The organism is Pseudomonas sp. TE36184, assembly GCF_054060055.1.
In genome coordinates this window covers 1,143,444-1,374,129 of the sequence record NZ_JBSSCU010000001.1, presented here as the reverse complement: position 1 = coordinate 1,374,129, position 230,686 = coordinate 1,143,444, and the positions used below count along the sequence as shown (strand labels likewise).

152 protein-coding genes and 33 pseudogenes (2 of these 185 only partly in view) are annotated in these 230,686 nt (G+C 56.7%); 117 read left to right on the top strand and 68 right to left on the bottom strand.

The features are described 5' to 3' along the window. Nucleotides 1–1,418 carry the 3' portion of a hypothetical protein gene (locus ACVWZP_RS06060; RefSeq protein WP_457369551.1) on the top strand. The gene continues 25 nt to the left of window position 1, outside the view, so only the last 1,418 of its 1,443 coding nucleotides appear in the window; its start codon lies beyond the left edge, outside the window; it ends in the stop codon at nucleotides 1,416–1,418. 16 nt (nucleotides 1,419–1,434) lie between these two features. Here ACVWZP_RS06060 and ACVWZP_RS06055 read toward each other — a convergent pair whose 3' ends face one another. From ACVWZP_RS06055 to ACVWZP_RS06030, 6 genes are all read right to left on the bottom strand, one after another. Further along, nucleotides 1,435–2,427: a LacI family DNA-binding transcriptional regulator gene (locus tag ACVWZP_RS06055; protein WP_457369550.1), complete on the bottom strand. Its 993-nt coding sequence runs from the start codon at nucleotides 2,425–2,427 to the stop codon at nucleotides 1,435–1,437. 75 nt (nucleotides 2,428–2,502) lie between these two features. Next, entirely contained in the window at nucleotides 2,503–3,972 is a 1,470-nt protein-coding gene (locus ACVWZP_RS06050) for a glycoside hydrolase family 32 protein (protein WP_457369549.1), read from the bottom strand. Between the two features lie 29 nt (nucleotides 3,973–4,001). Further along, a complete protein-coding gene (locus ACVWZP_RS06045; protein WP_372813270.1) occupies nucleotides 4,002–5,147 on the bottom strand; it encodes an ABC transporter ATP-binding protein in 1,146 nt (381 codons plus the stop codon). Nucleotides 5,148–5,174: 27 nt separating this feature from the next. Further along, complete coding sequence (locus ACVWZP_RS06040; RefSeq protein ID WP_046383410.1) at nucleotides 5,175–6,017, bottom strand: carbohydrate ABC transporter permease; 843 nt, start codon at nucleotides 6,015–6,017, stop codon at nucleotides 5,175–5,177. Then, nucleotides 6,014–6,976 carry a carbohydrate ABC transporter permease gene (locus tag ACVWZP_RS06035; RefSeq protein ID WP_457369548.1) on the bottom strand — a complete coding sequence of 321 codons (963 nt, stop codon included), beginning with the start codon at nucleotides 6,974–6,976 and terminating at the stop codon, nucleotides 6,014–6,016. Before ACVWZP_RS06035 ends, ACVWZP_RS06040 begins: the two co-directional genes overlap by 4 nt. 21 nt (nucleotides 6,977–6,997) lie before the next feature. Next, nucleotides 6,998–8,272, bottom strand: a complete 1,275-nt coding sequence (locus ACVWZP_RS06030; protein ID WP_177030150.1) for an ABC transporter substrate-binding protein — start codon at nucleotides 8,270–8,272, stop codon at nucleotides 6,998–7,000. A 169-nt stretch (nucleotides 8,273–8,441) separates the two neighbouring features. Between ACVWZP_RS06030 and ACVWZP_RS06025 the strand changes: the two genes are divergently transcribed. The 5 genes from ACVWZP_RS06025 (at nucleotide 8,442) to ACVWZP_RS06005 (ending at nucleotide 15,368) form a co-directional block, all read left to right on the top strand. Beyond that, nucleotides 8,442–10,007, top strand: coding sequence for a carbohydrate porin (locus tag ACVWZP_RS06025; protein WP_457369547.1), 1,566 nt, complete (start codon nucleotides 8,442–8,444; stop codon nucleotides 10,005–10,007). 231 nt (nucleotides 10,008–10,238) lie between these two features. Beyond that, nucleotides 10,239–11,888 carry a flavin-containing monooxygenase gene (locus tag ACVWZP_RS06020; protein ID WP_102618221.1) on the top strand — a complete coding sequence of 550 codons (1,650 nt, stop codon included), beginning with the start codon at nucleotides 10,239–10,241 and terminating at the stop codon, nucleotides 11,886–11,888. Between the two features lie 83 nt (nucleotides 11,889–11,971). Next, a complete protein-coding gene (locus ACVWZP_RS06015) occupies nucleotides 11,972–13,021 on the top strand; it encodes an alpha/beta fold hydrolase (protein WP_457369546.1) in 1,050 nt (349 codons plus the stop codon). Between the two features lie 71 nt (nucleotides 13,022–13,092). Next, nucleotides 13,093–14,070, top strand: coding sequence for a transporter (locus ACVWZP_RS06010; RefSeq protein ID WP_457369545.1), 978 nt, complete (start codon nucleotides 13,093–13,095; stop codon nucleotides 14,068–14,070). Nucleotides 14,071–14,477: 407 nt separating this feature from the next. Next, on the top strand, nucleotides 14,478–15,368 hold the full coding sequence (locus tag ACVWZP_RS06005; RefSeq protein ID WP_256822238.1) for a helix-turn-helix domain-containing protein: 891 nt from the start codon (nucleotides 14,478–14,480) through the stop codon (nucleotides 15,366–15,368). Between the two features lie 399 nt (nucleotides 15,369–15,767). Here the strand turns inward: ACVWZP_RS06005 and bamA are convergent, their stop codons facing one another. Then, entirely contained in the window at nucleotides 15,768–18,134 is a 2,367-nt protein-coding gene (gene bamA / locus ACVWZP_RS06000) for an outer membrane protein assembly factor BamA (protein ID WP_079443785.1), read from the bottom strand. Between the two features lie 187 nt (nucleotides 18,135–18,321). Here bamA and ACVWZP_RS05995 point away from each other — a divergent pair, with 187 nt between their 5' ends. The 5 genes and pseudogenes from ACVWZP_RS05995 to ACVWZP_RS05975 form a co-directional block, all read left to right on the top strand. Further along, entirely contained in the window at nucleotides 18,322–19,005 is a 684-nt protein-coding gene (locus tag ACVWZP_RS05995; protein ID WP_046383420.1) for a response regulator transcription factor, read from the top strand. Further along, a complete protein-coding gene (locus ACVWZP_RS05990) occupies nucleotides 19,002–20,285 on the top strand; it encodes a HAMP domain-containing sensor histidine kinase (protein ID WP_457369544.1) in 1,284 nt (427 codons plus the stop codon). The genes ACVWZP_RS05995 and ACVWZP_RS05990 overlap by 4 nt, the downstream gene beginning before the upstream one ends. Nucleotides 20,286–20,342: 57 nt before the next feature. Further along, nucleotides 20,343–20,795 carry a hypothetical protein gene (locus ACVWZP_RS05985; RefSeq protein WP_046383422.1) on the top strand — a complete coding sequence of 151 codons (453 nt, stop codon included), beginning with the start codon at nucleotides 20,343–20,345 and terminating at the stop codon, nucleotides 20,793–20,795. Between the two features lie 562 nt (nucleotides 20,796–21,357). After that, a pseudogene (locus ACVWZP_RS05980) lies at nucleotides 21,358–21,576 on the top strand (transposase domain-containing protein); the annotation flags it as partial. 753 nt (nucleotides 21,577–22,329) lie between these two features. Next, nucleotides 22,330–22,578 (top strand): annotated as a pseudogene (locus ACVWZP_RS05975) (transposase domain-containing protein); the annotation flags it as partial. Between the two features lie 76 nt (nucleotides 22,579–22,654). Here ACVWZP_RS05975 and ACVWZP_RS05970 read toward each other — a convergent pair. The 3 genes from ACVWZP_RS05970 to ACVWZP_RS05960 form a co-directional block, all read right to left on the bottom strand. After that, the gene (locus tag ACVWZP_RS05970) at nucleotides 22,655–23,593 is read right to left on the bottom strand and encodes an AraC family transcriptional regulator (RefSeq protein WP_046383423.1); all 939 of its coding nucleotides are present in this window, start codon (nucleotides 23,591–23,593) and stop codon (nucleotides 22,655–22,657) included. A gap of 22 nt (nucleotides 23,594–23,615) precedes the next feature. Next, a complete protein-coding gene (locus tag ACVWZP_RS05965; RefSeq protein WP_017849065.1) occupies nucleotides 23,616–24,449 on the bottom strand; it encodes an oxidoreductase in 834 nt (277 codons plus the stop codon). Between the two features lie 120 nt (nucleotides 24,450–24,569). Next, nucleotides 24,570–25,031: a hypothetical protein gene (locus ACVWZP_RS05960; RefSeq protein ID WP_457369543.1), complete on the bottom strand. Its 462-nt coding sequence runs from the start codon at nucleotides 25,029–25,031 to the stop codon at nucleotides 24,570–24,572. Nucleotides 25,032–25,216: 185 nt separating this feature from the next. Here ACVWZP_RS05960 and ACVWZP_RS05955 point away from each other — a divergent pair, with 185 nt between their 5' ends. Next, a complete protein-coding gene (locus ACVWZP_RS05955; protein WP_046383425.1) occupies nucleotides 25,217–25,621 on the top strand; it encodes a hypothetical protein in 405 nt (134 codons plus the stop codon). A gap of 54 nt (nucleotides 25,622–25,675) precedes the next feature. Then, nucleotides 25,676–26,212 carry an AAA family ATPase gene (locus ACVWZP_RS05950; RefSeq protein ID WP_424802024.1) on the top strand — a complete coding sequence of 179 codons (537 nt, stop codon included), beginning with the start codon at nucleotides 25,676–25,678 and terminating at the stop codon, nucleotides 26,210–26,212. Between the two features lie 916 nt (nucleotides 26,213–27,128). Here ACVWZP_RS05950 and ACVWZP_RS05945 read toward each other — a convergent pair. Further along, the gene (locus ACVWZP_RS05945; RefSeq protein ID WP_227778897.1) at nucleotides 27,129–28,385 is read right to left on the bottom strand and encodes an FAD-dependent monooxygenase; all 1,257 of its coding nucleotides are present in this window, start codon (nucleotides 28,383–28,385) and stop codon (nucleotides 27,129–27,131) included. Between the two features lie 66 nt (nucleotides 28,386–28,451). Here ACVWZP_RS05945 and ACVWZP_RS05940 point away from each other — a divergent pair, with 66 nt between their 5' ends. Beyond that, nucleotides 28,452–29,402, top strand: coding sequence for a LysR family transcriptional regulator (locus tag ACVWZP_RS05940; protein ID WP_248843150.1), 951 nt, complete (start codon nucleotides 28,452–28,454; stop codon nucleotides 29,400–29,402). A gap of 14 nt (nucleotides 29,403–29,416) precedes the next feature. Here the strand turns inward: ACVWZP_RS05940 and ACVWZP_RS05935 are convergent, their stop codons facing one another. The 16 genes from ACVWZP_RS05935 to ACVWZP_RS05860 all read right to left on the bottom strand — a co-directional run bounded on the left by ACVWZP_RS05935 (nucleotide 29,417) and on the right by ACVWZP_RS05860 (nucleotide 46,848). Continuing rightward, on the bottom strand, nucleotides 29,417–31,042 hold the full coding sequence (locus ACVWZP_RS05935; protein ID WP_448126063.1) for a methyl-accepting chemotaxis protein: 1,626 nt from the start codon (nucleotides 31,040–31,042) through the stop codon (nucleotides 29,417–29,419). Nucleotides 31,043–31,192: 150 nt separating this feature from the next. Further along, the gene (locus tag ACVWZP_RS05930) at nucleotides 31,193–32,536 is read right to left on the bottom strand and encodes a TolC family outer membrane protein (protein ID WP_457369542.1); all 1,344 of its coding nucleotides are present in this window, start codon (nucleotides 32,534–32,536) and stop codon (nucleotides 31,193–31,195) included. 23 nt (nucleotides 32,537–32,559) lie between these two features. Further along, a complete protein-coding gene (locus ACVWZP_RS05925) occupies nucleotides 32,560–34,077 on the bottom strand; it encodes a DHA2 family efflux MFS transporter permease subunit (RefSeq protein WP_046489551.1) in 1,518 nt (505 codons plus the stop codon). After that, a complete protein-coding gene (locus ACVWZP_RS05920) occupies nucleotides 34,074–35,141 on the bottom strand; it encodes an HlyD family secretion protein (protein ID WP_017849071.1) in 1,068 nt (355 codons plus the stop codon). The genes ACVWZP_RS05925 and ACVWZP_RS05920 overlap by 4 nt, the downstream gene beginning before the upstream one ends. Before the next feature lie 16 nt (nucleotides 35,142–35,157). Beyond that, complete coding sequence (locus ACVWZP_RS05915) at nucleotides 35,158–35,958, bottom strand: DUF3050 domain-containing protein (protein WP_017849072.1); 801 nt, start codon at nucleotides 35,956–35,958, stop codon at nucleotides 35,158–35,160. A gap of 59 nt (nucleotides 35,959–36,017) precedes the next feature. Beyond that, nucleotides 36,018–36,974, bottom strand: coding sequence for a fatty acid desaturase (locus ACVWZP_RS05910; protein ID WP_046383429.1), 957 nt, complete (start codon nucleotides 36,972–36,974; stop codon nucleotides 36,018–36,020). Nucleotides 36,975–36,984: 10 nt separating this feature from the next. Further along, nucleotides 36,985–37,812, bottom strand: a complete 828-nt coding sequence (locus ACVWZP_RS05905) for an SDR family NAD(P)-dependent oxidoreductase (protein WP_017849074.1) — start codon at nucleotides 37,810–37,812, stop codon at nucleotides 36,985–36,987. After that, nucleotides 37,809–38,951, bottom strand: a complete 1,143-nt coding sequence (locus ACVWZP_RS05900; RefSeq protein WP_034113710.1) for an acyl-CoA dehydrogenase family protein — start codon at nucleotides 38,949–38,951, stop codon at nucleotides 37,809–37,811. The genes ACVWZP_RS05905 and ACVWZP_RS05900 overlap by 4 nt, the downstream gene beginning before the upstream one ends. Nucleotides 38,952–38,954: 3 nt before the next feature. Beyond that, nucleotides 38,955–39,398: a type II toxin-antitoxin system RatA family toxin gene (locus ACVWZP_RS05895; RefSeq protein WP_046383430.1), complete on the bottom strand. Its 444-nt coding sequence runs from the start codon at nucleotides 39,396–39,398 to the stop codon at nucleotides 38,955–38,957. Nucleotides 39,399–39,412: 14 nt separating this feature from the next. Then, nucleotides 39,413–40,672: an aspartate aminotransferase family protein gene (locus ACVWZP_RS05890; protein WP_198864359.1), complete on the bottom strand. Its 1,260-nt coding sequence runs from the start codon at nucleotides 40,670–40,672 to the stop codon at nucleotides 39,413–39,415. Continuing rightward, nucleotides 40,669–41,733 carry an SDR family oxidoreductase gene (locus ACVWZP_RS05885; RefSeq protein WP_457369541.1) on the bottom strand — a complete coding sequence of 355 codons (1,065 nt, stop codon included), beginning with the start codon at nucleotides 41,731–41,733 and terminating at the stop codon, nucleotides 40,669–40,671. The genes ACVWZP_RS05890 and ACVWZP_RS05885 overlap by 4 nt, the downstream gene beginning before the upstream one ends. A 183-nt stretch (nucleotides 41,734–41,916) precedes the next feature. Then, a complete protein-coding gene (locus ACVWZP_RS05880) occupies nucleotides 41,917–42,645 on the bottom strand; it encodes a helix-turn-helix domain-containing protein (RefSeq protein ID WP_017849079.1) in 729 nt (242 codons plus the stop codon). Nucleotides 42,646–42,729: 84 nt separating this feature from the next. Further along, nucleotides 42,730–44,127: an isochorismate synthase gene (locus tag ACVWZP_RS05875; protein ID WP_457369540.1), complete on the bottom strand. Its 1,398-nt coding sequence runs from the start codon at nucleotides 44,125–44,127 to the stop codon at nucleotides 42,730–42,732. Beyond that, complete coding sequence (locus tag ACVWZP_RS05870) at nucleotides 44,124–44,429, bottom strand: isochorismate lyase (RefSeq protein WP_169881080.1); 306 nt, start codon at nucleotides 44,427–44,429, stop codon at nucleotides 44,124–44,126. The genes ACVWZP_RS05875 and ACVWZP_RS05870 overlap by 4 nt, the downstream gene beginning before the upstream one ends. Further along, on the bottom strand, nucleotides 44,426–45,196 hold the full coding sequence (locus ACVWZP_RS05865) for a thioesterase II family protein (RefSeq protein WP_026140295.1): 771 nt from the start codon (nucleotides 45,194–45,196) through the stop codon (nucleotides 44,426–44,428). The genes ACVWZP_RS05870 and ACVWZP_RS05865 overlap by 4 nt, the downstream gene beginning before the upstream one ends. Then, a complete protein-coding gene (locus ACVWZP_RS05860; RefSeq protein WP_457369539.1) occupies nucleotides 45,193–46,848 on the bottom strand; it encodes a (2,3-dihydroxybenzoyl)adenylate synthase in 1,656 nt (551 codons plus the stop codon). Before ACVWZP_RS05860 ends, ACVWZP_RS05865 begins: the two co-directional genes overlap by 4 nt. 222 nt (nucleotides 46,849–47,070) lie before the next feature. Here ACVWZP_RS05860 and ACVWZP_RS05855 point away from each other — a divergent pair, with 222 nt between their 5' ends. From ACVWZP_RS05855 to ACVWZP_RS05805, 11 genes are all read left to right on the top strand, one after another. After that, nucleotides 47,071–47,964 (top strand): helix-turn-helix domain-containing protein, encoded by an 894-nt coding sequence (locus ACVWZP_RS05855; RefSeq protein ID WP_017849084.1) that lies wholly within the window; start codon nucleotides 47,071–47,073, stop codon nucleotides 47,962–47,964. 155 nt (nucleotides 47,965–48,119) lie between these two features. Next, on the top strand, nucleotides 48,120–52,391 hold the full coding sequence (locus tag ACVWZP_RS05850) for a non-ribosomal peptide synthetase (protein WP_457369538.1): 4,272 nt from the start codon (nucleotides 48,120–48,122) through the stop codon (nucleotides 52,389–52,391). Then, entirely contained in the window at nucleotides 52,388–57,709 is a 5,322-nt protein-coding gene (locus tag ACVWZP_RS05845) for an amino acid adenylation domain-containing protein (protein WP_457369537.1), read from the top strand. Before ACVWZP_RS05850 ends, ACVWZP_RS05845 begins: the two co-directional genes overlap by 4 nt. Further along, nucleotides 57,706–58,755, top strand: coding sequence for a Gfo/Idh/MocA family oxidoreductase (locus ACVWZP_RS05840; RefSeq protein ID WP_457369536.1), 1,050 nt, complete (start codon nucleotides 57,706–57,708; stop codon nucleotides 58,753–58,755). Before ACVWZP_RS05845 ends, ACVWZP_RS05840 begins: the two co-directional genes overlap by 4 nt. Beyond that, nucleotides 58,752–60,479, top strand: a complete 1,728-nt coding sequence (locus ACVWZP_RS05835; protein WP_457369535.1) for an ABC transporter ATP-binding protein — start codon at nucleotides 58,752–58,754, stop codon at nucleotides 60,477–60,479. The genes ACVWZP_RS05840 and ACVWZP_RS05835 overlap by 4 nt, the downstream gene beginning before the upstream one ends. Then, on the top strand, nucleotides 60,476–62,170 hold the full coding sequence (locus ACVWZP_RS05830) for an ABC transporter ATP-binding protein (protein WP_457369534.1): 1,695 nt from the start codon (nucleotides 60,476–60,478) through the stop codon (nucleotides 62,168–62,170). Before ACVWZP_RS05835 ends, ACVWZP_RS05830 begins: the two co-directional genes overlap by 4 nt. A 141-nt stretch (nucleotides 62,171–62,311) precedes the next feature. Continuing rightward, a complete protein-coding gene (locus ACVWZP_RS05825) occupies nucleotides 62,312–64,384 on the top strand; it encodes a TonB-dependent siderophore receptor (protein ID WP_102618244.1) in 2,073 nt (690 codons plus the stop codon). Continuing rightward, a complete protein-coding gene (locus tag ACVWZP_RS05820) occupies nucleotides 64,384–64,665 on the top strand; it encodes a hypothetical protein (RefSeq protein WP_034097888.1) in 282 nt (93 codons plus the stop codon). Before ACVWZP_RS05825 ends, ACVWZP_RS05820 begins: the two co-directional genes overlap by 1 nt. Further along, nucleotides 64,662–66,152, top strand: coding sequence for a PepSY-associated TM helix domain-containing protein (locus tag ACVWZP_RS05815; protein ID WP_457369533.1), 1,491 nt, complete (start codon nucleotides 64,662–64,664; stop codon nucleotides 66,150–66,152). Before ACVWZP_RS05820 ends, ACVWZP_RS05815 begins: the two co-directional genes overlap by 4 nt. Nucleotides 66,153–66,165: 13 nt before the next feature. Then, nucleotides 66,166–67,392: a RhtX/FptX family siderophore transporter gene (locus tag ACVWZP_RS05810; protein WP_457369532.1), complete on the top strand. Its 1,227-nt coding sequence runs from the start codon at nucleotides 66,166–66,168 to the stop codon at nucleotides 67,390–67,392. Between the two features lie 296 nt (nucleotides 67,393–67,688). Further along, entirely contained in the window at nucleotides 67,689–68,966 is a 1,278-nt protein-coding gene (locus tag ACVWZP_RS05805; RefSeq protein WP_046383439.1) for an MFS transporter, read from the top strand. Here ACVWZP_RS05805 and ACVWZP_RS05800 read toward each other — a convergent pair. Further along, nucleotides 68,960–70,015: a helix-turn-helix domain-containing protein gene (locus tag ACVWZP_RS05800; RefSeq protein ID WP_448120277.1), complete on the bottom strand. Its 1,056-nt coding sequence runs from the start codon at nucleotides 70,013–70,015 to the stop codon at nucleotides 68,960–68,962. The genes ACVWZP_RS05805 and ACVWZP_RS05800 overlap by 7 nt on opposite strands. A 638-nt stretch (nucleotides 70,016–70,653) precedes the next feature. Here ACVWZP_RS05800 and tssA point away from each other — a divergent pair. From tssA to ACVWZP_RS05700, 20 genes are all read left to right on the top strand, one after another. After that, the gene (tssA, locus tag ACVWZP_RS05795; protein ID WP_457369531.1) at nucleotides 70,654–72,204 is read left to right on the top strand and encodes a type VI secretion system protein TssA; all 1,551 of its coding nucleotides are present in this window, start codon (nucleotides 70,654–70,656) and stop codon (nucleotides 72,202–72,204) included. Nucleotides 72,205–72,302: 98 nt separating this feature from the next. Further along, nucleotides 72,303–72,800, top strand: coding sequence for a type VI secretion system contractile sheath small subunit (tssB, locus tag ACVWZP_RS05790; RefSeq protein ID WP_017849097.1), 498 nt, complete (start codon nucleotides 72,303–72,305; stop codon nucleotides 72,798–72,800). 3 nt (nucleotides 72,801–72,803) lie between these two features. Then, nucleotides 72,804–74,288: a type VI secretion system contractile sheath large subunit gene (tssC, locus tag ACVWZP_RS05785; RefSeq protein ID WP_017849098.1), complete on the top strand. Its 1,485-nt coding sequence runs from the start codon at nucleotides 72,804–72,806 to the stop codon at nucleotides 74,286–74,288. A 159-nt stretch (nucleotides 74,289–74,447) separates the two neighbouring features. Beyond that, nucleotides 74,448–74,936: an Hcp family type VI secretion system effector gene (locus ACVWZP_RS05780; RefSeq protein WP_017849099.1), complete on the top strand. Its 489-nt coding sequence runs from the start codon at nucleotides 74,448–74,450 to the stop codon at nucleotides 74,934–74,936. Nucleotides 74,937–75,006: 70 nt separating this feature from the next. Continuing rightward, on the top strand, nucleotides 75,007–75,426 hold the full coding sequence (gene tssE / locus ACVWZP_RS05775) for a type VI secretion system baseplate subunit TssE (protein WP_226926231.1): 420 nt from the start codon (nucleotides 75,007–75,009) through the stop codon (nucleotides 75,424–75,426). 3 nt (nucleotides 75,427–75,429) lie between these two features. Further along, entirely contained in the window at nucleotides 75,430–77,145 is a 1,716-nt protein-coding gene (gene tssF, locus ACVWZP_RS05770) for a type VI secretion system baseplate subunit TssF (protein WP_193040417.1), read from the top strand. Then, nucleotides 77,109–78,116 carry a type VI secretion system baseplate subunit TssG gene (gene tssG, locus ACVWZP_RS05765; protein WP_079443810.1) on the top strand — a complete coding sequence of 336 codons (1,008 nt, stop codon included), beginning with the start codon at nucleotides 77,109–77,111 and terminating at the stop codon, nucleotides 78,114–78,116. Before tssF ends, tssG begins: the two co-directional genes overlap by 37 nt. Beyond that, on the top strand, nucleotides 78,117–80,849 hold the full coding sequence (gene tssH / locus ACVWZP_RS05760) for a type VI secretion system ATPase TssH (protein WP_457369530.1): 2,733 nt from the start codon (nucleotides 78,117–78,119) through the stop codon (nucleotides 80,847–80,849). It begins immediately after the preceding gene. A gap of 36 nt (nucleotides 80,850–80,885) precedes the next feature. Continuing rightward, complete coding sequence (locus ACVWZP_RS05755; RefSeq protein ID WP_457369529.1) at nucleotides 80,886–83,513, top strand: type VI secretion system Vgr family protein; 2,628 nt, start codon at nucleotides 80,886–80,888, stop codon at nucleotides 83,511–83,513. Between the two features lie 42 nt (nucleotides 83,514–83,555). Next, nucleotides 83,556–86,150: a DUF2169 family type VI secretion system accessory protein gene (locus tag ACVWZP_RS05750; RefSeq protein ID WP_457369528.1), complete on the top strand. Its 2,595-nt coding sequence runs from the start codon at nucleotides 83,556–83,558 to the stop codon at nucleotides 86,148–86,150. Beyond that, nucleotides 86,143–87,105, top strand: a complete 963-nt coding sequence (locus ACVWZP_RS05745) for a pentapeptide repeat-containing protein (protein WP_288076419.1) — start codon at nucleotides 86,143–86,145, stop codon at nucleotides 87,103–87,105. The genes ACVWZP_RS05750 and ACVWZP_RS05745 overlap by 8 nt, the downstream gene beginning before the upstream one ends. Continuing rightward, entirely contained in the window at nucleotides 87,102–87,749 is a 648-nt protein-coding gene (locus tag ACVWZP_RS05740; protein WP_448124047.1) for a DUF3540 domain-containing protein, read from the top strand. Before ACVWZP_RS05745 ends, ACVWZP_RS05740 begins: the two co-directional genes overlap by 4 nt. A gap of 8 nt (nucleotides 87,750–87,757) precedes the next feature. Further along, a complete protein-coding gene (locus tag ACVWZP_RS05735; protein ID WP_102617110.1) occupies nucleotides 87,758–88,162 on the top strand; it encodes a DUF4150 domain-containing protein in 405 nt (134 codons plus the stop codon). Further along, nucleotides 88,159–88,800, top strand: coding sequence for a type VI secretion system lipoprotein TssJ (gene tssJ / locus ACVWZP_RS05730; RefSeq protein ID WP_017849109.1), 642 nt, complete (start codon nucleotides 88,159–88,161; stop codon nucleotides 88,798–88,800). The genes ACVWZP_RS05735 and tssJ overlap by 4 nt, the downstream gene beginning before the upstream one ends. 63 nt (nucleotides 88,801–88,863) lie before the next feature. Then, nucleotides 88,864–90,246: a type VI secretion system baseplate subunit TssK gene (gene tssK, locus ACVWZP_RS05725; RefSeq protein WP_017849110.1), complete on the top strand. Its 1,383-nt coding sequence runs from the start codon at nucleotides 88,864–88,866 to the stop codon at nucleotides 90,244–90,246. Continuing rightward, a complete protein-coding gene (locus tag ACVWZP_RS05720; protein ID WP_128191425.1) occupies nucleotides 90,243–90,911 on the top strand; it encodes a DotU family type IV/VI secretion system protein in 669 nt (222 codons plus the stop codon). Before tssK ends, ACVWZP_RS05720 begins: the two co-directional genes overlap by 4 nt. Then, the gene (locus ACVWZP_RS05715; RefSeq protein ID WP_457369527.1) at nucleotides 90,911–94,852 is read left to right on the top strand and encodes a type VI secretion protein IcmF/TssM N-terminal domain-containing protein; all 3,942 of its coding nucleotides are present in this window, start codon (nucleotides 90,911–90,913) and stop codon (nucleotides 94,850–94,852) included. The genes ACVWZP_RS05720 and ACVWZP_RS05715 overlap by 1 nt, the downstream gene beginning before the upstream one ends. Next, a complete protein-coding gene (locus ACVWZP_RS05710; protein ID WP_457369526.1) occupies nucleotides 94,852–98,031 on the top strand; it encodes a response regulator in 3,180 nt (1,059 codons plus the stop codon). Before ACVWZP_RS05715 ends, ACVWZP_RS05710 begins: the two co-directional genes overlap by 1 nt. After that, nucleotides 98,024–98,671, top strand: a complete 648-nt coding sequence (locus ACVWZP_RS05705; protein ID WP_057004124.1) for a response regulator — start codon at nucleotides 98,024–98,026, stop codon at nucleotides 98,669–98,671. The genes ACVWZP_RS05710 and ACVWZP_RS05705 overlap by 8 nt, the downstream gene beginning before the upstream one ends. Before the next feature lie 250 nt (nucleotides 98,672–98,921). Continuing rightward, complete coding sequence (locus tag ACVWZP_RS05700; RefSeq protein WP_057004125.1) at nucleotides 98,922–99,794, top strand: ADP-polyphosphate phosphotransferase; 873 nt, start codon at nucleotides 98,922–98,924, stop codon at nucleotides 99,792–99,794. Between the two features lie 154 nt (nucleotides 99,795–99,948). Here the strand turns inward: ACVWZP_RS05700 and copD are convergent, their stop codons facing one another. The 7 genes from copD to ACVWZP_RS05665 all read right to left on the bottom strand — a co-directional run bounded on the left by copD (nucleotide 99,949) and on the right by ACVWZP_RS05665 (nucleotide 105,867). Beyond that, nucleotides 99,949–100,893, bottom strand: a complete 945-nt coding sequence (copD, locus tag ACVWZP_RS05695; RefSeq protein ID WP_275959073.1) for a copper homeostasis membrane protein CopD — start codon at nucleotides 100,891–100,893, stop codon at nucleotides 99,949–99,951. 3 nt (nucleotides 100,894–100,896) lie between these two features. Next, nucleotides 100,897–101,283: a copper homeostasis periplasmic binding protein CopC gene (gene copC, locus ACVWZP_RS05690; protein ID WP_057004127.1), complete on the bottom strand. Its 387-nt coding sequence runs from the start codon at nucleotides 101,281–101,283 to the stop codon at nucleotides 100,897–100,899. Nucleotides 101,284–101,361: 78 nt separating this feature from the next. Beyond that, a complete protein-coding gene (locus tag ACVWZP_RS05685) occupies nucleotides 101,362–102,246 on the bottom strand; it encodes a copper resistance protein B (RefSeq protein ID WP_046383458.1) in 885 nt (294 codons plus the stop codon). A 9-nt stretch (nucleotides 102,247–102,255) separates the two neighbouring features. After that, entirely contained in the window at nucleotides 102,256–104,121 is a 1,866-nt protein-coding gene (locus ACVWZP_RS05680; RefSeq protein WP_057004129.1) for a copper resistance system multicopper oxidase, read from the bottom strand. 267 nt (nucleotides 104,122–104,388) lie between these two features. Continuing rightward, complete coding sequence (locus ACVWZP_RS05675) at nucleotides 104,389–104,661, bottom strand: heavy-metal-associated domain-containing protein (RefSeq protein ID WP_128191422.1); 273 nt, start codon at nucleotides 104,659–104,661, stop codon at nucleotides 104,389–104,391. A gap of 265 nt (nucleotides 104,662–104,926) precedes the next feature. After that, nucleotides 104,927–105,370: a hypothetical protein gene (locus ACVWZP_RS05670; protein WP_108524111.1), complete on the bottom strand. Its 444-nt coding sequence runs from the start codon at nucleotides 105,368–105,370 to the stop codon at nucleotides 104,927–104,929. A 101-nt stretch (nucleotides 105,371–105,471) separates the two neighbouring features. After that, on the bottom strand, nucleotides 105,472–105,867 hold the full coding sequence (locus ACVWZP_RS05665; RefSeq protein ID WP_169881063.1) for a hypothetical protein: 396 nt from the start codon (nucleotides 105,865–105,867) through the stop codon (nucleotides 105,472–105,474). Nucleotides 105,868–106,239: 372 nt separating this feature from the next. Between ACVWZP_RS05665 and ACVWZP_RS05660 the strand changes: the two genes are divergently transcribed. The 5 genes from ACVWZP_RS05660 (at nucleotide 106,240) to ACVWZP_RS05640 (ending at nucleotide 112,319) form a co-directional block, all read left to right on the top strand. Continuing rightward, entirely contained in the window at nucleotides 106,240–106,779 is a 540-nt protein-coding gene (locus ACVWZP_RS05660) for a hypothetical protein (RefSeq protein WP_046489498.1), read from the top strand. Nucleotides 106,780–107,401: 622 nt separating this feature from the next. Continuing rightward, on the top strand, nucleotides 107,402–108,025 hold the full coding sequence (locus ACVWZP_RS05655) for a hypothetical protein (RefSeq protein ID WP_457369525.1): 624 nt from the start codon (nucleotides 107,402–107,404) through the stop codon (nucleotides 108,023–108,025). Next, nucleotides 108,018–109,892, top strand: coding sequence for a helix-turn-helix domain-containing protein (locus ACVWZP_RS05650; RefSeq protein ID WP_457369524.1), 1,875 nt, complete (start codon nucleotides 108,018–108,020; stop codon nucleotides 109,890–109,892). The genes ACVWZP_RS05655 and ACVWZP_RS05650 overlap by 8 nt, the downstream gene beginning before the upstream one ends. A gap of 13 nt (nucleotides 109,893–109,905) precedes the next feature. Continuing rightward, nucleotides 109,906–110,892 carry an ATP-binding protein gene (locus ACVWZP_RS05645; protein WP_457369523.1) on the top strand — a complete coding sequence of 329 codons (987 nt, stop codon included), beginning with the start codon at nucleotides 109,906–109,908 and terminating at the stop codon, nucleotides 110,890–110,892. A gap of 2 nt (nucleotides 110,893–110,894) precedes the next feature. Beyond that, nucleotides 110,895–112,319: a TniQ family protein gene (locus ACVWZP_RS05640; protein ID WP_457369522.1), complete on the top strand. Its 1,425-nt coding sequence runs from the start codon at nucleotides 110,895–110,897 to the stop codon at nucleotides 112,317–112,319. A gap of 47 nt (nucleotides 112,320–112,366) precedes the next feature. On the opposite strand, the gene ACVWZP_RS05635 is transcribed toward ACVWZP_RS05640, so the two are convergent. Together ACVWZP_RS05635 and ACVWZP_RS05630 are read right to left on the bottom strand one after the other, a co-directional pair. After that, nucleotides 112,367–113,569 carry a hypothetical protein gene (locus ACVWZP_RS05635; RefSeq protein WP_457369521.1) on the bottom strand — a complete coding sequence of 401 codons (1,203 nt, stop codon included), beginning with the start codon at nucleotides 113,567–113,569 and terminating at the stop codon, nucleotides 112,367–112,369. 458 nt (nucleotides 113,570–114,027) lie between these two features. After that, nucleotides 114,028–115,167 carry a site-specific integrase gene (locus ACVWZP_RS05630; protein ID WP_457369520.1) on the bottom strand — a complete coding sequence of 380 codons (1,140 nt, stop codon included), beginning with the start codon at nucleotides 115,165–115,167 and terminating at the stop codon, nucleotides 114,028–114,030. Between the two features lie 87 nt (nucleotides 115,168–115,254). Here ACVWZP_RS05630 and ACVWZP_RS05625 point away from each other — a divergent pair, with 87 nt between their 5' ends. Beyond that, nucleotides 115,255–116,127: a DNA-binding protein gene (locus ACVWZP_RS05625; protein ID WP_457369519.1), complete on the top strand. Its 873-nt coding sequence runs from the start codon at nucleotides 115,255–115,257 to the stop codon at nucleotides 116,125–116,127. Between the two features lie 395 nt (nucleotides 116,128–116,522). Here ACVWZP_RS05625 and tnpB (ACVWZP_RS05620) read toward each other — a convergent pair whose 3' ends face one another. Continuing rightward, nucleotides 116,523–116,720 (bottom strand): IS66 family insertion sequence element accessory protein TnpB, encoded by a 198-nt coding sequence (tnpB, locus tag ACVWZP_RS05620; RefSeq protein ID WP_457369518.1) that lies wholly within the window; start codon nucleotides 116,718–116,720, stop codon nucleotides 116,523–116,525. A gap of 552 nt (nucleotides 116,721–117,272) precedes the next feature. Between tnpB (ACVWZP_RS05620) and ACVWZP_RS05615 the strand changes: the two genes are divergently transcribed. Beyond that, the gene (locus ACVWZP_RS05615) at nucleotides 117,273–118,199 is read left to right on the top strand and encodes a hypothetical protein (protein WP_457369517.1); all 927 of its coding nucleotides are present in this window, start codon (nucleotides 117,273–117,275) and stop codon (nucleotides 118,197–118,199) included. 152 nt (nucleotides 118,200–118,351) lie between these two features. Here ACVWZP_RS05615 and ACVWZP_RS05610 read toward each other — a convergent pair. Further along, nucleotides 118,352–118,614, bottom strand: a pseudogene (locus tag ACVWZP_RS05610) (IS5/IS1182 family transposase); the annotation flags it as partial. Between the two features lie 185 nt (nucleotides 118,615–118,799). Here ACVWZP_RS05610 and ACVWZP_RS05605 point away from each other — a divergent pair. The 7 genes and pseudogenes from ACVWZP_RS05605 to ACVWZP_RS05575 form a co-directional block, all read left to right on the top strand. After that, nucleotides 118,800–119,192 (top strand): annotated as a pseudogene (locus ACVWZP_RS05605) (transposase); the annotation flags it as partial. A 175-nt stretch (nucleotides 119,193–119,367) separates the two neighbouring features. Further along, nucleotides 119,368–119,655 (top strand): annotated as a pseudogene (locus ACVWZP_RS05600) (IS3 family transposase); the annotation flags it as partial. Between the two features lie 280 nt (nucleotides 119,656–119,935). Then, nucleotides 119,936–120,394 (top strand): annotated as a pseudogene (locus ACVWZP_RS05595) (transposase); the annotation flags it as partial. Nucleotides 120,395–120,966: 572 nt separating this feature from the next. Continuing rightward, nucleotides 120,967–121,149: a carbon storage regulator gene (locus ACVWZP_RS05590; RefSeq protein WP_457369516.1), complete on the top strand. Its 183-nt coding sequence runs from the start codon at nucleotides 120,967–120,969 to the stop codon at nucleotides 121,147–121,149. A 946-nt stretch (nucleotides 121,150–122,095) separates the two neighbouring features. Continuing rightward, nucleotides 122,096–122,215 (top strand): annotated as a pseudogene (locus tag ACVWZP_RS05585) (transposase domain-containing protein); the annotation flags it as partial. Nucleotides 122,216–122,519: 304 nt separating this feature from the next. After that, nucleotides 122,520–123,365 carry a hypothetical protein gene (locus ACVWZP_RS05580; protein ID WP_457369515.1) on the top strand — a complete coding sequence of 282 codons (846 nt, stop codon included), beginning with the start codon at nucleotides 122,520–122,522 and terminating at the stop codon, nucleotides 123,363–123,365. Nucleotides 123,366–123,424: 59 nt separating this feature from the next. Beyond that, nucleotides 123,425–124,450 (top strand): annotated as a pseudogene (locus ACVWZP_RS05575) (IS110 family RNA-guided transposase). A 559-nt stretch (nucleotides 124,451–125,009) separates the two neighbouring features. On the opposite strand, the pseudogene ACVWZP_RS05570 reads toward ACVWZP_RS05575, so the two are convergent. Together ACVWZP_RS05570 and ACVWZP_RS05565 are read right to left on the bottom strand one after the other, a co-directional pair. Continuing rightward, nucleotides 125,010–125,697 (bottom strand): annotated as a pseudogene (locus ACVWZP_RS05570) (IS630 family transposase); the annotation flags it as partial. Next, a pseudogene (locus tag ACVWZP_RS05565) lies at nucleotides 125,696–125,939 on the bottom strand (transposase); the annotation flags it as partial. The pseudogenes ACVWZP_RS05565 and ACVWZP_RS05570, both read right to left, overlap by 2 nt. Nucleotides 125,940–126,228: 289 nt before the next feature. On the opposite strand from ACVWZP_RS05565, the gene ACVWZP_RS05560 reads away from it, so the two are divergent. Continuing rightward, complete coding sequence (locus ACVWZP_RS05560; RefSeq protein ID WP_457369514.1) at nucleotides 126,229–127,230, top strand: hypothetical protein; 1,002 nt, start codon at nucleotides 126,229–126,231, stop codon at nucleotides 127,228–127,230. Between the two features lie 115 nt (nucleotides 127,231–127,345). Then, the gene (locus ACVWZP_RS05555) at nucleotides 127,346–128,095 is read left to right on the top strand and encodes a hypothetical protein (protein WP_457369513.1); all 750 of its coding nucleotides are present in this window, start codon (nucleotides 127,346–127,348) and stop codon (nucleotides 128,093–128,095) included. 473 nt (nucleotides 128,096–128,568) lie between these two features. On the opposite strand, the gene ACVWZP_RS05550 is transcribed toward ACVWZP_RS05555, so the two are convergent. After that, the gene (locus ACVWZP_RS05550) at nucleotides 128,569–129,507 is read right to left on the bottom strand and encodes a hypothetical protein (protein WP_457369512.1); all 939 of its coding nucleotides are present in this window, start codon (nucleotides 129,505–129,507) and stop codon (nucleotides 128,569–128,571) included. A gap of 835 nt (nucleotides 129,508–130,342) precedes the next feature. Here ACVWZP_RS05550 and ACVWZP_RS05545 point away from each other — a divergent pair. Further along, nucleotides 130,343–130,585 carry a hypothetical protein gene (locus tag ACVWZP_RS05545; RefSeq protein WP_457369511.1) on the top strand — a complete coding sequence of 81 codons (243 nt, stop codon included), beginning with the start codon at nucleotides 130,343–130,345 and terminating at the stop codon, nucleotides 130,583–130,585. Nucleotides 130,586–130,829: 244 nt separating this feature from the next. On the opposite strand, the gene ltrA (ACVWZP_RS05540) is transcribed toward ACVWZP_RS05545, so the two are convergent. The 5 genes and pseudogenes from ltrA (ACVWZP_RS05540) to ACVWZP_RS05520 form a co-directional block, all read right to left on the bottom strand. Continuing rightward, the gene (gene ltrA / locus ACVWZP_RS05540) at nucleotides 130,830–132,257 is read right to left on the bottom strand and encodes a group II intron reverse transcriptase/maturase (RefSeq protein ID WP_457369510.1); all 1,428 of its coding nucleotides are present in this window, start codon (nucleotides 132,255–132,257) and stop codon (nucleotides 130,830–130,832) included. A gap of 348 nt (nucleotides 132,258–132,605) precedes the next feature. Next, nucleotides 132,606–132,791, bottom strand: a pseudogene (locus tag ACVWZP_RS05535) (transposase domain-containing protein); the annotation flags it as partial. An 82-nt stretch (nucleotides 132,792–132,873) separates the two neighbouring features. Beyond that, nucleotides 132,874–134,103 (bottom strand): group II intron reverse transcriptase/maturase, encoded by a 1,230-nt coding sequence (gene ltrA, locus ACVWZP_RS05530; RefSeq protein ID WP_457369509.1) that lies wholly within the window; start codon nucleotides 134,101–134,103, stop codon nucleotides 132,874–132,876. 462 nt (nucleotides 134,104–134,565) lie between these two features. Continuing rightward, nucleotides 134,566–134,670 (bottom strand): annotated as a pseudogene (locus tag ACVWZP_RS05525) (IS66 family transposase); the annotation flags it as partial. 413 nt (nucleotides 134,671–135,083) lie between these two features. Then, nucleotides 135,084–135,431, bottom strand: a pseudogene (locus ACVWZP_RS05520) (IS66 family transposase); the annotation flags it as partial. A 156-nt stretch (nucleotides 135,432–135,587) separates the two neighbouring features. On the opposite strand from ACVWZP_RS05520, the pseudogene ACVWZP_RS05515 reads away from it, so the two are divergent. The 23 genes and pseudogenes from ACVWZP_RS05515 to ACVWZP_RS05405 form a co-directional block, all read left to right on the top strand. Then, nucleotides 135,588–135,902, top strand: a pseudogene (locus tag ACVWZP_RS05515) (IS21 family transposase); the annotation flags it as partial. A 115-nt stretch (nucleotides 135,903–136,017) separates the two neighbouring features. Then, nucleotides 136,018–137,177, top strand: a protein-coding gene (locus ACVWZP_RS05510) for an IS3 family transposase (RefSeq protein ID WP_457369508.1) whose coding sequence is annotated in 2 segments (ribosomal slippage) — nucleotides 136,018–136,273 and nucleotides 136,273–137,177 — 1,161 coding nt in all. Because the reading frame shifts where the segments join, the coding sequence is not laid out codon by codon here. A gap of 210 nt (nucleotides 137,178–137,387) precedes the next feature. Beyond that, nucleotides 137,388–137,987 carry a hypothetical protein gene (locus ACVWZP_RS05505; protein ID WP_457369507.1) on the top strand — a complete coding sequence of 200 codons (600 nt, stop codon included), beginning with the start codon at nucleotides 137,388–137,390 and terminating at the stop codon, nucleotides 137,985–137,987. A 53-nt stretch (nucleotides 137,988–138,040) separates the two neighbouring features. After that, entirely contained in the window at nucleotides 138,041–139,207 is a 1,167-nt protein-coding gene (locus ACVWZP_RS05500) for a hypothetical protein (protein ID WP_457369506.1), read from the top strand. Between the two features lie 256 nt (nucleotides 139,208–139,463). Further along, nucleotides 139,464–139,922, top strand: a complete 459-nt coding sequence (locus ACVWZP_RS05495; protein WP_457369505.1) for a phage tail protein — start codon at nucleotides 139,464–139,466, stop codon at nucleotides 139,920–139,922. Nucleotides 139,923–139,982: 60 nt separating this feature from the next. After that, entirely contained in the window at nucleotides 139,983–141,167 is a 1,185-nt protein-coding gene (locus ACVWZP_RS05490; RefSeq protein ID WP_457369504.1) for a phage tail sheath family protein, read from the top strand. Between the two features lie 100 nt (nucleotides 141,168–141,267). Continuing rightward, on the top strand, nucleotides 141,268–142,869 hold the full coding sequence (locus ACVWZP_RS05485; protein ID WP_457369503.1) for a phage tail sheath family protein: 1,602 nt from the start codon (nucleotides 141,268–141,270) through the stop codon (nucleotides 142,867–142,869). 106 nt (nucleotides 142,870–142,975) lie between these two features. Next, nucleotides 142,976–144,271 carry a phage tail sheath family protein gene (locus ACVWZP_RS05480; RefSeq protein ID WP_457369502.1) on the top strand — a complete coding sequence of 432 codons (1,296 nt, stop codon included), beginning with the start codon at nucleotides 142,976–142,978 and terminating at the stop codon, nucleotides 144,269–144,271. Next, complete coding sequence (locus tag ACVWZP_RS05475; protein ID WP_457369501.1) at nucleotides 144,268–144,804, top strand: phage tail protein; 537 nt, start codon at nucleotides 144,268–144,270, stop codon at nucleotides 144,802–144,804. Before ACVWZP_RS05480 ends, ACVWZP_RS05475 begins: the two co-directional genes overlap by 4 nt. Continuing rightward, complete coding sequence (locus tag ACVWZP_RS05470; RefSeq protein ID WP_457369500.1) at nucleotides 144,801–144,986, top strand: DUF5908 family protein; 186 nt, start codon at nucleotides 144,801–144,803, stop codon at nucleotides 144,984–144,986. Before ACVWZP_RS05475 ends, ACVWZP_RS05470 begins: the two co-directional genes overlap by 4 nt. Next, nucleotides 144,983–145,558: a CIS tube protein gene (locus ACVWZP_RS05465; protein ID WP_457369499.1), complete on the top strand. Its 576-nt coding sequence runs from the start codon at nucleotides 144,983–144,985 to the stop codon at nucleotides 145,556–145,558. The genes ACVWZP_RS05470 and ACVWZP_RS05465 overlap by 4 nt, the downstream gene beginning before the upstream one ends. A gap of 62 nt (nucleotides 145,559–145,620) precedes the next feature. Further along, the gene (locus ACVWZP_RS05460) at nucleotides 145,621–147,651 is read left to right on the top strand and encodes a hypothetical protein (RefSeq protein WP_457369498.1); all 2,031 of its coding nucleotides are present in this window, start codon (nucleotides 145,621–145,623) and stop codon (nucleotides 147,649–147,651) included. 15 nt (nucleotides 147,652–147,666) lie between these two features. Next, nucleotides 147,667–148,101: a GPW/gp25 family protein gene (locus tag ACVWZP_RS05455; RefSeq protein ID WP_457369497.1), complete on the top strand. Its 435-nt coding sequence runs from the start codon at nucleotides 147,667–147,669 to the stop codon at nucleotides 148,099–148,101. After that, nucleotides 148,098–148,517 carry a hypothetical protein gene (locus ACVWZP_RS05450; protein ID WP_457369496.1) on the top strand — a complete coding sequence of 140 codons (420 nt, stop codon included), beginning with the start codon at nucleotides 148,098–148,100 and terminating at the stop codon, nucleotides 148,515–148,517. The genes ACVWZP_RS05455 and ACVWZP_RS05450 overlap by 4 nt, the downstream gene beginning before the upstream one ends. A gap of 62 nt (nucleotides 148,518–148,579) precedes the next feature. Next, complete coding sequence (locus ACVWZP_RS05445; protein ID WP_457369495.1) at nucleotides 148,580–151,864, top strand: hypothetical protein; 3,285 nt, start codon at nucleotides 148,580–148,582, stop codon at nucleotides 151,862–151,864. A gap of 32 nt (nucleotides 151,865–151,896) precedes the next feature. Continuing rightward, entirely contained in the window at nucleotides 151,897–155,016 is a 3,120-nt protein-coding gene (locus ACVWZP_RS05440; protein WP_457369494.1) for a hypothetical protein, read from the top strand. A gap of 139 nt (nucleotides 155,017–155,155) precedes the next feature. Continuing rightward, nucleotides 155,156–156,820, top strand: coding sequence for a contractile injection system tape measure protein (locus ACVWZP_RS05435; protein ID WP_457369493.1), 1,665 nt, complete (start codon nucleotides 155,156–155,158; stop codon nucleotides 156,818–156,820). Continuing rightward, complete coding sequence (locus tag ACVWZP_RS05430) at nucleotides 156,817–158,961, top strand: ATP-binding protein (RefSeq protein ID WP_457369492.1); 2,145 nt, start codon at nucleotides 156,817–156,819, stop codon at nucleotides 158,959–158,961. Before ACVWZP_RS05435 ends, ACVWZP_RS05430 begins: the two co-directional genes overlap by 4 nt. 73 nt (nucleotides 158,962–159,034) lie before the next feature. Then, complete coding sequence (locus ACVWZP_RS05425) at nucleotides 159,035–159,937, top strand: Pvc16 family protein (protein ID WP_457369491.1); 903 nt, start codon at nucleotides 159,035–159,037, stop codon at nucleotides 159,935–159,937. Nucleotides 159,938–160,185: 248 nt separating this feature from the next. Next, on the top strand, nucleotides 160,186–161,166 hold the full coding sequence (locus ACVWZP_RS05420) for an IS5 family transposase (RefSeq protein WP_153337036.1): 981 nt from the start codon (nucleotides 160,186–160,188) through the stop codon (nucleotides 161,164–161,166). Between the two features lie 986 nt (nucleotides 161,167–162,152). Beyond that, nucleotides 162,153–162,308: a group II intron maturase-specific domain-containing protein gene (locus ACVWZP_RS05415; protein ID WP_457369490.1), complete on the top strand. Its 156-nt coding sequence runs from the start codon at nucleotides 162,153–162,155 to the stop codon at nucleotides 162,306–162,308. Nucleotides 162,309–162,550: 242 nt separating this feature from the next. Continuing rightward, nucleotides 162,551–162,711: pseudogene (locus ACVWZP_RS05410) on the top strand (transposase domain-containing protein); the annotation flags it as partial. Between the two features lie 405 nt (nucleotides 162,712–163,116). Next, nucleotides 163,117–164,334, top strand: a complete 1,218-nt coding sequence (locus ACVWZP_RS05405) for an IS3 family transposase (protein WP_457369489.1) — start codon at nucleotides 163,117–163,119, stop codon at nucleotides 164,332–164,334. 79 nt (nucleotides 164,335–164,413) lie between these two features. Here the strand turns inward: ACVWZP_RS05405 and ACVWZP_RS05400 are convergent, their stop codons facing one another. Then, a complete protein-coding gene (locus tag ACVWZP_RS05400; protein ID WP_457369488.1) occupies nucleotides 164,414–166,060 on the bottom strand; it encodes a hypothetical protein in 1,647 nt (548 codons plus the stop codon). A 383-nt stretch (nucleotides 166,061–166,443) separates the two neighbouring features. On the opposite strand from ACVWZP_RS05400, the gene ACVWZP_RS05395 reads away from it, so the two are divergent. The 4 genes and pseudogenes from ACVWZP_RS05395 (at nucleotide 166,444) to ACVWZP_RS05380 (ending at nucleotide 183,594) form a co-directional block, all read left to right on the top strand. Next, nucleotides 166,444–181,914 (top strand): two-partner secretion domain-containing protein, encoded by a 15,471-nt coding sequence (locus ACVWZP_RS05395; RefSeq protein ID WP_457369487.1) that lies wholly within the window; start codon nucleotides 166,444–166,446, stop codon nucleotides 181,912–181,914. An 84-nt stretch (nucleotides 181,915–181,998) separates the two neighbouring features. Beyond that, nucleotides 181,999–182,622 (top strand): annotated as a pseudogene (locus ACVWZP_RS05390) (SIR2 family NAD-dependent protein deacylase); the annotation flags it as partial. 118 nt (nucleotides 182,623–182,740) lie between these two features. After that, a complete protein-coding gene (locus tag ACVWZP_RS05385; protein WP_457369486.1) occupies nucleotides 182,741–183,211 on the top strand; it encodes an antitoxin Xre/MbcA/ParS toxin-binding domain-containing protein in 471 nt (156 codons plus the stop codon). 77 nt (nucleotides 183,212–183,288) lie between these two features. Next, the gene (locus tag ACVWZP_RS05380; protein ID WP_457369485.1) at nucleotides 183,289–183,594 is read left to right on the top strand and encodes a hypothetical protein; all 306 of its coding nucleotides are present in this window, start codon (nucleotides 183,289–183,291) and stop codon (nucleotides 183,592–183,594) included. Between the two features lie 440 nt (nucleotides 183,595–184,034). Here the strand turns inward: ACVWZP_RS05380 and ACVWZP_RS05375 are convergent, their stop codons facing one another. After that, nucleotides 184,035–184,484 carry an antitoxin Xre/MbcA/ParS toxin-binding domain-containing protein gene (locus ACVWZP_RS05375; RefSeq protein ID WP_457369484.1) on the bottom strand — a complete coding sequence of 150 codons (450 nt, stop codon included), beginning with the start codon at nucleotides 184,482–184,484 and terminating at the stop codon, nucleotides 184,035–184,037. Between the two features lie 507 nt (nucleotides 184,485–184,991). After that, a pseudogene (locus tag ACVWZP_RS05370) lies at nucleotides 184,992–185,479 on the bottom strand (IS30 family transposase); the annotation flags it as partial. 463 nt (nucleotides 185,480–185,942) lie between these two features. On the opposite strand from ACVWZP_RS05370, the gene ACVWZP_RS05365 reads away from it, so the two are divergent. The 6 genes and pseudogenes from ACVWZP_RS05365 to ACVWZP_RS05340 form a co-directional block, all read left to right on the top strand. Beyond that, entirely contained in the window at nucleotides 185,943–186,428 is a 486-nt protein-coding gene (locus ACVWZP_RS05365; protein WP_457369483.1) for a hypothetical protein, read from the top strand. Between the two features lie 166 nt (nucleotides 186,429–186,594). After that, on the top strand, nucleotides 186,595–188,274 hold the full coding sequence (locus ACVWZP_RS05360; protein WP_457369482.1) for a ShlB/FhaC/HecB family hemolysin secretion/activation protein: 1,680 nt from the start codon (nucleotides 186,595–186,597) through the stop codon (nucleotides 188,272–188,274). Between the two features lie 65 nt (nucleotides 188,275–188,339). After that, a complete protein-coding gene (locus ACVWZP_RS05355; RefSeq protein WP_457369481.1) occupies nucleotides 188,340–189,479 on the top strand; it encodes an MFS transporter in 1,140 nt (379 codons plus the stop codon). A 97-nt stretch (nucleotides 189,480–189,576) separates the two neighbouring features. Continuing rightward, nucleotides 189,577–190,485: an MASE1 domain-containing protein gene (locus tag ACVWZP_RS05350; RefSeq protein WP_457369480.1), complete on the top strand. Its 909-nt coding sequence runs from the start codon at nucleotides 189,577–189,579 to the stop codon at nucleotides 190,483–190,485. A 371-nt stretch (nucleotides 190,486–190,856) separates the two neighbouring features. Beyond that, entirely contained in the window at nucleotides 190,857–192,185 is a 1,329-nt protein-coding gene (locus ACVWZP_RS05345) for a hypothetical protein (RefSeq protein WP_457369479.1), read from the top strand. A gap of 236 nt (nucleotides 192,186–192,421) precedes the next feature. Then, nucleotides 192,422–192,574, top strand: a pseudogene (locus ACVWZP_RS05340) (IS66 family transposase); the annotation flags it as partial. A gap of 19 nt (nucleotides 192,575–192,593) precedes the next feature. Here ACVWZP_RS05340 and ACVWZP_RS05335 read toward each other — a convergent pair. Beyond that, a pseudogene (locus ACVWZP_RS05335) lies at nucleotides 192,594–192,889 on the bottom strand (IS3 family transposase); the annotation flags it as partial. A gap of 579 nt (nucleotides 192,890–193,468) precedes the next feature. On the opposite strand from ACVWZP_RS05335, the gene ACVWZP_RS05330 reads away from it, so the two are divergent. Further along, nucleotides 193,469–194,401 carry a hypothetical protein gene (locus ACVWZP_RS05330; RefSeq protein ID WP_457369478.1) on the top strand — a complete coding sequence of 311 codons (933 nt, stop codon included), beginning with the start codon at nucleotides 193,469–193,471 and terminating at the stop codon, nucleotides 194,399–194,401. A gap of 225 nt (nucleotides 194,402–194,626) precedes the next feature. Here the strand turns inward: ACVWZP_RS05330 and ACVWZP_RS05325 are convergent. From ACVWZP_RS05325 to tnpA, 4 genes and pseudogenes are all read right to left on the bottom strand, one after another. Next, nucleotides 194,627–195,202, bottom strand: a pseudogene (locus tag ACVWZP_RS05325) (plasmid pRiA4b ORF-3 family protein). Nucleotides 195,203–195,205: 3 nt separating this feature from the next. Continuing rightward, nucleotides 195,206–196,712: pseudogene (gene tnpC, locus ACVWZP_RS05320) on the bottom strand (IS66 family transposase). A 24-nt stretch (nucleotides 196,713–196,736) separates the two neighbouring features. Further along, nucleotides 196,737–197,093, bottom strand: a complete 357-nt coding sequence (gene tnpB, locus ACVWZP_RS05315) for an IS66 family insertion sequence element accessory protein TnpB (RefSeq protein WP_457369477.1) — start codon at nucleotides 197,091–197,093, stop codon at nucleotides 196,737–196,739. Beyond that, on the bottom strand, nucleotides 197,090–197,467 hold the full coding sequence (gene tnpA, locus ACVWZP_RS05310) for an IS66-like element accessory protein TnpA (protein WP_457369476.1): 378 nt from the start codon (nucleotides 197,465–197,467) through the stop codon (nucleotides 197,090–197,092). The genes tnpB (ACVWZP_RS05315) and tnpA overlap by 4 nt, the downstream gene beginning before the upstream one ends. A gap of 644 nt (nucleotides 197,468–198,111) precedes the next feature. Between tnpA and ACVWZP_RS05305 the strand changes: the two genes are divergently transcribed. Beyond that, the gene (locus tag ACVWZP_RS05305; protein WP_457370387.1) at nucleotides 198,112–198,726 is read left to right on the top strand and encodes a trimeric intracellular cation channel family protein; all 615 of its coding nucleotides are present in this window, start codon (nucleotides 198,112–198,114) and stop codon (nucleotides 198,724–198,726) included. Nucleotides 198,727–199,005: 279 nt separating this feature from the next. Here the strand turns inward: ACVWZP_RS05305 and ACVWZP_RS05300 are convergent, their stop codons facing one another. Further along, nucleotides 199,006–199,944, bottom strand: a complete 939-nt coding sequence (locus ACVWZP_RS05300) for a hypothetical protein (protein ID WP_457369475.1) — start codon at nucleotides 199,942–199,944, stop codon at nucleotides 199,006–199,008. 710 nt (nucleotides 199,945–200,654) lie between these two features. Between ACVWZP_RS05300 and ACVWZP_RS05295 the strand changes: the two are divergent. Beyond that, nucleotides 200,655–200,912: pseudogene (locus ACVWZP_RS05295) on the top strand (IS30 family transposase); the annotation flags it as partial. A 529-nt stretch (nucleotides 200,913–201,441) separates the two neighbouring features. Here the strand turns inward: ACVWZP_RS05295 and ACVWZP_RS05290 are convergent. Further along, entirely contained in the window at nucleotides 201,442–202,335 is an 894-nt protein-coding gene (locus ACVWZP_RS05290) for a hypothetical protein (RefSeq protein ID WP_457369474.1), read from the bottom strand. A 586-nt stretch (nucleotides 202,336–202,921) separates the two neighbouring features. On the opposite strand from ACVWZP_RS05290, the pseudogene ACVWZP_RS05285 reads away from it, so the two are divergent. The 4 genes and pseudogenes from ACVWZP_RS05285 to ACVWZP_RS05270 all read left to right on the top strand — a co-directional run. Continuing rightward, nucleotides 202,922–203,089: pseudogene (locus ACVWZP_RS05285) on the top strand (integrase core domain-containing protein); the annotation flags it as partial. Between the two features lie 63 nt (nucleotides 203,090–203,152). Further along, a pseudogene (locus ACVWZP_RS05280) lies at nucleotides 203,153–203,799 on the top strand (transposase); the annotation flags it as partial. 223 nt (nucleotides 203,800–204,022) lie between these two features. After that, nucleotides 204,023–204,199: pseudogene (locus tag ACVWZP_RS05275) on the top strand (IS30 family transposase); the annotation flags it as partial. Between the two features lie 804 nt (nucleotides 204,200–205,003). After that, nucleotides 205,004–205,429, top strand: coding sequence for a hypothetical protein (locus tag ACVWZP_RS05270; RefSeq protein WP_457369473.1), 426 nt, complete (start codon nucleotides 205,004–205,006; stop codon nucleotides 205,427–205,429). A 217-nt stretch (nucleotides 205,430–205,646) separates the two neighbouring features. On the opposite strand, the gene ACVWZP_RS05265 is transcribed toward ACVWZP_RS05270, so the two are convergent. Next, nucleotides 205,647–207,185 (bottom strand): EAL domain-containing protein, encoded by a 1,539-nt coding sequence (locus ACVWZP_RS05265; RefSeq protein WP_457369472.1) that lies wholly within the window; start codon nucleotides 207,183–207,185, stop codon nucleotides 205,647–205,649. A gap of 436 nt (nucleotides 207,186–207,621) precedes the next feature. On the opposite strand from ACVWZP_RS05265, the gene ACVWZP_RS05260 reads away from it, so the two are divergent. Then, a complete protein-coding gene (locus ACVWZP_RS05260; protein WP_457369471.1) occupies nucleotides 207,622–208,068 on the top strand; it encodes a histidine kinase in 447 nt (148 codons plus the stop codon). 444 nt (nucleotides 208,069–208,512) lie between these two features. Here ACVWZP_RS05260 and ACVWZP_RS05255 read toward each other — a convergent pair whose 3' ends face one another. Both ACVWZP_RS05255 and ACVWZP_RS05250 read right to left on the bottom strand, forming a co-directional pair. Further along, nucleotides 208,513–212,124 (bottom strand): ATP-binding protein, encoded by a 3,612-nt coding sequence (locus tag ACVWZP_RS05255; RefSeq protein WP_457369470.1) that lies wholly within the window; start codon nucleotides 212,122–212,124, stop codon nucleotides 208,513–208,515. A 39-nt stretch (nucleotides 212,125–212,163) separates the two neighbouring features. Further along, nucleotides 212,164–212,790 (bottom strand): response regulator, encoded by a 627-nt coding sequence (locus ACVWZP_RS05250; RefSeq protein WP_457369469.1) that lies wholly within the window; start codon nucleotides 212,788–212,790, stop codon nucleotides 212,164–212,166. Between the two features lie 1,917 nt (nucleotides 212,791–214,707). Between ACVWZP_RS05250 and ACVWZP_RS05245 the strand changes: the two genes are divergently transcribed. The 11 genes and pseudogenes from ACVWZP_RS05245 to ACVWZP_RS05195 all read left to right on the top strand — a co-directional run. Continuing rightward, nucleotides 214,708–215,181: a hypothetical protein gene (locus ACVWZP_RS05245; protein ID WP_457369468.1), complete on the top strand. Its 474-nt coding sequence runs from the start codon at nucleotides 214,708–214,710 to the stop codon at nucleotides 215,179–215,181. Next, complete coding sequence (locus ACVWZP_RS05240) at nucleotides 215,163–215,429, top strand: trypsin-like peptidase domain-containing protein (protein ID WP_457369467.1); 267 nt, start codon at nucleotides 215,163–215,165, stop codon at nucleotides 215,427–215,429. The genes ACVWZP_RS05245 and ACVWZP_RS05240 overlap by 19 nt, the downstream gene beginning before the upstream one ends. A gap of 47 nt (nucleotides 215,430–215,476) precedes the next feature. After that, on the top strand, nucleotides 215,477–215,968 hold the full coding sequence (locus ACVWZP_RS05235) for a hypothetical protein (protein ID WP_457369466.1): 492 nt from the start codon (nucleotides 215,477–215,479) through the stop codon (nucleotides 215,966–215,968). Continuing rightward, complete coding sequence (locus ACVWZP_RS05230) at nucleotides 215,965–216,321, top strand: hypothetical protein (RefSeq protein WP_457369465.1); 357 nt, start codon at nucleotides 215,965–215,967, stop codon at nucleotides 216,319–216,321. The genes ACVWZP_RS05235 and ACVWZP_RS05230 overlap by 4 nt, the downstream gene beginning before the upstream one ends. Continuing rightward, on the top strand, nucleotides 216,315–216,518 hold the full coding sequence (locus ACVWZP_RS05225) for a hypothetical protein (protein WP_457370411.1): 204 nt from the start codon (nucleotides 216,315–216,317) through the stop codon (nucleotides 216,516–216,518). Before ACVWZP_RS05230 ends, ACVWZP_RS05225 begins: the two co-directional genes overlap by 7 nt. Continuing rightward, nucleotides 216,484–217,113 (top strand): annotated as a pseudogene (tnpC, locus tag ACVWZP_RS05220) (IS66 family transposase); the annotation flags it as partial. The gene ACVWZP_RS05225 and the pseudogene tnpC (ACVWZP_RS05220), both read left to right, overlap by 35 nt. Before the next feature lie 28 nt (nucleotides 217,114–217,141). Then, a pseudogene (locus ACVWZP_RS05215) lies at nucleotides 217,142–217,375 on the top strand (transposase); the annotation flags it as partial. 77 nt (nucleotides 217,376–217,452) lie between these two features. Continuing rightward, a pseudogene (locus ACVWZP_RS05210) lies at nucleotides 217,453–218,249 on the top strand (IS630 family transposase). Between the two features lie 570 nt (nucleotides 218,250–218,819). Then, nucleotides 218,820–218,981 (top strand): annotated as a pseudogene (locus tag ACVWZP_RS05205) (transposase domain-containing protein); the annotation flags it as partial. Nucleotides 218,982–219,153: 172 nt separating this feature from the next. Continuing rightward, complete coding sequence (locus tag ACVWZP_RS05200) at nucleotides 219,154–220,713, top strand: hypothetical protein (RefSeq protein ID WP_457369464.1); 1,560 nt, start codon at nucleotides 219,154–219,156, stop codon at nucleotides 220,711–220,713. 353 nt (nucleotides 220,714–221,066) lie between these two features. After that, a pseudogene (locus tag ACVWZP_RS05195) lies at nucleotides 221,067–221,261 on the top strand (integrase); the annotation flags it as partial. A 410-nt stretch (nucleotides 221,262–221,671) separates the two neighbouring features. Here ACVWZP_RS05195 and ACVWZP_RS05190 read toward each other — a convergent pair. Continuing rightward, nucleotides 221,672–222,877 (bottom strand): annotated as a pseudogene (locus ACVWZP_RS05190) (IS4 family transposase); the annotation flags it as partial. 158 nt (nucleotides 222,878–223,035) lie between these two features. Further along, nucleotides 223,036–223,152, bottom strand: a pseudogene (locus ACVWZP_RS05185) (transposase); the annotation flags it as partial. Between the two features lie 539 nt (nucleotides 223,153–223,691). On the opposite strand from ACVWZP_RS05185, the gene ACVWZP_RS05180 reads away from it, so the two are divergent. Continuing rightward, nucleotides 223,692–224,738, top strand: coding sequence for a glycosyltransferase (locus ACVWZP_RS05180; RefSeq protein WP_457369463.1), 1,047 nt, complete (start codon nucleotides 223,692–223,694; stop codon nucleotides 224,736–224,738). 253 nt (nucleotides 224,739–224,991) lie between these two features. Here the strand turns inward: ACVWZP_RS05180 and ACVWZP_RS05175 are convergent, their stop codons facing one another. Next, a complete protein-coding gene (locus tag ACVWZP_RS05175) occupies nucleotides 224,992–226,320 on the bottom strand; it encodes a hypothetical protein (RefSeq protein WP_457369462.1) in 1,329 nt (442 codons plus the stop codon). A gap of 241 nt (nucleotides 226,321–226,561) precedes the next feature. Beyond that, a pseudogene (locus ACVWZP_RS05170) lies at nucleotides 226,562–226,973 on the bottom strand (IS3 family transposase); the annotation flags it as partial. Between the two features lie 103 nt (nucleotides 226,974–227,076). Here ACVWZP_RS05170 and ACVWZP_RS05165 point away from each other — a divergent pair. Then, the gene (locus tag ACVWZP_RS05165; RefSeq protein WP_457369461.1) at nucleotides 227,077–227,205 is read left to right on the top strand and encodes a transposase; all 129 of its coding nucleotides are present in this window, start codon (nucleotides 227,077–227,079) and stop codon (nucleotides 227,203–227,205) included. 208 nt (nucleotides 227,206–227,413) lie between these two features. On the opposite strand, the gene ACVWZP_RS05160 is transcribed toward ACVWZP_RS05165, so the two are convergent. The 3 genes from ACVWZP_RS05160 to ACVWZP_RS05150 all read right to left on the bottom strand — a co-directional run bounded on the left by ACVWZP_RS05160 (nucleotide 227,414) and on the right by ACVWZP_RS05150 (nucleotide 229,139). Then, nucleotides 227,414–228,109 (bottom strand): hypothetical protein, encoded by a 696-nt coding sequence (locus ACVWZP_RS05160; RefSeq protein ID WP_457369460.1) that lies wholly within the window; start codon nucleotides 228,107–228,109, stop codon nucleotides 227,414–227,416. A 558-nt stretch (nucleotides 228,110–228,667) separates the two neighbouring features. Continuing rightward, a complete protein-coding gene (locus ACVWZP_RS05155) occupies nucleotides 228,668–228,937 on the bottom strand; it encodes an antitoxin Xre/MbcA/ParS toxin-binding domain-containing protein (protein WP_457369459.1) in 270 nt (89 codons plus the stop codon). Then, nucleotides 228,879–229,139: a hypothetical protein gene (locus tag ACVWZP_RS05150; protein ID WP_457370410.1), complete on the bottom strand. Its 261-nt coding sequence runs from the start codon at nucleotides 229,137–229,139 to the stop codon at nucleotides 228,879–228,881. Before ACVWZP_RS05150 ends, ACVWZP_RS05155 begins: the two co-directional genes overlap by 59 nt. A gap of 603 nt (nucleotides 229,140–229,742) precedes the next feature. On the opposite strand from ACVWZP_RS05150, the gene ACVWZP_RS05145 reads away from it, so the two are divergent. Next, a complete protein-coding gene (locus ACVWZP_RS05145; RefSeq protein ID WP_057004134.1) occupies nucleotides 229,743–230,360 on the top strand; it encodes a CatB-related O-acetyltransferase in 618 nt (205 codons plus the stop codon). A 118-nt stretch (nucleotides 230,361–230,478) separates the two neighbouring features. On the opposite strand, the gene ACVWZP_RS05140 is transcribed toward ACVWZP_RS05145, so the two are convergent. Further along, nucleotides 230,479–230,686 carry the final stretch of an amidohydrolase family protein gene (locus tag ACVWZP_RS05140; protein WP_457369458.1) on the bottom strand. The gene runs 638 nt beyond the window's last position, so only the last 208 of its 846 coding nucleotides appear in the window; its start codon lies beyond the right edge, outside the window — the gene reads right to left on this strand; it ends in the stop codon at nucleotides 230,479–230,481.

The window sequence follows — 230,686 nt, the reverse complement described above, 5'->3', positions numbered from 1 at the left end:
ATCCGAATTGGGGCGCGGGTTTTATCGCGACCCAACTGAATCGCCAGGGCGCCAACTTTGATGCCACCGCGTATCGCTGCGAAGATCCGACGCAGGTGCTTGATCTCAACCTGAACTGCAGGATTGCAGAGGTTCCCAGTGCATTGGCGCCAGCCTTGGTTGCCCTGAGCATGGGTTTTTCACAAGCCGTGCTCACAACGTTCATGCGTCAGGCCGAAGCCCGGCTTGAGGATATTGACGCGCTGCGGATCTGGGATCGCCCGGATTGGTTCTTGTTAACTGCGTCGGGCGCGGCGCTGACGGCTTCCGAATTGACCGTGCGCCTGGTTGAGGCAATGGCTGCCTGCCCGATCCAAGCCTACCTCATGGAAAAATCCCTACGCTCCACGCAGTTCAAACCCACAACCATTGCGGCCTTGCTTCACAGTGAGAATCCAGCGCTCTGGACGAGCACGCGGTTGGGCGGCGACCGGGAAACCTTGCTCCCGCTGATGCCCATCAACATCAGCGTGCCCCATCGCTTTTCAAATGTGATGGATATCCCGAACCACAACTGGACTGACTTCATCACCCGGTCCGGGATCTTGAACCTGGATTACATCCGGAAGGTCTACGGCCTGGACTGGTTTTATGAAGCCTTGCTGCTTGAGCTGACGGAAACCGGGCCGGATACGCCAAGCGCCATTCTGAGCCATCTTGAGTACCTCACTGACGAGCAACAGGACGGCTTCATCACCGGGCTGCTCAACGCCGTATTCCTTGATCTGAATGAGAATACACCCAAGGTCCAGGCCTGCGATCTGATCGCGCGCGATGTCGATAACCGTGCGCTTCTGGTCACCCTTCAGGGAGTTATGTCGGAACTTGTCCAAGATGAATGGGAGTGCTCGGTGATCACTGCCATCAACTACCTGCCTGAAGAATACGTAAAAGATCCTGGACTGATTTCACGCGATCCATTGTTCAGCGCCCTTCATGACCAGGACCGTCTGCTGGAGCGATTCTGCGACGAGTTGCTGGACATTCGACAGCAGGCGTTTTGCTTGGCCGACTTTATAGCGATGACGAATCTGGCAAAGCTGACTCGGTTTTCCTACGACATGGTGGGGATCGATACGCAAAAAGTCCTCGGCCACGTGATCCAAGGCTGCCTGTACTTCCTCGGCTCACAGTGTGACTACTTCTGCGATTCATCCTCGAGTAAAGCCGGCGTCGATTCGCTGGTGATTGAAGGGTTCAGGGACTTTACCTACTTCTTTATGACCAATGAAAACAAGGTGTTTGACCTGAACTTGGACTTCTCCCAATTCACCGCGTATGAATTGCTGATACTGCGCCTGGCGTGTGTCAACACCCGCAAAATGCCGCCGCTGCCGGACTTTGCAGTCGAGGCATTGGAGCGTTTCTGGGCTGATTGAAACCCTAACCGATCCCTTAGAGCGACGCCCTGGCAACCAACGGGCAATCGACTGACTGGGCTCCCGATACCTCGACGGCGTCGATCAGGTGTCGGGCGGCCCTGCGACCGATCTCGTAGTACGGCAGTTGTACCGTTGTCAGCGGTGGGATGAACAGTTCGGCGATACCGATCATATTGTCGTAGCCGAGCACGGCGACATCATCGGGGATTTTCAGCCCGCGGCCCAACAACACCTGGTAGGCACAAAAAGCAATCCGGTCGTTGCCACAGATCAGAATGTCGAATTGGGGGCGACCCTCGATGATGTGCCGGTCGAGGATGGTCGCGGTTTCACCATAGGCGTCATGATCGGAAAGGTCATATTGCAGGAGTGCCTCAGGCAACAACCCGAATGCCTGACAGGCACGCTGCAGGCCTTTTTGCCGCAGCCCCCACGCCAGGCTCTGTTTTGGGAGATTGATCAACAGAGGGCGCCGATAGCCTTGGCTCAAGGCGTGATGTACGGCTCGATACTGCCCCATTTCATCGTCGGGCACATAACTGACCAGGTGACTGTCATCCGCCAGGCAATTGGCGAGCACCAGGCGGGTGCTCTTCAATCGCTCGGGAATGCACACCTGGCGCAGCCCCATGGCGCTGAAGATCAACCCGTCGGGACGGTGCGATAACATCAGGTCGATGTTCTGGTCGGTGGGCGGGTTGCTTAACAGGTTGAGGATAAATACATTCCAGCCGGCTTGCTGCGCGGTCTGTTCGATGGACAGCAGCAGTTCGACGGCGAACGGGGTTGTCGCGGTGTCCAGCGCGAATACGCCGATGGTTCGAGTCTGGAGGTTGTCGCCGCGAATCCTGCGCGCCGACAGGCTGGGCACGAATTGCAATTCGTCGATGGCGCGGCGCACCCGTTGATAGGTTTCGGGGCTCAATTTTTCCGGGTTGTTGAGCGCTCGGGAAACCGTCATCAGGGACACGCCGGCTAGCTGTGCAACGTCTTTCACTGAAGTCATGCGAAGCGAGACCGGTCAGGTTGAGGCCGAATCATGACACATGGCCTGCGCTTCTCGCGACTCGAATGACACGGTTCATAACCATCCCGAGGCGAGTGGCCATGCCTTGGGAATGGCGACACGCCCACCACTCCCGCTTGCAAAGAGCTTCACCCCCAGACTGCCGGGCTGCGGGTAGAGGCGACTGCTCAGGCTGAAGCTGCCGTTTTCGTCGAACACTTCAATGGACGAACGATCGAGGAACACCCGCAGTGCCAGTTGCCCTTGTGTCGGGTCTATCGCCACGCTGCGCTGGCCGCTGACTTGCGCACCCGAGCGGCTGCGGTCAAGAACCAGGCGCTGCAACGCCGCATCGTAGTAGAGCAGGGTTTGTTCCTGGCCATCGTCGCTGCAACGCAAGGCGACTCCCAAGTGGCCGTCGGTGCAGCCGAGTAAATCCAGATGCACATGGATTTCCAGCATATCGCCATTCACTTGCGGCACCCAGCGGCTTCCCGACGCCTCCCACCACGCGGTAGCTGGCAGCAGCGTCCCGCGCAGTGCGGTGAGCTCCCGTGCCGGAAACATGCGCAGACGATCGGCACACAGTTCAAGTTCGCGTGGCAATCCGAGCATGCCGCACCAGTGATGCGCCTGGCTCGGCATCGGGCTTTCCCACATGTCGAGCCAGGCCCAGGCAAGACGCCGACCATCGGCGGCCACGAGGGTCTGCGCGGCGTAGAAATCGTGGCCGTTATCCAGCTCGATAAACGGCCCGCCGGTGAAGTTCCACGCGCTGTCGAGCTGGCCCACTCGATAACCCGTCTGGTATTTGTTCAGCCGTTCGTACCCTTGGGCAAGCATGCCTTGCGGGGAATACAGCAGCACGTCGCGTCCGTTCAGTCGAAACAGGTCCGGACACTCCCACATATAACCATCGCCGTCGCTGCCCGCGGCAATATAGTCAAGGAACTCCCAGGTGTGCAGATCGGTGGAGCGGTACAACGGAAGCAGCGGCCTGTCGCCCAGACGTGCGCCGGCAATGAGGTACCAAGCGTCATCCTCCTTCCATACCTTGGGGTCGCGAAAATGCATGATGTTGTCTTGCGGCGCGGTCTCGATGACTGCGCCATGCTTGACGAAACGGATGCCGTCGACACTGGTGGCCAGGCACTGGACTTGACGGATCGAGCGTTCGTCGCCCACGTCTCCCAGCCAGGTGTGCCCGGTATAGATCAGTGCCAAGGTATCCCCACACACCACTGCGCTACCGGAAAAACAACCGTCACGGTCGCACTCATCGCCGGGCGCCAGCGCAATGGGCAGGTGCTGCCAATGAACCAGGTCGGCACTCTTGGCGTGCCCCCAATACATCGGGCCCCATTTCGCTTCGAATGGGTAATGTTGATAGAACACGTGATATTCGCCACGAAAGTACACGACCCCGTTCGGGTCGTTCATCCAGCCTGCTGGTGGCGCAATATGATAGCCGGGGCGATAGTCGTCGACGACGCGAGACGCACCGTCATGCAGTGCGCGCTGCGCAAGGTCAAGGGCTGAAGGCATTGGCTCGCTCAGGGTATTCAAGGACAAAGTCATAGGGCGCGTGCTCGGAATGAATGCAGAGCGACGTCATCGGGCAGGTGTTCGGCGGCGGCCGGATGGCGTTTCAAGGCGGTGCCGTCGGCGTCGAACAGGTGCAGGTTGTCAGTGTCCAGCTGCAGCTCGACCCGATCGCCCACCTGCCATCCGGCATTGACCTCGCAACGGCAGATCAGGGGTTCGTCCTGACCCGATTCGAGGTGTACATAGGTTTCGCTACCCAGGTATTCGACCCCGGTCACGACGACACCGCTGGTGCCCTCAGCCGCTTTGAGCGACAGGTGCTCCGGGCGAATCCCCAGGCTGAGCTGCGCGTCTGCCGGCAGGTTCGAGCTGTCGAAGGGCAGGGCAGTCATGCCCGCTACAGGGGTGTCGGTCAGGCTGGTTTTGCCTGGGGCATGCAGGCGCGCCGGCATAAAGTTCATTCTGGGCGAGCCGAGAAAACCGGCGACAAAGCGGCTGGCCGGGCGTTCATAGAGTTCGCGCGGTGAGCCGACCTGTTCCACGCGGCCGCCGTTGAGCACGACAATTTTGTCGGCCAGGGTCATCGCTTCTACTTGGTCGTGGGTGACGTAGATCATGGTCGAGCCCAGTCGAGCATGCAGACGGGCGATTTCGTTGCGCATCTGCACCCGCAGGGATGCGTCCAGATTGGAAAGCGGTTCATCGAACAACAGAATGTCCGGCTCCCGCGCCATGGCTCTGCCCATGGCCACACGCTGACGCTGGCCTCCGGACAGTTCCTTTGGTTTGCGTTGCAGCAGTTTGTCCAGTTGCAGGATTTGCGCAGTTTTCAGCACGCGCTCGCGCAAGCTGCTCTTTTCCGTCTTGGCCAGTTTGAGACCGAAGCTGATGTTGTCGTAGACACTCATGTGCGGGTACAGCGCATACGACTGAAACACCATGCCGACGCCGCGCTCACGCGGTTCCAGGTCGTTGACCCGTCGTCCGTCGATCAGCAGGTCGCCGCCGCAGATCGAATCCAGCCCGGCGATCAGTCGCAGCAGGGTCGATTTTCCGCAGCCCGAAGGGCCAACGAACACCACGAACTCGCCCGCGGCAATCTCCAGGCTGACGTCGCGAAGAATCCGTGCGCCGCCCAATTGTTTGTTCACGTTGTCCAGTTTCAATTTGATCACGATGCTGTTCCTTGTATTTGTTGGGCATCAACCCTTTAACGCGCCGGCAGTGAGGCCGGATACGATTCGGCGCTGGAAGATCAGCACCAGAATCACCAATGGGACCGTGACCAGCACCGAAGCGGCCATCAACAGTCCCCACGGCAGCTCATGGGGGCTCCCGCCGGAAATCAAGGCAATGGCGACCGGTACCGTGCGTTGCGTGTCGGTGAGGGTGAAGGTCAGGGCAAACAGGAACTCGTTCCACGCTGCGATAAAGGCCAATAAGCCAGTGGTGACCAGGGCGGGCCAGAGCAGCGGCAACAGCACCCGCGTCAGCGTGACCCACGGCGAAGCGCCATCCATGATTGCCGCCTCTTCCAGCTCATGGGGCAGTTGGCCCATGAATGTGGTCAGCACCCAGACGGTGAAGGGCAGGGTGAAAATCGTGTAGCTCAGGATCAACGCCCAGGACGTGTTGTACAGGCCCAGGGCGCGGATCACTTCGAACAGCCCCGACAGTACCGCGACCTGGGGAAACATCGAGACGCCAAGCACCATCATCAATACTGTGCCGCGCCCCCGGAACTTCACCCTGCCCAAGGCATAGGCGGCGGTCAGGCTGAGGAACAACGCCAGCGTCACGACGCACAGCGCAACCACCAGCGAGTTGCCGATAGCTTTCAGGAACGAGGGTTGATGGAGTACCGCCGCATAATTGGAGAAGTCGGGACGGTCGATCCAGTAGCTCACCTCGAACAAGGTGCTGGATGGCTTCAGCGACGTCACGATGGCGTAGTAGAAAGGGAAGACCGCATACAGCAGCAAAATTCCGATCAGGCACCAGAACCCGAGGCGCAACAGCGCTTTTTTGAGTAGACGCGGGCTCATGAGCGCACCTCCAGTTGACGGCGTCCGAGGTAGAGATACAGCAACGCAATCACCGCGACGACCAGGAACAGCAACGTCGACGCCGCGCTGCCATAGCCCACGTCCTGGAACTCCACCAGGTGCTGGCGCGCATAGACCGACATGCTCATGGTGCTCGACGAGTTCGAGGTCAGCACATAGATAACGTCGAATACCCGCAGCGAATCGAGGATGCGAAAGATCGCCGCCACCAGCAATGCAGGCATCAACAGTGGAAGCGTGACACGCCAGAACACGTGCAGCGGATGAATGCCATCGACCCTGGCGGCTTCGTAGCAATCGCTTGGCAACATCTGCAAGGCCGCCAGCATCAGCAGTGTGACAAAGGGCACGGTCTTCCAGACGTCGACGATGATGACGGCCCACATCGACAGACTTGCATCAGCCGTCCAGGCCAACGGCATGTCAATCAGGCCGAGGCTCAGCATCAGGTGATTGATGATGCCGAACTGGTCGTTGAGCATCCACGACCAGATTTTCGCCGAGACAATCGTAGGAATCGCCCAGGGAATCAGTATCAACGCACGCACCAGGGACCGGCCGGTGAACTTGATGTTCAGCAGCAATGCCACCAGCAGCCCGAGGACGATCTCCAGGCCCACCGACACCACGGTGAAATGCAGCGTGTTGCGCACCGCGTTCCACCATTGTGGATCGACCAGGATGCCCGACCAGCCGGAGCCGTTGTAGAACAGGTAATTGCTAAAGCCGACGAAGGTTGCGCCACGCGTGTCCGCCAGGTTGGCGTCGGTAAGGCTGAACCAGAATGTGCGCAATAGCGGCCAGGCCGCTACCAGGGCCAGGCACAGCAACATCGGTGTCAGAAACAGCCAGGCGGCGCGCAGGCGGCGGCGCTGTATGGGCGTCTCCCTGGCGAGCAGGGGCTCGTCACAGGAGGCGCGGGGAGTAGAGACAGACATGGTGATTTCCTTCCTTGTGGCTTACCAGTTCCGGCGTTTGATGCGCGTGAGTTCGCTTTCCAGCTCGGCAAGCGCCTGATCGACGGGCAACTCACCCGCCAACACGCCATGCACTCGATCGAAGAACGCATTGGAAACCCGTGGATAGCGCTCGGCAGTGACTGAGGCGGGGCGCATGACCCCGTCGTTGAGGATGCTGTGGAGCTGACGGTAGTAAGGCATTGCCGCGAGCAGTTCGGGGTCTTGATACAGCGCCTCGATCACCGGGTTATAGGCGCCTATCAGCGCACGCCGTTTTTGCTCTTGAGCGCTGGTCAGGTAACTCACCAGCTCTGCGGCAAGCTTCGGATGGGCGCTGTAACGCGAAACCGCCAGACCCCACCCACCAAGGGTGGACGCATGGCTGCCGGCGCTGCCGCCGCGGGGCAGGGGAGCGACGCCCACCTTGTCTTTGACGGCACTGTCCGGGCTTTGCACCAGGGCCCAGACATAAGGCCAGTTACGCATGAACAGCGCATTGCCCGACTGGAAGACACCACGTCCTTCTTCCTCGGTGTAATTGAGTACGCCACGCGGGGAGATGTCGCCGACCCAGCTTTTCGCCAGGGTCAAAGCCGCTCTTGAAGCCGGGCTGTTGACCACGATGTCGCCTTGCGGGGTGACCAGTCCGCCTTCCGGTTGGCTGCTGATCCACTCCAGTGCATTGCACGTCAGACCTTCGTAGGCGCGCCCCTGAAATATGTAGCCCCACACATTGGGGTTGCCGGCGTTGCGTTCGGCCTGTTGAACTTCCTTGGCGGTAGCGGTCATTTCCTCCCACGTCTGGGGCACCGGCTTGTTGTACTTCTCGAGCCAGTCCTTGCGGTAATACAGCAGGCCCGAATCGGTGAACCATGGCATCGTCACCAGCCGTCCGTTCACCGTGGCGTTATCGATCTGGGCCTGGAAGTAGCCTTGGGTCGCGTCCGGCGCAAGCACCTCGCGCAGATCCATCAGGTGTTTGGCCAGCATTCCCGGCCACACCATGTCGATTTGAATGATGTCGATGTCGCTGGACTGCGCACTGAGGATCTGTTGGTAGAACGACAGCCTCTCGGTTGCCGAGTTAGGCGTGGAAACCACCTCGACGTTGTTGCCGGTCTGTTTCGACCATGCCTCGACAGCCTCCTTGCACAGTTGTAACTCGGCACCCACTGCACCGCACGAGATCGTCAGATCGGCTGCGCTCGAGACGCCAGGAAGCCCGGCACAGAGGGCAAGCAGCGCTGCGGGAAGGAGCGATTTCAGTTGTTTCATAAAGCCCTCTTTATTTTTGTTTTTAGAGAAGTTAACGTTAACACGCTCAATGTATCAGCGTATTTTCGATGAGGCATCCTTTTTTTTGCCGACTCTGGCAATTCACACCTCACGGAAAAACACGTCTGTCGCTGGGACAAAACAATAAAAACAAAACAGGGAAATCCACATGCAGAAAGCATCACAATGGCTGCTCGCAGGCGTGCTCAGCACCTCGGCGGCGACGTCCCAGGCCGCGACTCTGGAAGAACGCATGGCCGCGTTCGAAGCCCGTGCCAGCGCCGCCGAGAAACGTGTCGCCGCAGCCGAGCAGCAAACCCAGGCACTCGCCAGAGAATTGCAACAGATCAAACTCGCCACGCCGCCCTTGCAGCCCGCTGCCGCCACTGCGCAAGCAACGGCGGCACCGACGCTGGATACCCGGCTGGCAAAACTTGAAGCCCGCCAAGAAAGCCTGGAAAAACCGGGCGGTACCGGACACCTCACAGACGGCTTCAGCTTCAAAGGCTATGCCCGCTCGGGATTGCTGATTGACCAGGGACTCGGCGGTGGCCGCGGCGGGCCGTATACGACACCGGCCGGCTCGGTCGGTGGTGCGGTTGGGCGCCTCGGTAACGAAGACGACACCTACATGCGTATAGACCTGTCGAAAGAGATCTATGCGCAGAACGGTACCCGCGCGAAATTCACGGTCTCCATCGCCGACGGCGTGGAAAGTTCCAATGACTGGACCGCCGAAGAAAGCAAGTTGAACGTGCGCCAGGTCTTCACGGAACTCGACCATCTCGCCGCGTTCAAGGGCAACTCAGTGTTCGAGAACGCGACCTTGTGGGCCGGTAAGCGATTTGATCGCGATAACTTCGATATCCACTGGATGGATTCGGACGTTGTCTATCTGGCCGGCACCGGGGGTGGCATCTACGATGTGCAGATGAACAAGAATTGGCGCTCGAATTACTCGTTGATCGGGCGTACCTACGGCGATTTCAGTCGAGACGGTGTGAATGCCGATGTGGAAAGCTACATCCTGACCTCCAACCAGTTCTTCGATAATGGTCAGTGGCAGTGGATGTTCAATGGCATTGGCGCCAAGAAAAACGATTTCGCCACCCGCACCAACGAAGCGGGGTTCAGGCCTGCGAATTCCGGTGTACACACCATGCTGGCCAACCACCAGAAAAACTTTTTCGGCAGGGAAGGCTTCTTCAAAACCGCGCTGCTCTATGGGCAAGGCCTGGGCGCGGAGGTCAAGAACGTCGGCTCGGACGGTGAGTTGATTGACGACGCCCGCGCTCTGCGCCTGGCACTGTATGGCGAGACGCCCATCGCGCCTGGTTGGCGCATCGGCCCGAGCTTGTTGGCCGAGCAGAGCAAGGATAGATACGTCAAGGGTGACGACTACCGCTGGATGACCCTCAACATGCGTTTGGCCAATGAAATCAACAGCAATTTCGAGATGGCCTACGAATTGAGCTGGCAAACCATGAACCTCGACCCGAAGGGCTATCTACAACGTAATGCAGTCGACGGTAACTTCTGGAAGTTCACTGTCGCGCCAACATTCAAGCTTGACGTTGGCGACCTTCTCACGCGGCCCGAGTTGCGAGTGTTCGCAAGCGTGATGAACTGGTCTTCCGATCTGGACAACTACGCGACCTCTGACGCCTTCGGCAAGACCGACTTCAAGGCCGGCGGTGTATGGCAATACGGGATACAGATGGAAACCTGGTTTTAATGCCTGGACGCGCCGGCCTACGCGTCTTCAGCGCGTTGGTCGGGTTGCGTCGCGCCCCTCTGTCGTCGGCCTCGGCGAAGCCCGGTTCATCGCACCGGATTGTTCAAGCTATTCACCATTTCCTTCAAGAGTAAAACGCGCCTCGGTTGTTATCGTTTATCCGTGCCTTAAGCATTGCCTGGCAGCAAGTAAGTAAAGGCAAATATAAACATAACAATATGAGGCTTCAAAATGAGTGCTCAATCTAAACTCGCCGCTGTGTCTGCCGAAAACGGCAAAGTCACGTACTTGGACGCAATGGTGATTGGTGCAGGGGTAGCTGGCCTCTACCAGTTGTATCGACTTCGTGAGATGGGCTTGACGGTCCGCGCCTACGATACGGCTTCCGGAGTGGGCGGCACATGGTATTGGAATCGTTACCCCGGTGCGCGGTTTGACTCTCAGGCAGAAATTTATCAGTACTGGTTCTCTGAAGAACTCTATAAGTCCTGGCAACCCACCGAGCGTTTCCCGGCCCAGCCCGAAACAGAGCAGTGGCTGAACTTCGTCGCCAATCGGCTCGACCTCAAGAAAGATATCCAGTTCAACACCCGCATCGCTGCCGCGCACTTCTGCGAAGAGAGCGGGCACTGGAGGGTGACAACCGAGGCCGGCGAAACGATCAATACGCAATATCTGATCTCTTGCTGCGGGATGCTGTCCGCTCCGCTGTCCGATCGGTTCCCCGGCCAAACCGACTTCAACGGTCAGATCTATCACACCGGTCTGTGGCCAAAAGACCCCGTGGACTTCAACGGCAAGCGCGTGGCCGTGGTAGGCACTGGCGCCACCGGTATTCAGGTGATCCAGACCATCGCTCCGGCGGTGGGATCGATGAAGGTCTTCGTGCGTACCCCGCAGTATGTGATTCCGATGAGGAACCCTAAGTACAGCAAAGAAGACTGGGAAAAGTGGGGTACCCAATTCCACCAGCTCAAGAAGCGCGTGCGAGAGACCTTTGCCGGTTTCGACTATGACTTCGACGCCGGCCCCTGGGCCGAGAAAACCCCCGACGAGCGACAAGCCGTGCTTGAACAACTCTGGGAGGATGGCTCTTTGGCCATGTGGCTGGCGTCGTTTCCCGAAATGTTCTTTGACGAACAGGTCAATGAAGTCGTGTCGGAGTTCGTGCGTATCAAGATGCGTGAGCGCCTGCAGTCGAGGCCAGATCTCTGCAACCTGCTGATCCCGACCGACTATGGCTTCGGCACCCATCGCGTACCGCTGGAAAGCAAGTACCTTGAAGTCTATCTGCAACCCAACGTCGAGGCGGTCGACTGCAAGCAGTCGCCGATCGAGCGCATTGTGCCGGAGGGGATCCAGACCGCGGATGGAAAGATTCACGAGGTAGACATCATCGTGCTGGCCGTGGGTTTCGATGCAGGTTCCGGCGCACTCAGCCGGATCGACATTCGAGGGCGCGATAACCGGTCGTTGAGGGAGCAGTGGAAACAAGAAATCCGTACATCGATGGGGCTGCAGATCCATGGCTACCCCAACCTGTTCACCACCGGTGCGCCATTGGCACCGTCGGCTGCACTTTGCAACATGACCACTTGCCTGCAGCAGCAGGTGGACTGGATCACCGGATGCATTGAGTTTGCCATCCAGCACGGCAAACAAGTCGTGGAAGCTTCCAAAGAGTTCGAGGACGACTGGGTACAGCATCACGACGAGACGGCGGCGAAGACCCTGGTCGTCAAAACCGACTCTTGGTACATGGGCTCCAACGTCGATGGAAAACCGCGCCGACTTGTATCGTATATCGGCGGCGTCGGTAACTATCATCGCCGCTGCGACGAAATAGCCGCACAGGGTTACCCAGGCTTTGAAATGGCTTGAGGTCGAACGACTGCTCATTGATTGCAGCTGTCACTCCGACTCTCTATTGCGCCGTGACAGCTCGATATTCGAGGTAACCTGAAATGAACAACTATTACTCCCAGGAACATCACGGTCCTTTTGAACTGATCAACATCGGAGTGCTTCAGCTTGAAGAAGGCTCGTGCATTCCTGAATGTCAGCTGGCCGTAGCCGTACATGGCACCCTGAACGCCGACAAGACTAACGCCATACTGGTTCCCACTTGGTATTCCGGCACAAGCAAGGCGATGGAGCAGATCTACATCGGCGAAGGGCGGGCGCTGGACCCTGCGAAATACTGCATCATCGTCGTCAACCAGATCGGTAACGGCCTTTCCAGCTCTGCGAGTAACACTGGCGGTTCATTGGCGGGCCCTGGGTTCCCGAATGTCAGAATTGGCGATGACGTCAGTGCCCAGCACACACTGCTCACCGAATACTTTGGCATCGAGAGCCTGGCGTTAGTGGTCGGGGGATCGATGGGCGCACAGCAAACCTATGAGTGGGCCGTGCGCTATCCAGACTTTGTCAAACGCGCCGCAGCCATAGCGGGCACCGCGCGCAATAGCGAACATGACTTCCTGTTCAGCGAAATACTGATTGATGCGATAACCACCGATCCGGCCTTCCGGGCCGGCTTATACGGCTCATCGGCGGCAGTGGCGGCCGGGCTCAAGCGCCACGCGAAAGTCTGGACATTGATGGGCTGGAGTACCGCGTTCTTCCGCGCCGAGCGGCATAAGGCGCTGGGTTTCGAGTCGATGCAGGTATTCGTCGACACCTTTATGACGAACTACTTTGCAGCAATGGACCCTAACAACCTCCTGACCATGGCCTGGAAATGGCAGCGGGGCGATGTCAGTCGAAACACGGGCGGTGATCTTGCGACGGCCCTGGGGCGAATCCGCGCGAAAACCTATGTCATGCCCATCTCACATGACCAGTTCTTTACCGTGGACGATTGTCTGTCGGAGCAGAAAATGATCCCGAACAGCGAGTTCAGGCCATTGCAATCAATCGACGGTCACCTCGGACTTTTTGGCACCGACACGCAAATGCTCAATCAACTGGACGCCCATCTGGCAGAGCTGCTTTCGTCCCCGACACATTGAAACAAGCTTCAAAAAAATAGCACAGGACACCTGTGCTAGACCCAGAACAATTTTAAAAAACAGGGTTGAAGATGAAAACAATAATAACAGCACATGCTTTGCGCGCGGCCAATACGCTCAAGTCGAGTTCTGCTGCTAGCGTCGACTGCCTGAGGAAAAACAATACCCACTGCCGAATTATGCATGCGTTTCAGTTGGCGACTTTAATGCTTGGTCTACAACTTCCGATTGTGTGCCACGCACTGGATGTCGATCCTGGCGACTATACGCCAATGCCAGACGGCACACAGCTTGGGCTGCTGTATTTACAGCACGCAGAACGCCACGATTATTACGTGCGCGGCAATCAGTTAAGCGACAAATATGACCTGCACTCGGATGTCAGCATTCTGAGGGGGGTCAGCTATCAAGCGTTTGCAGGCGTCCTGACGAATATCCAACTGCTATTGCCTTTTGGCCACTTGTCGGCCGGTGGCGCTATAAAAGGCATGGGCAGCGAAAGCGGAATGGGCGATCCGATTCTGGCCAATGCGGTCTGGATCCATCAGGACCCTTCAACAAACCGCGCATTGGCCGTCACTCAATATCTTTTTTTGCCAGTAGGCGACTACAACAAGAATAAAGAGTTGAATATTGGGGAGAACCGATGGAAGTATGTCTTGCAGGGCGGATACATGCACGGCATCGGCAGCCGCGTCATTCTGGATTTCGTCGCTGACGTGACTTTTTTCGGCGACAACGATCGTTATTCCTCCCGCGACCTGACGCTGAAGCAGGACCCGCAGTATCAGATGCAAGGATTCATCAGGTACATGTTCAGTGAGCGCGCGGCTATGCATGTCGGTTATTCCCGGCTATGGGGCGGGCAGAGGAAAGTTGACGGAACTGAACTGGAAGATGAAAGCCGTCAAGCAAAAATAATGCTGGGCGGGTCTTATTTCGTGACGCCGAAAACTCAGTTGCTTGCGACATTGGGGCGAGACCTTTCAGTTGAAAATGGCTTCAAGGAAGAGTCTCGCGTCAATCTTCGATTACTTTACGTATTCTAAGTCACTGAGCAACGCCGGCTACGCCAGGAAAATCAGCGAAGACATCACCAGGGCGGTGGCCTGACAGGCGTCGCTCCGTTGCGAGAATCACTTCTCGCAGCCCCTTTACGGCCGCCCGGCGGTGGCCGTTTTTTTTGCGGGGCGGGAAACGTTCGCAACCCTCAACCCATGCAAATCATCTCGGTCACGCTTTATACCCATTTAATCCCTGTGTTCGGTTTTTTTATAATCACTTAAGTCGCATAACGTTGGATATTTTTTTCGACACTGCTCATCCCGTGCTAGTATTCTGGTGAGCTGTAAATACTAATAAAAACAATACTCCACGGCCATCTCTCGAGTGCTTTCAACTTTGCGTAGGAGCGCAATAAGAGCCAGGGTGACGGCCCTCAAGTGAGACTTCAAGTATGCCGACCGTCATTACTCCAAAGGAACTTCTCAAGTGGGTGCCAGGCGTAGTTCTCAGCTCAAGCGAAGAACTCGGATGGAAAGATATGCAGCAACGCTCATATCGATATAAAGGTCAGGACGTCCTCATTCCACCCCTTGATCATTTCATGATCGTTTATTACTTTGGCGGCCGTACACCGATGGATCGCTGTGTGGATGAGGGCTGGACACGTACCGCTTGCGCGCCGGGCGATATTTCCCTGCTTACGATGTCACAGGACTCCCATTGGAACTGGACGCAAGACATTGATGTTTCTCATCTCTATCTTTCCAATACGCTGATGTCTCGTGTGGCCATGGATGTTATGGAACGTCCGATTGAAGAGGTGCGCCTGCATGATCTGCTCCGTACCCAAGACACGATCCTCACGGCTATTGTCGGCGCAATTACCAATGAAGTAAGAAGTCGTGGGATTGGTGGCGCATTGTATGTGGAAGCCTTGAGCATGCAGTTGGCCATTCACCTTCTACGGCATTACGCCAGTGTCACCTTTAAAGAGTCCAGTGCGCCTGGTCGGCTGTCGCAACAGCAAAAAAAGTACTTGCTCGAGTTCATCGATGCTCATCTGGAAGAGTCCATACGCCTGGACGAAATGGCCGATGCCGTAGGGTTGGGCGTCTGGACGTTTTCCAGGAAATTCAGTGAATCGTTCGACTGTTCGCCACACACTTTTGTTACCGAGCAGCGCATCGAGCGGGCCAAGCGAATGCTGTACAGCGGCACACTGTCGATTAAGGAAATTGCCTATCATTGTGGGTTTTCAGATCAGGCACATTTGACCCGTGTCCTGCGCAGCAAACTTGGCGTAACGCCTACGCAACTAAGGAAAACAAACAACCTGGAATAGTGTTCTTACAACGATCGGAAAGTAATTTTCTGCTTCGCCGAACAACCATCAGCGAAGTCAAGCCATTGCCGGCCAACGGCTACCGGAAAGAAACATGGACCTTTTAGATATTCTATCCTCGGCCGTCGTAACCGTATTGGTGGTGGTACTGATCGCACTTAGACGCACGGACAGGAAAATCCCGATCGAAGACATCCCTCAGGAGCGTGCCAAGTGGGAAGAGAAAGTTCGCGGCAAGTCCCGGTCAGCCCTCACACGGCGCCCACTCGCACCCTCTATTCCAGAACCGTATGTGCCTCGCGAATCTGCAACCGTCGCCGAGGCCCCATCGGAGCCAGGCGATAAAACATAACGCCGGTATCCCGCGATGACGAGCAGCGCGTTAACCCGCTGAAACGGTCAGAACGTCTGGCCCATGGAAAACTGGAACACCTGTTTATCCGCGTTCTCCGGCGTGCGAATCGGATAAGCCAGGTTGACACTCAACGGCCCCAGCGGGCTGTACCAGGTCACGCCAACCCCCACCGAACTGGCCATCTGGCTCAGGTCCACACCACCGCAGCCTTGGGTGGTGCTGAGGTAACACTTGTCCGAATACACCGTGCCCACATCCCAGAACAAGGAGGTCCGCACGGATTTGTTGTCTTTGATGAACGGCACGGGAAACAAGTACTCCGTGCCCCCGGTAATCAGAATATTACCGCCCAGCGCCTCCGTAGTCCGGTCCGAGTAGTACGCTTGACCTGCGCTGGCATAGGTCCCGGTCGCCGGGGTATTGCGCGGGCCGAGCGTGCCGCTTTCAAAACCACGCACCGTGCCTTCGCCGCCGGCCGTATAGCTCTCATAGAACGGCAACCCGTCCGTGGAGCCATAACCGTTGCCATAACCGAGCTTGGTATGGAAGCGCAGGGCGGTGGTATTGCTGACCGGCAGGAAGGTTTGCCCCGTATAGTCGATTTTGTAGAAACTCAGGTCACTGCCGGGCACCGTCACCGTCAGGTTGAGGTTCTGCGCGTGCCCGCGCGTGGCCAGTACGCCTTTGTTCAAGGTCGACTCCGACCAGCCTGCGCTGGCCTTGAAGTTGGTGAATTCCTTGCCTTCGCGCTCGATGAAATCGTAGATCTCGTCGGCGCTGTAGGTGCCCGGCTCGATGCTGTCGTGTTGTGCGGTCAGGCCGAACGTCAGGCGCGAGGTCTCGTTGATCGGGTAACCGAGGCTGGCACCCAGGCCAAAACTGTTGATGGCGTAATAGGACACCCCGTCATCGTAGTATTTGTTGTAGTCGGTTTTGCTGTAGAACGCGTTGTAGCCCAGGCTAACCCCATCGGTGGTGAAGTAGGGGTCGGTGAAACCGATGTTGTACTTGCTCTGGTAGGACGAACGGGTCAGCCCCAGGCTGGCGTAATTGCCCGTGCCAAGAAAGTTGTTCTGGGTAATCGACCCGCCAAGGATCAGGCCCGAACTCTGGGCGAAGCCGACGCTGGCCGTGATCGAGCCGGAGGCTTGTTCTTCCACGGCGTAGTTCACATCCAGCTGGTCATCCAGCCCGGCCACGGCCGGCGTCTCGACGTTCACTTCCTTGAAGAACCCCAGGCGTTCCAAGCGCACCTTGGATTGGTCGATCAGGTAGGTCGACGCCCAGCCGCCTTCCATCTGCCGCATTTCGCGACGCAGCACTTTGTCGTCGGTCTTGGTATTGCCTCTGAAGTTGATGCGATTGACGTAAGCCCGCTTGCCGGGGTCGATGCTGAAAGTGATGTCTACCGTGTGGTCTTCTTCATGCACCTGAGGCGTACCGTTGACGTTGGCGAACGTATAGCCTTCGTTGCCCAGGCGGCGGGTGATCAGTTCCGAGGTGGTGGTCATCAACTTGCGCGAAAACACCTGGCCCTTTTGCACCAGCAATAATGACTGGACCTGCTCTTGCGGGACTTTCAGCTCGCCGCTCAGCTTGACTTCACGCACCGTGTATTTCTGGCCTTCCTGGATGTTCACGGTGATATAGACGTGCTTTTTATCCGGGGTCATGGAGACCTGGGTCGAGGTGATATCCATGTTGATATAGCCACGGTCCAGGTAATAGGAGCGCAGCCGTTCGAGGTCGCCGGAGAGTTTCTCCCGTGCGTATTTATCGTCGTTCTTGAAAAATGACAGCCAGTTGCTGGTCTTGAGCGTGAATTGGTCGATCAACGCGTCGTCGGGGAACACCGTATTGCCCACCACGTTGATGTGCTGGATCGACGCCACTTCGCCTTCATCGATCTTGATCTTCAGGCCGACCCGATTGCGCGGCTGGGCCACGACCTCGGTGTCGACCGAGGCCGAGTAACGGCCCTGGGCAACATATTGACGCTGCAACTCGTTGCGCACGCCCTCCAGGGTGGCGCGCTGGAATATCTCGCCTTCGGCAAGGCCCGATTGCTTCATGCCTTTCATCAAATCTTCGGTGGAGATCGCCTTGTTGCCCTCGAACTCGATGCTGGCAACCGAAGGACGCTCGACGACATTGATAATCAGCACATCACCTTCGCGACTCAGCTGGATATCCTGGAAGAACCCGGTCTTGAACAACGCGCGAGTGGAATCCACCAGGCGCCGGTCATCCGCTTCGTCGCCGACGTTCAGCGGCAATGCGCCGAATACGCTGCCCGCCGAGACGCGTTGCAGGCCATTGATTCGAATATCCGAGATTTTGAAGCCTTGGGCGAGTGCCAGTGAGGTATTGAGCAGCAGCGCAACCGAGCAGAGCAGGCGCGAAAAATTCATCAAGATCTTTTCCAGAACACATCGACAAGCAGCGCCGGCGTGCTGGGTTCACTCGCCGACCGGTGAACAGCCAGCATAAGAGTGCGCGGCGTTTGGTGCGGTTAACCGAATGTCAAGTTAGGTAAAGGTGGGCCTGATAACCTGCGCAAAGGCTGATAATGGACAACCCCACACTGACGAGCCCACGATGATCTGCGTACTGTTGGTCGACGACGACCAGGAATTGACGGAAATGCTCAGCCAATACTTGGCGCGCGAAGGTTTTGAGGCCACGGCCGTGCATACGGGCGAGGAGGGCGAGGTCGAGGCGCTGTCGGGGCGCTACAGCATTGTGGTGCTGGACGTCATGCTGCCCCAGCGTTCGGGCATCGAGGTGCTGCGGCGCATCCGCGCGGTCAGCCAAGTGCCCGTGGTGCTGCTGACCGCCCGCGGCGACAACATCGACCGCATCACCGGCCTGGAACTCGGCGCCGACGATTACGTGCCCAAGCCCAGCTCCCCGGGCGAGCTGGTGGCACGGCTGCGCGCGATCATGCGCAGGGTGCAGCCGGTGGGCCAGCCGCTCACCGAAGTGATCAAGACCGGCGCGCTGGTGTTGTGGCCCGGCAAGCGCCAGGCCCTATGGAGCGGTGTCGAGCTGGGCCTGACCAGCACCGAATTCAGCCTGCTCGAAGAACTGGCCCGCAACGCCGGCCAAGTGGTGAGTAAAAAGGACCTGTCCCTCAACGCCCTGGGCTGCCCGCTGACCCGCTACGACCGGCGCATCGACGTACACATCAGCAGCATCCGGCAGAAGCTGGGGCCGCGCCTGGACACCAAGGCCTGGATCCAGAGCGTGCGCGGCCTTGGCTACCTGTTGATCGCCGAATGACCCGGCCCAGCCTGCTGTTCTGGAAACTGTTCCTGGCCTTCTGGCTGGCGACCACCCTGACGTTTCTGGTCGGGATCGGCGTGCTTGAACTGAGCCGTTTTCGCCCGAGCGACCCGTATGTGGAAGCCATTCTGGCAGCGGAAACCGGGCTGCTCGAGCGCGTCGGTGTCGACGCGGCAGGCCAGCTCCTCACGGTCTGGGAACGTCCGCCGGATGAGAACATCGGCGTCTATGGCAGCAACGGTCACTTGCTCGTGGGGTCGCCCGTTGAACAACCGGCCTATGAACGAGCGGTCACCAGCAAGGAAGGCCTGGCGCTTTCGATCAGGTCCACCCACGCCCCCGGCAACGTCCCCGGCCGGCCCTGGCACCAGATCCCGCTGCTCATCGGCACGTTGATGAGTGCGCTGTTCAGCGGCTACATGGCGTACTACCTGGCCTGGCCGCTGGCCTACTTGCGTCGGGCGATGAGCGATGTGGCCCAAGGACGCTTCGAAACCCGGGTCAAACCCGCCATGGGCAAGCGCCGCGATGAAATCGTCGACCTGGCCGAAGACTGCGACCGCATGGCCAACCAGCTCAAGGTGCTGGTGCAAGCCCAGCAGCATCTGCTGCACGACATCTCCCATGAATTGCGCTCGCCGCTGACGCGCATGCAAGCGGCCATCGGCCTGTTGCGCCAAGACCCTGCACGCATGGAAATGCTCGAACGCATCGAGCATGAATCCGAACGCATGGACACCCTGATCGAAGCGCTGCTGACCCTGGCTCGCCTGCAGGGCCGGCCCGAAAGCATCGAGCGCGAACCCGTGGACATCATCGAGTTGCTGGCGATGATTGTCGAAGATGCGCAGTTCGAAGCCGGCATCAAAGGCTGCCGCGTACACCTACAGGCTTGCCCGCCGTTTATCGCCTGTGTCAACGGTGAGTTGCTGTACCGCTGCTTTGAGAACGTGATCCGCAACGCCGTGCGCTACACGCGGCCGGACACCACGGTGCTGGTTTCAGCGCGCATCAATCCCGACGCGAGCCGCCTCACTGTGGCGATCAGCGACCACGGGCCGGGCGTCGACAACGATCGATTGCACAGCATCTTCCAACCGTTCGAGCGTGGCGCGGGGGATGCCAGCGTCGGCTTTGGCCTGGGCTTGGCCATCGCCGCGCGGGCAGTGCAGATGCACGGCGGCAGCATCGTGGCACGCAATGAGTCAGGCGGCGGGCTGACCGTGGAGGTCAACCTGCACAACGCGCGATCTTTACACGACATTACATTGGCTTGACCGCCCTGTACGTCGCCGCTCATTAGACTTGTCGCCATTGTTTGAGCGGAGGTGACGATGTTTCAGGTGCATAAAAAGGGCTTTGTGCCCGGCAGGAAAATGGTCGATGGCCTGGTCCCGTATGACTTCTTTTGTGAAGACAGCCCGACGATCAATATCTTCGTGTTTACCGGCGCCGCCACCCCCGACGCAACCGTCGAGGAGCAGACGCTGTGGGGCTTCACCCGCCTGGAGCGGTTCGAGGCGATGACCAACGCGCTGGTGAGCAACAAGAAACACGCCGGCTGGTTTCAAAGCGTGAATGTGCTGACCGGGCCCAACCAGAACGGCACGCAAAGCGTGAAATTCCAGCGCGTGCTGAAAATCATCAAACACGCCAGCAGCACGCAAAAAGTCGATTATGAGATTCTGACCGACGAAGGCGACACCTACTTCACCCGGCAAACCGTTGCGGCGAACAGCGCGCAAACCGTCATCTATTCGGCGGAGTCGTCCGCTCGTAGCGCGTGATTATCTCACGGGCCTGGCGGGCGTGAGGCGCGCCTGTTCGTCCAGTTACGCGTGTTACCTCTGCCCAAGACGCCTTACTTTTTTTCGCGCTATCGATCACCGTCCGGTCCCCCATCAAGCGCTACAAAAAGTGTGGGCAGTACTGGGGCAAAGGACTTCAACAACATTGACGTTAACAAGCACCTGAAGAAGAAAACATGCACGCCGCCGCCTGGCCCCCATTGATGAACTGAAGCTCGCAGTAGACGCTGCCGTTATGCGCTGACGCATACGACTGTGACTCTGCTTCATGCTGCTCTCAAAAAAAGGAGTGGCGGCTCTGCTTCGTCCGTGGTTTTTCGACGCTTTGGCGCGAAGAAGCGGAAGTTTGCTGTTTTTCGTCTCGGGTATTTATATGCACCTTTTTAACGCTTTGATGGCTCGTGCCATCCCTTTGATTCCGCGCGCAATTATCCAAAAAATCTCCCGCCGCTACATTGCTGGTGCCACGCTAGGCGAAGCCCTGGCGCGGGTTCAACAGTTAAACGCGCAAGGTTACTGTGTGACTCTCGACGTGTGTGCGAATCAAATTCGGCCCTGGGCTCTTGGCCGCTCGAATTGGTTGTTCGCAGGCTCGCTGCGCAGTGGCAAACGTGCGGCTGCAATCGCGAGTTTGATCCAGTCGGTACGGCTCAGCGGGCATGATCCGTATGCTTACTTGAAGGATGTTCTTACACGCCTGCCGACGCAGCGTGGGAGTGAGATTACCAAACTGCTACCGCGCAGATGGGCGCCCGTTTAATCAAGCAAGGTGTGTTCGGCGGGCGCTTGTTTTGCAGGTTCCCTGCGCAGCGGAAAACCAGCAGCAGCGATCATTAATTTATACAGATTGCGACCTAGAATGGTAATGATCGTATGTTTACCTGAAGGACGTTCAGGCGCCCACCTACACAGCCGGCGAGTGAAATCAATCAATTGCCGCCACATAAGTGGGACCTCTTTAATCACACAAGGCATGTTCGTACCAAGACTTGTTAGCCGGCAATTAAAACCTGTTGAAGGAGCTAGATATTGAAGTGGATAGTTTTGGCGGTATTGACCTGGATCAGCACACTTTTGTATGCGGACGCTGCTCCGAATGAGACCAGACAATCGACCAATGCGGCTGTTACAGCCTGCAAAGCAATAAGTAAACTGCTGAAGCCTTCCTTTTCAAGAACTCAAGCGCATTTCCTCGACTCGGAAGAAATTTTCGCAATATTAGTGCGAGGCATTAAGCCCCCTCCATCCATGAAGGATCAATCTGGCGCGGAGTTATGCTTGTACTATTCATACACAAAACGCGCTCGCCTGGCTGATTGGGATGAGATGGCCACATCCAAAAAATGGCCAAGGCGAATCAAGGCGCCCACAGACTTATGATAGATGGTGCATGCGTCCGCTTAAAATACGCGAACACCATCGCCATTAATTCTGGAGTTCACAAGGTGTGTTTCCGAAACGCTTACGGATTTACGGCGCCTAATACGGCAAGAAAAAGCAGTACCTGTGATGAGGGTCCGTGCCCATAGACAACAATTGGGCCGAAAACCAAATCAGGCCATGGGCTCTTGGCCGCAAGAGCTGGCTCTTCGCAGGGTCTTTACGCCGTGGCAAACGGGCGGCAGCGATCATGAGCTTGATCCAGTCGGCGCGGCTCAGCGGGCATGATCCGTATGCTTATCTCAAAGATGTGCTGACGCGGCTGCCGACGCAGCGGGCAAGTGAGATTACCGAGTTGCTGCCGCATAAATGGGCGCCCGTTCAACCGCCCAAAGTATGTTGGGCAGGTGCGGACAGCGCTGGTACTGGGGTTGCCGGAGCAGCGGGTCGGCTCATCGCTAATGTGACGAGACGTACATAGATGGCGTGGACGGCGCAGGCAGTGCGTAGGTCGCCTTCATCCATTCGATCTCTGCCTGGGGCGTGCGCCCAAAGAAACGTTTGAATTCGCGGCTGAATTGCGAGGCGCTTTCGTAGCCTACATTGAACGCCGCCGTCGAAGCGGTCATAGCGTTGCGTAGCATCAGTAATCGCGCCTGGTGCAAGCGCGTCGACTTCAGGTATTGCATCGGCGACGAGTCCGTCACGCTGCGAAAGTGCAGATGAAAATTGGGCACGCTCATGCTCGCTTCTTGGGCAAGGGACACCACATCCAGGCGCTCCTGGTAGCAACTATGGATCTTGCGGATCGCACGAGTGACCTTACCAAAGTGACCCTGGCGATTGAGCGCGGCGCGCATCGAGCCACCTTGCTCGCCGGTTAGGATGCGGTAGTAGATCTCCCGCACCAGCGACGGCCCAAGTATTTGCGCTTCGCCCGGACTGCTCATCGCCTCAAGAAAGCGTAGCGTCGAGGCGCGCAGTAAATCGTCCATTGGCGAGGCATACATGCCCTTGGGCTGGGCATCACTTGGCCCGAGAGCTTCATCCATTTGCAGTATCAACTCGCTGGCCATTTGTAAGTCGAGGCGCATGTAGACCGCCAGCATTGGCTGCGCCTCGCTGGCATCGGTCTCCATGGTGAAAGGAACTGGGACGGACACCACTAGATAGTGCTGGGCGTCATAAACGTATACGTCATCGCCCAGATAGCCACGTTTGCGCCCTTGGCACAGGATCACGATACCCGGGTCATACAGCACCGGAGTGCGAGTCAGTGGCCGATTCGAACGCAAAAAGCGGATATCCTCTAGCGTGCTGAGGTTGTAGCCCTCGACCGGCGCGAGGGTTTCCATCAAATGCACCATGCGCGAGGTGCGTGAGTCGGCCCGATTCATTGATGTCCCCTCTGCTGGCCGCTCAACCGTCGGTGGTAAGAGTCAGCGCTTCCCATTGATCAATCTCCCTGGCCGTGCGATTCAGCTTGTCACGTACCAGCCCCAACGCGTCACTGCCCAATAATAAGTGTGCCGGTGGTGTCGGGCTGGCAATAACCTGCAACATCGCTTGCGCCGCTTTTCGCGGGTCGCCAAGCTGTTTGCCGCTCTTTTCTTCGCGGGCCTTACGTACCGGGTCGAAACTGGCGTCATAGTCAGCAATGCTTCGTGGGGTGCGCTGCATCGAACGACCGGCCCAGTCAGTGCGAAACGAGCCAGGTGCCACGGCGGTCACGAAGATGTTGAAAGGTAGCAGTTCTTTGCTCAGCGTATCGGAGATACCTTCGAGAGCAAACTTGCTCCCGCAGTAGTACGCGATGCCCGGCATCGTGATGGTGCCGCCCATAGAAGTGATATTAAGAATATGACCAGTGCGACGCTTGCGAAAATAAGGCACGAAAGCCTTGGTCACCGCTACCGCGCCGAACACGTTGACGTCGAATTGGCGACGCATTTCCTCCAGCGGCGACTCTTCAAAGATGCCCTCATGACCGTAGCCGGCGTTGTTGACCAACACGTCGACTGGGCCGTGGGTTGCTTCAATAGCAGCTACTACGCTGTCGATCCGGGCGAAGTCAGTGATATCCAGAATCACCCCATGAGCATGATCCACCGAGAGCGCCTGAAAGGCGCGCAAGGCGGCTTCACTACGCACGGTACCTATGACACGGTGGCCCGCGGCAAGAGCTTCTTGCGCCAGCGCGTTGCCGAAGCCACTGCTCACCCCCGTGATGAATATGGTTTTTCTGCTGTTCATGGCGACTTCCAATAAGTAGGGACGAGGCCATGATATCTATCGAAAACTCGGTCACCTATGCCGGTTTGTCTTAGAGCATTGCCTATTCCTATCAGAGTCAACAGTTAAGTGGGCGCGCGTTTAACCACGCAACATGTGTGTTGAATGGACACTTATGTCAATTCCATGCAATTGAACCGCCGAGAGCTGTTTTTCTACTTCGCCAGCGGTAAGAGGTCTTTCACAGTACTCTCGACTTAGAAAAACAATTGCGTCATTACCGTCAGGACTGTCGGAATAACCGGGGTGTTTTGATATCTCTGCGAGCAAGTCTTCCGAGACTGGAACGACATGAAAATGTGCGCTGAAGTCAGGAGAAAATCCCAATTTGTAGAACATTACTTTGTAAGGGGAATACACCTTTGCCAGCAGACGCTCCGAGGTTTTCATCACCAAACCGAGAGATGACATGGCTTCGTCGCTCAAATCGCTGAGATCTGAAGCCGTCTCTTCAGATGAAATTATCAAATACCCGTCGTAACGTGAATCTCGCCGATGAGTTACTATCCAGTGGGTGTCGCTGAAAACTCTTAGCTCGTCCATGTAGCTCCAGTTAAACGATGTATTTATGTTGACGGTACAACCTACATTTCTTGCCCAACGATATGCAACCAATTGTCGCACGGCCCAAAGTCGTCTGGTCAAGACGGGTTTGCCATACGCTTACATTGCTGCGACTTTGGTTGATCCCGTTATCATAGGATTACTTCACGAGAGCAGATCCAGCTATGCCAAGGTCGTCATTCGTCATCCGAGTTTTGTTCGCCTGTTGCCTTTTGGTCGCAACCACCAATCACATTCGAGCAGATTTTCAGCATGGGTTGCTCTGGGACTACGGATACGGGGCCAGCGCCTATTGGGCTAGCCGTATTTTCTGGGGGGCACTTACGTTTTTTGACCCGCTGGCGGCACTGCTCCTTTTCATAAAACCAAGGGTGGGCATCATCCTTACAGCAGCAATCATTCTGGCTGACGTCGCCCATAACACCTATTACGTCGCATTGAACCAGCAGTGGCTGGAGCCGTTCTACCTGTCCCAGGTGGCGTTTCTTGTCGCGGTCCTTCTACTCTCGCCTATTGCCTGGAACTTCACCCGTCGCCGCGTAGCACTAATCAACACGATTCGATTGTGAAGTGTTCCAATGAGGGGCAGCGTCGCTCAGTATGATCAATGCGCAGGGGCTCCTATGCAGCGTGTCATGATTATTGGCCAACCGGGGTCAGGAAAAAGTACGTTGGCTCGGGCGATGGGCAAGCACACAGGTCTTCCGGTCATCCATATCGACACGATCCATTGGCAACCGGGATGGGTTGAGCGAAACGCTGATGAGAAGACTCGCCTTTGTCACGAGGCCGAGGCTCGCGATCAGTGGATTTTTGAAGGTGGCCATTCGGCCACCTGGGATAACCGTATTGCCAGAGCCGACCTCTTAATATGGATTGATCGGTCGCCGGTACTTCGGTTTTGGCGTGTGTTTCTTAGAACTTTGACCCAGCGTGGTAGCACTCGCCCCGACCTTCCAGAGGATTGCCCAGAGCAGCTAAAGAACCTTCTAGCGCTTTTCAACTTCATGTGGACTACCCGTAAATCGGCGCGTGCCAAGATGAGGCAGCTTGCGACAACGGCGCCCTCAACATGTCACGTCGTCTGTCTGCGATCCAACCGTCAAACCAGACAGTTTCTGTCAAGTATTCGGGACGTGCGTTGCGGACAGTCGTCGTGAAAAGTCCAGGTTCCGACAAAGCCGCTGCGTGATTGAAGAGCGCTGAGCGCCAAAGTCACGGTGTATTACTCAAGCGAGTACCCACTGGTGCGCAAGCAACTGGTCAATCTCACTCGCTCTCTGCGTCGGCCATCTTTCAAAAAAACATACGGGTGTAGATCAAGCTCTGTGAGCTTTTTCTCGTTCAAGCAGAGGGGGAGGTCGTGTTGAACGTTTGTGCAAGGTCTTCTGCTTTCGCAAAGAGCAGCATTTCCAGATCACCTATCTTGACGTCAAGTTTTCGGGAGACGCTCATGAGTAACTCGATGTAGGTTGAGTAGACACTGGTCGTTGCAATTCGAATCCAGCTTTGTTAGATCGCCTGAGCCTTCATGCGTGGCCAATGACCCATTTGAATGAATGGTGAACAAGGGTGGTATCAAGCGTCCACATGTAGATCTTCGGAAGTGTTGGCAGGTGCTGTCTGGCATATAAAAACAAGGTGTTTTCGAGAGTCTGCATGGACGTGGCAATGTATTGGGCGAGGTCTCTATGTTAATTCAGCATCAAATTTGCAGCTAACGTGTATCCGTCCGGCCAAGCCAAGTCATCTGCCCAGCCCCGAAGAGCCAGGACATGGTGTGCACTTACATTTAAGTGGGCACCAGTTCTAACCTTTTAAGCGGATATTTCATGCAGCCAACACGCCGTTCCTATTCCGAATCCTTCCCTGCTGGTCAATGCAGATACTTTGCCGCAGGCCAGATAGGGGAGCTACATTTTCAACAGAATCGGCCAGAAGCCGACATCTGAAGAGCATCAGTGTGAGCTGCTAGACCTGGCGCTCCAGCGCGGTGGGTAAAGTCATGGGGCTCGGTTTACAGTGAGGCGTCTCGGGGCCGGAGACGCCATGCGGTGTCCAGATTGCCACCGTCTTTCAGAGGCGGTACAGACTGCCGAAGTCAGCGCCATCCATCGGCGTGCTGTCCGTGCAGCCTGTCATCGGCAAACCCTGTGACCATCCTGCCGCCAAGGCCTGCACATCACGCAAGGGATCGGACGCCTTGGCGCGTTCATTGCGAATGCGGCAGGTTTCAGGATCAGTGGCAAACAGACCGCGAGCGAAGACTCGACCCTGCTCGGCCAGCTTGGCGGTCTTCGGCCCGCGGATCTCCGCGAAGCGCTGCAAGGCTTCATCAAGGCCGTTCGTTCCTTCCAGGCATCTAGCAAGGTGCCAAGCGTCTTCCAACGCCTGACAAGCGCCCTGGCCCGATGTCGGCAACGGCGCGTGCGCCGCATCTCCCACAAGCAGCACATTAGCCCGGCTCCACGTGTGCAGCGGCTCCAAGTCGTGCACGGCAATCATCCGGATGGCGTGCGCCGGCGTCGCCTGGATGATACGGGCGATAGGCTCCGGCCATCCCGCGAACAGATCCTCGATCTCCTTGCGCATATCGGCTGCGGGCGTCGCCCCTGACAATGGCCGCGCCTGCGCCGCTGCCCAGTAGACCAACTCCGGCCGGACCGGCACGCATCCGAAGCGATTGCCCGACCCCCAATAATCCTGAATCGCTATATCGCTCACCAACGCACTTTCCCCCTGCGCCACACCTATCCAGTTCACAAATCCCTGATAAACCGGCATGTTGTCCCCCGCAACGAACCCGCGTGCCACCGACCCCATACGGCCATCTGCGCCGATAAGCAGATCTGGACGGATACTCACCCCGTTCTCGAAGCGCGCTACCGCTTTGCCATTAGCCTCCAGATCGATCCCCACCGCCCGATGCCCGAACTCCACCGGGATTCCGCTCTGTGCCGCATGCTTGAGCAGCACTGCCTGCAAGTCCCTCCGCAAAATGGTATGAGTCGGATATCCCATTGTCTGGTCCAGCAGCGCGATATCGATGCCCCCCAACGAATTGCCCGCAGCGTCCTGGCGGCGCACTACCACTGGCCGGCCACCCGCTGCCGCGATGTCTTGGAGGAGGTCCAGTTCCTCCAGCACAAAGCCAGCGTTGGGCCAGAGCGTCACGCCAGCCCCCATGGTCGCTGGCCCCGTCCGGCGCTCATATACCCGGGGACTGTGTCCCCGCTTGCGCAAGGCAAGCGCCACGCTCAACCCCGCAATTCCGCCGCCAAGTATTCCGATTTCCACGCTGGATCTCCTATTCAATCCGTCCCGACACGCCATCGGCGACAACCCATCGGACGAGACGGCATCTTAGATTCCGTCAATGGGGAGAACTATTGTGTAAAAATGGGCGACTTTAATACCTTAATCGGGATAATCATGCGCAATGCCCTCGACCTGAACACCGTCCGTGTATACGTGGCGGTCGTCGATGCACAAAGCTTTTCCGGCGCGGCGCGCCTACTGTCCCTGCCATCCTCTAACGTCAGCCGCCACGTCGCCTCGCTGGAACGCAGATTGGGCGTCCGCTTGCTGGAGCGCAGTACTCGCCACCTGCGCATGACTGAAGCCGGCAGACTTCTCTACGAACGTGCAAAACCTTTGCTCGATTCCTTGCTCTCCACTGAGGAAGAACTTGGCGCGGTGCAGCGTGAACTGCGGGGGCCCTTAAGGATGTGCATGCCAGGCGAAGCGCCAAGGCTACTGGCCCCTATCCTGGCCGAATTCTGTAGCCTCCATCCCGGCGTCGAATTGGAGTGCGACACGCGCCTGACCGGTTTAGAAGCGCTCCGGGAAGACGTGGACCTCTCTATCGTCTTCCATCGTGGGCGCCAGGATGACAGCACCATCATCACCCGCGAACTCGCTACGCTACCCAGCATTGTGGTCGCGGCACCCGCTCTGTTAGCCAAAACGGGAACTCCGCGCCAAGTGCGCGAACTAGAGTCCTTGCCGTGCATTACTACACTGAGCGCATTGAAGGGCCAGCCCTGGCTGTTTCTCGACGGCACAGGCGAAATCGTGAAGGTATCTGTGCGTAGTCGCTATCGTGTCAACAGTGGAGAACTTGCGTTGGCGGGCGCGCGGCAAGGCATCGGTTTCGCGATAGTGGCAGCCTATCCATGCCAGGAAGATCTTGCCGCGGGCCGATTGCGGGAAGTGTCGCTGGACCTGCGCCCTGCGCCGCTGCAATTGCTTGGCGCGTACAGCCACCGGCATTCCGTGACTGCGCGGGTTCGGGCGTTGCTGGAATTTATACAGCTGCGGTTGGAACGAGTTGGGAGCGGCTCAAGATAAGGGGCCGCCAAGGATCAAGTCCGAAAGCGTCCCACCAGCCCGCTCAGCTCCGCAGCCAAGCGTGACAGCGCATGGCTCGCTGCGTTGGTCTGTAAGGCGCCCGCCGCGGATTGCGCCGACAGGTCGCGGATCGCCAACAGGTTGCTGTCGACCTCACGGGCAACCTGGGCCTGTTCTTCGGCGGCACTGGCAATCACCAGGTTGCGCTCGTTGATCTGGCCGATGGCCGCGAATATATCCTCCAGCACCACCCCCGACGCCTGCGTGATTTCCAGCGTGCCTTGCGCCCGCGCCGTGCTGCTGCGCATCGAATCCACCGCGTGTTCAGCAGTGCTCTGCACGCTGGCAATCATCTGTTCGATCTCGCGGGTCGATTCCTGGGTGCGGTAGGCGAGGGTGCGTACCTCGTCGGCCACGACAGCAAACCCCCGACCGGCTTCACCGGCCCGGGCCGCTTCGATCGCCGCGTTGAGGGCCAGCAGGTTGGTCTGCTCCGAGACTGCCCGGATCACGTCGAGCACCTTGCCGATGTTGCGCACTTCATTGGCGAGGTGCTGGATACGCTCGGCGCTGCCGTGAATTTCGGCGGTCATCGATTGCGTACCGCTGATGTTTTCGCGTACCTGCTGACGGCTCTTTTCCGACAGCGTATTGGAGGCGGTGGCCGCTTGCGAAGTCGACACCGCGTTGCGCGCCACTTCTTCGACCGCACTGGTCATCTGGTTCACCGCGGTCGCGGCCTGTTCCAGCTGCATGTCCTGCTGCTGGAGGCCACGGTTGCTTTCTTCGGTGACGGCGTTGAGTTCTTCAGCGGCTGAGGCCAACTGCGTGGCTGAGTCAGCGATCTGGATCAGTGTTTCACGCTGGCTGGCCTGCATGCGTTGCAGCTCAAGGAACAATTCGCCAATTTCGTTGCGGCCAGGCGAGACGACTTCGCGGCTCAGATCGCCCCCGGCAATGCGCTTGAAGTGCTCGCCGGCCGCGCGCAATGGGCGCAGGACGGTGCCCGAGATGAATACCCAGCAGACGATAGCGAGTGCCAGGGTCAGCAGGATCAAGGCAATGGCCAGGGTTTGCGAAGTCTGCAGCCGCGCAGCCGCCTCCGTGTTGATCTCCTGGGCACGGGCATCCAACGCGCCGACCAGCTTCACGCGAATCTCCTGAAGCTTGGTCATGCTGTTGCCGGCATCGATGTTGACTTGAAAATACTCTTCGGCGGAGCGCGCGCGCGTGGCGGCGCGTTGTCCGACGATGGCCGTGCCGTATACGGCGAACGCACGCTTGAGATCTTCGGCGAGGGCCTTCAACTGCGGGTCACGCAAGTCTGTGGTCGAGGCATTGACCTTGGCGATGGCGTCACTCCAGATCGCCTCACTGCGCACCAGCCGGGCTTCCGCGTCGTCGAAACGCCCGCCGACGGTCTCGATGAACGCCGAGGACACGTTGGCGCTGGTACGGATTGCCAGCAGCAACGCGTTGTTGATCCCGTCGATTTGTCGCGAGGTACGCCCCAACTCGTCAATGTGCTCGTGACTGCGTACCGCCGACCGCCAGCCGTTCAGGGTAGAGAACAACAGTGCAATAACGAACAGCAGCAGCACCCCGATCATCCCGGTGCGAATTTTCAGATGGGCAAACATGGGCATACTCCGCAGACCACTTAAGTAATAGTGATCGTGCTATCCGCATTCACGCAGTGAACTTGAACGGCAGAAGTGGGAACCCGTTCGATTATCGAACCCTGAATTCAATGGCTCAGGTACATGGGCTGAATGGGGCGCGCACCGGGTTCAATCGAGCAGGCGACTGACCTCACGCAGACGCGCGTCGTTCAGGTTCCCCGTCGACGCCAGCAGGTTGAGCTGCGCGAGCAGAATCGCGTAGCGTTGCTGGGCCAAACGTTGCTGGGTGTCCGTGACTTTCTGCTGTGCGTCCAGCACCTCCGTGTTGATGCGTGCACCGGCCTCGAAGCCGTGGGTCACCGACGTGACGTTGACCTGGCTGGATTTCAGCGCCTGCTTGAGCGCCTGGTATTGGCTCATGCCGCTGGTCACTTGCAGGTAGGCCTGGCGGGCCATCAGCCCGGCACTGCGGCGCGCATCTTCGAGTTCATCCAGGGCTTTGCTCTGCAACGCATGGGCTTCGCGCACGCGGCTGCTGGTACGGCCGCCGCCATACAGTGGCACGCTCAGTTTGACCCCGACCACCGTCTGGTTATAACGATTCTCCGGCAGGGTGACGTCGTACACATCGCCGCCGACCGAGGCAAAACGGCCATGGGCGGCGATCAGGTCAAGGGTCGGCAAGTGGCCGGCTTGTTCCTTGTCGATGTCCATTTCGGCCAGGCGCTGGGCAATCTGCGCCCGCTGCACGGCGAGGTTGCCTTGTTGTGCGGTGGTGGCCCAGGCGCCGATCGCGGCGGGCACCGGAGCGCTGAATTGTGGCTCCTTGCCCGACCATGGGCGCGCCTGGGCGGCGGTCAATTGGGTGAGGGCTTCGGTGGCGATATCCAGCGCGCCGCGTGCGGCGATTTGCTCGGCGAAGGCCTGGTCGTATTTGGCCTGAACCTGTTCGAGCGCGTTGTGGGTGCTGGCGCCGTCGGCCAACAAACGCCGGGTGCGGTCCTGGCTCTCCTGCAGGGTTTGCAACTGTTGCGTGCGGGTGTTCAGCAGTTCCTGGTTAAGCAGTACGTCGAAGTAGGCGCGGGCGACACGCAGCATCAGGTCCTGGCGCGCCTGTTCGGTCTGCACCTCGCTGGCGCTGATCATCAGTTTGCTTTGGTCGTGGGCAACCACACTCTGCCAGCGCAACAGCGGTTGGGTGAGAACCACGGCATAGGCGTTGGTGTTATTGCGGTTTCGATGGTAGTCGGACGAATCCTCGGCATCGACCCACGCCGCGCCGCCGGTGACCGACAGGTCCGGTAACAGGTTGGCACGGCTTTGCGGTTCTTTTTCCGCGGTGGCCAATTGTTGCGCCTGTGCGGCGGCGAACTTCATGTCGTGGGTCAGCGCCTTCTGGTACAGCTGGTACAAGTCTTCCGCCGCCGCATTGGCCGGGCAGCAAGCGAGGCTGAGGCCGCACAGGAAAGTGAGCAGTGTGATCGGGTCGAGATGCAGCCCTGGAATACGCAAGGGGATGTGCTCCACTGGAGAAGTTATCGGCTGAGGGTGCTTCTGCGCATCATCAGCACCATGGGAATGCCGATGGCCATGACCGCGCCCAATGTGCCGAACAGCATGCTGAAGGCCAGCATTTGCGCTTGTTCACGCGCTTGCAGGTAAGGCATCAGGGCCAAGGCTTGTTGATGGCTTGCAAGGTTCAGGGACAGAAACAGCGGGTTGGATTCCACGCCGCCCCAGCCGCTGGCAACCAGGCTGGACTCGGTCACATGCTCGGACAGCAGGCGATAGCGCTCCCACGAAAACCGCGTGAGCAGGGTCGCGGCAATGGCGATGCCGACGCTGCCGCCCAACTGGCGCATCAGGTTGAGCACGCCCGAGGCGCCCGAGATCAACGTCAGCGGCAGACGGCGCATGGCCAGGTTGGTCAGCGGTACGAAGATCATGCCCAGGCCCAGGCCGCGAATCACCAGAGGCCAATAGAGCGTGTCCGGGTTGCTGTCGAGGGTGAACTGGGTGTGCAGGAACATCGCGTAGCAGTACATGACGATGCCCAAGGTCACGAACACGCGCTCGTCGATCTTGTTTTCCTGGGACAGCTTGCCGATCACCAAGGTGCTGATGGCACTGGCCACCGCTCCGGGGAAAATCACCAGCCCGCTCTGGTACGCGCTCTGTGCCAGCAACGTCTGCAAAAACAGCGGCACCATGAATAACGTGCTGTACAGCCCGAAGCCCACGCAAAACGCGCAGATGCAGCCCATCAAAAACTCGCGGTTCTGAAACAACGCCACATTGACGATCGGGTTGGTCGCGCGCCGTTCCCACCAGAAGAACCCCACCAGGCTGAAGCTGCTGAGCAACAGGCAGGCAACCGTCCAGTTCGATTCCATCCAGTCCCAATGCTCGCCGCGCTCCAGCAGGATCTGCAGGCTGCCGACGCCCAGGGCCAGCAGGCAGAAGCCGCTGTAGTCGACGCTGCTGGGTTTGCTTTCATTGGCGGAATCGCCGATGCACAGCCAGCACAGCAGCAGGGCCACGGCACCGATGGGCAGATTGATCAGGAATATCCAGTGCCAGGACAAGGTGTCGATCAGATAGCCGCCGACGGTGGGGCCCAACGTCGGCCCCATCATCACGCCAACGCCGTACAACGCCATGCCGCTGCTGACCTTCTCCTTGGGGAATACGTCGTAAATGATTGCCTGGGAAATCCCCAGTAACCCGCCGCCCGCCAAGCCTTGCAGTACGCGGAACGCCACCAGTTGCCAGAGTTCGGCGGAAAAGGCGCAGCCCACGGATGCCAGCACGAACACCGCCGTGGAGACCAGGTAATAAGTGCGCCGCCCGAACCAGGCCGACAGCCAGCCGCTGACCGGCAGGATCACTACGTTGGCCACCACGTAGCCGGTGGACACCCAGGAGATTTCATCGACCGACGCCCCGTAGGTGCCCATCAGGCTGGGAATCGCCACGTTGACGATGGTCACGTCGAGCAGTTCCATCATCGACACCAGCGTCACGGTCAGCGCAATCAGATACGGCGACTTCATAACGTGTGGCTGCCGTGCTGTTGCGTGGCGACTTCGACGAAGGCGCTCATGCCGGGGCTCAACAAGGCTTTGTAGTCATCCGGCACGTCTTTGAGGGCAATCCTGACCTGCACGCGCTGCACCACCTTGGTGAAGTTGCCGGTGGCGTTCTCTTGGGGCAGCAGTGAAAACTTTGCGCCGGTAGCCGGTGCGAGGCTCTCGACCACCCCGTCGAAAGCCTGCCCGGGAAACGCATCCACAGTGACCTTGGCCAACTGGCCGACCCGCACGCGCCCGACCTGGGTTTCCTTGAAGTTGGCGGTAATCCACAGCGGGTCGGTGGCAATCAGGCTCAACAGCTTCTGCCCGGCGACCACGAATTGGCCCGGCTCGACTTCTTTCTTCGAGACGATGCTGCGCACCGGCGCGGTCTGACGAGTGTCGTGCAGCTTGATCCGGGCCTGTTCCAGTTCGGCTTGCGCCGCCGCGATCCGGTAGTCCTGCACTTTCAGTTCGGCTTTGTTGGCCAAGGTGCTTTGCGCGGCAGCCTGGGCATTGCCGCGTGCCACTTCCTGAGCGTGGCTCAGGGCGTCGAAACGCGCCTTGGCCACCTCGAGATCCTGAGTGCTCAACACACCTTGGGCGCCCAGGCGGCGGGCGCGCCCGTAATCGTTGCGCGCCTGCTCCAGATTGGCGCTGGATTGTGCCAGCGCCGCTTGCGCCGCCTGGCGCATCGCGACCGCGCCGAGGACCTGGCTGTCCAACGCACCCGGACCGCCGCCGCGCCCTGCGGCAGCAAGCAACGCCTGCCATTGCGCCTCACGCTGCTCGACCTGGTATTGATATTCGCTGTCGCGGATCTGAAACAGCAGATCACCGCTTTGCACCGTGACGTTGTCTGTCACCGGCACGCTCATCACCACGCCCGAGAGCTTGGCGCGCACCGGAATGATCACGCCATCGAGCTCGGCGTTATCGGTACTCACGTAAGCGTTGGAATACTGCCAACGCTGCCAGCCGAGCAGCAGTAACCCACCGACCACAACGCCGCACAGTGTCAGTTTTATCAATTTACCTTTGGTCATGTCCTGCTCCCTGTGGTCATGCGAGGCTTAGGCACTCAGGGCGGTCCGTGGCGTGTTGCGCTTTGTGCTGCAGGAAGTGATGCACGCCATCCCACAAATCGATGCGCGATTTGATCGCGGTCTTGGCGCTTTCGACCATGTGCTGGTGCTGCACAGGGGTGGTGACGATTTCAGCGATGATGCGTTTAGCGGCCGGGCCGTGATCGTCGCCATCCATTTCGATGTGGCGCTTCAAGTAATAGGTGAGCATCGGCACCTCGGTTTCGCTGACCGACCATTGCGACAGCAGGCGTCCGAACATGTCGGGGATGATGTCTTCACGGCCAAAGAAGAAGTACGCCAACACCGCTTCGGTGGTGCCGTGTTGCGCCACATCGAGCGTCTGGCACATGAACACTTTGGCCGCCAATGGGATATCGCGGTCGCTGAGGGCCTTGGCCAGCGGTTCCTTGGCCTGGATGGCAGCGAGGAAACGGCGGAATACCGAGCTGTCGGCGCCGATTTCATCCATGGCGGTCAGGTACAGGTCCAGGTGGCTGATAAAGCCGCCATCGGGGTGTTCGTCGGTTTCTTCGCCGACCACGATTTCATTGATCAAGCGCGCAGCCGTGATATGCGTTGGCGGTACCCACGGCAACTCCACACAGGTGAGGTCGCGCTGGATGCGCTTGAGCAGGGTCATGAAGTCCCATACGGCAAACACATGAAATTCCATCAGTGTGCGTACATCTTCAACGGTGCGGATATTGGCGAAAAGCGGGTGGCCGAATAACTGGGCGCGCTCGGTTTCAATGTGGCGGTCGATATCAAAAGGCATAGCAGCTCCTGCGGCCTGATGGTTCAGGCAAGAATCCATGGGGAAAGTAAGGGGACCGTTCAGTCGTTCAGCGTATCGCCACGGTAAGGATGGCGACCGGAGGCGTACTTGAAGGACGGTATGAAGCGTGTTTCCAGCAGGTATTGCCGGTCTGCGTACCACCCCGCGTCCAGCAGTTGGCGATGGACCTTGGGCAGGCGCCAGCACGGCACCGCTGGATAAAAGTGATGCTCCAGGTGAAAGTTCGCGCCGGCGTGCAGCCAGGTGCTCAGGCGCGAGGTACGCGAGCGGGCAGGGGGCTGCTCATGGCCCTCGCTGAAGGCATGTTCCTGATAGGCATTGACTGCCGAGAGCAGGAACGCAACCGCCAGGCTCAAGGCAAACCCAAGCAGCAGCCCGTCGATCTGCCACAGGGCGACCGCGTAGACACTCGACCAGCCGACCTGGCACGCGATATTGCAGCGCGCCAGTCGTCGCACCTGGGCTGCGCTCAAAGGCGAAGGCAAGGGCGATGGGCTGACCGGCGGGCCGAAAGCCAGGCGCAACGTCGCCTGCAGATAGTTCGAGGTGGCCATCAACCGTGACAGCGCAAGGCGGCTAAACAGGCTCCGATAACGCGAGAAGTGCCGATAGTCCGGGTCCTGTTCGCTGTTGCTGTAGCGATGGTGTTGCCAATGGTCGACGAAGTAACCGGTCACGCAGAATCCAGGCAGCAACGAACTGGTGAAAATGCCCAGGTAGCAACTGTGCATAGGCGTGCTGCTCAGGTTGAAGTGGAAACCTTCATGCCCGAGGATCGCTTGCAGAAACCACCCGTACCCGGCCAGCACCCAAAGGGGCGAGCACAGCAACACCCACAGGGTGGCGGCCGTGTTCGCCACCCACACAAACAGCGCGAGGGGCAGCAGGAAGAGGCACAAGGCGTAACCGATGATCAACAGGGACTCACCCGACCGGGCCTTGAACAAGGCGCGATCAAGGCGGACCTGAGGCTTGCTGTGGAGTTGTCTGGCCATTGGCAACGCGTTACTCGATCAGTTCAGGTTTGAGCGCGAGGTGCCCGCCGCGGGTCAGCGTGCGCAGGCGCAGGGCGATAAAGGCGTCGACCACACTTGGTGCGATACGCGCGGTGTACATGGCCAGCGTGCCCATAAAGGTCAGCCCGCGGTTGCGCAGGCCGTCTTTTTGGCAGGCGCGAACCAGGCCATCGGCGGCGGCATCGAGTTTCTCTTCGAGAGACAGCAGGGTCCTGTCACCCCACATGAACGTCACCAGGCGCTTGACCGACAAACCCACGCGCTGGGCGGGCAAGTGAATGGCGGTGTCGATAAAGCCCGGGTACACGGTGACCACGTCGAGCTGCCCGCGATATTGCATGCGCAGCACGTCCGAATAAGCACTCAGCGCGCGTTTGCTGGCAGCGTATGCGGCCACATAAGGCGCGTTCACCAGGGCAAACAGCGACGACACGTTGACCACTTTGCCGCGCTTGCGCAGCAACCCCGGCAGGAACCCGGCCACCAGTTGCCATGGCGCGAACAGGTTCACATCCACCGCGCGGGTGACTGCGTCGGTGACGCCGGTTTCACCGCGTTCCAGGGTCAGGGTGCCGGCGTTATTCACCAGGATATCGATGTCGCCGAAGTCGGTGCTGATGGCGCCAATCACCTGCGCCAGCGCCGTTCGGTCACACAGGTCGACTTGATAAAACCCATCCAGCAACCCGGGCTCTTGTGGCGCAAGAATGTCCAGGCCGATCACGGTGGCGCCCTGTTTTTTCAATGTGCAGGCCGCCGCGTAACCGAGGCCGCGCGCGGTTCCGGTGATCACGACGATTTTTCCGAGCAGGTTCATGGGTGCGCTCCGGCGATGCTGAAGGTTGAGTGGGACAAGTAGGTGTCGAGGTTGCTCGCCATCGAGATCTTCGCCGGCGGGTGAAACTGCAGGCCACGGCAGGCCATCAACCAGTTCGAACTCTGGTTGCTGGTGATAAACGCCATCCCACCGAGCATGGCGTGGGCCTGGTCCGAAAGCTCGGTGAGCAGTTGTTCGATGCCGTAGCGCACCAGCAGCAGGCGGGCCAGCACGTTCGGCAGGTCCTGCGGGTTGCGTTCGATATCCAGCGCCGCGCCTTCCAGCGCACTGATCGCCAGTTGCAGCTGAGCCGCCAGCTCCACGCGGTGATGGGGCGTCCAGCGCCCGGCCTCGATCACAGACTCGACCAAACCGGCGCAGACCCCCACGTAGGACGCGCAAATCAACAGCTCGAACCAGATGAAGCCGACGGTTTGCACGTCGCCCAACAGGTGTTTGTAGCCGGCGGAAAACAACATGCGTTCGGGCACGAAGACTTCGTTGAGGCGCACCTCGATGCTTTCGGCGGCGGCCAGTGCGCTGTTCTGCCAGAACGGCGACCGCGTGATGCCCGGTGCATTCGCCGGAATCAGTGCGACCATCAGCTCTTCGCCCTCGGCGGTCTGGCGGGTGTAGCTGGCGGTGAGCAAGTCCATCGACTGCCCGAGGCAGCAGGGCTTTTTGCTGCCGCTGAGCAATACACCTTCAGGGGTTTGCAGCGCCTGCATGTTCGAATCGAGAATGCCGGCACCCGAGTTGCCTTCGGCAAACCCCGAGGACAGCAGCAAGCGCTTTTGTGCGACCGCCGCCAACAACAAACCTTCGGCGCCGCCGCCGTTCTGGGTGAGGGCCAACAGGCTCGCCACGGAAAACTGATGCATGGTGCTGGCCACCGCCAGCGAGGGTGAACGTGCGCCCAGGGCGATCTGCACATGCACGGCATCAAGGATGCCCGCGCCCAACCCGCCCGCGGCACGGTTGACCAACAGGCCGACCGGCCCTTGTTGCTTGAACAGGGCGATGACTTCGCTAGGCGGCGCTTCGCGTTCGGCGAATGCGATGCTCGCCAGGCGTTCGTCAAAACCTGGGGCGTAGCTGTGCAGCAAGGCACGCGAGCGATTCAACAGTGAAAGGGACATGGTTCAGGCCTTCAAGTAACTCGCCGGGAACAGACCGGTGATGATCGAGTGAATGTTGTCGCGGATGGCTTTGTGGGCCACGGGGTCGAGCATGTCGGCGAGCATCGGCAGGCCCAGGTCAAAGCGCGAGGCGAAGGTGATGACCGCGTCTTTGCCGTCCGGCAACACTTGCCAAGTGCCGGAGAAGTGATCGACATCACCGCTCATTTGCTCGAAGTGGATTTCCCGGGTCTGGGTATTGAATGTGTCACGCTCCTGCCACTTGAGAATGCCGCTGTGGAAATTGACTTCCCAGGAGGTGAACGACACCTGGTCGCTGACCTTATTGATCGTGATATTGCGCACCGACTCGCACAGCTCGACGTAGTTGCTGAAGTCGCTGATCACGGCAAAGACTTCATCAGCGCAGGCACTGGGGATATGGGCCAGTACGTTGACTTCTTGCATGGGGGAAACTCCAATCAAAGGGATGGTATTGAGGTGGTCAGCGCGTGGGCGAACCCCTCGATCAACCGATTGCAATCCTGGGCTGTCAGCAGCGGGGAAGGCGTGAGCCTGACGACCCGGTGGTCATTGAGCGAGTGGCACACAATGATTTGCTGTTCGATCAGGGCCATGACCATGTTCGCGGCGACCGAGGCGTCGCTGAATTCAAAGCCCAGCAACAAACCGGCACTGCGCAACTTGACGCGCTCGGCCAGGCCCCTCTGCTGCAACAGCGCGCTGAAGCGGGCGTGCAGGTCCTGGCCCATCAGCCGGGCACGTTCCACGAGGTCTTCCTGCACCATCACTTGCAACGTGGCCTGTACGGCCGCCATGGCCAGCGGGTTGGCGCCGAAGGTCGAGGTATGCACCGTGGGGTTGCGGTTGAACGGCGCGTAAATCGCCGCGCTGGCGACCATGGCACTGACCGGCACGCAGCCACCGGACAGGCTTTTGCCCACCAGCATGATGTCGGGCACCACCTGTTCCTGGTCGCATGCCCACCAATGGCCGGTACGGCCCATGCCGGACTGGATTTCGTCGATGATCAGCACGGCGTCGTACTGGTCGCACAGTGCGCGGACACGTGTCAGGTAGCCTGGCGGCGCGAGGATCACGCCCGCTTCGGCCTGGATCGGTTCGAGAATCACACAGGCCTTGTCCGGCGAAGCGCGCAATTGCTGTTCCAGCGCGGCGCTGTCGCCGAAGGGGACGAACGTGCTTTCACTGAGCAAGCCGCTGAACGGCTCGCGGTAGCTTTCGCGGCCAGTGACGGCGAGTGCGCCGAGGGTCTTGCCGTGGAAGCCGCCGAGGGTCGACAGCGTGCGGCGGCAGCCGTTGAGCCGGGCGAGTTTCAGGCCGGCTTCGGTGGCCTCGGCACCTGAGTTGCAAAAGAACACATAGTCCAGGTTGCCAGGGCAATGCGCAGCCAGGGCTTGCGCGGCGAAAGCCTGTTGCGGGTTGAGCAACAGCTTGCTGGCCAGGGCGTTTTGCTGCAGCTGCCGGGTGACGGCCGCCACCACCACCGGGTGGCCGTGGCCGAGGAAAAATACGCCATAGCCGCCGGCATCCAGGTACTTGCGGCCTTGGCTGTCGTAGATATAGACGCCATGGCTGGACTGTTCGATCGGCAAATTCATCAACGACGCAAGGCGCGCATACCCTGAATTCACGTGCTGGCGGAAGTACTGGTCGACCTGTGCGGCGTCGGCTGCGGGTTCGGTAAGAAGCGGGTTCATGCGACTGACGCCTGTGCGACGGTTGGCATCGGCTGCTTGAGCATGCGCGTCAACGCGCCCAGCTTGGGCGCCAAGTGGTTGAGCGAGAGCAGTAACTCACGGCTGACATCCCGTGCGCTGAACGCCGGTTCGCCGAGCAACTCAGGGAGTGACGTGGGCAGCGGTGTACGCAGGCAGGCATAGCGACACAGCTGGTTGGCGCGGCCCAGCGCGGCCTGGATATTGCCGGTCAGTGCCGGGAGGAACACTGGGCGGATCAGCCGCTCATAAATATCCGGCGCCATGCAGCGCGGCCGGGTGAAGGCTTGGGCCTGGGCTTCCATGGATTGGCACATCAGGTCCAACAGGCCGTTGAGATCAAGCGCCTGCGGGCCACTGGTGAGAAAGTAGTCTGCGCCGATCAAGCGCTGGCGCAACGCGTTGGCAATCGCCCGCGCCGCCACGTCACGGGCGATCAAGTCGATATACCCGGCAGGCGGGCAGGGCACGATAGGCAGCACGCCGGACATCATCAGCCCCATGGTCATATGAAACCCCTGGAAGTTGGGCATGTGCCCGCTGTCCGAGTCGCCGATGATGATGGAGGGACGAAAGATCGAAACATCGATACCTGCCGAGCGCACCAGCGTTTCAGCCTGGCGCTTGGCGACTTCGTAAGGCGTTTCTGCTTGCACGCCTTCGTAGTAGTCGCACGGATGGGTGAAGGCGGTGCTGACGTGGTAAAGCGGCACGTTGGCTTGCTGGACAAAGTTCACGACGTTTTCGGTGCCGAGGTAGTTCACCGAAAAGATCTGGTCGATATCGCCATCCATGCGGGTCACCGCTGCGGCGTGGATCACCCAATCGACACGCTTGAGCAGCGCTTCATAATCGCCGACGTCCAGCCCCAGTCGCGGGCTGCATATATCGCCCTTGAGCACCTCCACTCGCGGGTGGCGAATGCGGCTTTTACGCGCCAGGCATACCAGGTCAAAGTCCTCTGCCAGGCAGTCGATCAGTGATTCACCGAGTACGCCTGAGCCACCCGTGAGAAGGACGGTTAATTTTTGCTGTTCTGACATGTAGGACGCTTCCTGCGGACTCATCGAAAGAATTAACGGTGCGTTCCGCCAAATCCCGGGCACGGATACCCCTGGCGAACACTCTTGCATTCACTGTCGGTAGCGCTGAGGTGCTGTGTGAGGCCGGCAATCAGCGCTTATCGTTTTCGCGAATAAGATGCGATCGATATTGGCTTTTTGATATCAATGCGTCTTGAACGAAACGCTTGTCTTTCGCAAAACCCTGGCAGCGGTGCGGGGCGTCATGCCAATCATGCGGCGCATGATGCGGGCCAAGTGCGCCTGGTCGGAAAAGCCGCCGTCGGCGGCGGCATCCGACAAGGTGGAACCGTCAGCGAGGGATTTGGACGCGCGCTCGAGTTTGTTCCAGATGATCCATTGGGACAGCGACACGCCCATCTGGTGCGTGGCGACGTAGCGCAAGCGCGGGCTGGACAGGCCGACCGCACTCGCGGCGCGGCTGACGGAGCCCGGACCGTCGCGGTCCAGGCGCAGAATGTTCAAGGCCTTGTAGAGGCGTTGGTCGATGGGCGACGTAATCGCCAGCAAGCGCCCCAGCGCTTCCACAAACTGAGACAGGGAGCTGGAGTGGCGAAAGCACTCGAGCAGTTCGTCACTGGCCAGGGCGATGCCATTGTCTTGCAGCAACGCGTTGAGCGCACGCCCCAACGGGGTATCCGGGTTGACGTAGACAAAGGCCACCGGATGAATGTCGGGCACGGCACGGTGCTCGACATTGGGCCCGATGATCACGCCGGCCGCGCGGATCGACTGGCCGGGCAGCTCCAGGGTGACGGGCTGGTGTACGCCGATGCACAGCTGAATGGCAACATGGGAGTGGGCAGTGTTCTGATCCGCGCGGCCAATGTAGCCGGCCCATGAATCACCAAAGGTAACGTTGCCATCCCACATGTAAGGTCTTCCTGACTCAGAGGGTGAATTTTCCGTGTGCAGGGTAGGCCTGCGCCGGCCTTGATTCAAGCATCGGGCAGCGGGTTATACCTGCAACGCGGCGCGCATGCCCGCCAATTTGATGCAGGTTTCGTCGTATTCGCTGGCAGGGTCGGAGTGTTCGACGATGCCACAGCCGGCAAATAGACGGGCTTGGTTGCCGTTGAGCAAGGCGCTGCGCAAACCGACGATGAATTCGCCGTTGCCGTGGGCATCCAGCCAGCCTAACGGCGCCGCGTACCAGCCACGGTCAAAGCCCTCGAATTGGCGAATATGCTCCAGCGCCTGGCCGCGTTCATGGCCGCCGACGGCGGGCGTCGGGTGCAGGACTGCGACCATGTCCAGCAAACTGCTCTGCGGGCGCAGTGCGCCTTCGATCAGCGTCGCCAAGTGCTGCACGCGGCTGAGCCGCTTGATGTGCGGCGCCGGGGGAACGTGCAACGGGCGTACCCAGGGCGCCAGGTCACGCTGAATGATCTGCACCACCACGGCATGCTCATGCTGGTTCTTCTGGCAGCCGAGCAGCGTTTGCGCCAGTTGCGCATCCTGCTCCGGGCAGGGATCGCGCCGGGCTGTGCCCGCCAGCGCCAGGGTTTGCAGGTGACCGTTGTGCAGTTTGACCAGGCGCTCCGGGGAGGCGCCGATAAAACACGCGTGGTGGCGTCGAAACGCAAACAAGTACGCCGTGGGGTCGTTGATCGCCAGGGCAGCCAAGGTGCGCCCGGCACTGATAGGCCGGGAAAATTCGCTGACCACTTCCCGCGCCAGCACCACCTTGTTCAACGCGGTGTCGCGCAACACGTCCAGGGCATGCGCGACTTTGCTTTCCCAGCAGGCCCGCGGCAGGCTCTGGTCGCGGGTGTGCTGCCGTGCAGCCGTCGAGGGCGCGCCGCTGACGTAGCGATCCATCAGCGTGTTCCACTCATTCAGTACGTGCTCGCAACAGCAACGCGCTGCATCGCTGGGCGCGACGCGCTGTTGGCACACCAGCCAACAGTCTGCACCGTCGCGCACCAGCAATAGCGTCATCAGCCACAGGGATGCATCGCCAAAACCCTGCCAGGCGGGGCTGGCCTTGACCTGATGATCGAATCGAAAGCCGCCGCACACCGAAGGCGCCAGCGGGCCGTGTATCACCGCGCTTTGCAGCCAGTGTCGCCATTGCGCATCGACCGAGGCAAAACGCTGAGGGCCCGCGCTGCTCAGTTCCGCCGCCACCCCCCAGCCGAACAGGCTTTTGTCGTCTTCCGGCGCCCGCCAGAACAGGCACTCGGCGCCAGGTTGGTCGACGCTGCCAAACAGCGCCAGCAAGTCCAGCGGGGCGATCCTCATCGAGTAACTGGCCAACACCGGCTCACCTTGTTCGACGGCACGCCGCTGGGCGTGCTCGAACACCTCGGTCATCTCCTCGGCATGGGCGTGCAACTGTGCAAAGGCCCTCATGCCAGCGTTCTCATCGCGCGCCAGTGCAACACTTGCTGGCCGATGTACCAATGGATGATCTGGGCAAACAGGGTTTCGACGAAGTGCGGGTCCAGCCCGGCCTGCTCGGCCCACTCGCGGCGTTGCGGGAGCATCTGGGCAACGCGTTCGGGCGCGGCGATGCTGCTTTCGGTCGGCTTGAAGCGCGCGGCGGCTTTGACGTAAGCCATGCGTTGGCGCATGAGGTCGACGATCTGGTGGTCCAGTGAATCGATGGCGTGACGAATGTCCTGCAGGCCATCACAGGCGTCGGGGGTTTTCATTGACAGGTTTCCTTCAAGGAGGGCGATGGGGTCGACAGCGTCGCGACGATGGCGTCGATGAGTGCCTGGCGCTGCTCGACCAGGTAAAAATGTCCGCCTTGCCAGCGCTGCAGGTGCAGTGGCTGGTGGCTGGCGGCTTGCCAGGCCATGGCTTCATCAAGCTCGATTTCCGGGTCTTGCTCGGGGTAGAACACCCCGATGCGGCTCTTGAGTGGCCGCGGTTGCGCACAGGTGTAGGTTTCAACGATGCGGTAATCGTTGCGCAAGCCGGGCAGGAACAGTTCGCACAGGGCCGGGTTCTCCAGCAACGCATTGGGGCGCTCGGCCAGGCGCCGCACATCGTCCAGCAAGGCCGCGTCGGGGCCCAGGTGCAACTGCCCGCCGCGTTGGCGCTGCGGCGCCGGGTGGGCGGACACGAACAGGTGGTCGACGGCGATTGCCCGTTGTTCCAGGCGCGTCGCCACTTCATATGCCACCACCGCCCCCAGGCTATGGCCGAACAACACCAGCGGCCGGTCGGCGTAACACGACAACGCGTGCGCGGCACCGTCGGCGAGGCGCTGCATGTCGGTCAGGCACGGCTCGCTGAAACGGTCTTCGCGGCCCGGGTATTGGATGGCCAACAGGTCGATGTCGGCGGGCAGGGCATGGACCCAGTCGCGGAAGAAACTTGCACTGCCCCCGGCATGCGCGAAACACACCCATCGCCAGCGTGGCATGGGCGTGAGTCGATAAGCGCGTACCCAGCGTTCGTCGTGCAGGCTCACGAAGCGGCACTCTGCAGCCAGGCCTGGCGCAGGCGCTCGCGCAGGTCTTTGCGGCTGACCTTGCCAACGCCGGTGTGCGGGAAGTGTGCGACGAACTCGATACGGTCCGGCACCTTGAACGCCGCCAGGCCGTGGCCGCGCAGGTAATGCTTGAGTGCGAAGGCCGAGGGCGCCGGGTCACGGGCGACGATAAAGGCACAGGTGGATTCGCCGAGCACCGCATCCGGCATCGCCACCAGTGCGGCGTCGTGTACCTGGGGATGGCCGATCAGCAGGTTTTCCACTTCTTCGGCAGCGACTTTTTCACCGCCGCGGTTGATCTGGTCCTTGTCACGACCTTCGACCACCAGGTAACCGTCGGTGGTGCGCCTGACCCGATCACCGCTGCAATAGAATCCATCGGCGGTGAACGCCCGGGCATTGTGTTCGGGCAGGCGATAGTAGCCGCGAATGGTGTAGGGGCCGCGCACTTGCAGTTCACCCACTTCACCCTCGGGCACCGGTTGGCCCTGTTCATCGACAATGCGTACTTCGTCATCGGCGCTCAGCGGACGGCCCTGGGTATGCAGCAGCAGATCCGGGCGGTCATCCAGGCGGGTAAAACACAACAACCCCTCGGCCATGCCCAGCACTTGTTGCAAGGTGCAGCCCAGCGTCGGCGTGACCCGTTCTGCCGCGCTGCTGAGCAATTTCGCACCGCCCACTTGCAGCACGCGCAGGCTGGACAGGTCGGCCTGGCGCTGGTCCTGGGCGTCCAGCCAGAGCATCGCCAGCGGCGGCACCAAGGCGGTGACGGTGACCCGCTGCTCGCTGATCAGCGCAAAGCAGGACTCCGGGTCCGAGCGGCGCGTACACACCACGCGCCCACCGGCCAGCAGGGTGCCGATCACACCCGGGCAACACAGGGTGAAGTTATGCGCCATGGGCAACGCGGTGAGGTAAACGGTACGCGTATCCAGCTCGCAGACTTCGCTGCTGGCGCGCACGTTATAGAGGTATTCGGCGTGCCGCCTCGGGATCAACTTTGGCGTGCCGGTGGTGCCTCCCGACAGCTGGAAACACGCCACGGCGTCGGCGCGACCGGCGTCCCGTTCCAGCGGCGCGCTGTTGTATAGCTCACTCAACGCGGTGAACTCCTGCGCATCGCCGTCGATCACCACGTGGCGCAACAGCGGGTTGGCAGCGGCCAGTCGGCGCGCCATCGAGCGGCAATCAAAGCCCTCCAATTGAGCGCAGCCGATGTAGGCCGAGGCCTGGGCAAAGCCACAAAAGCCGCCGATCTCATGTTGACGGTGGGCGGGCAGGGCGAGGATCGGCCGGGCGCCCAGGCGGAACAACGCAAAGCACACTTCGATAAACGCAGCGCCGTTGGGCAAGTGCACCACCACATTGTCGCCCTCTGCGATCCCCAGCGCGTGCAAACCGCCAGCCAGGCGCCGGCAGCGGTCTGCCAGGCTGCGGTAATTGAGGTGCAAGGGGCCGTCGGTTATCGCGATGGCCGATGGGGTGCGCGCGGCGACCGTATCGAGGGCCTGAGCGAAGGTCTGGTCTTGCCAGTAACCGGCCTGGCGGTAGCGTTCGGCGAACGCGGCAGGCCAGTCGGGCGCGTCGCCAACGCTGTCTGAATCGGGTGCGCAGGTGTGCAATGACATGGAATCCCCTATTTGTAGAAATAATTGGCTACAAACGTCTAAATGAGATCTATTATCATTGTCCTTCGCCGAGCGCTTCTCAACGCCAAGGCTTTCGGACCTGTGACTTTTTCATTAGATGAAATACACAGCGGCTATAAACAGGGAGGTTTACGGTTTAAAAGCCTCCTCCTCATTCAGGTCAGGCCCCGCGTAATGGCCTCAGGATCAAGGGAAAACCCAATGACTATTACGATCATCGCCCCCAGTCGACAAGAGACGCAGGCCGAACCCAAGGGCAACCAACCCGGAACGGTCTACCTGGACCCGCACATGACCCTGGTCACCGGCACGTTGTGGTCAGACAGCGAGAACTGGGTCGAGGACCCGCTGGAGCGCGGCCTCAAGTTGATTCTGGTGCAAAGTGGCGAGCTGTCGTGCCGCATCCCCGGGCACAGCGAGCAGTCGATCAAGGGGCCGAGCCTGTGCACCATCGTCAACGACGGCGAGTTCACCTCGTCGCAGATCTACGGCACCACCACGCCACTGCGCTACACCATCGTCCAGCTGGACCTCGAATCCCTCGACCGCCATCTCGGCCTGGCCCCGCGCAAGCTCCTCAGCAGTGGCGGCGGCGACCCGTACATGATGGTGCGCCCGGCTCCGCGCGCGATGCAGGCACTGGCCACGCAAATTGCGACGTGCCCGATGCAGGGCCCGAGCCGCTCGTTGTACCTGGGTGGCAAGGCGCTGGAATTGACCGCGTTGAGCGCGCAGTTCCTGCTTGGTGAGCGCGGGCAGCCGGAGCATAAGCTGCGCATCACCTCGTCGGATGTGGAGCGTGTACACGCCGCCCGGGACCGTCTGGTGCGCTCGCTGCTCGAACCGCCCAGCCTGAACGCCCTGGCCAGTCACGTGGGCATGAGCCCGCGCAAACTGACGGCGGGGTTTCGCAAAGTGTTCGGTACCAGCGTGTTCGGCTACCTGCACGAACATCGTCTCAACGAAGCCCACCGCATGCTCAGCGACGAGGAAAGCAATGTGTCTACCGTCGCCTATGGCGTGGGATTCAGCCCGGCGCATTTTTCCATCGCCTTTCGCAAACGCTACGGTGTATCGCCCAGCGAAATCCGTTGATCACGGCACGGTGTCTCTGAATCGAATGAAAAGGCCTGTTTATCTAAAGCCCTGAGCGCTTTCTGAAAAACCGCTTGCGATAGAGTTCCAATTGAGAATGGCTTCCATCTTTGTGAGCCAGGGACTTTATCTAGACGGGTCACAGGAAGCTTTTCATGAGCGAGCTGACAACAGCAGACACCACCGCACTGCGCAGATGGCTGATCGAACACCTTGCCCAGTTGCTGGGCGCTACCGTGGAAGAAATCGACAGCCTGGGCGATGAGGAAAACCTCTTGGGCTGCGGGTTGGATTCCATCCGCCTGATGTACTTGCAGGAGCGCCTGCGCAGCCATGGGTTGCGGGTCGACTTCGCCCAACTCAGCGCCGAACCCAGCCTCGCGGCCTGGCTTGGGCTGCTGCATGGCCAGGCGGTGCGACGTGTGGAGGTGGCTGATGTCGCCCCGTTGAGCGCAGCCGACGACAGTTTTGAACTCAGCGCGGTGCAACAGGCGTACTGGCTGGGGCGCGGGCCCGCCGAAGTGCTGGGCAATATCAGTTGCCACGCATGGCTGGAATTCGATTGCCAGGGCATCGATGTGCAACGCCTGGAAGCGGCAGTCAAGTGCGTGCAGGCGCGTCACCCGATGTTGCGTGCCAGTTTCAACGACGGCCGCCAACGCATTCTTGGCGCAACGCAATTGCCGGTTTTCGACCATCAGGATTGGCGCCACCACACTCAAGCGGTTGCGCAAGACGCCTGGCACGCGCTGCGTGAATGGCGATCGCATGAATGCCTGGCCGTGGACGCGGGGCAGGTGTTGCTGGTCGGCCTGGTGCAGTTGCCCGAAGGCCGTGATCGTGTGTGGTTGAGTGTCGACCTGCTGGCGGTTGACGTGGAAAGCCTGCGCCTGTTGATGGCGCAACTGGGCCAGGCCTATCAGGCGCCGGCCGCGCTTGCGCCCGCGCCGGACGTGCAGTTTGCCGACTACCTGGGCCGGCGCCGCCAACGTCGCGCAGAGGCGTATGCGCGAGATCGTGAGTATTGGTGCCAACGCCTTGCGCAGTTGCCGGACGGCCCCGCACTGCCGCTGGCCTGTGCCCCGGAATCGATCCGTGCGCCACGGTTTACCCGCCAGGCTTACGTACTCAGTCACGCAGAAGCCGAACGCCTGCAACGCCAGGCGACGGCCCATGGCCTGACGTTGCCCAGTGTGTTCGCCACGGCATTCAACGCGGTGTTGGCACGCTGGAGTGAACAGTCGAGCTTCCTGCTCAATGTGCCGTTGTTCGACCGTCACGATGACCAGCAATCCATCGATCAGGTGATCGCCGACTTCACCACCTTGCTGCTGGTGGCGTGTGAAGACGCACCGCAGTTGCCGTTTGCCGAAGGCGCCCGACGCTACCAGCGCGATTTGCACGCCACCATCGACCACGCGGCGTTTCCCGCGCTGGAAGTGCTGCGTGAGGCACGTCGCCAAGGTCATCCGCGTTCCGCGCCGGTGGTGTTTTCCTGCAACCTGAGCGATTCGGGTTTTGTCCCCGCCAGCTTTCGCGAGGTGTTTGGCGACCTGCACGACATGCTCTCGCAAACCCCGCAAGTGTGGCTCGACCACCAACTGTATCGGCTTGAGGACGGCGTGCTGCTGGCCTGGGACAGCGTTGCCGACCTGTTCCCGCAAGGCGTGCCGCAGGCGATGTTCAGCGCCTATGTCGAGCTGGTGCAGCGTCTCGCCGACAGCGACTGGAACCAGCCGCAACCGGTGCTGTTGCCGCTGGCGCAACAGGCGCGCCGCGACCAGCAGAACAGCCTGCCGGCGTTGGCGCCGGGGCGTGGCCTGCTCGAAGACTTTTTTCGCCAAAGTGCCCGACAACCCGACGCACTCGCCCTGATCTGCGGCGCGCAACGCTGGACATATAACGATCTGGCCACCCAAGCCCTGCGTATAGCGGCGGGTTTGCTTGAGGCGGGCATGCGTCAGGGCGAGGCGGTGGAGGTCTGCCTGCCGCGTGGGCCTCGCCAGATCGCCGCGGTATTCGGCGTGCTGGCGGCCGGTGGTTGCTATGTGCCGGTGGACACCGCACAGCCGGTTGCGCGGCGCAGCCTGATCGAATCGGCTGCGGGCATCACCCGAGTGATTGCCGATCAGCCGCCGGGCAACGCGCTGCAATGGCTTGACCCGGCGGTGCTTGAGCAGTCCGCGCCATTGGCCGCGCCGAAAACGCTATCGCCGCGCGCCAGCGCGTATGTGATCTACACCTCGGGCTCTACCGGCATTCCCAAAGGGGTTGAAGTCTGCCATGGCGCCGCAATCAACACGATCGACGCGGTGCAGGCCGAACTGCAGGTCACACCGAATGATTGCCTGCTGGCCGTGTCGGCGCTGGATTTCGACTTGTCGGTGTACGATCTGTTTGGCGTGCTGGGGCAGGGCGCTCGCCTGGTGCTGCTGCAACCTGAAGAAACCCGCGATGCGGCGCGTTGGGCGCAACTGATCGCCGAACACCGCGTGAGCCTGTGGAATTCGGCCCCGGCATTGCTGGAAATGGCCCTGGGCGTCGGCGCCGATGCCTGTGATTACCGAAGCCTGCGGGCGGTGTTGCTGTCGGGCGACTGGATTGCCCTCGACCTCGCCGCACGCCTGCGGCGCCACGCCACCGCGCAGTGCCGCGTGTATGGCCTGGGCGGCGCCACCGAGGCGGGTATCTGGTCGAACCTGCAAAGCATTGATGAGGTCCCCGACCACTGGCCGTCGATTCCCTATGGCAAGCCTTTGGCCGGCCAGGCGTATCGGGTGGTGGACGCCACCGGGCGCGATGTGCCGGACCAGGTGATCGGGCAACTGTTGATCGGTGGTGCAAGCCTGGCGCGGGGGTATCGCAATGACCCGTTGCTGACCGCACAGCGCTTTCGCAGTGATGAGCACGGGCGTTGGTACCACACCGGCGACCGCGGGCGCTTCTGGGCCGATGGCACCCTTGAGTTTCTCGGGCGCATGGACCAGCAGGTCAAGCTGCGCGGGCAGCGTATCGAACTGGGGGAAATCGAAGCGGCGCTCACCGCCCACCCACGGGTTGAAAGCGCCTGTGCCGCCGTGTTGAACGGCAGCCTCGGCGCGGCCGTGGTGATCAGCCCTGAATCTGCATCGGCGCAGGCGTTGCCGGCCGTCTCGATGCTCGACGACACCTTGGCCGCAGAACACCAGGTCACTGCGCAGCTGTTGCGCCGCCTGCTGCAAGACCCGCCGCCCAGCGCCCTGCTCGACACGTGGCGCGAGTGGCTGGCCGAGCATGTCGAGTCGCTCAGCCTGCACGACGCGTTGGCGCACTTAGGGTGGCGCGAGGCGGATCTGCACCGCATGGTCGGTGCCTTGCAGGTGCTGTTGCGCACCGAAGACGGCGCCTCGCAAGTGTTGTTCGATCCGTTGCTGGCACCGCAGGCCATGGCGTTGAACCTGCCGGCGGGCCGCCAGGTGTTGGACACCCTGAGCCAGGCGCTCCAACAACACCGCGGCACACCGCTGAAAGTCGCGGTGCTGGATGTGCGCGGCGGGCAGTTGCTGGAGCAATGGCTGAACCATGCGAGTTCGCGCGACGTGCAACTTACTTTGTTCGAGAGCAGCCCCGGCCTGCTGGCGGCCAGCGTGGGCAAGCGCCGGCGCGTGGCGAGCCAACTGCTGGTGGAGGGCGTGCTGCCCGCTGAACACTGGTCACAGTACGACGTGGTGATCAGCTTCGCGGCCTTGCACAGTTATGCTCAGCCCGGCGATGGGCTGAATCTGGCGCAGGCACTGCTCAAGCCGCAAGGCCGCCTGTTGCTGGCCGACCTGCTGCGCGACTCGCCGTTGCGGCTGGTCAGCGCGGCGCTGCTGGATGAGCGCGCACCGGTATTGCCTGACGCTGCCGAACTGGCGCACCTGCTCGGCCAGAGCGGTTTTCGCCACCTGGAATGCCTGTGGCAAAACCCGGCGATGCTGCTGTTGAGTGCGCGTGCGGCGGATGAAACCCTGACCGCTGAAAGCCTCGACCAATGGCTGCAACAACGCTTGCCCCAGGCGATGCGGCCCGAGCATCTGTGGTCCGTACCGCGCCTGACACTGAATGCCAACGGCAAGATCGACCGCGCGCGCCTGCACGCCAGCCTCAGCGCCGCGTTGCAACGCAGGCAACCGGCAAACAACGATGACGGCGAACTCAGTGCCGAGCTACAGCCCCTGGCCGCGTGCTGGGAGGCCATCCTGGGACGGCCGGTGCGCAGCGCCCAGGCGAGCTTTTTCAGCCTGGGCGGCGACAGCCTGCTGGCGACGCGGCTGCTGGCCAGCGTGCGTGAACAACTGGGCGCCAGCCTGCGCATGAGCGATTTCTACCTGCAGCCGACATTGGCAGGCATGGCCGCGCTGTTGGTGCGCAGCGGCGAAGTGGCTATCGAGGAGGGCGTGTTATGAGCCTGGACGATGTGCTGCACATCTGCCGTGAACGCCAGATCGAACTCTGGGCGACTGACGGCAAGCTGCATTTTCGCGCGCCGCAAGGCGCATTGGACTCAGCCCTGGCGGAGCGTATTCGCGCCCAGCGGCCAGCGCTGCTGGTGCATCTCGCGCCCCAACAATGGCGCGCACAGCCGGAGCAGGCGCTGCAACCCTTCGCCTTGAGCGCGGTACAGGGCGCCTATGTACTGGGGCGCAACCCGGCCTTTGACTATGGCGGCAACGCTTGCCACTTGTATGTCGAATACCCGTGGCCGGCGAACGTCGACACCGGGCACCTTGAACAGGCCTGGAACGCCGTGGTGCAACGTCACCCGATGCTGCGCGCGGTGGTCGATAACCATCAGCAACGGGTGCAAGCCCAGGTGCCATGGCAACAGCTGCCGGTGCATGACCGCCGCGACGCCACGCCCGAGGCGTTCGAGGCGCACCTGAACAGCGTGCGCAAGCGCCTGGACCATGCCTGCCATGCGCTCGATCAATGGCCGATCCTGCTGCCCGAACTGAGCGTGGGACGCGAGCAGGCAATCCTGCATTGCTCGGTGGATTTCACCTTGTTCGACTACGCCAGCCTGCAACTGCTGCTGGTAGAACTCACCCAGCGCTACTTGGAACCGACGCGCCACTGGCCGGCGCTGGAAGCAACCTTTCGCGACTACCTCGAGCACGAACAGCAAGCGCGCGGCAGCACCGCCTGGCACGCCGACAAGGCGTGGTGGCTGGCGCGCCTGGACAGCCTGCCCGGGCGTCCGGACCTGCCGCTGAGCGAGCACGCGGGCTTGGGCTCCACGCGTTTCGCCCACCACCATGGCGTGTTGAGCAGCGGACAATGGAACGCCCTGTGCGCCCTTGCCAGCGCCCAAGGCCTCAGCGCGGCGGGCGTGACGCTGGCCGCGTTTGTCGAGGTGATCGGGCGCTGGAGCCAAAGCCCGGACTTTTGCCTGAACCTCACCGTGCTCAACCGGCCGAACCTGCACCCGCAATTGGACCAGGTCGTGGGGGACTTCACCGCCCTGAGCCTGCTCGCGGTGGACGGCACCGAGGGTGCCAGTTTTGTCCAGCGTGCGCGGCGTATCGGCGCGCAGCTGTTCGATGACCTCGACCACAGCCGCTTCACCGGCGTTGAGGTACTGCGCGAACTGGCCCGTGTGCGAGGGCGTGGCGCCGACCTGATGCCGGTGGTGTTCACCAGTGGCATCGGCAGCGTCGAACGCATGCTCGGCGATGCGGGGCGTGTGTTGCAGCCGCCCAGCTACATGATCAGCCAAACCCCGCAAGTGTGGATCGACTGCCAGGTCAGCGACCAATACGGCGGTTTGCAGATCGGCTGGGATGTCCGCATCGGCGTGTTGCCCGAAGGCATGGCCGCGCAGATGTTCGCAGCCTACGTCGACTTGCTGCAACGCTTGGCCTGCAACCCGCAATTGTGGCAAGCGCGTGGCGATATCGTGTTGCCCGCGCAGCAGGCAAACCCGCCGATCCACGCCAGCGCCCCAGCGCGCAATATCGCCGACGGCTTCGCCCAACAGGCGCGGCGAACTCCGGATGCCCTCGTGATCAGCGACCGCGACGGCCGTTACCGCTATCGTCAGGTCGCCCAGCATGCCGCCGCGGTGCGCAAGGCGCTTGAAGCGCTCGGCGTGCAGCCGGGCGCGCGGGTGGCGGTGATGCTGCCCAAGAGCGCCTGGCAACTGATGGCGGTGCTGGGCATTACCCAGATGGGCGCGGCCTATGTGCCGGTGGACATCCGCCAACCGGCCTTGCGCCGCGAGGCGATCCTGCGCGACGCGGGGATTGCCGCGGTGATTGTCCTGCAAGCCCAGGCATGGCCGGACACCCTTGAACTTCCGCGCATTGCCATCGATACGCTTGCCGCCGACCCGCATTGGCCACCCCGTGAGCCGCTGGCGGTAGAGGCCGCGGACCTGGCCTACATCATCTACACCTCAGGCTCCACCGGCACGCCCAAAGGCGTAATGCTCAGCCATGGCGCGGTGGTCAACACCCTCGATGACATCAACCAGCGCTACGCGGTGAACGTCGATGACCGCGTGCTGGGCCTGGCAGAGTTGAGTTTCGACCTGTCGGTGTATGACTTCTTCGGCGCCACGGCGGTCGGTGCGCAGGTGGTGCTGCCCGACCCCGAGCGCGGCGCCGATCCTTCGCACTGGGCGCAATTGATGCAGGAACACCGCATCACCTTGTGGAACTCGGTGCCCGCACAAGGGCAGATGCTGGTGGATTACCTGGAGACCGAGCCCGGCGCAATCCCCGGGCCGCGCTGTGTGCTGTGGTCCGGCGACTGGATTCCCACCACGCTGCCGACGCGCTGGTGGCAACGCTGGCCCGAAAGCCAGTTGTTCAGCCTGGGCGGCGCCACCGAAGCGGCGATCTGGTCGGTGGAGCATCCCATTCGTGCCGAAGATACGGCCTTGCCGAGCATCCCCTACGGCCGGGCCCTCAAGCACCAGACCCTGGAAGTGCTCGACGCGCTGGGCCGCCAGTGCCCGGTGGGCGTGCGTGGTGAGATTCATATCGGCGGACTCGGCCTGGCCCTGGGTTATGCCGAAGACCCGCAACGCAGCGCCGAGCGGTTTATCACCCATGCCAGCGGGCGTCGCCTGTACCGCACGGGTGACCAGGGGCGTTACCTGGACGCGGAAGGCTTGATCGAGTTTCTTGGGCGCCAGGATGACCAGGTGAAGATTCGCGGTCACCGCATCGAACTGGCGGAAATCGACGCGGGCTGGCTGGCCCATCCGCAGATCGCCGCGAGTACCACGGTGTTGCTCGGCGAGCGTCACGAACGTTCGCTGTGCAGCTTCGTCACCCTGCACACCAATGCGCCTGCACCTCACCTGAGCACGCAGCTGGACGAAGTCCTGTGCCAGGCACGCCACACCCTTGAACACGCGGATTTCGGCCCGCGCGCCGCCATCGAAGCGGCACTGGCGGCGCTGGATCGGGCGGCGGATGTGTCGTTGCTGCACTGGTTGGGCGGCAGTGGCTTGCTGATCCCGGGGCAGTCCGTGGCATTCGACTCGCTGTGCCAGGCCTTGCAACTCGACGCGGGTCAGCATCGCCTGTTGCGGCATTGGCTGACGTTGTTGACCGACAGCGGCTACCTGTGTGCGGACAATGACGGTTGGCGCTGCCAAGTCAGCACGGCTGACCTGAATCAGCACGATGCCTGGGCACAGTTCGCCCGTCTGGCGCCGAGCGGTCTTTGGCCGCTGGAATTGGTCGATTACCTGCGCACCAGCGCGACCCGCCTGGCCGAGCAATTGGACGGGCGCCTGAGCCCGGCAAGCCTGATGTTCCCGCAGGGCTCGGCACATATTGCCGAGGCGATGTACAGCCGTGGCCAGCATGCCCAAGTGCTGCATCGGGCCATGGCCGAGGCGGTTTGCGCGATCGTTGCGCGCCAGAGCCAGCGCCGCTGGCGCATCCTGGAAGTGGGCGCCGGCACCGGTGCCGCCAGTGCGCTGATCATCCCCGCGCTGGCGCCGTTGGTGGCGGACGGGGTGCAGATCGACTATGTGTTTTCCGACGTGTCGAGCTATTTCCTTAACGCTGCGCGCGAACGCTTTGCCGCGTATCCGTGGGTGCGCTTCATGCCGTTCGACATGAACAAACCCGCCTGCGAACAAGGGCTTGCCGCGGGGTCCCTGGACCTGCTGCTCAGCTCCGGCGCATTGAACAACGCCCTGGATACACCGCGCCTGCTCGCCGGGTTACGCCAATTGCTGCAAGCCGATGCCTGGCTGGTGATCCAGGAACTGACCCGCGAACACCGCGAAATCAGCATCAGCCAAAGCCTGATGATGGAGACGCCGCAGGACGTGCGCGCCACCTCCGGGCAGCTGTTCGTGCATACGGACCAGTGGCTGGCGTGGCTGAACAGCGAGGCCGGCGACCAGGCCGAATCGCTGGCGTCGGCCGACAGTGTGCTGCACCTGCTGGGCTACGACCTGTTGGTCGCACGCGTGAAAACCGACCGGCCATTACTGAGCCAGGAGACGTTGCTGGCCTTCATCGCCGAGCGCGTGCCGCGTTATATGGTGCCGGCGCAGGTGCGGATACTCGACCGCTTGCCGGTCACCGCCAATGGCAAGATTGACCGCCGCGCGCTGACCACCCAAGCCGAGCAGCGCCAGCTCGAACCGGCACGCCGTGCGCGCACGGAAGTGGCGGATGAGCTGGTGCAGCGCTTGATCGCGCATTGGGAGCGAGTACTCGATTGCAGTGGGGTGTCGGCGGATCAGGATTTCTTCGGCGCCGGTGGTGACTCGCTGCTGATCGCACAATTGATCGCCGGCTTGCGCGAGCAAGAGCCATTGGCCCGTGCGCAACCCTTCGACCGCCTGTTGCGCTGGGCTCTCAGCCAGCCGACCCCGGAAGGCCTGGCCCAGCGCTTGCGCAGTGAGTCGAGCAGTGAAGCCCCCGCAGTGGTGCCCTGCTTGGACACCCGCCGTGCGCCGCTGGGTGGGCGCGGGCGGGTGGATGCGCTGACGGAACTGGCCGCGGGTGAAGGCACAGCGCGGGTGCTGGTGCATGAAGGGCTCGGCACGCTGCTGCCGTATCGCGGGTTGATCGCCGAACTGGCCGGCAGCGGCCCGTTGCTGGGATTGGCGGTGCACGACAGCGGCGATTACCTGAGCCTGCCGCCGGAGCATATCAACGCCACCCTCGGCAAACGGTATGCCCAGGCGCTGTGGGACAGCGGTCGGCGCCGCTTCGACTTGCTGGGCTACTGCTCCGGCGGGCTGGTAACGCTGGAGCTGGCCAAGGCCCTGCTGCAATTGGGCGCCGAGGTGCGTCGGGTGGACATCGTATCGAGCTACCGCATTCCGTACCTGGTGGAGGATGAAGTGCAGATGCTCTACAGCTTCGCCGGCACCCTGGGGCTGGACACCGCTGCGCTGGGGTTGCCGGCGGCTGAACAGTTGCTCGACAAACACCTGGATCTGGACGCCACCGCGCTCAAATCCCGCGTACTGGCGGCGGCCAAGGGCATTGCCGATGAGCAGTTGTATCGGGTGTTCGCTCATTCCGTGCGCGCCAGCCACTACAGCGACGGCGCGCCGTATGTGGGCGCCATCCGCCTGTTTGTGCCGAGTGTCGCCAACCCGTTGATCCCCGATCACCAGGCCGCTCTGCAGGCCTGGTGGCAGGCGGCGTCGTTGGCGCCGCTGACTGTGCAGACCCTGCGCGGCAATCACTTCGAGTGCTTGAGCGCCGGGCTGAGTCGTTACTTGCTGGAGGAACGCCCATGACGATGCCTGTGAAAACCCTGGTGGTGGGCTCGCGCTTCGGCCAGTTCTACGCCGTTGGTGTGGCTGCGGCTGAGCACCTGGAACTGGTCGGGGTGCTGGGGCAGGGCAGTCGTCGCTCCCGCGCACTGGCACGCTATCTCGAAGTGCCGTGTTTCGAGGCCTTGGCCCACGTACCCGCCGACACACAACTGGCTTGCGTAGCGGTGGGCGGCGCAGCAAGGGGCGAACAGGGCCCCGCCTTGGCGCAAGCGCTGATGGAGCGGGGCATTGATGTGCTGATCGAGCACCCGTTGCTGCCCCAGGAACTGCAAGACTTGCTGAGCACGGCGGCGCGCCTGCATCGGCGCTGCCTGCTCAACAGTTTCTACCCGCAGTTGCCGTGCGTGGCGCGGTTCATCGAGCTGGCGCGACAGCTGCATCGTCAACAGGGCATTCGCCATATCGACGCCGACTGCGCGGTGCAGGTGAGTTACGCGACCCTCGATGTGCTGGCGGCGCTGTTGGAGTCGGTAGGCCCATGGTCGGTGGACTGCGTGGCACCGGCGCTGTCGGCCTGGCGGGATATCAGCCTGGTCATGGCGCAAGTGCCGGTGTCGTTGCGCGTGCTCAATGAGTTGGCCGCCAATGATGACGGGCGCATGCAGAGGCTGCAGCGCATCAGCATCGCCACTGACAGCGGCACGTTGCTGTTGGCCTCGCCCCACGGACCGTTGCTGTGGCTGCCAGCCGTGCGTGCGCCGGTGCAAGATGCCGACGGGGTGTTCGACCTGTTTGGGCCGCAGGCCGATGAGCCGCTGCCGTGCGCCGAAGTGTTGGAGGCCGCGGCGGCGGATTGGACGCAGGTTTACCGCCGCGTCTGGCCAACAGCTGCGGCCAGTGCATTGCAACCGCTGATCACGGGGGTGGGGCTGGCGCGTCTGCAACAGCGCAGCCTGGAAGTGGTGAGGCTATGGCAACAGGTGACGGCGGCGCTCGGGTTCCCGCTGCAGCCGTCGCTGACGTTACCGGCGGCCGGCCTGGCCCAGGCATTGGAGCACGTCCGATGAGCCACTTGAGCGAAATGCTGCGTCCTTTCCGTGCGCGCTTAGGGGCGGCGATCGCGTTGCAGGCCGTCGCCGGGATCTGCTCGCTGCTGCCGCTGATAGCCTTGGCGCAACTGGCGGACAGCTTGCGCCAGGCGCCGCCGCTGGCGTCTTCGGCACTGAACTGGGTGGTGGTGGCGGTGGTGGCGTCAGCGCTGTGGTTGTGCGGCCAGACCCTGGCCTTGCACCTGACCCATCAGGTGGACGCCGACCTGTGTGACCGTCTGCGCGTGCGCCTGGCCGAGCATCTGCAACGCTTGCCCTTGGGCTGGTTTGCACGGCTGGGGCCCGAGGGCGTCACCCGTTACGCCGAGCAGGATGTGCGGGCCTTGCACCAACTGGTGGGCCATGCGCCGACCGACCTGGTCAACCTGCTGTTGATTCCCATGGCCACCCTGGCCTACCTGCTGTGGAGCAACAGTGCCCTGGCGCTCTGGTGCCTGCTGCCGTTGGCATTGGGCGTGCTGGGCTATTGGCGCCTGGGCTCGGCGCATTACCGCGAGGACGTGGCCCAGCGCAATGGCGCAATCCAGCGGTTGTTCAGCGACTACAGCCAGTTCGCCGGCAACCTGGGCCTGGTCCGGCAATTTCCCAGCGCGGGCATTCATCGCCGTGTGCAAGAGGCGGTGCAGCAGTTTGATCAGCGCTTCAGCCATTGGGTGAGCCGCGCCGGTCATCTTGCTGCGCTGATCCAGGTCCTGCTCAGCGCGCCGTGGCTGTTGGCCTGGGTGGTACTTGGCACACTATTTATCGACGTGAGCGAAGTGGGCGCCGTGCAGGTGTGCGGCTTTTTGCTGCTGGTGCGCGCCATGGCAGCGCCGGTATTGGCGCTGGGGCACGGCTTTGATGCGCTGAACAACGCACGCGCAAGTGCCCGGCGCCTACAGGAGGTGTTGAGTACACCGTCGTTGATCGAACCCGACGCGCCGCAATCGCCTCGGGACGCCAGCGTGGAGATGCTCGATGTGAGCTTCTCCCAGGGTGATGTCACGGTACTGAAGGCGATCAACCTGCGCCTGGAGCCGGGCACTACCACCGCGCTGGTGGGGCCGTCCGGCGCGGGGAAAAGCACCTTGGCCGGTTTGATCGCCCGCTTTATGGACGTCGACAGCGGGCATGTGCGCGTGGGCGGGGTGGATGTTCGGCAGATCGCCAGCCGCCAATTGCAGCAGCATCTGGCGCTGGTGTTTCAGCAGGCGGGGGCATTGCGCCTGTCACTGGCGCAAAACATCGCCCTGTATCAGCCGCACGCCAGTGAAAAACAGATTCGCGCCGCGGCCAAGGCGGCCTGCCTGGATGACTGGATCATGGGGTTGCCCAAGGGCTACGCCAGCGTGGTGGACGACGATGTGCGGCTGTCCGGCGGCGAATTGCAGCGCCTGGCGATTGCGCGGGCGCTGCTGTCGCGGGCGCCGATCATGTTGCTCGACGAACCCACCTCCGCCACCGACCCGCAGACCGAGCGCGCCTTGCGTACTGCACTGCGTGACGACGCGGCCGGGCGCACGCGGCTGATCATCGCCCATCGCCTGGAAACCATCGCCCATGCCGAGCAGATCCTGGTGCTCTGCGAAGGGCGCATTGTGCAGCGCGGATGTCATGCACAGTTGTTGGCCGTGGACGGTCTGTACCGCCAGCTGTGGGACGAGCAAATGTCGACGGCCGATCAACTGGAGTTCGTGTCATGAGTGTACTTTCGCCGTTGCGTCATTTGCCCGACCAGGCCCGGCGCGTACTGCGCGGCGCCCTGGGCTGGATGCTACTGGCCGCCGTGCTGGATGGCTTGGCGGGGTTGGCGCTGGTGCCGCTGATACTGGCCTGGTTCGATCAACAGAGTGTGCAGCCAAGTGTGCTGCTGTTGCTGGGGCTGACGTTGCTGCAGGCCTTGGTCAGCTACGTTGCCCAGCGCCGTGGTTATCTGGCGGGAGCCGGGTTGGCGGCCGGCCTGGTCTCGCAACTGGTGCAACAGCTGCCGCGCTTGCCATTGGCGCGTCAGGGCCAGTTGGAAGACTTGGTGCGCGGGCCGGTGTTCAACAGCATGGGCATCCCGGCGCACTTGCTGGCGCCGCTGGTAACGGCGCTGGTGACGCCGACGATGGTGGTGCTGGGGCTGATCTTTATTGAACCGCGTTTGGCGCTGGCGTTGGCCCTGGCTTATCTGCCGTTGTTCGCCCTGCTGCGTTGGGCCGGGCGACGTAGCCTGGCGCTGGAGCAACTGCGCCAGCAAGTCGACCGTCGCGCCGGGCAGCTGTTGCAGACATTCGCGCAGCAACAGGCCTTGATCCGCAGCGCCGGTGATGCCAGCCAGGGCCAGTTGGCGTTGCGTCAGGCCTTGCACGAGCAACACCAGGCCACGCACCGTCTCAACCGCCGCGCGTTGCCCAGCGGGCTTGGCTTTGCGGCGGCGGTGCAGGTGATGTTTTCGCTGGTGTTGGCAGGTGGCGTGCTGGCGGTGGCGGCGGGGCAGTTATCCGGCGCGCTGTTGGTGGCGGTGTTGGTGTTGCTGGTGCGCTTCATCGAACCGCTGTCGCAACTGGCTTACCTGGACCAGGCTTTACGTATGGCGTGGCAGGCGTTGTCTCAAGTGCTCACGGTGTTGGCCATGCCGACGCTGCACAGCCCGCACCCCGGAGAGCAGCCTCAGGATGCGAGTTTGCAAGGGCAAGGCTTGAATATCTGCGGCGAAGGCGGCGAGCAGTTGCTCAAGGATGTGGACATCCATTGCGCGCCGGGAACGTTCACGGCGATTGTCGGTCCGTCGGGCGCGGGTAAAAGTACTCTGCTGGCCTTGCTGGGGCGTGGCATGGACCCGCAGACCGGCGCAGTACGACTCGGCCAGGTGGACATTCGCCAGCTAAGCGAACACACCTTGGCCAACCACCTCACGCAAGTGTTCCAGAACAGCGGACTGTTTGCCGGCAGCCTGCTGTGGAATGTCAGCATGGCCCGGCCGCAAGCCACGCCTGCGCAACTGCAACACGCCGCCAAGGATGCTGCATTGGATGAGGTGCTCAGCAGCCTGCCGCAGGGTTGGCACAGTGAGGTAGGGCCGGGCGGCGCATTACTCTCGGGCGGCCAGCGGCAACGGGTCGGCCTGGCGCGCGCGCTGCTGTCCCCGGCGCCGATCCTGTTGCTTGACGAACCCACCGCCAGCCTCGATGCGCGCTGCGAAGCACGGGTCAATCGCAGCCTGCAGGCGCTGCATGGCAGGCGCACCGTGGTGTTGGTGTCGCACAACCCGACGTTGGTGCGCGGTGCCGATCAGATCCTGGTGCTGGAAGGCGGCAGCGTCAGCGGCTGCGGCAGTCATGAGCATTTGCTGGCCACGCACCGCTGGTATGCGCAGTTCGTCGAGCAAAACCTGCCGGGCAGCCATTGAAAAAGTCCCTTAATCGAAAAGTCGCAGCGTTCGTTTAAACGATACTAATGCGAATTATTATCGATAAAGAGGCTGGCAATGTCACACCGGGGAGCAACAAAGGCGGGGCGGGGTTTCCAACGTAATGGGGCGCAACTTGGGATGGTGCTGGTGCTGGGCCTGAGCCCGTTGGCACAGGCGATTGCGACCGTGCAATTGCCTGACATCAAGGTCGCGGGTGACGACACCTCGGGCGAGGTGACCCCGCCCGGCGTGACCACCATCGGCAAGCTACCGCTCAAACTGCGGGAAACGCCGCAGTCGGTGAGCGTCATCGACCATGAGCGCATCGAGCAGCAAAACCTGTTCAGCCTCGATGAAGTGATGCAGCAGGCCACTGGCGTGACGGTGCAGCCGTTCCAGTTGCTGACCACCGCGTACTACGTGCGTGGCTTCAAGATCAACTCTTTCGAACTGGATGGCGTGCCGGCGATGCTCGGTGAAACCGCCGGTTCGCCTCAGGACATGGCGGTGTATGAGCGCGTCGAAATCCTGCGTGGCTCCAATGGTTTGCTGCACGGCAGCGGTAACCCGGCGGCCACGGTCAACCTGGTGCGCAAGCGCCCACAAAAGGCATTCGCCGCCAGCACCACCCTCAGCGGCGGCACCTGGGACCGTTACCGTGGCGAAGTGGATGTCGGCGGGCCGCTGACCCAGACTGGCAACGTGCGTGGGCGTGTGGTGGCGGCCTACGAGGATCGCGACTACTTCTACGATGTCGGCAAGCAAGACACCCAGTTGCTCTACGGCATCACCGAATTCGACCTGAGCCCCGACACCCTGCTGACCCTGGGCGCGCAATACCAGACCATCGATTCGGTGACCAACATGGCCGGCGTGCCCATGGCCAAGGACGGGTCGAGCCTGAACCTGTCGCGCTCCACCTATCTGGACGTGGACTGGGACCGCTTCAAGTGGACCACGCGCCGGGTGTTCGGCTCTCTCGAGCAGCAATTGGATCACGACTGGAAAGCCAAGGTCGCCGCCGAATACCAGGATGCCGACTCAAGCCTGCGCTATGCCGGTGCTTTTGGCGCCATCGACCCGCTCACCGGCGATGGCGGTGGCTTGATGGGCGCTGCGTATAAATTCAGCAGCACCCAAAAGAGCGTGGATGCCTCGGTCAATGGGCCGTATTCGTTGTTTGGCCGCAGCCATGAGTTGCTGTTGGGCACCAACTACAGCCACGGCGAAACCGAGCAGCGCACCGCCCAGTTCACCACGCCGCTAAACGTGCCGGTGAATGTCTATCGCTGGGACCCGAGCAGTGTGCCCAAACCCGGGATCGGCGCCTACACGTCGCCCGGGTCCACGACGACCACCTCCAAGGGCGTCTACGCGCTGACCCGCTACAAGCTGCTCGATCCGCTGACCCTGGTCATCGGCGGCCGGGCCAGTTGGTGGGACCAGAACGCGCCGACCAGCCACTTCACCCCCGGCCGGGAAATAACCCCGTATGGCGGCTTGATCTGGGACTTTGCGCAGAACTGGTCGTGGTACGCCAGCTACGCCGAGGTCTACCAGCCGCAGACCGGGCAAACCTGGAGCGGCGACCTGCTCAAACCGGTGGAGGGCAAGACCTATGAAACCGGGATCAAGGGCGAGTTGGCGGACGGGCGTTTGAATGTGTCGCTGGCGGTGTTCCGTATCGACCTGGAGAACAATCCGCAGGTCGATCCGGACCACCCGGGTGTGGGGCCGACCACCTATTACATCAGCGGCGGCAAGGTGCGCAGCCAGGGCTTCGAGCTGGAGAGCAGCGGTTATATCACCCCCGAATGGAACGTCTCCGCCGGTTATACCTACACCAGCACCGAGTACCTCAAGGACACCAACGCTTCGGGTGAGCGCTATGCCAGCTTCACGCCGCGCCACATGGCGCGGGTGTGGACCCAGTACGAGTTGCCGTGGCAGGACCGCCGCTGGAGCGTCGGTGCCGGCGTGCAGGCGCAAAGTGATTACTCCACCCAATCCGGCGCTGTGACCCTGGAGCAGGGCGGCTATGCCTTACTCAATGCGCGGGTCGCCTACCGCATCGACGAGCATTGGACTGCCGCGGTCAACGGCAACAACCTGGCGGACCGCAAGTACTACCAGAGCCTGTCCAACGTCAATTGGAACAACCGCTATGGCGAACCGCGCAGCCTCAATCTGACCCTGCGAGGTACGTTCTGATGGCCGCGCCGGCCCTCGGTTCCTGGCCGCTGCGCATTTGTCTGGCGCTGGCGGGCAGTGTGCTCAGCAGCCTGCAACTGGCCGTCCTGCTGGCGCGGCATTATCCGTGGGGCGGTGGGCTGGAGCGGCTGTATGCCGGCGTGTTCCTGGGCTTGGGGTTTCTGGTGACGGTACTGCTGTGGTCGTTGCTGGCGCCGGATCGCAAACGCGTGGTGTGTCGCTCCAGCGTCTGGCTGCTGCTGTTTACGCCCTGGCTGCTTTGGGATGGAGCCTGGCGATGAACCTGATGGGCGCACCGAGGGCATTGGTTCAGCGTGTACACGCCGGGGCAGGCGGGGTGTTTGGGGTACTGCTGTTCGTGATCCTGCTGACGGGGGCGTGGAGCATGGCCCATGAAGACTTGCGCGCCTGGTTTCGCGGCCCGGCGGCGTTGGCTCACGGGCCGGCGCTACCGGTCGCGCAATGGCCGGCTATCGCTCGCGAGCGCGGCCTGGCGCTCGGTGAATTGCGCATTCGTTTGCCGGACAGCCGCCACTCGGTGGTCGAGTTGTGTGCATCGCCCAAGGACTGCACGGTCGCCTTGGACCCCGTCAGCGGCCGTGAGCTGGCGTCAGGCAACGCGGCGGATATCCTGTTCAACCTGCACAAAAGTCTGTTCATCGGTTTTCCCGGCCGGATTTTGATCAGCTTGTTGGGCGTGGTGTTGTTGCTGATGATCTGGGCAGGCAGTGCATTACACAGTGGGCGCCTGCAAGACCTCAAGCGCCTGCGGCGCGACCGTGGGGCACGGGTGTTCGCCCATGACTTGCACAGCCTGATCGGCCGTTGGTGCGGGCCCTGGTTGCTGCTGTTTGGTATCACTGGCGCGTTGTCCGGCCTGGGGGCGCTCGGCACCTTGGGGCTAGCCGCGCAGGCGTTCCCAGGCGCGCCGCAGCAAGCGTTCATGCAATTGCTGGGGGCGCCGCCGCAGGTCGACCGAACAACGGCTTCGGCGCCGGCGGTCGATCTGGATCAGTTGCTGCACCAGGACGCCGTCGCCCATCCGGGGTTCTCTGCTCAAAACGTCGCCTTGCACCACTGGGGTGAGCCGGATGCCTGGGTGGAAGTGAGCGGTATCCAACAAGGCCTGCCCAGTACGGCCGTCTTTGAACGGCATGCCTATCGCGCCGCTGACGGCCTCGCTGTCGGCTCCAGCAGCGCCAGCGGGCGCGGTCTGTGGTTGCAGGCGTTTATTGCGGTGCAGCCGCTGCACTTTGCCGACTACCGCTGGGTGCCTGTTGGCGGGTCACTGCTGCGTGCCGTGCATTTCGGCATGGCGTTGGCGGCGGCGGGGTTGGTGCTCAGCGGCTTGTACCTGTGGCTGGAGCGTCGGCGCCTCAAGGCCGGCGGCGGTTGGCAGGTGCTACTGCGCCTGGTGATCGGCGGCGGTGGCGGGTTGCTGGCGGCCACGGCGGTATTGCTCTGCGCGGGGGCGCTGGGCAGTGCCAACCTGGCGTGGTGGTTCTGGGGCGGTTGGCTTGCCAGCCTGCTGCTGGCCTGCCTGATGCCCCCCAGGCGTCAACCGCTGCACCTGCTGCTGGCCGTGACGGGCCTGGGCTTCCTGGCGGCGGCGCTGCTGCACCTGGCCGGCAGCCTGAAACAAGGCAGCGTGCCGCTGTGGCCCATCGATCTTGTGTTGCTGCTGTGCGCGGCCAGTGCCCTGTGGGCATTGCGGCGCCTGATTTCTTTTACGCGTGCGGCACGGGCTGCCGCCGCCAATGTTGCCTGAGGGGAGACTTGTAATGCTGGATCTGTTGAAACATTGGCGCATGGTGCTGACCTTTGCACTGTTGTACCTGTCCCAAGGCATTTGCTTCGGCATCGCCATGGACGCCTTGCCGACCCTGCTGCGTCATGACGGCGCGGCGCTCCACGCCTTGGCCTTCCTGCCGTTGGTGGGGATACCGTGGGTGGTCAAGTTCCTCTGGGCGCCCCAGGTGGATAACCATTGGAGCCCACGCCTGGGACGGCGCCGCAGTTGGATCATTCCCATGCAGATACTGGTGCTGCTGTGCATTGCCTGCCTGGCAAGCATCGGCCTGCGCGTCGAGACGGCAGGCATCGCCGTGGGCCTGCTGATTGTTGCCTCGCTGGCCAGCGCCACCCAGGACATCGCCACCGACGGCATGGCGGCCGAGTACTTTAGCGGCAACATGCTCGCGCGGATTAACGCCATTCAAGTGGGCGGCACCATGGTCGGCTTCTTCGTTGGCGGCGCCGGCACCTTGCTGCTTAGCGGCTACCTGGGGCAAACCAGCGCGTTCAGTCTGCTGGCTTTGGTGCCGTTGTTGAGTCTGGTGTGCGTCGGTTGGCTGCACGTGGCACCGGCCAAGGAAAAACAGCCAGATGTGGCGCATGCCTCATTATGGCGGTTTATCAAGCGGCCGAAGGCGCTGGCGCTGGTGGTACTCGCCTTGTTGTCGGCCATGACGTCAGTGTCGGGTTTTGGTTTGTCAAAGCTGTTCCTGAATGACGCCGGTTGGTCCTTGCAGGCTATCGGCCAACTGGGCATGAGCGGCGGCGTGGTCACCATCGTCGTCGGCTGCGGCGGTGGTGCGTGGTTGATCCGGGTGTTGGGGCTGTGGCCGACGTTCATCCTGGCGGTAGGCATGGCCGGCGCTGCCGCGTTGACCTGGCTGCTGCAAGCCAACGGCATGCTTGCCACGCAAACCGGACTGATCTGGTTGGCCGTGGGCCTGGGCTCGTTCGCGACCGGTGCCACCTCGGTGGTGATCATGACTGCCTCCATGGCCTTCGCCGCGCAAAGCGACCAGGCCGGTACGGACATGACCGCCGTGCAAAGCACGCGTGATCTGGGGGAAATGCTGTCTTCGACCTTGCTGGTGGGGTTGACTGCGCAGGCGGGGTACAGCGGTGGGTTTCTTGCGGGGATGGTGATGGCGATCCTGGCGTCGTTGGTGGCGTTGAATGTGTCACGTCAACGTGTGGGGGAAAGGGCGGCGGGCTGATTGATAGGTTCGGCGATCGTCAAAAGCGCTCAACGGGTCAATCAGTGCGAGCGCTCGTGATCTTCCGACATCAAGCGTGCGGCGCGGAGCCGCAGTGAGTGCGCGCCTGCTGGCGTTATAAAAGGGGTACATACAAGCCTGATATTGTTCCGTAGGATGCTCCCGCCAGGACGCTACTACAAATCAATAGCCCGTCGATCGAGCTGTTAGCGCCCAACGTGCCCATGAGGGGCCTTTTGGGCCCACGTGTTCGCTACCCAGCGCGCTTTGATTGACTCGACGGGACCTCGGCCTAAATGTCTTATCTTGAATCTGGCGATTGTCCGGTGACCTTCAGGCAATCGAAGAAGGTGATACTGGCGACAGTCGTTGGCAATGGCCTGGTGATCTACGACTTCACGGTATACAGCTTTTCTGCCGTGATCATCGGCAAGCTGTTTTTCCCATCGGACAGTTCGTTCGCCTCGTTGCTGATGGCATTGTTGACGTTTGGCATCGGTTTCGCGATGCGCCCGCTGGGCGCAATCGTGATCGGCAACCTCGCCGACCGCAAAGGGCGAAAAGCCGGCTTGAATGTCACCAATCTATTGATGGCAGCCGGTACCGCCTTGATCGCGTTCATGCCGACGCATGCATCGATCGGCGTCACCGCAACGGTGTTGCTGGTGCTCTCGCGGTTGCTGCAGGGGTTCGCGACCGGAGGGGAGATCGGCGTGTCGTCCGTGGTGCTGATGGAGCTGGCGGCGCGCAATCAACGCTGCTATCTGGTCAGTTGGCGTTCTGCCAGCCAGGCGGCCGCGGTTTTGGTGGGGGCGGTTGTCGGTGCCACCACGACCGCATTGCTGACTCCCGAACAGTTGCTGGCCTGGGGCTGGCGTATTCCTTTCGTGCTTGGGCTTTTGATTGCCCCGTTCGGGTGGTTCATTCGGCGCAATATGGTGGAGACAACACGGCGTGGTATCCAGTCGCCGTCGCTGCGTGTCTTGCTGAAAAACCATCGCCCCCAGCTATTGCTGGGGATCTTGATGATGGCAACCCCCACCGCAAGCATCTACCTGATGGTGCTCTACATGCCGACCTATCTGGTTCGCACGTTAGGCCTGTCGCCGAGCATGAGCTTGCTTTCGGCGTGCTTTTCCAGCGCGATGCTGTTCATTGCCGCGCCATTGTTTGCGCGGTTCGCCGACCGGCTGCCGCGACGCAAGCCGACCCAATACGTGACGATGATCCTCAGCATCCTGTTGGTCTATCCGGTGTTCCTGGCCTTGACCCATGGGGTCGGCGAGCTGGCTTCCTTGCTGATCATCGGCATCTATTCGGCTGTCGCGATGGGCAACAACGGCGTCGCTACCGTCATGATCATGGAGGCTTTTCCGGCGCATCACCGGGCCACAGGGATGTCGATGGTCTACAGTTTCGGCGTGACGATCTTCGGGGCGTTCTGCCCGTTTTTTGTGACGTGGTTGATCGGTGTTACCCAGAACGCAATGGCGCCTTCCTGGTATCTGCTGGGCGCGCTATTGGTCAGCCTGTTCGCACTGGTGAAATTTCCAGCGCGCCAGCCGGCTCACTGATCGATTCGGCCAACGACGTTACGGTGCCCCGGCATAGCGTTGCCCATTCGCTGTGCCGCCATCAGGCGATGGTCCTGCGGCGCCAGGTCATAGCGACGACGAAACGCGCGGGTAAACGCCGATGCGCTGTTAAAGCCCAGGCTGTAGGCGATCTCAATCACCTGGCGGTCCGGATAGCGCACCAGTTCGTCCGCGGCTTCACGCAGACGGCAGTTGAGGATGTAACGACCCAACCCTCCTTCATGCTGGAACAGACGGTAGAGCGTGGCGCGAGGCAACTGCATGGCCATCAGCACGTACTCCGGCGTCAGCCAGGGTTGATACAGGTTGTTCTGCACATAACGCCTGGCTTTATCGAACATCGCACTGCGTGCCGCCGCCCGCACGTGCCCACCCAGCTTGGCCTGTTTCGAGAAGGCTGCGAGCATGAGTTGAACGGCGGTATCGAATGTCGACGCGGCCTCGGCGCTGCTGATAACCGGCAGTTTTCTGGAAAACGCCTCGACGTGCTCGATCATCAATTGGGTCATAGGCGTCGTATTCTCGAAGACACGCCCGTGGATCGACTCGGCATGCGGCAGCGCCGCTTCCACCACCGGGCGCGAGACAAAGAAGGTCAATACGCGGCAACGCCCCCGGCTCATTTTGATCGGCTGGTTCATGTCCATGGCAACGATGCTCGCCCTGGCGGACGCGCCATGTTCCTGGGGGCCGCCTCGAATGGACTCCATTGCGCCTTGGGTGAAGACCTGGAAAACATAGTCCCGGACCTTGTCGGTAGAGATGCGCGCAATCGAACGGTCGAGCAACAAGGCGTCGCTTGAGCAGTCGGTGAAGACGCGATCAGCCAATTTGTAGCGGTCAATGCTCGCGTTGAAGGGCGTGGTGGTTGCGTGGGATGTAGGCAGGACGTCGATGACGTGTCCGACCCGATCACGCCAGGCCAGCAGTTGGTTGGCAACCGGCTCGGCGCTGACCTCGAAGTGATCATGGGCGTGCCTGGAGCCGACGTGTTTAGGGGCGCATATCAGTGAGGCTGGTTTGTTCATGGATTCACTACAACCCGGAAAGCCTATGTTCACGCCCCGTGAACAGGCGTTGCATCTTCCCACTGTACGTCCGTGCTACCTAGCGGCAGCCAGTCAGAATGGGTTGTTGTGCTCCTTATAACCGGTTTCTCCATGAAAGTAATGACAATCCCTCTTGTATCCAACTTGTTGCGTACTTTCTGGCGGCGGCAAGAGCCGGGCAGGGCGCCTGAAAATAATTGAAAAGTTGCAACGCAGGGTCAAGCCATCTGCAAGGCGCTTGATAGATTGACGCGAATTCGAATTTGACAGCGTTTATGTGTTTCCACGCTGTGAACGCGTGCGCTTGTTTCTCAAGCAAAGTGCGCTGGATATTGGCCTTGTTATTTTCGGCGCGATGATCTGAACGGGTACGTTAAACCGGCGAGTACTTCAGGTGTTCACCCGATGGCCCCGGCGCCTTGGCTGACACATGCTTGTCCGACGCTTCAACGCGCGGGGCTTTGGCTTAGCGGATTACAGCCGCGGTGGGCGGAATATCGGGCATTGGATCAATCAATGAAGATCGTCACCGCTGCATAAATCAACCCGGCATCGGCGGCGATTTTTTTTACGCGGCAACGATGTATCAAACAACCTATTGAAGTAAGGAGTAACGGATGAGTTGCCTCGACCGGGAAGTAGGTTCGTTTGCGATCAGTTTGACTCATCCTGCTGGCGTTAATCCTCGGGAAGGGCTGGCTTTTTCCCTCGCGCAAATCGAAGTGGATAAATTGAACAATATCCACGCCGAGTCCGGAGTGGATTGGCAGAAAGTCGCCGATGCCTGTGTAAAAGTGCTGCGAGAAGAGGGCAAGGACTTTAATGCCGCGGTCTGGTTGTTATGTGCCTGGACCACTCTGCAAGGCATTTCCGGCCTGGCGACCGGCGTGCATATAGTGCGCGAAATGCTTGAGCTGTATTGGGAGACCCTGACCCCGCCGCCGGCTCGATTGCGTGCCCGGCGCAACCAGGCCGAGTGGATGCTCGAGTGGCTTGCAGTGAAGCTTGAAGGCAGCTTCGAAGCGGTGCCCGGAGAACAATTGGCGCAGTTGCTCGAAGACTGGGACGCTATCGATCGCCATTGGCGCGACCGTGACGCCGACGGCCCAAGCTTTTTTGCGTTGCGTCGTCGTCTATCGCAGTTGCCCGTGCAAGCGGGTGTCGAGCCAATAGCGGTGACGGCGGAAGAGGTTCCAGCGGCAGTCGATGCGCCTACAGCGCTCCCGACGCCGGTTGCGCACGCCCCTTCGGCGCCGCTCCCGGCCCTTGTGCCGGCTCCGCCATTGGGCCGTCTTGAGAGCGATGAAGCCATCGAGAACGCGGTCAATAGCGTGTTTGCCTCGCTTGCGCCGCTGCTGGGGTTTTGCCTGGAGTCTCGGGCGACCTTGCCGTTGCTGTTTCGCCTCAATCGCCAATTGGCGTGGACGACCCTGGAGCAGGTCCCTCCTGCGCAAGGCTACACGACGCGCGTGCCGCCGCCTTCGGACGCGGAACTCGAAAGTTTCAGCCGCTTGCAGAGCGTTGGCGAGCCGCTGGACATCGTGCGTTTTTGCGAAGGTCGGTTGCCGAGTTATCCGTGCTGGCTGGACCTCAATCGGGCCAGCCATGCCGCGCTCTTGAGGCTCGGTTCGGCGGCGCAGGCCGGTGCTGCCAGCCTGGCCCTGGAAACCCGTCATTTTCTGGCGCGCCTGCCGGCGCTGGTCGAGCTGACATTCGCCGACGGCCAGCCGTTCGCCGACGGCGCGACCCGCAGTTGGCTCGAAGGTTTGGCACCGACGGCCGGCAGCGGCGCCACGGATGGGCTGCAAACGCTGATCGATGAAGTCGCGCGTGATGCCGCCGAAGGCCGTTTGAACGAAGCGTTGGCGCGCTTGCAGAGCGCCGTGCGAGAAGCCGGCAGCGGCCGCGAGCGGTTTCGCCTGCGCGCTGCCCAATGCCATCTGCTACAGCGTTTCGACCCGCGCGCGCAGTTGGGTGTTGCCTTGGATGTGTTGCTCCAGGAAGCGACGGAGCAGGGCCTCGATCGTTGGGAGCCGGAGCTGGTCCGGCCGTTGTTGGAGTTGGCACTGGCGCATGACGACGGCGGTTCGAGAACGCTGTGGGCGCAACAGTTGGCGGCAATGGATTTGCCGGCGTTCTGGCGTTTGGCCAGCCAGCCGGCAAGTTGAATGGGCAACAGGCAATACCTGGCAGGCGTGTGCATATCCATGCCATGAGTTTTCTAACGGCTGCGTTGAGCGAGTCCGGTAAACAGGAGTGAGATTTAATGGCTAGTGAAGGTTCGGTCGCGCCTAAAGAGCGCGTCAATATTGTTTACAGCTCTGACACCGGCGGCGCGCAGGAACAGGTCGAGCTGCCGCTCAAGCAACTGGTGATCGGCGACTTCACCTTGCGTGAAGACGACACGCCGGTTGAAGACCTCAAACCGATCCGCGTCGACAAAGACAACTTCACCGATGTGCTCAAGGGCCAGAACCTGAGCCTGCAGTTGGCGGTGCCCAATCATCTGGCGGAAAACGCGCCGGAGGACGAGCAGATCCCGGTCTCGCTGACCTTCCAGTCCATTCGCGATTTTGAGCCGGATGCCATCGTGGCCCAGGTTCCCGAGTTGCAGCAACTGATCGCCCTGCGGGATTCGCTCAAGGCCTTGAAAGGGCCGATGGGTAACTTGCCGGAGTTTCGCAAGCAGCTGCAGGCCCTGATGAACGATGACGGGGCCCGCGAGCGTTTGCTCTCGGAACTTGGCGTAAAGGACAAGGAATAACCCATGAGCGAAGAAAAGAGTCAGGCAGCGAGCACGACCGGCCAGGCGGTCGAGTCGGTTTCCCTGTTGGATCAGTTGGTGGAAGCGACGCGCGTCAAGCCGGGCGACGAGGCGTATGCCGTCACCCGTCAGGGCCTCGAAGCGTTTGTCACCGAACTGCTCGAGCCGGCCCGGCAGGCCGAGAAGGTCAGCGCCGGGTTGATCGACGACATGATCGCCACGCTGGATGCCAAGCTGTGCCGGCAGGTCGACGCGATCATTCACCACCAGCAGTTCCAGAAGCTGGAGTCGTCCTGGCGCTCGCTGAAGTTTCTGGTCGACCGCACGGATTTTCGCGAGAACAACAAGCTGGAAATCCTCAGCGTGTCCAAAGAGAAGCTGCTCGAAGATTTCGAGGATGCGCCGGAGATCACCCGTTCGGGTCTGTACAAGGCGGTGTACACCGCCGAGTTCGGCCAGTTCGGCGGCCAGCCGTTCGGCTCGATCATCGGTAACTACGAGTTCAACCCCGGCCCGCAGGACATGAAGTTGCTGCAGTCGGTCGCCGCGATTTCGGCCATGTCCCACACGCCCTTCATCGCCGCGGCCGGCCCGCAGTTCTTCGGCATCGACAGCTTTGCCGACCTGCCCAATCTCAAGGATCTGCAAGCCGTCTTCGAGGGGCCGCAGTTCACCAAATGGAATGCCTTTCGTGAAAGCGACGACGCGCGTTTCGTTGGCCTGACATTGCCGCACTTCCTGCTGCGCACGCCCTATGGCGAAGACACGGTCCCCGCCAAGACGTTCCGCTACAACGAGAACGTCGGTGGCGGCAACCAGGACTTCCTGTGGGGCAACGCTGCGTTTGCCTTTGCCAGTCGCCTGTCCGACAGCTTTGCCCAGTACCGCTGGTGCGCCAACGTCATTGGCCCACAGGGCGGCGGCACCGTCGGTGATTTGCCGATCTACAACTACGAGGCCATGGGCGAAACCCAGACCAAGATCCCGACCGAAGTGCTGATTTCCGAGCGCCGCGAGTTCGAGCTGGCCGAGCAGGGGTTTATCGCACTGACCATGCGCAAGAACACCGATAACGCGGCGTTCTTCTCCGCCAACTCGTGCCAGAAGCCCAAGTTCTTCGGCAATGACAAAGAAGGCAAGGAAGCCGAGCTGAACTACAAGCTGGGCACCCAACTGCCGTACATCTTTGTGGTCAGTCGCCTGGCCCATTACATCAAGGTCATCCAGCGCGAAAACATTGGCACCTGGAAAGAGCGTGGCGACCTGGAGTCGGAACTCAACACCTGGATTCGCCAGTACGTGGCCGACATGGATAACCCCGCCGCCGGTGTGCGCAGCCGTCGCCCACTGCGTCAGGCGGAGATTACCGTCAGCGACGTCGAAGGCGATCCAGGCTGGTACCGCGTCGGTTTGAAAGTCCGTCCGCACTTCAAGTACATGGGCGCGTCTTTCACGCTGTCGCTGGTGGGCAAGCTCGACAAGAGCTGATCGGTAGCGCGAATGGGCAACGCCGCCGTTGCCCATTCAGGTGTTCACCCGAGGGTCATTGCCTCGGCGTTTCCATAAGATGGATTCAACGCAGCGAGACAGGGCCAGAGGCGCTGATCGATGCCTGAAAACTCACTGATTAAACCCGGAGTACACGTTATGCCAATGCCATGCTACTTGAGTATCGAAGGCCAGAACCAAGGCAAGATCGAAGGTTCCAGCACGGTTACCGGTCATGAAGGAAAGATCCTTGTTCAGGCCGTCGAACACCTGATCGATATTCCCAAGAACCCGCAGACCGGCCTGCCGGCCGGCAAGCGTGTCCACCAGGGCATGACCCTGACCAAGGAAATCGATAAGTCTTCTCCAAAGTTGCTGCAAGCCCTGACCTCCGGCGAGCAACTCAAGTCGGTAGTCCTGGAGTTCTATCGGATCTCGCCTAAAGGCACCGAAGAAAAGTACTACACCATCACCCTGAGCAATGCCGTGCTCGTTTCGGCCCGCACCTGGGTGCCGAACGTGTTGAGCCCTGAGTTCAAGCAAATGGGCCATATGGAAGACATCGGCATCACCTACGAAAAAATCGTCTGGACCTGGGTGCCGGACGGTATCGAAGCCGAAGACTCGTGGTTGGCGCCAAAAGCGTAAGCCAGGCTCGACGGTTCAATGCCGCCCTGATCCAGGGCGGTGTTCTTGTTATTGCAGAAGGTACACCGCGTTGAGAGAAAAGCGATTGCTGGAGCGCATCACAAGCCTGCAGGCCGAAACCGGTCGCACGCACCTGACCCAGGCTGAAGTGTTGACGCAGTCGATCGTCCAGCATCTGCAACGCATTTTGAATACCCGGCGCGGCAGCGTGCCGATTGACGCCGAGTTTGGCGTACCCGACTTCACCAATCTGGCCGGTTCGTTTGCGACCGGCGAGACCACGCAAATAATCGAGAACATGACACGCATGATCGCCCGCTACGAGCCTCGCTTGAAATCGCCACGCATCCTGGTCGCCGAAGGTGCCCAGGAAGTGTTGTCGCTGAGTTTCAGTCTTGAGGGCGTGGTGTCGATCGACGATCGGGACATTCCTATTCACCTGGCAACGCGTGTGTCTTCGGACGGTCGCGTGTCCCTGGCGATGCACTAAGTCATGCTCAACAGCCATTATCAAAGTGAACTCAACCAACTGCGGCGTCTGGCCGATGAGTTTGCTCGCCGCAACCCGGCCCTGGCGCCGCTACTGGGGGTGGACTCGGCCAATGACCCGGACGTCGAACGCTTGCTCGAAGGCGTGGCGTTTCTCACCGGGATGGTTCGCCAACGGTTGGACGACGAGTTTCCCGAGTTCATTCAAGAGTTGGCGCAGCTGCTCTATCCCCATTACCTGCAACCGTTGCCCTGCCTGACGCTGCTGCAATTTCAGCCGCGCACGGCATTGCAGGAGGTTACGCGTATCGAGCCCGGCTGCGAAATTGCCTCGGTACCGGTCGATGGCCAGCGCGTGCGCTTCAGCAGCACCGCGGCGGTCGACCTGGAGCCGCTGCAACTGCTCGGCAGCCGCTGGGACGGCGGCGCCGGTGAAGAGCGCAGCCTGGTCCTGGACTTCGCTTTTACCACCGCTGACCCGAATAGCTGGCTGGCCGACAGCCTGCGTTTCTATCTGGGGGATGGCCTGGTCGATGGCTCCAAGTTATTGCGTCTGTTGCAGCTCAACCTGCGCGAGATTCGCATCTCTGCGCAAGAGCAGCCCATGACCGTATTGCCGGCCAGCCATTTGCGTGGCCTGGGATTCGATGCGAGCAACACCTTGCTGCCGTTTCCCGATACCGCGCACCCGGCCTATCGGTGCCTGCAGGAATACTTCGCGCTGCCCGAGAAATTCCTGTTTATCGAGCTTCGCGGCTTCAAACAGTGGCGAGCCAGAGGCGCAGACGGGCGCTTCAGCGTGCGCCTGATGTTCGAGAACCTGCCGGACTGGACACCGAACCTGTCGGCCAACAGCTTTTTGCTGGGGGTGACGCCGGCGATCAATCTGTTCGCCCAGGACGCGCACCCGCTGCGCATCGACCACAAGCAAGTCGACTATCGCATCCAGCCTGCCGACCATGGCCAACGCATGAGCATGCGGATTCATTCGGTGCTCAAGGTCAGTGCTTATTCCGCCGGAGGCGGGGAGCGGCTGCTGGAACCGTTCAATACCTTCTCGCAGCGCGACACCTATAACCTGCGCATCCGCGCCTCGAGTATCGATGCCCAAGGTTATGACCACTATCTGAGCCTGCCCTACAGCGAAGGCAAAGTGCCGGGCGAGATGACCTTGTCCATCGGCTTGCTCTGCACCAATGGCAAGCTGCCGGAAAGCCTGCGCCTGGGCGATTTGAACCAGCCGACCGACAACACGCCGCCCAGGGTCGAGTTCAAGAGCATCCGTGGCATCACACCGTGCCAGCCGCCCAAGTTCGACGACAAGTTGCTGTGGCGCATGCTCTCGCAGCTCAATGCCAACCACTTCCGCCTGGCCGATCGCGACTACCTGCGCGGGCTGCTCGCGCTGTATCTGCCGAGCGTCGGCGAAGGTGCCCAGGATGCCAACCAGCGGCGCATCGATGCCATCGAAAAAGTCACCGTCAGCCACGAGCGGCGTTTTATTCGCGGGCTGCCGATCGAAGGCAGTGTGGTCCGGGTCGAGTGCCGGGGCGACTATTTCCTCAGCCCCGGCAATTTCTACCTGTTCGGTTGCGTGCTGGATGAGTTTTTCGCCGGCTGTACGGCCATCAACAGCTTTACCGCCTTCACGCTGTTCGACAGCGTCAACCACGAGACCTTGAAATGGCCAGCGAAGATCGGGCACCAACGCCTGTTGTGATCGATCCGCTGCTCGATGACGGCGGCGAGTTCGGGTTTTTCCAGGCCTTGCGCCTGTTGCGGTTACGTTTCCCGAGCGAAAAACACTTCGTCGACAACGTGCGGGTCCGGCCGCGGCTGGGGCTCGGGTTTCCGCTGCGGGATATCGAAGGGATCGAGCAGGACGACGACGGTCGCTATCGGATCGAGGCCAACTTCTTCGGGCTGTATGGCGTCACTTCGCCGTTGCCGACGTTTTACACCGAAGACCTGATCGACGAGCAACTGCTGGGCCATTCGGCGGGACGTGACTTTCTCGACATCCTGCATGCCTCGCTCTATCCGTTGCTGTTCCGTGCCTGGGAAAAGCACCGGATCTGGATCGACATTACCGAGCGGCGCGACGTCAAGAGCCTGCGTCAATTGCAGGCGCTGATCGGCATTGCGGATGCACGTCCGGAGCAGCGCGATCAATCCACCGATTTGCTGCGGTATGCCGGGTTGTTCAACCAGTACCCGCGCTCGGCCCTGGGTCTGCAGCAGTTGGTCAAGGCGGTACTCAGCGATGTGACGGTGGAAGTCGTGCCGTGTGTCGAGACGCGCCTGCGGATCGACCGCACGGCACGCACTTACCTGGGCATGCAGTGCGGGGTGTTGGGCGAAAACAGCCTGCTCGGTCGTGAAGTCATGGACCGCAGCGGCACCCTGGATATCCGCCTGACGGCACTGAGTACCGAGCGTTTTCACGGGTTATTGCCGGGGCAGGCGCTGTATCAAAAGCTCGAACGCTTGGTGGGATTGTATTTGCAGACACCGCTACGCAGCCGTCTGGTCATGCGTCTTGCGGCAGATAAGCAGCAGTGCGCTTCGCTGGGCGGCGGCTGGCAGCGGCTGGGCCTGGATACCTGGCTCGGTGACGGAGACACACAGGACGACGTTGTATTCATGCTGACGGCCGAACACGGACCAATGCTCGAAGAGAGGGCTCGCTAGATGATTCAGGTAGAACTCAAACCGCTGTTCGCACGGCTCAATGTGTACAGCACCAAGGCCCTGGAGAACGCGGCGGGCCAGACCCTGGCGCGCGCTCACTACGAGATTTCCCTGGAGCACCTGCTGCGCCAGTTGCTGGAAGATCCGGATGCCGATACGACGCGCATTCTCGCGCGCTTCGAGATCGATCCGATGCGCTTGCGTGCGCTGCTGGATGAGGGGCTGGCGCAGTTGAAAAACGGCAACCCGGGACGTCCGGTGTTCGCTGGCCTGCTCACCGAATGGATTCAGGACGCCTGGCTGATTGCCTCGCTGGTGGTCGGCAGCGGGCGGATCCGTGGCGGTTCGCTGCTGCTGGCGCTGGTATCGCGCCTGGGCTACTACAGCGCTGGCACGCGTTACGGCGAACTGCTCAAGCCGATATCCACCGATGCCCTGACCGCAGAGTTCGCTCAACTGTTGGGCGGCTCCAGCGAAGGTCCGCTGGACAGCCTGCAGACCGGCGCGGCCTCTGCTTCGTTGGCCGGCGCCGGCGGCAGTGCGCCCGCAGCCGAAGACAATATCGCGCGCTTTTGCGAAGACCTGACCGCCAAGGCAGCGGCGGGGCGCATCGACCCGATTTTCGGGCGCGATGATGAGATTCGCCAGATGATCGACATCCTCGCCCGGCGGCGTAAAAACAACCCCATCGCCGTGGGCGAGCCGGGTGTGGGCAAGTCCGCCGTGGTGGAGGGGCTGGCGTTGTTGATCAGCCAGGACGAAGTCCCCGGCTTCCTCAAAAACACACGTTTGCTCAGCCTGGATCTCGGTGCGCTGGAAGCGGGCGCCAGCGTCAAGGGCGAGTTCGAAAACCGTCTGCGTGGCGTCATCGAAGAGATCAAGGCGTCCACCACGCCGGTGATCCTGTTCATCGACGAAGCGCACATGCTGATCGGCGCCGGCGGCGCGGCGGGTGGCTCGGATGCGGCCAACCTGCTCAAACCCGCGTTGGCCCGTGGAGAGCTGCGCACCATCGCCGCCACGACCTGGTCGGAGTACAAGAAGTACTTCGAGAAAGACCCGGCCCTGGCGCGTCGTTTCCAACTGGTCAAGCTGGACGAGCCGAGTGTCAAAACCGCAGTGTTGATCCTGCGCGGGCTCAAGGGGCACTACGAGAAAGTCCACGGGGTCAGCGTGCGTGACGACGCCATCGTCGCCGCCGCTGAATTGTCCGATCGCTACATCACCGGGCGCTTGCTGCCGGACAAGGCCGTCGACTTGCTTGACACCGCCAGCGCCCGGGTACGCATCGGCCTGGGCATCAAGCCTGCCGAGTTGGAGCGCATGGAGCGGCAGTTGTCCGGTCTGGCGCGTGAACAGAGCGCACTGGAGCGCGACCGTGGCAATGGTTTCCCCGTAGAAGACCAGCGCCTGACGGATATCGCCGACGAACAGGCTGAGATTGACGAGCGTCGGGTGGCGCTGGAAGTCCGCTGGCTGGCCGAGCGCGACGCGGCGCTGCGCGTCCTTGAAGCACGCAAGCAACTGACCCTGCAAGCACAGGACCTGCCGGTTCCGGCCGAAGGCGAGGTTGTGCAGGTACTGGCCTCGCTGGAGGAACGTCAGGCCGAGCTGGATCAGGCCCGTGAAACCCTGGCCGCACTGCAAGGCGACGCGCCGTTGCTGTTCACCGAAGTCAGCCCCGATGCGATTGCCCAGGTGGTTTCCGACTGGACCGGCGTGCCGCTGGGCAAAGTGCTGCGCGATGCGGCGGGCGGCGTATTGGCCCTGGCCGACAACCTCAAGATGCGTATTCGCGGTCAGGACACCGCCGTCGAGCAGATCGCGGAAATCCTCAAGGCCGCGCAATCCGGCCTGCGCGATCCGCAACAGCCGTTGGGTGTGTTCCTGCTGGTCGGGCCGTCGGGGGTCGGCAAGACCGAAACCGCCCTGGCCGTGGCCGAACATCTGTTCGGCGGCGAACAGGCAATGATCTCGGTGAACATGAGCGAGTACCAGGAGAAGCACACCGTCAGCCGCTTGGTGGGTTCGCCCGCCGGCTATGTCGGCTTCGGCGAGGGCGGCATGTTGACCGAGGCGGTGCGCAAGCGTCCGTATTCGGTGGTGTTGCTCGATGAAGTGGAAAAAGCCCACCTGGACGTGGTGAACATTTTCTATCAGGTCTTCGACAAGGGCAGCCTATCCGACGGCGAAGGGCGGCAGATCGATTTCTCCAACACCGTGGTGCTGCTGACCAGCAACCTGGCCACCGAAGAAATCCAGAACCTGTGCGTCGACGGGCGGCCCGACCCGGACACCCTCGCGGAAAAAATCCGCCCGACCCTGTCCCGGCATTTCAAACCGGCGCTGCTGGCGCGCATGACCATCGTGCCGTTCTTCACCCTGGGTGGCGCGCAACTGGCGGGCATCGTGCGCCTCAAGCTGGGCCGGCTCAGCGAGCGTCTGCTGGCTTCGTCGAAAGTCCGTCTGACGTTTGCAGACGAGGTCGCCGACGCCATCGCCGCGCGCTGCACGGAAGTGGAGAGCGGGGCGCGCAATATCGACTTCATCCTGCGCAAAAGCCTGACGCCGCGTTTGTCTGACTTGTTGCTGGGGGCGATTGCCGATCAGCGGCCGCTGGCTGGGTTGCATGTGGCGGTGGATGCGCGCGGCGAGTGGGTCATTACCACGCAAGACGTCGATGCGATCAGGTCTTTACCCGAGCGTGAAGCGCTGCTTGAGCCCCTAGAGTGACCGCTCGTTTACCGACTGAAGAACAAGGATTGATTGATGGCTCTCAATGATCATGCGCTCTGCACTTTCGCCAGCCTGGCACCCTCGCTGCTGCTCGAAACATTATGGGTGCAGCAGTGGCAGGGCGAGGAAAAGCTCTCTCAGCCCTATCGCTTCGAGGTTCGGCTGGCCACGATCAATCCATTGTTCGACGACGAAGCGCTGCTGGGCAACCGGGCGGTATTGACCCTGAGCGATGCGTTGGGGCAGCCGCATCCCTATCAGGGCGTGGTCACGGAGGTGGATTATCTCGACGCCGACTCCTTGTATTACTACTACCGCGTGGTGCTGGAACCGCGCTTCGTGCAGTTGCGGCATTTCCGCTTTTCCGAAATCTGGCTGGACAAAAGTCTGCCGGAGCTGATTCGCGACGTGCTCAAGTTGGCCGACCTGACTGTCGAAGGGCCGGGTATGAGCGGTTTGCCCGGTTCGGCGTATGACTTCGATATCCGCCTGCCGCTGGCCGATGATCCGCTGACTCAGGCGACGTTTACCTGCCAGTTCGAAGAAACGAGTTTCGCCTTTATTTCACGTCTTCTTGAATATTTCGGCGTGTATTACTTCTTTGAACAGGGGCCTGACGGCGAGGCGCTGGTGTTCTGTGGCGACCGACTGTACCAGCCGCAACTCCCCAGTCTGCTGACCTATCGCCGCCAAGATTCGGAACTGGATGTAGGCCGGGTCCTGGCGGTGGCGCGGACCTTCGAGCGCAAACTCGTGCGGCAAGCGGCGGGGGTCACGCTCCAGGACTTTTCCGCGAGCAATGCGCAGTTGAAGTTAGAGGTCAATGCTTCGGTGGCAGCTGCCAGCCTTGGCGCAGATGCCTCAACCGCACAACGAGAGGCCGTCTCTGGTTCGTCTGTATTTATCGGCGGACAAGGGTTGTATGGCGAGCACTTCGGTTCGCTCGAACAGGGGCAATGGTTGGCCAATCGCCGCGCCCAGGCCATCGGTTGCCGTCAGCGGGAGTTTCACGGCAGCGGTCGAGCCACGGGGTTACGCGCCGGTTATCCGATGCTGTTAGTCGGCCACCCGCGTCCGCTGTTCAATGCCGGTTATCAGGTGATTGAAGTTCACCACGACGGTTATCAGCCGTTGCCGGGCCTGGGGGCGGAGGGGGAAGGGCCGGGGCAGGGGATCAACACGCGGTTTATCGCCTTGCCCGGCGACGTGCAGTTCCGCGCACCCTGTGTGACACCGCGGCCTTATGTGCAGGGCGTGCTCAGTGCGGTGGTGGATGGTGATGAAGATACCGGTCGGCCTCTGCTCAATGAACACGGTTGCTACAGAGTGAGTTTCCCGTTCATTCGCGGTGAGAAGAATGCGACGCGTGGTTCGGCCTGGTTGCGTATGGCCACGCTGTCCAGTGGTTCGAGCCACGGCATGAATTTCCCACTGCTCAAAGGCACGGAAGTGCTGGTTTCGTTCTTGGGCGGCGACCCGGACCGTCCGGTGATCACCGGTAGTGTGCCCAACTCCGAGAATCCCAATGTGGTCACCGGCGAAAACGCGACCCAAAGTGGCTTGAGCACTCCCGGTGGGCATTTGTTTGCGATGGAAGACAGCCCGTCCGGGCCGATGATGAAGATGGGGGCGTCCACCGGTTGTAGTTTTACCTTGGGTGAGGGCGATGTCAGTGGGGCGCATTTGCGCACGGACAAGCATATGCAGCTGGCGTCTAGTTCCTATAAGCATCAGGTGCCAGGTGTTTATTGGCAATCCATAGGGGGAGGGCATGCGCCGGCCCCGGTGGCGGGGACGAGCTCTTCAGAGAGTTTGATGGGTGCCAACTTTAAAGATCGGCCTCCCACTCCCACAAGTAGCAGCAAGCTTGCCTCCGCGCCAAGCACAACAAATAGCGCATCAGAGAAAAGCGGATTTGATAATTTCAAAGACGCAATAACCAACCCAAAGCTGAGCACAAAATTAGACGTTACAACTTCAATGCTTCAATTGAAGGGTGACGTAAATATAGCCAGCGGAAGTCTATCTCTCTACGGGGTTGGCGTGTCAGTGAAACTTGGATTGGTTTCGCTTTCGGCTGACTACAGTTTGTATAAGAAAAGCGTTGGCAACAGTGCCTGGGAGTATCATAAGGCGAGTATTAAAAATTCAGAATATCTGAAAGGAATGCATATAGTTCGAGCATCCAACTCAAAGATGGAGTTGAAGAATACAGATATTTACTGCCATGAAAATGTAACTTCATATGAGATCAAGCTGGGTGGGAATAGCATACTTATCAATGCGGCAGGGATTATCATAAAGTCGGACGAGATTATACATCTTGAAGGCCAGGTGCATGTTACTGGTGATGTTCTTGTGGATGGGGATTTAGAAGTTTGCGGTAACGCCTTTTTTAGTAAGTTTATGAGAGTTAGCGGCACTATAGTGGGAGCAACGATCACTTCGGATCAAGTACAGGAGTTTCCGTGTTTTGAACTAGCCCCCAGCCCCAGCTTGTTAAGTCTGAAGCTAGCATCACGCCCAAGTCTTGCTGCAGTGAAAGTGGCCGCGGGCGGAGCCAATGCGGTTGTAAACGGTGCCGTTGACCTGCTTGATGGCGCCGCCGATGCGGTCGCGGCAGCGGGCGATGCTGCTGCACCGCCCGCTGCCGCGCCGTGATACGGAAAAAAAGAGGCGTAAGTTTCCTATTCGGAGAGTCCGATGCAGCTCAAATGTGAACAGGCCAGCCTTCTATTGCTCGCCAATGCCAAACTTCTGGACCTTCATTGCGTGGTCGTCACCCTGGGTCTGCTGGTGGACGCTGAAGATCAGGTAATGGCCGCTGGGGAAACTTGGGCCTGGTTAACCGAGCGACTTGGCAAGCAGATGCTTGATCGGGGTTTAAAGAAAAGTCGAGGCACATTTGCCGTACAGGGTAAGGCTTATCCGTTGACCGATGTGCAACGGGGTGGCATGGCGGTGCGGGTGCGTCTGGGGGATATGGAAAAAACATTGCATGTACTCGCGCCGCGGCAATGGCGCAAAGGGCCTCTGGGTTGGACGCCCGTTGTGAGCGGTCAACTGGATAACCTGCCGTTGGACTTTGAAAGCGCTTATGGCGGTAATAAGTGGCCAGATAATCCGACAGGCAAAGGCCATTATCCGGAGGTGGACGCCGCGCAAGGAATGCCGTTGGCACAACTGGAAGTGGCGAATGCCACAGTTGTTGACCCCAATGATCGGCCAGCCCTGGCGAGTTTTTTGCCATTGCCAGTACAAAGCGCTGAGCGCCGCCAGTATATGGGCACCCTTGACGAGCATTGGACTGCTTATCGCGCCCCATTCTTACCGACGGATACTGATGCGCGCTGGTTCGATGAAGTGGCGCAGGACCAATGCAACGCCGGTTTTTGGCGTGGCGACGAAGCCTGGTCGATCTCAGGCATGCACCCTACCGAGGCCCGGGTCGCCGGGCGATTGCCGGGCCTGCGGCCACGGCTGTTTATTGAGCGTGCGGATAAGCGTGTACCCGTTACCGAAATGTCGATGGACCTGGATACGGTATGGCTGTTCCCTGATGCGCAAAGTGCTCTTCTGCTGTACCGCGTCGAAGTACCGGTACTCGATATAGATGCGCAAGATATCGTCAAATTGGCTATGGCCCTCGAGCGAGCGGGTGATCCAGTGCTGGACGCGCAAGTCTGGATTGAGCGGCTTTGGCCACGCCCTCCCGTCGAGTCGGTCAAGGTTGCGCCTGTCGAACCAACCCCGTTCGACTCCGGGCCGATAATCGCCAGTTTGCAGGCCGCTGCGGATGCGCAATATGCAGCGTTAAGCGCAACTCATGAGCAGTGCATGCAATACGCTCAGATGATGGCGACTCGCATGAACCTGCCTTTCAACCCCACCGATTACCCACCATCAGCGACAACGGACTTTACGGTTCTGATGCGCGAACCGATGCGCCCCCTCAAGCCCTTTGACCCCGAGGCATTGGCGCTGGAAATTGATTCGGAAATCGCCAAGGCTAAGGCCCAAGGCATGGAGTATGCCCAGCAGATGATGACCCGGCTGGGCATAGATGCAGAGCAAGCGTTGGCGCGTGCTAAACAGCCAGCACCGAAGGTCGATATCATGGACATGCTTGAGCGCCTGGAGCTGCCTCCAGACCAGCAGGCGCAAGCCAAGGAAAAACTGACTGCCGCCATAGCAGAGTCTCAAGCCGTGGAAGCTGAGATAGACCGTGTTTTAAGCGTCATGAACAAAGCGCTGGCGGCTGATCGAATCCAATTCGCCCCCATTCTCCCGCTTCCTGAATACTGCAGTCTGACCCGTGAGCGGCTGCTGGCATTGCACGCGGCAGGTAAGACGCTGCAAGACCTCAGTTTGGAGAGCCTTGATCTTTGCGAAATCGATCTGAGCAGCGCTGACCTGAGAAATACCACTTTTATGAGTTGCAAGCTCAATGGCACTCGACTGCAGAACGCCGATCTGAGCCACTGTCAGTTCATCGACTGCGACTTGGGTGCTTCGGATCTGAGCAAGGCGCGCTTGCAGGACGCAATGTTTCATAGGGTTCTATGCCAAGGCGCTTCGTTCTGCGGCACCAGCTTGATCGATATCCGCGCTCAGAACTGTGATTTCTCCGCTGCTGATTTCACCGAAGCCAACCTGCAACAAGCCCAACTCAACGAATGCAGCCTCGACAAGGCTCAACTGAGCAACGCCAATCTAAGCAAACTACGCCTCAATAAATGCGACCTGAGCGGCGCACGACTCACCGACAGCAACCTGCACAAAGCCAAGCTCTACGACTGCACACTGGACGCGACGGACATGCGCCGCGCCAATCTCAGCAAAGCCGATTTCGCCAAGGTGGTGGGCCGTGATCTGGACTTGCGCGAGTGCAACCTGCAGAACCTGCGCCTGGCCGCTCACTGCGTTTTGCCGGGTGTGCGCCTGGACGATGCCGACCTGACCGCTGCCAGTTTTCAAGACGCCGATCTGAATCACGCCAGCCTGCGCGGCGCACGGCTTAACGACGCGCTGTTGAGCGGTTGCGACCTGAGTGATTCCGACGGTGTCGGGCTGGTCGCGCAAGGTGTCTACCTGTCGGGATGTGACTTGAGTCGCGCTGATTGGTCTGGCGCCAACCTGCTTAACGGCCGCTTGCGCAAGGTATGCCTGGAGCAGGCCAACCTCAGTTGCAGCAACTTGCATGGCTTGGCCAGTGACGCTGTGCACGGCAGCGGTGTGCGCCTGGAGCAGGCATTGATGACGCGCTGCCGACTCAAGGAGAGCCTGACTCATGCTTGAGGTATTAAGTGCCGAGCGTCTAGGGGCATTGCTGGCGGATTGGCAGCCCTTGCGCGCGTTGAATCTGGCCGGGGGCGACTATCGCGGTGTCGATTTGAGCAACGCGCGGCTGGAACAAGTGGATGCGCGTGGCGCGCAATTCAATGGCGCCATGCTGACCCAAAGCTACTGGAAAGACTGCCGCCTGGACGGCGCCAATTTTTCCGAGAGCACCGCGGACTCGTTGTACATGAACGGGTGTTCATTGCAGGGCGCATTGTTCACGAATGTGCGTTGGAACAAGACCAGCTGGGCGCAATGCCACGGCGAGGATCTGGATCTGTCGGGCGCGCAGCTACAGGCGTTTACTCTCGCGGAGTGCCGGGTACCGCGTATCAGGCTGGCAGCCGCCCAGTTGAGCAAATCCCAATGGAACCGCTGCGATCTGACGGGCCTTGATGCCCAGTCGGCGCATTTTGCGAAGGCACGGTTGATCGATTGCCAACTCGATCAGGCGCGCTTCGGTCTGGCGTCGTTGCAGCAGTGTGCCTTCGATGAGTCGTCGTTGAGTGGCGCCGATTTTCATGCCGTGCAGGCCGAGGGCGCGTCGTTCTACCGCAGCAAGGGAACCGCGCCGACGTTTGTTGGCGCCCATCTCAAGGGCGCTCTGTTCAATGCCAGCCATTTTGACTCGGTCGATTTCAGTGATGCCGTTCTGGAGATGGCCATCCTGATCGACGCCCAGATGCCAGGCGCGCGCTTTGACCGCGCCCTGTTGCGTTATGCCGACTGCACCGCGTTGCTTGCGCCACGCGCCTCGTTCGTCGCCGCCGACGTGACCGGCATGAATGCCCATGCCGCTGATTTCACCCAGGCCGACTGGCAGCAGAGCAACCCCCAGGCCATCCAGCCCGTAGATACCGAACGCCTCGCCGCCGAGCAATGGCAGCCTGCCTCTTTAGGAAAATCGAGATGAATGAAGCCCCGCAGTATTGCGATGCCGCTGCTCAATTGCGTCATGCGCAGGTCAACGCACTGGATGGCGAGCGTTTCGGCGTGGTCAGCAGCGATGGCCGCCGCTATTGGCTAAAACCCGCATTCGGTTGCCTGGTGCGTCCGGCAGTGGGGGACAAGGTGTTGGTCAGCCTGGACGCGCAAGGCGGTTACATCCTTAGCGTGCTGGAACGCGCCATCGCTCAACCGGCGCGTATGCATCTGGAGGGTGACCTGCATTTGAGCCTGCCCGCCGGCGCGTTGAGCATTCAGGCCCGCGACGGCGTGAGCCTTGACGCCGGTATCGCATTACGGGTGTGCGCCGAGCAGGGCAGTGTGCAGATGCAGCGTGCCCATCTGACTGTCGGCACCCTGGCCATGAGTGGCGAGCATCTTCAGAACCACTGGGTCGAGCGCCACGACAGCAGCGTGTATCACCGCGAAAAGGCCGTGCGCCACGAGGCGGATTTTGCTGACAGCCGCCGTCGCGTCGAAGGCCATGAAGAACTTTATTCCGGCTCCTTGCGCCAGCGTGTGCGCGATGACTGGAGCGTGCAGGCCGACACGCTGGACCTGAATGCACAACGTAGCGTTGCCATTGATGGCGACAGCATCAAGCTGGGGTGAGATCGATTATGTATATGCTCAATAACGGCGGTGCGATGGCGCTGTCCACGGTGCCCGATATCTGCAAGACGCCCGTTCCGCCCGCCGGGCCAGTGCCATTGCCTTATCCCAACGCTGCCGATACCAGTGCCGCGGACCCGGGTGGGTTGGTGATGGACGTGCTGGTGGACGGCATGCCAGCGATGAATATGTCGAGCAAGGTGTTGATGACCAGTGGCGATGAAGCGGGCGTGGCCGGTGGCGTCACCAGCGGCAAGGTCAAGGGTGAAATGATCTTCATCGATGGCAGCGCCAAAGTGATGGTCGCCGGTAAGCCCGCCGTGCGTGTCACCTGCCAGACCATGCACAACGCCAATAACACCATGGGGACGGTTTCGCAGCCGAGCCAGACTGCTGTGCTGGTGATGGCGTGAGCAGCGCGGGGCGTGCGCCCTCCATCAAGTTTTCCATGGGCGGACTGGCCCTGTGCATCCTGCTCGCCGCCTGCAGCAGCCAGGACCTCACCCCCGAGCAAAAGGCCCTCACTGCGCTCAAATGGGACTACACCGAAAACGCCATCGAGCTGAGCTTCACCGCCGATAACGACCTCAATCAGTACGACGGCCAGGCGCATAACCTGTTGGTGGTGGTCACGCAGTTCGATCAGATCAGTGCGTTTTCCGCCTACACCGGCAGCTCCCAGCAACTGAGCAGCCTGCTGCTGATGAACAGCGCGCCGCCCGGGATGATCGGGCTGACGCGGCTGTTTATCGAGCCGGGCCAGACCCGCCAGTTGAGCCTGCCGCGACTGGAGGGCGCGAAGATGGTCGGTATCGCCGCCGGTTACGCGCACCTGGACCCGACGCGCAGCGTCAAGCTCTATCAGATCGGCGTCGACGTGACGTCGACAGGGTTTTTCAGCAAGACCTGGACCGCCACCCCGCGCCCCATCGCCATTGACCTGCTCGTCGGGCCCGATGCGCTGTTGCGTGGCAAGGAGAGTCGCCTGGCGTTGCCCAAGCCGGTGCAGCCCCGAGAGGGTGAGGTGCGCCTGCCCGGCGCACAGGACTGAGCTGCTTGCCGTGAGCGTTGCAGTGGCCACGCTTTTTCAATTTTTTGCCTGAAACCGAGCCCTATGAATATCGATCAGTTGTTGTATTGGCACCAGGGCTTGTTCCTCCAGCCTCAGCATTTTCAACAGAACGATGCGCGTATCGAGCATCGTCTGACCCGGACCACGGAGTTGAACCATCCGTACCCGTGGGGTTTGATCTCGCTGAAGATCAACGAGCCCGCGCTGGTTGCCAAACAGTGCCTGCTGGAGCAATTGTCGGTGCGCTTTGCCGAAGGCACGCTGGCCGAATATCCGGGCAATGCGATGCTGGAGTCGCGCACCCTTGACCTCGGCGAATTCAGTGGCGGCCGCACGCTGTTTGTGGGGCTACGCCGCTTGCTGCCAGGCGACGCCAACGCGCAAGTGTTCGAGACACTGTCGGCGGGGTCCCGGGCGGAAGCGCGCTTTATCGTGGCGGCCGACCCGGAAGTGATCGGTGACCGTCTCGGCGACTCCCCGGAAGCGCGGGTGCGCCCCATGTCCTATGTGTTGCGGCTGTTCTGGGACGATGAGCTGGAGCATCTGAGCGCCTACGAGCTGCTGCCGATTGCACGGCTTGAGCTGGACGGTGATCGCCTCCGGCCGGCCCAACGCTACGTGCCGCCGTCGGTCAATCTGGCGGCATCGCCGATGCTCCTGCAAACCTTGCGCGAAGTCCGCGACGAACTGGTCGGCCGGGCGCGGCAGTTGTCGGTGTACAAGCAGCCGGGGGAGTCGCGGCGGGGCGATCTCGACGCGGCCCAGGTCAACCACCTGATGGCCCTGGCGGTACTGAATCGCTATGGCCCGTTGCTGACGCATTTGCTGGAAACCCCGCAGGTGTCGCCATGGCAGCTTTACGGCACCCTGCGCCAACTTGTTGGTGAGTTGAGTCTGTTTTCCGATGTCTGCGACATGCTCGGCGAAACCCCGGATGGCCGTCTGTTGGTGCCGGCCTACAAGCATGAGGACGCGGGCGCGGCGACGATCGCACTGGTGGCCCTGATCGGCCAGCAGCTCAATGAGATCAGCATCGGCTCAGAGTTGCTGGTCCACCTGCAACTGCAGGAAGGGTTTTATCAGGCCCCGTTGCCGGACGCGTTTTTCGGCGCGCGGCATCGTTACTATCTGGTGGCGCGCAGTCTGGTCGATCCGGTGTGGCTGGCCGAGTGCCTGCCGTTGGATGGCAAGCTGGGAGCTCTCAGCGTCATGCAAGGCCTGGTCAACCGTGCGTTGCCCGGGGTTGAGTTGATCTATCTGCAGGTTCCGCCCCAAGGCTTGCCGCGGGTGGCCGGCGCGTTGTACTTCCGCCTGGAAACGCTGAGCGAGGGTTGGGAAACGCTGCAGCAGGAGCGTCAGGCGGCGTTCTTCCTGCCCCAGCCGCCGGCTGACCTGAGTATCGACCTGGTGGTGGTTCGCACATGATCAATCCCCGCCTGGCTGACTGCTGGATGTCGAGTTTCGAGGCTGCCAAGCGCGGCTTCGTTGATCCGGCACAGTCCTATGAGACGCTTGCGCCGGCGCTCATCGTGCTGCTCGATGGCGCCGCCAATCGGGCCCGCGAGCTGCACTTTGCCGAAGCCGAAGTGCGCGAGGCGCTGTTCGCGGTGGTCGCCTGGATCGACGAAGCGGCCATGTCCGGCGAATGGCCCGGGGCGGCCGAATGGCGGCGGGCGCCGTTGCAGCGCCACTATTTTTCCACCAGTCGTGCCGGTGTCGAGTTCTTCCAACGCCTGGAGGCTTTGCCCGAGGCGGCGGTCGGTGCCCGCGAGGTCTTCGGCCTGGCCTTGCTCGGCGGTTTCCAGGGGCGTTACGCGACCCGCCCGGGTGGTGAACTGATGCAATACCGTCGGCTTTGCCTTGAGCGGATCATTCTCGATCGGCAGATGGTGCCGCTGGACGCCAACAGCCATCTCTTCGAACAACCCGAGGACCACCTGCCTACGCGCCTGCGTGTGGTGCGCCGGGGCTTGCCCGGTCTTTCGCTGCTGTTGCTGATCGGGGTGCCGTTGATTCTGTTGACCGTGCTTTACATCAGTTTCGATCTCTCGCTGGGTCGACAAGTCAGCCAATTGCTGGAGATGCGCTGATGTTGAAGAAAGCAGGGGTGTTGTTGCTCTGGGTGCTGCTGCTGGCGTGCATCGTGCTATTGCTCTGGGGCCTGGCGCTCTACAAAAGCTGGCCATTGTGGTACGTGCCGCTGATTTGCATCGTGACGCTGTTGGTGGTTTTTTGCCTGCGTGGGGTCGGGCGACGCTGGTATGCCTGGCGCTTGCGTCGCCGGATGAACAGCGAGTTGCCCCAGAGTCGTCGCGATGAAGCGCCGGCGCTTGATCAGGACTGGAACAGCGGCGTGCAGATGTTGCGCCAGTCGCGCCTGAGTCGATTGGGTTCACCGTTGTATGTGCTGCCCTGGTTCCTGACGCTGGGCGAGAGTGGCAGCGGCACCCGGCGGTTGCTGGGCAACAGCGGGCTGACCTCGGCCTTGCGTTCGACCCGCGGTGGAAAGCCGGCGGCCTCGACCGGGACGCTGGACTGGTGGTTCCTTGAGCGTGGCGTGATCATTGACCCCGCCGGCCGCATGGCGGAGGGCAACAGCGACGCCGGCCCGGAATGGCGACGGTTGCTGTACTGGCTGTTGCGTTCGCGGCGCCGCGAACCCCTCAACGGTGTACTGCTGGTGATCGACTGCCAGCGCTTGTTGAGCGACTCCGATGCGCGCCTGGCCGAGCAGGGACACAATCTGCGCCGCCGCCTGGATGATCTGGTGAAGGTCTTTGGTGCCCGTCTGCCGGTGTATTTCATCATTACCGGTGCCGAAGCCTTGCCGGGTTTCACCCAGTGGGCTTGCGCTCTCACGCCGCCACAACGCGAGCAACCGTTTGGCCTGCTCAGCCAACAGCGCACGGGGGCGGCGCAGGTGTTTCTCGAAGAGATGTTCAGCGGGCTTGGCCAGCGTCTGTTCGACCTGCGCATCGAGTTGGGCGTGCGTGGCCTGCCGGATGAAGAGGCTTTCAGCCTGCCGGAGCGCATCGTTGAACTGCGCTCGCGTCTCCAGCATCTGCTGTTACCCGCGTTTGACGCCAACCCCTACAGCGAGTTGCCGCTGCTCTGCGGGCTGTTCCTGACCGCGCAAGGGCAAGAGGCAGACGGCACAAGCGAAGGCTGGTTCAGTCATGAGTTGCTGGGCAGGCTTTTGCCTGCGCAACGCCACGCCTATCAGCCCATCGATAGCTGGCATCGCTGGCGCAGGCTGTTGGCCCACGCTGCAGTCATCGGCTGGCTGGGGCTGTGTATCGGCTTTGGCGCATTGCTGGTGTATGCCGACCACCACACTCAAGCCGTGCTCACCGACGCGCTGGACGAGCCGCCAGCGGCCGAGGACTTCAACGGTGGGCTGGAGAGCGACCTGGATGCGCTGCGTCGGTTTCGCCAAGCGTTGATCAGCTTATCTGACCAGCAGCAGGGCGGATGGCATGGTTTGCTGCCGTTCTCACGCCATATCGAACAGGTCCAGGAGCACTACCGCTCTGACTACGTGAGGTTGTTCGACAGCGAAATACGCACGCCGGTATTCGATGGTTTCATTTCGCAGAACCTGCGCGGCGCGTTGAACAGCGGCGATCCACGGCTGATTGCCGCTTATGCCGAATTCCTCGTGCGCCGGATCAACCTGCTCGATGCCCGCCTGAATAACCAGTCGATGGATAACTTGCCGCTGCCGGGTTCCGAGGTGGGTTTCCTGAACTTGACCTACGGTTCCAAGGAAGCGACCAGCGCCGGGCAACTGGTCACCCTGGGGAGCAGCTATCGCTCCTATCTGGAGTGGCAAACCGATATGGCGCAGATGCAGGGCCAACGCGCCGCCTTGCTGGGCCAGCTGGAGAGCATGGGGCTTGAAGGACGCCCCCTGACGTGGCTGAAAGCCTGGGCGGAACTGCAGGGCAATCTGCAACCGATCCGGCTGACGGAGTACTGGAGCGATAGCGATAACCCGGGGTTGAGTCTTTCCGGTGCCTATACGTTGCAAGGGCACAGCGCGATTTTTGCGTTCATGGATGAACTCGGCCTCGCCAGCCGTGACAGCGCGTTGTGGAAGACACAGCGGGTGAAATTCCTCGATCAGTACCAAAGCGATACCCAGGACGCCTGGTATCGGTTTATCCAGGGCAGCCTGCTCAGTGCACAGACACGCTTGAAGACGCGTAGTGACTGGCAATTGGCCCTGAGTGTGGTCGGTACTCCCAATGATCCGTTCCTGAAGCTGTTGCATCGCAGTGCCGAACGGTTTGCCTTGATCCCGCCCGAGCAGCGGGCACCTTGGGCGAGCCGCGCGGTGTCGCTCGATCGTTTGCTTGAACTGGCCAGTAACAACGATCTGCATGCCGAAGCGGGGGCGCTGGGCAGTCTGAAAATCACCAATGCCCTGGGCGGCGATATGCTCAAGGGCGTGGCCAGTGGCGGTTCGATCGAGAGTGGCGTCAACGGCTTGCGCGACGAGTTGACCCAAGCCCGTGCCTTGGCCAGGTTCCAACAGTTGATGAAAGGTGTGGTGGCCGATCTGCAGAAAAGCGACGCACAAGCGTTCCAGGTGGCCGTGGAGACGTGGGGCTTCGGCGCCGATCCTTCGGTGAAGTCCGCACCGCTCTGGGAAGCCGACAGCGTGCGCAGCGCCTTGATCCAGGCGCTGAAGGGGCCGGACCCGCGTGAAGATGCGGTCTGGGCGTTGGCCACCGGCCAGTTGGATTTCTCCTCGCATTACGCCGCCGAAGTGGCGGCCTGCCGCCTGCAAGGCGACTGGAGCGGGCAGTTGCTCAGCTCGATTCAGGGCGTGCAGGACCCGGTCATGCTCAACGAGTTGCTGTACGGCGAGCGCGGTCAACTGCCGGCCTTTATGAGCGGAGCGGTAAAAACCTTCGTGCAACGCGATGTGCTGCGCTACAGCGGACGGGAGGCGCTGGGTGTGCAAATTCCGCTGACCGGTGCGTTCTACGCCTATGTCAGCCGCATGCAGCATGCGCGCAACGATCTGCTCGGTGCCGAGCGACAGAGTCAGGCCCAGCAGGCCACGGAGCAGCAAAGCCGGCAGGCACTGGAAGCCGAGCAAAAAGGCCTTGCGGCGCAACGGGCGGAGCTCAAGCAGAGCATCGCCATACTGCAGGCCACCGCGGCGGTGGTGGAATTGTCCGCCGCGCCGTCGCAGGTCAACCTCGGTGCCCGTTCGCTGCCCCAGCAGACGCGCCTGACGCTGCAATGCAGTGGCCGTTCGACGGTACTGGACAACTTCAACTTCCCCACCAGCGCCAGCTTCGTCTGGGCGCCGGGGGCCTGTGCCGATGTCGCCCTGGAGATCAGCTTCGCCAACTTCAAGCTGACCCGGCACTGGACCGGAGACCGCGCGTTCGTGGACTTCCTGCGGCTGTTCAACGGTGGGCAACACACCTTCAGCGCCGACGATTTCCCCGGCCAGCGCAATTTGATGGGCAGTGAGAATCTCATCGGCATCCAACTGACGTACCGCCAGGAAGGCGAACAGGTGTTGCTGGACAAGTACGACCAGGCCGACCAAATGCAGCGCGAGGCCAATCTCATCGATGCACGCTTGAGTGCCACCGCCGAACAGTTGGCGGCGATGGATACCCAGGCCGCCGCGACGAATGTGCGACTGGCTGCCCTCGGTTCACCGGTCGAACAGGGGGTCGCGAGTATTCAACCGCCGACCCAGATTGCCTGGTGCTGGACGCCCCGGCCCGTGGTAACGGGGCTGTCGGCAGGTGAAGGGCTGCGCTTGGATCTTGGCACCTATGGCAACGAGACGCGCTTGAAGAACCTTGAGGAACAGCTGCGTATCCTCGGCTTGACCAGCCGGCGCGAAGCCACGCAGGCGATAACGGGTGACAAGGTGACGCGGTTGCTGGTGGTGGCGCTGCGTGACGACGCGGCTGCGCAACGGGCGATCCGCGATATTGTGCGCAAAATGGGCGTGGCCGCCACGCTCGACAGTGCGGCCGCCAGTAAGGTCGACCTGTGATGAAGGGGTGGCGCGCGTCACTGGCGCTGCGCATTACCTGTGTGTTGGCGCTGGTGCTGGCGTTGAGTTGGTGCGTGGCCGCTGGGCTTAGCGCCTGGCGCACGTATGAACAGCTGCAAGGCAAGGCGCTGGACGATCTCAGCCAGCGCCTGGCGCTGCTCTCCAGTGTCGACAATGACGATTTTCGCGATGCGGAGGAGGGCGCCAGACGACTCATGTCACGCTGGAACGGCGGCGCGGTAAACGAGTTCGGCAGCAATATTTTCCAGCGCAGCACCCTGCATTGGGTGCTCAACCCGCCCGGGCAGGGCGCCACGGACACTGCCGCCGCCACTGAGCGGTTGGCCCGCGCCGCTTCCGCAGCCGAAGCATTCGGCACGGCCGGCCAGGCGATGACCGTCGATACGTTTTTCTATTTTCCCGACGCGGGGGCGGCTTTTTCCACGCAAGTCGATATTCCTTCGGGCTTCGCCCAGGCCCGGGCGACCCATTTGCGGGCGCTGTTCGAGGGGCTGCCGGCAGATGGGCCCGAGGTTGTGTGGGACGGCCCCTATTACGAGCCGTTGCTGGGCCGCCAGTTGATCAGCGTTGCGATGGTCGCCCGGGATGCATCGGGCAAGCCATTGTTCATGACCGGCTATGAACTGAAGCTGGATGAGCGATTGGCCCGTATCGGGCAGTTGCTCAATGGCTATCCCAGCCTGTTGCTGGATGCACAGGGTCAGCGCATTGCCGACCTTTCCGGCAATACGCTGGAGGCGGTTTCCCACGACAGGCTCAAGCAACTGATCGCGGATTTGCCTGCCGCAGTCGGCTTCCCGCAGATCGGCCGCTTCGACGCCGACACGCCGATGATCGTCGCTCACCTGCCACAACCGGATTGGTATCTGTTGACGCTGTATCCGCAAGCGCAACTGCGCGCCGGCGCGTTGGGCCTGATTCTTGCCGAGGTACCTTTTGCGATTGTCGGCTTTATCCTGCTGGCCCTTGGTTTGCTCTGGGTGTTGCATCGCGAGTTGGCGCAGCCGCTGGCCCGGTTTGCGCGGGAAATCGAAGAGACCGCTCGCGGCGACGACCTGTCGCGTCGTTTACCAGAGGCACGCACCGATGAGCTGGGACGCTTCGCCAGGGCGTACAACCGCTTGCTCGATGCATTGCAGGCCGAGCAGGCCGGGCTGGAGCACCTGGTGGAGGTCCGCACCCAGGAACTGCAAGGCGCCCGGGATATGGCCAACCAGGCCAACCAACTCAAGGGGCAGTTCCTGGCCAATATGAGTCACGAGATCCGTACCCCGATGAACGCGGTCATCGGCATGAATCACTTGCTGGCGGATACGTTGCTCACGGCGCAACAACAACATTTTGTCACGGCCATCCGTGAGCACTCCGAAGCCTTGCTGGCGCTGATCAGCGACATCCTGGACTTTTCCAAAATCGAATCGGGCAACTTGAATATCGAGCAGGTCGAGTTCGATCTGACCGAAGTGCTGGAAGATGTCACCGAACTGTTGGCGCCGCGCGCAGCGGAAAAGGGCCTGCGCATGATCTGCCATATCGCCACCGATGTACCGGGGCAGGTGATCGGCGATCCGTGGCGACTGCGGCAGATTCTGCTCAATCTGCTGAGTAACGCGGTCAAGTTCACGGCCAGCGGCTCGATTCGCCTGCTGGTCTGGCGGGGGGATGGCGACCTGCTCGGATTTCAGGTGATCGATACCGGCATCGGTATCGCGCCATCCGCACAGCGCTCGGTGTTTGAGGCGTTTTTGCAGGCCGATGCCTCCACCACCCGAAACTACGGCGGTACCGGGTTGGGCTTGTCCATCAGCCAGCGTCTGGCCGGCTTGATGGGCGGCGGTATCGCGTTGCACAGCCAACCGGAAGTGGGTTCGACCTTTGCACTGACCTTGCCCTTGCCGCAGTGCCCGGCGCGCGCGGCCGACGCCCCGAGGTTGTGGGGGCTGCGGACCCTGGTGGTGGATGAGCACGCCGATGAACGCGGGGCATTGATGGAGATGCTCGGCCAGTGGCAGATGCTGTGCCAGGAAGCAGCGTCTGCCGAAGAAGCACTGAGCCTGATGCACGAGCAGGCGCAATTGGGTGTCCGGTTCGACTTGGTATTGGTCAATTGGCGCCTGCCCAGGGTCGATGGTGTCGAGTTCGCCGACCTGTGCCGTGCAGCCCCGGCGTTGGCAACCGCGCGTATTGTGCTGATGGCCTCGCAGGTCGAATCAGTGCCGTCCGCCGATGAACTGCGTGCCCATGGCCTGGCTGCGTGCGTTGTCAGGCCGCTGCGTCGCCAGCATTTCTATCGCACCTTGTGCGAGGTGCAGAGCGGCGCAACGCCGACGCTCTGCGAAACAGCCTCGCCGCTGCGCAGCCTGGAGCGGCATGACGTCAGCCTGGATGTCCTGGTGGTCGATGACATCGCCACCAATCGCGAGATTACGCAGTTGTTCCTGGAGCGTTTCGGCCATCGCGTCGCTCATGCCCGCGACGGTGTCGAGGCCCTGGAATTACTCGGGCGGAAGATCTTCGATGCGGTCTTGATGGACGGGCAAATGCCGCGAATGGATGGCATGGAGGCGGTTCGTCAATTGCGTTCGGGGCAGCGCCCAGTGCTGGATGAGGATGTTTACGTCATCGCCTTGACCGCCAATGCCATGAGCGGTGACCGGGAACGTTTCATCGAAGCCGGCGCCAATGACTATCTCGCCAAGCCCGTGCTACCGACGCAGCTGTTCGATGCGATCACGCAGGTGATTGCGCGCCAGCAGGCACGCGGGATGGAGTTGCGCAGCGTAGAGCCCACTGCACCGAGACTGGCGCGGACCGTGCCGCCGCTGACGCCTCTCCAGGAACAAGATCCACTCCGCGCACCTCGTCTGCAGCGCTTGTTCATGGCGGACTGCCAGGCCTTGCTGGTTCGGCTCAAGGAGGCGGTCGCGCAGGTCGATCATGCCGAAGCTGCGCGTATCGCCCATAGCCTCAAGGGGAGCGCCGGGCAATTCGCTGAAGCAGCGTTGGAGGCGTCGGCTGCGTTGATGGAACGGGCCGCCGCTGACGCGGATACCGCCACGATGGTCGCTGCGCTGTTGCAACTGGAAATGCATGGTCTGACCCTGGCTGCGCGTCAGCCCGGCCTCTCTGAAAAAACTGGAAACCCTGACGATGCCTGAGTGCCGTTTACTGCTGGTGGATGACCACGCGATGATTCGCGAAGGGTTATGTGCGCTGCTGGCCGATGTGCCTGAGCTGAGCGTGGCTGGCGAGGCTGAAGACGGTCAGCAAGCCGTCGCCATGTGCCGCGCCTTGCAACCCGATCTGGTGTTGATGGACCTGAATATGCCGTTGCTCGATGGCGTCTCGGCCCTGACCCTGATCGCCAGGCGCTGGCCGGCCATCCTGATCATCGCCCTGACTTCCACGGTCTCCGAGCATAACGCCGCGCTGGCGCTGGAGGCCGGCGCGGTCGGCTATGTGCTCAAGCGAAGCCGCCGGGAAGATTTGCTCCAGGCGATCGCCCAGGTGCGCGCGGGGAGAATCTATATCGATGCCGGTCTCGATGCCGCTCAAGTCATGGCACTACGCGGCGCTGGGCACACGGCCAGCGGTGTCGGCCTGACCGGGCGAGAACGCCAGGTCTTGAAGCTGGTCGCCGAAGGCGCGCGTAATCGCGACGTTGCCGAGATCTTGTGTATCGGCCTCAAAACCGTAGAGACCCATCGGCTCAACCTGATGAAGAAACTGGACGCACACAACGCTGCCGATATGACCCAGTGGGCTTATCGGCTAGGTCTGCTTGGAGAGGATCAATAACCGGTGTTGTGCTCTTGCTCAGTGGTCGCGGGCCGATGGGGTAGGGTGGGGCAGGCCTGCGAAGGGGCAGGGCGTTGATCACCAGGCCCAGCGTATTGCGCGGAAGACGGGTGATCGCATTATTCGGTTATGCGCTAGTCTCCTGTCTAATCCTGAACGACACTTTGAAGGTTGCGTTGATCAGATGGCGAGTTGCCAATGCAGCTTCAAGACAACCAGTCACTGCGCCAGCGGCACCGAAAGGCGGAATATGAAAATAAACTCGGCGGATTTTAGAGTACGGGAAGGCGACGAGGTCAATCTCCATAAGTGGCCGACCAAGGTGGAACCTTTCTACAAGTCAAAACAGCAATATCGTCAGCTTCTGACAACGCATGTTGCGCAACTCAGCGCGCAGCAGCAGCTGCTTTACGCGTCCAATCGCCATGCCATTCTGCTGATTTTCCAGGCGATGGATGCCGCAGGAAAAGACGGTGCCATCAAGCATGTGATGTCAGGTGTGAATCCGCAAGGTTGCCAGGTATTCAGCTTCAAGCATCCCAGCGCGGCTGAGTTGGAGCACGACTTTCTATGGCGAACCACACGCAACCTACCGGGACGCGGACAGATTGGCATATTCAATCGGTCGTACTACGAGGAGGTACTGATAGCCCGTGTCCATCCGGAAATTCTCCGAAGCGAGGGCCTCCCGGATGCTCTTGAAAACAATAGTACTGTCTGGCGGGAGCGATATCGTTCAATCTCCAATTTGGAGCGCCACCTGTCAGGTAACGGAACGCGCATCATCAAATTTTTTCTCCATCTGTCGAAAGAAGAGCAACGAAAACGCTTCCTGGACCGCATCGACAAGCCGGAAAAAAACTGGAAATTCAGTGCTGCGGATATCGAGGAACGCAAGTATTGGAAAGACTATATGCAGGCCTACGAAAAATGCCTTAGTGCAACGAGCACGACTGAGACGCCTTGGTACGTTGTGCCTGCCGATGACAAGAAAAATGCCCGACTGATCGTATCTCAGATATTTTCAGATGTGCTGGATGGCCTGAAAATGTCATATCCAAAGACCAGTGAGGAGCGTCACCAAGAACTGCTGGATATCCGCAAGCAGCTTCTGGAAGAATGAATGAACGGTGCCGCTTTATCAGCATGCATGAGAGGCTGATGGATGCCGGTTCAAAAAAACATGCTTTGGGACCTGGTTGAAAATCTGGCGGAACTTGGCAGGCTCAGAATTGAGCAGTGTGGTTTGTCCCGGAGCTGGTCGCTCATCATTCACTTCATGGGGACTCAGCGGACATCTCCATCTCTGGGCTGAGTGTGCCGAGCCAGGCAACCAGGCCCATAATGATCACCGCGACCGAGAACTCTAGAATCATGCTGCGCCGTAAAGCGTTGATCGCGACGGTGTGAGTATCTGCCTGAATGGATCGCTCAAGCAGCGGGCTCAGGTGAAAGCGGTTTACCGCCGCAAATACCAGCATCCCCGCGAACAAGAAGACCTTCAAAGACAGCAGGGCCCCATACGTGCTGGAGGTCAATGTCTCGAATGCTGGCCCGACAACCATCAGATAGTTGACGATCCCGGTGATAGCCAGGGTTGCGACGATAAGCGTCCCCGCTGATTCGAAACCAGTCAGCGTTCGAGCCAGCAACCGTATCTGCAGATCGCCTGTGAGGTTGGTTGAGCGCAATAACAACGCAAATGCAGCGAGAGCGCCCAACCAGCTGCCTGCACCCAGAAGATGGACAATATCGCTGGTGAAGTGCAGGTAGCGTCGACTGCCTTCATCCATGGCGCCATGTCCCGTCCAGGCGAGCGTCGCGAGGGCGATGGCCCCACACAATGTGGCCAGCCAGAGGCTCAATGCCGGGCTTCGTCGATTGAGAGTCGCGGCGATGACCGCCAAGGTCAATGAGGCTATTCGAACCATCCAGGTCAACCCGACGTCAGTGTCCATCAACATCATCTGCAGGATGTGGTGATGCAGCTCCATGACGCTGGACACGCCGCTCATCGTCTTGGCCATCTGTAGCATGGCCACCATCGATAGCAGTATGCCGATAAGGGCCGTTCCCACCAGCAACGACCCAAAATTCAACACGGCACCGTCTGCACGTTCCTTTCCTCTGAGACTGTACAGGCCAAACAGTGCCAGCCCGAAGAGCAGCATCAAGTCGATATAGAGCGCGAAGCGAAGGCTAATGTAGATGGAGTCGTCCATGGATCACTTGACTTTAAAGGTCACGGTACCTGTGATCGGGTGGGTATCGGAAGAAACCGCCCTCCACTCGACCTTGTATGTGCCAGGTGTGAGCGGCGCTGCCGGGGTGATGACCATCATTTTCGGATCGTCGCTACCCGCGACACTCGCTTTGACACCCATGGGGGAGTGGGCGGACATGCCCGGCATTTCGGTCATGATCAGTTTCGCGCCGGAAAACTGGGTGGTGAGCTTTTCCGAGAAACTCAGTTCGATTTTTGCCGGTGCAGCCACGGTGGCGCCATCGACCGGGGTGGAGGACAGTAATTTTGGATGCGCCTGGGCGGCAGTGCTCAACAACAAACCGATGCTGAGTGCAGCGACAACACCGAGGGCTTTAAACGATGACATGCAAGGCTCCTGACGGCCTGGGCCGTGGGTGGGGTGTTACTGTTAGAATGGATGTAGGGATGTATCTTTCGGTCAGGTTTAGAACCACATTCGCACACCGACGACAAAGCGCGTATCGCTCTGGTCTTCGCCTTCTTCGAGGCGGTAATCCGCCGTTTTGCCGTAGGCGCGGTTCCAGGTCACGCCGATGTAAGGTGCGAACTCGCGGCGTATTTCATAGCGCAGTCTCAGGCCGACCTCGGTGTCCGACAGCCCTGAGCCTGTGGCCCGTTGCGGGTCGTTTTTGCCATAGAGGTTGATTTCCGCAGTGGGTTGCAGAATCAAACGGTTGGTCAGCAAAATGTCGTAGTCACCCTTGAGCCGCAGCGCGGTCTGGCCGGCCTCGCCCAGGTAAGCGGTGGCTTGAGTTTCAAAGTCGTAGAGCGCCATGCCTTGCAGCCCCAGCGCCGCCCAGGTCTGCGGTGCGCCAGGTTTGAAGTCTTGTCGCACACCACTGACCACGTCCCACCAGGGACTGACGGCGTGTCCCCAGAGTGCCTGAAGCTCAGCGCTTTCGGTCACGCCATTGGTTCGCTCGCCTTCGGTACGCAACCAGAGACGATCCGTGTCGCCGCCAATCCAGCCGTTGGCTTCCCAACGTAATGCGCTGCCCTTGTCAGCGTCTTGCCATTCGAGTTGATCGATCAGGAAAAATGAGTTGATGGCGCTGTCGTGCATCTGGTGGCCGGCATGGCTTTCAAACACCGCCGCGCGATCGGCATCGGTGAGCGCCGGAATGGGTGTACGGCTTTGCTGGAGCGCTGCGGGTTTCATACCCTGCATCTGGGAGTGATCCATCTCCTGCATCTGATTGCCGTCCATACCTTGCATGGGCTCGGTCTGCCCATAAGCAAGCGTCATGACACCCATCCCGAGGATGGCCAGGCCGGCGAGTAGCGGTTTAGCGGTTCTATCGAAGTTCATGTCTGGCTCCTACTCTTGTACACGGACTTCGCGGAACATGCCCATTTCCATGTGGTACATCAGGTGGCAGTGGTACGCCCATCGCCCCAGGGCGTCGGCGGTCACGCGGTAGCTGCGTTTGGTGCCGGGCGGCATGTCGATGGTGTGTTTGCGAACCATGAAATCACCGTTTTCATCCTCCAGGTCACTCCACATGCCATGCAGATGAATGGGATGCATCATCATGGTGTCGTTGACTAGAACCACTCGGATGCGCTCTCCATATTTGAGATGAAGTGGTTCGGCGTCCGCGAATTTGACGCCGTCAAAAGACCACGAGAACTTTTCCATGTGTCCGGTCAGGTGCAACGTGATGGTGCGGCTGGGTTCCCGACCATCGGGATCCTGGAAGGTGCTCTTCAGGTCTGAGTAGGTCAGCACCCGGCGACCGTTGTTTCTCAGTCCCATGCCAGGATCGTTGAGTTTCGGTGTGGGACTCATCGTCTGCATGTCGACCAGCGGGTTATTCGCTTCCGAGGCCGGGTGGGGCTCCATCGAGTCCATGCTGCTCATGCCCGGCATCGAGTGCCCCGACGTGTCTGCCGAGCCTGGCGTCTGACTGTGATCCATGCTCTGCATCGATCCACCGTCCATGCCCGTCATACCCTGCATGCCGTTGTCCTCGCCGGCCGCCATTTGGCTGTGATCCATACTCTCCATGCCTTGCATCGAGTCCTGGGTCATACCCGTCATATCGCCATGATCCATGCCGGCCATATCCCCCATGCCCATGTCGCTCATCGTGATCAACGGACGTGGATCCAGGGGCGGCACAGGGGCCGAGAGCCCTTCATGTACAGCCAATGTGCCTCTCGCGAAACCGGTGCGATCCATCGACTGGGCGAACAAGGTGTATGCATTTTCAGTGGGTTCGACGATCACATCAAAGGTTTCGGCCACGGCGATGCGGAACTCATCGACGCTCACCGGTTTCACGTACTGCCCGTCTGCGGCGACGACAGTCATTTTCAGCCCAGGAATACGCACGTCAAAGTAGCTCATCGCCGAGCCGTTGATGAACCTCAGGCGCAGCCGTTCGCCGGGCTTGAAAATGCCTGTCCAGTTGCTGTCAGGAGCCTGTCCGTTGAGCAAGTAGGTGTAGGTGGCGCCGCTAACGTCGGCAAGATCGGTGGGGTTCATGTTCATTTCAGCCCACATTTTCCGATCCGCGACGGTGGCAGACCAACCGTTCTTGCTGACGTCATCAATGAAGTCGCCGACGGTGCGCTTGTGCAGGTTGTAGTAACTGGATTGTTTCTTGAGTTTCTTCATGACCCGCGCTGGGTCTTCATCCGTCCAGTCGGACAGCATCACCACATAGTCGCGGTCATAGCTGAAGGGTTCGGGATCCTTTGCATCGATGACCAAAGGGCCGTAGACGCCGACCTGCTCCTGGAACCCGGAATGACTGTGATACCAGTAGGTGCCGTTCTGTTTGACCTTGAACGAATAAACGTACAGGCCGCCCGGTTCGATGCCGTGAAAACTCAGACCCGGTACACCGTCCATGTTCACCGGCAGAATGATGCCGTGCCAATGGATCGAGGTGTTTTCCTTGAGCCGATTCCTGACCCGCAACGTCACCGTATCGCCCTCGCGCCAGCGCAGTATCGGGCCGGGGAGGCTGCCGTTGATGGTCATGGCGGAGCGGGGCGTGCCCGTGAAGTTCACCCCCATTTCACCGATAGTCAGATCGAAATGAGTGCCCGCGAGCACATTCGGCTGCCCCTGACTGGTAATTGCCCACACCGGGCTGCGCCACAGCCCAAAGCCTGCGAGTACCCCGCCTGCCGCCAAGGCTTTCACGAAAGTGCGTCTTGATGTTCTGGAATGCATCGAGGGGTATCCAGTCAGTCGGAGTCCAGGCAGATACGAAAGCGCTGCCACAGTAGGGCCATGGCTCGCTTCAGAGAGTCGGTGCCAGCCGCCATTTTGCGAGCAAGATGTCACATCATCAGCCCGCGCGTGATTACATTTCCGTCAGGTTGGCGGCGGCAATTTGGCTGCGCTGCGATAGGGCAGCATCGATAGAGTTGTCTTGTTGTGATAGGCCGTGTCAGGTTAGCCCTGACGTAGTCATCAATTGCCGTTTAAAAATATCGCTTACCGACAGCAGCAACCGCCGCCGTTCCCGCCACAACCCGAGGCTTTCTTACTCGGTACGCTTTCCATTGTCGCCAACTGTGCTGGATAGCCAGCCTCCTGCAGGGCTGAAAGCAGCGCATGGCTGTCCGAATCGCCGCTGACCTTCACCCGTCCAGCTTGTAGATCCACTGCTATGTCACTGACGCCTTCAAGTGGGCGCAGCGCTTCGGTGACGTGTTTGACACATGAGCCACAGCTCATGCCCTGGACTTGCAGTTCAACGGTTTTCATCGGTGACTCCTCATAACAAAATGCATCATGCGAAGGCTGAGGCATTCGGCTTTTCTGCGACGTTGGCTTATCTTCAACCTTGCTGCCATGGCAAGGTCAAGCGGTCGTTATCACTCAATCAATGGAAGCCTGGCGCAGGCCATCGTGATTTTGTACTCCTAAGGGAGTGCTATCGAGTAGTACGGCGGTGTCGCTCTAGCCATGCAGGCCATGGCGACACCGCCGTTGCATTGCCAGCGCCGCAATCCTCGGTGGATAGCGGTCGTCACTTCTTCATTGGCATATCCATCATCGACGACTGCTGATCCATCATTTTCATCATCATCTCCATCATTCCTTTACCCATACCCATACCCATACCGTCCTTGGAGCCAGACATTCCCATGCCTGAGCCCATCTCCACGCCCGTACAACCAGCAGCACCTTGCTGCTTACTCATCATGGCCAAGCTGTCCTTCATCGTTTTCATGCCCTCTTGCATGGCTGCTTGCCGTTCGGCTGGTGTCTTCGCGGCGGCGGCTTTGTCATGAGCGGCCTGCATTTTCTGCATTTGCTCGCTCATCGCTTTATTCATCGCCGACTCGGACGGTGCGCTGGCAGCCGTTGCGCTGGCAGGTGCGTCGACAGGGTGATGCTCATCTTCGGCAGAAGCCATGAAGACGCTGCTGGCCAAAATGGCGGCAAGAACCAGTTTCAATTGTGTTTGCATGGTGAACTCCGGATATTTAGAGATAAGCAGGGACTACTAAACCGCGCCGAATCGGCGCAATGACGCAGAGCGGCCACGGTGTGACCGCCCTGAAAGGCGAATTAATCGTTGAAGCGGACGAATATAAGGCGGGCTGGCGGCCCCGATGGAGCGGGGCGCTTCAGTGCGAGTGCAGCGAAGGTTATTGTTTGAGCGAGGTTAAGCAGCAGCATCGCAGGTAACAGCAAGGCAAGCGCTAAAGTGGCGAGATCCACTGTCGGGATCTGCGATGTGGGACTGATCGCCTTTGCTGCATCGGCACAATGCTTAAGGCAGCCGCTGGCATGCAGCGCATGTTCATCCACCTGTTGCAGCGTGGAAGGAGTCTCGTGCGTTGCACTCAGGCTGTGCTGCGGCTGCACCAGGCAGCCGTGAAATACCGTCACGATCACAGCCAACACCCACACCCCTAGGGTGAGTCGCAAAAGATTGCGGTAGTGATGACGGAACCAATACATGACGTGCTCCACGGGCCTGTTAGACCCTGTTTGTTTCAGTGTAGACACCCAGGCAGTCGCAGAGTTGACCTCAATCAGGTAAGTGGGTTTTTGGGTGCTTGGGCAGCAAGGCGGTTGCTCGGCAAGCAGGTGTTACTGCGGTCATGATTCCGAGAGTGCAATCTCCCCGAGTCGGTTTATTTCGGCAAAACTAAACTCAGCTTTCTTGGAGGCTGGCCATCCTCGCCGGCGGTTCATCGGCAGGCTGTTTAAATGGGAGCTTGGGTTTGACGGTGATGCCGGCGGCGATCAGAGCGCTGCGTAAGGACTGAGGCGCAGCGAAAGCGAGTCGCGCAACTCGAAACTGCCAATGCATAACAATCGGTAAGTGCCATGAGAAAAAAACCAGAGCATCACCTTCAACTTCGAGTACGCGAGCTTGGGCAGTTGTTTAACTCGATGGATCCGACACCTTTTCTTAACAAGGATCTAGATCGCGAAGCTGAAGCGTTCATTGAGACTTGGGCGGCGGAATTTTCGTCGGACAGCCGGCTTCGTATCACAATCCACCTTGAGCACCTACCAGCAGAGGGCGATCCAAGTGCGATCATGATCGAGGCAATCCACAATTACTTTGATCATAAGGCAGGCCTCACGCGCAGTGAGTTAAAACACCTCCTTCGAGATGGCCGCATCAGCCTGGTGATCGGCATCGCCTTTGTTACCCTTTGCCTGATTGCAGTCGATGTCATTGGTCAACTGGGCACTGGCGCTGTAGTCGGCACAGCGCGCGAAAGCCTGATGATCGTTGGCTGGGTGGCAATGTGGCGACCGCTGCAGATTTTTCTATATGACTGGTGGCCGCTTTTAAGATTGATGCGTGTCTACAAAGCCATCAGCCATGCACATGTTCGAGTGGTGCAAGGTAAATAATTTCTGCCGTAAGCCGAAAGAGGCCGGTATCGGCGAAGTATCCTTGAGCATCTAGGCCGCCAATGACTGTAGGGAGGAAAGATTGGGAATGGGATGAATGGCCGCGTCATTGGTGAACCCGCGCTAGAATCTTTGCGTGGTGCATTTACGTTTAGCAGACGTACTGGGTGCTAACCAGTCACCAAAGCTTCAGATACGGAAACGGAGATTCCGTGACAGGGCGACCTAAGGGCGGGTGTGAGGATGGAGCGCCAACAGCGCTGATTTTTCAGCAAACGGGGTTTTGTGGAAAAGCGACTAGGGGTAAGTGGAAATGCTTGCGATATTGAAAAATAGAAACTTTTAAAATTTGAAACTTTCTATCTATAGATCTACCTCCTTTAAAATATCTCCATTACATTACTTTTAGGGCGCTTGACTATAAAACGCTCCCCTTGAGTGTATCTCTTCCTGCCAGTCAGCACTTGAAGCGATGCAAAATAGCTTTTTTATACCCAAATAATATAACAATAAGTGGCTCCCCGCCCATACTCCTACTGTAATTTTGAAACTCCGTAGCTTGTGCGTAATTTTGAAACTTTGTAGGCCAATGAGTTTTATGGGGAAATCCAAGGGCTAGAGCATGGATCCACTTTCACATTCTTCAAGACCAGCAGGCGCGCCAGAGTTTGTCGTATTTAGTCATAAGCAGAATGAGAAAGTTAGCTTGTTCTGTCGGCCGACGTTGTGGCGATTTGCCGAGATAGAGTTTGACCCCTGGGTGAAAGAGGTGAGCGTTAACCAACGGTTGATCCACCTCGCCGAGGGAAGCGTTCCAGTGGCTCTTGCTTTCGAAAGCAGGCACTCTTCAGTCCTGGTATTCTCCAAGCTCTGCCTGGGTAATTGTCCGCCGAGTCAGATTCAAAAGTATGCTGACGATAATGGTTTCCTGTGCGAAGTTTTAGATTCCAAGTATTTGAAATCTGATCACGCGCGTTACGAAAACTATCTGCTCATGCTTTCGTATATAAACAAACACAGGGAGTCACTTACGGCGCGAAATCTACGAGGCACCCTGAAGCGCCTCCCTCGCCAGGACCTATCGTTGAGCGATGCCATGCAGGCAGTCGAGCAGGAATTTCCAGAGAAAGGCGCAGCGCTAGTGTTTGAATTGATCAGAAGGGGACATCTGACCGTTAAAAATTTAGGCTCGACTAAATTAAGTGGCGCCTCCCTGTTGAGCCATGGAGACGCACCGCATGAGTGAACAGCGATTTTCTAGATCAGAGCGTGTACGCGAAGGCTATGACTGCGACCGCTGGGCCTCAATTGACTTAACGGTTTTACCGGACAGCATTCGAGCCCAGACAGAGAACCGGATCAACGCGATCCGTGCCTTCTTAAAGGAGGGCGCCTCGCTTGAAGAAATTCAAGTAAAATACGGCATACCCCGTTCGACACTCTATCGAACGATAGAGAGATGCGAAGAGCTTGATAAGAACGGAAGTCCGGCTGGCTGGGCGGCCGCAATTCCCTATAAGCGCAGTGGTGAAAAGAAGTACCGTCGGACAGTTCCCGCTGGCTCGCCACCCCACCAGGGGTACTCTGGAGTTTTTACTCAGCTAGTCGAACAACATCAAGATTTGGCGGATTGGTTGAAGGCGCAAGCAAGTAAATATAAACCCAGAAAATCTGGCGGTGACTACTTCATAGCAATCCATAAAGCGTTCGTGCGAAAGTGTATTGAGTGTGGCGTGGCAGAAGATGAATATCCACTGAACCAGAAGACTGAAGCTATTAGTGGGTTGAGAAAATGGCTGCTGGATAAGCATCAGAAGTTACGGGCGGAGCAAGAGTTACAATCCTACGCAGCCAATGAGAATGCCCGTGATATCGACCCCTCTGATATTTTAGAGCAAGTTGAAGCCGATGGGCATAAACTGGACATTCGGCTGGTCATTCGTGAGGTGGATGCTTACGGAGAGCCGGTAGAATATGAAATTCTCAGGGGCTGGCTAATTTGCCTAATTGATAAGTTTTCACGGTGTGTACTGGGTTACTCATTGGCGTTAGGGCATAACTATGATCAGGTGGACCTGCTAACGGCAATCTACCGTTCACTGAGTCCGCACACCCGACCACCTGTCTGTATACCAAACACACGTTATCACGATCAGGGAGGGTTCCCCTCAGAAGCGGCCGGTGCTTGGCAGACTTGGTCCACATTAAAACTGGACAACGCATGGGCCCACAAGGCAAAGCAGGTAATTGAGGTATTGACGGACAGGTTGGGTTGCGTGGTTGAGTTTGGCAGGCCGCATACTCCAAATGACCGCCCTATCGTAGAGCGTTTTTTCCTCTACTTGGTTCAAAATTTTTCTCATCGAGTGATTGGCACCACAGGCAGTGAGTCCCAAGATGAAATAAAAACGCGCTTATCGCCAAAATCAAAAAAACCGCTGAAGATGCTGTTGACTCTCGATGAGTTGGAGAGCGCGTTAGACATAGTGATCTCTGATTATAACGGTCGGCCCCATTCTGCTATTCAGAGTCACGCGCCCCTAGATCTCTACCTATCGCGCCTGGCCGCCAGAGGGCTGCCGCCGAACACTTTACCTGTCCGCTTTCAGCATGAGGCGGCTTTCACGAAAGCTCGTGAGATCAAGACAGTGAAGACCAATGCAAAATATGGGGGGGCTTTCATCAACTTCGCCTACCAAAAATATCGAAATCCGGACGTGCTGCGCAGTAATTCAGCAGGGCAAAAGATGATCATTGAATATTCGCGTAGAGACGTATCTTCGATCAATTTGTTGGATGAGTTTGGAAAGTTTGTTGGCGTACTTACACCGCCGCCACCTTACTCCAATACGGCGCACAGCTACAAATTGCAAACGGAGATTTCAAAGGCCGTAAAGGATGGTCAGTTTCGCTTTTCGGATAATGAATCATTCCTTGAAGCAGTCCGAAGATTTCAGCTAAAAGGTAACAAAATGAGCCGGGCGAGTGCTACGAGTTTATACAAGCATACGGGGGTAGTTTCTTCAACCCCGCCTGTTGAAGAAACTACGCTGCCCGTGGAGCCCGAACCACAACATGAGCGAGTAAAGCTTCTCAAAGTGTTCACCTTCTAACAAGGGGCTGCAAATGGACATTCAAGATGCCCGACCCATCGAGATTGAGCTTCATCCCGTCTGTAACCAGCGTTATTTAATACCGACATTCTCAATCGGTGAGACCTACGCGTTGGTACTCAAGGTTATTCGGCGCAGAGACTCGGGTTTAGTGATCTGGGGGCATACTCGCTACGGCAAGACGTGGGCGATGCTGTACTGTCAGCAATGCCTGGTCCAGGATTTTCCCGATTTTCCGGTGGTCATATACAACGCAAAGCGAGAAGTGTCTGCCACCAAAGGTAATTTTTATAACTCACTGCTGGCAGTGGTTGGCCACAAGCAATGGAATGACAATGTCAGCATTTCGAAAAAACATCTGCGGCTCGTGAATTTCATGGAGCAAGTAGCACTCAAGGACTCACGGCAAGTCTTCATTCTTTTTGTGGATGAAGCTCAGCGACTCCAGCAGCAGCATTTTGACTGGATCAAAGACATCTACAATGATCTGAGGCTGAAAGGGGTGATACTGCTGCCAATTCTGGTCGGGCAACAGCAGTTGTTGGACCAGAAAAAGACATTCCTCAGGACAGGTGTGGAAGGTGAAGCCATCGTCAACAGATTCATGCTTTACGAGCATCCTTTTCGCGGCATACGCGAGAAAGAAGACTTTGCGACCTGCCTCGGCTTTTTTGACAGCACTCCCTATCCGGCCAATTCTTCCTGGACGTTTACCAAATTCTTTGTGCCACAGGCCTATGCGAATGGTTTTCGGCTGGCGCATGTCAAGGACATCTTGTGGGATGCCTTTTGTGTTAGCTATCAGGAGCTGAAGCTGAAAAGCAAGATGGAGATTCCAATGCAATATTTCAGTAAGACCATAGAGATTATTCTGCGCGACAGTGTGGACCTAGATCAGCCGGAATATACAATCACCAAGGAGTTCAGCTTGCGGTCAATCCGTGAATCATGGTTTTTAGCCGCAACGCTCAATACCAAGGCTGCTGACCAGAACGCCTGACGATGATTATTGTCCCGGATACGAAAACGCTGAGCGTTGTACCTAGGTACTGCCCGATCGTTCCGGAGTACATGGTTTACGAGTCTGCCTATTCTATTCTCAGTCGGTTTGCGCTCTACAACGTTATCCGGGGCGATGCTGTGGTCAAGATTTTCGCCCCTCCAAAGACCCCGGCGGGGCGTAAACGTAGTCGATGGCTAAACCTTGCCCATAGTGCTTCTGTTAATCCGGCGGCGATCCAAGAATGCTTTACCCTGAATGGCGCACAACGAGATGCTCTTTTTTTAGTCCCGTCGCCACTGTCAGTCAGTGATCACGTCGCCACCACGTTAAGAGTGTGCCCAGTGTGCCTGGCGCGTGGTGTGCATTATTCCATCTTCCAGTACCTGCTTATTCAGCAGTGCCCAGTCCATCAGGTCGAGTTGACCCAAACCTGCCGGACCTGTGGTGGGGCCATGGATTATTCATTGAACAGTAGGTTGTTCCATGAGCCATACGCTTGCCATCATTGTGGCCGACTCTTGCGGCGCAAAGGAAGTAGCAGTGGATGGTCGTACCTTAATAGATCTGGGCTCAATCGCTTGATGTTGGCGCATCGAATCTTTGAGCGTGGCAGGGATCGACAGATCTATTTTGATATCAGTCAGCCTATCAATGTCTATTTCGACAATGCTGTGCAATTTTCCTCTGCCACCCGCGATTTCGCAGTGCGCCAACGTGCACTGTTCAAAGAAGTTCAACGCTGGGTTACCGTAGGGCAGGGCAGACCCGGGGTTGGCTTTTACCGGACAACCAACATCGGCCGCCGCGTGACCATTGAGGAGGTGCAGAACGATGAGATGGTCGCCGCGCTTGTTCCTACGCTGAAATGTATCTTTCGGCAGATGAAAAAGCGCTTCCTGCCTGACATCCGGCTGAGCAGCCGGCGGTTGGCCGGAATGTGGAGAAACATTGAAGGGAGTGAAATCCCCCGTTCAGGTTATCTGTTGGCCAGCTATCTTGACTGGCTTTGCTTTTGGTATGACGTTCAGGCGCCAGCGGATTTGCGCTCGAAAGCGCGGCCCTCTCTAATCAGGAAGCTTAGAGCGTGGCTTGACTCCAAGCGGGCACACGAAGTGTTTACGCTATTAGACGGAAAGCCCGAAAAGCACTGGCTGATAATGAAAATACTGGCCCATGAGGTCGCTTACTTCATGCTCAGGCAACTGCAATCATTGTCACCCCCCGAGCCCGGTGCCGGCACGACCGAATCAAACGAGGTCGTCTATCACCGTACCGTCGGCCCTGCTGCATGGGCAGTGGTGGTGCTGGCCACTGACGCAACTTGTACATTTCATTTTTGTGCCCGTTGCGCGCTCATTGAGCTGAGTCGGCCGTGTATGAATGCTGCAGAACAGCGTGCGACGGTCGCTTCGCTGTCACATTAGTCCCCCGCAGTCTAAGGAAACTAGTGCTTCCTTCAACCAACCGCGGGTCAGTTGTCGTTATCGTCTTCAGTAATAAAGACCCGACCGTTGCGGAAGTTGACATGCGACAGGGGATCGGGTACGCCGGAAAGGCCTCTATCTTTCGTAGCGTCCGAAGCCATTGTTGAATTACGGATCGCGGCATCCCAATCTACGTAGCAATATTGATCATCCAGCGCTGTCGATGACCTATGCGTCAGCCCATTGTCAACTTCAGGTGCAAACTGGAGATTAACAACTCTTGTGACTGCATCATCGGGGGTTGTTACTGCCGTTCGTTCACTGACAAACCCCTTCGGAAAGGGGGTTGCGTCGTGACAGTAAAGGTCGACTGCGCGAGCGCAGTTCACACTCGTCACCATGAGTGCAAAGCGATAGCGGCGCTCCAAGACGGTGTCTATCTCATGAGCGTCCATCGTGAATTCAACCTGAGCATCCCCCATGCTGAACAAGTGGTCATGATTGCAGCGGTACGCGGCCCAGTGATGATGCCGACCGAGCAGCACCTGCAGGAGCATGGCCGTACCGTCAGTCAGGAAGGCTTTTTTTTGATTACCAAATTGGAGGTACCAGAAATCAACGCCTTCGCAAATCAAATCAGCACAGCGAGCTTCGGCGAGGTCGGAGGTGGTGCATCCCGTTTCTTGCAATACGCGAAGCATAGCCAGATCCCTCACCCAAAGGTCCAGCCCCCGGCAGGTGTCGCTTACCAGTTCCAGGCTCTCGCCTGAGTATAGTTTTGCGTGCGCTGTGAGCTCAGGGGTGCGGACAAAGTGGGCGGCTTGACGGTAGAGCTTCTTCATCTGGGAGCGCAGGGGGTCTAGATTTATGCCGAATCGATGTTCCTGCCAACGCATGACGGCGGCGATTCTGGAAGCGGCCTGGCGATTGCTCAATCGACCCAAGCCCTTCAGTTTACGATTGATGAGCAAGTCGTCGATGTGTACTGGCAGGTAGTAGTTCCTAGGCTCTGCGGGCTTTCCCGGTCCGGGGTAGACACTGATATGTGAAAGATAAAAATACACATAAGCCTCTAGCGGCAGCAGGCTATCACTGAGCGATTTATACTGTGTGTGGCGCAACCATAAGTCGACATGCTGCAGATAGCGCGCCACTTTGCGCTGCCTGCGCAAGGGGATGGTGCGCAGTAGAAAATCGGTGAGTTCCGAACCCAAACTGGGGATGAAATATATTGTTTGCAGTATTGCCATGGGCTGCTCCGACAAGCAATCATCATGGATGAATCGTACACGGGGGCTTCCAGTTCCGCGGCTTCTCCAGGCGCTGATCAAGCGCGGCGCCTTGATCTGGAGGCGGGGGGGAGCGATCATCGCGCCTGTCTGCGGGCTCGGTGACGCGCTCCAGCTAGAAGCGCAGCCGCCGCTTGGCAACGTCCCAAGAGTCCCTGAGGCATCCCACAACGGCCATGCGGCGCCGTCCCTGGTCACTTGTTGAGTACACTGACGCTCGGTAGGGTTCCCTGCGCTGTGCCCGACGCCGCTCTGCTTACAGCCTAGCAAATATCGTGGCGAGCGTTGACTGCGAGAGGTTGCGCTAACTGCGAGCGGCTCGGCCATTTGCCGGCCAGCGCGATGGGGCTCAAGCGCGCGTACTTCGCGGGGAGCTGTGCGTCGATCGTGTTGCAGCCCGATGCATGGACTGGGTGGCGTTAGGGCATCTGATCGTTCTGTGTCACCACCGACGCCGCCTCATCAGGCTGCGCAGCCGCTATTGATGGATCGGAGAGTAATTGACTGGCCCGACTGCCCAGCAGCGAACCGACCTGAAAGTAGCCCATCACCGTGCTGACACTGCGGTGCTCGGTCATCGCCATCACCTCACCGAGCGGCACGCCCTGGCGTCCTGCCTCGGTGACGAAGCCTGAGCGCAGACTGTGCGCTGCCCAGTCCCCGTCAAGACCTGCCATAGCCGCACGGCGTTTGACTATCCGCGCGACCTGGTCGCCGGACAGGCCGTGTGGTGCGACCCGGCCACCTCTGTACAGGCGGCGAAACAGCGGGCCGCTGCTGGCGGGTGCCGCCGCAAGCCAAGCGCAGAGCGCCTGAGCTGCCGGCCCCTGTAACGGTTTTTCTCGACTTACGCCGCCTGTGTCGGTCTTGGTCGCCCCGAGCGTGTAGAGCCAGGTCTCGGCATCCAGGCGACGCAGGTCTTCGATTTGCAGGCCAATCACTTCCGAGCGGCGTCGACCACCACCACTCCAGGCCAGTAGCAACAGTGCACGATCGCGCACGCCGCGTACACCGTCGGTGCAGGTGGCGAGCATCGCCTGCAATGGCTCCAGAACCACGGCAGTTTTCTTGCGCCGTGCCACCCCCTGGCGAACTTGGGCCTTGCGCGCTTCACGCAACAAGGTCTTCACCGCCGGCGTCTCGGTCGGATTGTCCCAATGCTTCAAACGGTGCCACTTGGCCAAGACGGCGAGGCGATGGCTGACCGTACTAAACGCCAGAGGGCCAAGCTTGCCCTTGACCCTAGCCGCGACCAGGGCGGCATCAAGGTCTGCGGGCAGTAGGTGGCTCCAGCCGTCATCGGTCTGCGGGCGGGCGAGGTGATCGACGATGAACTGCACGGCGACCTCCGGCGGCAGGGGGGTGTCTCCGAGCCTGCGCCTGTAACGCAGGCGCAGCCAGGCGGACCAGTAGGTGAGGGCGCTTTGGTAGCTGCGCACGGTATTGGGGGACGTACCGGCGGCGATGAAGGCCTCAGCGGCGGCACGGGTACTGTCGGCCAGTTCGTGCAGCGCCAATGGAGCGTCGATCAAGGGTTGCAGTGCATCTGTATTATTCATTACGTTCAACGTATTATTAATTGAGTTTCGATTTTATAATGTCGGATAACATTTAATTATCAGACCTAATATACCGGGAGATAAGCCATGGCAGTAGGGGTGCCAGAACACGACGTTTTTGCCGCCGCGGACGCAGTGTTGGCCCGGGGTGAACGACCGACGGTAGAGCGTGTTCGCCTGCATCTGGGGCGTGGGAGCCCGGCCCGGATTGGTGGATTGCTTGATCAATGGTGGATACGCTTGGCAGAACGGCTGAGCGGTGAGAATCGCTTGCCGACATTGCCCGGTGAAGTGTCACAGGCCTTTGTCGCCGTGTGGCAACAGGCGATCCATCTGGCACAGGGTGTGGCTGAGCAGGGGGTGTCCGAACAACGTCAGGTCCTGGCCGCCGAGCGCGAGCGAGTCGTCGCCGTCGAGGACCAGACTCGTCGGGACGCCGCGCTCGCTCGGCAACATGCGATGGCCGCACAGGCGGCACAGCAAGTTAGCGAGACTCGCTTAGCGGATCTGGAGCTGCTTCTTGAGCAGCGTGAGACGCAGATTCATGACCTACAGCAACAGCGCGACAGCCTGCTGCGGGAGCGCAGTGACGCACAGCAACGGAGCCTGATCTTGCAGCAAGGACTGCAGGAGTTACGACTCAAGGCCGAGCAGGAGCGCGCCGCGCAGGAAGTCTACGTGCGTGGGGTCGAGGATCGTGCATACCGTGAAGTCGATCGTGCCCGGGAAGAGATCAAGCGCATGAACGGCCAAGTGAGGGAGGCGGGCAACCAACTTGGGCAGTTGCAGCAGAGGATTGAAGGTGCGCAAGCTGCGCTGAGTCAAGCACTGCAAAACGCCGCGGCACAGCAGGCTCGTGGCGACACGCTGAAGGAGCAGTTAGTACAGCTGCGCTCATCGCCGGTCAGCGAACGCAGGGCGCGAGCGAGGAAAAAGCCCGAGCCCAAGCCTGTGAAGTAGGTACACAAAGCCATGTCTTCATATACGGCGCCTGGCGGGATGAAGTAGTCACGATTGGTAGTTGGGCTGTGTCGGAAAGCATCAGCCTAAGGACGACTACCGCTTGAAAACGTTAGGCGCAGTACTAGCCCCGCACTACCGCGCAACTCGGTTGTCCCGCACATCCCGTTACCGGTCTGAACGCTCTTGCGGGAGGGACATTGTTGATCGGGCTTCACACACCAATATTAGCTCCCGACGCATGCCGATCTAGTGAGCTGATGAATACACATCAGGCTCGGTACCCCATAAAGCAGGGCTGAGCAATGAGGCTCAGAGTTGCGACATGCACTCAATTGTTAACCTTTGATAGTGAGTACACGGTTTCGTGTCGCACAATGTCCGGATTATAACCGTCAGGCGACAGATCGTGGAGTCATAACCTGATGCGGACGGTTGCGCCAGAGGTCAAAACCGTCGAGCAACCAGTTCAATTCCTGGGCGTTCAAAACGATGGCTTCGGCGGTGGCCTCGGGCGATGTTTTGAACTGTTCGGATTCTAGGCGTTTGATCCAAAGGCAGAATCCGTTGCGCTTCCAGTAGAGGATTTTCACTCGGGTTCAGTGGCGATTTAGAAAAACAAAAAGTACCGGGTCGAATACCGCGACGTTTATATCCAGCTTAGCCAGGCCGTCGATGAATTTTCGAAAATCCACTGGTTTGGGGTAGAGATAGACCTTTTCGACTTTGGCACCGGTCGCATCATGGTGTACTGGCTCCTGAAGAATCAGGGGCACAGAATCACGCTTCAATTTCGGGCTTGGAATGTGGGGATCATGGATCCCTTACTGTAATTTGATGTGGCGTCGAAGCAAGCGAATCATGCGGCAGAGGTCGGAGCAACTGTAGGCGCCTGAAGCCATTAGCCAGTGATCACCGATGGATTTCAGTTACCGCCAATTAACGGTTGTGTGCAGCGTTTGGTTTTTAATTAGATTAGGGGCGCCAGGCCTGCGCTGAATGCTACAATCACACCATAGGTAGGAGTGGCTGGGGCATTGCGGATTTTTTGATTCTAATGGTAAAGCAATAAGAAAGGAGTTGTTTTTTCTTACAGATTTAATCTTTGGCCTCTATATAAGCTGAAAGTTTAAGACGGAGAGATCATGCTTAAGAGCAAAAGTCCATTATCGAAGAGGCAGTTGAAAAAAACGATCGGAAAGCCAATGCCTGCTGACCTAACAGAAAACTCAGAGGTCGTGAGCTCATTATTGCGTAAAAATAGTAGCGCTCATAAAAACCTCATTGCGTTAAAGAGTTGGGAGGTGATGCCGACGGATATAAAATTAGTGCATACAGTCCACCTTGGATACCATATGGACTCACAGTTGCTTAAGGAAAATGCGACCAAGTGCTTGTCATCATGGGATGCGATAAGTGCGAGTGTTATTGATGTCAAGGATAGAAAAGCAATCTTTTCAAAAAAACCAATTTCCGCATATAAAAAAGCATTCTACGATGTTGTAGGCTCAAGCGGTGGAGCAATATTTACCCTTGAGTCCGACGCTGACGCAAAAACAATGAGTCGATATTATAGTTCTTCCGAAACGATAACTTATGGTGAGGTCGCGTTCGTTCTTGACGTATCTCCTTCCAATATAATTGGGACGTTCTCTCATGATGTGTGGTTTGATAATCATGTGGGCATACGAAAAGTGCCAAATGAACTACAAAACTTGCCTGTTAATAAGGGCGCGCTTGCGAACGCTATCTTCAGGGGGATTGCTAAAGACAATGACAAGGCGAAACTTCCTAACGGGACATATCTTCAGGTTCGACCATATCTCGACATTCTTGATGGACAAAGGCGAGAAGGGGCCGAACATAACGAGATAATTATTACCGGAAAGGAGGGGGTATATATTCATCCAGGGCGATCGCCATCTAAGGCTGTCACGGTTAAGGAGATTTTAATTTTACCTAGTGGAGAGGTTCAGTGGAAAAATGGCATCCCAATACTAAATAAAAATCTACAAACTGCTCTTGATGCCGTAAAATTTCATAATCCCGGCGTGCCCATATCATTCATCTAGGATGCTCCGATTAACTTGCCGCGCATCGGCGGCAAGTTGTAGCTTTCCCGAGATTCCGCACTATTTTGCAAAAAAGCCTAACGATGCGTCGTGTGTCAAGGGCGTTGTCGCCCGGTTTCCCGTATTAAACCCGCAACTCGCCCATTCCCATCCTGGCGCATGGGCGTGATTTCGTAGAGAGCTCCCTCCGTCGCCGGGTCGCTCAGGGGGAGCCCGTTCTGCAGCATATGAATGCGCAGCATGGTTTCCAGAGGATAGGGCTCTCTGCCGCCGCGGGTCTGGGGTAGAAGGGCTCGATCAGCCGCAACAGACCTGTCCAAGGCACGACCAGATCCATCTCAATCAGGAAACGCTCGCGGCGTGTTTGCGTACGTTTGCCGGCGTATTCTAAATCGGAAAAGCTCATCTGGCTCATGGGCAGCTCGGGTCAGGTGGTCAGGTGGTCAGGTGGTCAGGTGGTCAGGTGGTCAGGTGGTCAGGTGGTCAGGTGTATTTCAGCACATTTGAAGACTTGTTCGGAGACTCCCTAAGGAAACTCTGAAAAAGACTTCCATCTCTGGTGAAATACATGCCTCACACGAACTGAACGGCTGAGCCCCGATGAAACAGATGTCCTTCGCCGATGCCAAGTACGCCGGCAAACGTACGCAAACACGCCGCGAGCGTTTCCTGATTGAGATGGATCTGGTCGCGCCCTGGAAGGGGTTGATTGCCTTGATCGAGTCGTATTATCCGAAGGGCGACGGTGGTCGTCCGGCGCATCCGTTGCTGGCCATGTTGCGGGTTCATTTGATACAGAACTGTTTAGGTTGCAGCCATCCGGCGGCGGAAGAAGCACTTTACTCGACCACGATTCTGAGCCAGTTTTCGGGGCTGCATCTGGATCAGACTCCTGACGAAACCACGCTCCTTAACTTCCGGCGTCTGTTGGAAAAACGTGAGTTGGCCGGCGGGATTTTGCAGGTCATCAATGGCTATTTGGGTGACCGAGGTGCGGGTTCCACGGCCATCCGGCCACCCATTCCACGCACATCCGGCCACCCTTAAGGCAGGCAGCGACGCAGGATTAATTCACTACCATCGACCTCTTTTTTCGAAGCAGAGAGGTCGTCGTGGCGCGGTTATCCATGCGTAAGATTCGAGAAGTACTGCGTCTCAAATTTGAGGTCAGTACAGCAGCTCCGATTGGCGCAGCTTTTTGAAGGCGAACAATTTAGTTGCCAGCATGAGTCGCCGAGGAAATTGTCATGACAACGCCGTGGCTGAGAGCTTTTTCCAGCTTCTAAAGCGGGAACGGATCAAGCGGAAAATCTATTCCACGCGCGAAGATGCTCGTAGTGATGTGTTCGATTACATCGAGATGCTCTACAACGCAAAACGCTGGCATGGTTTCAACAATCAACTGTCACCGGTAGAGTTTGAAAAGCGTTACGCAATGAGCTTGCAAGGTGTCTAGAGAATCCGGGGCGATTCACATCGTCATGTTGTCGCTGCCAAGCGTTTCGCGTGGATCGGCCATCAGATTTGGCGAGTGTTATGGCGCTTGGCTTTTGCCGCAGCCAGTGCAGCGAACCCGTTCGACCCGGCATGGACGTCTTACCTTGAGCGCCGAAGAGCGCATTGTCAGGTAGCCCAGTCTCACTCAGGCTGCTGGAAGGCTTGAGCCGTATGAGGGATGACTCTCAAGTACGGTTCTTAGGGGAAGGTAGGAGCGGTAACACTCCCGCTTTACCCGACTGAAAGCGCGCATCGGCGCTGATGCCGAATCCGGCTTAGTTCATAGCTTGGTGGGCACGGCGGCCAATGTGACGGACGTGACGCAGGTCGATCAGTTGCTGCATGGCCAGGAGCCTTACGTGTCTGGTGATGCCGGTTACACCGGCGTGGACAAGCGCCCTGAGCATCAGAATCGCCAGATGATCTGGTCGATTGCGACGCGCCCCAGCAGCTACAAAAAGTACGGAAAACAGAGTTTGATTGGTCGTCCGCAAGATCGAATACGCCAAGGCCCAAGTACGCGCCAAGGTTGAACATCCGTTTCGGGTCATCAAGCGTCAGCTCGGTTATACGAAAGTGCGCTTTCGTGGCCTGATGAAAAACACCGCGCAACAGGCCACGCTATTTGCCCTGTCGAACCTGTGGATGATGGGATGATGCGAAAACGGCTGCTGCTTGCGGGAGAGGTGCGCCTGTAATGCGGGGAAAGAGTCTTGAAAAGGCGTTGCTCAAGGGGGGAAGCGATGAGTTAAGAACAGCAAAGGTCTGATTTCTGACCAAGCCAGCGTTTTTTGAACCCCAACCAAGGATGGCATCAAAAATCGCTGACTACTTCAGACCTTCCTAAGCATAAGCTAGCAGGTGATAGTAAAAAGAATCCGACGTGCCATGAGGGGGTATTAAGTGTTCTATACAGCCTGCACGTGTTGCAAAAAAACAGATAACGCCTGCCTCCCCTGCATTGATCACGTCATAAACATTTAAGTGCAACTATATACAGGCGCTGTATGAGTTTAAATAAACCACGAGCTGCGCTACCTTACTCAAATATGATGGGTAGAGTTGTCAGTGTCAGAATATTCCGTGCAGTCACGAGAAAATTCGCTGCAAGGGGGCTTCGACTAATATTTTAGCTTGCTGCGGAGTATTCTTCCGCAAGACTGTAGTCAATTAGGGTCTCTGCAAGAGAGAAATTTCCTCGATACTTTTTAGGTGAGCTGTGAGATAAGTTAATTGAATATCCGCTGACTTATCAAAAAGGAGCCGCGCAATGTTAGTCGTTACCAGAAGATCCGGTGAGTGCCTGCGTATTGGCGATGATATAAAAATCAAAATAAAAAAAGTTGATGGCGATTCTGCGACCTTCGAAATTATTATGCCGCCACAGGTGTCAATCACTCGATCTGAGCTTTTTAAACGAATAATTTATCACAGTGAGCGAGATCTTAAATAACATCGTCCGTTGTAGCCAGCTTTTCTGAAAGGCAAACCAATGACTTAGTCCGCAACGGCATAATGGCTCTGCGCTTCACGCAGCACTGTAACGCCAGGGCATATAGCCTGTCATAATCTGGAGGTGTGTCCAAGAGCGCAACTTTACCTGGGCGCTCACTCGTTTGTATCAATATCAGTATGTGGCTGGTCGGGTCTTATTTCCGTTCTTCATGGGGCGAGGTAGGAATAGCTTCCCCGCCCCGTGGTCCGGACATGAAAAATTACCGCATACAGCTGAAGGTGCGGGCACAATCATTGCGCTCCGCCAGTTCCCAGTCCACTGGCTCGGCCAAGGGCCTAGTTCTCCCTAGGGGGGGGCGTGAGCCAGCCAAGTCAGATCCGGGTCCAGGCACCAATTTGTGTCGACCCTAACAAGTTGTGCGCGGGCATTCACTGTTTCCGCTCTCAACCGACTTTACAAAGGTGCGCAAGTCTCCCGCGTCCTCCGAGATCACTCCCGTGCACACTAGGTGGGGTAAACACCGCGCACGCCCTCAAGCGCCTAGTGATACAGGAGCGATTGCTCCCCGCCACCGATAGGTCGCTCGCAAAAAAAAGGCTGGGCGGGGCCAGCCTTGCGTCGGAGAAGCACTTCACTAATCTTGATGCGGGCGCCGATGCCCGTATGGCCGCAACGATCCAGTCCCCGGCTCGGTTCCACATGAGGGCCAAGGGATGAGATTCTACCACTGGATCGAGCAGTAATATTTCGTGAAAGCCTAACGCACCGCCAGGTTTGGTCAAGCTCGCCGCTTTACGAATGAAGTTCACCTGATCGGCCTGATGCAGGATGACGTAGCGCCCGATCACACAATCAAAAGGTTTGGAACTAGTAAACTCATCCACATCACACACCTCGAAGGTGGCATGCAGCTAGCTTGCAATGCGGAGCGATGGGCTGCGAGGCTCAGGTCTACAGTCTGGTCGAGACCGCCAAGCTTAACGGCCAAGAGCCCTATATGTGGCTGCGTCACGTACTAAAGCGGTTGCCGTATGCCGCGTCGGTCGAAGATTACGAAGCGTAGTTGCCGTGGAACTGCTCGCCGGAGATGCCACAGTAGACGGTTGACCCGCCTTGGGGGGGGGGGCGGGGTTTATGGATCGCATACGTTTTACTTGAGTACGAGGTCTGCAGCCTCGCCTCCGAATTCAGCTGAAAACACACGACCTTGTTTGATCATCCGGCACCTCGATCTGGCGAGCATTTTGCCTAAATGCGTGCCCGGCTTCATTACGCCACTATAAACGCGCGGACGCATATCACGTACTACACTACTAAATGCGGACGGGATAGGTTTCGGGCAAAAATTTTGAATCAGGAGAGAAAATATGTACAAGCGCGAGGGGGCTAAGCCACAAAAACGGTTGAAAAAGAAAGATATTGGAAGTCCGGTTCCTGCCGAAATGACAGAAAACTCTGTAGCTACGCAAGCGCTGCTTAGGGGGGATAAGAGTGCCGTTGAAAATTATCAGGCACTATTAAGTTGGAAAAAATTGCCATCCGATTTAAGTTTGGTGCATACACTTAGGCTTGGGCTTCATGCGGACTCAGAGTTGCTTAGCGAGAGCGCAGAGAAATGCTTTTCGGAGTGGGATGCAATAAGTGCAAGTCTTATTTCTCGCCGCGATCAAACCAGTATCCGTTACTTTGACAGCGCTCGTAGATTATTTTCTGTGGCTCATCCTACAACTATTGGGGAGATTGCGTTTGTCCTTGAGCTCTCTCCCTCAAACATAATTGGCACTTTTCCTTATGATGTATGGTTTGATAATCATGCCGGTATGCGAAGGGGGGGGGGAGAGGCCTCGCAATCCATTGAAAGCAAGGGGGCATTATCAAATGCCATCCTTAAGGGCATCCCAAGAAATAATGCGCCAGTTAACCTACCTAAAGGAACCTATCTTGATGTTCGGCCATATCAGGCCATCCTCAGGGATCAACGCGCAAACCCGAACTCCCAGTATTCTGAAATAATAATTGCGGGAAGGGAGGGGGTGCACATTCATGCCGGCATGGCGAAGACCAAGGCTGTCACAGTCAAAGAGATTTTGGTCATGCCTCACGATGAGGTCGAGTGGCGTGATGGAAATCCTCTAATCAGAGAGGATCTTAAGCTTGCTTTAGAACGTTTGAAAATACTTAATCCTAATATTCCGATAAACTTCATCGGGTAACCGGCACCTTGTGAGGGCTACGCTTTCACAGGGTGTTTTTTATTTCGGAGACCTTAATCATGAGCGAGTTAGCATTGGTCGGTATCGATCTCGGCAAACATACTTTCCACCTGCATGACCAGGATAAGTCGGGCCGCGAGGTGTTTCGCAAAAAATGCTCACGGGCGCAGATGATGCAGTTTTTCGGCAATGTGCCGAGCTGTGTTGTGGTGATGAAGGCCTGTGCGGGGTTGCGCTACGTTGCTCGCCAGTTGGCGGCAATGGGACACACGGCCAAGCTGATTTCCCCGCAGTTCGTTAAGCCCTTCGTCAAGGGCAACAAAAATGGCTTCGTCGACGCTGAGGCAATCTGCGAAGCCGCTTCCCGCCCATCCATGCGCTTCGTTACGCCTAAAACCGAATCCCAGCAAACCCTGTCAGTGCGGCATCGGATGCGCAAATCATTGGTGCATGACCGCACCAAAACGGCTAATCAGATACACGGTTTTCTGCTGGAGTTTGGGGTCAGCCTGCCCAAGGGATTGGCCATCATGAAGCGTTTGGCGAACGTTTTGGCCGAGCACGAATTGCCCGTTCGTCTGACGGTCTTAGCAGCGCCTGCACGATCACTTCGTCTATCTGGATGAGCAAATCAAAGCGCTGGATAAAGAACTGGCGGGCCAACTGGCCGACGATGATCTGGGTAGTCGTTTGCTGAGCATGCCGTGTGTCGGCCCGATCACCGCCAGCCTGCTGGCTGTGGAGATGGGCGATGGCAAGCAGTACCGATGCAGTCGGGACTTTGCTGCCTCCGTTGGCTTAGTGCCCAGGCAGTACAACACGGGCGGCAAGGCCAATTTGCTGGGGATCAGCAAGAGGAGTGACAAGTACCTGCGACAACTGTTGGTGCAATGTTCCAGGGTCTATATGCAGAGGTTGGATCACCAGAAAGGCGCTCTGGCTGACTGGGTTAAAACCTTGCTCAGTCGACGACATTCAAATGTCGTGGCCTGTGCCTTGGCTAACAAACTGGCGCGTATCGTTTGGGCGATCGCGACGCACACCATACGCAATATGAAGCAGGGCCAGACGCTTTGAACGCCTGACCCTGCGGTTGTTGCAGTACCACGACTCACCCTTCAGGTTTTGCGAAAGCTGAACAACCGATGATGTGAGCGGCAAACCGGCCTGACGAAGATCCCGACATAAAAATCGGCTTCAGAAGCCGAGGCATTTTTAAGGCTCGTCGGGCGCGACTCTCATCGTGGCGCGGGGACACGCCCCAAACAGACGCCGGATAGATTTAAGCAAGCCAACCACACCCCTCGTTAATCAGTTTTGCAAAAATGGGGGTGACCATCAGTTCCGGAGCCTTGTTAACAGTTACATGTGATTTACCTTTCATAAATCAATAAGTTACCTAATTTAACGTTTCCACGTATTTATTGCATGTGGAGCGAGTGAGTGACTGCCGATCCGCCTAATAGCAATTCCATAGCAAACCCTCATTTGAGTGTTCGTCAGAGGTGGAGGGTTAGTCTACGACGGTCAAAGGGTATGCGATTTTCAGAATCGATTCGAACTCGACTCTGGTGCACTTGAGATTGAGGGCGGTGATCCTGCTGTAAGAGTGAAGCTAGTGTGCTGTCTCACAAATAAAGCTCCTCATGCCTGTGAGGCCATTGCCTCACGGGCTCGCTGTATCTTGTTCAAAATATCTTCCCCCTTGGCGTTCCAGACGTAGCGAGTCGGCTGCGCATTTCGCAGTGCCAGGAGCGTGGTGATCGAGCTTTCCAGTTCGCGAACCGAACTGAAACTGCCGTCACGCAGGTACACCGTGATATCGCGAAAGAAGCGTTCAACCATGTTCATCCACGAACTGGAGGTCGGGGTGAAGTGCATGTGGAAGCGTTTGTGCTTCTCAAGCCACGCTTTCACTTTTGGATGCTTGTACGTGGCGTAGTTATCCACGATCAAATGCAGTTGCAGGCCTTTTCTCCCGATTGATCTTTTTCAGAAAGGCCGACCACTCCTGATGCCGGTGGTGTGTTTCGATGCTGCTGATCAGTCGCCCCTGGAGATAGTCCATGGCCGCGAACAACGTCAGAGTGCCATGGCGAACGTAGTCATGGGTTTGCGTTCGGATATGGCCGATGCCCAAGGGTAAGCCTGGTTGCGTGCGCTGCAAGGCTTGAACCTGGCTCTTTTCATCGCAGCAGAGCACCAGCGCCTTCTCGGGCGGTGCCAGATAAAGCCCGATAACGTCCCAAAATTTCTCTTCGAAGTGAGGATCATTGGACAGTTTGAAGGTGCGTTTCAGATGCGGTTTGATGTCGTTGGCGGCCCAAATTGTACAGCGCTTCTTCCATCGCAGGATCGCTGTAACCGAACCAGTTCTGCATGAGATGAACCCGCAGCATCGCCATCAAAGGATAGGCCGGACGCCCCCCCTTCGCCCTTCGGGTAATGAGGTTCGATCAGGGCAATCAAACCCTTCCAGGGTACGACCCGATCCATCTCGATCAGGAACAATTCCTTGCGGGTCTGCTTGCGCTTACCGGCGTACTCGGCATCGGCGAAGGTCATTTGCTTCATTGAAAAGCTCGGCGATTGGTGTCCAGAGATTTTGCCATTTTCAGCCGGATTGTACTCGGCCGTTCAGGCGCCGCATCTGTAGCTGATAATGCACGTGACAATTTCAGGCGAATGCTTGAGCTTTGAACTAGAGTCGATACAGCTGGAGGGTTATGCTCCCTGAGTAATGTAATGGGACAGTAGAGTAGCAGCGTTGGGATGACGCATACCTAATGCCTGCTCTGTCCGTTCACGGTACTTGCCGGCTAGGGGCGCGCTTGATTGCGACGTCGTTATCACGATCTTGGAGATGAGCGTGGGAAAATTTTTTGAAAAACTCAAAAAAATCGGCAGACAATCAGACAAGCCAGATGCGCAAAAAGTCGCTCGCGACGAAGACGGTGCAATGGCGCGCGTTCCATCCAAGATCCATTATTTTTGGCAGGGACCTGTTGCGCCTTTTTTGAAACACGTCAATGCGATCAATGAGACCGCTGAAATTAATAATAAAAATTATCAAATAAGGCTGCACGTTCTGCCCGTCGAAGGCGAAAATATCTCTTTTTTCGAAAAACATTTAAACCATGTAAAAGTCAAAGATTTACGTAAAGAACGTTGGTTTGCTGACTTCAGCAAAACTCCACGTCATGCCCAGTTCCAGGCTTCCAGGGAGGGAGGGAGGGCTCATCCTGCTTCAGGGGCTGATGTTATTAAATCTGAGCTTATACAAAGTAAAGGCGGCATTTGGAATGACGTCGATAATAGGCCTCTTAAACCTCTGCCAATGGCACTGTCCGTGCCTAGGGGCAAAGTATTAACTGCGGGGCCTGTCACCTTTGATCGGTGGGGGGGGGCAGTAGGGTTTCACTCTAGCTCCTTCGCCACACATCGCGACAACCCTGCTTTAAAAATTATAAACAGGCATAGCTTTACGAAATTTTCTCAACTTAAAGATATAATTTACCAGGTGCATCCTCGTACAGATAATCCTGATGAGCATTTCCGTATGATTTCTGAAACGGCAGGATCTATGCACATGTCGAGCGAGCTTATGCACATTGACCCTTCGCTTCGCGAAGAAGTTGAAGAACTTACGTCTCGAAAGGAAGGTTTCAACCAGTCATTGGTTATTTTTAATCAGTATTTTGAACCCGTCGTGACGACGGGGCCGGGCCGTTTGGATGACAGGCAGCTGGAGTCGGCTGTTCAAGCGATATCTGGGCCGGGAGCAGTGTTTGCTGATGACCCAAGCGCCGCCGCAATACTCCAAGAGAAGGCAAAAAGGGGTGAAAAAACTCACATCGTAATTTAAGTTGTTTTTTAATCGGTTGTTGAATGTGCAATCGAATCCGGATGTTAATAGAGTTTCCGGGCGCTTGGGGAGGGGCTAAGCATGTTGGATGTACAGCGTTACCAAGGGGGAGTCTATGTATAAAAATTATAGTAGGAAATCATCGGTTAACAGGGCGGGGCGTAAAGCAGATACACATGACGGGGAGCAGGAAGATAGTCAGTCTTCAAAGACTGATCAAACCGCCCCCTACCTCAAGAGCGCGATGGAAGTCGTTAGTGCGCCTGAACGTTCTTTTTCGCGTTTATCGGTCACAAACGCTAATTCTGAACGGACTGCCGATTCCGAATTTAGTTTGAATCGAAGAAAAAGTTACATACGGAATGTAAAATCGAAAAGAAATGAATCTGTAGAGGAAAGCTGGGGCAATAATATCGATTTGCTGGGGCCCGAAACTGATGAGGAATATGAGGTTATGTACCAGGCGCTTAGCAATATGCATGATTTGTATCAGCCGGAGAACATAATTGGCTATACGCAAGCAGCTTCGAATATTTTGCCAACAATTTATTATCGCACTGATGACTTGCACGGAAGCATAACCCAGGAGCACTCGAATCCTATGAACGTAGGGGTCAGCATACCGATAAAAAGTAATAATTATACTTTTGGTAATAGGGCGGTTGAGGGTGTTGGGGAGGTATTGTTCGAGGAGGAGGCTACTCTAGGATACTCGCACATGTCTCGTTCAAAGTTTGTTCCGATTTCAATCGCGACTGATGATAAGTTTGTCGAATTGGTTGATGCCAGCGAAAAACACGTTAACATCAAGAGGATATACAATCAATTTGGTTTTGAATTTATTCGTCGCGCATCTGGACTTTGAGCTTGGTTTTCGGCTCTATAATGATTCGCCCTGCGAAGGAAGACTGCGAGCCGCGCCATGTTTATCTGTTCGCAAAGGCGCACGTAATCCGTTAATGAGACGCTGAACAATTAACCCGTTCGCACAGTCCCCATTTCCAAGCCGGTTTTTTTCAACCTACCGGCCTTGTTTTGCATTTCTAGGGCCGAATTTAGTGGTGGTGACGCTGACCCCGGGCAATAGGCATTCAGCGCACGCGTCCGAGGGGCGCTCTCTTTGCCGAAACTAAAGTCTCTGATTGGATCCTACAGGTCCACGTTATAAAACATGTTCGTAGGGGCTAAGGTTGCCGGCTCTGTTGATCGAGAAGAGTATGGCCAGCCCTCAGCGCGCTGGCCATGCTGCTGACCCCCAAATTCGCGGCGGATTCTGGCGCACTGAGTTATCCGGTGTGACGAGCACTTCCTGCCGTGATAGCGCTTGCATGCGCTCCTCTAATCTTCACCAGGTGTGGTATACAGGGCCTCCGAAGGTAGCTCGGTGAATAATATCCTCGCGTTCTCATCATGCTCCAAACTTTTATGTGAAAGTGTCAGAATCATCGCCACAATAGAATCTGCATTATTCATTAGCGTCTTATTTTTTTGTTTTCTTTTAAACCGACCGTCAGCGTTCAACGCCCTCAAAAATTCATCGTCAACCGCCTTTTTTCGTAATTCAGACCATATTGTTGTCTGTTCGGTGTCAGACGTCCTCATAAATGATAATTCGTGGAAAATAATTTTTTCAAAAATGTCAAAAAAACCTGAATCAGGCTTTCCCTGTTCATAGGTGGCGTAGTTGTTATACCAGTAGTCTCCAGTGCGTAAAAAATGGTGCGATGACTCGTGTATTAGTGTGGTGGCAAGACTGGCTACTGATAAGTTCAATAGCTTATTTGTTACAAAAATACGTCTGTATTTAACATCATGCCGCCCCGATACCAATGCTAATGCAGAGCCACTTTTAGAAGGGAATTTGTCACGAATTTTCGCAAATTGATTTTGCCTTATCATGCCCCGACGATAAGCCCCAATTTCGACGCTTAATACTTCGAGCTTGCCCAGAAGCTCAGGGAGGAGGCGCGCGACTTCCTCTGAGTTCTTGATAATCATATGCAACGACAAAACCTTAGTCAAATATTCGATGCTTTCTGTTTTTATTGCATTAATTGCGGTAGATAGAATTTCCAAAGAAAAATCTAGTGCGGCGTCTATTTTTTCCTGATCTTTAAGTGAGAAATTTTGGCGGCCTCTTCCGCCAATCAAATACCGTTTAGAGACATGGCGTTCTACCTCATCATCTTCCTCGTCTTCAGCATACAGTGGAATCATAGAGTTTATTTTTTCTTCTCGCTCAAGCTTGCTTACGGGCGACCAGTTGAAATGATACATTTCTATTTTCATCCTATAGTTGCGATGAGGTGCGCTGTTGGATAGTATATTGATTGCTGAAAATTAGCGCTGTTCATAACTTTGCTCCATCCGGTTTCGGGAATTTATCTCATGGTTCACATTAGTCGTAATCATAGGCTTGATTCTCAAGGTATGCCGTGCATTCGTCTGAAAGATTTCCAAGGTCCGCAGTGGAGTGAGGCGGATTCGCTCGTACGGCTAAAAAACTGCGACCGATAAATATTTGGAGATTGACGGTTCAGTGTCAGCCCACAATAACCCTGTAAAGGAATGAAATATTACGAGGGTGGCCGCACAAGTAAGGCGTTCTGAACGCCTAGATCATAGTGCAAGGCATGCGGGTTCTACCCTTTTAGCACGGACAATTTCGAGTAAGCTCGCATCGAGTTTAAGGGGGGGCATGACGCACAAGATATAGCCCCGAGTTCATGCGGGAATCTACTGAGCTGCTTCGTCGCACCGAAGCCAGTTGTTGTCAAATAGCCCAAGAGGTTGTCGTTGCCCGAGCCTGCTGAGTCGCTGGGCTCCAGAGGCACAGTTAGGTGCCAAAAAACTTTTCCGGTATATGCAGCCCGCGAGATGAGGAGCTCGCCTTTAAGCGTGAGTAGGTCCGGGCGAATAAGGAGTTTGATTTTTGAAAGTGCGGGGCAGGGAACACACCTTTTGAGTCAAGTCGATAAGGGCGATTGTATCCGCGTATTTTTAAGCGAAGGCAATTACCCTTAACATCAGGATCGCCATACGTGAACGTAAGTCTTACCCGAGGTTCTTCAAAATCCAAGTCGTCCAAGAGTGCTAACAGCCCGGTGTTTCCGTGGCAGCTATTGCGATGACGCACGGCATCAAAACCAATGTCGTTCGCAGGTGGATTCCTCTTTACCGTAATCCGCAGGCCGTCACGCTGCTAGCTTTCATTCCTTTGAAAGTCGAACCAAAACGAAAGACCGAAGCACCGGCGATCATTGAATTACCGCTTGGCCAGCAAGTGCTCACGGTGAAGTGGCCGGCCTCTGATCCTGAAGGGTGCGCCCGATTCGTCTGTGGACTCGCTCAATGATTCGCATCGATTCCATCTGGCTCGGCACGGAGCCGATGGATATGCTCGCGGGCGCCGAAACAGCGGTCGCGGTAGGAATGGCAGTCACCTGCCACCCCCCGCACAGATCCGTACGTGCGGAATTACAGCATACGGCTCCTGCCTTGGGTTTTGACGCCGAAGCGGGTTATGGGATGCGGATGCATTGGTAGCTCTCTTGGATAGGGTATGAATAGCCGGGCCAACGTAGCCATGCGTTCCCAGTTCAGACGGTGCCCTGACTTCGCCGTTTAAGAGCATGCCTCCACGCACCGATCACTTCACGGCGAAAGGCATCCAGTCGCCGTGTGTTACCGGGTACGTGATAGTAGTTGCAGTAACCTTTAAACAGACGGCTCAACCATTGTCCGATTACCGGGACGGGCTCATGCCTGCGCTTGTGTAACTGCGCCCGTATCTCCCTGATTGTCGTTCTCATACGCTTGGCGATGGTCACGCGTCTAACCACAAACATCCCGTTCTTGGTTTTATCACAGATATGCGTGAACCCGAGAAAATCGAAAGTTTCCGGTTTTCCTTCTCCGCGCTTCTTGCGATCTTCGATCGCGAACCAGCCAAACCGTAGCAAGCGTGTTTTCTCTGGATGCAGTGTCAGGTTGAACTGAGCTAGTCGAGCCTCCAACGCCTGGTGAAAACTCCATGCATCTTCATGCTTTTCAAATCCAAGCACACTATCGTCTGCGTACCGCACAGCAATCATTTGACCTCGTGCAGTACGCTCGCGCCATTGCCTGATCCACAAGTCCATCACGTAGTGCAGGTAGATGTTGGCAAGCAACGGTGAAATGGGCGCACCTTGCGGCGTGCCCTGCTTCGCAGGAGTGCGCTTTCCATTTTCGAGAACACCTGTGCGCAACCATCGAGCTATCAGCGCTAACATTCGCCTATCCGCGATTCGGTGTTGCAGGCAGCACATCATCCATTCGTGATCGATGGTGTCAAAGAACGCTCGAATATCCACGTCCAATATCCAGCGAACACGCGAATTCTGTATTCCTACCGATAACGCATCCAATGCATCGTGTTGCCCCCGACCTGGGCGAAAACCATACGAGAGTCCGAGAAAGTTCTGCTCATAAATTGCGTTGAGCACTTGCGCGACTGCGGTCTGGACGATCTTGTCTTCCAGTGCGGTTACGCCCAGCGGGCGCTCGCTACCATCGGCCTTTGGGATAAACACCCGCCGGACAGGCTGGGCGCGATAGCGGCCACTGTGCACTTTGTCGTGTAAGGCTGTCAGCCTTGTGAGCAGACCTTGCTCATACTCTCGCCACGATAGACTATCCACACCACTGGCCGCGTCTCGCTTGAGATTGTAGAAACTCTCGTGCAATAGCTCGACCGTCACGTGGTGCTGCAAGCTCGTGAACTTTACCCGGCGATCTCGCCGAGCTGCTTGACGTACAGCGAGCAACCCTGACAACGCACTTGTCCGGCTCTGCGTCCGGGATGCGAAAGGCTGTTCGCTGTTCCCCTTGGCTAACTCCCTTTCCTCCATTGTCTCCGCTGAGCAAAACCCATTGTTCGACAACTTCTCAGGTACTACGGAGTTATCCGACTTCTCATCCGCGTAGACGGCAGGCTTTTGGCTTGTGACCTTTCCTGCCCCGTCTGGCTTGTCACGACCAGACACGGATGAGATCTCTCAGCTTCCGTACAGTTGACTTCCCAGCATGCTCAGGGTCTACGACCGCGCAGGGCGTGATACATGGCTTGCGATTATCGTCATGCACACTGTGGCCTTCCGCTTCGCTTAACAGCGTCGGCGCCCTGGACTCATGATTTCGCGGCTCAATGGCTGGCCTGCTGGTTTCCCCTGCCAACGCTTCGCCGTACACCTCGCGGTGCACAACGCATGACTCGGGGTCGAGGTGTTTCGCCATAACTTCTCTCGTAGGGACTTTCACCCTTTATCAACTGCCAGCTTGGCTGGCGCACTAAGCGCTCCATGAACCCCACATTTTAAAGGTGGGATCTATGGCTATCTTGGAATTTGCGGCGTGCAGTTCCACGGCAGCAAGGCCTCGAAGTCTTCTACGATCAAGGCTTGTGGCAGGCGCTCAAGTGCGTGGCGCAGCCACGCATAGGGCTCCTGGCCGTTGGCTTTAGCCGTCTCGACCAAACTGTAAAGTTGAGCACTGGCCGTCGCGCCTTTGGGCGTGTCGCTGAGTCGAGTCAGCCGAAGGGAATTTCACCCCTCGGCTGCTCACAGAACCGTACGTGACAGTCTCCCGTCATGCGGCTCTTGATCACACATTCGATGCACGTAGTAAATACCAATGCGCGAACAGCTCCGGATTCTCTCTTCGAACAAGACGCAACCGATGCTCCGCTTGACGTATAGAAATTCGGTACTTGCTCTTCATCCATTTGAGCAGGCGCGATTGCAACGCGCTCCACAATCGATAGCTGAAGTTCCTGTACCAGAATTTACCGTAGTATTCGATCCATCCTCGAATCACAGCATTGTACCTGCGAGAAAAATCCCTCAGGTCATCAGTCGTGGATCGATGGATGCGCCAGTGTTTGATCGTGTCTACCATCCTGCGCATCGCCTTCATCGACGCTCCCGGCATGCACTTACGAAAGAGTTCGCCCTTGGAGTTCCTCAGGGTTCGCACCTTGAAGTCATATCCGAGAAAGGTGAAGCTCGTCGCGACGTTGTGCCGCTCGAATGTGTCGATGTAGACAATCTTCGACTTTTCTTCGTTGATGGTCAGGCCCACTTCACTCATCCGTCGCGTCAGGCTCTCCCTGATTCGAACAGCCTCGCTCATCCTTGTGCAGTGAATAACAATATCGTCGGCATACCGTTCAAACGGCACGCCGCGATGCGTCCTGTCCATCCAACGATCAAAGGCGTAATGCAGGAATAAATTGGCTAACAAGGGCGAGATCACACCCCCTTGAGGTGTCCCTCGCCCCCGCTCCTGAAGCAACCCCCTCTCACTCTGCATCGGCGCTTGCAGCCAGCGTCGGCAGTACAAGATCACCCATTTCGGCATCTGGTGATGTTCCAGAGCCTTGATGATCAGGTCGTGTCCAACGTGGTCGAAGAACGCGCTGATATCCACTTCCAGTACCCAGTTCTTACGACGGCACCGAATGGAACATTGACGCAAAGCATCGTGGGCCGATCTTCCTGGCCTGTACCCATAAGAGTCAGGATGGAAAATCGGATCGATCACAGCCTCCACATATCTTTTCACTGCGCCTTGGGCAACCCGATCAGAGACCGTTGGGATGCCAAGGATGCGCTCCTTGCCGTTGTCTTTTGGAATGCGCTTTTCCCGTACAGGTGGCGGGAAATACGACCCTGAGCACAACCGGTTCCAGATGCGGTAGAGGTTATGATCGCGCTGCCGATCAAAGTCCGTGAGCGTCTGACCATCACAGCCCGGCGCGCCACGATTGCGGCGTACATCCTGATACGCCATCCACACCAGCGACTTCGGTATTTCGAATGCTTTTCGCTGCACTAAAACGTCATCCTCGTTTGAGTTGTGTTCCGCACAACGAAAGTGATCCCCACCCCTTCGCTCCAGCCCCATTACAGGTCTTTCATCACTACTACGGGTGAGTCCGTCCCTATCCCCACGATACGTGCCGGGGATAGGTTCTCACGTTCCCCAAAATGGCCTGGCTCAGGTTCTTGCTGCCTTGACAACGGGTGCCGTGCAGTCGGTAGACAGGTGTCCTCTGCACTTCTCGGGGCCCGGCTATACAAGCCCGTTTTGACACCAGTGGAGATTTCGTCGCTTCATCAGTCAGTTCACTTTCGTTCAACTACCTGAGCCTTACGTGACAGTAGTTTCTCTGCCTTTTCCCGAATCGCTCACCACCAACATGCTGAACATGTTCGCAGCATCGGGTCGTTTGATCAGTACGCCTGCACGCCCTGACCGGAGGGCCTACCTCCATCCACCTTGGAACATGGAGCGTCATGCCGCCGTTTTCATGTCGTCGTCATGACGCCTCCTTCGTGACACACACAGCCAATTCTTGCGCCCGATCACGAAGGGCCGGATCGCACGCTCGGCGGCGTTGTTGTGTACGCCCTGACAAGGCGTATGAGTTCAGTGGGTGCGAATCCCACCCGGCTACTGTCGCTCCGGCCGGAAGCACTTTGGAGCAGTTCAGGAGGCAACGAATGGGCTGAAGTATCTGAAGAAAAGGCTTCTTTAGGAAGTCAGTGACTGTGCAGGCCGTAGCGCGCAGCGAACACCGAGCAGGCCCCGAAAATGCCTTGCGGTAGCCGGCCCGCCATAATAACGGGGAAGGTTGATAGTGCTAAGGGATCGAGCGTCAGACGAACTTGGCACTGCCGCCGGGGTAGTGGTGATGGCATGTACAGAAGAGAACTCATACGAAACAGGGGAAGCCTGCCAGGGTGAAGTGGCCATTAGACACGGCCATACAAACAGTGCGCCCGTGAGGGAGGGCGCTGGCTCGGACAGGTGATGGCTTTGCCCAATGCATTTTGCGCCGTCACTTGTGGCTGGGTTTTCTCCAGCCATGTTTGCAACTGCGCCAACACCGGCAGGCTGCGTTGCTGGCGGCTTTCGTAGCGATGTTCATCGCCGACTTCTTTTAAATCTCGCACGATACCGTAAAGCTTGTTGATCAGATTCAGGGCGATATCAGCACGCCCGGTTTTGCCTTTAGGCTGCACCTTTTGCGCCTCGACAAACTTGCGTCGCGCATGTGCCCAACAGCCTAAACGTTCGACACCGGATTGCGCGCCCAAGGCGTTATAACCAGCGTAATCATCGGTCATCAGGTAGCCGCGATAACCTTCGAGCAGGCTGCGGATTCCACGCGCATTTGGACACCCATTCCACGAACACTTGGACAGTGGTCTCTCACTGATCCGACCCACGCTCAGGCAGGCGGCAACGCAGGACTATTCACTACCATCGGCCTCTTTTATCGAAGCGAAGAGGTCGTCGTGGAGCGTATATCCATGCGTAAAATCCGAGAGGTACTACGCCTAAAGTTCGACGCCGGCCTGTCCGTGCGCAAGATCGCCGCCAGCCTGCGCATCAGCAGCGGCAGTGCCGGCAATTACCTGCACCGTTTCAACGCTTGCGGGCTGACTTGGCCGACATCATTGTCGGACGCCGAGCTGGAGCGATGCCTGTTTCCGCCAGCACCAACAGTTCCCAGCGATCAAAGGCCGATGCCTGATTGGGCTTGGGCGCATGCCGAGCTGCGCCGCCCCGGCGTGACTCTGGCTCTGCTCTGGCAAGAGTACCGACTCGCTCATCCGCAAGGCTGGTAAGTAGACCAAAGGAGTTTCACCTTCAGCCTCTCGCAGAACCGTACGTGATGTAGTGGTCTAATGAAACCGGACACCCATTTAGGCGAGAATGCTCGCCAGATCGAGGTGTCAGATGACCAAACAACGCCGTTCCTTTTCTGCTGAATTCAAACGCGAGGCTGCCGACCTCGTGCTCAAGCAAAACTACAGCTACATCGAAGCCAGCCGTTCACTTGGCGTCGGCGAGTCGGCCCTGCGCCGCTGGGTCGATCAGGTTCAGCAGGAGCGCCAAGGCGTCACGCCGCAGAGCAAAGCGCTGCCCCCAGAACAGCAGAAAATCCAGGAGCTGGAAGCCCGGATCGCCCGCCTTGAACGGGAAAAATCGATATTAAAAAAGGCTACCGCGCTCTTGATGTCGGAAGATCACGAGCGTACGCGCTGATCAATCAGCTGAACGTCCATGAGCCAGTTGATTGGCTGTGCAAGGTGTTTGAAGTAACTCGTTCGTGCTACTACGCCCAGCGTCTTAGGCACCGCACGCCCGATGTTGAACGGCTTAGGTTGCGCAGCCGGGTGAGCGAGTTGTTCACGCAAAGTCGCAGTGCGGCGGGCAGCCGCAGCATCCTGTCGCTGATGCGTGAAGACGGTGAGCAGCTCGGTCGATTCAAAGTACGCAGCTTGATGCGCGAGCTTGATTTAGTCAGTAAACAACCCGGCTCACATGCCTACAAACGAGCGACAGTAGAAAGACTCGATATCCCGAATACCTTGAATCGGGAGTTTGATGTACCAGCCCCGAATCAAGTCTGGTGCGGCGACATCACCTACATTTGGGCCCAGGGGAAATGGCATTACTTGGCGGTCGTGCTGGGTCTTTGCACGCGCCGGGTGGTGGGCTGGGCGTTGTCGGAAAAGCCGGACGCTGAACTGGTGATCAAGGCCCTGGATATGGCCTACGAGCAGCGTGGCAGGCCTTCGGGTCTGCTGTTTCACTCGGATCAGGGGTCGCAATACGCAAGCCGGCTATTTCGTCAGCGATTGTGGCGTTATCGCATGCGCCAGAGCATGAGTCGCCGAGGAAATTGCCGGGACGCGCCAATGGAGCGCGTGTTCCGCAGCTTGAAAACGGAATGGATACCGACCACGGGCTATAGAACGGCTCAAGAAGCCCAGCGCGATATCAGCCACTTCTTGATGCATCGGTACAACTGGGTTCGACCCCATCAATTCAACGGTGGGCTGGCGCCAGCTCGGGCCGAAGAAAAACTTAACGTCGTGTCCGGGATTAGTTGATCACCACGCCGGGGAATTTTCGCATATCCATTAGAGAAATTTCGTCGATCGCAACGCCGTGCATACTCGTAAGTTTGATCTATGGTTGTAACGAAAGATGGATGACAGCTTGCTTTGACAGAGCAAGCGATAGCAGGCGAAGGCACCGGCTAAGTGGGCCAATTGGAGTCGGTAGTGTGTCTGCTTATTTTTCCTGGCGTGGGAGTGGGAATGTCAAACGATAATATTATTGAAGGGCTGTTGGGTGCTTCGCTAGCAAGTCTAACTTCGCGCTTCAAAGCGTGGGATGCGCCGGAGCAGCTTGATTTTTTTGCGTTGATAGCATTGGCGGACATCGGGCGGCAGGCCGTCGGAGGGGGTATGGGGTCTGTCTCGACAGGTCTCGAATTCAGCGGCGAGGCTGGTCCGTTGCGTCTGGTTTTGCAGAGTGCAGGAGGCCTTCAGTTGTTGGAGGAGGGTTCCGTGAAGCTTCGGGCTGGTCCTGGGTTTGCAGTGAATTCAGCAGGTGCTTTGTCGCTGGCGCTAAAGCCGGGACTGCAGGGCAAGGGCACCTGCTTGGCATTTGACGGTGGCGCGTGCGTGTTGAGGGTGGACTCGTCTGGGCTGACTCAAGTAGGTGATAACTTGGCGATCGTCTTCGGTGACGGCCTGCAGGGCAACTCCGGCTTAGCTTTAAAGCTCGTGCCGGCAGCCTCCGGTCTTCAAGTCAGCTCCAGTGGGCTGGCGGTGCTTTGCGATCCGAGCGGTGGTCTGACCATCAATGCTGAAGGCAGGTTGACATTGAATCTCGAATTTCTGATGGGTATTTAACGCCCTAATCGGAAATAGCCTAAGAGGTTCAAATCTTATAGGCAGGAGGCTGTGTGGCAAGCAAAAATCTAACTACCTTAGTATCGGCGGCTGTACTTAAAAAGGCCTTTGAGACGGGAGCGATTCCGACAGAAACCGATTATGGTGACTTGATTCGGTTGGCTGATATTGGTCGGCAAGCTGTTGGTTTCGATGAGGCGATGAAGCGAGTCGAGTCGCAAGCAACAGGCTTATTTTGGAAGGAGGGTGATCCGCTAAGGGTTCGGTTGACGAAATCGTCTACTAGTGGCGAAGATATCAGCGGACTCCAGATCACTCAAGACGGAATCGCGGTCAAAGTAGGTCAGGGCCTTGTTGTTGGTAAGGATGGTGTGGCTTTGGTTGCGACAGGGGCTCTTCAGGTTAGTGGTGGCGGTCTTAGTTTGCAGCTGGGTAAGGGCTTGACGCAGGACGGTTCAAGCTTGGCGTTAAAATTAGATTCCCCGAATAGCGGCTTGGAGCTTGGCGCAGGTGGACTGGCTATCAGTTTGTTGAAAGAAAAGTCTGGCTTAAGTACTGTCAAAGGGCTAGGTATCGCAATTGATGATAAATATTTAACTATCACTGACGTCGGTTTGGCTTTGACAGGAGGGGCGCTGGAGCAGGCCGTTAAGGATATTGGAGGAGCTTTAGCAATAGCAATCAAGTTGCTAAAAAACTATGAATTAAAGGATGAGAAGTTAGATTTTGGCAATACTTCAAAGGCTGCGAAGAAGCTGCAGGATGCATTTCTAGAGGCCTTGCACCTGGCCGCCAGCACCGCTGAAGAGGGCTCTCTTAAAGGGTGGGCTGCAAGCATGCGTGCGGCACTAACCGGTGCTAATGCCATTGGGCAGAGCGTAATGGTCGAATCCATGCTGGCCGAGGCAGCAAGGCGGAAAGCGCTAGAGGAGCGCATATTCTATCCCGCCGACGGTGCTAACGGTATATTTCTGGCGGTGCGTGTATTGGGTGCGGCGCCGGAGACTCCAAAGTCAAGTATAGATGCAGGCACTTGTGTTGTTGTGTTTAATGACAAAACAGCAGCGGTGGCAAAACAACTCTTCGTGGGGTTTGGCGGCTATTATCTTGCGTTTTCAGACGTTAATCCCGTCCAAAAAATCAATGATATCAACTTTATATTGCTGTCGGGGTCTGTTGATAGTCGTAGCGTCGTGTTTCATTTTAAGCCATCTACCTAATAATTAAGCGCTAATCTTTGGCTGTGTCGTTGGTTCTGGCGGACTAGATATTTACAGCAATACGCGAAATTACAATTCTGCTAGGCAGTTTGTTGCAGGGTTATTTAAGTGCGCGCGTGGGGTAGTGTTATGCGTGTGTGGCTGGTGGAACGTTACGTGGTGTGAAGGTGTGCGTCGGCTTGTTGCCGGCAAACTTAGGCGGACAGGCAGGCGAACAGGCAGTGTGCGCGTTGCCCTAAAATCATGAGGCCAATATATGTCAGCGGAAAAGCAAGCCACTATTGCAGAGATTTATCCTCTTGTTTCCCATCGCTTCAAGGTGAAGTTGGGAAAGGGGAAATTGGAGGGGCGCTTTAGCAGTGTCTCAGGACTCGAAGAGGGTGTAGAGGTCGTTAAGTACCAGGACGGCTTGGGCGGGCGTTATCAGCAGCCGGGCCAGTCGGGTTTCCCGACTGTGACGCTCAAGCGTGGCATCGTGCCTAAGCAAGGTGAGTTGTATGAATGGATGAGCAGTGTGGTCTTCGGTCAGTACGACAAGCAGGATGTGGAAATTTCGCTGCTGGACGCCAAGGATAACGTCAAATTGACCTGGACTTTGGAGAATGCATTTCCTACCAAGCTTACGGGGCCGAGCCTGGAGGCAACTGGTAACGAAGTTGCGTTTGAGGAAATTACCTTGGTGGGTGATGGGGTTCAGGTGCACTACGCGTCCTGATGATGGTGCATGCGGTAGCGGGATGCGAGCAGTAGCCTAACTTAGGGTAAGGAGATGACCATGGCCAATTATACAGTGCCGGGCGTGTACGTTGAAGAGCCGTTTAAGTTGTCATTATCGATTCCGTCGGGAGCGACATCAGTTCCGGTGTTTGCGTTAGATTCCAGCAACGTCAAGAGTGGGAGGGTCGGTGGTTCTGACACTTTAAATTTGGACGCCACCAAGATCGTCGCGCTCGATAACTGGCTGGATGTGCAGACCAAGCTGGTGGCAGTGCTTCCTCCTGGCGACGCAAGGGCGCAGGAGTATGAGCTGAACCGCAGTCCCGTTTACCTGGCGCTCAAGGGCTATTTCGATAACGGCGGAGGTCGCTGCTATCTCGTGCCTGTTGCCCAGCTCATCGATCAGGTGCCGACACTGGACGATGCCACGCTGATCGTGCAGGCGGGCGCTGATCATGCCGGCTTTGCAGCCGCGGTCGGGAAATTATGCGAGCCGGGGCAGACTTACTTCGCCTTATATGACGGACCGAACGAAAGCGCGTTGACCTCGACGACTGCATCAAGCGCTCAAGACAACTATTACAGCAACTCATTTGCCGCGGTCTATTATCCGTGGCTGCAGGCGTCAGTGCCGGGCAGTACCCCAGAAGCAAGAAACGATCTGGTCGATGTGCCGCCCAGCGCTGTGATGGCGGGAGTTTACTGTTCCGTAGATAACGAACGCGGGGTGTGGAAGGCTCCGGCGAACGTGGAGGTACGCGGCGGGCTGCGTCCAAAGTTCCCGGTCCCTGATGCCGTTGATGCTGTGCTTAATGCGCCATCGGGAGGTCACGCTATTAATGTTATTCGCAAATTCCGTGGCACTGGAACGATGGTCTGGGGGGCCCGCACGTTGCATTCCGATCAAGACACATGGCGGTACGTGTCCGTACGTCGATTGTTTTGCGCGGCCGAGCGCGATATCCGTATTGCGATGAGCGCTGCGCTGTTCGAGCCGAACAGCCAGCCGACCTGGGAACAAGTGCGTGGTGCGGTCACCAGTTATCTGCAACGACTGTGGAAGCAGGGCGCATTAATGGGCGATACGCCGCAGCAGGCGTACTTTGTGCAGATTGGCAAAGGCACGACGATGACTGAAGAAGATGTGAAGGCTGGGAAGATGATTGTGAGGGTCGGCATGGCGGCGGTGCGGCCAGCTGAATTCATTATATTGCAACTGACACAGGACGTGGCGCCGGGATAAGTCAGGGGTGTAGCGGCTCAACACGCGATCATATACCTAGCGCCTACTCAGGATGGGTTGGTGTCGATCAGGTCTAAGCAGTCAAATAAGAGATTCTAACATGAATGATTACAGATCGCCCGGAGTGTATGTTGAGGAATTGAATGCGCTGTCGCTGGGTATCCAGAGTAGTCCTACGGCAGTACCGGTGTTTGTGGGGCATTTTGATGATGCCAAAACCCCCGAAACTTCACCGGCTGTGCAGTGTGTGCGGATTGATAGTTGGCTAAGTTTTACTCAGGTGTTCAAATCAGACGCATCTCATACATTCGCTATCGACGTAGCACGCTCAAACAAGGCTCTGGCATTTGTTGGAGCTCACATTGGTGCTGCCAGTGTCCGATTGTTTTTCGAGAATGGGGGCGGCGCTTGTTATGTGCTGCCAATCAATGAATTCAATGTGGCTCATGTTGACGCCATTGGTGCGGCAATCGAGTTGTGCCCGGACATCACCTTGTTGTGCTGGTGTGAACATCGTAACTCGGCGGATGACCAAAAAGTCGTTAGCGCTCTGGATAAATTGGTAGGCAGGAGTTCGTCGGGCGGTATGCAAAGTCGGTTCTTGCTGACTGACGGATTACTTAATAACGACGCTATCAGCGCTCCTGAAGTTCTGAATAAGCAGCACGCAGCAGCTTATTTTCCGGCATTACTCACTACATACCGGTATGTGGAGGATATTAACAATGTCTCCGTCAGGGGCATCACTGGCATTGGCCTCGATCCACAACCCAGCAATATTGCGGCATTGCGCGCAGCTTGCGACAAGTTAAGCACTAGTATTAATAGCAAGGGTATAGACGTGATATCGGCTGTCGACGCTACAATTGCGAAAGGCGGCGCACAGGACTGGCGTTCCCGACTGGCGAATATTAAAAGCCAGGTGATTAATGGGGAGCCTCTGGTCGCCGCTGAACTTACGGAGGAAAGGTACCCAAATATAAAGTCCGCTTCTGCGCTTTTGAAAATAGTCACAGAATATAGTGAATTGTTTGAAAGATTTACTGCCGCCCAAATACTTCTTTCTAAGGTAGTAGCGCTTGCTAATACCCCGGTTATCTTACGTGCCAGCGTCGCTATGGCCGGCGTTTATGCACGTGTGGACCGTGAGCGCGGCGTTTGGAAAGCGCCCGCGAACGTGGAGTTGAGCGGTGTGGCAGGGTTGGTAGCTGTAGGAGTTAATTCCACTAAAGAGGTAGTGACCAGCATCCGCATTGACGACGCATATAACGACAAGATCGTTAAAGCACGTGTTAACGCCGTGCGCGCATTCACCGGACGTGGTCACATGGTATGGGGGGCTCGCACTATGACTGAGGCGACCGACCTGAACTGGCTCTACGTACCGGTTCGGCGGCTTTTCAGTACGGTGGAGCGCGATGTTCAAGACGCTTTACGTGCCGTGGTGTTTGAGCCTAACAGTCAGCCTACGTGGGTCGGTGTGCGCTTGGCTATAAGCCAATACTTGAATCGACTGTGGAAACAAGGGGCTTTGGCGGGTGCAACGCCTGCGGAATCCTTTTTTGTGCATGTGGGGCTTAACGAGACGATGACTGCGGACGACGTGAGTCAGGGACGTCTGATTGTGCGTGTAGGCTTGGCCGCGGTGCGCCCAGCCGAATTTATTGTACTGCAGTTGACTCAGGACATTGTCGCTGTTTAGCGCCGTGCAACTCAGCGGGCGCGGGAATTAAAGGGGCCCGTGGCCCGAGTTCATTGCCCCAGCAACCGTCAACTTTCTGTTCCGGTTGATCCATAGGAGTTTCAAGATGCACCAGCAGAGCCACGATGGGCATAAATTCCCAGGTATCACTATTGCCCCACAGCAGCAAGGGGGGGAGGTCGAGGCGTGGCCGGCTGCGGTACCTGTGTGGGTCGGCTGGTATGAAGCCTCTGAGCCCGTTAATGAGGTGGTGTGGAGATTGGTGTCGTCGTGGGGCGACTATACCGTGCAGTCTAAGAGTCAACTGTGGTTCGGCGTGGAGGCTGCTGTGAGGTTGTACTTTCTTAATGGCGGCGAGTTTGGATATGTAATGCTGCTACCTCTACCCAAATTAGGTTCGTCGGTACCTGCCGATCAGGTAGCGCAGCAGGCGCAATTGCTTGTGGAGTTATTAGGGCGGCCGAATCATTGGATCAGCGCCTTGCACGAGGATCAAGTGAGTCTAATCACTCTACCATTGTTGCGTGAGTGGTTCGAGCCCACAAAACCGTTGATCCCCCTGTCAGCGGACGAGGTGGCACAAAATTATGTAAGTGCCTGGACCGCAGTGTTGCGCGCGACGACTGAGCGAGCCGATTGGTTTTTTGTTGTGGATAGCCCCTTTGATTTGAAAGTAACCCAGGCATTCGCGAAGCAGTTGCTTGTGGAGAATCCGTGGCGCTCGCGGAGCGAATATATGGCGATATATGGCCCGCATTTGGAAATCCCCGGTCAGCACTTTGCTGGGCCTAGTGGAGCGGTGTGCGGTGTAATGGCGCGAGTAGATGCTGAGCACGGAATTTGGAAAGCGCCCGCCAATGAAGTTGTTGTAGGCGCGTTAGGCGTTACGTATCGGGAGGATCAGTTACTTACAGGAGTTACGGGCTTCGAGATGTCGCTAAATTTGATTCGTCGTGTGCCCGGGCAAGCTCATGTAGTGAAGGTATGGGGTTGCCGCACTTTGGCATTCCATACCCATCCACACTGTCGCTACATTCAAGTGAGACGCACGGCGACGTGGGTTGAGCAGCAATTGCGAGCGATCTGCCAGTTCGCTGTATTTGAGCCCAATACGCGGCTGACCTGGTTGCGTCTGCGCACATCCTGCGAAGCGTGGCTGCGTCGATTATGGGAGGAGGGGGGCTTGATGGGGGTCGAAGAGTCCCAGGCGTTTTTGGTTGAGGTGGGGCTCGGCGAAACGATGACGATGGCTGAGGTCAATGCGGGGATCATTCGGGTCAAAGTGGGCATTGCAGTTTTGCAGCCGGCGGAATTTTTGGAGGTTCATATGACGGTGATGCACGGGCAGTCTGTCACCAGTGGACTGCAGCAGGTCACCATGACATTTGAGGAGGGAGTATGAGTATTGCTCCGGATCAAATGTTGTTGTCCCATCGGTTTCATGTGTACTTCGAGGCGCAATTGCCGGGTATGGCACCGAAAGCGGGTTCCAAACTCTCCAAACTTGCATCTTTGAGCCGTATCCCTGTGGGTTACAGTCCTTTGGATGTTCGCTTTCAGAGCGTTTCGGGTCTTGGCAGGGACCTTGATGCCAAGGCGTTTCACCAGGGGGGTGAAAACGTCGGAGATATCTATTTGCCGCAACACGTTTCCAATAAGCCGCTCGTCCTTGAGCGGGGGATTTTGTCAAAGTTGCCGAGTACGGTGATGTCTGGACTGTTCGAAAGTGGGCTTGGTTATTTTCTCAATGGGTACGCTGATATTCAGGTGGCGCTCATGGACAGTGCTGGGCAGCCGGCGTGCCTTTGGTACGTCCGGGATGCAATGCCCACGAGCTGGAGTTTGGGAAAGTTGGAAGCAGCAAGTAATAACGTGCTGATTGAGACGATGACGTTTTCTTATCGCTGGATAAAACAGGTGCCTGTCAGATTATGACTATCGAGATCCGAGAGTTGATCATTGAGGCGCGCGTGCTGCCCGATGAACATGGCGCGGGTTCGAAGTCGCCGCGCCCGCAGACATCGAGCCTGGATAGTCATGTCCAAGCACGTTTGGTTGAGCAGGTCGTTCGGCGAGTATTGCGTATCCTCGAAGACCGACGGGAGAGACTGCAATGATGGGGCTTGCGGGAGTCACGGAGCTAGGTGAAGCGTTAGGCATCCGGTTGGAGAAGCTCACGATTGAGCAAAAGATCGCGCCGGCCAATCGGGTGAGGGCGATGTATAACCCGCAAAGCCTGCAATTGCATACCAGCGCAGAGTACGCGGTTGAGCGTGCAATTGGGGCAACGTCCGACACGTTAAATTTTAAAGGCATGAAGTACGGTGACCTCGTGCTTGAGCTGATTCTGGATGCCAGTCGGCCTGGAGTACGCGATTCGGTTACCAGTCAATTGGCCCAACTTAGGAAAGTGTGCTTGCCAGCTAAGGGCGCGTCTGGTTCGTATGCGGACCATTTATTAAACATCAGTTGGGGGCGTATGGATTGGCTCGGCGAGCCTTATTGCGTGGCGTACTGCACGTCGATGGGTGTGGATTATACGTTATTTGGCCGCAGTGGGCGGCCAATGCGGGCTACGGTGAAGCTCGAGTTGAAAGTCCAGCCGGCCGCCGCGGACCAAAGTATTCAGGTAGCAGGTGGGGGGCCTAAACGGGCGATCAACAATCTGCGCGACAAGTTAGGTATTTGAACCCCGGTGCGTAGTGCCTGTGCGGCACGACTCAGACGCTATGTCGATGAGAGAGGAATGAAATGTCTTTTTTTGAGGGGATCCAACGCGCGGTACCGTCGACGCTGGCTGCTCCAGGAGAGGGGGCGTCAAAGATCCCATCGTCGGTAGGTGATGCTTGTGACGTGCGCGTGACCGTGGACGGGGTTGTGTTATCTGACGTCTTCAAGGGAGAGTGCATGGTCACCGGCGTTCATACTCGTTTTGCAGTCAACGAGGTGCCCAGCGCACTTATCACTGTCGCGGTCATTGAGCCGCATACTCCCACGGCCAGCGGTCGCATTCTAACCGAGCTTGCCCAGAAGTGTCGCGTATCGGCATCGACATCGATCCAGGTACGTGAGGTCGGAAAGACTGCGTGGATTCCGCTGTTTTCGGGAGTGGTCGAGCAGGCGGCATGTGAGGTGCTAGCTGGATCGGCGGTGGTTGAAATCAAGGTCAAGCATGAACTGGTGCACTTGCAGTCGAACTTTTCAGGCCGTTCGTTTCAGAGCAAGTCAGATGCCGACATTTTGAAAACGCTGTTAGGTGTGGCCGTCATTCAGGCCGATAAAAGCCATAGTCTGACCACTAAGCGTGACCAAACCATTCATTGGCCATTCGGCGCTTCGGTATGGGAGTTCGCCAAAGCTTTGCTTTGGCGCAATGGCGTATGTTTTTGGCCTGAGGTGAAGGGCGGCCGGGTCGCGCCTGTCGGGTGGTGCAAGGACGTGGTGAGTGTGCTTGGCGACAAAGATCACGTCGAGCAATTGAGCTGGAAGCAATCAGCTTTACATGCACCAAAATCGGTGTGGCTTGAGCAGCACGATGTGCAAAAACAAGCGGGAATTAAGGTGCGAGGCGAGTCAGTGTTGCACGGGCATGGTTGTTTCGATGTGAGCACGATCAAACCTCTCACCTCGGCCGACTCGCATTTGATGGACTGCGGCTGGCCCGCGCCCAATGGTGGGGCTACGTCTAAGGGCCGGGCGAATGGGTTAATTTTATCCTCTGAGATTCAAGCTGCGCGCGGCACTGTGGTGTTGCGTGGCTGCATGATGGGGTTGGTTGGTGCAATGCTCAAGCTTGAAAAGTTCGAGAAAGGGCTTTGCGGCGAAGGACTGATTACGGCAGTTGAACATGAGTTTGACGCACGGTTAGCTGACTGCAGGACCACGTTTTCTGTGGGTCTGACGACGCAGTCTGCATCGTGGGTGGAGGTTCCTGCCCCCGGCGGCACTGTGGTCGGGCGTGTATGCGCCTACGACAAGACGCATTCGCGCCAGGGTTGGAACGAGGTGTGGGTCGATGTGGCTGGGATTGAAGGGCAGGTGCGAGCACGGTACAGCGGTGCGTATGCGTCCAAGAGTGCTGCGATGTGGCTGTATCCACAAACCGGCGACGAGGTGCTTCTTTGCACGATGGCGGGAGACCCGTGCAGCCTAGTGATGATAGGGGCCATGAACAACCCGGTAAATAAGCTCCCTGAGGGCTGGACAGTCATAGATAACGACAAGCGCGGCCTTGTCTTTCACAAGGGCGATGCTTCTTTGGGACTCAAGTTCGACCAAAAGACACAGCACATGGAGTGGGGTGTTGGCGCAGGCAGTAACTTACAACAAATCACTGTGGACGCCAAAAAGGGTGTGGCGTTTGACGTGAAGGCGGGTGAGTTTTCCGTCACGACTGCCAAGGGGGGGATTTCGCTGAGCGCCAAAGAAAAGGATGTACAGGTGCGTGCGAAAAGCCACCTGACATTGGGCGGAGATCAAGGCGTGGCGGTATCCAGCGATAGGGGGGCAGTGAAGATGAGCGGCAAGACCACCATGGCCCTATCGGCCGAAGACGTAGTGCTTGCGGCGGGGCAAAGCAAAGTTGATCTGACGCAGGTGTCAATATCGATGAAGGCCACCTCTGTCACTGCCAAGGGTACAGAGGGCGTGTCGTTTAACGGCGGTCCAACCTCAGAGCTGTCGCTTAAAAGTGTGGGTGCGGTCCTGAAAGGACCAAGTGTAGAGATTGACGGTCAGGCCAAGGCGGATGTGAAATCGCCGATGACCTCACTCAAACCATAAAAGGAGGATCACCGAATGGCGACAAATCAACAAGGCGGCTGGCCATTTCCTCCGTCGTTTGTACTGGAGCCAACTGCGTATGACGGGGAAAGTCCGAGCAGCATTCAATTGGTGGATGGCGACGTTGGAATAACTCAGAGCATTAGCGTGTTGTTGCAAACCCAGCCCGGTGAGCGTGTGATGCGGCCCGCTTATGGCTGCGATTTGGAGTCGGCCATGTTTGCCAATATCGATGAAGGCCTGGTGGCCCATGTGACGGCGCTGATTTATGAAAGCATTACATCATTTGAGCCACGTGCGCAGGCGCTGCAGGTAATAGTGGACAAGGATACGAGGTATGAAGGGCACTTGCAGGTAACCATTGTATACAGACATGTGGAGACCGGTTTAATGGGACAACTGCGCGGAACGCTCAATGTAGCGGAAGGGGCTCGAGGGACATTCCAATGAGCGATCAACTAGTGGTGCAGGGGGATATGGTAAAGCTCAATCCCACGTTTGGACCGATGTTGGTCAATGCACCGCAGGCTCCGATCACCGCGATGGTGCCGACTAATATCGGTGGCAAGGCGATCTGTGTAATGGGCGACGAGAAAATGGTTCAGATCAGTGGGACTTATACGAAGGGGCAATTTATCACGCCCGGAATGGGCATTGCGAAAATCATAGGGCTGGCTCCCAATCAACCACAGCCTTGGTTGCAGGTTGGTGGCAAACCCGCGTTGTGTAAGGGCGCGCAGTTTCAAGTGATGTTTACACCCATGCAACCGGCGATCGATCCCTCCACCGGTGCTCCGGACCCGATGGTTCCAGCGATGGGGACTGGTATGTTTATGGCCACTGAAGTTGGGGTGATGGCGGGCTAGTACTTATAGGGAGCTTGTAAGAGTTTAGAGTTCGCTCGCAAGAGGCAGGGAGACGAAAAACCATGACACAAGAGAATAACGTAAAAGAATCGTTTGTTTTGGACGAGCGCTCTGTGGCCTATCGGCTGGATGCAATACGGGTCTATGGCCAGCAAGTATCAATGGGGAACTCGGACAGGATGACCTGGGCGCAGTTGATGTTCGGTTCGAAGGCGGGTCAGGAAACTGAGCCATTCGAATGGATGCAAGTGCGTCAGCGTTGCCTAGATTGGTACCAAGATCCGGGGCGTGCCGATGGCACGCTTGCTCCTGAACAGGCATTTTTACTTGCGTTATTGGGCATATTGGAGGCGCCCAGTGCTGCCTTTAATCGGTTTCCTGCACGCTTTCGTGATCTATATTATCGGAATCTTCTGGGCCTTATGCCCACGCCCGCGCAGGCGGATCAAGTCGTGGTGCAATGGGGCTTGGCGGAAACTGTCAAGGAACAGATCATTATGGCCGGCCAGTTACTGGAGGCTGGCCAAGACAGTCAAGGCCATGCGCTGCAGTATTGTGTAGATCGACCGATTGTGGTCAACCACGCGCGGTGGACTGACCTGCGTTGGTGTGTACCGGATGATCTCTGCCGAGGCAAACAACGTGCACAGGTGGCGTTCGAGGAAGGGGTAGGTGTGTGGCCGGCTGAAGGACTGCGTTTGGGCGCGCTCGCACGCAAGGTCAGTGGCGATGTGGCATCGACTGCGGTTGATCAAGACGTCATCGCATCGCGTTTTATTGGTTCGCCGCTATTGGCGGCGGCTAGTGGTGAACGTGTATGGACTTTGACCTTCGAGGCTGCAGTTCCGGCATTGGACGCCGCTATTAGCGTAGAACATGTATGGCAGCCGATGATGGCCGTACGCGACTCCGGCAAGTCCAATGTGTGGGCCCTGCGCTTGAGCGATGAGACGGGCGTACCGATGGAGCTCACCGAACTGGAAGGCTTGAACGCCGTGACTCCGCTGTTGCGCTTGCGTCGGGTAGACGGTGAGCCCATTGCACGAGTGGAGTCGTTGTTGTTGGAGGTACAGGGAGCGACGAATGTCCGCTGCATCACCGATGAAGGGGATGAGATTCAGGCGGGGTTACCGTTCGGAGAGTCCGCGTCCGCTGGGCGTGGGGTTAACTTCGTGTCTCCTGAATGGGTGAGATTGGGGGCACAGCTCAACGAGGTCATAATCACGCCGAACTGGGTTGGGCTACCGAGTCAGCCGTTCAAAATTTGGTACGGAGGCTACCGAGTTGGCGAGCATTTTGACGACAAAAAACATTTATTTACAGGGGATGAGGTCCCAAGCACCGCTTTTTCGGTGAATATCATTCCCATGACAAACGAGACGCCTCTCGGGAGCGCCACCAAACCTCTTCCTCTCTTTAAGCAGGAAGAAGGACAAGCTCCGTCCGGTCTGCCATTAGCCATATCTCTGAATGTAGAGTCACGGTTTGCGACAACAGTGGTGCCCGATAGCGCAACAGCAGCAGATTGGCCTTGGTATCTGCGTCTGAGTCTGGCGCAATCATTTTACTCAGAGTTATATCAACACCATCTTAGCTTGCCGCCAGGCACCATCCTAAATACTCAGAAAGTAACATCAACCTCGACCGCTACGCTGGGGGATAAGGAGACTGTGATTACACAGGTTACCGACATGCCCAGCAGCACAATTGTCGAACCGCCGACTTGGAACCCTCCTTATCTGCCGCAGTGGCAATCCGTGCGTGTCGATTACACTGCGAGCGACAAAACCGTTGAACACCAGTTCGTCAGCACGCCCTTCGGCTGGGCGGCCACAGATGACGCTTATCGTGGCGGGACGGCCGACATCTATTTGGGGGTGGATGGAATTGAACCTGGCCAACTGCTGAGCCTGTATTGGTTGCTGAAAAGCCCTGGCCCTGTACAGAACATCAGATGGGAGTACTTGGCATACGGTGAAAGTTGGGTGCCGCTAGGTAATGAGTTGTCGGATGAAACTGCAGATTGGGAAAAAAGTGGTCTTTGGTCGCTGATGTGGCCTGATGATGCATTACACAACGCCAAAGGCATGCCAGCCGGGCGTTATTGGTTACGCGCTCGGGTGAAAACTCCATTGCCGCAAGAGGGCGTACCGGCACTGCCGCGCTTGATGGGGTTAGCGACCAATGTGAGTGTGGCCACGCTGATTGCCCCAACAGAGGTCGATGCCAACCATTTCCTGCAGCCGCTGGCAGCAGGCTCTGTGACCCATGCGCTCAATGCGCCTGACGCGGTGCAGCAGGTTACTCAACCTTGGGTGTCAACTGGCGGCCGCCCACCTGAATCTCTGGAAGATTTTTACGCGCGGGTGGCCGCACGGCTGCGGCATCGTGAGCGAGCACTCGACACTTGGGATCTGGCGACGTTGCTGCGCGAGCACGACACAGGGATTCGTGAGGTGGCCGTCTTGCCGCAGCCGCGACGTGATAACGCGCGGGACGGCACTTTGCCCCAGGAGTTAGTCGTGATGCCGATGGTACTGGGCAACGATAGCGAAAACGCCTTGCGCCCAGTCTACAGTATTGCGCATTTGAGCGCATTTGAGGCGTGGTTGCGGGCGCGGACTTCACCTTGGCTGACGTTTACCTGCAAAAATCCGCGTTACCGCTCGGTGCGGGTGAGTTGGACGATCAAATATCAGATGGGCATTAGCCAGTCGTATGGCGACCTGCTCGTGCGCGACACGCTGGAGCGCGAGTTTCGCCCATGGATGAGCGAGGAGCAGGCGGCGACTACCGTTATCGGCAAATCGCTGAGTCGTCGGATAGTCCGCGCCTGCATTATGCAAATACCTGAGGTCAAGCAACTGACGGCATTGTTGATTGACGGAGACGATGGCACAAAGACCCCTCCAGGTGGTGTGGTGGAACACGACGAAATTGCAGTAGTCGAGTGCGTGCCCTTGGCGTATCACAAAATGGCGATCCGTATTTGGGCAGCGTCGAAATACGGGCAGGTGGTTCGTCTGTCTTCCGGGACAGGTGTTTTGGTGAATGTAGAAGGCTGTGATGAACCGGAAAAAATGAGCCTCTACGACGTCGACACGGGGATATCTATTTCACTGTCGCCCGATCAAGTAAGCGCCAGGCAGGGTAAGCACCTTACAAAAACAATTTCCCTTTCGCCCGACGTAGCGCCGCCTCGGTTTCAGATCAAGGTGCCGCTTGGCCTCCACGGGATTTTCCGCATCGGCGTGGCGTGGGAGACAAAGACCGAGTTGCTACGTTCAAGTCGTATCGGGGAGTGGATCACCCTCGAGGTTCAGATGCCCGACGATTTTCTGGTGTAATTTCTCAACCCCTTCCAACAGGGACATGATAGATGACTGACATTCCATACGACGACGTGGAAGAACCCGTCGATTTCGAGGCGCTCTGGGGAACTGTACAAAAGGCGCTGCAGTTGTATGCAGGAGCACGTTGGACGGAGCGCAGAGAACACGACCCCGGCATCACGCTGCTCCAGGCCTTGACCTTCAACGTTGCGGACCTGTCATTTAGGCAGAGCTTCCCACTGGTAGATCTACTTACACCGGCTTCTACACTAGCCCACTCGGAAGGCGCATTTGACACGCAACGCCGGGTAGGACACGGGGGCAGGAGCCCAGGTATCTTTGCGCCAGAATTTGGCCCGGAACATGCGCTTACATGTGGGCCGGTGACTTACGAAGACTACCGCAAAGCGATCCTCGACCTAGTGGTAGATATTGAAGGTAAGAAACGCTTTTGTTTTCGCGATGTGCAGATACTGCGTGAGGACTTCGCACAGCTAAATGAAGGTTCTCCTGACACCCGGTACCGTTACGTTTACATGGAAGAACCGCCAGCCCAAGGGCGCGGGGTAGACACCAATGTTATTGATCCGCACAGCACATTCCGTTTTGTGTCGCAGAAAAGCGATCCGGTTCTCCAAAATGCTATGGTGGTATCCGGAGGATATCGGCTGTGGTTAGCCTGTGCGCCCGGTGTGACCCGAGCACAAGCGGAACCCGTTCTAGCAGACTTTCTGCACGCTAACCGCAATCTATGTGAGGCATTCAGCCAAATTGACTACCTCACCGATATCCCCGTTACCTTTAATTTGACGATTGAGGTTGAGGATGACGTGGTGGATTTCGCCGCATTACTCGCCCAGATTTATCAGGCGTGCTCGACTGTACTACTGACTCCGATCGAACGACGCAGCGCGGAGCAACGACTAGAGGATGAGGTGGCGTCGGACATATATGTGGGGCCGCAGTTAAAGCATGGATGGATCAAGTTCCTCGCGCCAACGATTGCGGATGGTAAGAAGTTCACGCAGTCGCTGACTCTCTTGCAGGTGGCGATTGAAGGCATCACAGGGGTGAATCATGTCGCCAGCATCAGCGCGACGTTGCCCGGGAAAAATCCAGCGAGCTTTCTTGAGTTTACTCTGGATGAACTGACACTGCCCGTACCTTGGGCCTTGCTGGCAGCCGGAGCCAACACATTGGCGGAGCTGCTCTGTCAATCGGTCGTCCTGCGCAAGCGTGGCCGCGTAATTGCAACTCATTCGGCTACGCATCAAGTAGCAAAAGCCTTAAGCGCGCTTTTCGATCCCTTTGAGGCCCCGCCCGAGGAGGTTGTTCGTCAGGTGCCTTATGGGCAATACCGCGACCCCGGGCAGTACACGGGAGCGTCAAGCTTGCTGCCAGCGGTTTACGGCATGCAGGCGGATGCTGATTCATTGAGTAAAGATGCTAAGAGTCTATTGCGATTTTTACTGCCACTAGATCAGTGCTTAGCCGACGAGATGGATTTGTTGCGCAAACTGCCTTGGCTGCTGTCGTTTGACCGCCGTGATCCACAGGCCCGGTCTCGCGGTGGTCGTTGGCAAGTGTTTGACGCGGACAGCCTACCAAGCGAACAGCTCAATGCAGTATTAACGGCTAATGAGCAGGCTGCTCTTTCACAGCTTGTGGCCGTCGGCGCGAAGGCAGGTGATAAAGAGCTTGAATTGCTGGACTATTTGCTGCGCTTTTTTGGTGAGTCGCGTACTAAGCGTGTTTCAGTATTGCAGGCGGCCAACACGGGCGGGAGCCAGGAAAATGAATTCCTCAAAGTTCAGCAAGGTTACTTGGGGGCGATTCCGACGATCGCCTACAAACGCGCGTCGATTCAAATTGATATGGTCTCAGCGTTACAGCAACGTTTGTCTGCCCGTTTGGGGGTGGGAGCTACGCTTTTTGCCGCTTCTCCTGACTTTGCGCTCCTGCCGTTCTATGTGATTGAACATCGTCAATTATTACCAAGTGTGCCCTCCGAAAAATTGTTGACCCAGAGTTGGAAAGCCGTGGCTCGTGCTCAGATGATTGAGCGGTTGGGTGACAAACCAGGTTATTTGTACTTGGCGCTAGAAGAGGGGGATGGTTTGCAGTCCGGGCAGCTGATTCAGTTGCGAAATGGTACTTCTAGACCCATCGTTGCCAACGTTATTCACCGCTGTTGGGCTTTTGGGGCGCCGACCGTCAATGGTAATGACGAGCCTCCTCCCCCTAGCTCGTGGGCCAAAGATCCAGCATTGAAGGGTATGACGATCGTTTCCATCGACTTGGCTCAGCATGATCGGTTGAAATGGAATGCTCAGGGTTTAGTCGAGGATTCCAAGGTCAATACGCCTCCATGGCAGTGGCAGTCGAGCGAGATTTGGCTGAAACGCGTGGTCCATCAATTGGCGTTCAAGGAACCCTGGCCGACGGCCCCTAAAGAAGATGCAACGTTGGTGGTGCAGCAGTCATTTCCGCTGGAATGGCGTGAGCCTGGTAAGTTGCCCAAGAGCATCCTTCTAAAGGACCGTCGGATCTGGAATGTTTTGGAGAAAGCAATTTCGGAGCCATTGCCCGATATTGAATTACTGGTGTTGGATGGCGGTGTGGACCCGCTGCTAGGTACGCTTAAAGTAAAGCTAAAAACTGGCAGTAAATGGCCGACCCCTGCTCAACAACTTAATTACGGGTGGGTCGCTGATTACACGAATGATGTGTTTTCGTTCACGCTAAGCATTGTGATGCCCCGCCCCTGGCTGGACGCATCTCACGACGACCCGTATGCGACGGACCAGTGGGTGCAAGACGTCATCCGCGACACAGTGCCGGCGCATATCGTGACCCATGTACATTGGCTAACAGCTCGGGATTTTCAAAACTTCTCAATGTGCTACTCGCGGTGGCAAGCAGCTGGGCGGCCTGCCGGGGATTTGTCTTACACGTTGCTACAATATTTGTCGATTGGCGAGTTACCCGTCGATCATCGCACTGGGATCGGTTTTGTGCGTGTGGCATCCAAAGATCGAAGTGATAACTTGGCGGCGGCATTGAAGAGCGAAACGGTCAATGCAAATCGGATGATAATCGCGGATCAGTCCCAGGTGATCTATGTGAAGGATGCATCCATCCCCGCAGTCGATTTACTCAAGTTTTAGCGTGTGCCGTTGGCTGGGTGAGGCATAGCACGCCCCTTGCTGAGGGGCCTTGGTCTGCGGGCAACGAGCGTGCCGGTTCAAAGTAGATGGCACGCGAACGGAGAGCAATAATGCACCGAGTACGCGTAAGGTTCTCAATATGTCGATAACAATAGAGCGTTTACGTATGGTACTGCGCACTCAACGTTTGAGTGCACAACCTTTGCAACAGCGTTGTAGCCTTTGGTTTCATCAGGAGTTTCGCGACCAATTGGAACGGTGTCTCGTCCATGTACAACAGGAATTAGGTGGCGGTTCGCTAGTATTGGACACGCTGCGTTTGAATCTCGGTGATATATGCGCGCAGCGATTCGAGCATGACCTCGGCGAACGAGCGATCAAAGCGTTAGCGCGTGAGTTGGCATTGCACGTTGCAGTGAGCAGAGTTGACGATGCACAGGCACAGGGGACGCAGAGTGAGCTTCAAGCGGCTGCGCCTAGCCCCGAGATGGCGGATGCGAGCTTTGCATTGTTGCTAGCCTATCTGGACACTGGTCGGCGACATTCGACGCTCCTTTGGCTGCCTCCCTCCAGCCCAAGTCAGTGGCTGCATACGCAGCTCGATCGGTGGCAGACCTATGAAGCTGCGTGGCAGGGCCGCATCGAATTCGCGTGGCGCTGTCTAGGTAGCCTGAGCAGCAAACGCTTGGGAGCCACGTTTAACCCTGCGGTGTTGGCGCGAGTGAGCCGTTGGCTATTGGCGACGGTCCCTGCCGCAACAAGGTTGGGTCTTTCTGATCGCCAGGCCAGCGCCTGGCTGCCACTGGCCGCCGTCCTGGTGTTGCAGCGCGACACTGCGAGCGGCCAGGCAGTGAGGCGTCGGATGAGCCAAGAACGATGGTATATGGCCGATGCGGTTCACCTCGAGGGAAGTCCGTCGCATAAGCAGCGCTTGCGGCGTCAAGGTAAGAGTCCACTACAGGGGCCATTAGATGCGCTGGGACGGTTGTTGTTGGCCGAGCCTTTCACTGAAGCGAGTCTGCTGGCAATACGGCTCCTACTATCTCGGTGGACGTCGTTTAAACATCTCCAGAGTGAAGAGGGCGAGTACCTGCGTTCGATGTTAGACGCAGCGGTTCACCATGGCATTGAGGCGGAGCCGTCAGTTGGCCCACTAACTCATGCCGCGCCAGCCAACGAGAAACGGGAGGACGCCTCAGGCAATAGGGCAACGGCCTCTGGCAAGTTGGCGCATCCGCAGCAGTCGCTTCAGTCAGTCAGGACTACCCCATTGGCGGCAGATGGCCTCGAAGATCTGGTCCTGTCGGGCGCAGGTATCGTATTGCTGTGGCCGTTACTGCCTGACTTGTTCGAGGCGCATACGCTTATCGATTCGTCCGGGTTTATCGATGAGGCTGCACAAGTGCAAGCGGTGATGCTCTTGGACGCTTTGGTATGGGGCGATAGTACGCTGGGCCTTTGGCGTCTCGAAGAGTTTTGCTACTGGTGCGGGTTTCCCGCCGAACGCATCTTGCAGGCCCCGGATACTTGGCGGACATTCGACAGCGGCCAGCAAGTGCAACTGGATGCATGGCTTGAAGGCGTGCTCGCCCAAATCCCTGGATTGGATGGGTTTGACGCACCAGCCCTTCGTGCATTGTTTTTGCAACGTTCTGGCCAATTGGAGATCCGTGACGCGCGGGTACAACTGACCCTCAACACGCAAGCTCAAGACGTCTTGTTGCGCGATTGTCCGTGGCCGCTTTCGCACCTGACGCTGCCTTGGCTACCTCTCGTTGTATCTCTCAAGTGGCGGGCACTATGACTTTATTTGAATCACCCACCGACAGAACCATGGGCCAAGGCCATGTTATCTCATCGCCGCTGGACGCGCTTGCACCCTGGCTGGAAGTGATCGATATGATTGTCCAACGCTATTTTGCGGCTCAGCAAGCGCGCGGAGATGATCGCTTTAATATTGAATCAATTATGATTCCCATGGATGTGCTCGAGTCAGCGGCGTATGTACCCAGAGGGCGGCCTAAATGGCTTGATGCATGTGCCTCGGAGTCCAATCCCACAGACGTATTGCCGCCCCTGCCTGAGCTGTTGGCGGGGGTAGTGCAGCGCTTTGGCTTGAGAGAGTTTGATGTTCTCGCGATTCTGCTCGGCATGATGCCGGTGTTGGAACCCCGCTATGGCGCATTGTTGGCGTATATACAGGGCGACGAGCAGGCGTTATGGCCGCATATCGACTTAATTTTATCGTTGTTCAGTGCACCAGGTGATCGTGTGCAACATCGCATGCGGCTAACTGCGGCAGATCAGCCTTTGCGTTACGGCGGGCTGATACACTTATCGGAGCGGTCTGGGCGGACTTCGAGTCGGGAGGATGTACTGTATATATGCACCGCAAGTTCGGTCGTAGGATATCTTAGCACCGGGGTAGTACCGTTATCTCAGAAGATGGTGGATGTTGGTCAATGGTTGACGCCTATGGCGCCGAACGTGCTGGAACTTTCAGCAGAGTGGCGACGCTTCGGTACGGACCTGCAACAGTTTTGTTTTGGGCAGGCAAGTGCCACAACGCCGGTGGTACTGTTGGAGGGAGGAGAGGGGGGCGACAAGATGTTAGCGCATGTCGCCGCAGAAGCAGGGCGCCAGGCCTTTTTAGTTGACCTTCAATCGCTGCCCGAAGAAGCAAACGAGGCGTGGCCGGTGCTGCTCGAGGCATTGCATGTGACGCGGTTGAGTGCGGGTCTGTTGGTATTCAAAAACTTCACAAGCTTTGAACAAGCACACCCCAAGCTTCTGCGTGCGTTGGATGTGCGACTGCGTACGCATGGTGAGCCGGTCGTGGTGTTACTGGCCGCCGATGCTAATGGGTCTGGGTTGCGTGAATTGCCACGGTTAAAAATGACCCTGCCGCGCCAGTCGGCTCAAGACGATATAGCTGCCATCGGCGTGGCGTTGCTTCAATGCGCCGAGGGCCTGCCGGCTACGAGTTCCCCTGACGATTTGCCCCAGTTACTGAAGCGAACGCGCGTCGACCTTGATACGCTCAATTATGCGGTTCACGAAGCGCATTGGTACGCTCAGCAACGCGCGCCTAGCGCGGCGTTAGATGGGCAAGACATCTATCGGGCCCTGCGTTCAAGGGCGCTGCAGCAGTTCGGTCCGCTCGCCCAACGTCTGGAGCCTCGTCGAGGGCTGTCAGACCTGGTCATCAGTGAAGGCTTGCGCGAGCAGATGGACGAAATCCTGGCCGCCATCAGTCATCGGGATGACGTGCTCAACCGAGGGTTTGCGAAAAAAATCTCCTACGGGGTGGGCGTCAGCGCATTGTTCTACGGGGACTCGGGTACCGGTAAAACCATGGCTGCCGAAGCGCTCGCCTTTGAGCTCGGGTTAGACCTGATTCGGGTAGACCTGTCGACCGTAGTCAATAAATATGTCGGCGAAACTGAGAAAAACCTGTCGAAAATCTTCGACTTGGCGTTGGCCGACACAGGAGTGTTGTTGTTCGATGAGGCTGATGCGTTGTTTGGCAAACGAAGCGAAGTCACCAGCGCCCATGATCGTCACGCAAATATCGAAGTTTCCTACCTGTTGCAACGGCTTGAGCATTATCCAGGCCTGGTGGTGTTATCGACCAATAATCGGGCTCACCTTGATGGCGCGTTTACCCGTCGACTCACCTTCATGGCGCGCTTCGAGTCACCTGACGTGGCGTTACGCACTCAGATGTGGGAGCAGATTTGGCCTGCCGGGGTCGATCGGAGCGCGGGTATTGAGTGGGCTGATCTAGCCAAGCGTGCCGAGCTGACGGGGGCAGGCATCCGCAACGTCGCGCTTTTAGCCAGTTGGCTCGCAGCGCGAGCCCAGCGCCCTGTCGACATGGTCGACATTGAGCGGGCAATGCGTCGCGAACTGGGTAAAACCGGGCGCCTAATGTCTCGTACCTAATGGCCAAGTTTACCTCTTAGCGGTGGGTAAAACTTGGGTTCGCTGTATATAGATTCTATAAGGTGAAAAATAAATGGCCGATTCTCTTCCAAGCAAAGTATCTGATGTGCGTATTTTGGAACTGAATGAACAAATCCAGGGCGCGTTGTTGTCCTATGTAGACATTGCCGAGGGACAGATTCGCTTTGATATGCCGGACAAAGACCATCCACCTGACGCGCCTACCATCTGCGTCTTCTTGTACGACATTCAGGAAGATATGAAGTTGCGGCATAGTCTGCCGGGTATCACCCGATCGGCGGCCCCCAGATATGTGGCAGTGAAATGCTGCTATTTGCTGACCTATTGGGATCCTCTTAAGGAAACCGTAGTGGGGCCTCGAAGTCAGACGATGAAAGTCATGAACCAGATGCTCAATGCCTTGCTGAATCTGGAAACTGTACTGCTCAGCAAGACTGAGGAGGGAGAAGATCCGAGCGTGCTAACCCGTGTGATTGAGCCCTCAGAGCAGTTGGCGGGCTTAGGTAACTTATGGCAGTCATTCGGTGACAAACCGCGATTGTGCCTCAATCTGGCAGTGACCGTACCGGTCAAACTTACGCAGGTAGAGGATACAGCGCCGGCTGTCTCGCACCTTCAGTTGGACACCCAGTTGGGTGCAGTGGACGACTCGTCTGCCCACGCAGTGATACGGGCATTCAACGTGGAGTTGATCAAACAGGTGGTTCCCAAGACAGCGCTGGAACGTGCCCAGCTTGAGAAGCTGCAGGTTACGGTTTCACCTGATACGAGTAAGGCTGCTAACAATGTCAATCAGTTGATCATTAAAATCGTTGGGACGCTTTCGCCGTCGTTATATAAGCGGCTGAATAGTTCAAACATTAAAGTGTATGCAGAAAATCTTTCTGCAGGCGTTAAGTTAAGCTTGAATGTGGATGGCTTGAAGGCGAGTGAGAGCGAGGTGATCGAAAAGTGATTTGCTGCGACGAACTTATCAATAAGTATCTTTGATTGTGTCGAAGTTTTACACCTCCGAGGCGGCGTAGTATTGCGTTCGAAATATGATAGACGCCTGTGGGCGGAATGCCAGTTTGTCCCGCCAAATCGCACCGTTTGGAAGCAACAACTCAAGGAGCCGCAAGCATTATTGCTTGCCCTAAGGAAATCCTGAAAAAGACTTCCTGATTTGGCAAAATCCCCGGACACCAATCGCCGAGCTTTTCAATGAAGCAAATGACCTTCGCCGATGCCGAGTACGCCGGTAAGCGCAAGCAGACCCGCAAGGAATTGTTCCTGATCGAGATGGATCGGGTCGTACCCTGGAAGGGTTTGATTGCCCTGATCGAACCTCATTACCCGAAGGGCGAAGGTGGTCGTCCGGCCTATCCTTTGATGGCGATGCTGCGGGTTCATCTCATGCAGAATTGGTTCGGTTACAGCGATCCTGCGATGGAAGAAGCGCTGTACGAGACGACGATCTTGCGCCAGTTTTCCGGTCTGAGCCTGGAGCGGATCCCAGATGAAACTACCATCCTCAACTTCCGTCGCCTGCTGGAAAAGCACGAGTTGGCCGCTGGTATTCTCGGCGTGATCAATGGCTATCTGGGCGACCGTGGCTTATCACTGCGACAAGGCACCATCGTCGATGCCACGCTGATTCATGCGCCCAGTTCGACCAAGAACAAGGATGGCAAACGCGACCCGGAAATGCACCAGACAAAGAAAGGTAACCAGTATTACTTCGGTGCCAAAGCTCACATTGGTGTCGACGATGAGTCAGGGCTGGTGCACAGCGTGGTGGTCACTGCGGCCAACGTCGCGGACATAACCCAAGTCGACAAACTGCTACACGGTGCTGAGAACGTGGTCTGCGCCGATGCAGGCTATACCGGTGTCGAAAAGCGCGAAGAGCATGCGGGACGCCACGTCATCTGGCAGATTGCATCCCGGCGCAGTACCTACAAAAAACACGGTAAACGCAGCGCGTTGTACAAAGCGATGCGCAAGATCGAGAAAGCCAAGGCCCAGGTTCGCTCCAAGGTTGAGCATCCATTTCGGGTGATCAAGCGTCAGTTTGGTTATACGAAAGTGCGCTTCCGAGGCTTGGTGAAGAACACTGCTCAGATGGTGACGCTGTTCGCCCTGTCAAACCTTTGGATGGCGCGTCGATATTTGCTCTCCAGCGCAGGAGAGGTACGTCCTTAATGAGGGAAATAGCTGCTGCGAGGCGCGTGCAGCGACAAAAATGGATGGAATAGGCGGCAGACTTGATCGATTCTGAACGGCTGCCGTTTTTTGAAAGCACCTATGGCTCAGCAGTCGAAGAATAGCGGCCTACTTCAGACAATCCCTAAGCGAATCTACGCAGTTTTAAGTATGGGCGTTACACTCCCTAAACTCACCTTTAATACGGTAATTACGAATTTACGGACCGTGTGGGATGGCGTGATAGCCATTCCTCGCGCGACCAAAAGAACGGCGCCATCAGATTTTTGATCGGTGAGACCGGCTTAGGGATTTGGGGAGCAATGGAACCGTGCGACCTGAGGTCGTCTAAATTTCTGTTTTACTGGAGAGTTTTTCTCCTGATGAAACCGGTTGTTCCATCAACCGTTTCCTACCTGGACATGCGGGGCTGGTAACAGCTCGGTGTGAAGCTCCGAGGACAATGTACCCGCCAATTTTCGGTACGCCTACCCGCGAGGGAAAGCGGAATCTACCAGCACAAAGGTGGTGAGGGGCTAGGAACGAGATGTAACGACCAACATATGTGAGCCTCTGTTGAACGTCGTCATGATCAACAAGCCAAATGTGCTGACAGGCTTGAACCAAAACGGTACGCGGCCAGGTATGAACCTCTTGATTCCTGGGTAATCATGGACAGCGGGCCGCCGCCGAATAGGAGGGGGTCGCCCCGCTCAGAAATTCAGACGGAACAGGGTAAGCCCGTAGCGCCGCCGGAAACGGCAGGCGAACCGTAAGGAGCGCTGTGGGTGTTGCGGGTAGAGGAATACGGAAAAAGCGAAGGCTGGCCTGTAATGGGCAGGATACGGTCTGAAGCATTGCTCGACGCGAAAGTGGGCAGACTTCCGTAGGGTCATTCATGGCGAGAGAACTTGATTAGTCAGTACTTGAAGGAAAGCAGATGACGGCTATGGCTAGCGCTGTGAAAACAGAGGCGATCGGTACTGGTGCACCTTCGCACGCTGAAAGGATGTGGCTTCAGGCAAGACACGATCAAACGCTGGCGCATCCGTCGATCCACTACGGATGACCTGAGGGATTTTTCTCGCAAGTACAACGCCGTGATTCGAGGATGGATTGAATGCTACGGTAAATTCTGGTAAAGAAACTTCAGCTATCTATTGTGGAGCGCGTTGCAATCGCGCCCGCTCAAATGGATGAAGAACAAGTACCGAATCTCTATACGTCAAGCGGAGCATCGGCTGCGTCTTGTTCGAAGAGAGAATCCGGAGCTGTTCTTTACTACGCGCATCGAATGTGTGATCAAGAGCCGTATGACGGGAGACTGTCACTTACGGCTCTGTGAGCAGCCGAGGGGTGAAACTCCCTTCGGCTGACTAGACTTGCAGAGGCGTTGCGCAGCGGCAAACGGGCGGCGGCGATTATGAGTTTGATCAGTCTGCGCGGCTGAATGGGCATGATCCGTACGCGTATCTGAAGGATGTCCTTACGCGCCTGCCGACGCAGCGGGCGAGTGAAATTGATCAGTTGCTGCCGCATAGGTGGCACCGGTCTAATCACGCAAGGCGTGATGCCCGGACGCATACGCGGAAAGCGGGTAGTAGCGGCTATGAGTTTGGTTTAGTCAGCCAAGCTCCGTGGGCGCGACACTTATATCTATATTGAAGGACATCCTCACTCGCCTGCTAATGCCAGGAGCAAGTGAGAGCAAAGAGCAGGAGGGGCACATTGTTGGCAATCGGCTTAGTTATGCAATAGTGTGGGGGGGGCTTAAAAACCTGGGAGTGGTGCTCGTAGGCCAGTAAGGCCCTTTCTAGCGAGCGATTAGCAGCTGATTATGGATCGAGCTGCTGGGTTCGCGCTCGGCGCTAGCAGCTTATTGAACGAGCCCCATGAAAGACAGGACACCGTTTCCCCCTTATGATAAGGGATAGGCAAACGGTTATGTTTATGACTAACAGCAACGATAAGAGTGGTGAGCTTTTGGGTCAGGAGCGGCGGCGCCGCTGGAGCCCGGAGCAAAAACTGGCCATGGTTCGCGAGAGCCTTGAGCCAGGGCAAAGTGTGTCGGTCGTCGCTCGGCGCAACGGCATCAATGCCAACCAGTTATTCCTGTGGCGCAAGCTGTATCAGGACGGCAGCCTGTCGGCGGTCAGTGCTGGCGAAGCCGTGGTGCCGGCCTCCGAGCTGAACGATGCGCTCAAGCAGATCCGTGAACTAACGGATGCTGGGCAAGAAAACGATGGAAACCGAAATCCTCAAAGAGGCCGTGGAGATTGCCCGGTCGCGAAAATGGATTGCACACTCACCCTTGTTGCCGGGGGACGACCAGTGAAGCGGGTCAGCGAATGTCTCGGTGTGGCGCGCTCGCAATTAACGGTTCGAATCAAGCAATCGGTATCGCCCAAGACACGGCGAAGCAGACCTGTGGGCGACGCTGAGTTGGTGGTTGAAATCCAACAGCAGGTCAGCGAGTTGCCCAGCTATGGCTACCGTCGTGTCTGGGGATTACTGCGTCGGGAACGTGAAACCCATTCGCTGCCGGCGATCAATGTGAAGCGGGTTTACCGGGTCATGCGTGATCACAACTTGCTGCTGGAGCGTCGACTCAAACAGCCCGGCGTGCCGCGTCGGCACGAAGGCCGTATTGCCGTGAAAACCAGCGATACGCGTTGGTGCTCGGACGGCTTTGAGTTCCGCTGCGAGGATGGCGCCAAACTGAGCGTGACCTTCGCCCTCGATTGCTGTGATCGCGAAGCCATCGGCTGGGTGGCAAGCCCGACCGGGTACAGCGGCGATGATATCCGCGACTTGATGCTGGAAAGCGTGGAGAAGCGCTTCGGTGATCAATTGCCCACCACGCCGGTGCAATGGCTAAGCGACAACGGCTCGGCGTACACCGCCGAACAGACACGCCTGTTTGCTCGACAGATCGGCTTGCCGCCGGTGACCACGCCAGTTCGCAGCCCGCAGAGCAACGGGATGGCGGAGAGCTTCGTGAAGACGATCAAGCGTGACTACGTGGCGCACATGCCCAAACCGGATCGGGAAACGGTGTTGCGTAACCTGGCAATTGCCTTCGAACATTACAACGAGCAGCATCCGCACAGCGCTTTGAACTATCGCTCGCCGAGGGAGTTCAGGCGCTTGGTGGCAGCATCAATTTAACAGGGAGTTGGTGTCCGGTTTTGTAGGGGCAAGTCCACCGCGGAGTCCAAAAAATAAAAGTAACCGCCGTACCTCTTATTTATGGGTGAAACCGGAGATCTGCAGTCACCATGATCGGAAGGTTGCTATGCGGAATCGCCGCAGCGACCTGAACTAATCGTGCTTTGGGTGACCGCCCGGTTAGCTGTACGAGCTCTTGCGTGATACTCGACAAAAAGTTGCCTTCTGCCCCATCCAGTCCGATGGCTTTGGTTAAGGTGGTCTTCGGCAAGGAAGGTTTCATCGTGGAGGGTTCGAAAACCTCACTGTCATTCTTTGTCACGAGGTACTCATAATCGATTCCGGACACTGAGACATCCATGAGTTTCAGTTCCGGTGTCATGGGTTGAAAGCTAGAGGGATCCACAAGGTGCCTGTCGCTGCGCACGACCACCCATGCCGTGGGGTGCGGAGGGGTTGGTGAGTATGTTTTTACGACGAGTCTATCCGGCTGCACGTCGAATGTATCAAAATTCAAGGCTTTGCCTTTGTCGTTCATCAGCACCTGGACCTGCGTCCCCGACACCTGGGCGCATAGAACGATTTCGATAAGATCGTTTTTAATCTTCACTTGCGTCAATGGGATTAGGTCCGCGCTCACTAGTGTCTCGATATGTGTTACTGGATTGTGTACTCGAAACACGCTGGACGATTCAAGCTTTGCCTGAGTAATCTCTTGATCTGCATACCGAAAATTTTCCGGATTCTTTTTGTTCCACGCCTCGACCTCGCTACGGATGCTGGCCTCATCCAATGCAACAGGAGTCGGATTCGTCGCGTCAGCCTGAGCCAGTGGTTTGCCATTGACGCCTACAACCAAGCCCTTGGTCTTCGCTGTTTGCGTCATTAGCAGGATCTTCGTCCCTTCAGCAAAGTCTGTGCCATCCCTCTTTGCCAGCTTGCCCGTCAGCCGGTTCATGTATACCTGCTGCATATCGGTCGTCTGGTAATTCGACGAAATATCATAATCAGTCATTTTTTGTTTCAATGACTCAGACAGCTCCAGTTGCCCGTTTCTGATCGTAGCTTCGCCCGACACCTGTTCGTTGCTACCTAATTTATGGACAGCCACCGTCACCAGTGTACCGTCAGGTAACGGAGTCCTGTATCTATCCATAAGTTTTTGATTTGGTGCGTCGTAGACCTTCGCCGCATCCCCTGTCTTATTTGTAATGGTAATGTCATGCCGCTCAAGCGCGGGAAGAACTAAACTGAGTAATTCTGAAACCGTTAAAATATTGCTAGCATCTGGATCGCGAAGAAGCACTCTCTCTTTCGGGGCAAGGGCATCTACTGCTGCAAGTACCGCCACCCGAGCCTCCAATTCGTTGTAAGTAGACGGGTTCATATGCAACCTCTCTACCACAGAGGGGGCCATTAAGCGCATTGCGTAGTCGGCGCTGTGTTCAAGAACTCTACGCACGCCGTCGCTAGTCGCCGTCCCCAAATTAGAGCCTCTCGAGTCCAGCACAAGGCGGCCAGCTCCGAATAGGTAACTATTAAAAGATTGAAGATCAAATACGGCATGACCTGTGACTAAATTAACATGGCCGAGCTTGATGCTGCGTCCGCCGACGACGACACAATAAAAATCGCCGTTTGAGCGCAGAACTAAGTCAGCCTCACTCACAGTGTTGGTACCATGATCGACCGACAGGCCGCCAATTTCGAGCGTTTGTGTGCTCATAGTATATTTCCTTACCATGAAGTTGATATGCGTCCAGCGAGACCTTAAATGTCATCTTCTCTGGTTGTCAGAGGGGGCCTGCTGCCTGGTGGTGATTTGCCGATTGTGGGATTGTCAAGGTCTTCGCAAGAACTTCAAAAACACTAGCGCTGACCTTGGCGCTTTCTGCGCCCCGTCGTACCTCCTGCCCTAGGCAGGTCTGAGGGCTGTAAGTAATCATAAAAGAAGGTGCTGCAAATTTTTGGTGCGCTAGATTCCTCCTCCCCCTTCGGCCAATCGGCTTTGTGGTATCAGTTTGGATCGTCTTTTTAATTTTAATATAGGGGGTAAAGTTCGTTTTGCAAGAATCTTTAGGTGAGTTTGACGTTTTTTGGTGGGTGGCTATGCTGCCGCCGCAATGTCCGATGCGCCCGCAGAAATTTCCCCTCACTCCCCGGGAGGTTTCCCGCTGCAGTCCGAGGATTTTATTGCCAGTCTTTATCGAGATCGAGTTATTTCGTGTGTGGTGTGAGGGCAAGGCTTTGGATTCTCTTTATGTTCGTTTTTTTTGTCGGAGTGCTGCGAGATGGCGTGTTTTTTCGCGCCGTCTGCTCGCGCTATTGTCTCGGCTATCGCTTTCGGTGGTGGCTTTGAGTGCTGGTTCGGCGATGGCTGTCGATGGCTGGAGCGTGGTCGCCGGTCAGGCTGCCGTGATCAATGCGCCTGGCACTACCACCGTTAATCAAACATCTGACCGCGCTGCGATCAACTGGAATAACTTCAACATCGGCCAAGGCGAGAAGGTGCAGTTCAATCAGCCCGGCGCCGACTCTGCCACGCTTAATCGGGTGGTGGGTGCAGGGCGGACCACTATCGATGGAATCCTGAGCGCCAATGGTCGGGTCTTTATCGTTAACCCCAACGGCGTGGTGTTCGGTAAAGGTGCATCGGTGGACGTCGGTGCTTTGACCGCGACCACCTTGGGGATCGCCAACGAAGCCTTTATGCAGGGTGGCAACAACCTACAGTTCACCAGTACCGGCAATACAATTCCCGGATTTGTCAAGGTGGACGCCGGTGCGCAAATTACCGCCAAATCCTTTGTTGCCCTCCTGGCGGAAAACGTTGTGAGCAATGCGGGCGTTATCACCGCCGGCACCGATCCTGCAGCCAAGGAGCGCGGCATCGCAATGGTTGCGGGGGCTGCGGCCTCCACTATTCATCTGGGCGGCTTTGACGTTACCGTCGACCAGCAGTCAATGGACGCATTGGTGGCCAACTCGGGCGATCTGGTGATTGGCGAATCGATGCGCGACGGCTCCATTCTACTGAACGCGACCGGGCGCAACGCGCTGATGCGATCGTTGTTGAGCAGCTCCGGCAAGATCACCAACAACAGTCGTGGCGTTGGCAGTTCAACGACATTGACCTCCGGTGGTGGCCTCTCCCATGTCGGCGATATCCAGGCCGCCGCAGGCAAGGTGGGCATTCGCGCGCCGGAGATTGCAATCGACGGCAATGTGGCGGTGGGTGATGAAAAGACCGTGGCACCTACCGAGGTCAATATTGGTGGTGCTGGCACTGCGCATGTGACTCAAGCTGTTCGTAGTGTGATTACGGCGAATAGCCAGTCCCACGGGCAGATCAATGTCGAAGCTAGTAAGGTGCTGAAGCTGTCGGGTGGCCTGGTTGTGCCGGCGGGGGAGATTTCGCTCAAGTCGACGATATTGGATACGGGGCTTTTGGTGGCGGTTGCAGGCAAGGTTAGCCTGTCTGGTGTTGACGCGTTGACGGAGCTCCCGTTAAAAACTGCCAACGGCTTGAAGGTGTATCTCGGTAAGGATGGATATTTCTACGTAGAAGATGGGCGGCAGCTGGATGGAGCTGAGCATCTTTATGACGAAGTTGATGGCCATGATGTTGGGGTGGTAGGGAAGGAGGAATATCAGCATCCGATTCGTAGTGCGGGGGGGTTCTACAGTGCCTCCGAGATCGAAATTGGCGGCCTGTCGGTCGATCATGGTACCAACACTGTGAGTGAGGCTGACTTAGTTCTGCGCTCAAACGGCGATTTTTATTGTGTCGTCGGCGGCGGACGCAGCATCAAGCTCGGCCATGTTAATTTAGTCACAGGTCATGCCGTATTTGATCTTCAATCTTTTAATAGTTACCTATTCGGAGCTGGCCGCCTTGTGCTGGACTCGAGAGGCTCTAATTTGGGGACGGCGACTAGCGACGGCGTGCGTAGAGTTCTTGAACACAGCGCCGACTACGCAATGCGCTTAATGGCCCCCTCTGTGATAGAGAGGTTGCATATGAACCCGTCTACTTACAACGATTTGGAGGCTCGGGTGGCGGTACTTGCAGCAGTAGATGCCCTTGCCCCGAAAGAGAGAGAGCTTCTTCGCGATCCAGATGCTAGCAATATTTTAACGGTTTCAGAATTAATGCAAGTTATTCAGCCTTTGCGCGACCTTCGCGATGCGAAAAAACTGCTTAGCGAAGCGGGTGATGCTGACGAGGCTGTAAGGGCTGAGTTGGCTAAGCTTGAGTTGGCGCGGCCATCGAAGACGGTCGCTGAAGCACTGGCTGCGATCGAGGCTGCTAAGGCAAGGGTTGCTTTTCTAAAGTCGGAGCAGCCTGAAATCAAGATCGTCGGTAAGGTGGGTGATGAGGCGAAAGTCTACCGAGACCTCAACGGGAAACTGGCGGGTCAGGACGGGAAGATCCTGGCTAGCGCGCAGGTGAAGGTGAAGGGCGAGACGTATGAGGGTAAGGATAAGACGACTGCGAAAGCGGGCGTGGAAAAGGAATTTGACGGCACTGTGACTAACGGCGAGCTGGTGTTTGCTGACCAGTCAATACGTGAGCAAGCGCGTAAGGATATGGGCGGCAACATAGAGTTGCCTCATTACCTTACGGTCGATGGTCAGAAGGTGTTCCGAGATCTGCTGACAGGCAAGCTGGTTGCGAATGCGAGCGGTACGCCGCTCAATCCGAGGACGAAGGTCCTGATGGCGGGCAACTCCCCGGTTAAGGGTGTGATTGTTGATAGTTCGGGTAGCGCTCAGCGCGAGGCGGGTATTACAAACCCGACTAAGGTGGGCGGCGTCGACGACGGAGTCTACCGTAAGCATGACGTTGCGACGCATAGCGAGACGCTGGTGGACGCCAACGGAGGCGAGATCACCAGTGTCAAAACGCCGGGTGGTGATGTTATTGGTGTGGTTCCGGTGCCTTTGGATCCGACGAAGCCTTTGGGGCCGACGAAGCCTGGGTACGTGAAGCCTGGTACGAACTTGCCTTTGGATCCAACGACGGGTAAAGCGTTGGCGGGTGCGGAGCAGCCTGAAATCAAGATCGTCGGTAAGGTGGGTGATGAGGCGAAAGTCTACCGAGACCTCAACGGGAAACTGGCGGGTCAGGACGGGAAGATCCTGGCTAGCGCGCAGGTGAAGGTGAAGGGCGAGACGTATGAGGGTAAGGATAAGACGACTGCGAAAGCGGGCGTGGAAAAGGAATTTGACGGCACTGTGACTAACGGCGAGCTGGTGTTTGCTGACCAGTCAATACGTGAGCAAGCGCGTAAGGATATGGGCGGCAACATAGAGTTGCCTCATTACCTTACGGTCGATGGTCAGAAGGTGTTCCGAGATCTGCTGACAGGCAAGCTGGTTGCGAATGCGAGCGGTACGCCGCTCAATCCGAGGACGAAGGTCCTGATGGCGGGCAACTCCCCGGTTAAGGGTGTGATTGTTGATAGTTCGGGTAGCGCTCAGCGCGAGGCGGGTATTACAAACCCGACTAAGGTGGGCGGCGTCGACGACGGAGTCTACCGTAAGCATGACGTTGCGACGCATAGCGAGACGCTGGTGGACGCCAACGGAGGCGAGATCACCAGTGTCAAAACGCCGGGTGGTGATGTTATTGGTGTGGTTCCGGTGCCTTTGGATCCGACGAAGCCTTTGGGGCCGACGAAGCCTGGGTACGTGAAGCCTGGTACGAACTTGCCTTTGGATCCAACGACGGGTAAAGCGTTGGCGGGTGCGGAGCAGCCTGAAATCAAGATCGTCGGTAAGGTGGGTGATGAGGCGAAAGTCTACCGAGACCTCAACGGGAAACTGGCGGGTCAGGACGGGAAGATCCTGGCTAGCGCGCAGGTGAAGGTGAAGGGCGAGACGTATGAGGGTAAGGATAAGACGACTGCGAAAGCGGGCGTGGAAAAGGAATTTGACGGCACTGTGACTAACGGCGAGCTGGTGTTTGCTGACCAGTCAATACGTGAGCAAGCGCGTAAGGATATGGGCGGCAACATAGAGTTGCCTCATTACCTTACGGTCGATGGTCAGAAGGTGTTCCGAGATCTGCTGACAGGCAAGCTGGTTGCGAATGCGAGCGGTACGCCGCTCAATCCGAGGACGAAGGTCCTGATGGCGGGCAACTCCCCGGTTAAGGGTGTGATTGTTGATAGTTCGGGTAGCGCTCAGCGCGAGGCGGGTATTACAAACCCGACTAAGGTGGGCGGCGTCGACGACGGAGTCTACCGTAAGCATGACGTTGCGACGCATAGCGAGACGCTGGTGGACGCCAACGGAGGCGAGATCACCAGTGTCAAAACGCCGGGTGGTGATGTTATTGGTGTGGTTCCGGTGCCTTTGGATCCGACGAAGCCTTTGGATCCGACGAAGCCTTTGGGGCCGACGAAGCCTGGGTACGTGAAGCCTGGTACGAACTTGCCTTTGGATCCAACGACGGGTAAAGCGTTGGCGGGTGCGGAGCAGCCTGAAATCAAGATCGTCGGTAAGGTGGGTGATGAGGCGAAAGTCTACCGAGACCTCAACGGGAAACTGGCGGGTCAGGACGGGAAGATCCTGGCTAGCGCGCAGGTGAAGGTGAAGGGCGAGACGTATGAGGGTAAGGATAAGACGACTGCGAAAGCGGGCGTGGAAAAGGAATTTGACGGCACTGTGACTAACGGCGAGCTGGTGTTTGCTGACCAGTCAATACGTGAGCAAGCGCGTAAGGATATGGGCGGCAACATAGAGTTGCCTCATTACCTTACGGTCGATGGTCAGAAGGTGTTCCGAGATCTGCTGACAGGCAAGCTGGTTGCGAATGCGAGCGGTACGCCGCTCAATCCGAGGACGAAGGTCCTGATGGCGGGCAACTCCCCGGTTAAGGGTGTGATTGTTGATAGTTCGGGTAGCGCTCAGCGCGAGGCGGGTATTACAAACCCGACTAAGGTGGGCGGCGTCGACGACGGAGTCTACCGTAAGCATGACGTTGCGACGCATAGCGAGACGCTGGTGGACGCCAACGGAGGCGAGATCACCAGTGTCAAAACGCCGGGTGGTGATGTTATTGGTGTGGTTCCGGTGCCTTTGGATCCGACGAAGCCTTTGGGGCCGACGAAGCCTGGGTACGTGAAGCCTGGTACGAACTTGCCTTTGGATCCAACGACGGGTAAAGCGTTGGCGGGTGCGGAGCAGCCTGAAATCAAGATCGTCGGTAAGGTGGGTGATGAGGCGAAAGTCTACCGAGACCTCAACGGGAAACTGGCGGGTCAGGACGGGAAGATCCTGGCTAGCGCGCAGGTGAAGGTGAAGGGCGAGACGTATGAGGGTAAGGATAAGACGACTGCGAAAGCGGGCGTGGAAAAGGAATTTGACGGCACTGTGACTAACGGCGAGCTGGTGTTTGCTGACCAGTCAATACGTGAGCAAGCGCGTAAGGATATGGGCGGCAACATAGAGTTGCCTCATTACCTTACGGTCGATGGTCAGAAGGTGTTCCGAGATCTGCTGACAGGCAAGCTGGTTGCGAATGCGAGCGGTACGCCGCTCAATCCGAGGACGAAGGTCCTGATGGCGGGCAACTCCCCGGTTAAGGGTGTGATTGTTGATAGTTCGGGTAGCGCTCAGCGCGAGGCGGGTATTACAAACCCGACTAAGGTGGGCGGCGTCGACGACGGAGTCTACCGTAAGCATGACGTTGCGACGCATAGCGAGACGCTGGTGGACGCCAACGGAGGCGAGATCACCAGTGTCAAAACGCCGGGTGGTGATGTTATTGGTGTGGTTCCGGTGCCTTTGGATCCGACGAAGCCTTTGGATCCGACGAAGCCTTTGGGGCCGACGAAGCCTGGGTACGTGAAGCCTGGTACGAACTTGCCTTTGGATCCAACGACGGGTAAAGCGTTGGCGGGTGCGGAGCAGCCTGAAATCAAGATCGTCGGTAAGGTGGGTGATGAGGCGAAAGTCTACCGAGACCTCAACGGGAAACTGGCGGGTCAGGACGGGAAGATCCTGGCTAGCGCGCAGGTGAAGGTGAAGGGCGAGACGTATGAGGGTAAGGATAAGACGACTGCGAAAGCGGGCGTGGAAAAGGAATTTGACGGCACTGTGACTAACGGCGAGCTGGTGTTTGCTGACCAGTCAATACGTGAGCAAGCGCGTAAGGATATGGGCGGCAACATAGAGTTGCCTCATTACCTTACGGTCGATGGTCAGAAGGTGTTCCGAGATCTGCTGACAGGCAAGCTGGTTGCGAATGCGAGCGGTACGCCGCTCAATCCGAGGACGAAGGTCCTGATGGCGGGCAACTCCCCGGTTAAGGGTGTGATTGTTGATAGTTCGGGTAGCGCTCAGCGCGAGGCGGGTATTACAAACCCGACTAAGGTGGGCGGCGTCGACGACGGAGTCTACCGTAAGCATGACGTTGCGACGCATAGCGAGACGCTGGTGGACGCCAACGGAGGCGAGATCACCAGTGTCAAAACGCCGGGTGGTGATGTTATTGGTGTGGTTCCGGTGCCTTTGGATCCGACGAAGCCTTTGGGGCCGACGAAGCCTGGGTACGTGAAGCCTGGTACGAACTTGCCTTTGGATCCAACGACGGGTAAAGCGTTGGCGGGTGCGGAGCAGCCTGAAATCAAGATCGTCGGTAAGGTGGGTGATGAGGCGAAAGTCTACCGAGACCTCAACGGGAAACTGGCGGGTCAGGACGGGAAGATCCTGGCTAGCGCGCAGGTGAAGGTGAAGGGCGAGACGTATGAGGGTAAGGATAAGACGACTGCGAAAGCGGGCGTGGAAAAGGAATTTGACGGCACTGTGACTAACGGCGAGCTGGTGTTTGCTGACCAGTCAATACGTGAGCAAGCGCGTAAGGATATGGGCGGCAACATAGAGTTGCCTCATTACCTTACGGTCGATGGTCAGAAGGTGTTCCGAGATCTGCTGACAGGCAAGCTGGTTGCGAATGCGAGCGGTACGCCGCTCAATCCGAGGACGAAGGTCCTGATGGCGGGCAACTCCCCGGTTAAGGGTGTGATTGTTGATAGTTCGGGTAGCGCTCAGCGCGAGGCGGGTATTACAAACCCGACTAAGGTGGGCGGCGTCGACGACGGAGTCTACCGTAAGCATGACGTTGCGACGCATAGCGAGACGCTGGTGGACGCCAACGGAGGCGAGATCACCAGTGTCAAAACGCCGGGTGGTGATGTTATTGGTGTGGTTCCGGTGCCTTTGGATCCGACGAAGCCTTTGGGGCCGACGAAGCCTGGGTACGTGAAGCCTGGTACGAACTTGCCTTTGGATCCAACGACGGGTAAAGCGTTGGCGGGTGCGGAGCAGCCTGAAATCAAGATCGTCGGTAAGGTGGGTGATGAGGCGAAAGTCTACCGAGACCTCAACGGGAAACTGGCGGGTCAGGACGGGAAGATCCTGGCTAGCGCGCAGGTGAAGGTGAAGGGCGAGACGTATGAGGGTAAGGATAAGACGACTGCGAAAGCGGGCGTGGAAAAGGAATTTGACGGCACTGTGACTAACGGCGAGCTGGTGTTTGCTGACCAGTCAATACGTGAGCAAGCGCGTAAGGATATGGGCGGCAACATAGAGTTGCCTCATTACCTTACGGTCGATGGTCAGAAGGTGTTCCGAGATCTGCTGACAGGCAAGCTGGTTGCGAATGCGAGCGGTACGCCGCTCAATCCGAGGACGAAGGTCCTGATGGCGGGCAACTCCCCGGTTAAGGGTGTGATTGTTGATAGTTCGGGTAGCGCTCAGCGCGAGGCGGGTATTACAAACCCGACTAAGGTGGGCGGCGTCGACGACGGAGTCTACCGTAAGCATGACGTTGCGACGCATAGCGAGACGCTGGTGGACGCCAACGGAGGCGAGATCACCAGTGTCAAAACGCCGGGTGGTGATGTTATTGGTGTGGTTCCGGTGCCTTTGGATCCGACGAAGCCTTTGGATCCGACGAAGCCTTTGGGGCCGACGAAGCCTGGGTACGTGAAGCCTGGTACGAACTTGCCTTTGGATCCAACGACGGGTAAAGCGTTGGCGGGTGCGGAGCAGCCTGAAATCAAGATCGTCGGTAAGGTGGGTGATGAGGCGAAAGTCTACCGAGACCTCAACGGGAAACTGGCGGGTCAGGACGGGAAGATCCTGGCTAGCGCGCAGGTGAAGGTGAAGGGCGAGACGTATGAGGGTAAGGATAAGACGACTGCGAAAGCGGGCGTGGAAAAGGAATTTGACGGCACTGTGACTAACGGCGAGCTGGTGTTTGCTGACCAGTCAATACGTGAGCAAGCGCGTAAGGATATGGGCGGCAACATAGAGTTGCCTCATTACCTTACGGTCGATGGTCAGAAGGTGTTCCGAGATCTGCTGACAGGCAAGCTGGTTGCGAATGCGAGCGGTACGCCGCTCAATCCGAGGACGAAGGTCCTGATGGCGGGCAACTCCCCGGTTAAGGGTGTGATTGTTGATAGTTCGGGTAGCGCTCAGCGCGAGGCGGGTATTACAAACCCGACTAAGGTGGGCGGCGTCGACGACGGAGTCTACCGTAAGCATGACGTTGCGACGCATAGCGAGACGCTGGTGGACGCCAACGGAGGCGAGATCACCAGTGTCAAAACGCCGGGTGGTGATGTTATTGGTGTGGTTCCGGTGCCTTTGGATCCGACGAAGCCTTTGGATCCGACGAAGCCTTTGGGGCCGACGAAGCCTGGGTACGTGAAGCCTGGTACGAACTTGCCTTTGGATCCAACGACGGGTAAAGCGTTGGCGGGTGCGGAGCAGCCTGAAATCAAGATCGTCGGTAAGGTGGGTGATGAGGCGAAAGTCTACCGAGACCTCAACGGGAAACTGGCGGGTCAGGACGGGAAGATCCTGGCTAGCGCGCAGGTGAAGGTGAAGGGCGAGACGTATGAGGGTAAGGATAAGACGACTGCGAAAGCGGGCGTGGAAAAGGAATTTGACGGCACTGTGACTAACGGCGAGCTGGTGTTTGCTGACCAGTCAATACGTGAGCAAGCGCGTAAGGATATGGGCGGCAACATAGAGTTGCCTCATTACCTTACGGTCGATGGTCAGAAGGTGTTCCGAGATCTGCTGACAGGCAAGCTGGTTGCGAATGCGAGCGGTACGCCGCTCAATCCGAGGACGAAGGTCCTGATGGCGGGCAACTCCCCGGTTAAGGGTGTGATTGTTGATAGTTCGGGTAGCGCTCAGCGCGAGGCGGGTATTACAAACCCGACTAAGGTGGGCGGCGTCGACGACGGAGTCTACCGTAAGCATGACGTTGCGACGCATAGCGAGACGCTGGTGGACGCCAACGGAGGCGAGATCACCAGTGTCAAAACGCCGGGTGGTGATGTTATTGGTGTGGTTCCGGTGCCTTTGGATCCGACGAAGCCTTTGGATCCGACGAAGCCTTTGGGGCCGACGAAGCCTGGGTACGTGAAGCCTGGTACGAACTTGCCTTTGGATCCAACGACGGGTAAAGCGTTGGCGGGTGCGGAGCAGCCTGAAATCAAGATCGTCGGTAAGGTGGGTGATGAGGCGAAAGTCTACCGAGACCTCAACGGGAAACTGGCGGGTCAGGACGGGAAGATCCTGGCTAGCGCGCAGGTGAAGGTGAAGGGCGAGACGTATGAGGGTAAGGATAAGACGACTGCGAAAGCGGGCGTGGAAAAGGAATTTGACGGCACTGTGACTAACGGCGAGCTGGTGTTTGCTGACCAGTCAATACGTGAGCAAGCGCGTAAGGATATGGGCGGCAACATAGAGTTGCCTCATTACCTTACGGTCGATGGTCAGAAGGTGTTCCGAGATCTGCTGACAGGCAAGCTGGTTGCGAATGCGAGCGGTACGCCGCTCAATCCGAGGACGAAGGTCCTGATGGCGGGCAACTCCCCGGTTAAGGGTGTGATTGTTGATAGTTCGGGTAGCGCTCAGCGCGAGGCGGGTATTACAAACCCGACTAAGGTGGGCGGCGTCGACGACGGAGTCTACCGTAAGCATGACGTTGCGACGCATAGCGAGACGCTGGTGGACGCCAACGGAGGCGAGATCACCAGTGTCAAAACGCCGGGTGGTGATGTTATTGGTGTGGTTCCGGTGCCTTTGGATCCGACGAAGCCTTTGGGGCCGACGAAGCCTGGGTACGTGAAGCCTGGTACGAACTTGCCTTTGGATCCAACGACGGGTAAAGCGTTGGCGGGTGCGGAGCAGCCTGAAATCAAGATCGTCGGTAAGGTGGGTGATGAGGCGAAAGTCTACCGAGACCTCAACGGGAAACTGGCGGGTCAGGACGGGAAGATCCTGGCTAGCGCGCAGGTGAAGGTGAAGGGCGAGACGTATGAGGGTAAGGATAAGACGACTGCGAAAGCGGGCGTGGAAAAGGAATTTGACGGCACTGTGACTAACGGCGAGCTGGTGTTTGCTGACCAGTCAATACGTGAGCAAGCGCGTAAGGATATGGGCGGCAACATAGAGTTGCCTCATTACCTTACGGTCGATGGTCAGAAGGTGTTCCGAGATCTGCTGACAGGCAAGCTGGTTGCGAATGCGAGCGGTACGCCGCTCAATCCGAGGACGAAGGTCCTGATGGCGGGCAACTCCCCGGTTAAGGGTGTGATTGTTGATAGTTCGGGTAGCGCTCAGCGCGAGGCGGGTATTACAAACCCGACTAAGGTGGGCGGCGTCGACGACGGAGTCTACCGTAAGCATGACGTTGCGACGCATAGCGAGACGCTGGTGGACGCCAACGGAGGCGAGATCACCAGTGTCAAAACGCCGGGTGGTGATGTTATTGGTGTGGTTCCGGTGCCTTTGGATCCGACGAAGCCTTTGGATCCGACGAAGCCTTTGGGGCCGACGAAGCCTGGGTACGTGAAGCCTGGTACGAACTTGCCTTTGGATCCAACGACGGGTAAAGCGTTGGCGGGTGCGGAGCAGCCTGAAATCAAGATCGTCGGTAAGGTGGGTGATGAGGCGAAAGTCTACCGAGACCTCAACGGGAAACTGGCGGGTCAGGACGGGAAGATCCTGGCTAGCGCGCAGGTGAAGGTGAAGGGCGAGACGTATGAGGGTAAGGATAAGACGACTGCGAAAGCGGGCGTGGAAAAGGAATTTGACGGCACTGTGACTAACGGCGAGCTGGTGTTTGCTGACCAGTCAATACGTGAGCAAGCGCGTAAGGATATGGGCGGCAACATAGAGTTGCCTCATTACCTTACGGTCGATGGTCAGAAGGTGTTCCGAGATCTGCTGACAGGCAAGCTGGTTGCGAATGCGAGCGGTACGCCGCTCAATCCGAGGACGAAGGTCCTGATGGCGGGCAACTCCCCGGTTAAGGGTGTGATTGTTGATAGTTCGGGTAGCGCTCAGCGCGAGGCGGGTATTACAAACCCGACTAAGGTGGGCGGCGTCGACGACGGAGTCTACCGTAAGCATGACGTTGCGACGCATAGCGAGACGCTGGTGGACGCCAACGGAGGCGAGATCACCAGTGTCAAAACGCCGGGTGGTGATGTTATTGGTGTGGTTCCGGTGCCTTTGGATCCGACGAAGCCTTTGGATCCGACGAAGCCTTTGGGGCCGACGAAGCCTGGGTACGTGAAGCCTGGTACGAACTTGCCTTTGGATCCAACGACGGGTAAAGCGTTGGCGGGTGCGGAGCAGCCTGAAATCAAGATCGTCGGTAAGGTGGGTGATGAGGCGAAAGTCTACCGAGACCTCAACGGGAAACTGGCGGGTCAGGACGGGAAGATCCTGGCTAGCGCGCAGGTGAAGGTGAAGGGCGAGACGTATGAGGGTAAGGATAAGACGACTGCGAAAGCGGGCGTGGAAAAGGAATTTGACGGCACTGTGACTAACGGCGAGCTGGTGTTTGCTGACCAGTCAATACGTGAGCAAGCGCGTAAGGATATGGGCGGCAACATAGAGTTGCCTCATTACCTTACGGTCGATGGTCAGAAGGTGTTCCGAGATCTGCTGACAGGCAAGCTGGTTGCGAATGCGAGCGGTACGCCGCTCAATCCGAGGACGAAGGTCCTGATGGCGGGCAACTCCCCGGTTAAGGGTGTGATTGTTGATAGTTCGGGTAGCGCTCAGCGCGAGGCGGGTATTACAAACCCGACTAAGGTGGGCGGCGTCGACGACGGAGTCTACCGTAAGCATGACGTTGCGACGCATAGCGAGACGCTGGTGGACGCCAACGGAGGCGAGATCACCAGTGTCAAAACGCCGGGTGGTGATGTTATTGGTGTGGTTCCGGTGCCTTTGGATCCGACGAAGCCTTTGGGGCCGACGAAGCCTGGGTACGTGAAGCCTGGTACGAACTTGCCTTTGGATCCAACGACGGGTAAAGCGTTGGCGGGTGCGGAGCAGCCTGAAATCAAGATCGTCGGTAAGGTGGGTGATGAGGCGAAAGTCTACCGAGACCTCAACGGGAAACTGGCGGGTCAGGACGGGAAGATCCTGGCTAGCGCGCAGGTGAAGGTGAAGGGCGAGACGTATGAGGGTAAGGATAAGACGACTGCGAAAGCGGGCGTGGAAAAGGAATTTGACGGCACTGTGACTAACGGCGAGCTGGTGTTTGCTGACCAGTCAATACGTGAGCAAGCGCGTAAGGATATGGGCGGCAACATAGAGTTGCCTCATTACCTTACGGTCGATGGTCAGAAGGTGTTCCGAGATCTGCTGACAGGCAAGCTGGTTGCGAATGCGAGCGGTACGCCGCTCAATCCGAGGACGAAGGTCCTGATGGCGGGCAACTCCCCGGTTAAGGGTGTGATTGTTGATAGTTCGGGTAGCGCTCAGCGCGAGGCGGGTATTACAAACCCGACTAAGGTGGGCGGCGTCGACGACGGAGTCTACCGTAAGCATGACGTTGCGACGCATAGCGAGACGCTGGTGGACGCCAACGGAGGCGAGATCACCAGTGTCAAAACGCCGGGTGGTGATGTTATTGGTGTGGTTCCGGTGCCTTTGGATCCGACGAAGCCTTTGGATCCGACGAAGCCTTTGGGGCCGACGAAGCCTGGGTACGTGAAGCCTGGTACGAACTTGCCTTTGGATCCAACGACGGGTAAAGCGTTGGCGGGTGCGGAGCAGCCTGAAATCAAGATCGTCGGTAAGGTGGGTGATGAGGCGAAAGTCTACCGAGACCTCAACGGGAAACTGGCGGGTCAGGACGGGAAGATCCTGGCTAGCGCGCAGGTGAAGGTGAAGGGCGAGACGTATGAGGGTAAGGATAAGACGACTGCGAAAGCGGGCGTGGAAAAGGAATTTGACGGCACTGTGACTAACGGCGAGCTGGTGTTTGCTGACCAGTCAATACGTGAGCAAGCGCGTAAGGATATGGGCGGCAACATAGAGTTGCCTCATTACCTTACGGTCGATGGTCAGAAGGTGTTCCGAGATCTGCTGACAGGCAAGCTGGTTGCGAATGCGAGCGGTACGCCGCTCAATCCGAGGACGAAGGTCCTGATGGCGGGCAACTCCCCGGTTAAGGGTGTGATTGTTGATAGTTCGGGTAGCGCTCAGCGCGAGGCGGGTATTACAAACCCGACTAAGGTGGGCGGCGTCGACGACGGAGTCTACCGTAAGCATGACGTTGCGACGCATAGCGAGACGCTGGTGGACGCCAACGGAGGCGAGATCACCAGTGTCAAAACGCCGGGTGGTGATGTTATTGGTGTGGTTCCGGTGCCTTTGGATCCGACGAAGCCTTTGGATCCGACGAAGCCTTTGGGGCCGACGAAGCCTGGGTACGTGAAGCCTGGTACGAACTTGCCTTTGGATCCAACGACGGGTAAAGCGTTGGCGGGTGCGGAGCAGCCTGAAATCAAGATCGTCGGTAAGGTGGGTGATGAGGCGAAAGTCTACCGAGACCTCAACGGGAAACTGGCGGGTCAGGACGGGAAGATCCTGGCTAGCGCGCAGGTGAAGGTGAAGGGCGAGACGTATGAGGGTAAGGATAAGACGACTGCGAAAGCGGGCGTGGAAAAGGAATTTGACGGCACTGTGACTAACGGCGAGCTGGTGTTTGCTGACCAGTCAATACGTGAGCAAGCGCGTAAGGATATGGGCGGCAACATAGAGTTGCCTCATTACCTTACGGTCGATGGTCAGAAGGTGTTCCGAGATCTGCTGACAGGCAAGCTGGTTGCGAATGCGAGCGGTACGCCGCTCAATCCGAGGACGAAGGTCCTGATGGCGGGCAACTCCCCGGTTAAGGGTGTGATTGTTGATAGTTCGGGTAGCGCTCAGCGCGAGGCGGGTATTACAAACCCGACTAAGGTGGGCGGCGTCGACGACGGAGTCTACCGTAAGCATGACGTTGCGACGCATAGCGAGACGCTGGTGGACGCCAACGGAGGCGAGATCACCAGTGTCAAAACGCCGGGTGGTGATGTTATTGGTGTGGTTCCGGTGCCTTTGGATCCGACGAAGCCTTTGGATCCGACGAAGCCTTTGGGGCCGACGAAGCCTGGGTACGTGAAGCCTGGTACGAACTTGCCTTTGGATCCAACGACGGGTAAAGCGTTGGCGGGTGCGGAGCAGCCTGAAATCAAGATCGTCGGTAAGGTGGGTGATGAGGCGAAAGTCTACCGAGACCTCAACGGGAAACTGGCGGGTCAGGACGGGAAGATCCTGGCTAGCGCGCAGGTGAAGGTGAAGGGCGAGACGTATGAGGGTAAGGATAAGACGACTGCGAAAGCGGGCGTGGAAAAGGAATTTGACGGCACTGTGACTAACGGCGAGCTGGTGTTTGCTGACCAGTCAATACGTGAGCAAGCGCGTAAGGATATGGGCGGCAACATAGAGTTGCCTCATTACCTTACGGTCGATGGTCAGAAGGTGTTCCGAGATCTGCTGACAGGCAAGCTGGTTGCGAATGCGAGCGGTACGCCGCTCAATCCGAGGACGAAGGTCCTGATGGCGGGCAACTCCCCGGTTAAGGGTGTGATTGTTGATAGTTCGGGTAGCGCTCAGCGCGAGGCGGGTATTACAAACCCGACTAAGGTGGGCGGCGTCGACGACGGAGTCTACCGTAAGCATGACGTTGCGACGCATAGCGAGACGCTGGTGGACGCCAACGGAGGCGAGATCACCAGTGTCAAAACGCCGGGTGGTGATGTTATTGGTGTGGTTCCGGTGCCTTTGGATCCGACGAAGCCTTTGGGGCCGACGAAGCCTGGGTACGTGAAGCCTGGTACGAACTTGCCTTTGGATCCAACGACGGGTAAAGCGTTGGCGGGTGCTGAGCAGCCTGAAATTCTTGTGGCTCCGGGGATCTCTTACCTGTCCCGTGAGGTACAAAAGCTTTCAGCCGAGGCGCCTGATTTGGAAATCGAGTTTGTGAATGACGAAGACATTGTGGTGAGTCGAAACGGTACCCCGAAGGTATCCCTTCACGTACGAGCTATTGACGGCAGCCCGGTGTATTACAAACGCGATGGATCGTTTACAACGGATATTCATGGGGGCCGTCTACCAAGTGGAGTGGTGCTGATGAACGACCGGGGTATAGTGGTTGACGAAAGGGGCCATCCGTCCGATAGCCTGCAGCAAAGTCAATAAGCTCTATATAGCCCTTCGCGAGAAGGGCTATTTTTTTACGTTGAGAGTCTGTAGTGGTCTAATGAAACCGGACACCCATTTAACCCACAGCGTCTGGAAACCGCTGACGCGTTTCGAGAGAACTCCGCCCTGGTATGGGGGTGGTATCTGTGGCGTCGGCGCCAAGTCACTCTGGCCCAACCTAACGCGGGTCATCACTCAATCAGCAAGTTTGCGAAGGCTGGCTGGGACGTATCGGTGATCACCCAGAATATTGACAATCTGCATGAGCGGGCCGGAGTAGATGCAGTTGTCCATCTGCATGGCACCCTGCTGAGCGTGAAATGCTTTGCATGTCACCGTCCGATTGCATTGGATCCGGAACAGTTGGGAATTTCCAAAGAGGGCGAGTTGGTTGAGCCGCCTAGGTGCAGCCGCTGCAATCGTCGAGCCCGACCGGGAGTAGTCTGGTTTAGGGAGAATTTGCCTGAGGATGCTTGGCTGTCGGCTGTGCGGCTCGTCAGGACCTGCGACGTGCTTATCTCCGTAGGGACATCTGGTGTAGTGAGGCCGGCAGCGGACCTGCCTGAGATGGCCATCAGAGCGAAAGCCACTGTGATCCACGTAAACCTTGAGGATGTGAGCCTGGGAGACGATAGGGAGATCATGTTGATAGGCAGCGCTGCGCAAGTGCTGCCGGAGTTGCTCGGATGTTTGGGAGTGAAGTAGTGATCTTGAGCGATCCAGCGAGCCGAGGTGGAATTAACTCATATTTCAAAGCGGCTGATCACTACAATGAGAGAGAAGCGGATTTAATCTGGCATACAGAGCATTGGGAGTCAGTCCAATGAGTTCTTCAATCTTGAGACCTCAAACAGGGGCCGCAGCTCAACCGCCGACGTTCCAGTTGACCCGTGCTGAGACAGGAAGCTTGAGTCATCTAGACATCCTGCGCCTTGTCCAAGCTGGTTTTGCCCTCAGTGATGTTCAGGCTATGGTCCGCTCATCAAGCCTGTTCAAAGATCATAAGCTCCTGGAGCGAATCATGGGGAAGTCCGCTCGGACCATCCAACGGCTGAGTAATCTCCAGAACGAAGTCCGATTGAATCCCCAGCAGAGCGCTGTAGCGCTCCAATACGCCCAGGGGCTTGAGCTTGCAGTGATGGTCTTCGGCTCTCAAACGCTCGCCGAGAATTGGCTGGGACGGTCATGTAAGCATCTGTCAGGGATTGTTCCTGTCGAGATGCTCAATACCTCGGTGGGTTTCAAGGTTGTGGTTGAATACCTGGAGCGCGCTCGCTTGGGTGTTTATCAGTAGCGGCGTGCCCCTCCACGCGATACGGTCACTCGGGGCTCATCTGCTTTCATACGCTTGCTGACGTGAGGAGATAGGAGATGAAAGTTATCGGTAAGGTCGAAATTGATGGTGTCAGAGACGTTGTTTGCGATGTCTGTCGACTCACCACCAAGGTACACAACGGTGGGTTTCAATTTGCAACGTTGCAGGCACATTGGGGCTACGGAACGAAGCATGACGGTGAGCGGTGCGAGATACACCTGTGTGAAGGCTGCTTTTTCCAAGCTGTTGCCGGCCTCAAGCAAGAGCGGCGTACTCAAGGGCTCTTCGACGATGATGGCGGAATGCCGGATGACGATTTCGGTTTGATTACGAAGGATGATTTCTTCAAGGACAGAGGTTGATGCAGCGTGGCCACAACGGCCGTTTCCGCAGAAGAAAATGGTAGTTCACTTCGATTGCAGGTTCTTGTTCAGAACGTACTAATCAAGAGGGAGCGGCCCCATTGATGACCTGGGTCACGATGCGTTCTCTCACGCCACACAAGCTTTTGCCCGAATCCTGAAATCACGACAGATGCTTCGACCATAGTTATCGCAGGCACGCTCGCTTTGACTGCTGGTGGTGGTCTATGTCCAATGCGGCGGCAGCCTCCAGGAATCGTTGTTGGGTTTTTTGAGACCGACTCGCCAAGAGGCACTTAGCTTGGATCTTCAGTTGTTCTTTCAGATACCACTTAGTGGCCCTAACTTTGCGTCTGCCTTTCATCGCTATTGCTCGAATTAGAATCAGCAGGCCGCGAGGCGGCAGCCGTGGGAGGCATGAAAATTCGCTCACCTTACGATTAAAAAGGTAATGGATCTGTTAGCCCGATCAGCAACCGTTCCACCTGCCCAATGCCTGGGGTAGTGGAAAGCATCTCGTAAGGTTTCCTACCAGCAAATCGTTTCTTTGGCTTAGAGAGCCATCGCACGGCTTTTGTTGAGTCGCCGAAAATTGCCTCCGCCATGGCTGTGACATGCACAAGCCTGAAGAGCCGGTCGCTTTCCTTTAACGTCAAACGCTGGTGTTGTGTCGCTCTAATTTTCAAAGCTTTGTTGGAAACGATCTGATCGCATTCTGACGAGAGAGGAAAGTGGTGATTGTTGAGCGACATGACGGTGTCAGGCGTGAAGCCGTGCGCGATTAACTCATGGATTTCAAGATCAGAGGCTGAGCAGGGGATGCCTAGCAAAGTTTCCAATCGAGTCCGATAAAAACGGTAAGCATCTTTTTGAAGGACTTCGGCAAGCATCGCGGCACCTGTCACACGGTACGATCTGCAGTCAGCATCCAGCAATTCAGGGACCTTGTGAAGTCAGTAGTCATTGAAAAAAGAATGCAGGCGCCGCGATTATTTCGGGATAGAGAAACGGGAGCTGGCGAATTCACCCGCGACAAACCCACGAAAATTCGTCGCATTAATTTCCAAATCCTACACATACCGCCAAACGAAGACCGCCAAGACGTATCAGATTTCCCGGCACCGCGTGGTAATTGAAGTGCCCACTGACCACTCGGTTAAGCCACTGACCACGACTCGAACAGGCTCATGACGTCGGTGTTTCAGCTCATCCCGAATAGCCAGCAGCGTCGCACGCATTCGCTTCTTAACCGTCAGGCGCAGTATTTGAAATCCACCACTTCTGTTGGCACTACAACAGTGTGTGAAGCCCAGGAAGTCAAACGTCTCCGGTTTACCCAAACCTCGCTTCCTACGATTTCTCGCGGCAAAACGACCAAATAGATCGCCACAGCTCGATGGGAAGTCAGCCACCGTCTTCTTCAATGCGTTGGCCATACCAACAGCCCTGTAGCCCGCCAGCGCCGGGCCGTTCTTCGCGCGTTTTTCGTGAGGTAGATGGGCAAGCATGGTAAATCGAGTTGAGCGCTCGATCAGAGTTTCAATCGCAGAACGCTTGAGGCCGATGATCAGGTCGCCCTCCCAATGCCCGGGTGCAGCCCGATCTTCTACCTCAGCAGGGCGACTGGAGATCATAACGTCCTCGTTGACGTGTTTAGCCCGCGCTCTGACTTTCGGCACGCGCAACCTCGTCCTGAGCGCAGGCAGCTCACCAGTTCGCGCTTGAGAGCTCCTCGACCCTGAATGTAGAGCGCCAAATATACGGCTTCATGAGATATGCGCGTGGATTTATCATCCGGAAAATCGATCTGGAGGCTGTTGGTAATCTGTTCAGGCGACTAGCCATTGAGCCATCTACGGTCACTGCGATGTGGTTTATTTCGACCTATGAAGGGTGCTTGTCGAGACCTAGAAATGTACACCCTTACCCTGACTTTGCGTCACATACCCGAGGCAGGAGCCGTATGCGGTAGTTCCGCACGTACGGATCTGTGCGGGGGCAGGTAACTGCCGTTCCTACCGCGACCGTTCAGACTTGATCTGACAGTTAATGGGATGTAACTGTAACTATCAGATTAAGTTCTCCGTAGAGCCTGGTGCAAAGTGGCACCCACCCTAAAGTGGGTACTTTGATCTGCCACCCCAGCCGCGCGTCCGACTTTCGGAAGCCTCCTTTTTGCGCGCGCGAAGTTTCCCCCTCATCCTTGCGAAATTTCCTAGAGCAAAAAAAGCTCTTCCCCTCTACTGTGGGCTCAAGCCACGCAAAAAGGTGCTTCTCCGTTTATTTATATGTGAGTGGCGTGTGGCTCAACTGTAAACGCGTGATCGTCAATGTCGGTGGTAATAACCATGTTTAAGATTGCCCATTCAGTGTTTTTTTTCGTGCTTACTAGCCTTTGTTCGCGCTCCGCTGAGCCAAGTATTCGTTCGCTTCAGTGCGTTTCATGCTTGTTGCTGGCGGCCTTGATCGCAGTGGTGTGGAGTGTGCATTCGGTGATGGCTGGTGTTGGTGTCCGGATATTAAAGGCGCAGGCGCTCAATGCTGTGGTAGTAGCGGGGTATAAGGCGGCCGCGCGCCCTTCTGTCACGCCAAGCGATTCGGCGTTGCTGGATCTTTATGTTGATGAGCCGATGCTTGAAATTGTAAGTCGGACTGTGGCGAACTCGCATGCCTCAGCTCGGCGCTCACTGCCCGAATCCGTTGTGCAGGCCCACGCCGCGGGCTTTCCCGCCTGCCGTCAAATGGGCGGCCGTCAGGGCGGTTATATACCTAGCGGCGAATTGTTGTTTGATCGTCGTGACCTTGAACTTGAAGTGCGCTGCCAGGTGTTTTAGGTAAGCGCAAAGATGGCGTCCCTTTAGCGCCTTTTTGGTATGCGATGAATCGCGCCTTAAAAAACATCGCTGAAGCTTTTGTCCGATTTGGTTTGTTCATCATATCGTTCGTAATGGCGACGCTTCATCGTGAATTGAAATGCTAATTTTCTTTGTTGGAAGTCTAATGAACTATTCAAAGTATTCCCTTGTTCATGCGGTCACCTCAGCTATTGTTTTGATGGTCGCCGCTCCGGCGATCGCTGAGGTACAAGCCCCGAACGCAGGATCGATTCTGCAGCAGAAAAAGTCGGAGTCCCGCGACCTTGAAGCTCCGCAGTCCGGCCTGCAACCGGCTGGCGTACTCAAAAGTGAGCCGTTGAAACAGCCACGCTATGCGCTTAAGCGTTTTGAGTTTGTGGGTAATACCAAGGTTTCGAGCGAGGAGTTGGGCCTGGCGGTGCAGCCCTATATAGGTCGCGAAGTTACCGGCTTGCAAATGGAGCAAATCGCTGAAGTGATCAGTGCGGTTTATTCGGTGCATGGTTACGGCTTTACCTCCACAACTTATGACCCGGTCGCGCTGGTGCAGGGCAGTGCGGAGTTTTCGATTGTGGAAGGCAAGGCTGGTAAGGTGGTGGTCAATAATCAAAGTCGCGCGAATGATTGGCTGGTCGAGGGCCTGCTGGAGCGGTTTCACAATAACCCGGATAACACCGAGATTTTGGAGCGGGCAGGGTTGTTGATCAATGATATCCCCGGTGCCTCCGTAGGCGCTTCGCGCCTGTCGCGTGGCTCGGTGGATGGCACGGTGGATGTTGCGGTGGATGTGAAAAGTACCCCGCTTTTCAGTGGTTATGCGTCGATTGATAACTATGGTAGCCGCAACTCGGGCCGTACGCGCATGAGTGCGATGCTCGGTGTGAATAGTCCGTTTGGTTGGGGTGATTCGCTACGATTGAACGTGTCGGGTACGCCGTTTCACTCCGATGGTAAATCCACTTTGGGCGGAGCGGTCTACGATTTTCCGCTCAGTAACGGAGGCTTGCGTGGTGGTGTTGGTTACAATCGCTTGAAATACAACCTGGGCGGGGTCTACACCGGGCTGTTTGACGGTACCGCGGATGTATGGTCGGCCTATGCGAGTTATCCGTTTATTCGTCAGCAAGCAACTAACCTGTCTGGCCAGCTGACGTATAGCCACAGTATTTATCTCGATAATCAGGTGGGCTTTGAGAATCGCCGGCATTCGGATGCGATGGCGTTGATGGTGTCCGGTGATCATCAGGACATGCTGTTTGAGCGTAATGGTGTTAACAAGTTTGCGTTCACATTGACTCACGGCAAGCTGCAGTACGACAGCCAAACATTTGCATTGCAAGATAAAGCCGGAAGCAAAACGGCGGGGGACTACAGCAAGGCAGAGTTAGCACTGTCGCGCATGCAGCAATTAACCGGCTCTACGTACCTGCAAGCTGAGTTGCAGGGCCAGCAAGGCTTTAAGAATCTGGATGGCGCGTCGCGGATGGTGTTGGGTGGTCCATCGGGCGTGCGTGCGTTCAGCTCAGATTACCTGTCTGTCGACAGTGGCATATTGTTTCGCGGCACCGCGGGCTGGCGTTTACCGCTGGGATTGCCAGTCACCGTCTACACGTTCTATGACGCGGCCGCAGGTGCGCTGCGCCATACGCCGCTGCGTGGGGTGGCGAACAATGTCAGTCTGCAAGGTGCGGGGGTAGGGGTGGATGTGTCCTACCACAACATCAGGGCGTCGGTCAGCACGGCCACCCGCGTCGGCGGTGAAGCACTGGATATCCAGGGCCAGCCGAAAAATTGGACGTGGGCGTCACTCACTTATTCGTACTAGGCTAATGCGTCGGATCCGTTTTCCGTGTCCGCAGCACAAAACCTTCGAGAGCCTGGGGATCCGACATGATGATATTTTTCCCAAGCAAGCACACCACGGTCATGACGTTGACCGTGATGGTATTCGGGCTAAGTTACGGGGTGACGGCGCCATTGATTGCCATCGCGTTGGCCGCCGATGGCTACAGTGATTTTTATATCGGGCTCAACGCGGCCATGCATGCCATTGGGGTGTTCGCTGTGGCGCCGTTGCTGCCTGTGATGTGCCGCCGCTTCAGTCCAAAGCAGCTGTTGTTGGTATCGCTTGGCGCCACTGTGCTGGTGTTAATGCTGTTCCCTGTGTTGCCTCTGGCCAGTTGGTTTGTGCTGAGGTTGGCGTTGGGTGTGTTCAGTGAGGTTGTGTTGGTGGTGGCTGAAAGCTGGCTTAATCACTTCACTGTCGAAGAAGCACGTGCCCGCACTATGGCGTTGTACGTAACCAGCTTATCGTTGGGGTTTGCCCTTGGGCCGCTTATTTTATCCTGGGTCGAGCACGCGTCGGAGCAGGCCTTTGTCATTGCCAGCCTCATTACGCTGACGGCCGCAGTACTGGTGGCTGCGCTGACATCCTCCAGTAGACCTATAGCGGTCGATAACAGTCCATCCCTTAAGCGCTATTGGCAACTCATGACCCTAGCATTGGCAGCCACTGCGTTGAACGGCGCACTGGAAAGCGCCGGCATGAATTTGCTAGTGATTTACGCCATGAAGCTGGGATGGCTGAAGCAGCAGGCCACATGGCTATTGTCTATCCTGCTGCTGGGAGCGATTGTACTGCAGCTACCGATCGGTTGGATCGCTGATCGAATGGACCGACAGCGGTTAATTGCGGTATTGGCGGTGCTGTCCACTCTCGGCGCTTTGGCTTGGCCCTGGGCCCTAGATGAGTCGTGGCTCGCCTATGGCCTGCTGTTCGTGTGGGGCGGTGTATTTGTCGGCATTTACACTGTGGTGATCACGGTTATTGGTGATAGATATCGCGGCGGAGATTTAGTCGGTGCGTACTGCGCGCTGTCGGTCGCCTGGGCGGTGGGCGCGTTGCTAGGGCCGGCGCTCGGTGGTGCGGCGATGAGCTACGCCATCCATGGCCTTGCAGGGCTGGCTGCGGTGCTGTGTGGTCTATTCACACTGTTTGCCATGTACAACAGCCGGCGGTATCACCGTTGACGGCAAGGTCGTCGACTGGACGAACTTATGCTTGTTGGTACAGGGGAGGGGGGCTGCCCTTTGCACAGATTCCAAACCCAAGGAACGAGAAGGCAGCATGAGAAACGTTTTGCGGTACAGCAGCGGTTTGGTTCTTTGGGCGCTGACCTACTATGTTGTCGCCATCGCCTCATTGGCGTTTGACGATCCTCAGTCACAAAAGGCGATTATCTGGTTTCCGGCGGGAGTGGCGGTCTCGGCCTTTTTAAGTTCACGCCGCTCGCGCTGGCCGCTTTTGCTGCTGGCATTGCTGGTCGCCAAAGTGCTGCTGGGCAACCATGGTGATTATGGTGTCTGGCATATCATTTTTAGCGCCGGGTTCGGGGTGTTGGGTGCTCTGGTAATTGCGGGGTTGGTAGGCTACTTCAAGCGCCCGGGTGACGAATTGCACGAAGTTATCGTGTGGATCGTTGCCACTGTCACCGTCAGTGCTGTGTGGGTCATTCTGCTCAAATTGGGGGCCGAACTTATGGAGGATGACCTTCCGCAGAATGCGTTTTGGGCAACCTGGATTTCGCTGATCAACGGAATCTTCTTCGCCACCGTCATTGTGATGGGCTTGGTACATCCGCGCCCCGTGAGGGCTCGTGCAGCGTTTTTCGGCGCGCTCTGGTTGCTGCTGTTGGGGCTGGTCACTTGGTACGTGTTCAGCGGGCCGCCCCACTGGTTAGTCAGTATCGTACAAACCAATGCAGGTGCTGCTCTCTATTTTATGCTGACCTGCCTTCCCCTTGTACTCACTATCGTTGTTGCAGTGGTCGGCGGACGGCGAATGAGCTCGATGGCACTGCTGGTGTTGGGTGTCATGGTCGTAAGTTATACCGATCAGCGAATAGGACCCTTTTACTTGGCCGGGCTGCTGAGTGGGGAGCCATTGGTACTTGCGCAAAGCTATCTGTCAATTATCGCCTTGTTGGTTGCCGTGATTCGCGCCACGACGCGGGGGCTGTGTCGGCCCGATCCATAGAGCGGGCATGTGCCGGACCAGGGCGTGGCATATCAACTTCATCTGGCCTCCGGCCTGCTCAGCTGGGACGACCATGCACAGCAACTGCTGGGCGTATCTACTCTCGCCCTGAGTAGTCAGCAGCGGGTGATGCAGCGTGTACATCCCAATGATCTAGACAAACTTAAAGATCATTGGTTTGGGGATAGTCCGGTTGGCCAGCCTGAGTGCTTGGCCTTGCGAATTCGACAAGATAACGGCGGATGGCTATCCATCCATGATCTGAGCCCTGGAATCCTCCTTAGCGCTGAGGGCCGTTTGAGGGTAGGCGTGTGGGCGCGTCACGTGAAAAGTTGGTCGTGGTATTTCGATGCCGTAAGGGGAAGGTTGTCATGATCCAGATTGCGTTATTGTTGTTCGGCGTAGAATTTACCCGTTCCCGTGCAAGACTCTTGGGTGTGGTTGGGTTCATCTGGGGGGCGTTGGGCGTCGCTGTGATGATCGACGGCCTAGATGGTAATCTTTACTTTCCGCTACGAATCTTCGGGCTGTTATTGCTGTTGGAAAGCCTGGTCACCCTGAGCGTTGCCTCCAGCGGTATGGGCGCGCAGCGCGCTGTGTTGTATTTCAAAGGTGGCATTTGTTTCTTCGTTGCCACCCTGATCTTATCCGATAAGGTCTACAGCAACCTGCTGCTGGCGATTGTCTTTGGCTTCACTTACTTTGTCATGGGCGTGTTGGTCATTACCTGCGCCTGTGTGGTCAGGTACCTACACTGGCGATCTTCGTTGATCAGTGGCGGGGCGCAGATTGTGTTTGCACTACTGTTAGTCATTCCCTATCCCATCGACTATAACGCGACCGTCCTTTTCTTTCTGGGCTCGTTGATGATCGTCGGCGGGCTCGATATGGTGCGATTATCGCGCCGTGCGCGACGGTTGCGCGAGGGGGCGTCGACGTTTGATCTATTGGCTCCGGGTGATTTGCTCACCGACTTACTCAATGCCTCGCCAGAGGAACCTTGGGAGGCCAATTATGTTAGTGGCGAGCCTTTAGTGGTGCATATCTGGACGCCGGAAGGTACCTCCGGCGCGACGACGGTTCCGCGGCCGATCATCAATCGCTATATAGCTGCGGTTGACGCTGAAGGTGTTATTTCAACCGGGCATGCCGCGATTGAGTTGGCGTCAGGGCTGTACATCAGCCTCTACCCGGCCTCGGACATTGATCGGTCACCTTCTGAGTTTCTGCGTCTGCTCAAAGCGACCCGGGATAATGATGTGCCTGGTATGTTTCTCTCGGACTACGCCACCGAAGTGGCTAGCTGGTGCGATTCAGACCGGAGGATCCTGTTTCATGAATACAACATCGCAGCGCTGATGCGGTTTTGGGCTAAGTATCGGCAGGAAACCACCTACAACCTAACCTATCGTAACTGTTCGAGCAGTGTGGCGTATGCACTGGAGGCGGCCATGGACGGAGTGTTGTCCAGCCGAGGGCGGCAATGGCGCTCCACGCTGCGCACCGTACTCATGCCCGAGCTGTGGATTGCTGCGCATATACGCAAGCGCGCGTTGACGATGGCGTGGACGCCTGGGTTGGTGATGGATTATGCCCGTGCCCTCGGGGCTATTGTTCACCCGGCGCCATTGTCGTGGGTTCAGCGCTTGCCATGGAGGGGGCTTAGGGTGCACACCTTGCCCAATGAGCTCGGGGGCTGATCATCTCCAGATCCCGAGGCGCCATCTGTGCGTCTTCACGGGTCGGCATCAGCAGCGGGTTCTGGTGAATGTAACTGTCGGGCCCGCCGGGCAAGACCACCAACCAGCCTGGCGTTTCCGTGGCGGGCATCGCGATGAGCCACGGTATCAACGCTAATGTCGTGCGCCGGTGGCTACCGCTTTTCCGTGGCCAGCAAGCAGTCGTGCTGCCAGCTTTTGTTCCCGTAAACGTCGTACCGGCTAACCCCAGACCAATCGATAAGGGCATCCCGACCGCCGGGTTGCTGGCACATGTCATGATCGCGAAGTTTGCCGAGCATCTTCCGCTTTACCGTCAGGAATCGATTTTCGGTAGCGCAGGCTTGGCTATTTCTACGCTCAACCTTGGCCTGAATCACCCCGGATTCTCTAGACACCTTGTAAGCTCATTGCGTAACGCTTTTCAAACTTACCGGTGACAGCTGATTGTTGAAACCATGGCGGCGTTTTACGTTGTAGAACATCTCGATGTAATCGAACACATCACTACGAGCATCTTCCCGCGTGATGTAGATTTTTCGCTTGATCCGTTCCCGTTTCAGAAGCTGGAAAAAGTTCTCGGCCACGGCGTCGTCATGACAGTTGCCTCGGCGACTCATACTGGCAACCAAATTGTTCGCTTTCAAAAAACTGCGCCAATCGGAGCTGCTGTACTGGGCGGATTCAACCGGTCGTCGCAACACTGGATTGTTGTTCATGTCAACACCAGTTGAAAACTGACCGGGGGGGGGCAGTTTAGCATCGGTACTGACAGAAACTCGAGCAGCGTCGTCGTGTCTGGTCTACATTCCAAAGGAGGCAGCGGCCGTTGGACGCCGTCTCTATGGGGACAACATCTTGTAGGAGGTGGTTTACCACTATGAATTCGACCGATGAAGAAGGCTATTTATAGGTTTATCGTATGATTTTGACGTGGTAGTTGTCTGCACGCTGCTCTGGGTGCGTTCCAGAAGATGAGCTCTATCGCCTGGTTACTCCATAAGATCGACCCTGAATGGATGCTGATGCTTCTAGGATACAGGCTGTTACCTGCTTGGGCTTATCTGTAAATGGCTTTAGTGAGGGGAAGGAAGGGCAATAGCCGCGGCTCAGTGATGCTGCAAGTGACGAATATCTATCTTCATTATTTGCTAGGTCTGCGGGTAAGGTAGTGATGATGTAATTGTTGTGTGCTAAGTGCACGATATTGAGTGTGACGAATCTACGTATGGCACAGAGCGAATATCAGTAATCGGGGGTGAGAGATGTACCACAACAAGTTGGAGCAACACACTTCCAGCACCTCTAGGCGAGCGGAGGATGATTTGGGGCGGTCAGAGTATGGCGGGGTGGGTGACGATATTGAAGTATCGACCATCAATGATGGTTATTCTATTGTCGCAAGAGGACGTACGGGTTTGTTGCCTGATGATAGGCAAAAAATAGATTCTGCTCTAGATTTGTCTATAGATATCCTTGATACAGCGATTAAAGCTATTGAGTTAGGTTCGTCATCGCGAGTGCTGGGCATTCTATCGCAGTACCTGGCAGGTAGAAGTGAGGGTGAGGTCATGAATTTTGCGCCTGCTGTTCTTCGTAGAATGAAAATGATTAAAGTGGAGATGGGGAAGTATCGTATGGGGCAAAGCAGGCAGCACCAAATTGCAAAGGTCCTGCCTTTGCCGTCGAAAGGAGACAGTAAAGTTGCTGCTTTCGTGTTTCCAGAGACGGATCTGAAATTTAGGCGTTTGTTTTTGACGAGTGCTGGCATAAGTTTATCGACCACTGGTCTTGCTGCAACACTTATTCATGAGCTGTCTCATCATTTTCTAAATACAAAAGATTATTGGTTTAATAGCTACGCCGCCCATGCTCTTTCGCATCCTAACGCTAGCACGTCTCGAATCATTAAGCGGGTTGCTCGGGATGAACGGGGTCTGCTGGATTTGACTCATATGGCTAAAGATCAGTTTTGGAAGGACTCATGGGCTAAGGCGAGAGCTGCCGAGATTTCAAAAAAAATGAGTATCAAACCAAGTTATGCAAATAAAATAAGGATCAATAACGCAGACTCCATTGTCTCTATGATATTGTCTCTCTCGAGAAGAGAAATAAAAAAACGAAATGGGAATTTGGATTTAAGTCGGCTAGCATCAACACCGTTAAGTGATTCGCATCTAATATCCGAGTGGCTTTAACGTTAGGTCGGCCGTGCCTGAAAGGTCTTCAAATGTCAGTAATTGAAACAAGATAGAGGTTTTCCCGAGAGTTAAGTTATCGGGACATCATTGCTCGGCGTCTTCATGCATCTGTGACAGGATGCAGCGACTGCCCGCAGCGTTGTGACTTTGCGAAAACGCTCACCCGGCAGCGCAACAGAAGCCGTTCGACATCAGGCGTACGGCGCTTAACCGCCTTGCAACTCAAACCTTAATCCGTTTAAACCACTGGTTCACGCGCTCGCACTCAAATGTCACCGGATCAAAAACATCGCCATGCCATTCAACCATGGCGTCATGCTCTGGATGATCGGGGTTGCCCATCGCCTCCAGAAACTCCTCGTAACCAGGCCCGCCACCCACGTCTTCCGGTGGGCAAGCATTGGCGCCGTCGATGCAGTACGGCACCTGAGGACAGGCAACAGCGGGTAGCGTTTTTTTCGACCTTGATACTGTGATGCCAGCTGTCACCAAAGTCGTAGAGATAATTGAATGTCCGCTTTCCGCTCAGCGCCTTGGTCAGCGTTTTACGGGCTTCCGGGTTCACCGTCGGCCCCCAACCGGTCGGGCATGCCGTAGTTCTCACCGGCAATTTCAAACTCATGTAGATGGCTATCATCTCCATCCCATCACGACCTGGATGACATGGTGCAGCTTGCCCAAGGTGATGTTTTCAGGCACTGCGAACCGACGCCAAATCTTCGGAGTGATCCACTTCAGCTCGATGTGCAGCAGTAACAGGTCGGGGGCGGGTTTGGGTAAACGGACAGTTTTAACCATGGATCAGGCGGCCTCGCAGTGTTCAGTGTGATTCAAAGAAATGTTCCAAGGCAGCAACTCGCTCACCCGATTGATCGGGTGTTCGGCAATGTGCTCAAGCACGTAGGTCAGATAGGCCTGTGGGTTTAACCCGTTTAGCTTGGCAGTACCCTCCAGGCTGTAAATCGCATCGGCTCGTTCTCCGCCGGCATCGTAACTGGCAAACAGGTAGTTTTTGCGGCCCAGCGCGACGGCGCGTAGCGCCCGTTCGGCGGCGTTGTTGTCGATTTCGATTCGGCCGTCATTGCAGTAGCGCGTTAAGGCCTGCCACCGGTTGAAGGCATAGAGGATTACACCGCCCAATGCCGACTTTTTCGACAGTTGAGTCAGCGTCTGATTAAGCCATGCGTGCAGGTGCTCCAGCAGCGGACTGGCCCGACTTTGCCGAACCGTTTTTCGCAGGTTGGGCGGCTGCCCTCGGATCTCGCTTTCGATGGCATATAGGGCTGCAATCCGTTGCAGCGCCTCGGCGGCAAGGGGTGAAGCCAAGTCTTTGTAGACATCGTAAAACTTGCGCCGGGCGTGAGCCCAGCATGCAGCTTCCTCAATAGTGCCCGTCGCATACAGCTGAGCAAAACCGGCGTAGCCGTCAGCCTGCAAGATCCCGCTAAAGCCCTTGAGATGAGCGCGCGGATGTTGCCCCTTGCGATCCGAGGAGTAGGCAAACCAGACCGCCGCCGGTGTCGAGTCACCCGCAGGTCGGTCGTCCCGCACGCATGTCCACAGGCGAGCCGTTTTGGTCTTGCCGTTGCCCGGCGCGAGCACGCCAATCGGCGTGTCGTCTGCATGGACTTTGTGACCGCTCATGACGTGGTGCTCAAGGGCGTTGATCAGCGACCTGAGCAACTGACTGCTCTGGCCCACCCAGTCGGCCAGGGTTGAGCGCTCCAGCTCCACGCCCTCACGGGCGTAGATCTCGGATCTGCCGGTACAGCGGCAGATGATCGACAACCTTGGAGACCAGCACATGGGCCAACAACCCCGGACCTGCAAGGCCTCGGGCTATCGGACGACTCGGCGCCGGCACCTGGGCGATGTGCTCGCAGCAGCGACAGACCCACTTCGGACGGACATGACAAATAACTTTGAAACGTGCCGGAACGTACTCCAGCACTTCGGACACATCCTCACCCAAATAGCGAAGCTTCCCACCGCAGCCCGTGCATTGCGACTCGGGCTGATGCACGTGGGTTTCGCGAGGCAGGTGTTCGGGCAATGGTTTGCGGCGCGGAACTGCGCGAGGTGCCGGTTCGACTGGCGTTGTCATTTCGGCTTGGCTGACTTGCAGCTCTTCAAGGCTCAACTGGAGTTGATCGATCATCGCGTTCAGTTGCTCGGAGCTGCGACCGAACTGCGTACGACGCAGCTTGGCGATCATCATTTTCAAGCGCTCAATCTCTGCCCGCTGGGCAGAGACCAGAGTCTTCAAGGCTTGAAGATCGTTCGGCAGGGAGTCGATCACGAGAGTCATGACCGCATGTTACTGGGGATTTTTTCAGAGCGGCAAGTCAGACCGCGAGGACGGGCGCTGTACGAATTGGCCTGCGCCAATCAATGCCTTCCACAGCATCGATAACTGCGCAGGCGTCAGCGACACGCTGCCGCTGGTTGCTTGCGGCCAGACGAAGCGCCCTTGTTCCAACCGTTTGCAAAACAGACGCAAGCCGTCGCCATCCCACCACAACAGCTTGATCCGGCCACCGCGCCGTCCGCGAAAGGCAAATATCTGACCGGAAAACGGGTCGGCTTCCAACTGTGTCTGCACCAGTGCCGCTAAACCATCGAAGCCACGGCGCATATCCGTGACGCCGGCGGCGATCCAGATACGGGTTCCAGCGGGCGGGGCAATCATCGCAGCAACTGCTGCAAGACGAATTGCAGCGTCTGCGGATCGGGGGCGCCCGTGATACGCAGCTTGGCTTTTCCGACCTCAACTGCGATCTCGGAATGACACTCCGCCTGTGGCTGGAGGACTTGTGGCAGATCGATTGGCGCCTCCATCACCTGGACGGGCAAAAGCGTTGCGCTCTGGCTGACGGCGCCGAATACCCCTTCCTGATATTGATGCAGCCAGCGAAACACCAGGTTGGCATTGACGTCATGCTCACGAGCGATCAACGACACGGAGGCGCCAGGCTGGAGGGGCGCCTCGACGACTTGGCGTTTGAACGCCAGCGAGAAGTTGGGGCGGCGGCCGGTTCGACGGGCTAGGGCAACGGTATCCAAGATAGTGTCCACTAAAAAATGGTGTCCACTATCTTGGCTAATTTGGAGGGCTGTCAGGAGAGGGTGCTGGCCGGACGGTTACTTTTCAGGAGCGTCAGGCGCGACTCTCATCATGGGGCGGGGCATGCTTCATATTGACGCCGGATAGATTTGACCTCAAGGCATACCGCATTATTTTTATGGTTGGTACGTTAAAAAACGGCTTGTGGTTGATTCCAGTGAGCTCAACGCTGGAGCGATTAACATTGGGCGTTCAGCGCCGCAGACGCCAGTACCGATAGAAGAATCTTGATATATTCCGGAAATTTCCCGATTAAAAAAGCCGTAACGTGCCCCTAAAATAGGGCTCCTTATCACAATCGTAGAGGTGTGGTATGCCAATAAATCTCGTCATGCCAGCGTTGCGTCTTCCAAAACAAATTTTCAAAAAAAACAAAAGCTGCCCAAGAAGGTTTTCAATGCATGAGAGATAAAATCGCTAGCAAACTAGTTCGGTATTTTTCAGCCATTCAGACCTCTAATATAGTGCTCGAATCAAAGCGATTTTGGTCGAGGATGTTCAAGTTCTGGAGTGATCAGTCGACTATTTCCAGCGCTGGGCTGGGCAATTGCCGAGTATCGGGTGCGCCCCTGCAAGAGTCACTATCATGCTGCTGATGCTTTACCTCATTGCCATTGTGGCGGAAGCGATGACTGGCGCCTTGTCTGCCGGTCGTCGCGGCATGGACTGGTTTGGCGTCGTGCTGGTCGCCTGTGTAACCGCTCTGGGCGGTGGCAGTGTGCGAGATATCATGTTGGATCATTATCCGCTGACCTGGGTCAAGCACCCTGAATATTTGGTGCTGACATCTGTGGCCGCCCTGGTCACTATCCTTATTGCCCCGCTGATGCGGCACTTTCGTTCTCTGTTTATCGCGCTCGACGCCGTTGGTTTGGTGGCCTTCACTCTAATCGGCTGCCAGACCGCTTTGGAGGTGGGTAACAGCATGCTCGTTGCTTCTATCAGCGGAGTCATCACCGGTGTTTTTGGCGGAATTCTACGAGATATCTTCTGTAACGACATCCCGTTGATCCTTCGGCGCGAATTGTATGCCTGCGTGTCGTTCTTGTCGGCGTGGTTTTACATGCTGTGCATCTTTCTGGACATGTCCAGCGAGCAAGCGATCCTGCTTACCCTGTGTAGCGGTTTTCTATTGCGACTATTGGCAGTCCGCTTCCAGTGGGAAATGCCTAAGTTCATTTACAGCGATGAGCATTAACGTTCATGCCTCTTCTTCAAGGCGTAGACGACAATTTCCAAGTCGTGGCGTATCATCGTGGTGGTTTTGCAGGAGGGGGGGCAATAATGGGGAGACGTGCCTCTGCAGTCTTTACTGCGCTCGACTTCCGCTGTCGAGAGGCTCAGGGGCGCAAGGGCCATCTTCAATAGGGCGACTTTACGCTCACCCGGTATAAGCGAGCCCAAGATTTCTGTCGCACCTCCATTTCTAGCCTAAAACTAGAGGTCGTCAAAAATCAATGCCTATTTTAGGTGTGCGCTAAAAACGAAACTCTTCCACGGTCTTTGGGGGAGGTTCCGGCCAATTGTAAGTTAATTTCAGCCCCGGGTTTGCATTTTTGACCCTGTCAACGTATTTATTCAATTTTCCTTTGAGTCCCGCAGGAGAAGATCCGTTCCACTTAACGCTTTCTTTTGGGTCTGGCAGAATAATAATTTCGGATACTTCTAGGGGCGTTGAAAGGATCCCGTTTTTATGAATATCAAAGCCACCTTGGCCTGTAACAATAACCTCATTGTATTTTTTGCCGGAGCCATAACCAGTCATCTGTTCTCGGCTATTGCGGGCAGTTGTCTCGAGCAGTTGTGTTGTGGAGTAAATGCCTGCAGCCCCTCTAAACGTTTTTCTTCCTGCGGATTGGCTTCCCACTTGTATCTGATTGGGCTCGAGAATATCCAATTCTGTTAATTTTTTAAACTCCTCCGAATCATGATTTCTGAATACGATGTCTTCTGCAGCTGTTTTTATCAAGTTTGACGGGAGTCCTTTTAGTACGAATAGAATCTCTCCGTATGTTATACGATCGCCATTCCATGTACTTAAATCTACCAAGCTGCTGCTAATCATTCTCCAGGTGGGGAGGAGGCTATTAGCGCTCTTGTTTAATAGTTCGCTGTCCGTGTGGCCGGTATTTAAAGTATGTACAAGCTTTAAAGAATCATGATCTCCCTGCATTATTTTTTCCCATGACGCCCATTTTTTATCTGTCGGAATAACCGTGGATTGTTCAGTCGGAGAGCTTTTGATCTTATTCTGAGGTACTCTCCCATCGATGCCATACAAAGCAGCCGACTTATTTCCGATCATCCAGGATGGCTTCGGACTGACTATCAGGTCCTGTTCGTGCGCTTCGGAATCGGGCGACGCCACAGGTTGTCTGGGGCGCGATGACGTAGTTTTTACCTTGTGCTTATACATAGTCATTCCAAAAAAACAACGAAAGCCGGTGGATTGCGTTGAGGTAAGCGTTGATGAATAAAGGAAATTTGAAGCGAAATGCCCTTTATCTATCAGATAATCATAGCGGGGCTCCGGGTGTCGGGACAACAGTTTTCAAAATATAAGTGGATGCCTGTTCGTATAAAGCCATAGGGCCATCTCCCATTTCGAATGGATACTCAAAGGAGGGCGCGTGCTATGGTCGCTACGCTCTCATAAGTACTGTGCAACGATTGTCTAGTTATGCGCGTATGGCTCCCGGAGCTGCTGATTGGAATGTTGATTGATTGAGTGGTGGTGCCGGATGGACAGTATTCGATGGGTCATTTGCGCCGCGCTCTGCGTCAGTTTTCGGATTTGAGCCTGGAGCACATTTTAGACGAAACCACCATTCTCAACTTCCGTCGCCTGCTGGAGAGGCGAGAGTTGGCGACCTAAATTCTCGGCGCAATTAATGGTTACATAGATAAGAGCAAGTTTAGCGTCCATGGCCCCCAATGTGCAGATCGCCGGCAGACTGCGTCGTATCTGGCCTGATCACCCTGAGCGATATATGAGTCACAAAACCATCGATCTGGCAATTTATGCCTATCCGCGAGGTGAGTTGAAGCGTCAACTCATCAGCCACCTGCGCAGACCGCCTTGCTCCAGGACGCAGGGAAAGCGACCTATCGGGGCCAACCCTGCTGAAAACCATGGCGCACGACCAAGGCAGTGAAATGGCCTGCCACGCCGAAATCACGGCCCATGCTGGCATGAAGATTTACTTTGCGGATCCGCACAGCCCATGGCGGTGCGGCAGCAATGAAAACACCAATGGCTTGTTGCGCCAGTATTTGCCAAAAGGCACGGATCGCTCTCTGGTTACGCAGGAGCGACTGGACGAAATTGCCGACCTGCTGAACACTCGGCCACGCCAAACGCCGGACTGGAAATTTCCGGTCGAGGCCGCCCTCCCTTCGGCTGATTCGACTTGCCGGGTCGCTGCGCAGCGGAAAACGTGCGGCTGCAATCGTGAGTTTGATCCAGTCGGCACGACTCAATGGGCATGATTCGTTTAGGGGCGGTTATGGGAGGCGATCACTGGTTCAGATATGACAATAAAGGCAGCAGCACTCTACTCGGTTCGCAGATACGGCCCGGGAGATTCAGCCTTACCTAAGCGGCGAAGTATCTGACCATTGGGCCAAAGGCCCTCTCCCAGACACCAAAAACTCGTAAATGCTCCATCGCAACCGTCAACAAGGGCGTCTTGCTCGCGCCATCGACCTAAGATGATTCCGTCAAGACGTGTCTACCGAGCGTCGAGTGACGGCGAAGTCAACCGGCATCTGCTTACCAGACTCGGTTTCAACGCGAACGACGGTTTCATAGTTGCTCCCGACAATTTCCCTTGCCGACCGAATCGCCTACGTTGCTACCCATCAATTCCGCATCACTAACAACCTATCGCGCAGAGTCGTCTGTGATATCGACTTAACCACTAGTCGCTCGACGAGTGCTGCGTGGACCAAGCAATCTGGCCAGCATGTTATGATCGACTTCAACTGCCTCTGCTACTTCGACACGCTCCACATCCCGCATGACAGAAATCGCATCATGTATCTGAACTTCGAAAAACTCATCAGGCCGCTCGGAAGCTCCATATACGTCGTCGAGCAAGTACTCCAGTTGCTCTTCATCTGCATAAGCAATTACCGGGTGCAGATTCGATTGCTCTGGGGTTTCGCCGAAAACACCGAACGCCTCAGTTGCGGTTTCACTATCCTCCTGAGCTAAAAGGACGCTATCTCGAGACGTAATTGTGGCGTAGCGCTTCGTATGATCCCCCAAAATCAACGCAATAGGTCCGTACTCCGGAGCGGCACCAGGGTATCCGCCCTGCTCGCCAAATAACATGGAGGCCGCATACACAGGCCGCGCATGGGAGTTAAAGTGAGGGTTTAAGCTCTCTCCCCTACGTCTCACGCCGTATTTGCGCACAACCTCCATCTCGCTTTTGCCGTATGCGAATAACGCTTCTTCGGCATCATCGCGGCGTTCCGCTTCGGACGTTTGATCGTCAGGGCCCATATCAGTCAGCTTTGCACCCTCAGCCAAACTGGCCTGGGTTTTCCAAATGTTGAAGATCATTGAGTTATCGATGCGAGAAAGTGCTTCCGGCTCGAGATTGATCGTAGATTTCGCCCGAAATATTTTACCCACTATTTTCGATAGGCGCTCAACTTGACTGCTGTTTGGCCCCCCGTAAATGTCCTGTAACACCTTGGCGGCTGCTCGTCGATCCCGATTGAGTCTAGATATCGCGCTAGGTCTTAATGCCATCGTAAAATGTTGACGCCTGCTCTCAGCCGCTTCCAAGTCGGGCACACTTAGATCGTGCTCCCCAAGACCGCGCTCGCTTCGAGGCATCATTACATGAGTATTCTGGTAGACATGCATAAATTATCAACTCGAACAATTAGTGTATGGGGGGGGGGGGGCGCTTGCTCCTCGCATGGCTGACAGAAAAACGATTAATTACGACTGAGTTCAGACGCACTCCCATAACGCTCACAGAACCAGCAAATTCCCTTTTGCATCGCGAGGAGGCGTCTGACCCCGCTCTTAGTCCGGTCAGATACGCGAGCCTTAGAAGGCGCCTGCACTTCTACAGAGAATGCTTATGCCTTCGCCATATAAAAATATCTTTAATTGCCTCGTGCCGGGCGGAACCAACTTTTTGGCCGATGGACGACGAACGCCCCCCCCAAAATGCGAGTTACAAGAATAGATCAACTATACAATGGCTTCAGTTGCCGCCAAGGTAGAGGTTTCGCACTGACAAGTGCGATTTTTCTCTTAATTACCGATGCAGGCCGATAGCGTAAGGGATGACGGTTACTTTCTGCCGTCCTCACAGCGACCGTATTAGGGGTCACCTTGCTTGATTGCCCGCCTAGACGCGGCGGTGTTCATGCGCTTCTACCGCCGCGTGCTGAACGAGCGTGCGACAAAGCCAAGCATGTCCCGCAAAGGAAATTGCTATGACAATGAGGCTATGGAAAGCTTTTTTGGCACGTTGAAATCCGAGTTCTTTTACCTGAACAAATTCAACAGTCTCTATGAGCTTGAAGCAGGTATTGTAGCGGTCTAATGAAACCGGACACCCATTTAGGCGAGAATGCTCGCCAGAACGAGGTGTCAGATGACCAAACAACGCCGTACCTTTTCCCCTGAATTCAAACGCGAGGCTGCCGACCTCGTTCTCAAGCAGGATTACAGCTTCATTGAGGCCAGCCGCTCGCTTGGTGTCGGGGAGTCGGCTTTGCGCCGATGGGTCGACCAGGTGCAACAAGAACGCACGGGCGTCACCCCGCAGAGCAAAGCGCTGACCCCGGAGCAGCAGAAAATCCAAGAGCTGGAAGTCCGAATTGCTCGCCTTGAGCGGGAAAAATCGATCTTAAAAAAGGCTACCGCGCTCTTGATGTCGGAAGATCTCGAACGTTCGCGCTGATTGACCAGTTGAGCATCCACGAGCCGGTTGATTGGCTGTGCAAAGTGTTTGAAGTGACCCGCTCGTGCTACTACGCTCGGCGTCTCAGGCGCCGCACACCGGAAGTAGAACGCCTTCGATTGCGCAGTCGGGTGAACGAGTTGTTCACCCAAGGCCGCAGTGCTCCCGGTAGCCGTAGCATCATGGCCATGATGCAGGACGACGGCGAGCAGATCGGGCGATTCAAAGTGCGCAGCCTGATGCGCGAGCTGGAGTTGGTCAGCAAACAACCGGGATCGCACAACCTGTGTCGAAAATCGGCTTTTGAAGCCGGTACACTTTTAAGGATTGCCAGGCGCGACTCTCATTGTGGCGCGGAGCGCGCTCCAACCAGACGCCGGATAGATTTAGGCAAGTCAACTAACCATCGCTGATCAGCATTGCAAAAAAAAGGGGGGGGGGATCATAGATTTCAACTTTGGCATCGGGACGCATCATGGCGGGCATGCTCCAGAAAGAAATCAGGAGCACGGCATCGGCCTTCGGTTATTCGCTTGGAATGTGGCCTTTATGAATCGCACTCTACCCAAGGGCGCAGACTTGTCGAAACGCAGCCAGGAAGAACTGGATGCCATCGCCCTGCAATTGAACATGCGTCCACGTAAGCGTTTCGATTTCAAATGTCCCATCGAAATGATGGGGCAAGTGATGCAAGAGGCCATCGCTATGCAGCATGATGCCCCGTCTTCAATTCAATAACCGTGTTGCACTCAGCTCCTGCATCCGCCTAGCATAAGAAAAAACATAATTACCCAACTGCAAAGAACTGGGGTAAAGGGTATTACCATCGCATCGATTGTAGGTCATTAAACAGGAGCTAGCACATTTAATGTCTACTCAAATGATCCAAGCATCAATCAGAAATAAAAAAGCCTTGGAGAAACTGAAGTTCAATCTAAGCTAAACACAATGCGCGCGCGCCTTACTTCCATAACACAAAAGCCCGCGCCTCTCCAGAAGGCTATACAGCCTCACTGGCGTAAAATCGCATTTCGACTACAATCTACATTGGCACAATAGCTAGCAAAAATTTTAAACTTTCAAGGAAAATTTATGTGCAAAAGATATATAGAGAGACCTACAAAAAACTCACGAAGCATGAATGAGACGGTATCTCATGCCCTTGGCTCGACTGAGAGCCTAGAGGAAAACCATGAAGCGACAACCCTCTCTTCAAATCGCCACCTTCCAATTTCGGAAATAGCGCAATTTAAAAAAAGTAATATTGATATCTCAACCGACAGGTCATTTCCTAAGGCGCCACCCAAGACTTTGACTCCTTCATTACAGCAGAGAAGAGAGTTTAAAAGAGAATTTTTTTCAACTTATCAATCTTATTGAGATAGGTAGAGGAGGCGTGCGTGCACTTACCGGGTCGAGATTTGACGAGACAATGGGTAGTCTCGGTATATTCATGATCGAGGTCGACGCGCCTGAACAGAAACAGAATATATTAAATACAGCTAAAGGCTTCACCTCGCAACCTCGAGATCTTATAACGTTTTGAAAAAGAAAGAAAGCCCATTTAGCTTTCTAACTCATCATACCGCACGCGATATTGAAAGCGAAAATTTCTGCTTGCAAAGCATGATTTCCGACTTGACAAAATGGCTCACTGCTTCGCTTGCCAAGCAATCGAAAAGCTTCACCTCCGAAGAGATGGCTATCCTACAGCGAAGACTTAAAAGCGCCTCTGACACAGATGAAGCGGAATATTCAAAAAAACCTTCACTTAGAGAACCAGAGACCACTGAAGAGGTAATACAATACCTATATTATTCAGTCGGTCTATTCAAGAATGAAGATGACTGGAACGAATACGCTAAGAACATGTTTATTGCAGACTACCCAGCTATCGCCGCATTAAGTTATACTCGAGCTATGACCGTATATAGAAGGAAAATAGCTGCAGGCGACTACGCCGTGTAATAACACTATCAAACGACTTAACCATCGTCCTTGAGTTATAGGAGCGGCTGCAGGAGCTGAGTGCAACACAGTTATTGAATTGAAATTGGAGCATCATGCCGCATAGCCATGGCTTCTTGCATTACTTCACCCATGACTTCGATCGGGTACTCGAAGTCGAAGCGCTAGCCCATTATTTTGCGCAAGGCTTCATGCTAGACGGGTCAGTTACTGGACTTTATTGTGGACGCAGACCTTTAACGAAAACATCACTTGGCACAGGGCGCCCAAAGAGATACCCCTGAAGAAGGTCCACGCCTTTCGATGCAAGATAGTCACGCTGCTCTGATGTTTCGACCCCTTCGGCAACCACACCTAGCTCCAGCTTGACGGAAAGTTCTATTATGCTGTCTAAAATATGCTTAGAGAGAGCGTCTACACCGATCATAGCCACAAAGCTTTTGTCTATTTTTAAATAGTCAACGTTAAAATCACGTAAATAACCCAGACTGGAATGGCCAGTACCGAAGTCATCTATGGCTATCATTACACCCAGCTCATGTAGCTCTTGAAAAAGCTTATGGGGTACTTCAGTAGGCACTACCAATTCACGCTCAGTAAGCTCCAAAACCAACTTAACACGTCCATCAGGAAAGGCGTTGAGAAACTCTTTGCAATCCCGCACCAAGGCCATGTCATGGCAATGACGAGCGGTGACATTAACGGCGATATGAAAGCCATCACAGAGTAACTGCGAGTGAGGGGCCAGCAATGAGGCTGTTTGACGGAGTAGTGAACGAGTCATTGGCACTATTAGTCCAGAGTACTCAGCTAAAGGAACGAATAGGTCAGGACTTACCAAGCCTTCCTTCGGGTGTTGCCAGCGCATCAGTACCTCAGCGCCAGTCCATTCACCGCTCTGACTGTTAACTACCGGCTGAAAGTAGGGGATAAACTCATTTGCAGCCATCGCACGTTGCAACTCGTAAGTAGGAGCAGATGACACTTTTTGCAGTTGGTACCCGATAGCGCCGGAAAGCATGCCAAAAAACAATATTAGGCAGAATAATGCGGGATAGCGCGATTTCATGTAGCGCCAAATCTCGCCCTCAGGCATTCCACCCTCAACACCATATGAATAACGGGAGGAGTGTAAATGACTGGGGGCCACTGGAAACAACGGCAAGTCCGCAGATTTAATCTGACCGTTAGCCGAGAGCCATTTTGATCCCGCCTGAAATATTAGCTCTGTGTCTTGCCCTATCAGGCGTAATACATTTACCAGATGATAAGCATTAACTGTTACTAATGCGCTTTGATCTCCAAGATTGAGCCGATAGATCAAGTACGAACTGTCGCCAGTTACCGGCTTACTACTCAGCAACAACAGTTGGCCATTGACATAATTATTGGGATCCAGTTCTTCTAGCTGAACGCTGCCGGCCAGAGAGCTGCAATAGGTTTCGTTGCGCCATACTGAATTCGCGGAGCGTACGAACGGGTGCCGGGTAACTTGCTCACGTAACACCTGCTGCGTGAATGGATCACATGCATTCCCAGCCAGCGGCAGGATCTGTCGAGCAGTGCTGGACGCGATATCAAGCATAAGATCGATCTCGCGTACTATTTTGCTAGCCGTTTGAGCAGTGCTTTGCTCAAGATTGAGCCTGGCCTGTACATATAAAATCAATATGCCCAGTAAAATAGGCACCAATACCCATGCGGCCGTTGTCAAATAGCGACGTTGATGCGTCCGAGGAGGCGTAGATAGTGGCATTAAAAATACCTTGATAAACCAAGCGAAATGGACTCTAAAATTCCGGCAGCCGGCCACAATACTACTCTGAAGACTTCTACACATGGGAAGATAATAGATGGTATTTCGGATCCGTGCCCGTTCAAAAACACATTAAATTTGGGTGTGTATCGTGACGACATACCGCAGTGAATATTGCCACGGTTTCGCCTAAGGTATGGCATCAACTGTGCCCCGAATGGATCTACCTTGGCATACGTTGATCGGAGTTCAATTCTGAGGGATTTTTCTTGCGAACGCCCAGAGATTTCCATGAGATAGTCAGTGTCGCATTAATTACTCTACAAGTTCGATGGATGGCGCCTGCCAGCAGGGCTCGTTGGTCATTGACCTGGAGAAACACCAAACAGATATCGGCCGTCTTAGTTTGTTACATCAAAGAAAGGAGATTTCATGCATGAAAGCGTCACCTTTGCGAGTGTTAATTGTTGATAGCTCCGACGCTCAGCGAATGATTATTGAGAAAACACTTAGTCTGAATGGTTGTTTTCGGATCGCGCCTGCTGAATCATTTGCTCAACTGCTCATCTATACGCAGTATGCTTTGCGTCCATTCGACATTGTATTGGTCAATTCAGAGGTGGCCATCGACAGTGGAATCGATATTTACAGCTTTTGCACGACAGATGTGAACATACATCATTTTATTGTCTATAACACCATGAAATTCGATGTGCTGAGCTTTGATATGTCAAGGTCAAAAGTTAAAGCCACGTTGCCAGGAGCGCTTGACGCTAATGCGTTACAAGCGCTGATTGCCATGATTGAAGTTAATTCGAAATCTACCCTGGGTGCAAAGCGCGTCAGCATGGTGAGCACGCTGAAAATACCTAATACCTTGTGATAAGTTTTCGAGGTCTGCTCTAGGTGTGTGTCATGGTTAGTTATTAATGGGAATGCTATGTGGACGATATTTTTTATGATTGTTTCGGCACTTTGTGTCGGTGTAGCCATACACTACATTTACCAATCAGCGCTTGAGCAGCCTAAATACAGTAATTTCATCAAGCTCGATTCAAACGGTGTATGCGTTGCGTGCTTACGTTGTCGTGACGCGCCCAATGATACTTGGTTGGAGGTCGATGATTTTCACTTGAGATACTTGGGAAAAAAATATTCTCATAGTTTTCAGAGCGAATCTCCTCTGTGAAGCAGGCTTCCTGGAGGCTTGGTTTCCTAGCGCGGCCATAGGTATAGACACCGGCGCGCACAATCGTTTCACAGACAGAGGGAAAACTATTTCAAGTAAGAGCTATCCATCGCAATTATGTTGAATTGGGTCGCCTATCTACTGTGATTCCAAGGCCATTTCCAGCGCACGCATGGCATGCTCCAGACCGATGATCGCGCTTCCTAGGCGCTCGCCATTCTGTGTGCTGCAAGCGCTTTCTACGTCTTCACAACTTTTAATCAGGTCATGCATTCGAACTACCTGCGCCCCGCCTTTAACACGATGGGCCAATTCGCCTATTGCGCTGATGTTCTGGATAGGATCTAGTTCACTCAAACGCTGCAAGTCTTCAATATTACTCGTGCGCAGATGATTGAGCAGGTTGTCGATGGCCGTCTGGTCATTGCGAGCGAGTTCTCGGATACTGCTTATATCAATCAGACTGCGGACGTGCTCACTCGCACTGCCCGGTTTTCGCTTTCGCGTCGCTTCCACCAGTGCCTGTTTACGCGCAATGCCCAGGAGATCGCTTAAGTCCTTAAGTCGCACGGGCTTGAACAGGCAGTCGTCCATGCCTGCAAGCAAGCAATTGTCGCGCTCTTCCGGGCGCGCATTGGCCGTAAACCCAAAAATTCGGCAAGCACTGAGCCCTCTCGCCAGCTCTTCCTGTCGAATGGTGCGGGCCAGCTCCCCTCCCTGCATAAAGGGCATATTAATATCCGTGATCACGGCATCAAAGGCGCCCTTTCGCCAAGCACTTAAGCCCTCGATACCATCATGCGCGCTCACCACGCGATGACCAAGAAACTCCAATTGCTGAATTAATAGCAGGCGATTGGCCGGATAGTCATCGATTACTAGGACATTCAGCGATTTACTCAGCGGCGACACCATATCCTGTTCATCTTCCTGGGCGGGTAACGGGCTGAGTGTCGGCAGCCGTAGACTGAAGCTAACTTGTGTCCCTTGCCCCAGTGCGCTCGTCAGTGTCAAGGTGCCGCCCATCATTTCGCATAAACTTCTGCTAATTGTTAACCCTAGTCCCGAGCCATTACGGCCACTTTGATTGTTATTGCTGGCTTGGGAAAATGGGCAGAATAACTTGAGCTGGTCCTCGGCGCTAATACCAATTCCACCATCCTTGACCTCAATTAACACCGACAACACCTCGTCCGTCGTATCCTCCATCGCTCGGACCTGCAGTAAGACCTCACCCTTGGGACTGAATTTAATGGCATTGCTGAGCAAGTTCGACACTATCTGCTTGATGCGCAGAGCGTCGCCCCAGACGTCGCAGCTGGCTGCGGGATTGAAAGCAAGCCTCAACTGAAGCCCTTTTTGCCGCGCACCGCCTTCAAACATTCGCAAGGCGGACTGTACAATATCGCGCAAGCTCATGCGTGCAGGCGTCAGTGATAGGCGACCGGATTCGATTCGGGCGATATCAAGAATGTCGCCTACCAGATTCTGTAGTTCGCGCGCTGCGCCGGCAGCCACTTCAAGAGAAAACTGGTCTGCCGATCGAATTTCATGACTTTTTAACATCATTTCGAGCATGCCAATCACCGCATTCATGGGGGTGCGGATCTCATGACTCATAATGGCTAAGAATGTGGTTTTGGCACGATTGGCAATTTCAGCCTCCTCCTTGGCTTCGTTTAACTGATTCAGCAACTGCTGGCGCTCTCCAATATCTAGCCAACCACAAATAATTCCTGCTACAGCGCCACTATCATCGTGGTAGGGCAGCACCCAGTGATAGACCGTCAATACTTGTCCCGACGTGAGTGTCAGCACTCGATCTTCCAGCACGGAAACGTTGTGTTTCAGGGCGTGACGGTAGACTTGTTGAAGTTGCTGGGCAGAGGGTGGGGCAAGGACGCTGTCGTTGAGTAGCGTACCGATCACCTGTTCGGATGTAAGTCTCACCGTATCTAGATAGCCGCTGTTGCAAATCAACATATACCCGTTACGATCTCGAACATAAATGGGGTGCGGTGTCCCGTTGATCACAACACGCATAAACGCCATCTGTTCACGCAAGGCACGCTCTGCCTGCCGACGCTTACGCACTTGTCGCATCAGGTAACCCAACCAAAATAAGGCTATCAGCAGCGCAGTAAGTCCGGCGCCGAGGAGCTCAATGATGTCCTGGCGATGACGCGCCCAATAGGAGTCGTCAATGGTGAAGTCGCCCTGCCATCGGCCGGTCAAGTCGTCCATGTCCTTCGGCGGGATGCTCAGCAGCGCCTTGTTGAGGATCGAATACAAGAGCGGCGATTGGCCTGGGGTGGCGAATGATGCTTGCATCCATAGCCGGTCAATAGACCCACTGATCTGCAGGCTGTTCGAGTAGGACTTTTTGATTTGATAACGCATGGCATGTAAAGGCGCGGCAGCCGCATCAACCTCACTACGGTGGAGCAGCGCGAGCATTTCGGTAACGCTACTCGTCTCTACCAGGCGGATCTGTGGGAAATGCTCCTCGATAAAATCGCTTGCAGGTGAGTCCCGCAATACCGCCAAGCGCTTATCGTCCATCTGCTCAAGCGCACTTATAGAGTTACCGTCGATGCGGTTGACGAGCACTACAGGCTCAATCATATAGGGCCGGGTAAAATCGAAATCCTTGGCCCCTCGTCGGCTTTTAGCGAGGCCAGCTACGAACGTAGCAGGGCTCTCACTAAGGTCAGGGAGCTCCGGGTAAAGGCTGTTTTCATAACGCAGCTCAAACTTCAATCCCGTGAGCAGGCTGACTTTACTCAGCGCATCTGCCGTAATACCACGAAACCTTCCTTTACCATCGACGAACGACAGGGGGATATCATATTTGGACGCAATCACCCCAACAGTCGGGTGCTTGTGTAGCCAATGGCGTTCTTCCTGGGTGAGGGTGTGGTTAAAAAAAAACTGGCTGGAGAGTGCGTCTCCTCCGGCGCTCCATCTGCGCAAGATGTTCAATCGTTCAGAAAATGGTATAGCTGCGATAGCCGAATTGACGATTCTCAGTAAGCGCACGTCTTGCTTGCGCAGCAAAAAAGAAAACTGCTGATGATCAATTGCGGGTATTTGCAAGACCTGCAAGTCATTCAGGTAGTTTTTATTGATCAGGTAGTTGGCACGTATAGCTTCACCTAAATAAGCATCGGCTTTGCCGAATGCCACGGCGCCGATGGCCGACTGTACGGACGGGTAGACCTGGAACTCGGCCTGGGGATACACCGATTGAAATACCTCCGGGCGGCGATAACTCCCCACTATGGCAATACGCTGACCAGAAAGATTGGAAGCCCGTAGAGTCTCAGGATCCTCGCGACTGACCAATACCTGGCGATCATCTGAATAGGGCGCAGAAAAGGCGAAGGTGACGTCAGAGAAGTCCCCGCTATGGGTCATAGGCAATATATCGATTTCGTCAACTCTTAATGCCTCTAGCGCCTGGCTATGGGCTTCGTATCGGCGCACCTTGATCTCGATGTTCAGGAGCTGGCCGAGCAGGGCGGCATAGTCGGCTATCAGACCTTCATAGTCAGGCGAGGCGAGGCCAAATTCAAAGGGCGGGGCGATGTCTTCAACGGAAACACCAAGAACAAGGTTTTTTTTGCTTTTTAGCCAAGTCCTATCGGCCGCGGCTAAGGGTAACCTATAACCGTCAACGACGGAGCGGCCCAGCAGGTTCAGGTATTGTACTTCGCCTTGAGCTGAAGTCAGCGTGACCAGTAAGAGCATCGTCGCAAAAATGCTCGTTCTGCACATAGATGACATCTTTCAGAGCAATCCATTTCGTTTTGCAAAATCGGCAAGCGCTACTTGAGAGCTAACCTTCAATTTGCTCAGCAGGCGATTCTTGTGTGCGCTTATGGTTTTGTTGCTGAGGATCATCTTTTTGCCAATTTCCAGATTACTCATGCCCTGCGCTAACTGACGCAAGATTGCCAGTTCGCGGTCAGAGAGCTGGCTAATCAGATACCCTTCCGAGGCATCATGAACACTGCGATTCACTGAGTCACCCTCCAGTACTGGGAACACCGTATACCCAGACATCACCGTGGCCAACGCCTTGCGCAACTCATTGAGTTCATCAAGCTTAGAGATAAAACCTGCAGCCCCTAACATGCGGCAACGATTGGCATAAAGCGGAGCAGATTGAGCTGTAAGCACGAGGACTTTAACGCGCAATTCAAGCTTCTTGATTCGACTGATGACTTCGAGCCCATCCAGCTTGGGAATAGCAATATCCAGCACCACAAGGTCGGGTTTAAGATTTTTTATAAGCTGCAATGCATCAGCGCCGTTGTTGGCCTCGCCAATAACATTGAAGTGTTCTTGGCCAAGAATCGTCACGACTGCGGCGCGTATGAATGGATGGTCGTCTACAACTAATACATTATACATGTCGTCCCTTAGCACAAAGTGCTCCATTTATAATGGCCGATTGCCCAGACGTACATTACACGCCACTCCGACGTGATCTTCTGTTGATAACACCAACAGAAATAAAGTGGAGTTGGCAGAAACTCAGGATGGCGGTATCGCGCGCCCGACAATAGTGCCTATTTTTGGTGAAATTAGCAGGGGGGGGGCGAGGCCGTCGCGACGAAAATTCCCTCTTGTCTCGCGAAGTTTCGCCAGACACTGCCTTTCTCGTAGTGCTTTTTAGGTGTATAGGCACGGATCGACATTGACGCCCCCAAAGGACGGTATGAGGTGTCGTAGGTGCATCTCATGATGAGGAGCCCTCCATTGATTCGAGAATGCATACAGCTATTGCACGGAGCGATGTTTTTTCCCGTACCGCAAAATACACTCTGGGCTGGCCTAGCTGGCCGTGCTCCTTCGGCATGCGGTTCGATCTTTGCTCGCGGCAATAAGTTGTCTGAATCGTGGATACGGCTACTGTGCGGTCGCTCAGCAATCCCTGTGTATACGTTAGGTCAAAAAAATGTTCTTGCAACCCCAAATTTATACGAATGAATATTTTCTCTGTGGGCTGTGCTGCCGTCACTGACGCGCAACATGCATTGCAGTAGCAACCTGCCTTGGCTATGCGCTGCCAATTCGGAGCCCTGGGCAGGGACTGGCAGATCAAACCGTTGATATTCTCGTTCGACGCTACCAAGGGCTAGGACGGATCGAGAAGTAAGTCGCCACTTCCTAACCCCGGGTGATGTCAGGATGTTTGGTCAGCTTTCTGGGAAGAGGTATCTAATAGTACGGGAAACATAGCGGAGAAAGTAAGCGGGGGAGTCCTGGATAGACAGTTCGAGAATCCCGACCAATTGGCCCGACTTTTAGCCAGCTCCGCGCCTGGTGATTACTACGCCAGGGACGTGAAACCCAGTCGCTGCCGCGACCAACATGGCTCGGGATACGCGGCGGAACAAACGCACCTATATCGTTATCGTTCGGAAGATTGGCTGCGATGACAACGCTCGCTTGCAGCCCGCAGAGCAACGAGATGGCCGATAGCATTGTGACTAGTCAAACGTGATTGCCCGCGCGCGCATACCTGCGCCGGATCGAGAAACGGCGCGTCCTAAACTGGTCGCTTCCTTCGAACGCTACAACGAACAGCATCTGCGCAGTGCATGGTGTTGGGCGTCCAGCTCTGTAGGGCAACCAGGCCGGAAGTACTTCATTTTTGTTTTCGCCGCAGACTCCTTGCACCACCCACTGGGTGTAGCAGTCTGAAAGCAAGAACGACGTGCACAAACATGTCACTAAGCTATAATTTTCGAGTGGAAATACATGTTTGCCAGTACGGTGCGTCGTTGCGTTTATAGGTCTGCTCGTCAGTTGATGAACGGATACATAGGGGAAGGTGCGATTGAGTGATATCAAACTAGGCAACAGCTGAGTTCGGCAATAACCGAATATGGCAAATACGGAGGAATTCTCCAATGGTGGGGTCATTATTAAGTACACTGAGGATCTCGCGCAAGAAAGTGCGTGTAGATGAACCGCTGGGTGAAGATAGCATTTCGCACTCGTCGGCATTCTTCCGGTCTGCACGAAAAATATTCGTCACACACTAGCGCGGCTCAAATACTTGTGGATTGCACTTTTTCAAAATCCTTAACTATGTTAGAGGTTGCCATTGAGGAGATTGAACAGGATACAGAGCAGTCAGATGTGGTTCTGGAGCTCTTTTTTTTCTGATAGCTCTCATACATGAAATCTGATATCACGCTGAGGTCATGTCGAACTAGAAAGGATCATGCATCCTAGTTAGCTGCCTTGCCCTTCACAAATCCTAGAGTTGCTTCAAGCGAACCCTGGCCGGTGCGCCCCTAATTTTGTTGATACCCTCACATGCTTAAACTGAAAATGTACCCGGCCAAGAACGGCGATGCCTTCTTGATCAATGCCAATGGTCAGCATCTGCTGGTCGATGCCGGCTATGCCTGCACCCACATCGACGCGGACCATATCGGTGGTCTGTTGGTCTTGTTCAACGACAACGGTCCTCCCGGGCGTCGCCGGATCGAGATCGACGCGGTCTGGCATAACAGTCTGCGCTCGCTGCCTTACACGGCAGAGGGGCCGTGTTTAGGCGATCATGCCGGCGTGCTGGAGGCCATTAAACGACGCGGCTTCCCCGTGCCGCCAGCGCTTGCCGTCAATCCTATCGGGGCCGGGCAGGGGAGTTCGCTGGCCAAACTCCTCAGGACTCAGGGGCATCACTGGAATGATGGTGACGGCTCTCGCTCGATCGATAACCGCAGTGCTCCTTACACCTTGCTCAACCAGTCACCAATGATCATCAGGTGGGCACAGGCTGGCTGATTAGCCCCTCCTTGGTAGTGACGGCCTTTCACTGCGTGGAGGCAGCGGTGGCCGCCGGGGCAGACCTCTCCGTCGAATTTGGCACCGGTTCCGCAGCGATACGGCATAGCGTGGAGGTTCAGGCTCACGATGAGGATTTGGATGTCTGCCTGCTGCGGCTCCCTGTCGCTCTGCAGATCGAGCCCCTCACGATTGATGGCGACTGCCCCGGGGCGGAGAGCAATGGTCTGCGTTTGGCTATGCCGTAAACAAGCTGAACCTAGGCCACGCCCTCAACGGCACGATCCAGCAGACGTTGGACGAACTCATTCACGGCGTGGATCTTGACCTCTCTGTCAGCCCCGAGACCCAACTCACCGATTATGGCGGTCTTTCCGGAGCGGTGTTGATGGTCGCCGGGGATTGTCGCGGCCTGTTGCGGGTCAGTGTAAACACCGCTGTCGCGGCCATCAGCTTTCACCAGATGCGCCCGTTTCTGGAAGCCAACGGCGTATTGGCCAAGGCCGCTGCGGACGCAACGCCGAACGAGCCCGTCGGCGCCCGTCCGGACTTCGACGCGCTGCTTGAAGAGCGGCTGGCCACACTGCAGAACGGTTACCTGATCATGGACGGGGCACACGGCATCGGCAAGTCGACCTATTGCCAGCAATTTGTGCCCACCGGCGAATCGGTCGAGGTGCTGGGTGTGTATGCGCTGTCTGAGCGCGGACGCGGGATCACGCCTGCGCACCAGGCTCAGCCGGAGTTTTTTTCGATTGGGTCAATTCGCTGTGGTCGAGGACGATGAGCGGAAAACCGGCGCATCTGCAGGAGCTTTCTTACCCGGAGCTGATCCGGGCCAGCCACAAGCGCCTTCAAGAGCTGGCCGATCGACAGGTAACCGTAGGCAAGATTGGCGTGATCTTCATCGACGGCCTGAACGAAGCCGCCGGCGCTGGCACCGACGCGCTGCAACGTCTAGCGGCGTTGTTCCCGCCGACCTTGTCGAACGGGCTGGTCATCGTGATCACCGGTGCCGGTTTGGATGGGCATACCGCGAGCCTGAGCACCGTACTGCAGCGATTCGGCTCACGCTTCCGGCGTTGGGGCCGGACAGCCAGCGAGCGCTGTGTGTCGAGTTGCTGGATCAGGGCATGGTGACCTCAAGGCTGGTCACCCTGTTGTGTGAGCGGGCCAAGGGGCATCCGCTGTACCTGCGTTACCTGACCGACATGGTGAACTGCGGCGCAAGCGAGGACGACGTTGTCCAAATGCCCGCATTTAGCGGCACCATCCAAGATTACTATGAAACCTTGTGGTGGCTTCCTAGGCAACTGGACCGGCAATCTGGTCTGTGACGACTTTGCAGGCTACAAGGCAGGCTTTGAACTAGGTGTCACGGAGATCGGCTGCATGGCCCATGCACGCCGGAAGCTCTTCGACTTTCACGCGACCAACAAGAGCCAGATCGCCGAAAAACGGTGCACTAGATCGCGGCGTTGTACGAAGTAGAACGAGAGGCTCGTGAGCTGGAACCGAGTGTCCGGCAGCGAATACGGCAGGAAAAAGCAGCGCCGATCATCGACGCACTTCATACCTGGATGATCGCCCAGAGGCAGCTTGTGCCTGAGGGATCGGCCATCGCGAAAGCGTTGGATTACAGCCTCAAACGCTGGATAGCGCTGACGCGCTATCTCGAGGATGGTGCTGTGCCCATCATAACAACTGGTGCGAGAATCAAATTCGGCCGTGGGCTCTTGGGCGCTCGAACTGGCTGTTCGCCGGGTCACTGCGTAGCGGTAAGCGGGCAGCTACGATCATGAGAGTGATCCAGTCGCGCGGCTCAACGGGCACGATCCGTATGCTTACTTGAAGGGTGTCCTTACACGCCTGCCGACGCAGCGGGTGAGTGAAATTGCTGAACTGCTCCCGCATAAGTGGGCGCCCGTTTAACCACGCAAGGTGTATTGGGCGGACGCTTACGCCAGTCATTCCATTGCGAAGCATGAAGCGTAAACCCAAGCCGGGATTGCCGCGACTGTTTGATCGCCCCAAATATCGGCAGCGCAACATCATCGAACGCATGTTTGGCTGGCTGAAGGAGAGCCGACGCATCGTGACACGCTTTGACAAGCTCGCAACAAGTTTTGCGGCGATGGCCTCATTGGCCTGTGCCATGCGGTGCTTGCGACAATACTTTTCGTACAGAGCCTAGTGTGGTGTTTCAGAAATGCCAGTGAAAATTTGGTCTAGTCTTTGTAGAAAACCACTCATCAAGAGTTGTGTATCGTCATGGGCCGACCAGCAACTGTCATTACTCTTTCTGAAACTGAAAACGCGGAACTGCTACGCCGTATCAAGCTCCCCAAAGGCGCCCAGGACGCATGCCTGCGCGCCAAAATAATCCTCGCCTGTGCCGCTGGCGAGTCCGGCAACGACATTGCTCAGCGCCTGGGCACCAGCAAAGGTGCAGTGTCACGATGGCGCCAACGTTTCTCTAAATTGGAATTTCTGGGTTTGAACGATGAACCGCGATCTGGTCGGCCACGCACCATTTCAGATGAGCAAGTTCAGCAAGTAGTAAGTCAGGTATTGCAAAGTAAGCCTGACGATTCCAGCCACTGGAGTACGCGCCATATGAGCCGCGAGACGTGCCTGTCTCCAGCCAGCATCATGCGTATCTGGCATGCGTTCGGAATCAAGCCGCATCTGGAAAAAACCTTCAAGCTTTCCACTGATCCGTTGTTTGTCGATAAGGTTCACGACATCGTTGGTCTGTACTTGAATCCGCCCGAAAGAGCACTGATGCTGTGCGTTGATGAGAAAAGCCATATTGCGGTACGTCCCCGCTACAACATCCACTTCACGCCGACTTCAGCCTCCAGGCCGAATTTGGTTGAGTGCTTTTTCGTAACGTTGAGCGAGAAGTGGATCAAGCGACAGGCGCACGTCAGCGTCAAAGATCTTGAGGCTTCGATCGAGCACTACCTGGAGACTTACAACCAGAACCCAAAACCGTTCCGGTGCACAAGAAAGACGAGGAAATTCTCGCCTCAGTCGCTCGTGCAGCACGAGCGCCAGGCACCTGATTTTTTCAGTGGTACTTCTGAAACACCACACTGGCGCTTTCGACAATCCGGCGATTTTCCGCCTGCCCAGATATCTTCCTACCGCGTCACGACTACACTTGGGATTACCATTCGATTTCCTAAGCAATGCTTCGCCAAGCCCCCGCCGCTGTTTTTGAATCAATTATGAGGCCGATCGAGAGGCAAAGCAGAATCATACCGTTGGCTGCATGTCGTGGTTAAACCACTGCATTCAAGTAGCTGACCAGGTTATCTGGCGCATATCTATATGCTTAACCTACTGAAAACGAAAAGCATGGGGTCAAGTACTGGGGATTAATATCCAACTCGACCAGCATAGCCAGGCCGTCGATGGTTTTTTGGAAGTCCACTGACTTGGGGTAGATATACGCCTTTTCGACTTTTGCGCCAGGTCGCATCATGGCCGGGCTGGCTCCAGAGAAAGATTGGAAGCGCAGCATCCGTTGTCAGCTTTTCCGTTGGAATGTGGGGCTTGTAGAACGGGTAGGAAGCAACGCCGGCGAAGGAGCGATAAAGCTTGTTTTATGAATCCGGCGCAAGGCCTAGTCGTTCAGTGATGCGCTCAAAAGCGTTGCTGCCAGTACCCAGACCGCCAACATCAACGGTCTGAAACCCTATACATGGCTGCGCCACATACTGGAACGACTACCGCATGCGCAGGAGGGGATCGACTACGAAGCACTATTACCATGGAACCTCTCGCCAGAGCTGCACGGTAAACAAAGTGGTGGTTTGGAGATAGGTATGGTTCATGGGTCGGATTCGGTTAACTGGTCGGGCGGGAGTTTTTTGAACGTCAAGCCCGGAGGGGCATCAAAATTTTTTGCCTCCTTCAAGCTTTTCATAAATTCATCTTCGTTAGATACCAAATGGTGGAGTGCTCATGCAGAAGTGGAAAAATATCGAGTTGGGCAGGCGCAATACTGCTTCGACAAAAGCGTGCGAGGAGGAATTAGACAACACGTCCTCAACGAATATGAGCATGAGGAATATTTTTGGAAAGGAGTCCGAGCAGACCGAAAAACCCTTCTTAAAAAAAGAACAGGAAATAGCATTAAAAAACATAAAAAAACACAACTCAAAAACTACAAAGCACATGAAAAAGAACGAAGCAATCGTTACTGCGAAAATGCCTTTTTTAAGTAGAGTTGAGAGTGTCGCGGAGGAATACACCACACAATCAATTAGCTCTCGCCGCTCCGGCTTTAAATCTGAGTGGAGAATTAACGACTCTAGACTAGATAGTATCAAACCTGACGAATCGCAAATACATACCATTCGCAATGAAAGCCTGCAATCGGGGAGAGAGGACGAGTACTTCATCAAGAAAAACAATGGTTTTTATCAAGTCAAATATGACCGGGCAAATCAAACCTGGAGAGTTGAGCCGCCTAACAAAGTGGGTATGGCAACGTATCGTCCCGCAGTTCGATTAAATATACATAATACCTGGGAGTTACATGGCGAAGTAGGATTGCGAGGAGCGGGGCTCACGAAAGTGCTTGGTATGTTTAGACGCAATTACGGAAAAATAACAATTGGGGGCTATACGTTTAATCAGGTTAGAGTCAATAGAGAAAAACACAAAATAATGACCGGCATTTCCCAGGTGTATTTTGTTGATTCTAAGAGTCCTGCTCGAATAGTGTCGCTAAGCAAACTGCATGAGGCTGGCAAAATGGATAGCGACAATGAAGAATACAATTATCTTGATGATTTGACGCTTGACGCGAAAATGGATATCTATAATGCAGATGACTCTAGTCATAAGTTACGCGGCGTCCTGTCTGTAAAAATCAATGCTCAGTTGACGAACGTTAATTATTTCGATATTGCCAAACAGTCAAGAGCCTGGGGCAAAGACGCTAGCAAGGCTACGAATGTCGTATTGCTTCCCCAAACTATATATTTAAAAGGGCGACCAGGTGAGTGCCTACCGGCTGCCATTCTAATGGGCCGTGCATTAGAAACTGGACGGGCGCAGACATTCTCTGAACGCCTTATGTCCATCTATGGCGTGGAAAATATTGAGAGCAACTCTTTATATCGATCATTGAGTGCGCTGCACGAGCATGGCAATGCTTCAAAATTTAACGCCCTTGCAAAACCTTTTGCTAGCCTGTCACTTGCAACGCTGGAAAGTGCAGAGTCGAGCCTCTTTAAAAACACATCAAGTTCTGTGCGCGTTGATATTCCAGGACATACGATGCTACTATCAAAGGTAATTAGTGAGCGGGGGGAAATAAGATATGTGTTTTTCGACCCTAATTATGGAGTGGCTTATTTTGATAAATACAAGCACATGTTAACTTTCTTCAAAAGAAAAATACACTCGTATGCTGTAGACACTGAAACAATCAACTTTTATGGCTTGGATTACTCAAATATTCATCTTAATAAGGTTCGAGGGCAGAGTCTAGATGACATCATTGATGCTAAGTAAGCATTTTATAAATGTTCGCGTTCAAGGCGCTGATGCCGACACTAGTTCATAAATCGGGGACGTTGCAGGTTTGTGGCGTTTAGATAACTGCTGGCAATTTACCGGCTAGCAAACCTATTGGTTCCTGCTCGAATCCGAAAGCAGCTGCAGAATCAAGGAAATGGGTCGAGGCATCTTGAGATCGTTTTTGCAGCACCAGTCTTGCCTCGACCTCGAGTTGAGCTTTAATGAGCTACTTGGCTGTCGATGTAAATCATGTTTCCCCGCAGGCGCCAAGCCAGCCTGCTGTTGGCCTGTTAGCGACCGTTGCTCTGGTTAGCCATCCTTGTCCTTCCACACGTGGAGGATTTGTCATGAATATCAGCGCTACCTGCTGCCGTCAGCCTTGGAATAAAGGAAAATTGGTCGGGCAGAAAACACCACTCCGACTGAGAGATATATGGGCCATCTGAGTAAGGCTTAAAATTGCAGAAAGAACCCGGGATCTAGCTCTCTTCGATCTGGCCATCGACAGCAAGCTTCGAGTCTGCGACTTAACCAAGCAACGATGAAACATATGCTCTGAAGGTTCTGCTCTTGGGATCAACATCGCCAGAAAACGGCCATTGCAGTTTCGCGGCTGTATCTGGTAATGATATTTCTTGGCGCAAATTTATCTTGCAGCATCGCTCAGTAAAGGAGCATGGCCGATTATGCACAATACCGCGGGAAAAATATTTAAATTCTCCCCTAAGAGGGTAGTAAACACGAGTGACGGATGTGTCAGCGTATTCAAAAAATACGTGTTTTTCACAAGCCTTCTCGGAAAGACGTGACCTTACTGCAAGCCAATGATTTAAAACAGAAATCACCTGCCTACCTTACCAGGCGAGCGCTTTTGGTCCTAAGACAAGCTCCCCAAAAAAATCGATATCCACTTCAGATCCTAACGAGGGATTGAGCATAACCCTCCACATGTCTTGGGCTTGGGGACCTTGGGGCCGCGGGGGCTTTTCGCAACTTGTTTGGGCTGGATGTTTCTGGCCAGCTCCAACAAACGCTGGGCCAACTTTTCCAGAGGGACGGCGGGAAGATATTCCGAGGGCAGCGCAATCTGCATGCCCTCATAACCACTCCTGACCTGGACCGCCAAGTGATAAATCGAGGCTTCCCAGCCGTCAGGCTGGGTATCCCGATGGGCTTGCTCCACGCTTCGCTTGAGTACGGCCAGGACGTTGTAGGCCAACACCGCCGTAGTGAACCCGAGCAAGGCGGCCTTTGGGCTGCCGAGAGTTTCGATTTCACTTTCCAGGATCGCTTCCAGTCGCTGGAACATGCCTTCAATGCTCCAGCGACGGCGATAGAGTTGCGCGATCTGCTGTGCGCTGACGCTTTCAGGCAGGTTGCTCCAGAACATCAAGCTGCTGTCACCCGAGTCTGTTGGCGAATGAAGCGTCAGTTCGACACGCCGACATTGGTAACCGCCTCTGACCTGGATGATCTGCTCACGCACAGTGCCTGTTTCCACAGGCACGGGCTCTTGCCACTCACCCTCTTGAATCAGGCGTGGAGTTTGGCTTGCTGGCGAATGACAAAGGACGTCTGGACCTGCTCACAAGCCTCCATGACCGGGAGCGTGCAATAGAGTCGATCAGCCAGCTCAGCATTGGCCAGTAGAGGCAGCACACAAACACGCTCGCTTGCGTAGGCATCCTCACACGCCTGGAGATCGATGACCTGATCGAGATCGGGGTCGTAGACAACCCACCGAAAAGCCAGGACGAGCAGCGCCACGTTCGTGGCGTAAAGCCCCCAGACGCTTCTCAGTGGATGCCAGGTGATTGCCGTCTACCACTCGAACCTGCCAGTGCGGCAGCATCGCCGTGCAACCCAGTTCTTTGATGGTTGGAGTCAGTCGTTGTGCACAACCGGTGACCAGAGCACGCAACAGAGCGGGTTCGGTACGACTGATCTTGTCGTAGAGGGCCGCCAAACTGACAGGAAGATCATCCAATTGTCGCGCGGCGGCATGCAGAGAGGGCTTCAAGCCCAATGAAACAAGAGACATCAACTTGATGATGGTCGAGAACAGTAGTTCACGAGAGTACTGCCGTTGCCGATGCACTTCGAAGACCTGATCAATCCACTCAGGCGCAATAGCCTGCTCCAGCGCCAACTTGGCCATGACGCTGGCAGGTGCTTTTTTCTCGAAACGCGCTAGTACATCGGCCCACATTGTTTGTGCATCCCTGACAGAAACTTCAGGAGATTTTACCTAAGACCTTGAAAGGGATGGTGTTAAATGCGCAACTCACTCATATCCACCAGCTGTTTTCGATCCATTCACAGGTTCGACAGGGCGAAGAGCGTGGTCAACTGAGCGGTGTTTTTCATCAGCCCGCGAAAGCGTACTTTCACGTACCCAAACTGGCGCTTGGTCATCCGGAACGGATGTTCGACCATGGAGACTTTTTCAGAGTTTCCTTAAGCTGATTGTTTCCTGCGCGCGACTGGAGTTATGCCCGAAAATTTAACTAACATCTCTCTGGCCACTAGCTTGAAACCGTTTAAAATGTGAGTGGTTTGGTCTTATTCCGATTCTTCAAATGATTAACTGCTTTGATTGTGAGGTCTTGAGAGGTTGATTGGTCGCTATCGGGTGGCCGTTTGATGTGTGCGTCGGTTCATGGCACAAGTGGCATTAAATGTGCATTCATAGTGGTGCGGTCCGGAGTTGATTGAGTGGGGGCAGAGTCAGGACATCTGGCTGGAGTAATCCGCAGTTGAGTACTAGGCTTAATCGCTCAGCGGGACAGTACATTATGATTGAGTACGACATTGCTTGGTTGGGTCGATAGCTTTCGTGCGGGGTTACGGCGCGAACTGGGTCTTGAATGTACGTGCATCCTGCATTAGTCTCGGAGATACTCCGCAAAACGCGGAGTTGACTTTGTTATCTGGACTCTATCTTATGGAAAGTATAAGAAAGGAGGATAAGCTTGAAGTTACATCAGCTACCGAGTGTCGCAAGGCGTGGTGCAGGCACGGAAGAAGAACTTTATGAGCCGTCTCGTAGCGCAGCAGGTTGGGGGAGGCACCCGTCGCTAGAGGAGCTTAAGGCAAAAGGTAGTGCTTCGGAGATCCCGAAAATGGCCCATTTCGTCTGGATGGGTAGAGATACGCAGCCTGAGCAACTAGCCAGCATAGTTGATTTTAAGAAAAAGAATCCGGAATACCTTGTTATGCTCTGGGTTGATCGTAAGCAAACTGTCATTAATAGTTTGTTGAAGTATGACTTATCCCTTGATAAATATCTCGAAAAAATCCGTGTTTCGGATATCGATGAGTTTTTCCTTCTTCGGGCGAATGGGCAATACGAACAATCTCAAGCGGTCCATCAGGCTTTTTTGAGAGAGCGGCACGGAGTATACGCAAACTTAGCTGCTTCAAAAGATATTTTGAGTTTGGCGCTGATGGAGGTGTTTGGTGGAATTTTCTTGGATATGGATGTGGCCGTGTTGCAAAAGCTGTCTTTCCCGCCAAGCGAAAAAGGTGCTTTTTTTCGCGTAGTCAAACGTGGTGAGCGTGACTTTATGACTAATGGGGTGCTGGCTGCAACGCCACGTAACAGCTTGATCTTAGAGGCTATCCGTCATGCAGTTGCCCCCTACGAAGGCAGTCCTCTTCAATATAATACTAGCTTATTCTGGCGCAGGCTCAAAATGCAGTACAATATTCCTCCGAGAGCATCCGGAGACCAAAAAAAGGCTATGCATGAACTTTTTTGGGGCGCAAAACGGTCTGATCCTGACTCGCGATTTAATCTAACTGTTCAGGCTACTGGTCCGGGAAGCCTGGATTTTGCTCTTGCTGGTCGCTTTTGTTTGTTCGGCGCATCATCTGGAGTTCAGACGCATTTTCCGCGCCAAGCAGAGGTATTTGGCCATCTTGATACGAATGCTAATCGTACGTGCCTTCCAGATGTTGATTCACGTGGACAATCATGGCGCAGCACCTCAAATATGGCGCGTCGAACATCTATTTAGATCGCTTGATTCTAGGGCTGCTCTAAAAAGGCTTCTAGGGCTAGTTCGTGAATCGCTTACGATAATTTTGGTAGGCGCTGGAAATGGGATCCATTGTAATTTTTTGCACTGATCAGGTTTTAAGAAAGAAACCCACATAGCATCGGTTTTCAGATTTCGTAAGCTATAAACTCTAAGCGTGGATTTTCAAGTAATTTGGTGAAAGTGTATAGTGCATGTTTTAGAAAGATAGCCTCCCTAGGGAGGCTGCTTGTTACGTGGATAAAAGCACGCGAGCCTTATATGTGCTATAGCCTGAGGGAAGTTTTATTTTGTTGTGAGAAGGTTGATCTTTGTCCACTCCCACTGTGTGGGAGTTTACGATTAGCAGTTCGGAAGAGTTGTAGTCATACGATAGATTGCTGGTAAACCATGGCGTTGAGTTTGCAACCAGCAGATCAGTGCTCGTGACAGACGACATAGATTTTATTCCGCCTTTTTCTAATACGAAAATAGGTCTTTCACCCTGATAGGTTTTGCCATCAGAGTTGGTAAAGGTAGCGACTTTAACCATGTCATGATGAAGTTTGGTAATGGACTTTAGTTTGAAACTGTCGTCATCAATTTTGCCGCTTTCAATTTTGCGCGATAAGTTGCTGTTTACTGAAAAGAGCGAGTGATGTTCTAAGAGCTTTATTTGAGGGCAGTCGGCAGAATAGGTAAAGGTGCTATTTTCATAATATTTATGCACGTGGGGGGCTGCTATCAAATGCTCTGGGGCGTCAAGGTCAAAGGTATAAGCGTGCTCGCCAGTGGTTAGAAAGCAATGCCTACTTGCGCCCGTCTCTGGATAGAGATCATGTCCGCCATCTGCAAAATCCTCCGTTTCCTCTTGCTTGCCCAATGTTTGGTAACGGTCATAGTACTCATAGAAGTTGTACAGCTTATGAGGGATTAACTTACTAAACTCAGCATTGAATTTGAATAAATGAAGCGTCGCGTTTCCTAGAGCATAAAGAATTTGAGTGCGGGAGTCCCATAAAAGACCGTGAGCATGAGGTACGGTATACCATGACGTATTTAGATCCCCCCAGAAATCACCTTGTTCTTTATAATTAGGCCGGTTGATATATATGTAGCCCTTCGAGCTAGGACTGGCTGTGACTGTAATGGTTTTACTCTGGTCTTTGGACTGTACCAGCTCGACCGAATGCACTGCGGAGGCTTGATAGTCCCTAGTGTCGACGGCTGCAAAAAGGGCAGTGACTCCTGAGGGGGCTACTTTATAAACCAATGCACCACCTGAAGAGTGCGAAATTACGATAGCCTGCTGGCCACTTGAATCTGTGCTGTGAACGGATAGAGATTCGCCATCAAACGGCGTGACCTTCAAGTCAGTACCATAGCTGTCCGCGTTTGAAAGGGTAATGGTGTGTTTGTGCGTAGCCAAAAAGTTATTTGAATTCGGATCCTGATTGATTATCACAGAACAAATGCCTATGCCGCCTGTTTTTGAGGCTGCTAAAAGAAATGTTATGGGCGGTTTATCATTATTGGGTAGCGCGTCGGCGCTTGCTGAGAAATCGGATTTTTTATGAGTCATCGTAATTTCCTTTTTTTGCTTGAAAATCCAGTGCCGCAAACAGGCTAATCGTTAGCCCGTCATGCCGCTCTGACAGCTTAGGAGTGGCGTAAAAACTGTGAACATTTTTTACAATAGACCATAAAATAAAAGGTGCTTTTTTTTTCGACATTCGATCACTGTTTCGTCTTGAATTGCGAGGCCGATCAGAAATCGCCTGAAGCCAAGGTATTAGATTGATTATGATGTTAAGGGCAGGGGTCTACCCCATTTCCACGGGCGATATTAAAAGAGTCGAAAACATGAAATTCTGGCGTGCAGCTCCACGACGCATCTGCCGGTTATGAATCCGCTCTATGTAATCGAACAGATCCGTCGGCGCCTCATCCCGAGTACGATATGATTAATGGACAGCACGCTCCCGCTTGAGTAGACAGAAGTAGCCTTCACAAGCTGCCTTATCCTCACAATGGCCCACGGTACTCATGCTGCAAGCCAGCGTGTTCCTATCCTGAAAGCGCTGGTAGTCGGCGCTAGTAAATTGACTTCCTCTATCCGAATGTAAAATCACCAACCTATCGCTCTGACGCTGCCCAATGCTCACTTCCACGGCACGGATCACCATTTCTTGCCAGCTCGCTGTACAAGTCCAACTCAACACACAAGAACAACTTAGCGTAAGCGGCCGGCGAACACGCCTTCAAAATCCCAGAATTAAGGGCGATGGTGTCCGCGTATTTTTAAGCGGACGCGATTGCCCTTATCGCCAGGATTTCCATGCGCCAACGGAGCTCTTATCCCAAACCATTCAAAGCCCAGGTCGTCCAGGAATGCCTACAACCCGGAGCGACGATTTCCAGCGTAACCATCCATCACGGCATCAACGCCAACGTGATCCGCAAGTGACTACCTGCTTACCGGGATCAATCGCCTGCAACCTTGCCGGCTATCGTTCCGGTAAAAGCTGTCACCGGTAGAGTTTGAAAAGCGTTACGCGATGAGCTTGCAAGGTGCCTAGAAAATCTGGGGCGATTCAAAGTGAGTTTTCTTACAACGTATACAATATATGTAACATAACCCCCTATTCTCAAGCCTCTCAGACCTCAATCATGTCTTAGCGCACTCCAAATGTTGTGGCAGAACGACGCACATCAGAACGTCTAACACTGAGAAATCCTGAGGCGTTTTGTATTGGAAAGGCGGCCTGAGCATGTTCGCTCACGAGTTCGCCATAGCCGTCGTGAGTCGCTCGCCATTTCTCATTGTTGTTAGCCCCAGTCGTTACTTTACCAACATATCCCGAGACCAATCCCATCCTGCGATTTGGCTGGAGACAGATTAGCCGCCGCTCCAATTGCCCGGCCAATGTTTGTGAAAAATCCCCATACTGCGCCTCAATGAACGCATAGATATCGCGCATTCTGTTTGGCACAGAACACACACTCAGTGCCGCTTGCGGAAACATAATTTCTGATACTGACGCCCCCCAACACGCGGTCACCCTTACCTCGATATGTTCAGAAAGGTGTAATCGACGAACAAGGTTGTCTGCTACTGTCCCTACCGCTAAGCGATCGCCCCCAGACTTATAAAAATAAGGCCTTCCAGGCTCGCCATGTCCATCGATGTAAACCTTATCAATGGTCTGTCCCGCCAGACTGGGTACGGCAGGAAACAGCGAGCGTAGCCGCAGCGTACTAATTTGACTGCTCTCACCAATTTTCTGAATTTCCCGCAAGAATGCAGCCGATGGGGCGACGAGGATCCATGGGCTTTTGCCGCGCTCGATACGAGATTGATTGGCATGCATTAGAAGCCGTGCTCGTTCTGCATCGGGGAAAGGAAAGTAGATGTAAGATCGTCGGGACTTTCCGTCCTGCTCCGTACTTTCCTCTTCATAATCAGGTGGAGGGGTGGGCGCACGGGCGACCGCCCGACCAGTTGCGGACTCTGCGTACAGTGGTTTTCTAAACATCGCTGTTATCTCTTTAGCCATCCATTGATCGGAATCTGCAGTATAGCCACGTCTGCGGGTGGCCCTGAGGCCATGCCTTTTTGAAGAGTCAAAGACAAGGCGCTAATTAAATTCGATCAGGAAGCGCTCGCGGCGAATCTGATGACGCTTCCCTACGTACTTGGCAGCGAGGATGGGGCACCTGTCTCATCGGAGGCCAATAGCGGGGGTTTTAGACGTGCATCCGCTCACCATTCTTGTACTGACGTCATGGCTCTCAGTTGCTGGAGCGGAAGAAGAAAGGGGGGCGATAGCTTTCGGCGCCCTAGTCCAAATGTACCTACGCCTAGAGGCGTAGCGAATTATTGACCTAACGGAGGATCCCTGGTCAAGCAGCTAGACAAGACTGGCACGTTATTGATAGACCCTCAGTTCGACCCGTTCTAGGTAATCTTCCACAGCTTTGAACCCCAGAGAGTTACCCACCAGATCAAGAGGGATATTACCGGCCAGATACCTGCAGGGTTTAGCAAGCCATTCCTCAGTCAGCCGCAGGGTGCCAAAAACAGTCGTTGCGTGTTCGAGAACCTTTGCGTATTGAAAGGCGATCGCGCTCTGAAGGGGGCTAAGTCGACCGCTCGTCGATTCGTTGCTTTTGCTTTGTTGGCCGACCAGGCTTACCAACGATCTGGCCGATGACCCTCAATGATAAGTAAAGCTCGGAAAGCGAGATCATCGACTCAACATCTTTCAACGCAAAACCTTCCTTTGCGAGCAAGAAAAAGTTGAGCTCGCTAAGCTGCTCAATTCTGACGTGAGTAAGATATTCCGTAGGTTTACGAACCAGCGGCGTCGAGACAGCTGTCTGAGCAATACGAGGAACCATGTGACTCACTTTGGCGGTGACGGATCAAGCTAGCCTAGCTCGATTCGATACTAATCGCATGGTCGTCTGCGGTGAATGATCTGTAACACTGGCGTTCGGGAGCTGGCAGATAGTCCAGGATTATTGTCAGTGCAGGGGACAGCTGGAGCGGTGTCGAATCGGGGAGAAAACTGGTACCTCTCCGAAGAGTTTTCTCAAGCTCTGACTAAGGGCCACTCGAGATGAAGGACTGCCAGGCGAGGAAATTTCGAAATTGAGCATTTTGGGGCGACATTGTTCTAAATTTGCGTACGCTTGGCAGGGATTAGCGAGAGTTTCGTAGAAAAAGTCTCTAATTTCCGCAGTCGCAGGAAATGGACAGCGCGAATCCGCGGCTTCCTAACCTGGCACAGGATTTAACATAATATACATTATGCGAACCTACACATACAGAACTGTGGGCCTGTTGTGGTCAGATTTTATGCCTGGCACTGCCTCTCGCCCTCAAACCTGAGGCCCAACAGGCCGAAAAAACAAACCATCCATTTCACTTGCTAGCTTGCAACCCCGTTTTTCATTCTTCAGGATAACGTCCCATTCCAACGTTTGAATAAGGTTCTTCCCATGAAGCTACTGCGCATCTGGCGCGATCGTCAGGAACGCAAAGCGCTGCGTGCACTGCCGAAGCTTGAGCGTGCAACACAAAAACTGCGCAACCGTTATCCGCAATTCAGCTTTGGAATTGGCACCTATGGCGATCTCAAGGTACATGACTGGCATGAAGGAACCACATTGCGTGTAGGCGCTTATACGTCGATTGCGGGTAACGTCGAAGTCTATCTGGGCGGTCACCATCGCATCGACTGGCTAAGCTGTTATCCGTTTCCCGCCAAGGTCGAAGAAGTTGCCTACATCACTGACTTCGGCGGCAGCAATGGCGACGTCGTGATCGGCAATGATTGCTGGATCAGTTCCCATGCAAAGATCCTTTCGGGTATCACCATTGGCGATGGCGCCGTTGTGGCGGCCGGCGCGCTGGTGACTAAAGATGTGGCGCCCTATTCCATAGTAGGCGGAAATCCCGCCAAGTTTATCCGTTGGCGTTTTGATGAGCCTGTTCGCCAGGTCTTGGAACAATCCGCCTGGTGGTATTGGCCTGAAACCGAGGTACGCAGCGTTGCACATCTGCTGTGCTCCTCTGATATCGAGCCGTTTATCGAGTACTTAAAACAACGCCAGTAAACTGGGAAAATATAGCTCAACTAAATAGCCATTTAGTTGAGTTATTAATATACTCCTTCCCTCCTCCCTCTCTACAACTAAGAAAGGTCTGAAGTAGCCAGAAATTTACGCGTAAGTTTCAACTTTCGCCTTTTGCAAACCCGAATAACATCCGTGGCGAGTCCACTAGCAGCGCACGCATAAGCTCCGTCGAGCACTCCAGTGCTTGAAGTTGATCGATCACCGTATCGAAACCGACGCCTTCTTCATGTTGCGTATGCGGCCAGTCGCTGCCCCACACCAAACGGCGACGGCCGAAGCTCTGCTCCAGCAGCGGTAACGCCATC

Coding starts and splice junctions, on each gene's coding strand:
- ACVWZP_RS05955 (WP_046383425.1), top strand. CDS start 25,217: ATGCCAAGGTCGTCATTCGTCATCCGAGTTTTGTTCGCCTGTTGCCTT.
- ACVWZP_RS05650 (WP_457369524.1), top strand. CDS start 108,018: ATGAGTGAACAGCGATTTTCTAGATCAGAGCGTGTACGCGAAGGCTAT.
- ACVWZP_RS05830 (WP_457369534.1), top strand. CDS start 60,476: ATGAGTGTACTTTCGCCGTTGCGTCATTTGCCCGACCAGGCCCGGCGC.
- ACVWZP_RS05990 (WP_457369544.1), top strand. CDS start 19,002: ATGACCCGGCCCAGCCTGCTGTTCTGGAAACTGTTCCTGGCCTTCTGG.
- tssA (WP_457369531.1), top strand. CDS start 70,654: ATGAGTTGCCTCGACCGGGAAGTAGGTTCGTTTGCGATCAGTTTGACT.
- tssH (WP_457369530.1), top strand. CDS start 78,117: ATGATTCAGGTAGAACTCAAACCGCTGTTCGCACGGCTCAATGTGTAC.
- ACVWZP_RS05970 (WP_046383423.1), bottom strand. CDS start 23,593: ATGAATCGGGCCGACTCACGCACCTCGCGCATGGTGCATTTGATGGAA.
- ACVWZP_RS05255 (WP_457369470.1), bottom strand. CDS start 212,124: ATGCTCTTACTGGTCACGCTGACTTCAGCTCAAGGCGAAGTACAATAC.
- ACVWZP_RS05665 (WP_169881063.1), bottom strand. CDS start 105,867: ATGTATTGGTTCCGTCATCACTACCGCAATCTTTTGCGACTCACCCTA.
- ACVWZP_RS05245 (WP_457369468.1), top strand. CDS start 214,708: ATGCTTAAACTGAAAATGTACCCGGCCAAGAACGGCGATGCCTTCTTG.
- ACVWZP_RS05330 (WP_457369478.1), top strand. CDS start 193,469: ATGTACCACAACAAGTTGGAGCAACACACTTCCAGCACCTCTAGGCGA.
- ACVWZP_RS05260 (WP_457369471.1), top strand. CDS start 207,622: ATGAAAGCGTCACCTTTGCGAGTGTTAATTGTTGATAGCTCCGACGCT.
- ACVWZP_RS05825 (WP_102618244.1), top strand. CDS start 62,312: ATGGTGCTGGTGCTGGGCCTGAGCCCGTTGGCACAGGCGATTGCGACC.
- ACVWZP_RS05810 (WP_457369532.1), top strand. CDS start 66,166: ATGCTGGATCTGTTGAAACATTGGCGCATGGTGCTGACCTTTGCACTG.
- tssK (WP_017849110.1), top strand. CDS start 88,864: ATGAATATCGATCAGTTGTTGTATTGGCACCAGGGCTTGTTCCTCCAG.
- tnpB (WP_457369477.1), bottom strand. CDS start 197,093: ATGATTGCCCCGCCCGCTGGAACCCGTATCTGGATCGCCGCCGGCGTC.
- ACVWZP_RS05380 (WP_457369485.1), top strand. CDS start 183,289: ATGAAAGTTATCGGTAAGGTCGAAATTGATGGTGTCAGAGACGTTGTT.
- ACVWZP_RS05175 (WP_457369462.1), bottom strand. CDS start 226,320: ATGACTCATAAAAAATCCGATTTCTCAGCAAGCGCCGACGCGCTACCC.
- ACVWZP_RS05700 (WP_057004125.1), top strand. CDS start 98,922: ATGAAAATAAACTCGGCGGATTTTAGAGTACGGGAAGGCGACGAGGTC.
- ACVWZP_RS05455 (WP_457369497.1), top strand. CDS start 147,667: ATGGCGACAAATCAACAAGGCGGCTGGCCATTTCCTCCGTCGTTTGTA.
- ACVWZP_RS05750 (WP_457369528.1), top strand. CDS start 83,556: ATGCAGCTCAAATGTGAACAGGCCAGCCTTCTATTGCTCGCCAATGCC.
- ACVWZP_RS05475 (WP_457369501.1), top strand. CDS start 144,268: ATGAGTATTGCTCCGGATCAAATGTTGTTGTCCCATCGGTTTCATGTG.
- ACVWZP_RS05840 (WP_457369536.1), top strand. CDS start 57,706: ATGACGATGCCTGTGAAAACCCTGGTGGTGGGCTCGCGCTTCGGCCAG.
- ACVWZP_RS05720 (WP_128191425.1), top strand. CDS start 90,243: ATGATCAATCCCCGCCTGGCTGACTGCTGGATGTCGAGTTTCGAGGCT.
- ACVWZP_RS05425 (WP_457369491.1), top strand. CDS start 159,035: ATGGCCGATTCTCTTCCAAGCAAAGTATCTGATGTGCGTATTTTGGAA.
- ACVWZP_RS05160 (WP_457369460.1), bottom strand. CDS start 228,109: ATGCATGCCAATCAATCTCGTATCGAGCGCGGCAAAAGCCCATGGATC.
- ACVWZP_RS05405 (WP_457369489.1), top strand. CDS start 163,117: ATGACTAACAGCAACGATAAGAGTGGTGAGCTTTTGGGTCAGGAGCGG.
- ACVWZP_RS05615 (WP_457369517.1), top strand. CDS start 117,273: ATGCTTAAGAGCAAAAGTCCATTATCGAAGAGGCAGTTGAAAAAAACG.
- ACVWZP_RS05925 (WP_046489551.1), bottom strand. CDS start 34,077: ATGAAGTCGCCGTATCTGATTGCGCTGACCGTGACGCTGGTGTCGATG.
- ACVWZP_RS05225 (WP_457370411.1), top strand. CDS start 216,315: ATGGTGACCTCAAGGCTGGTCACCCTGTTGTGTGAGCGGGCCAAGGGG.
- ACVWZP_RS05560 (WP_457369514.1), top strand. CDS start 126,229: ATGAGCGTGGGAAAATTTTTTGAAAAACTCAAAAAAATCGGCAGACAA.
- ACVWZP_RS06025 (WP_457369547.1), top strand. CDS start 8,442: ATGCAGAAAGCATCACAATGGCTGCTCGCAGGCGTGCTCAGCACCTCG.
- ACVWZP_RS05450 (WP_457369496.1), top strand. CDS start 148,098: ATGAGCGATCAACTAGTGGTGCAGGGGGATATGGTAAAGCTCAATCCC.
- ACVWZP_RS05715 (WP_457369527.1), top strand. CDS start 90,911: ATGTTGAAGAAAGCAGGGGTGTTGTTGCTCTGGGTGCTGCTGCTGGCG.
- ACVWZP_RS05890 (WP_198864359.1), bottom strand. CDS start 40,672: ATGAACCCGCTTCTTACCGAACCCGCAGCCGACGCCGCACAGGTCGAC.
- ACVWZP_RS05400 (WP_457369488.1), bottom strand. CDS start 166,060: ATGAGCACACAAACGCTCGAAATTGGCGGCCTGTCGGTCGATCATGGT.
- ACVWZP_RS05910 (WP_046383429.1), bottom strand. CDS start 36,974: ATGGCCAGACAACTCCACAGCAAGCCTCAGGTCCGCCTTGATCGCGCC.
- ACVWZP_RS05815 (WP_457369533.1), top strand. CDS start 64,662: ATGAACCTGATGGGCGCACCGAGGGCATTGGTTCAGCGTGTACACGCC.
- ACVWZP_RS06020 (WP_102618221.1), top strand. CDS start 10,239: ATGAGTGCTCAATCTAAACTCGCCGCTGTGTCTGCCGAAAACGGCAAA.
- ACVWZP_RS05935 (WP_448126063.1), bottom strand. CDS start 31,042: ATGTTTGCCCATCTGAAAATTCGCACCGGGATGATCGGGGTGCTGCTG.
- ACVWZP_RS05945 (WP_227778897.1), bottom strand. CDS start 28,385: ATGGCGTGTCGGGACGGATTGAATAGGAGATCCAGCGTGGAAATCGGA.
- ACVWZP_RS05740 (WP_448124047.1), top strand. CDS start 87,102: ATGAATGAAGCCCCGCAGTATTGCGATGCCGCTGCTCAATTGCGTCAT.
- ACVWZP_RS05965 (WP_017849065.1), bottom strand. CDS start 24,449: ATGAACAGCAGAAAAACCATATTCATCACGGGGGTGAGCAGTGGCTTC.
- ACVWZP_RS05835 (WP_457369535.1), top strand. CDS start 58,752: ATGAGCCACTTGAGCGAAATGCTGCGTCCTTTCCGTGCGCGCTTAGGG.
- ACVWZP_RS05355 (WP_457369481.1), top strand. CDS start 188,340: ATGATGATATTTTTCCCAAGCAAGCACACCACGGTCATGACGTTGACC.
- ACVWZP_RS05470 (WP_457369500.1), top strand. CDS start 144,801: ATGACTATCGAGATCCGAGAGTTGATCATTGAGGCGCGCGTGCTGCCC.
- ACVWZP_RS05490 (WP_457369504.1), top strand. CDS start 139,983: ATGGCCAATTATACAGTGCCGGGCGTGTACGTTGAAGAGCCGTTTAAG.
- ACVWZP_RS06015 (WP_457369546.1), top strand. CDS start 11,972: ATGAACAACTATTACTCCCAGGAACATCACGGTCCTTTTGAACTGATC.
- ACVWZP_RS06010 (WP_457369545.1), top strand. CDS start 13,093: ATGAAAACAATAATAACAGCACATGCTTTGCGCGCGGCCAATACGCTC.
- ACVWZP_RS05485 (WP_457369503.1), top strand. CDS start 141,268: ATGAATGATTACAGATCGCCCGGAGTGTATGTTGAGGAATTGAATGCG.
- ACVWZP_RS05550 (WP_457369512.1), bottom strand. CDS start 129,507: ATGTATCATTTCAACTGGTCGCCCGTAAGCAAGCTTGAGCGAGAAGAA.
- copC (WP_057004127.1), bottom strand. CDS start 101,283: ATGTCATCGTTTAAAGCCCTCGGTGTTGTCGCTGCACTCAGCATCGGT.
- ACVWZP_RS05735 (WP_102617110.1), top strand. CDS start 87,758: ATGTATATGCTCAATAACGGCGGTGCGATGGCGCTGTCCACGGTGCCC.
- bamA (WP_079443785.1), bottom strand. CDS start 18,134: ATGAATTTTTCGCGCCTGCTCTGCTCGGTTGCGCTGCTGCTCAATACC.
- ACVWZP_RS05875 (WP_457369540.1), bottom strand. CDS start 44,127: ATGAGGGCCTTTGCACAGTTGCACGCCCATGCCGAGGAGATGACCGAG.
- ACVWZP_RS05265 (WP_457369472.1), bottom strand. CDS start 207,185: ATGCCACTATCTACGCCTCCTCGGACGCATCAACGTCGCTATTTGACA.
- ACVWZP_RS05440 (WP_457369494.1), top strand. CDS start 151,897: ATGACTGACATTCCATACGACGACGTGGAAGAACCCGTCGATTTCGAG.
- ACVWZP_RS05150 (WP_457370410.1), bottom strand. CDS start 229,139: ATGGTTCCTCGTATTGCTCAGACAGCTGTCTCGACGCCGCTGGTTCGT.
- ACVWZP_RS05685 (WP_046383458.1), bottom strand. CDS start 102,246: ATGAACTTCGATAGAACCGCTAAACCGCTACTCGCCGGCCTGGCCATC.
- tssC (WP_017849098.1), top strand. CDS start 72,804: ATGAGCGAAGAAAAGAGTCAGGCAGCGAGCACGACCGGCCAGGCGGTC.
- ACVWZP_RS05880 (WP_017849079.1), bottom strand. CDS start 42,645: ATGTGGGATGGCAACGTTACCTTTGGTGATTCATGGGCCGGCTACATT.
- ACVWZP_RS06005 (WP_256822238.1), top strand. CDS start 14,478: ATGCCGACCGTCATTACTCCAAAGGAACTTCTCAAGTGGGTGCCAGGC.
- ACVWZP_RS05745 (WP_288076419.1), top strand. CDS start 86,143: ATGCTTGAGGTATTAAGTGCCGAGCGTCTAGGGGCATTGCTGGCGGAT.
- ACVWZP_RS05145 (WP_057004134.1), top strand. CDS start 229,743: ATGAAGCTACTGCGCATCTGGCGCGATCGTCAGGAACGCAAAGCGCTG.
- ACVWZP_RS05645 (WP_457369523.1), top strand. CDS start 109,906: ATGGACATTCAAGATGCCCGACCCATCGAGATTGAGCTTCATCCCGTC.
- ACVWZP_RS05915 (WP_017849072.1), bottom strand. CDS start 35,958: ATGCCTTTTGATATCGACCGCCACATTGAAACCGAGCGCGCCCAGTTA.
- ACVWZP_RS05940 (WP_248843150.1), top strand. CDS start 28,452: ATGGGCGACTTTAATACCTTAATCGGGATAATCATGCGCAATGCCCTC.
- ACVWZP_RS05300 (WP_457369475.1), bottom strand. CDS start 199,944: ATGTATAAGCACAAGGTAAAAACTACGTCATCGCGCCCCAGACAACCT.
- ACVWZP_RS05780 (WP_017849099.1), top strand. CDS start 74,448: ATGCCAATGCCATGCTACTTGAGTATCGAAGGCCAGAACCAAGGCAAG.
- tssG (WP_079443810.1), top strand. CDS start 77,109: ATGGCCAGCGAAGATCGGGCACCAACGCCTGTTGTGATCGATCCGCTG.
- ACVWZP_RS05635 (WP_457369521.1), bottom strand. CDS start 113,569: ATGGCAATACTGCAAACAATATATTTCATCCCCAGTTTGGGTTCGGAA.
- ACVWZP_RS05845 (WP_457369537.1), top strand. CDS start 52,388: ATGAGCCTGGACGATGTGCTGCACATCTGCCGTGAACGCCAGATCGAA.
- ACVWZP_RS05445 (WP_457369495.1), top strand. CDS start 148,580: ATGACACAAGAGAATAACGTAAAAGAATCGTTTGTTTTGGACGAGCGC.
- ACVWZP_RS05960 (WP_457369543.1), bottom strand. CDS start 25,031: ATGGACGAGCTAAGAGTTTTCAGCGACACCCACTGGATAGTAACTCAT.
- ACVWZP_RS05430 (WP_457369492.1), top strand. CDS start 156,817: ATGACTTTATTTGAATCACCCACCGACAGAACCATGGGCCAAGGCCAT.
- ACVWZP_RS06055 (WP_457369550.1), bottom strand. CDS start 2,427: ATGACTTCAGTGAAAGACGTTGCACAGCTAGCCGGCGTGTCCCTGATG.
- ACVWZP_RS05420 (WP_153337036.1), top strand. CDS start 160,186: ATGAAGCAAATGACCTTCGCCGATGCCGAGTACGCCGGTAAGCGCAAG.
- tssF (WP_193040417.1), top strand. CDS start 75,430: ATGCTCAACAGCCATTATCAAAGTGAACTCAACCAACTGCGGCGTCTG.
- ACVWZP_RS05250 (WP_457369469.1), bottom strand. CDS start 212,790: ATGTATAATGTATTAGTTGTAGACGACCATCCATTCATACGCGCCGCA.
- ACVWZP_RS05680 (WP_057004129.1), bottom strand. CDS start 104,121: ATGCATTCCAGAACATCAAGACGCACTTTCGTGAAAGCCTTGGCGGCA.
- tssB (WP_017849097.1), top strand. CDS start 72,303: ATGGCTAGTGAAGGTTCGGTCGCGCCTAAAGAGCGCGTCAATATTGTT.
- copD (WP_275959073.1), bottom strand. CDS start 100,893: ATGGACGACTCCATCTACATTAGCCTTCGCTTCGCGCTCTATATCGAC.
- ACVWZP_RS05365 (WP_457369483.1), top strand. CDS start 185,943: ATGTTTAAGATTGCCCATTCAGTGTTTTTTTTCGTGCTTACTAGCCTT.
- ACVWZP_RS05555 (WP_457369513.1), top strand. CDS start 127,346: ATGTATAAAAATTATAGTAGGAAATCATCGGTTAACAGGGCGGGGCGT.
- ACVWZP_RS05465 (WP_457369499.1), top strand. CDS start 144,983: ATGATGGGGCTTGCGGGAGTCACGGAGCTAGGTGAAGCGTTAGGCATC.
- ACVWZP_RS05710 (WP_457369526.1), top strand. CDS start 94,852: ATGAAGGGGTGGCGCGCGTCACTGGCGCTGCGCATTACCTGTGTGTTG.
- ACVWZP_RS05985 (WP_046383422.1), top strand. CDS start 20,343: ATGTTTCAGGTGCATAAAAAGGGCTTTGTGCCCGGCAGGAAAATGGTC.
- ACVWZP_RS05820 (WP_034097888.1), top strand. CDS start 64,384: ATGGCCGCGCCGGCCCTCGGTTCCTGGCCGCTGCGCATTTGTCTGGCG.
- ACVWZP_RS05345 (WP_457369479.1), top strand. CDS start 190,857: ATGATCCAGATTGCGTTATTGTTGTTCGGCGTAGAATTTACCCGTTCC.
- ACVWZP_RS06030 (WP_177030150.1), bottom strand. CDS start 8,272: ATGAAACAACTGAAATCGCTCCTTCCCGCAGCGCTGCTTGCCCTCTGT.
- ACVWZP_RS05590 (WP_457369516.1), top strand. CDS start 120,967: ATGTTAGTCGTTACCAGAAGATCCGGTGAGTGCCTGCGTATTGGCGAT.
- ACVWZP_RS05495 (WP_457369505.1), top strand. CDS start 139,464: ATGTCAGCGGAAAAGCAAGCCACTATTGCAGAGATTTATCCTCTTGTT.
- ACVWZP_RS05995 (WP_046383420.1), top strand. CDS start 18,322: ATGATCTGCGTACTGTTGGTCGACGACGACCAGGAATTGACGGAAATG.
- ACVWZP_RS05900 (WP_034113710.1), bottom strand. CDS start 38,951: ATGTCCCTTTCACTGTTGAATCGCTCGCGTGCCTTGCTGCACAGCTAC.
- ACVWZP_RS05895 (WP_046383430.1), bottom strand. CDS start 39,398: ATGCAAGAAGTCAACGTACTGGCCCATATCCCCAGTGCCTGCGCTGAT.
- ACVWZP_RS05480 (WP_457369502.1), top strand. CDS start 142,976: ATGCACCAGCAGAGCCACGATGGGCATAAATTCCCAGGTATCACTATT.
- ACVWZP_RS05950 (WP_424802024.1), top strand. CDS start 25,676: ATGCAGCGTGTCATGATTATTGGCCAACCGGGGTCAGGAAAAAGTACG.
- ACVWZP_RS05805 (WP_046383439.1), top strand. CDS start 67,689: ATGTCTTATCTTGAATCTGGCGATTGTCCGGTGACCTTCAGGCAATCG.
- ACVWZP_RS06050 (WP_457369549.1), bottom strand. CDS start 3,972: ATGCCTTCAGCCCTTGACCTTGCGCAGCGCGCACTGCATGACGGTGCG.
- ACVWZP_RS06040 (WP_046383410.1), bottom strand. CDS start 6,017: ATGAGCCCGCGTCTACTCAAAAAAGCGCTGTTGCGCCTCGGGTTCTGG.
- ACVWZP_RS05905 (WP_017849074.1), bottom strand. CDS start 37,812: ATGAACCTGCTCGGAAAAATCGTCGTGATCACCGGAACCGCGCGCGGC.
- ACVWZP_RS05505 (WP_457369507.1), top strand. CDS start 137,388: ATGTCAAACGATAATATTATTGAAGGGCTGTTGGGTGCTTCGCTAGCA.
- ACVWZP_RS05855 (WP_017849084.1), top strand. CDS start 47,071: ATGACTATTACGATCATCGCCCCCAGTCGACAAGAGACGCAGGCCGAA.
- ACVWZP_RS05850 (WP_457369538.1), top strand. CDS start 48,120: ATGAGCGAGCTGACAACAGCAGACACCACCGCACTGCGCAGATGGCTG.
- ACVWZP_RS05165 (WP_457369461.1), top strand. CDS start 227,077: ATGCGCCAACGGAGCTCTTATCCCAAACCATTCAAAGCCCAGGTCGTC.
- ACVWZP_RS05885 (WP_457369541.1), bottom strand. CDS start 41,733: ATGTCAGAACAGCAAAAATTAACCGTCCTTCTCACGGGTGGCTCAGGC.
- ACVWZP_RS05640 (WP_457369522.1), top strand. CDS start 110,895: ATGATTATTGTCCCGGATACGAAAACGCTGAGCGTTGTACCTAGGTAC.
- ACVWZP_RS05375 (WP_457369484.1), bottom strand. CDS start 184,484: ATGCTTGCCGAAGTCCTTCAAAAAGATGCTTACCGTTTTTATCGGACT.
- ACVWZP_RS05630 (WP_457369520.1), bottom strand. CDS start 115,167: ATGAATAATACAGATGCACTGCAACCCTTGATCGACGCTCCATTGGCG.
- ACVWZP_RS05670 (WP_108524111.1), bottom strand. CDS start 105,370: ATGCAAACACAATTGAAACTGGTTCTTGCCGCCATTTTGGCCAGCAGC.
- ACVWZP_RS05675 (WP_128191422.1), bottom strand. CDS start 104,661: ATGAAAACCGTTGAACTGCAAGTCCAGGGCATGAGCTGTGGCTCATGT.
- ACVWZP_RS06035 (WP_457369548.1), bottom strand. CDS start 6,976: ATGTCTGTCTCTACTCCCCGCGCCTCCTGTGACGAGCCCCTGCTCGCC.
- ACVWZP_RS05580 (WP_457369515.1), top strand. CDS start 122,520: ATGTACAAGCGCGAGGGGGCTAAGCCACAAAAACGGTTGAAAAAGAAA.
- ACVWZP_RS05435 (WP_457369493.1), top strand. CDS start 155,156: ATGTCGATAACAATAGAGCGTTTACGTATGGTACTGCGCACTCAACGT.
- ACVWZP_RS05800 (WP_448120277.1), bottom strand. CDS start 70,015: ATGAACAAACCAGCCTCACTGATATGCGCCCCTAAACACGTCGGCTCC.
- ACVWZP_RS05920 (WP_017849071.1), bottom strand. CDS start 35,141: ATGACCAAAGGTAAATTGATAAAACTGACACTGTGCGGCGTTGTGGTC.
- ACVWZP_RS05755 (WP_457369529.1), top strand. CDS start 80,886: ATGGCTCTCAATGATCATGCGCTCTGCACTTTCGCCAGCCTGGCACCC.
- ACVWZP_RS05655 (WP_457369525.1), top strand. CDS start 107,402: ATGGATCCACTTTCACATTCTTCAAGACCAGCAGGCGCGCCAGAGTTT.
- ACVWZP_RS05395 (WP_457369487.1), top strand. CDS start 166,444: ATGCTGCCGCCGCAATGTCCGATGCGCCCGCAGAAATTTCCCCTCACT.
- ACVWZP_RS05625 (WP_457369519.1), top strand. CDS start 115,255: ATGGCAGTAGGGGTGCCAGAACACGACGTTTTTGCCGCCGCGGACGCA.
- ACVWZP_RS05660 (WP_046489498.1), top strand. CDS start 106,240: ATGAGAAAAAAACCAGAGCATCACCTTCAACTTCGAGTACGCGAGCTT.
- ACVWZP_RS05460 (WP_457369498.1), top strand. CDS start 145,621: ATGTCTTTTTTTGAGGGGATCCAACGCGCGGTACCGTCGACGCTGGCT.
- ACVWZP_RS05870 (WP_169881080.1), bottom strand. CDS start 44,429: ATGAAAACCCCCGACGCCTGTGATGGCCTGCAGGACATTCGTCACGCC.
- ACVWZP_RS05230 (WP_457369465.1), top strand. CDS start 215,965: ATGAGCGGAAAACCGGCGCATCTGCAGGAGCTTTCTTACCCGGAGCTG.
- ACVWZP_RS05200 (WP_457369464.1), top strand. CDS start 219,154: ATGCAGAAGTGGAAAAATATCGAGTTGGGCAGGCGCAATACTGCTTCG.
- ACVWZP_RS05385 (WP_457369486.1), top strand. CDS start 182,741: ATGAGTTCTTCAATCTTGAGACCTCAAACAGGGGCCGCAGCTCAACCG.
- ACVWZP_RS05860 (WP_457369539.1), bottom strand. CDS start 46,848: ATGTCATTGCACACCTGCGCACCCGATTCAGACAGCGTTGGCGACGCG.
- ACVWZP_RS05350 (WP_457369480.1), top strand. CDS start 189,577: ATGAGAAACGTTTTGCGGTACAGCAGCGGTTTGGTTCTTTGGGCGCTG.
- ACVWZP_RS05705 (WP_057004124.1), top strand. CDS start 98,024: ATGCCTGAGTGCCGTTTACTGCTGGTGGATGACCACGCGATGATTCGC.
- ACVWZP_RS05360 (WP_457369482.1), top strand. CDS start 186,595: ATGAACTATTCAAAGTATTCCCTTGTTCATGCGGTCACCTCAGCTATT.